This is a genomic window from Pseudomonas sp. R-28-1W-6 (genome assembly GCF_009799925.1).
Lineage (GTDB): Bacteria > Pseudomonadota > Gammaproteobacteria > Pseudomonadales > Pseudomonadaceae > Aquipseudomonas.
Window position 1 is genome coordinate 1 of the sequence record NZ_WELK01000004.1, and the last position, 226,000, is coordinate 226,000.

Sequence of the window (226,000 nt, forward strand, 5' to 3'; positions counted from 1 at the left end):
AACCGGCCGGGAAGGAGATGCCCATCGGGAAGCGGGTGTGCGAGTCGCCACCGGTGCCGACGGTGTCCGGCAGCAGCATGCGGTTCAGCCAGCTGTGGATGATGCCGTCGCCCGGACGCAGGGACACGCCGCCGCGGGTCATGATGAAGTCCGGCAGGGTGTGGTGGGTGGTGACGTCGATCGGCTTCGGATAAGCCGCGGTGTGGCAGAAGGACTGCATCACCAGGTCGGCGGAGAAGCCCAGGCACGCCAGGTCTTTCAGCTCGTCACGGGTCATCGGGCCAGTGGTGTCCTGGGAACCGACGGTGGTCATCTTCGGTTCGCAGTAGGTGCCCGGGCGGACGCCTTTGCCTTCTGGCAGACCGCAGGCGCGGCCGACCATCTTCTGCGCCAGGGTGAAACCCTTGCCGCTGTCAGCCGGGGATTCCGGCTTCTTGAACAGGGTGGACGGAGCCAGGCCCAGCTCGGCGCGGGCTTTCTCGGTCAGGCCGCGGCCGACGATCAGCGGAATACGGCCGCCGGCGCGAACTTCGTCGAGCAGTACGTCGGTTTTCAGCTGGAAGGTGGTGACCAGCTCGTCGCTGCCATGACGGCGGACTTCGCCTTTGATCGGGTAGACGTCGATGACGTCGCCCATGGCCAGGTTGCTGCAATCGAATTCGATCGGCAGGGCGCCGGCGTCTTCCATGGTGTTGTAGAAGATCGGAGCGATCTTGGTGCCGAAGCAGAAACCACCCGCGCGCTTGTTCGGCACGTTGGGGATGTCGTCGCCGAAGAACCACAGCACCGAGTTGGTGGCGGATTTACGCGAGGAACCGGTACCGACCACGTCACCGACGTAGGCAACCGGGAAGCCTTTGGCTTTCAGGGCTTCCATCTGCTTGATCGGGCCTACCGAGCCCGGAACGTCCGGGTTGATGCCGTCGCGAGCCATTTTCAGCATGGCCAGGGCGTGCAGCGGAATGTCCGGGCGGGACCAGGCGTCCGGAGCCGGCGACAGGTCGTCGGTGTTGGTTTCGCCGGTGACCTTGAATACGGTCAGAGTGACTTTTTCCGGGACGGCAGGGCGGTTCTGGAACCACTCGCCTTCGGCCCAGGAGGCCAGTACGGCCTTGGCGTTGGCATTGCCGGCCTTGGCTTTCTCGGCGACGTCGTGGAAGGCGTCGAACATCAGCAGGGTGTGCTTCAGTTGCTCGGCGGCAACGGCGGCCAGCTCTGCGTTGTCCAGCAGCTCAACCATGGTGGTGATGTTGTAGCCACCCTGCATGGTGCCCAGCAGCTCGACGGCGCGGGTCTTGCTCAGCAGCGGGGAGCTGACTTCGCCCTTGGCCAGGGCAGAGAGGAAACCGGCCTTGACGTAGGCGGCTTCGTCCACGCCAGCAGGTACGCGGTTGGTGATCAGGTCGACCAGGAAGGCTTCTTCGCCGGCCGGAGGATTCTTCAGCAGCTCGACCAGGCCTGCGGTTTGTTCGGCGTTTAGCGGCTGGGGCACGATACCCTGAGCGGCACGCTCTGCTACGTGTTTGCGATAGGCTTCAAGCACAGTTTTTACCCTCATCAGTGGTTGCGAGGTGGCTCGCAACGCTCATCCAGAAAACCATCGCACACTGCGCTTCAGCGCTTTTTGAGCGCCTTGGCCGGTGTGTCGATAGCCTCATACAAGAAGCTGTTTTCAAAGTTTTACGCCGCAGGAACAAGGGCGATGAGGGCTGACGCAGGGCTCGAGCCGGGCTCGGGGCCTGCGTCAACGTCGTTCCTGGCGGATTAACTGTGCTCGTGACGCTTTGAAAACAGCTTCTGACGGACATCGACGCCTAAAATGGCGGTCCGATTCTACTGGAACAAGAGGCTAAAGTTAAGCGCAAAGCCCGATGCGACTGGCCTGCTGCCCTGCGACCAAGGTCGAGGTGCGCGAGTCGGCAAACGTCTGTCCGGTCAGGGTGACCCTGTGGGTGTAAGCGGCTAATATGGCCTGCCTGTTTCAGTGTCCTGCCTTTCCCGCCATGTCCAATCAGCGCATCAAGACCCCCTGCGTCGGCCTCTGCTCCACGGTTTACGGCGATCTCGTGTGCCGCGGCTGCAAGCGTTTCCACCATGAGGTGGTGAACTGGAACCTGTATGCCGAGGAAGAGAAACGCGCGGTCTGGCGCCGCCTGGAGATCCTCCTGGTGCAGGTGATGCAGGGCAAGCTGGAGGTGTTCGATGCCCAGCGCCTGCGCGCGCAGCTGGAGCAGCACCAGGTGCGCTTCGTCCCGGAGCAGTCGGCCTATTGCTGGGCCTATCAGTTGATCGCACGGGCTTCGCGGGTGATCAATCGCCTGGATGCCTACGGCGTGGTGCTGCTGCCGGAGTTCCGCGAGTGGGCGCTGCCGGAGCTGCGCGAGGCCATCGATCGCGAGTTTTTCCTGCTGTCCGAGGCGCATTACGAGCGCTACATCGCCCCCAGGTTCCTGCTCGAGGGCATGGACGTCCGCGTTTAGCCTGTCGCTCTGGCTCAGGCGGCTCGTTGCCCAGCGGACGCGGCTTCTTGCGGCTCTGGCGTGTGGGGCTTGAGGATCAGTACATCACAGTCCAGGTGATCCAGTACCGCCTCCGCTGTGTTGCCCATGAGTAACCCTGATAGGCCGTGGCGGGCGACGGTCCCCAGTACTATCACTGCAGCCTCTAGTTGCCGGGCGATTCGTGGGATCAGCGCCTTGGCCGGACCTTCACTGATATGCAGTTGCTGCTCGGACAGCTCGTATTCGTCCTGGAACCACTGGCATTGATCATGACAATGAGTGGCGTCAGTGTGATCAATGGGGACGCTCGGATCGGCCTGCGGGAGCATGGGATCATAGGCGCTGACCACATGAAGACGGGCGCCGAACAGCTGGCACAATTCGCTGGCGTGATCGATGACATTGCCCTGCAGGGCAATGTGTGCGGCATCCTGACGTGCCACATCCATTGCGGCCAGGACGGTGCTGCCAGTCCAGGGCCGAGGGTTGCGCACCAGCAGCAAGGGGACGGGTAACTGGCGTACCAGCTGCCAGTCGTCGGGTGGCGAGAGCAGTTTGCTCAGCAAGGTGTCTGGCTGGTACTGCTTGATCACCAGGTCGCAGTTCTGCGCGCGGCAGGTCGCGAGAATAGTGTCGCAAAGCTGGTGGATGGCCACTCGGGTCTGTTCGCCGCTGGCGCGCAGGCCCTGACCATGCAAGCTGGCCAATTGCCGGTCGAGGAGTTCGCTGTGATCCTGGTGTTGGCCGCAGGCCAGCAAGTGCAGTTCGGCGCCCAGTGCCCGTGCCAGTTGTTGGCCGCGCTGCAGGGCAGGGCTGTCTAGCTCTGGGGGTATGGCTACCAAGATCTTGTGTATCGAACGCATGGCTATCTCCTGCTGGTTGATGACGCCGATTGCGGCGGAACCTGCCGCCTGTTACTGGGTAGAAAGTGCGGCAGGTCTTGTTCGCTGGAGTGATTGGTGGTTTGGGTCGCCAGTGCTAGTGGTGGGTGGTTAGCTCCTCCAGGTCATGGATGACGTCATTGGGTTTGAGGACCAAGACGTCGCTTTCAAGAGTGTCGAGTACCGTTTCGGCCGTATTGCCGATCAGTGCGCCAGACAGGCCGCTGCGGCCCACGCTGCCAAGTATGGTGAGGGCTGCGCCGAGTCGGTGGGCAATCCCTGGGATCAGTACTTCGGCCGGCCCCTCCTCGATGTGCAAGTGCTCATCGCTTATCTCGAACTCATCCTGATAGCTCCTGCATTGCTCCTGATAGAAATGCTGGATTTCCTCTTTGAGCTGAAACATGGGGTCGCGTGCCGACAGCATGGGGTAGGGGTGGGCGCTCATCATGTGCAGGCTGGCATTGGCCCGCATGGCGAGATCGTGCCCGTGGCTGAGGATGCCGACCTGCAGCAGGCGGTGCTCGACGTCGTCACTGCCGGCATCGATGGCCGTGAGGATGGTGCCGCCGGCCCAGGGTGTGGTGCTCTTGGCCATCAGCACGGGGCTGGTGGATTGGCGCAGCAATTGCCAGTCCTCGGGCGTGAGCAGGGACTTCTTTAGCGTGCCGTCCTTGTAGTGCTGCTTGATGACCAGGGAGCAACCCTCGGCTTGTTGAACAGTCAGGATGGTCTTGCAGGGAGTGCCGTGCCAAGCCTGCTCGGCTGTCACTCCATAACCCTCTTGGCTAAGTCGGTCTTGTACGGCGTGTAGCTCGTCGGAGTGCCCATTGGTCTTGGCGCAAACCAGCAGGTGCAGATGGGAGTGGGTGATGTCGGCGATTTGCCTGGCCTTGGCCAGGATCAGGTCGATCGGATGCTGTGGGTCCATTACCACGAGCGTGTTGTAAGTGGCTTGCATGGCGCCTCCCTGTACATTCAGTACATTAATTATGGGGATGGCGCGGGCGACCCAGCCCGTTGCGGCTATGGGGTGGACGTGCGCGTCTAGGGTCTGCAGCTGACGCTCGATCCTCCTGGCAGTTGCGCCGAAGTCAGCTTGGCGAGGCTGAAGCGCGCTACGTAGCTCTCGCGCATCGGCGCCGTCCCTGTCAGGGGGGGGCGGGCATGGCACTCTCGGTCCTGGTTGCACTGCTTTGCAGCGACGGGCAGGCCGGACTGCGGAAAGAGCGCCCCTGTCAGGCTCCTGATGATGGCTGCCTGCGGTGCGCGGGTCTTACCGCCAGACTTTTAAGTATGGTGATCTTTTGGGGACGGGATAGGCAGTTCGTCGCCCAGGACAGTCAAGTTGACTCTAAGCCCTAATTCGACAAGCTATATGGCGGGCGGCGGCGCGCCCGCCCTGTGCTTCAGTGCTGGGCGACCAGCTCTTCCAAGTGGGCGATGATTTCGTCCGGCTTGAGTACCAGTACGTCGCTTTCCAGGGTGTCCAGGATCACTTCCGCAGTATTACCGATCAGCGCGCCCGACAGGCCAGTGCGGGCGACGGTGCCGATCACGGTGACCACGGCCTTGAGTTTTTCGGCGGTGTAGGGGATCAGTACGTCGGCTGGGCCTTCCTCGATATGCAGGCGGTCGTCGCTGACTTCGAACTCGGCCTGGAAGGCCTTGCACTGTTCGCGGTAGCGCGCCTCTATGGTTTCCTTGAGCTGGAAGGTCGGGTCGGCGGCCGAGAGCATGGGCGAGGGGTGCGCGCTGATCACGTGCAGGGTGCCCTTGGCCAGGGCGGCGATGTCGTAGCCGTGGCTGACGATGCCGGAGTGTAGGGTGCGGTGCTCGGCATCGCTGTTGCCCACGTCGACGGCGGCGAGAATGATGCCGCCGGTCCAGGGCGTATCGGTCTTCACCATCAGTACCGGGCCGGGGCAGTAACGCAGCAGTTTCCAGTCATCCGGGGTGAGGATGGCCTTCTTCAGCGGATTGTCCGGGAAGTGCTGCTTGATCACCAGGCCGCAGCCTTCGGCCTGCTGCACGGTGATGATGGTCTGGTAGAGGTTCTCGTGCCAGCACTCCTGGCTGCTGACGCTGTAGCCTTCCTTGATCAGGCTATCGCGGGTCTTGTCGAGCAGGGCGCCGTGTTCCTGCTTCTTGTCGCAGATCAGCAGATGCAGATGGGACTGCGTTACCCCGGCAATCAGCTTGGCGCGTTTCAGTGCCAGGCACTCTTCCTGTTGCGGGTCCATCACCACCAGAATGCTGCGAATAGCTTGCATGACCGTCTCCCTGAACATGGATGCTTATCTATGGGTTCACTATAACCGGGCGGTCGTGGGATCGGTCTTGACCTGTATCACGACATCACTGGCCCTGTGCGCCACCACTCGTATAATGGCGCGCCCTTATCCTGTCTGCCAGCGTTGAACGCATGCGTACCGATATCATGTTCGTGATGACCGCAACCGATTCCCTCCCATTTTCGCCGGCGCCTGGCGTCCGCGGCGTCTTGCACCGCGCAGGCGCGCGGCTCGGCGGTGCGGCATGAATTTTCCCGAGATTGCCGATTTTCTCGGTTGCGCCACGCCGCAGGCCTGGGTCCGTGCGGCCCTGGCCGATCAGGAAATCATGCTGATCGACCACAAGAACTGCGAGTTCAAGGCCGCCTCGACGGCCTTGAGCCTGATGGCCAAGTACAGCAGCCATGTCGACCTGCTCAATGCCATGTCGCGCCTGGCCCGCGAGGAGCTGGTGCATCACGAGCAGGTGCTGCGCATCATGAAGCGGCGCAAGATAGGCCTGCGCCCGGTGTCGGCGGCCCGCTATGCCTCGTCGCTGCGCGCCATCGTGCGCACCCATGAGCCGCACAAGCTGGTCGATACCTTGGTGGTCGGCGCCTTTATCGAGGCGCGCTCCTGCGAACGCTTCGAGGCATTGCTGCCACACCTGGACGAGGAGCTGAGCAAGTTCTACGGCGGCTTGCTCAAGTCCGAGGCGCGGCACTATCAGGGCTATCTGAAGCTGGCCTACCAGTACGGCGAGGCGGCGGATGTCGATCAAGCCGTGGTGCGAGTGCGGGCGGTCGAGCAGGAACTGATCGAGTCGCCGGATCGCGAGTTCCGCTTCCATAGCGGGATTCCACCGCTTCAGTAGAGTCTCGGCGAGCCAGTCTGCGACTGGCCGCCACCCGTTTGCCGTGGCCTTGAACCGCTGGCTCGAATCGCAGGCATAAAAAAGCCGGACACTGGGTCCGGCTTTTTTATGCGCGTGGGGCTCAGGCCTGTGGCTTGAGCTCTTCGGCGTCCTGCTGCTCGGTGGTTTCGGCCAGGGCTTCGGCGCTTTCCTGCGCTTGCGGCTCGGCTTCGGCTGCAACCGGTTCTGCTTCGGCTGGCGCGGCTTCAACCGTGGCTTCGCTTACGCCGGCTGCCGGGGCTGCTGCTGGTGCTTGGGCAGCGGCGGCGGCTTCGGCGGCCAGGCGCTCGGCTTCGCGCTGACGGCGACGCACTTCACGCGGGTCGTTCGGCGCGCGACCGCCGCTGCTGACGGCCGGGGCGGCTTCGGCAGGAGCGGGGCTGCTCGCTTCGACGGCTGCGACAACCGGTGCAGCTTCGACAGCGGCGACTTCGACCGCTACCGGCTCAACGGCTGCCGGCTCAGCAGCTACCGGCTCAGCGGCTGCCGGCTCAGCGGCTGCTGGCTCGGCTGCGATTGTCGGGGCTGCCTCAGCCTCAGCCTCAGCTTCGACTTCCACGGCTGCCGGGGTTTCGACTGCGGCGGCAACGGCTTCGGCTGCCGGCTCGGCGGCGGCTTCGCTAACGACCGGCTCGGCGCTCGGCACTTCCGTGCTGAGTGCTGGGCTTTCCACGGCTTCCGCGGTGGCGCTTGGCGCTTGCGGCTGCTCCTCGGCTACCGGGCTCTCGGCGCTGTCCAGGGTGGCGACCGCTACTGCAGCAACGCCGGCGGCAACCAGGGGTTCGGCACCTTCTTCGGCGCTTTCTTCGCTGCCTTCGATCAGGTTGCCGTCGGCATCACGCTGACGCTCGCGACGATTGCTGCGGCGACGCTGACCACGGGAGCGGCGACGGGGGCGATCGCCACCTTCGCTGTCGTCCTGACCGTCTTCCTGCTGCTCGGCATTCTCCAGCACTTCCTCTTCGGCTGCGGCAGCGACCTGTTCGGTGCGTGGCTGGCGCTCTTCACGCGGCGGACGCGGCTGACGCTCCTCGCGCGGCTTGCGCTCGACGCGCTCCTCGCTACGGATTTCGTCGCCGGCGGCGGCATCCAGCGGCTCGCGCAGCTCGCGGGTGCGGCGCTCTTCGCGGGGCTCGCGGGCTTCGCGCGGCTGACGCTCGCGACGGTTTTCCTGGCCTTCGCGGGCTTCGCGTGGCTGACGTTCTTCACGTGGCTCACGCGGCTCACGCACTTCGCGCGGTTGGCGTTCCTCACGCGGCTCGCGCGGTTCACGGGCTTCGCGCGGCTGGCGCTCTTCACGCGGCTTGCGTTCTTCGTCGCGGCCATCACGGCTGCCGCGGCTGCCACGGTTGCCGTCGCGACGGGGCTGCTGGCGACCGCTGTTGCGGCGCTCGTCAGTGCGCGGCTTGCGCTCGGCGGGCTTCTCTTCGACTACCGGGGCGGCGGCTTCTTCCTTGCCGGCGAACAGGCTGACCAGCGACTTGACCAGGCCCTTGAACAGGCTCGGTTCCGGGGTCGGAACGACCGGGGCCAGCGGGGCCGGCGGGGTGGCCGGGGTCGGGGCGGCAGCACGCTGCGGGGTGGTCTTCAGGGCGGCTTCCTGGCGCACCAGGGTGCGGGTGGCAGCGGCCGGCTGAGCGTCTTCGACTTCGCTCGGGGTCATCTCGTAGCTGGACTGGCCGGTCAGCACTTCCGGGCTGTCATCGCGCAGGCGCTGCACTTCGAAGTGCGGGGTCTCCAGATGATCGTTCGGCAGGATGATGATGCGCGCACGGGTGCGCAGCTCGATCTTGGTGATGCTGTTGCGCTTCTCGTTGAGCAGGAAGGCGGCAACCGGGATCGGCACCTGGGCGCGGACCTCGGCGGTGCGGTCCTTCAGGGCTTCTTCTTCGATCAGGCGCAGGATGGCCAGCGACAGCGATTCGACGTCGCGGATGATGCCCTGGCCATTGCAGCGCGGGCAGACGATGCCGCTGGTCTCGCCCAGGGACGGACGCAGGCGCTGACGGGACATTTCCAGCAGGCCGAAACGCGAGATGCGGCCGACCTGGACGCGGGCGCGGTCGGCTTCCAGGGCTTCACGGACTTTCTCTTCCACGGCGCGCTGGTTCTTGGCCGGGGTCATGTCGATGAAGTCGATGACGATCAGGCCGCCGATGTCACGCAGGCGCAGCTGGCGGGCGATTTCTTCGGCCGCTTCCAGGTTGGTCTGCAGGGCGGTTTCTTCGATGTCGCTGCCTTTGGTGGCGCGCGCCGAGTTGATGTCGATGGACACCAGGGCTTCGGTCGGGTCGATGACGATGGAGCCGCCGGACGGCAGCTTTACTTCGCGCTGGAAGGCGGTCTCGATCTGGCTTTCGATCTGGAAACGGTTGAACAGCGGCACGCTGTCCTCATACAGCTTGATCTTGCTGGCGTACTGCGGCATGACCTGCTGGATGAAGGAGAGGGCTTCGTCCTGGGCTTCGACGCTGTCGACCAGCACTTCGCCGATGTCCTGGCGCAGGTAGTCGCGGATGGCGCGGATGATGACGTTGGATTCCTGATAGATCAGGAACGGCGCGGCGCGATCCTGCGAGGCATCCTTGATCGCGGTCCACAGCTGGATCAGGTAGTCGAGGTCGAGTTGCAGTTCTTCGCTGCTGCGGCCCAGGCCGGCGGTGCGCACGATCAGGCCCATGTCGCCCGGGGCGTTGAGGCCGTTCAGCGCTTCACGCAGCTCGTTGCGCTCTTCGCCTTCGATGCGGCGGGAAATGCCGCCGGCACGCGGGTTGTTCGGCATCAGCACCAGGTAACGACCGGCCAGGCTGATGAAGGTGGTGAGGGCGGCGCCTTTGTTGCCGCGCTCTTCCTTCTCGACCTGGACGATGACTTCCTGGCCTTCCTTGAGTACTTCCTTGATGTTGACGCGACCGCCTTCGGGCGACTTGCTGAAGTATTCGCGGGAGATTTCTTTCAGCGGCAGGAAGCCGTGGCGCTCGGCGCCAAAGTCGACGAAGGCAGCCTCGAGGCTGGGCTCGACACGGGTAATGCGGCCTTTATAGATGTTGGCCTTCTTCTGCTCGCGGGCACCGGATTCGATATCCAGGTCATAGAGCTTCTGGCCGTCTACCAGGGCGACACGCAACTCTTCGGGTTGAGTTGCGTTGATCAGCATTCTTTTCATGTTGTACCAATGGTTTCCGGGGCTGCCGGAAACGGCGGTTGGCACACACGACTCTCACGGTCGGTGTCAGGGCGCGTCAGGAATGGGCGTAAATCATTCCAGTGTCTAGCAACCGTTGGCCTGTGGCGGTTGGGTTGCGACGACGCTCCTGCTTGCTGTGGTGACAGAAGCACTCAGTCAGGGGAGGAATCAACCAGTCGCTGCGGACGATAATGACGCGTCTTGTAAAGCCTGTTGCTACGCAGTCCGACGGTTGTGCATCTCCACCCTACACGTATCGCTAAAATCGGGTGCCGCTCGCAGAATCCGCAGCGGGTTAGCATTTTTCGCAAGCTTCCGGGGGAGGCTTGCGCGTCTATGGCTCAAGGCGTTGTTTCCGGGATCTTCGCGCTCTTGTGCGGCGAAAATCCCGTCGGACGGCCTCACGTCCTGAATGGGTTGCGCTCGGCAGGGATGCTTGTGTAGTCGGTCATCCGCTGGCCGGTCCGCTTTTGGCGGCGTTCCCGAGCATATCAGCAATGATTAAGTGCTTCAATTCAATAAAAAATTGTTATGATCGCCAGCATGACTACTCCTGCCTCTCCAACCTCCGGCGTCCAGCTGATTGAGGTTGCGCCGGATCTTGCCGGCCAACGAATCGACAATTTCCTGCTCGCGCGCCTCAAGGGCGTGCCGAAAACCCTCATCTATCGCATCCTGCGCAAGGGTGAGGTGCGGGTTAATAAAGGCCGGATAAAGCCCGAGTACAAGCTGCAGGCGGGCGATGTCGTACGCGTTCCGCCGCTGCGCCTGCCGGAGCGTGACGAGCCGGTGCCGCTGGCGCAGAGCCTGCTGGAACGCCTCGAGGCGGCCATCGTCTATGAGGACAAGGCGCTGATCGTGCTGAACAAGCCGGCCGGCATTGCCGTGCACGGCGGCAGCGGCCTGAATTACGGGGTGATCGAGGCTTTCCGCCAGTTGCGTCCGGATGCCAAGGACATCGAGCTGGTCCATCGCCTGGATCGCGACACCTCCGGCCTGCTGATGATCGCCAAGAAGCGCAGCATGCTGCGCCACCTGCACGAGGCGCTGCGCGGCGACGGCGTGGACAAGCGTTACATGGCGCTGGTGCGCGGCAACTGGCCGACGGCGAAGAAGAAGGTCAGTGCGCCGCTGCTGAAGAGCAACCTGCGTTCCGGCGAGCGCATGGTCGAGGTCAATCCCGAGGGTAAGGAGGCCTTGACCGTATTCCGCGTGCTGCGCCGTTTCGGCGAATTCGCCACCCTGGTCGAGGCCAGTCCGATTACCGGGCGTACCCACCAGATCCGGGTGCATGCCAAGCATGCCGGGCATTCGATTGCCGGGGATTCCAAGTACGGCGATGATGACTTCACCCGCGAGATCCGCGAGCTGGGTGGCAAGCGTCTGTTCCTGCACGCCTATGCGCTGAAAATCAGCCTGCCGGAAGGTGGCGAGCTGCAGCTGGAGGCGCCGGTGGATGAAATGTGGGCGCGAACTCTGGAGCGTCTCGGTGCGTGATTATCGACTGCTGATCTTCGACTGGGACGGCACGCTGGTCGATTCGATCGGCCGGATCGTCACGGCCATGCGCCGGGCTGCCGATCTCAGCGGCCTGCCCCAGCTCAGCGATGCGGCCATCAAGGGCATCATCGGCCTGGGGTTGCCCGAGGCGATTCGCACCCTGTATCCGGAACTTGACGAGCATGCGCAGATCGAACGCTTTCGCGAGGGCTACAGCGCACAGTACCTGTTGCTGGAAGATCAGCCGTCGGCCCTGTTTCCCGGGGTGGCCGAGTCGCTGGAGGCCTTCCGTGCCGATGGCTATCGCCTGGCGGTGGCTACCGGCAAGAGCCGACATGGCCTGCAGCGCGTGCTGCAGGGGCGCGGCTGGCTGGACTACTTCGACATTACCCGCTGCGCCGATGAAACGGCGAGCAAGCCGCATCCGCTGATGCTGCAGGAGATCCTGGCGCATTTTGCCCTGCAGCCGCAGCAGGCGCTGATGGTTGGCGATTCGGCCTTCGACCTGCAGATGGCGAGCAATGCCGGCATGGATTCGGTGGCGGTGGGCTTCGGTGCGCAGCCGCTGGACAGTTTGCGGGCCTACGGGCCGCGCCTGGCGATCAATGAGTTTTCCGAGTTGCGTACCTGGTTGGGTGCGCGTGCACATGAACAGACGGCTGGAGTGGGCGAGTATGTCGGATGAATGGAATGCATCGGTCGCTGGCAATGGCGACGATCGGAGCTGGAAACTGCTGGAAAAGACCCTGCTGGCTGGCGTGCAGGAGCAGCGGCGCGCGCGGCGCTGGGGGATTTTCTTCAAGACGCTGACCTTTATTTACCTGTTCGGTGCGCTGGTGCTGTTCACGCCGAGCCTGAATCTGCAGCAGAGCGCGGCGCGCAGCGAAAACCACACGGCGCTGATCGAGATCCGCGGCATGATCATGGCGGACGAGGCGGCCAGTGCCGACAACGTCGTCAGCAGTCTGCGTGCGGCCTTCGAGGACGCGAAAACCAAGGGTATCGTGCTGCGCATCAACAGTCCGGGCGGCAGTCCGGTGCAGTCCGGCTACATCTATGACGAGATCAAGCGCCTGCGTGCCGAGCATCCGGACATCAAGGTGTATGCGGTGATCAGTGATCTGGGGGCTTCCGGCGCCTATTACATCGCCAGTGCGGCCGACCAGATCTATGCCGACAAGGCCAGTCTGGTCGGCTCCATCGGGGTGACCGCGGCCACCTTCGGCTTTGTCGGGGTGATGGAGAAGGTCGGTGTGGATCGTCGCGTCTACACCTCGGGTGAGCACAAGGCCTTCCTCGATCCGTTCCAGCCGCAGAAGGCGGAGGAAACCCAGTTCTGGCAGGGCGTACTGCAAACCACCCATCAGCAGTTCATCGACAGCGTGAAGAAGGGGCGTGGCGATCGCCTCAAGGCAGCTGAGCATCCCGAGTTGTTCTCCGGGCTGATCTGGTCGGGTGAGCAGGCGCTGGAACTGGGCCTGGTCGATGCCTTGGGCAGCAGCAGCTTTGTCGCGCGCGAAGTGATCGGGGCGAAGGAGATCGTTGACTACACTCGCGAGGAGACGCCTTTCGACCGTTTTGCCAAGAAGCTCGGTGCCAGCGTGGCCGAGCACCTGGCAATCTGGGCGGGCTTCCAGGGGCCGACGCTGCGCTGAGTGCTCCCGTGATAAGAGAGGCCCGGCTTGCCGGGCTTCTTTATATGGGGTGTTCAGGGAATGCTGATGCCTTCCTCGTGCAGCATGCCGACCAGGCGGATCAGTGGCAGGCCGATCAGGCTGGTGGCGTCGTCGCCTTCGGTGGCGCGGAACAGGCTGACGCCGAGGCCTTCGGCCTTGAAGCTGCCGGCGCAGTCGTAGGGTTGTTCGAGCCCCAGGTAGCGGCTGATCTGGGCTTCGTCCAGCTGGCGAAAGTGTACGGTGAAGGGAATGCAGTCGACCTGGCAGTGGCCGCTGGCGCTGTTGAGCAGGGCCAGGCCGGTGAGGAAGGTGACGCTGGCGCCGCTGGCGGCCAGTAGCTGGTGTTTGGCGCGCTGGAAGTCGTGCGGTTTGCCGAGTATCTGTTCGCCCAGCACGGCGACCTGATCCGAGCCGATGATCAGGTGCTGCGGATGGGCTTCGCCGAGGGCTCGCGCCTTGGCTTCGGCCAGGCGACGCACCAGGGCTTCGGCGCGTTCTCCCGGGAGCGGCGTCTCGTCGATGGACGGCGCGCTCCAGGTGAACGGTCGGCGCAGGCGCGCCAGCAGTTCGCGGCGATAGGCTGAGCTTGAGGCGAGCACCAGGGGTAGCATGGGATTCTCCGGGTTAAAGAGGCGAATTTTAACGGCTCACCCATTGGGCGCACAGGGCGGAATTTCCTTTGACAGCGCCAGGGTGCATCCCTAGAATGCTGCGCCTATGTTGAATGGACCGATTCCACCCCACGTTGATCCGCGCAAACTCGCTGATCGCGGCGTTACCCTCGAAGGGTCGATGCCGTTGGCAAGTTTCGAGCGTCTCTGCGAGTCGCTGGCAGACAATGCTGGCACTGTGCACGCGAAGCTGGCCTTCGTGCGTGGTGAGCGACGTGCTGTGAGTATTCACAGCGAGCTCAAGGTTGAGGTCAAGATGATTTGCCAGCGTTGTCTGGAACTGGTCGTGCTGCCGATCCAAAGCGAGTGTGATTACGCTGTGGTGAAGGAAGGCGCGGATACCCAGTCGCTGCCCAAGGGCTATGACGTGCTGGAAGTGGGTGAGGATCCTTTGGATCTGATGGCGCTGGTCGAAGACGAGCTGTTGCTCGCTCTGCCCATCGTCCCAGCCCATGCCCATGAGGATTGCCAGCAGCCGGCCGGTCTCGAAGAGCCCGAGTCGAGCGAGGACGAGGTGCCACGGTCCAACCCGTTCAGTGTATTGGCGCAGTTAAAGCGTGACCCAAACGTTTAGGAGTTAATCAGTTATGGCTGTTCAGCAGAACAAAAAATCCCGCTCTGCCCGCGACATGCGTCGTTCCCACGATGCGCTCGAGGCCAGCACCCTGTCCGTCGAGAAGAGCACCGGTGAAGTTCACCTGCGCCACCACGTATCTCCGGAAGGCGTATACCGTGGTCGCAAAGTGATCGACAAGGGCGCTGACGAGTAATCCTTGTCTGCTCCGTTGATCGCGATTGATGCAATGGGTGGGGACTTCGGTCCCCACTGCATTGTTCCAGCCAGCATCGCCTGTCTGGCCGAATTCCCCTCGTTGCACCTGGTCCTTGTCGGCCAAGCCCCCATCCTCGAAGACCTGATCGCCCGGCATCCTGCTGTGGATCGCGCACGCCTGCATGTCGAGCATGCCAGCGAGGTGATCGGCATGGATGAGCGACCTTCGCAGGCCTTGCGTGGCAAGCCCGACGCCTCCATGCGGGTGGCGCTGGAACTGGTGCGCAGCGGGCGAGCCAGGGCCTGCGTCAGTGCCGGCAATACCGGTGCGTTGATGGCCCTGTCGCGCTATGTACTGAAGACCCTGCCGGGCATCGATCGGCCGGCGATGGTCAGCCCGGTGCCGACGGCGACCGGCACCTGCCAGCTGCTCGATCTGGGCGCCAATGTCGACTGCAGTGCCGAGCATCTCTACCAGTTCGCCGTCATGGGCTCGGTGGCCGCCGAGGCCCTGGGCGTGGTTCGGCCGCGCGTGGCGCTGCTGAACGTCGGCACCGAAGAGGTCAAGGGCAACCAGCAGGTCAAGCTGGCCGCCAGCCTGCTGCAGCAGGCCCGGGGCTTGAACTACACCGGTTTCATCGAAGGCGATGGCTTGTACCGGGGCGAGGCCGACGTGGTGGTGTGCGACGGCTTCGTCGGCAACATCCTGCTCAAGTCCAGCGAAGGCCTGGCGTCGATGATTTCCGCACGCATCGAGACCCTGTTCCGCGAAAACATTGCCACGCGCCTGGTTGGCAGCATGGCGCTGCCGTTGCTGCGGCGCCTGCAGACCGAGCTGACGCCGGCGCAGCATAATGGCGCGAGTTTTCTCGGGCTGCAGGGCATCGTGGTCAAGAGCCATGGGGCGGCGGGCGTGGAGGGCTTCCAGAGCGCCATTCGTCGGGCTTTGCTCGAAGTGCGCGAGAACCTGCCGCAGCGCCTGCATGGCCGCCTCGAAGACCTGCTGCTCTGATCTCTGCTCGTCGTTTTTGCCTGTGCCAGCCTTCCCGTCATTGCGGGTGATGGCGCCGTCCCGGTCGCACATCGTGCAAAAGACGCGGTCTGGTCTGTGACCGCAGGTTTTTCCGGATCATCCAATCTGCAGTCCAAAGCTGGCCTGGCCAGTTTCACCTTCTCCCATTGTTCAGTAGATAAGGGAAAGTTCTGATGTCTAACTCCCTCGCATTTGTCTTCCCTGGCCAGGGTTCGCAGTCGCTCGGCATGCTGGCCGAGATCGGCGCGCAACAGCCGCTGATCCGCGAGACCTTTGCCGAAGCCGCCGAGGCACTCGGTTATGACCTCTGGGCCTTGATCCAGCAGGGCCCGGAAGAACGCCTCAATGAAACCGACAAGACCCAGCCGGCGATTCTGGCGGCTTCCATTGCCCTGTGGCGCCTGTGGCTGGCCGAGGGTGGGGCGCGTCCGGCCTTCGTCGCCGGGCATAGCCTGGGCGAGTATTCGGCCCTGGTCGCTGCCGGCAGCATCGGTTTTGCCGAGGCGCTCAAGCTGGTCGAACTGCGTGGCCAGCTGATGCAGCAGGCTGTGCCGGCCGGGCAGGGTGGCATGGCGGCGATCCTCGGCCTGGAAGATGCCGATGTGCTGGCTGCCTGCGCCGAAGCGGCCCAGGGTGAGGTGGTCAGCGCGGTGAACTTCAATGCCCCGGGGCAGGTGGTGATCGCCGGTGGCGCGGCTGCCGTCGAGCGCGCCATCGAGGCCTGCAAGGCGCGGGGCGCCAAGCGCGCCATGCCGCTGCCGGTCAGCGTGCCGTCGCACTGTGCGCTGATGCGCCCGGCGGCGGAAAAGTTCGCCGCTGCCGTGGCCGCCCTGGCCTGGCAGGCTCCGCAGATTGCCCTGGTGCAGAACGTCAGTGCCGCCGTGCCGGCCGACCTGGAGACCCTCAAGCGTGACCTGCTGGCGCAGCTCTACAGCCCGGTGCGCTGGGTGGAAACCGTGGTCCTGCTGGCCGAGCGCGGTGTCACCGACCTGGTCGAGTGCGGACCGGGCAAGGTGCTGGCGGGCTTGAACAAACGTTGCGTCAAAGGCATCAATACCCACAATCTGGAGACCCCGGACGCCTTTGCGGCGGTTCGTGCGGCGCTGGTTTGATTAAGCAAGGAGAGACCTCTATGAGTCTGCAAGGCAAGGTTGCACTGGTAACGGGCGCTAGCCGTGGCATCGGCCAGGCCATCGCTTTCGAACTCGGCCGCCAGGGTGCCGTGGTGATCGGCACGGCGACCTCGCCGGCCGGCGCCGAGCGCATCGGCGAGGCGCTCAAGGCCAATGGCATCCAGGGTGCCGGTCTGGTGCTGGATGTTGGCAACGACGAATCGGTCAGCGCCGTGCTGGAGCAGATCCAGAAGGAATTCGGCGCGGTGGCCATCCTGGTCAATAATGCCGGCATCACCCGCGACAACCTGATGCTGCGGATGAAGGACGAGGAGTGGTTCGACGTCATCAATACCAACCTCAACAGCCTGTTCCGCCTGTCCAAGGCCGTGCTGCGCGGCATGACCAAGGCCCGCTGGGGACGCATCATCAGCATCGGCTCGGTGGTCGGCGCCATGGGCAATGCCGGGCAAGTCAACTATGCTGCGGCCAAGGCCGGTCTGGAGGGCTTCGGTCGCGCCCTGGCGCGCGAAGTGGGTTCCCGTGCCATTACCGTCAACTCGGTGGCCCCGGGCTTCATCGATACCGACATGACCCGCGAACTGCCGGAAGCCCAGCGCGAAGCGCTGCTGACGCAGATTCCCCTGGGGCGTCTGGGCCAGGCGGAAGAAATCGCCAAGGTGGTCGGTTTCCTCGCGTCCGACGGCGCGGCCTATGTGACCGGCGCAACCGTGCCGGTGAATGGCGGCATGTACATGAGTTGAATGTGACTCGAGCCTGCGGGAAATTGTCATAAAAGCTGTCTAAAGTTCGTTACAAAAGTGCAACTAGCAGTAGACGGCGCTGTGAACTGTTTCGGAAGGGCTCGGCGTTTGGCTTGAAAGTTAGAAAACCCTTTCTATACACTGCGGCTCAGCTGCACGGATTTTTTCCATAGGAGTGAAAACTAGACATGAGCACCATCGAAGAACGCGTCAAGAAAATCGTCGCCGAGCAACTGGGCGTTAAAGAAGACGAAGTTACCAACAGCGCTTCCTTCGTCGAAGACCTGGGCGCCGACTCCCTTGACACCGTCGAGCTGGTGATGGCTCTGGAAGAGGAATTCGAGACCGAGATCCCGGACGAGCAAGCTGAGAAGATCACCACCGTTCAGGAAGCCATCGACTACATCAACGCCCACGGCTGATTGATCGTAATCGACGGTTTTCGGACCCGGAAAAGCCGCACTGCCCCTCACGAGGCGTGCGGTTTTTCTTTGATGGGCCGGCAGGTTTCAAACAGAACAAGAGGATTTCGCTGTGTCGCGTAGACGCGTTGTGGTTACCGGTATGGGCATGCTGTCGCCGTTGGGCGTCGATGTGGCAAGCAGCTGGCAGGGCATCCTGGCCGGCCGCAGTGGCATCGGCCTGATCGAGCATATGGACCTTTCCGCCTTTTCCACCCGTTTTGGCGGCTCGGTGCGGGGCTTCAATGTCGAGGAGTACCTGAGTGCCAAGGAGGCGCGCAAGCTCGACTACTTCATCCAGTACGGCCTGGCGGCGAGCTTCCAGGCGATGCGTCATTCCGGCCTGGAAGTCACGGACGCCAACCGCGAGCGCATCGGCGTGGCCATGGGCTCGGGCATCGGCGGCCTGACCAACATCGAGAACAACTGCAAGTCGCTGATCGAACAGGGGCCGCGGCGCATTTCGCCGTTCTTCGTGCCCGGCTCGATCATCAACATGATTTCCGGCTTCCTGTCGATCCATCTGGGTCTGCAGGGCCCCAACTACGCCATTGCCACCGCCTGCACCACCGGCACCCACTGCATCGGCATGGCGGCGCGCAATATCGCCTATGGCGAAGCCGACGTGATGGTCGCCGGTGGCGCGGAAATGGCCACCAGCGGCCTGGGCATGGGCGGTTTCGGCGCGGCGCGTGCGCTGTCCACCCGTAACGACGATCCGGCACGGGCCAGCCGACCGTGGGACAAGGGGCGTGATGGCTTCGTCCTGTCCGATGGCGCCGGCGCCCTGGTGCTCGAGGAGCTCGAACACGCCAAGGCTCGCGGTGCGACCATCTATGCCGAACTGGTCGGTTTCGGCATGAGTGGTGACGCCTACCACATGACTTCGCCGCCGGAAGACGGCGCCGGCGCCGCCCGCTGCATGGCCAACGCCCTGCGTGATGCTGGGTTGAACGCCGACCAGGTACAGTACATCAACGCCCACGGCACCTCGACCCCGGCCGGCGACAAGGCCGAGGCCGCGGCGGTCAAGTCGGTATTCGGCGAGCAGGCCTACAAGCTGGCGGTCAGTTCGACCAAGTCGATGACCGGTCACCTGCTGGGCGCGGCGGGCGCCGTCGAGGCGATCTTCAGCGTGCTGGCGATCCGCGACCAGGTGGCGCCGCCAACCATCAACCTGGATGAGCCGGACGAAGGCTGCGACCTCGATTTCGTCGCGCACCAGGCCAAGGCCATGCCGATCGACGCGGTGCTGTCCAACTCCTTCGGCTTTGGCGGCACCAACGGCTCGCTGGTATTCCGTCGGTTCGCCGGTTGATGTTGAGCTGGGTCGACGGCCAGCCGGCGGCGCAGCTGTCCGTGCTGGACCGTGGCCTGGCCTACGGCGATGGTCTGTTCGAGACGATCGCCGTGCGCGGTGGGCGGCCGCGTCTGCTGGCTCGCCACCTGGCGCGCCTCGCCGATGGCCTGCGGCGCCTGAGCCTGCCGCTCGACCTCGGCGAGCTGGAGCGCGAGCTGCTGGCCTTCTGCGCCGAGCTGGGCGAGGGCGTCGCCAAGTTGCTGGTCACCCGCGGGGAGGGCGCGCGCGGTTATGCGCTGCCACAGCCCACGCAACCCCGCCGCATCCTGCTCGCCAGCCCGATGCCGGTCTACCCGGTGGAGCATGCCGAACGGGGCGTGCGCCTGTTTCCCTGCGCTACGCACCTGGCCGAACAGCCGTTGCTGGCCGGGCTCAAGCACCTCAACCGTCTTGAGCAGGTCCTGGCCCGCAGCGAGTGGCAGGATCCGGCCTATGCCGAGGGGCTGATGTGTGATGGCGCCGGACGGGTGATCGAGGGCGTCTACAGCAATCTGTTCCTGGTCAAGGATGGCCGCCTGCTCACCGCCGACCTGTCGCGCTGCGGCGTTGCCGGGGTGATGCGCGCCGAGGTGCTGGAGCAGGCCGCCGCCCTGGGAATTGCCGTGCAGGTGGGCGATATCAGCCGCGCCGACCTGCTCGGCGCCGACGAGGTGTTCCTCTGCAATAGCCTGTATGGCATCTGGCCGGTGCGCGAGCTGCAGGGGCACGACTGGTCGGTCGGGCCGTTGACCCGTAAACTGCAGGGCATTATCCGCAGTCTTCTGGATTCCTGATCCGTGATACGCAAGCTTTTGCTGCTGCTCGCCGCAGGCGTGCTGCTGCTCGTGGTATCCCTGGCGCTGGCCGCCTGGCGCCTGCAATCGGCGCTGGAGCAACCGCTGCAGCTGAGCGAGGCGCGCCTGCTGAATGTCGAGCCCGGCGCCACTCCCGGTGGCCTGCTCAACCAGTTGCAAGCCGACGGGGTGCTCGATGGCGCCTTCTGGTTGCGCCAGTACTGGCGCTTCAAGTTGCCTGGCCAGGCTCTGCACAGCGGCGAATACCGCCTGCTGCCCGAGCACACGGCGCGCGATCTGCTGGGGCTGTGGCAGCGCGGCGAAGTGGTGCAGTACAGCCTGACCCTGGTCGAGGGCTGGAGCTTTCGCCAGGTGCGTGCCGCCCTGAGCCGGCAGAGTGCCTTGCAGCAGAGCGTGGCCGAACTCGACGATGCCGCCTTGATGGCCAAGCTGGGGCAGCCGGGCGTCAGCCCCGAGGGGCGCTTCTTTCCCGATACCTACCGCTATGTGCGTGGCATGAGCGATTTCGAATTGCTCAAGCAGGCCCATGCCCGCCTGGATCTGGTGCTGAACGAGGAGTGGGGCAAGCGTGCCGAGGGCCTGCCGTACCGCAAGCCCTACGATGCGCTGATCATGGCCTCGATGGTGGAGAAGGAGACCGGGGTGCCGGAAGAGCGCGGGCAGATCGCCGGCGTCTTCGTCCGGCGCCTGCGCAGCAGCATGCGCCTGCAGACCGACCCGACGGTGATCTTCGGCCTGGGCGAGCGCTACAACGGCAACCTGACCCGCGCCCACCTGCGCGAGCCCACGCCCTACAACACCTACACCATCGACGGCATGCCGCCGACGCCGATTGCCCTGGTCGGCCGCGAGGCGATTCATGCCGCGCTGCACCCGGTTGACGGCAAGAGCCTGTACTTCGTCGCCCGTGGCGACGGCAGCCATGTATTCTCCGACACCCTGGAACAGCACAATCGCGCGGTGAGCGAGTACCAGCTCAAGCGCCGTGCCGACTATCGCTCCAGCCCCGTGCGCCAATAAGGATCATCCGTGAGCGGTCTGTTTATCACCCTTGAAGGCCCGGAAGGCGCCGGCAAAAGCACCAACCGTGAATACCTCGCCGAGTGCCTGCGCGAGCAGGGCATCGAGGTGCTGCTGACCCGCGAACCGGGGGGCACGCCGCTGGCCGAGCGTATCCGCGAGCTGCTGCTGACCCCCAGCGATGAAGCGATGGCCGCCGATACCGAGCTGCTGCTGGTGTTCGCCGCGCGCGCCCAGCACCTGGCCGAGGTCATCCGCCCGGCCCTGGCCCGTGGCTGCGTGGTGCTCTGCGATCGCTTCACCGATGCCACCTATGCCTACCAGGGCGGTGGGCGCGGGCTGTCCGTCGCGCGCATCGCCACCCTGGAAAATTTCGTGCAGGGCGAGCTGCGTCCCGACCTGACCCTGGTCTTCGACCTACCGATCGAGGTCGGCCTGTCCCGTGCCGCCGCCCGCGGGCGCCTGGACCGCTTCGAGCAGGAAGGGCGCAGCTTCTTCGATGCCGTGCGCCACACCTACCTGCAGCGCGCCGCGGCGGAGCCGGCCCGTTACCGCGTGCTGGATGCGGCGCAGTCGCTGGCCGGCGTGCAGCAGTCCATCGACCGGCTGCTGCCGGAAATCCTGGAGCGTTGCCGTGGCTGAAGCCTACCCCTGGCAGCAGGCCCTGTGGCAGCAGCTGGCCGGGCGCCAGCAGCATGCCCACGCCTACCTGCTGCACGGCCCGGCCGGCATCGGCAAGCGCCACCTGGCCGAGCGCCTGATGGCGCTGCTGCTGTGCCAGAGGCCGAATGGCCTGGAAGCCTGCGGCCAGTGCAAGGGCTGCCACCTGCTGGCGGCCGGCAGTCACCCGGACAACTACATCCTCGAGCCGGAAGAGGCCGACAAGGGCATCAAGGTCGACCAGGTGCGCGATCTGGTCAGTTTCGTGGTGCAGACCGCCCAGCTCGGCGGGCGCAAGGTGGTGCTGCTGGAACCGGTGGAGGCGATGAACATCAATGCCGCCAACGCCTTGCTCAAGAGCCTCGAGGAGCCGGCCGGCAATACCGTGTTGCTGCTGGTCAGCCACCAGCCCAGCCGGCTGCTGCCGACCGTGAAGAGCCGCTGCGTGCAGCAGGCCTGCCCGCTGCCCGATCAGGCCAGCAGCCTGGCTTGGCTGGCCGAGGCATTGCCCGAGTGCGACGAGGACGAGCGCCGCGAACTGCTCACCCTGGCCGGCGGTTCGCCGCTGATGGCGCGGCGCCTGCACCAGCAGGGCGTGCGTGAACAGCGCGCGCTGGTGGTCGACGGGGTGAAGAAACTGCTCAAGCAGCAGGCCAGCGCCAGCCAGCTGGCCGAGGCCTGGAAGACCCTGCCGATGGCCATGCTGTTCGACTGGTTCTGCGACTGGACGCAGGCCATGCTGCGCTATCAGCTGACCCAGGACGAGGAGGGTCTGGGCCTGGCGGATATGCGCAAGGTGGTGCAGTACCTGGCGGGCAAAACGCCGCAGGCGCGGGTGCTGGCGATGCAGGACTGGCTGCTGCAACAGCGGCAGAAAGTCCTGAATAAGGCCAATCTGAACAGTGTCTTGCTTCTCGAAGCACTGCTGGTGCAGTGGGCAAGCCTGGCTGGACCGGGCTAGAATCGAAAATTGGATAGTTTGCTAGGAATGCCGCATGAGCTTGCCACCCAATCTTGGACCGCGTAACGGAATCCTGTCCCTGACCATCAAGGACAAGTCCGTGCTCTACGCCGCCTACATGCCCTTCATCAAGAATGGTGGCTTGTTCATTCCCACGGCCAAGAGCTACAAGCTCGGTGACGAGGTGTTCATGCTGCTCAACCTGATGGACGAGCCGGAGAAGATCCCGGTGGCCGGCAAGGTCGTCTGGATCACCCCGAAAGGTGCCCAGGGCAACCGGGCCGCCGGGGTTGGCGTGCAGTTCAACGATGGTGACAACACCGCGCGCAACAAGATCGAAACCTACCTGGCCGGTGCGTTGAAGTCGGATCGTCCGACCCACACCATGTAAGCCACTCCGTATGACTCTGCGCCACCCGCGAGGGTGGCGTTTTCGTTTAACTGGTATGCCCATGCTGATCGACTCCCATTGCCACCTCGACCGCCTCGACCTGGCGGCGCATAACGGCTCGCTGGATGCCGCCCTCGACGCGGCCCGCGCCCGTGGCGTGGGGCACTTCCTGTGCATCGGCGTCAGCGCGGACAATGCCGCGGCGGTTAAGGGGCTGACCGAGCGCTACGCCGATGTCGATTGTTCGATCGGCGTCCACCCGCTGGATCTGCAGCCGGGCGCCGCGCCGGTGCTGGACTGGCTGCTGGCCGAGCTGAACCACCCGCATGTGGTGGCCATCGGTGAAACCGGCCTGGACTACCACTACGAGCCGGAAGCCGCCGAACTGCAGCAGGCCTCCTTCCGCCTGCATCTCGAGGCCGCCCGGCAGACCGGCAAGCCGGTGATCGTGCACACCCGCGAGGCGCGGGCCGACACCCTGGCCTTGCTGCGCGAGGCCGCGTTGCCCCAGGCCGGCGTGCTGCACTGCTTCACCGAGGACTGGGAGATGGCCAAGGCCGCGCTGGACCTGGGCTTCTACATCTCGCTGTCCGGCATCGTCACCTTCCGCAATGCCGATGCCCTGCGCGAAGTGGCGCGCAAGGTGCCGGCCGAGCGCCTGCTGGTGGAGACCGATTCGCCCTACCTGGCGCCGATTCCCTATCGCGGCAAGGCCAACCTGCCGCAATACGTGCGCGAGGTGGCCGAGTTTCTGGCCCTGGTCCGCGGCGAGCGCTTCGAGGACCTGGCCGCGCAGACCAGCGCCAACTTCAAGCGCCTGTTCCCGCTGGCGCGGGTGGCCTGAGCGATTCGCGGCGCCGGACTTTGCCGGGCGGATGAGTTGGTCAAATCGCAGGCAAAAAAAACCCGGGTTCTGGGGGATGAATCCGGGTCAAGACCATTAGGAGTAAATCAAGATACGCGGTCCACGGTATCTTGCCTGGCGGGGCACTTGGGGGGAGATGCCGCGCACCAGTAAGCTCAAGTATTGGTCATGTTTCCCCCGCGTCCAGGCAGGTTGCCGCGCTTTTTTAAACGGATTTGGAATACCGCTACGGCTGCTGAGCACTCAGCCTTGTGCCAGCTGGCCCAGCAGCGTCACTGTCTGCTCGATCACCGCATGATCCGTATAGAAATGCGGTGAAAGGCGCACACCTTTGCCCCGTTGTGCGCAGATCACCTGCTCCGCCCTGAGGCGGGCGAACAGCTGCTGGTTATCCCAGCCGGCCAGGCTGAAGGTGAGGATGCCGGCGCGCCGTCGAGCGTCCAGCGGGCTGTGCAGGCTGACGCCGGGCAGGCGCTGCAGGCCCTGCTGGAGCAGCTGCATGCGTTGTTCCAGTTGCTCGCCGACCCTGGCCATGCCGACTTCCTCCAGCAGCGACAGGCTGGCCTCCAGGGCCATGGCGCCGAGCATGTTCGGGCTGCCGCATTCGAAGCGCCGCGCGCTGCGCGCCGGTTGCCAGTCGGTGCGCTCGTAGTCGCCGGCATGTTCCAGCATGTGCCAGCCGTATTCATGCAGGGTCAGTCGCTCGCGCAGGTCGCTGCGGCAATAGAACACGCCCAGGCCCTCCGGGCCGAGCAGCCACTTGTGCCCGTCGGCCATGGCGAAGGCGCAGCCGCTGGCCTGCACGTCGAAGGGCAGGGCGCCGAGCTGCTGGATGGCATCGATGCACAGCAGCACACCGCGGCTGTGGCAGCCGGCGCCGAGGCGCTGCAGATCCAGGCGCAGGCCGCTGGCATATTGCACGGCGCTGATCGCCAGCAGCCGGGTGCGCGGCCCGCAGGCGGCCAGCAGATCGGCCTCCGGGTCGCGGCCCTGCAGGCTGACCTGAATCACCTCGACCCCGCGCGGCTTGAGCGCTTCCCAGACGATGCGGTTGGAGGGGAACTCCTCGTCGCTGATCACCACCTGGTCGCCGGCCCGCCAGTCGAGGCCGAAGGCGACGAACGACAGGGCCTCGGAGGTGTTCTTCACCAGGGCGATGTCGCCGCGACTCGGCGCATTGAGCAGGCGTTGCAGGCGTTCGCGCAGGCGCAGCTCGACTTTCAGCCAGTCCGGGTAGTCGCGGGCGCCGAGCCGGCAGTTCTGCTCGGCGAAGCGCTGCACGGCCTCTGCGGCGCGTCTGGGCCAGGGGGCGACGGCGGCATGGTTGAGGTAACGCAGGCCGGCAACCTGGGGAAATTCGCTGGAAATGGCTGACATGGGCGATGATCCGTGCAATTTGGCGCTGAACAGGCATAATAATGCGCTTCGATTTTTCATCCTGTAGTCACTTTATGAACAAAGAACCTCGCAAAGTCCGTGAATTCCGCCGTCGCGAACAGGAAATTCTCGATACCGCGCTGAAGCTCTTCCTCGAACAGGGTGAAGACAGCGTTACCGTCGAGATGATCGCCGACGCGGTGGGCATCGGCAAAGGCACCATCTACAAGCACTTCAAGTCGAAGGCGGAGATCTACCTGCGCCTGATGCTCGACTATGAGCGCGATCTCAACGAGCTGCTGCACTCGGCTGATGTCGACCGCGACAAGGAAGCCCTGTCGCGCGCCTACTTCGAGTTCCGCATGCGCGACCCGCAGCGCTACCGGCTGTTCGACCGCCTGGAAGAGAAGGTGGTCAAGGGCAACCAGGTGCCGGAAATGGTCGACCAGCTGCACAAGATCCGCGCCTCCAACTTCGAGCGCCTGACCCAGCTGATCAAGGGCCGCATCGCCGAAGGCAAGCTGGAAGACGTGCCGCCGTACTTCCATTATTGCGCCGCCTGGGCCCTGGTGCACGGCGCCGTGGCGCTGTACCACTCGCCGTTCTGGAGCAACGTGCTGGAGGACCAGGACGGTTTCTTCCAGTTCCTCATGGACATCGGTGTGCGCATGGGCAACAAGCGCAAGCGCGACGGCGAAGCGCCGGCGGCCTAGGGGCTGTTCCCGTTTAGTTCACGGCCGCGACGGAGCCAGTTTTTGCGCGGGGCTAGGCGCGAGATGCGAAGTTTGGTCGTCCAAATAAGCTGTCGAGTAACGACGTTCCGCGCAAAAACTGGCCCGTCCCTTCGGGTTGCGCGGAAAATATCGCCATGCGTCGTTGTGGAACTTGGCAAGGGAACACCATTACCTGCGTTCCACGCCTAGCCTGGCGATATTTTTCGCAGCAACGCGGTTCGCGAACTAAACGGGAGCAGCCCCTCATGCCATTCAGCCCGCCAATGATGCGTTCTTTGCAGGCGCTGGCGGGCATATACTCCGGGCTATACCCAGCCGGAGTCGCCCATGATCGTTGACCGCCAGGGCAGACGCTTTCGCAACCTGCGCATCAGCCTGACCGCCGCCTGCAACTACGCCTGCACCTACTGCGTGCCGAACGGCAAGCGCCTGGTCGCAGCCCAGGACGAGCTGTCCGCCGAGGCCATGGTGCGTGGCGTCGCCTACCTGATCGAGGCGGCCGGCATCGAGCGCCTGCGCATCACCGGTGGCGAACCGCTGGTCAGCCCCAAGCTCGAGCCGTTCCTGCGTGAAGTCAGCCAGCTCGGCCTCGCCGACATCAGCCTGACCAGCAACGGCCAGCTGCTCAGCCGCAAGCTGCCGCTGCTGCTGGAGTGCGGCATGCGCCGCCTGAACATTTCCCTGGATACCCTCGATCCGCAGGCGTTTGCCCAGATCGCCCGTGGCGGTGACCTGGCCAGCGTGTTGCACGGCCTGGAGGAAGCGCGGGCGGCCGGGCTGCAGGTGAAGATCAACATGGTGCCGCTGCGCGGGCACAACCACGAGCAGGTCCTTCCGCTGCTCGACTACTGCCTGGAGCGCGGCTTCGAACTGCGCTTCATCGAACTGATGCGCATGGGCCACCTGGCCCGCGACGGCAATGCCTTCCAGCAGCAGTTCTATGGCATGGACGAGCTGCTCGCGCGCATCGGCGAACGCTACGAGTTCGTCCAGGCCGAGGCGCCACTGGATGCCACCGCACTGCGCTACGAGATTCCGGGGCTGGGCTTCTTCGGCGTGATCGCCAACGAAAGCGTGCCGTTCTGCCGCACCTGTTCGCGCCTGCGCCTGTCGTCCACCGGCTGGCTGCACGGCTGCCTGTCGTCGAGCAACCGCCACTATGTCGGCGACCTCCTCGACAAGCCGCGCCACCAGGCCCTGCCGGCGCTGCAGCGGCTGCTGGTGCAGGCCCTGGCCGACAAACAGGACATCGCCTTTTCCGGCGGCGTCACCGTGATGAAAATTATCGGCGGCTGATGCGCCGCCCCGAGTCAGAAAGAAATCATGTCTGCAGAGTTCCCCATCGCCTACATCGAACCGGTATTCCGTCCGCCGAGCGAAGCCCACTCGCTGATCCTGCCGGTGACCAACGGCTGCTCGTGGAACCATTGCACCTTCTGCGAGATGTACACCCAGCCACAGAAGAAATTCCGCGCCCGCGACGAGGCCGAAGTGCTCGAAGAAATCCGTCGCGCCGGCCAGCAGTTGATCGTCCAGCGCGTGTTCCTCGCCGACGGCGACGCTCTGGTGCTGCCGACGCGGCGCCTGCTCAACATCCTCACCGCCATCCGCGAGCACATGCCCGAAGTGCAGCGGGTTTCCAGCTACTGCCTGCCGCGCAACCTGCGCAAGAAGTCGGTGAGTGAACTCAAGGAGCTGGCCGACGCCGGCCTGAAGATGGCCTATGTCGGTTGCGAGTCCGGCGACGACGAGGTGCTGGCGCGGGTCAACAAGGGCGAGACCTACGAATCCAGCCTGAGTGCCCTGGAAAAGCTCGGCGAGGCCGGCATCAGCCGCTCGGTGATGATCCTCAACGGCCTCGGCGGCACGCTGCTGAGCGCCCAGCACGCCGACAACTCGGCGCGCCTGATGAACGCGGCGCAGCCGGAGTTCCTCTCCACCCTGGTGGTCAGCTTCCCCACCGGCGAGCAGCGGTTTCGCCAGGGTTTCGCCGAGTTCCAGGCGCTCGGCCAGCATGAGCTGTTCGTCGAGGTCGAGCGCCTGCTGCAGGGCCTGGAGCTGCGCGACACGGTGTTTCGCAGCGACCATGCGTCCAACTACCTGGTGCTCAAGGGCAACCTGGGTGCCGACAAGGCGCGCCTGCTGGCCCAGGTGCGCCAGGCCATCGAGCAGCCGCAGGCGGCCAGGTTGCGCCAGGAGTGGCAGCGCGGCCTGTGAGTGACTCGCGAGCGAACTGGCGCGGAAGCTGCAGTGGCCGTCTATCCGCCGGTTTTCCGTCACCGGCCTGGGAGGATTTGCGATGCGTAGCTTGATTCTGCTGCTGGCCCTGTTCAGCCTGGGTGGCTGCATGAAGGTCAGCGATATGGCCGCCGGCACCGAGTACCACCTGCGCGACGCCGGCGTGCTCGACCACAGTGAGACCCGCCGGGCCAGCAGCTGGCGCCTGCAGCCCGACTCCTTCGTGTTCATCGCCCAGAGCCACTTCGTGCCGCCGGGCAGCGCCTATCCGCGACCCAACGTGGTGGCCGAGGAAGCCTTCAATGCCTTCGTCGAGTACTTCCCGCTGGTGCGTCGCGCCAGCCGGCCGCAGGGCCTGGAAGAGGCTATGAGCGAGGCGCGCAATGCCGGCGCCCACTACCTGCTGTACAGCCGCTTCGCCGGGGCCGACGACCGCATCGGCACGCTGGAAGAGTGGGATGACCAGGAAGCCCTGGATCGCCTGGGCGTCGACAGCGGCGTGATCCAGCTGATGCTGATCGAGACCAACACCCGTTATCTGGTGGATACCGCGCGCATCCGCAACCGCGGCGGTTTCCTGACATTCTATGACCAGCAGCCCCAGGATCTTCTGCGGCCGCCGTTCGAGCAATATGCCCGCGGCCTGCTGGGCGTAAGTTCGCAATAACCGCTGGGCGCCGCATACTGATAGGCGCAGCGATGAGGAGTGAGCAATGACCGATCCGGGCAAGGCCGGCAACCTGCTGGCGCAGATTCCCAAGGGCGAAGGCAAGGGCCTGCCGCCGGTGCACTTGTGGAATCCGGATTTCTGCGGCGCTATCGACATGCGCATCGCCCGCGACGGCACCTGGTACTACCTGGGCACGCCGATCGGCCGCAAGCCGATGGTCAAGCTGTTCTCCACCATCATCCGCCGCGACGGCGACGACTACTTCCTGATCACCCCGGTGGAGAAGGTCGGCATCACCGTCGACGATGCGCCCTTCGTCGCCGTGACCCTGCAGGTCGACGGCGAGGGCGAGCAGCAGGTGCTGCGCTTCACCAGCAATGTCGATGACGAGATCAGTGCCGGTGCCGAGCACCCGCTGCGGGTCGAGCTGGACCCGCTCACCGAAGAGCCCTCGCCCTATCTGCTGGTGCGCACCAACCTGGAAGCGCTGGTACACCGCAACGTGTTCTACCAGCTGGTCGAGCTGGCCGTGCCACGCCAGATCGACGGGCAGACCTGGCTGGGCGTCTGGAGTGGCGGCGAGTTCTTCCCCATCGGTCCGCAGCCGGAATAGGTAACCCCTGTTCCGACTCGCATTCCTCCACCTAGGCTGGGTTAGCCACAGGCGCAAGCCAGCGACACCTGAACACCTCTGCTGCTCGTAGCGCTACTGCGGCAGCCTGGCGATCACCTTGATCTCGAAGTCGAAGCCAGACAGCCAGGTCACGCCGATAGCAGTCACCGTCGGGTAAGGTGCTTCGCCCCAGTACTCGGCGGCTACTTCCCAGATGGTCTCGAATTTCGAGTCCGGGTCGACCATGAAGATGGTCGTGTCGACCACATCAGCGAAGCTACAGCCTGCCTCGGCCAGGATCGCATTGAGGTTGGCAAAGGTAAGGCGAACCTGCGCGCCCAGGTCCGGCTCGGGCGAGCCATCCTTGCGGCTGCCGACTTGGCCGGACACGAACAGAAAGCCGTTGGAGCGGATCGCCGGCGAGTAGCGATGAAGCTCGTACAGCGCATGGCGCTCAGGTGGGAATACCGCATCACGTTTACGGGTCATTGCATGCCTCCATCACGGCCATTGCGGCCGGTTGTTTACGATGGAGTCACTGTAAGAAGACGGCCGGCAGCGATAAACGAGCAACACTAATCAGCACTGTTTGTAGAATCCAAACAATCCCGATCAGCCCGGAGTCGCGATGGACCGTTTCGATGCGATGCAGGCATTCGCCCGCGTGGTGGAAACCGGCAGCTTCACCAAGGCCGCCGACACCCTGCACATGAGCAAGACCAGCGTGACCCAACTGGTGCAGCTGCTGGAGGCGCGACTGCGCGTGCGCCTGCTCAACCGCACCACGCGCAAGGTCAACGTCACCGCAGACGGCGCCGCCTACTACGAGCGGGTGATCCGCCTGCTGGCCGATATGGACGACGCCGAAACCAGCCTGTCCGCCGCCTCGGTCGTGCCCAGGGGCAGGCTGCGGGTAGACGTGCCCAGCCCGCTGGCCAGCATCATCCTCATCCCGGCGCTGCCGGCCTTTCACCAGCGCTACCCCGAGATCCAGCTCGACCTGGGTGTCAGCGACCGCTACGTCGACCTGATCGGCGACAACGTCGACTGCGTGGTGCGCGGCGGCACCATCACCGACCAGTCGCTGGTGGCCAGGCACCTGGGCGATCTGCAGATAGGCGTGTACGCCTCGCCCGGCTACCTGGCGCGCGCCGGTGTGCCCGCACACCCGAGTGAGCTGGCGACGCACCAGATCGTCAGCTTCCTCGGCGCGCGCAGCCGCAAGGCCTTTGCCGGCATCATGCAGCGCGGCGAGGAACGCATCGGCCTACTGGGCCGCCCGGCCCTGGCGGTGGACGACGGCAACGCCTACCTCGCCGCCGGCCTGGCCGGCATGGGCATCCTCTGGCTACCGCAATACATGGCCAAGGCCCACCGGGCGAGCGGGGCGCTGGTGCCCCTGTTCGAAGACTGGCAACTGGACCCGATGCCGCTCTACCTGGCCTACCCACCCAACCGGCATGTCAGCGCCAAGTTGCGGGTGTTTATCGATTGGGTGGTGGAGCTGATGGGGGAGCAGGTGCCGCGCTGAATTTGAACTGTGTGCGGCGCGGATAGGTGATGTGGCGTTGCTTGAGCAGGTTTGAGGGGGGCTGTTTGCGGCCCAAAGTGGACGTTTACCTAGGCTCGATTTTGGGGTTCATAGGCGTTTACGAAACCTGGGACGATTCAAACCGCAAGCAGCGAGAATGCGGCGGTGACTTTCATCGTGAGAATGCTGACGCATCATCGTTCCTATTCTAGTCGTGAAGCCTCAACCAGCCTCCAAAGGCGCGCGTGGCCATGGGCATGAACAGGTACACCACGAGCAGGACGATACTTAGCGTGATGAGTGTATTGCTCGGCAGATAGCCGCCGAGCCAGGGAATACGATGGAACAGAGGTTGCCAAAGCAGCGGTACCAGCAGGCTCAATGGCAGGATAACGAGAAATGTCACGCAGCTTTGTTTCCAGCGTAGCGGCGGGGCATGGACAGTTTCAGGTGCGAACCAGAAGTCCTTGCCTTGAGCGATCTCCAACTGGTCACCAGCACACAGGAGCGGTTCGACCTCGGCTATCAGCTGGCGCCTCTGTTCCGAGTGGATCCAGTCTTGCAGCGGCTCTAAGCCGATGAAGCGCAGCACGCATGTGAACTGTGCCACGTCGGGTTGCCAGCTACGAACCACGTCAGCCCCGATGTGGCCTGGACACTGGCTGGCCGTGGCGATAATTCGCCGCAACCAGGCCTCGTAGCGTGATACGTGGCCTGGGCGAACCTGATGGCGCACCACCAGGGTTACGGTTTCAGGTTGCGTCTCGTTCATGCTGGATACTCTGCTGCGCGCCTTGGACCTGTCGATCCGGTGGCGCGCCAGAATGCGCGCCACCGGTCGAGTTGAGGGTCGTTAAGGCGTCATGGGGCCAGAAATCTTGTTCTAGCCGTGTAGCTTTGACGCGATCCGGGCAACGTGTTCGCCCTGATGACGTGCTATTTCCAGCTCACGGTCATCTGGCTGCCTAGAACCGTCGCCACCGGCAATAGTGGAGGCACCATAAGGCGTGCCTCCCCCTACCTTCGAGACATCGAACAGCGCTGGGGTGGTATAGCCGATCGGCACGATGATCATTCCGTGATGTGCCAATGTGGTCCAGGTGGAGGCAATGGTCATTTCCTGGCCACCGCCCGTTCCGGTTGAGGTAAACACGCTGGCAACTTTTCCAGCCAGAGCACCCTTGGCCCAGAGCCCGCCTGTCCGGTCGAGGAAGTTGCGCATTTGTCCGGACATATTGCCGAAGCGCGTCGGGGTGCCAAAGATGATCGCATCGAAATCGGCCAGTTCTGACGGTATGGCTTCGGTGGCACTTTGATCAGTCTTGCCGCCTGCTGCGGCAAAGGCGTCTGGGCTCATCGTTTCAGGAACCCGTTTGATCACAACCTCCGTTCCCGGAACGCTGCGGGCGCCTTCGGCGATCTTGTTCGCCATGGTCTCGATGTGGCCATACATGGAGTGATAGAGCACTAAAACTTTAGCCATGATTATTTCCTCTGCACGACGTGCTGTTTACATATGCGGCCCAGGGTTATGGGGGCGCTGATTAGGCTGCAGCCATCGAGGCTGCACATGTGTACGAGCGGATCTAGACGCTGTTGGCTTACTTCTGCAGGAAGTCCAGCAGGTCCTGATTCAAGCGCTGTTTGTGGGTGTCTGCCAAGCCGTGTGGCGCGCCGGCATAGACAATCAGCTTGGCGCCCTTGATCAGGGCTGCCGAGGCCTTCGCCGAGGTATCCACAGGCACGATCTGGTCGTCGTCACCGTGAATAACCAGCGTCGGCACGTCGAACTTCTTCAGGTCTTCACGGAAGTCGGTGGCTGAAAATGCGGCGATCGAGTCATAGGCATTCTTGTGGCCAGCCTGCATGCCTTGCGCCCAGAACGACTGGATCAGGCCCTGCGAAGGGGTGGCGCCTTCCCGGTTGAAGCCATAGAAAGGACCGGAGGCGATATCGAGGTAAAGCTGCGAGCGATTGTCCACCGAGGCCTTGCGCAGGCCATCAAACACTTCCATCGACACGCCGTTGGGATTGCTTTCCGTTTTCACCATCAATGGCGGAACGGCTGCTACCAGCACCGCTTTCTTGACGCGACTGGTGCCGTGGCGCCCGATATAGCGAGCCACTTCGCCGCCGCCGGTGGAGAAACCAACCAGGGTGACGTCTTTAAGATTCAGTGTCTCAATCACGGCTGCCAGGTCGTCGGCATAGTGATCCATGTCGTTGCCTTCCCAAGGCTGGCTGGAGCGACCATGGCCACGACGGTCATGGGCGATCACCCGGTAGCCGTGGTCGGCCAGAAACAGCATCTGTGCTTCCCAGCTGTCCGAGTTCAGCGGCCAGCCGTGGCTGAACGTAACGACTTGCCCGTTCTTCGGCCCCCAATCCTTGTAATACAGCTGCACGCCGTCCTCGGTCGCGATGTAGCTATTGGCATGGGCCTTGGTTACTTCGGCGAGGCTGACGTTTGCTGACAAGGTGGCGAGTGCAGCGCTAGCTGCCAGGAGGATATTGGTGATCTTGCTCATTTTTGTCTCCTCGCTATATAGGAAATCGGAATGCTTGTGTTTGAACAAAATGGGCCGCACCTAGGCATTCATCAGGCCTGGGTTGAGTGTGATCGTTCTGATCTCGGTGAAGTCGTCAAGCGCAGCCACACCATTCAGACGGCCGAGCCCCGACTGCTTGGCGCCGCCTTCCTCGGTGTCTTCGCCGAGTGCACCCCATTCATTGATCCAGACCATACCCGCTTCGATCCTGGGTGCGATCCGCAGCGCCTTGGAGAGATCGCGCGTCCAGATACTGGCTCCCAAGCCATAGATGCTGTCGTTGGCCAACGCGACGGCCTGCTGCTCCGTAGTAAACCTCTGCATGGTGACGACCGGTCCGAAAGTCTCTTCTTGGACTACTGGCATCGTTGGATCGGTGACCTCCAGAAAAGTGGGGCGAAAGAACGCGCCTTTCGACAGCGGGCCCTCGGTGACCGGCCCGCCTCGCACAATGACCTCAGCGCCGTCGGCAATAGCGCGCTCGACGGCTTTATCGACGCGTTCGACATTCTCGCGGTCGATCATCGGGCCCATTTCGCTCGACAGGTCCGACGCTGGTCCGACCTGTACTGTGCGCAGGCGCTCGGCAAAGCGTTTGCGAAACTCGTCGGCAATTCCTTCCTGCACGATCACCCGCTGGCCGGTCACGCAAAACTGCCCCGCAAACATCGTCACTGACGTCTGGAGTACGGGCAGCGCGAGATCGAGATCGGTATCGTTGAATATGATCGATGGGGTCTTGCCACCGAGTTCCAGTCCAATGCGCTTGAAGTGCGGTGCGGCGCTCAGCGCGATCGCCTTACCGGTCGCTGTGCTACCCGTGAAGCTAATGACCGGCACCTCTGGAGAGGCGACGAGATGCTTGGCGCCGTCGCCTGTTTCGTCGGTGAATACATTAATCACACCACGGGGCAGATCCGTTATGTTGGCGAAGATCTTGGACAGAGTTGCGGCGATCTGCGCGCTCTTGCCTGGCACTTTGATGATTACCGCACAGCCGGCCGCCAAGGCAGGTGCGAGTGATCGTACCGTCAGGATTATCGGGGAATTCCAAGGCACGATGACTCCCGCCACGCCCATCGGCTGGCGCATCATCAGCGCGATTCTGCCCGGTTTTGAGTCCACGACCCGTCCGGCATCAGTGCGCACGATCCCGGCAAAATAGCGTAATGACGGCGCGCAAAGATCGACTTCGAAGCTGGCCTCGCGTTGAATCTTGCCGTTTTCGGTGCAGAGGATCTTGATGAGCTCGCCCCGATTGCGTTCGAACGCGTCTGCTAGGTTGTCGAGCACGCGCGCGCGCAGCTTGCGGTCGTGTACCCAATCTGTCGCGCGCATTGCGCGTTTCGCCGCGACGATGGCCGCTTCAGCGGTTTCAACCCCCCCTTCGGCATAGGTACCGATAACCTCGTAGGTGGCAGGATTGATGGACCCACGGATCGTATCCGAGCCCACCCACTCGCCGCCGACCCAATTCAACGCATGTCTGGACGTGTGCGGGGTATCAATATTCATGACTAACTCCTAAGTCTTGTCTGTTGCGAATTGTCGGCAAGGCCTTACTCAAACGGCCTGCAATCCAATCGCGTACAGATGGAAACGCTCGCAATGATCTGCTCTCGCAACTGGGCGCCCTCTGCCGGCAGAGGCGGAGTGGTTCTCCGCCGAACCTGCCGACAAGGGTTCAGTCCTCGCGATTGAGGCCGTCAGTCCGCCCCTACCGTGAAGGGAGCTGCGTCCTTTGCTGTCTTCACGGTCCACGAACCAGACAGTCGGAACGAACTGGCAGACGCATAGGTGTCTTCCATGAACTGGAAGTAAGTCATCTTTCCGTCACGAACCTTGGCGTGAATGGAAAACGGTGAGGTAAACACCTGGTCAACCGCCACGGAGCGGTAGGTGAACTTACCGAAGATCGCAACATCCTCGCCGGACGCGATTTTGGTAGTGATGGTGAAGTCTTCGATCTTCCAGTAATCCGAGACCTGCATGAACAACGAGCTAAAGGCTGTCGGGCCCTTGTTGGTGCCGGTCCAAGGCATGATTTTTCGCAGTTCCGGATTGTCGAAGTTGAGCGAGACATAGGTTGCGTCTGGAGCCGCCAGCCTCTTTGCAGCTGCTTCAACTTTGTCGGGCGCCGTGTTGGCCAGGAATTCCATGACAACCGAAAGTGAAGCAGCAGACTGCGCTTCGCTAGTCGACTGTGCCGCCACAGGGGTGACAGTGAAAATGCACGCGGCGAGCGTACTTGCTGCAACAAGCGACTTAATTTTTGGGGTGATCATGAGCCTTCTCCGTTTCTGACTACCGTTTGCGGTGCCGCTAAATACGGGACTGTATAAACGCGGCTGGTAGTACTTGAGCAAAGGCTATGCCACCGCCATGAATCCTATATAAATACTATATTTATCAATAGGATATAGCTTGTTCAGATGTAGCTTTGATCGTGTCCGGCGTTAGCGGAGGGGACTGGATTAATCATTTGGTTAAGGCATGGTGATGCGTTGCGGATTTGATCAATGTCGCTGAGTTCCCCGTGGCAGGTAGACCACTATCGGCAGAGCCTCCCGTGAGGGCAGTCGATGCCAGTCAGTCGGCGCCACCGTCGTCGAGGATGCCACTTTTTTTCAGCCGGTAAGCCAGTGCAGGTCTGGTTAGGCCGAGCATGCGAGCCGCTTGCGAGACGTTTTGTTGAGACAGTTCCATCGCATGTCGCATAAGCCGTTCTTCCACAACGTCCAGGCTTACGTTCATTTCAAAGATCCGCGTGACCCAATCGGCGGCGCTTTGCGTGTCGGTGGCCTGAACGAGCGCGCCGTCGGCGTTGATACGGTCACCGAGCGGATTGTTCGCCTTTGGGAAGACCGCGAAGAGCGCCTCTTGCCCTATGGTTTCATTGCTGTCGGTCAGGATGACACCGCGCTCAAGCACATTCTCCAGTTCACGGATATTCCCGGGCCAGGCGTATTGAAGGCACAGCTCCAGAGCCTTGTCTGACAGACCTAGCGTGCGCTTGTGGTACTGCAGGTGAAACTTGCTTAGAAAGTGCTCGACCAGCAGCGGCAGGTCCTCAAGCCGCTCGCGCAGGGGGGGAACCTGCACCGGAAACACATTCAAGCGGTAATAAAGGTCCGCGCGAAACCGGCCTGCCTCGACTGCGTCGGCGAGGCTTTCATTGGTGGCAGCAATGACCCGTACATCGACCTTGCGGGTCCGTGAGTCTCCTACCCGTTCGAGTTCACCCTCTTGCAATACCCGCAGCAGTGTCGCCTGCGCTCTGGGCGTGAGCTCCACCACCTCGTCCAGAAAAATGGTCCCGCCGTTGGCGCGCTCGAAGCGCCCTGGACGGGTCTGATTGGCGCCGGTATACGCGCCTTTTTCGACGCCAAACAATTCGGCTTCAATCAGGTCCTGCGGAATGGCAGCACAGTTCACCGCTACAAATGCTTGCTCGGCGCGCTCGCTGCGAAGATGCACGCTCCGTGCGATGACCTCCTTGCCGACGCCCGTTTCGCCGAGCAGCAGGACCGAAATCCTGCCCTTGGCTGCCTTGTCGATCATCTTGCATACCTTCAGGTAAGCAGGTGAGCGCCCTATGCCATAGTACTGACCTTCCTGCTTCGCTAGGCTGGTGCGCAGTGAGCTGATCTGCGATTGCAATTCATACAGTTCCTCGATGATGGGGTCGGCTTGAAAGTAACGTCTGAATTCCGCAGCGTTCCCCCATTCCTCCGCGGGCTTTCCAATGATGATGCAGCGCTCATCGCCGCATCCGCGGCAACTCGTTTCCTGGATGATGATTTCACGCTTCATGAACGAAGAGCTGTACGCACATGCGTAGCCCAACAAGGACCAGCAAACCGGCTCCTCCATCAGCCCCACTTCGGTCAGACAGGTCTCGACCTCAAAGGAGTCGATCCATTCAAGCTCGCAGTAGAAGTGGCCGGTCTCCTGATCCACCTCTAGCTGAATGGGTTTCGCATTGACCATGCCCTTCAGGGAGTGCAGCTGCGGACCAACCAGGAACATCTCCAACTGCGGACTGTTTGGCCTAAGCTTGCGCGCCATTTCGGCGTCTTTGAGTCCAGATTGGTAGCCAAGCCTGAGGAAAAAACCCTTGGCGCGCTCGATCCCGAGCGTATTGATGAGTTCACGGCGGAAATTAGCCATCGCCGACACTTGCATCAGCAGCATTCGCTGTTCGCCGAACCAGATCTTGCCTTCGCTGCTTTGAAAGCGGATCTGCTCGCTCAGGTCCTGAAAGCCGGAATACGTGAGCTCCGGCTTGTAGCTGGCAACCATTGAATGACGCCTCGATGACTGTTGGTTGATTGTTTTACGCCGAATGAGAGGACCGAAAAGAGCGATCGTGCCGTCACTCGATTTTAGTCGATGGGACGCGCAGAGTCTGGGGCCCTGGCCAAGCAAAGCCGCCATGGCGCACAGGGTGCACGGAGAACATCAAAGCACTGATCGAGGTGTCAGTAACTAGGCCGACGGCGAGTGGAATGGACCCTGGGCTTTTACGTCCTCACCGCCGCTTTCCCTACCAGACGCGATAAAGCGCTGAGCAAGAAAAAGGATAAGGGGGGGAGTGCCCTGCCATAAGCCTGGAAAAGTCGACTCGCTGTTTCGTTTTTCTCGAACGACTCATTACTGCGCTTGCGAACTGGCTGCCAGCATCCGATCCCAAATTGGCGGATTGCCGATCGCTTCGCTAAGGTAGCTACTCAGCGCGTGGAGCTTGGGCGAGGTTTTTTGCGATTGACGATAGACGACAGAAATGTTGCCTCCTCGAGGAGCATAAGGCTCCAACACCTCGATCAGTTCACCGTCCACAATGGCCTGGGCGGCCAGGAATGTGGGCAATATAGCGAGCCCGAGACCGGCCTTCGCCGCCTCCATCAACTGATGGCCGCAGTTGGTGCGCATTCGGCAGCGCACGCGAAATGACTCCACTGTGTCGTTCACCGGTAGCGTCCACATTCCATGTGGTTCGCGGTTAACGTAGAGCATGGCGAAATGCTGAGCCAAGTCTTGCGGTATCTGTGGCGTGCCATGAGCACTCAGATAGCCAGGGCTGGCACAGATGATATGGCGGTTAGGCGTAATGATTTTGGCCATCAGCGAAGAGTCCGGTAACTCACCAATGCGAACCGCCGCATCAAAACCTTCTTCATGCAAGTTGACGCGGCGGTCGTCGAACTCAACGTCCAAGTTCAAGTCAGGATATTGCTTGGCGAAAGACGCCAAAATTGGCGTCAGATATCGCATGCCGAACGCCATCGGAGCTGCAATACGCAAATTCCCACGAGCAGTCGACTGGGACGTCAGAACTGCATTTTCGGCATTTTCAATATCAGCAAGAATCCCGGTGCAATGACGGTAAAAAACCTCACCAGATTCAGTCAGGCGAGTCTGCCGGCCGCGCTCTAGCAAGATGCATCCTAGGCGTTTCTCTAGTTGCTGAACGCGCTGAGAAACCATCGACTTGGCCGTGCCCAAACGACGAGCGGCCTCGGAAATACTCCCGGTGTCCGCCACTGCTACGAAAGCATGCATTTCAGATAGCTTATTCATTTCCCGACTCCACAGAACTGACTCGCATGCCTTTTTAGGCTACAGCTCAAGCGCAGCTTGGTCTGCACGATATCAGCACGAAGTTGATTTATCGGCGGCGGGATCGCTACAAGGCGGAAGCAAGCACTTGCGAACGTCTGCTTTTGCCGATTCCTGCCCCTCGACTTTCGCGCCTTGAGCCTCTCGACAACCTCTGCACAAATCGAGAAACGGACTGCCTCTAAGTATTCTGCGCGATATGCCAGAGCACCCCGCTTGGGTCGAACAGTACGAACTCCCGCATCCCCCAGGGTTGATCGACAAGGTCGCCCATGCGCACGGCAAAGCGCTCGGCCAGGCCGACTCGCTCAGGTGGCGGTGCCAGGCGTCGACATCCTCCACCAGCAGGTGCATGACGAAGTTTTCCGCCTGTTCGCGCACATAGAAGTTCTGCGGCAGGAAGCTGCAGTTGCCGTGGCGCAGGTAAGCCAGGTTGTCGTCGCGCCAGGGCATGCTGAAGCCCAGGGCCTGGTAGACGTCCCAGGAGCGGGCGAAGTCCTTAGAACCTGTTCACGATCTCTTGGCCGTCGGCCATACCGCGTTAAAAACAGGCTCGGAATGCTCATTTACAGCTCGTAAACTCCGCTTCCTCGCCGTTTTGACCAGCCGGAGGCTGTTACTGGCGTAGCGCCTTGTCTGGCTCTAGTCCAAAAGATCGTGAACAGGTTCTTGGCGGGCACCAGGGTCTTGAGTTCCACGCTGTTGAGGTTGCTCATCGGCGGTCTTCCTTGAGGTCAGTACAGGTCGTTGCGTTTGGCTGGCTTGATCACCTGGAAGAGGCTGTAGCCCAGGCCGATATCGGTGACCACGCGGGTGCAGACGGCGGGGATGGCGATCAGCGCGTGGATGAGCATGGCCGTGGCTGCATAGGCGCCGAATTCGATGCTGCGCAGGGCTGACGGCAGGGGATCGCGGCGGCTCTCCTGCAGCTCCTGGCGCAGGGCGGGCAGGTCGGGCCAGTGTTCGCTGTCGATCTTCGTGCGCATGGCTTGCGGGTAGAGGTTGCGGCTGCGGCAACCACGGCGAAAGGCGCGCCACATGCGCCGCGGCTCCAGCACCAGGCCGGTGGACAGGGCGATCAGGTTCATGGTGCCGAGCAGCGGCGAGTTGAGCATCGAGCCGGTGCCCAGTTCCCAGGCGCTGACTTCGCCCTCGCCGATGCGCCCGGTGCTGTAGCCGGTCACGATATGGTGCAGGTCGTGGTACTTGAGGTAGCGGTGGCGGGTTTCGATATTCGGCAGCGGCACCAGCAGGCAGCCGGTGTAGACCGGCACCGTGCAGGCCTGGCGGTCGGCGGTGTCGGCGAAGCCGCAGCGGCGGTAGAAGGCCGCCAGCTCTTCCTTGAGCGTCATCTTCGTTTCCTTCGGTCAGTCGGTCTCAGCGCGGGTACAGCGGCGGCAGCGGGCTCGGTTCCTGCTGGCCGCTCGGCGTTTCCGCGGCCGGCAGGCTGCGGATCGCCTTCCACAGGCCTTCGCCTTGCCAGTACTGGCCGCTCTCGCTGTACAGCGCGCCATTCAGTTCATCCAGCGCCTCGGACAGCGGCACGAAGCGGGCGGCCATGTCGGCCAGGGTTTCCGGTTGCTGGCGGGCCCAGGCATCCAGGGCCTGGCGGGTGGCCTGGCTGTCGTTGGCCAGGCAGGCGCGCTTGAGATCGTCGAGCAGGGTGCGCGGGCTGGGGCCGGTCTGCGCCGTGGGCAGGATCGCCGGCTGGCGGCGTGCCCGCCACCACAGGCCGAAGCCGAGCAGGGTGGTGCCGGCGAGCAGGGCGCAGGCCAGTTGCCAGGGCCACAATGGCGGCGCATCGGCACTCGGCAGCGGCGCCGGGCTGTCGACCGGGGCTTCGGCCTCCAGGGCCGGGTTGCTCGCCACTTCCAGGGTCCGTGCCGGCAGGCTGGTGCGCTCCAGGCGATCTGCAGCGGTGTTCCACCACACCAGCTCGACGGCGGGCAGGCTGATCCGGCCGCTGCGGTTGGCCACCAGCGCTTCGCGCTCTTCGCGGCTGCCGAACAGGCCGCGTTCGTTGTTCTCGTTGTTCAGCAGCGGCTGGTCCGGATAACGGCGCAGGCCTTCGCTCTGGCTCTGTGGCAGCGGCGGCAGCTGGGCGCTGGACAGGCCCTCGGCGCGCAGCAGGATGCTGCGGGTCACGGAGTCGCCGACCTGCAGCTTGTCCGGCTCGGGGTTCCAGGCCTCGCTCAGGCTGATGGCGCGGGCCGGCAGCCAGGGCGCATCGCTCGGGTAGCTGGCCGGCTTGGCCTTGACCGTCAGCGGAATCACCGGCGACTTGACCCGGGTCAGGCGCCCGGGGCGCGGGCCGAACGGGTTGTAGTCGTCGCTGCTGGAGCGCTCCACCGGGGTGGCGCTGAACAGTTGCGCGGGAATGCTCAGCTCACCGCTCTTCTGCGGGAAGATCGCATAGCGCACCTCGATCACGCCGTGACGCACCCCGTTGAGCGCCTTCTCGTAGGTGCGCGGCTCGCCGAGCTGTTCGACCCGGGCATCGGCGATGCTCAACTGGGTCAGGCTGATGCTGTCGGGGTACAGCGACACCGAGTGGTAGATGCGCAGGGTCAGCAGCGCCTGGGCCTGCACGTAGACGCTTTCCTGGTCCAGGCTGGCGTCGATGAAGATCGGCGCCAGCTTGCCGTTGGCGGCGCTGCCGTTGCCCTTGAGGATCTGCAGGGTGATGGCCTGGCTGCTGGCGTCGCCCAGCTTCAGCGGCGGGATCACCACGTAACCGCTCTGCCGCGGCAGCAGGGTGACGATCCAGCGGGTGGTGGCCTGGGTCTTGCCGTTGAAGGTGGCCAGGCGGTTTTCCTGGCGCGTGCTGACCACTTCGAACAGCGGCTCCAGGGGCGCCAGGTCGGGCTTGCCGAACACCGTGACATCATCCGATTCGAGGATCAGGTCGAGGCTTTCGCCTTCGCTCAGGCGGGCGCGGTCGACCGTGGCGGTGAGGCTGGCGGCACCGGCCTGTAGGGCGAAGAGGCTGAGAAAGAGGGCGCAAAGCAGGCGGCTCATCGAGACTGTTCCTGACGCTGTTGCTGTTCATAGAGGAATTTGCGCCGCAGCAGTTCGCCCGGCTCGTCCGGGATCTGCCGCAGCCACTGCTCCAGGGCATCGCGCTGTTCGCCGCCCAGGGCCTGTTCGGCACCGGCCTGGGTGGCATCGTGCGGTTCGTTGGCCGGCGCCGGCTGCTCGCCCTCGGCTTGCCCCGGTTGCGCCGCCTGTTCGGCGGCCTGCTGCTCATCGGTTGGGTCCTGGCCGGCGGCTTTGGCTTGGCTGGAGTCGGTGCCGTCGTTCTGCTCCTGCTGGTCGCCGGGTTCGGCCTGCGGCTGGCCGGCAGCGCTGGATGGCGCCGACTCGCCGCCCTGATCCTGCGACTGCTGGTTCTGCTGGTTCTGCTGGTTCTGCTGGTCGGCTTGTTGTTGCTGTTGCTGTTGCTTCTGCTGTTGCAGCAACTGCTCAACCAGCGCCTTGTTCTGTTGCGCCACCCGCAGGTCGGGTTGCTGCTCCAGGGCCTGGTCGTAGGCATCCAGCGCGGCCTCCAGCTCGTTGCTCCTGGCCAGGGCATTGCCACGGTTGTAGTGGGCGCTGGCGCTGTCGCTGAGGGCGAAGCGTTCGGCGGCAGCGGGGTAGTCGCCGGCGCGGTAGAGGGCCTCGCCCCGCCACTGCGGGTCGACGAAGCGCTCGGCGGCTTCCCGGGGCTTGTCTGCCTGCAGCAGGCGCTGGCCCTGCTGGTCCGGGCGCAGCCACAGGTCGCGCAGCTCGAAGGCGTAGCTGGGTTGCGGCAGGGCCAGCAGCAGGAGCGGCAGACCGAACAGCCAGCCGCGCCGTCCGGCACAGGCGGCCAGCAGCAGCAACGGCAGCAGCAGCCAGTGGCCCTGGTCGGCCCAGGCCGTGAGCAGGGTCGGCTCGCCATCCTCGCGCAGGGCCTGCGGGCCGTCGAGCAGGCCGAGGCCGCGCAGGTCGCGGTCGTCCAGGCTGGCCTGGCGGTACTGGCCGCCCAGTTCGCTGGCAAAGCGCCTGAGCCCGGCGCTGTCCAGGCGCGGCAGGAGGATGGCGCCCTGGGCATCCTTGAGGAAGCTGCCGTCCTCGCCGAGGATCGGCGCGCCCTGGGCCGTGCCGATGCCGAGGATGCGCAGCTGCTCGCTGCGCTGGCCCAGGGCCTGCTGGATACCCTGGCGTTCCTCGTCGCTCAGGGCGCTGGTGATCAGCAGCAGGCGGCCGCGGCCCTGGGCGCCCTGTTCGAGCAGGGCGACGGCCTTGGCCATGGCCAGGTCGGCGCGGCGCCCGGGCTCCGGCATGATCGAGGGTTTCAGTGCATCCAGCAGGTTGCTGGCGGTGGCCAGGTCGTCGGACAGCGGCACCAGGGTATGCGCGCTGCCGGCATACACCAGGATCGCGGTCTGCGCATCCTGGCGCGCGCGCAGCAGGTCGAGCAGCTTGCGTTTGGCCTGGCTCAGGCGGTTCGGCGCGGCATCCCCGGCGAGCATCGCCGGGGTCAGGTCGAGCACCACCACCAGCGGGTCGGCGCGCTTCTGGCTGGCCTGTTCGACGCGCTGCCAGCTGGGGCCGAGCAGGGCCAGGATGGCCAGCAGCCAGCCGAGGCCGAGGGCGATCCACGGCAGGCGGTTCTGCCGGGTGCGTCCGCCGGTGAGCAGCGCCGCCTGGAACAGCGCGGGCAGCAGCAACTGCCAGCGCCCGCTGCGCCGTTCGCGGTGCCACAGGTGCCACAGCAGCCAGGCGCACGGTGGTACCAGCAGCAGGCTCCAGGGGCGCAGCCAGTGCGGCCAGAGGGCGACGAGTTCCATCAGGCGCTCCTCCGCAGGCGCTGGCGCAGCTGCAGCAGGCTGTGCGGCCAGAGCTCGCCGGCCACCAGCAGCAGGCTGAGCAGCAGCGCCGCGCCGAGCGGCCAGCCATACAGGGCCAGTGCCGGGCGGGCGCGGGTAGGCTGCTGGGCGGCCGGTTCGAGGCGATCGAGGGCCGCCTGGATGTCCTGCAGTTCCTCGCTGCTGCGCGCGCGGAAGTAGCTGCCGCCGGTCTGCTCGGCGATGTCGATCAGGGTGGCTTCGTCCAGCTCGATGCCCGGGCTGATGCCGAGCATGCCCATCAGCCCGCCCGGCTGCGGATCGGCGCCGATGCCGATGGTGTAGATCTTCACCTGTTCCTCGGCGGCCAGGCGCGCCGCGGTGCGGGGCTCGATCTCGCCGCCGTTGTTGGCGCCGTCGGTAATCAGCACCAGCACCCGGCTGTCGGCCGGACGCTGGCGCAGGCGCTTGACCGCCAGGCCGATGGCATCGCCGATGGCGGTCTGTGGCCCGGCGATATTGATCAGTGCCTCGTCCAGCCAGACCCGCACGGTATGGCGGTCGAAGGTCAGCGGCGATTGCAGGTAGGCCTGGCTGCCGAACAGGATCAGGCCGACGCGGTCACCCTGGCGCTGCTCGATGAAGTCGCCGAACAGCAGTTTGACCAGCTCCAGGCGCGAGACTTCCTCGCCGTCCCACTGCATGTCGCTCTGTTCCATGGAGCCGGAAACGTCCACCGCCAGCAGCAGGTCGCGGCCGCTGGCCGGCAGCGGCAGCGGCTCGCCGACCCATTCCGGGCGCGCCGTGGCCACCAGCAGCAACAACCAGAGCAGGGCGAACGGGGCCTGCTGGCGCCAGGCCGGCAGGCTGGCGCGGGCGCGGCGGCCGCTGAGGCCTTCCAGTTCACCGAGAAAGCTGACTTTCAGCGCCGCCTCGCCGCTGTCGGCCACCGGCAGCAGCCGGCGCAGCAGCCAGGGCAGCGGGGCGAGAAAGAAGGCCCAGGGCCAGGCGAACTCAAACATGCTTGCGAATCCAGGTGTCGACGGCCTGGTTGAGGCCGGCGATGGCCTTGTCGTCCAGGGTGCAGCCGGCGCGGTAGCTGCCTTCCACCAGCACCATGTAGCGGGTCAGGCCGGCGGCCGGGCAGCGGTTGTCGAGGAAGGCCAGCCAGGCGCGCCCGCTCAAGGTATGGCTGTGGTCCTGCGGATAGTGGGCGCGGCACAGGCGCTTGAGCAGGGCATTCAGCTGCTGCAGCCAGGGCCCGGCGGGGGCGCCGTCGTAGGGCTTGTGCAGCGCGGCCAGCTCGCTCAGGGCGGCCAGGCGCAGCGGGTCGAGCGGCTGTTCGGCCTGCTGCCGGCGCTTGATCTTCGGCAGGTAGCGGCGTAGGTACCACAGGCCCCAGAGCAGCAGCGGCAGCAGCACGGCCAGCAGCCACCAGCCGGGCGCCGGTGGCCACCAGGCGACGGGCGGCGGGGCGATGGTCGGTTGCAGCTGGTCGAGCGGGTTCACGGGCGTTTCCCCGGGCGTTGCAGGCTGTTCAGGTGTTCGCGCAGCTGGCCGATCAGCTCGCTGGCGGTGGACAGCGGCAGCAGCGGCACGCCGAGTTTCTGCGCCAGGCGTTGCCAGCGCGCGCGGCGCTGTTCGCCGAGGGCGTGGTAGGCGCTGCGCAGCTCGGGGTTGTGGGTGTCCAGTTCGAGCTGCGCGCCGTGCTCGAAGAAACGCAGCAGGCCGGCCGCGGGCAGGGCATGGTCGAGCGGGTCGGAGACCGGCAGCAACAGCAGGTCGGTGTGCCGGGCGAGCAGGGTCAGTTGCTGCTCGGCGGCATCGCTCAGGGCGCGTTCGTCGCACAGGATGATCGCCAGGCTGCCCGGGCGCAGCACCTCGCGGGCGCGGCGCAGGGCCAGGCCGAAGCCGTCGCGGCCGTTCTGCATTTCGCTGTGCAGGGCCTGGTTGGCGCGGGCCAGGCGGTTGAGCAGTTGCAGCAGGCTGTGCTTGCTGCGCCGGGGCTTGATCTCATGGTGTTCGTGGTCGCCGAACACCAGGCCGCCGATGCGGTCGTTGTGGGTCAGCGCGGCCCAGCCGAACAGGCTGGCGGCCTGGGCGGCGAGCACCGACTTGAACTGCAGGGCGGAGCCGAAGAACAGCCGCCGGCTCTGCTCGACCATGATGAAGATCGGCCGCTCGCGCTCCTCATGGAACAGCTTGGTGTGCGGCTCCTGGGTGCGCGCGGTGACGCGCCAGTCGATGGTGCGCACGTCGTCGCCGGGCTGGTAGACGCGCACCTGGTCGAAGTCGACGCCGCGCCCGCGCAGCTTGGAGTGGTGCAGGCCGATCAGCGGGCTGCGCCGGGCGGGGGTGGAGAACAGCTGCACCTCGCGCACGCGGTGACGCATCTCGATCAGCTCGGCGAGGCTGACGCGGATTCCGGGTTGTGCGGGCAGGGCGTGCATGGCTTAGCGGGCCTGGCCCTGGCGAATGCGGGTTGGCATCAGGCCACCGCCACCACGTCGAGGATGCGCTGGATCACCCGGTCCTGGTCGATGCCGGCGGCTTCCGCCTCGAACGACAGGATGATGCGGTGGCGCAGCACGTCGAACAGCACCGCCTGGATGTCTTCCGGGCTGACGAAGTCGCGCCCGGCCAGCCAGGCATGGGCGCGCGCGCAGCGGTCGAGGGCGATCGAGCCGCGCGGGCTGGCGCCATAGGCGATCCACTCGGCCATCTCCGGGTCGAACTTGGCCGGGGTGCGGGTGGCCATCACCAGCTGCACCAGGTATTCCTCCACCGCATCGGCCATGTACAGACCGAGGATTTCCTGGCGCGCGGCGAAGATCGCCTGCTGGGTGACCCGCTGTTCCGGCTTGGCTTCGCCGTTGAGTGCATCGCCGCGGGCCTGGGCGAGGATCTTGCGTTCCACGCTGGCGTCCGGGAAGCCGATCTTGACGTGCATGAGGAAGCGGTCGAGCTGGGCTTCGGGCAGCGGGTAGGTGCCTTCCTGCTCGATCGGGTTCTGCGTGGCCATCACCAGGAACAGCGGCGACAGGTTGTAGGTGCTGCGCCCGACGCTGACCTGGCGCTCGGCCATGGCCTCGAGCAGGGCCGATTGCACCTTGGCCGGGGCGCGGTTGATCTCGTCGGCCAGCACCAGGTTGTGGAAGATCGGCCCCTGCTGGAATTCGAAACTGCCGTTTTCCGGGCGATAGATCTCCGTGCCGGTGATGTCGGCGGGGAGCAGGTCGGGGGTGAACTGGATGCGGTGGAATTCGGCCTCGATGCCTTCGGCCAGTTCCTTGATCGCCTTGGTCTTTGCCAGGCCGGGGGCGCCTTCGACCAGCAGGTGGCCGTCCGCCAGCAGGGCGATCAGCAGGCGTTCGATGAGTTTTTCCTGGCCGAGAATCTGGGTTGCAAGAAAGTGTCGCAGCGCAACGAGCGCCTCACGATGTTCCATCGAGGTTCTTCCTGGAAAGGGACTGGGAGACTGTGAAAATATCGCTTGCCTGCTGCGGCCGCCGTCGGGCGGCTGCAACTGCGTTGCACTACGCAAAAACTTCGGTCATTTGGCTCGCCAAACTCCCTTGTTTTTGCGCCGCGCGCCTTGTTTCGCTCGCCCGGCGACGCCCTCGCGACGGCCTTCGATTTTTTCATAGCCTCTGACGGGTAGCCGAAAACACCCGATCGGGGTGCCAACTCTACTGCATTGTGTGGCGACCTGGCAGGCCCGGGCGCGCGCAGTGCCGGCCAGTTCCCCTTTTGCGCCGAGAGGTCGCGGCTCAAGCAGACCGCGCCGGCGCCGCGAAGTTCAGCGCCGGCGCCTCTGCGCTGGCCGGCAGTGGCGTGACGCAGCGCAGCGCGCTGTTGGCCGGGGCGGGGCCGCGCACATCCAGCGCGCCGAACAGGCGCACGGCCAGGTAGTAGGCGAACGCCAGCGACCAGGCCATGCCGGCCCGGCGCAGCATATGGAAGAACAGCCGGTCGGCCTCGTGCTTGGCCAGCGGGGCGACGTTGAGGTACTGGTACAGCGCGTCGTGCACCAGGCTGGCCGGGTGGGCCAGGGGCCAGAACACCTCGCTTTCCCGCACCAGGCCCTGCTGCAGGCGCAGGATGGGGTGGCGCTTCTCCCACCAGTCGGGAATGCCGAGGATGGCCAGCCAGTAGAACGGCACCTTGGGCGTGCAGCCGTCCCAGGCATAGGTACGCGGGCGGGCGAAGTCGTAGCGCACTTCGCCCAGGTGCAGGTCGACGCTGGAGTGCCCCGGGTTAATGATCAGCAGGCCGTCGTGGATGATCAGCCATTCGCCATAGAAGTAGCGCCCGGCGAACTGCTCGCAGCGCTGCAGCAAGGGATGGTCGATGTAGTTGAGCCAGGGCCCGGCATGGTCGCGGCAGGCAAAGCCCCATTTGCCCAGGTCGGCCTGGCGCGCCGCCTCGGCCCGGCGCAGGCGCTCACGGCGACCGATCCAGCGTGGCAGCAGCACGCCGAGGTAGACCAGCGCGCCGCCCCACAGCAGCGGGACGATCAGCGCCGGCCGCAGCCAGGCGGCCAGGCTCAGCAGCAGGACGCCGATGGCGCTGACCAGCAGGTTGCCGAAGTGGCGCACCAGCGAGCGCGCGAGAGGACGGTTGGCCATGGTTTCCCTACCAGGCTGCGAGGAAGCCGGCACCTTAGCAGCTCATCGGCGCATCTGTGTAGGCGGGCGCATGGCCGCGGCGCAGCATGGCGATGAACGAATATGTCGCAGGGCTGCAAGCGTCGTTTCACGCGCACTGGCTAAGCTTGGCGTGACCTAGCGGTCGTCGTGCGTACTGCTGGGTTCCAGCATGGCCTAGACTGCTTGGAACCCCGGCGGTGCAGCCTCCTGCCTGCAAGCACGCGCGGCGCCTCCACGAATAACAAGTCCAGCGGAGCATCACCATGGCGTTTTTCACTGCGGCCAGCAAAGCCGACTTCCAGCATCAACTGCAAGCGGCCCTGGCTCAGCACGTCAGCGAGCAGGCGTTGCCACAAGTGGCGCTGTTCGCCGAGCAGTTCTTCGGCATCGTCGCCCTCGACGAGCTGACCCAGCGCCGCCTTGGCGATCTGGCCGGTTGCACCCTGTCTTCCTGGCGCCTGCTCGAGCACTTCGACCCGGCCAAGCCGCTGGTGCGGGTGTACAACCCGGACTACGAGAAGCACGGCTGGCAGTCGACCCATACCGCGGTGGAGGTGCTGCACGTCGACCTGCCGTTCCTGGTCGACTCGGTGCGCATGGAGCTGAACCGTCGCGGCTACAGCATCCATACCCTGCAGAACAGCGTGTTCAGCGTGCGTCGCGGCAAGAGCGGCGAGCTGCAGGAAATCCTCGCCAAGGGCAGCAGCGGCAAGGGCGTGCAGCAGGAAGCGCTGATGTACCTGGAGATCGACCGCTGCGCCAATGTCGGCGAGCTGCGGACCCTGGAGAAGGCCCTGCAGGATGTGCTGGAAGAAGTGCGCCTGGCGGTGTCCGACTTCCAGCCGATGAAGGCCCGCGCCGAAGAGCTGCTGGCCTGGCTGGACAAGGCCAAGCTCAAGGTCGACGGCGCCGAGCTGGGCGAGATCAAGGTGTTCCTCGGCTGGCTGCTGGACAACCACTTCACCTTCCTCGGCTACGAGGAGTTCACCGTGGCCGAGGAGAAGGACGGCGGCCATCTGGTGTATGACGAGAAGTCCCTGCTCGGCCTGTCGCGCCGCCTGCGCAAGGGCCTCAAGCAGGACGAGCTGCATATCGAGCAGGAGGCCGTGGACTATCTGCGCGAGCCGCGCCTGCTGTCCTTCGCCAAGGCCGCCACGCCGAGCCGGGTGCATCGCCCGGCCTACCCGGACTTCGTCTCGATCCGCGAGCTGGACGCCAAGGGCCGGGTGATCAAGGAATGCCGCTTCATGGGCCTGTACACCTCCTCGGTGTATGCCGAGAGCGTCAGCCGCATCCCCTATATCCGCCGCAAGGTGGCGGAAATCACCGAGCGTTCCGGTTTCGACCCCAAGGCGCACCTGGGCAAGGAGCTGGAACAGGTGCTGGAAGTGCTGCCGCGCGACGACCTGTTCCAGACCTCGGTGGACGAGCTGTTCAGCACCGCCATCGCCATCGTGCAGATCCAGGAGCGCAACAAGCTGCGCCTGTTCCTGCGCAAGGCCCCCTACGGCCGCTTCGCCTACTGCCTGGCCTATGTGCCGCGCGACGTGTACTCCACCGAGACGCGGCTGAAGATCCAACAGATCCTCATGGACCGCCTGCAGGCCAGCGACTGCGAGTTCTGGACCTACTTCTCCGAGTCGGTGCTGGCGCGGGTACAGTTCATCCTCAAGGTCGACCCGAAGAACCGCGTGCAGATCGACCCGGTACGCCTGGAGAAGGAAGTCATCCAGGCCTGCCGTTCGTGGAAGGACGACTACGCCAGCCTGGTCGTGGAAAGCTTCGGCGAGGCCCAGGGTACCCAGGTGCTGGCCGATTTCCCGAAAGGCTTCCCGGCCGGCTACTGCGAGCGCTTCGCCCCGCATTCGGCGGTGGTCGACATGCAGCACCTGCTCAGCCTGTCGGTCGAACGCCCGCTGGTGATGAGTTTCTACCAGCCGTTGGCTCAGGGCGAACAGGAGCTGCACTGCAAGCTGTACCACGCCGACACGCCGCTGCCGCTGTCGGACGTCCTGCCGATCCTGGAAAACCTCGGCCTGCGCGTGCTCGGCGAGTTCCCCTACAAGCTGCGCCGCGCCGATGGCCGCGAGTTCTGGATTCACGACTTCGCCTTCACCAGCGCCGAAGGCCTGGATGTCGACATCCAGCAGCTCAACGACACCCTGCAGGACGCCTTCGTGCAGATCGTCGGTGGCGCGGCCGAGAACGACGGCTTCAACCGCCTGGTGCTGACCGCCTCCATGCCCTGGCGCGACGTGGCGCTGCTGCGCGCCTATGCCCGCTACCTCAAGCAGATCCGCCTGGGCTTCGACCTGAGCTACATCGCCGCCACCCTGGTCAACCACGCCGATATCGCCAAGGAGCTGGTGCGCCTGTTCCGCACTCGTTTCTACCTGGCGCGCAAGCTCACCGACGAGGACCTGGAGGACAAGCAACAGAAGCTCGAACAGGCGATCCTCGCCGCCCTGGACAATGTCGCGGTGCTCAACGAGGACCGCATCCTGCGGCGCTACCTGGACCTGATCAAGGCCACCCTGCGCACCAACTTCTACCAGCCCGACGCCGATGGTCAGCCCAAGCACTACTTCAGCTTCAAGCTCAGCCCGCGGCTGATCCCGGACATCCCGCGGCCGGTGCCGAAGTTCGAGATCTTCGTCTACTGCCCGCGCGTCGAAGGCGTGCACCTGCGCTTCGGCGACGTGGCCCGTGGCGGCCTGCGCTGGTCCGATCGTGAGGAAGACTTCCGTACCGAAGTGCTGGGCCTGGTCAAGGCGCAGCAGGTGAAGAACGCGGTGATCGTGCCGATGGGCGCCAAGGGCGGTTTCATCCCGCGCAAGATGCCGGTGGGTGCCAACCGCGACGAGGTGCTGGCCGAGGGCATCGCCTGCTACCGCATCTTCATCAGCGGCCTGCTCGACATCACCGACAACCTCAAGGACGGCGCCGTGGTGCCGCCGCAGAACGTGGTGCGCCACGATAACGACGACCCCTACCTGGTGGTGGCGGCCGACAAGGGCACCGCGACCTTCTCCGACATCGCCAACGGCATCGCCCAGGACTACGGCTTCTGGCTGGGCGACGCCTTCGCCTCTGGCGGCTCGGCTGGCTACGACCACAAGGGCATGGGCATCACCGCCAAGGGCGGCTGGGTCTCGGTGCAGCGCCACTTCCGCGAGCGCGGCATCGACGTGCAGAAGGACAACTTCACCGTCATCGGCATCGGCGACATGGCCGGCGACGTGTTCGGCAACGGCCTGCTGCTGTCGGACAAGCTGCAGCTGGTGGCGGCCTTCAACCACCAGCACATCTTCATCGACCCCAACCCGGATGCGGCCAAGAGCTTCGTCGAGCGCCAGCGCCTGTTCGACCTGCCGCGCTCCAGCTGGGCCGACTATGACGCCTCGCTGATCTCCGAAGGCGGCGGCATCTTCCTGCGCAGTGCCAAGAGCATCGCCATCAGCCCGCAGATGCAGGCGCGCTTCGACATCGGCGCCGACAAGCTGGCGCCCAACGAACTGCTCAATGCCCTGCTCAAGGCGCCGGTCGACCTGCTGTGGAACGGCGGCATCGGCACTTACGTCAAGTCGAGCAAGGAAAGCCACGCCGATGTCGGCGACAAGGCCAACGACGGCCTGCGGGTCAACGGCTGCGAGCTGCGCGCCAAGGTGGTGGGCGAGGGCGGCAACCTCGGCATGACCCAGCTCGGCCGGGTCGAGTACGGCCTGAGCGGCGGCGCCAGCAACACCGACTTCATCGACAACGCCGGTGGCGTGGACTGCTCCGACCACGAGGTCAACATCAAGATCCTGCTCAACGAGATCGTCGGTGCCGGCGACATGACCGGCAAGCAGCGCAACAAGCTGCTGGCCGAGATGACCGATGCGGTGGGCAGCCTGGTGCTGGGCAACAACTACAAGCAGACCCAGGCCCTGTCCCTGGCCGAGCGCCGCGCCCGCGAGCGCCTGCCCGAGTACAAGCGGCTGATGGCTGCGCTCGAAGCGGCCGGCAAGCTGGACCGTGCCCTGGAGTTCCTGCCCAGCGACGACGAGCTCAACGAGCGTGCCGCCAATGGCCAGGGCCTGACCCGGCCGGAGCTGTCGGTGCTGATCTCCTACAGCAAGATCGACCTCAAGGAGGCCCTGCTGAAATCCCTGGTGCCGGACGACGACTACCTGGCCCGCGAGATGGAGACCGCCTTCCCGGCGCAGCTGAGCAAGAAGTTCGCCGAGCCGATGCGCCGCCACCGCCTGAAGCGCGAGATCGTCAGCACGCAGATCGCCAACGACCTGGTCAACCACATGGGCATCACCTTCGTGCAGCGCCTGAAGGAGTCCACCGGCATGAGCGCGGCCAACGTCGCCGGCGCCTATGTCATCGTCCGCGACGTGTTCCGCCTGCCGCACTGGTGGCAGCAGATCGAGGCGCTGGACTACCAGGTGCCGGCCGAGCTGCAGCTGCAGCTGATGGACGAGCTGATGCGCCTGGGCCGCCGGGCTACCCGCTGGTTCCTGCGCAGCCGCCGCAACGAGCTGGACGCGGCCCGCGATGTCGGCCACTTCGGCCCGCGCGTGGCCGAGCTGGCCGGGCGCCTGGACGAACTGCTGGAGGGCCCGGCCCGCGAGCAGTGGCTGGCGCGCTACCAGGGCTTCGTCGAAGCCGGCACGCCGGAGGAGCTGGCCCGCGTGGTGGCCGGCACCAGCCACCTGTACACCCTGTTGCCGATCATCGAAGCGGCGGATGTCACCGGCAAGCCGGCCTCGGAAGTGGCCACCGCCTACTTCGCCGTGGGCGGGGCGCTGGAGCTGTCCTGGTACCTGCAGCAGATCACCAGCCTGCCGGTGGACAACAACTGGCAGGCCCTGGCCCGCGAGGCGTTCTGCGACGACCTGGACTGGCAGCAGCGCGCCATCACCGTGTCGGTGCTGCAGATGGCCGAAGGCCCGGTGGATGTGGAGGAGCGCGTGGGGTTCTGGCTGGAGCAGCACAAGGCGCTGGTGCAGCGCTGGCTGGTCATGCTCGGCGAGCTGCGTGCGGCCACCGGCATCGACTACGCCATGTATGCGGTGGCCAATCGCGAGCTGATGGATCTGGCGCGCAGCGATCAGTAGGGCGTAACGCTCTACTAATCGTGCAGTTTGTCCGTGCCGGCACTGGTCGGTCACGGGCGGCTCGGTTAGCCTCCGTAAAAAAGTTCGCAGAATTGCCGCAAGGTCCAGTGCTCCGGCACGGGCCTTGCCTATTCCAGCGGACACCGGAGAGTAGTCATGACCGACATTCTAATTCTAACGCACGTCGATTATTGTCCTCCGGGCCACCTGGCAGCAGTGCTGGAGGCCCATCAACTGGATTTCACCGTGTTGCGCAGCGACCTCGGTGAACTCGACGGCTACGACCTGGATCGCCCGCGTGCCGTGGCGGTGATGGGCGGGCCGATGAGCGTCAACGATGATCTGCCCTGGATCGGGGCAGAAGTTGCCGCTTTGCAGCACATCATTCAGCGCGATATCCCCCTGATTGGCCACTGCCTGGGCGGGCAGATGATTGCCCGCGCCCTCGGCGCGCCGGTACATCGCATGCCCTATACCGAAGTCGGCTGGCAGCCACTGGTGCGCCGCGACCAGGCCAAGCCCAGTCCCTGGCTGGCCCATCTGCCGGCCGAGTTCCCGGTCTATCAGTGGCACAGCGACACCTTCGAGCTGCCGGCCGGTGCCGAGTGGCTGCTGTCCAGCCCCTGGTGCCCGAACCAGGGCTTTGCCTGGGGCGACAAGGTGCTGGCCCTGCAGGGCCATCCGGAGATGACCGAGACGCTGCTCGGCGACTGGCTGCAGGACTGGTCGCACCTGCTCGACGAGACCCAGGCCAGCCAGCAGGGCCTGCGGCAGATGCTGGTCGACCTGCCGACGCGGGTAGCGGCGCTCAACCGGGTGGCGGAGGGCTTCTATCGCCACTGGCTGCAACTGGCCTTCGGCGACTTGCACCAGCCGGCGTGCCCGGCGGCCTGAGGCCCTCAGCTGAAACCTAATGGCTGTGTCCCGGCTATATGCTGAGGGTGCGTTTGTGTAGGGTGCGCCGTGCGCACCGCCCTTGGTGCGCACGGCGCACCCTACGCGATCCGTGTTGCACAGACGGATAAGTGGCCATGCAACACGTAATTGGTACATCGCCAAACAAAAACGCCCCGCTCGGTGCGGGGCGTTTGCATTGCTGCCTGAGGCTTATTCCTTGACCTTCATGTCCAGCGACAGGTCGCGGGCGGCCTTAGTGGCGAGGATGCCCATCAACTGGCCGATCTCGTCCTGGCGGCTGGCGCCGGCGCCAGTGCCCGAGCCACCCATCATCACGCCGGGCACCGGCGCCTGGGCGGCGGCTTCGGCCCACACCTTGTTGATCGAGATCAGCGCATCCAGCTTGGGTTGCAGCGCGCCGTCGGCCTCGATCACCGCCTTGCGCGCATAGGCTTCGGCGTCGGCGGTGATCTTGGTGGCGTCGGCGGTGATCGCCGCCTTGTCGCGCAGCAGTTCGGCGGTCTGCTTCTCGATCTCGGCGCGGCCCTTTTCGCGTTCGGCGTTGATCCGTGCCAGCTGCTTCTCGGTCTCGGCCTGGGTGGTGCGCTCGATCTGGTCGCGCAGGGTTTCCTGGCGGCGGGCTTCCACTTCCTTCTCGCCGCGGGCGGTGACCAGCAGCTTCTCTTCCTCTTCCTTCAGGCGGTTCTGCCGGGCCACGGCCAGCTCGGCCAGGGCCTGCTGGACCTTGACCATGCGCTGCTTGTACTGCGGGTTGGGGTCGACGTTGGTGATGCGCGCCTCGACCACTTCCACCCCGTACTTGCGGAACTGCTGCTGCTTGCGCACCGGGATGCCCTTGTTGTCCATGACCTTCTCGGTGATGAACTGGCTGGCGTTGTTGTCGCCGAAGCTGCCCTGTTCGGTGCCGGCCTGGAGGATCGCCGTCTGGCTCGGCTGGTGGCCGCGCGGGCCGCGCACTTCCTTGCGCTTGATCAGGTACAGGCCGTCGTTGAGCTGGTTCTCGAACTCGGCGGCGAACTCGCTGCGTGCACCGGCGTAGAAGTCGTCGGCGCTCATCAGCGAGGCGGTGGCCTGCAGGGTTTCCTTGATGGCCGGAACCAGGGCGGTCTTGATGAAGTTTTCCGGGTTGCGGTATTCCTGGGCGATCTTCAGGAACTGCTCGCCGGCCGGCAGGCGAAAGCGCGCCGAGGACTCGACCTTGGCGTCGACGTTGCCGAGGAACACGATGGGGAAGGCTTCGATGGTCGCGCCGAGCGAATCGTTGTCGCTGTTGTCGTTGATCTCCAGCGCTTCGGTGAGCACCGACTGCACGCTGAGTGCCTTCTTCCACGGGGTGGCACGGCCGAACCACTTGGTCGCGTAGCCGACGTCGTCGACCACTTTCTCCTCGCCGAAGATGGTCCGCACATGGGTGGCGAAACCGGCCTCGTTGTAGAAGAACACCCCGTTGAAGGTGACGAAGCCGATGGCGGCGACCAGCGCGGGCATGCCGACGTACTTGATGAGGGAGAGCTTCGAGGGGGCTCCGTTGGAAATTTCCATGATCTGTCCTTGACTGCGGGAAAAGAGCGCGAATGCTGCTGAGCCGGCGCGGGGCCGTCAAGGGGTGGCGGGTCGGTATGTGCCGCGTCTCGCGCAGATTGCTTAGAACCTGTTTACGTTCTTCTGAATTAGAGCCAGACAAGGCAAAAACTGCCGAGGAGGCGCAGTTTACGAGCTGTAAATGAGCATTTCGAGGCCGTTTTTAACGCGGTATGGCCGCGAGTCAGGAGATCGTGAACGGGTTCTCAGGTGAGCGGGAAGGGCGCCTGCTGGTAACCGCTGGCGTCGATCTGCAGGGCCCAGCCCTGCTTGTCCCAGTCGCCGAGGACGATGCGCCGGGCGGCCTGGCCGGCGACCTGCAGCTGGTGCACGGCCGGGCGATGGGTGTGGCCGTGGATCAGGGTGCGCACGCCATATTCGGCCATGATCCGCGGCACTTCGTCCGGGGTCACGTCGACGATCTCGCTGGCCTTCATGCTGGTTTGCGTGCGGCTCTCGCTGCGCAGCTTGCGCGCCAGCTTGTGGCGGGTGGCCAGTGGCAGGTGGCGCAGGATGAACAGCGTCAGCGGGTGGCGCAGCCAGCGGCGCAGCTTCATGTAGGCCAGGTCCTGGGTGCACAGGCTGTCGCCGTGCATCAGCAGCACCGGCTCGCCGTTGAACTGCACCAGGCTCGGGTCGTGCAGCAGGGTACAGCCGGCTTCGCGGCAGAAGGCCTTGCCGATCAGGAAGTCGCGGTTGCCATGCATGAGGAAAATTTGCGTGCCGCTGTCGCGTAACTGGCGCAGGGCACGGGCGATCTTGCGCTGGAAGGGCGTCATGCCGTCGTCGCCGATCCACACCTCGAAGAAGTCGCCGAGGATGTACAGGGCTTCGGCCACTCTGGCGCGGCCTTCGAGGAATTGCACAAACGCCCGGGTCAGGTCCGGGCGTTGTTCTTCCAGGTGCAGATCGGAGATCAGCAGGATCATCGATTTACTCGACGATTTCGGCTTTCTCGATGATCACGTCGTCCACCGGCACGTCCTGGTGGCCGGACTTCATGGTGGTGGCCACGCCTTTGATCTTGTTGACCACGTCCATGCCTTCGACCACTTCGCCGAACACCGCGTAGCCCCAGCCCTGTACGGTCGGTGCGCTGTGGTTGAGGAAGCTGTTGTCGGCGACGTTGATGAAGAACTGCGCGGAGGCCGAGTGCGGCTCCATGGTGCGGGCCATGGCCACGGTGCCGACCTTGTTGGCCACGCCGTTGTTGGCTTCGTTCTTAATCGGTGCGCGGGTCGGCTTCTGCTTCATGCCCGGCTCGAAACCGCCGCCCTGGATCATGAAGTTGCTGATCACGCGGTGGAAAACGGTGCCGTCGTAATGACCGCTCTTCACATATTCCTTGAAGTTGGCCACGGTTTCCGGGGCCTTGTCTTCGAAGAGTTCCAGGGTGATGACGCCGTGGTTGGTGTGCAGCTTGATCATGGAATGTGCTCTCGGTTTACGGGCAAGGCGGCTGGTGTGGCGCGGCAGCGGGGCAGGCAGGGCCTGTTTTCGCGCCGTATGGTCACGCCCGGTCGCTTTGCGGCTGTCAGGGGGTTGACGGGTTGGGTATCATACGGGCTTTGTTTTGACCGGCCTACCCTGAGAGCCAGTCTCGGATCTGCTGCGCGTCGGCGATACGGCGTTAAAAGCAGCCTCGGAATGCTCATTTACAACTTGTAAACTGCGCTTCCTCGGCTGCTTTTGCCTTGTCTCGCTCTAGCTCGCGAGACCCGAAACAGGCTCTAAGCCGCGCATTCGCACCTAAGGACATCATGAGCAAGCCCACCGTCGAAAAAGCCGCCAACTTCCTGCTCCCCATCGTCCAGGCCGACCTGGACAGCGGCAAGCACGCCAAGATCATCACCCGCTTCCCGCCGGAGCCCAACGGCTACCTGCACATCGGCCACGCCAAGTCGATCTGCCTGAACTTCGGCCTGGCCCAGGAATTCGGCGGCGAGTGCAACCTGCGCTTCGACGACACCAACCCGGCCAAGGAAGACCAGGAATACATCGACGCGATCAAGAGCGACGTGCAGTGGCTAGGCTTCCAGTGGGCCGGCGAGGAGCGCTACGCCTCCAACTATTTCGACCAGCTGCATGCCTGGGCCATCGAACTGATCAAGGCCGGCAAGGCCTTCGTTTGCGACCTGAATGCCGAGGAAATGCGCGCCTACCGCGGCAGCCTGACCGAACCGGGCAAGAACAGCCCGTTCCGCGAGCGTTCGGTGGAAGAGAACCTCGACCTGTTCGCCCGCATGAAGGCCGGTGAGTTCGCCGATGGTGCCCGTTCGCTGCGCGCCAAGATCGACATGGCCTCGCCGAACATCAACCTGCGCGACCCGATCCTCTACCGCATCCGCCACGCCCATCACCACCAGACCGGCGACAAGTGGTGCATCTACCCGAGCTACGACTTCACCCACGGCCAGTCGGACGCCATCGAAGGCATCACCCACTCGATCTGCACCCTGGAGTTCGAAGACCACCGCCCGCTGTACGAGTGGTTCCTTGAGCAGTTGCCGGTGCCGGCGCAGCCGCGCCAGTACGAATTCGCCCGCCTCAACCTGAATTACACCATCACCAGCAAGCGCAAGCTCAAGCAGCTGGTCGATGAAGGTCATGTGCATGGCTGGGACGACCCGCGTATGTCGACCCTGTCCGGCTTCCGCCGCCGTGGCTACACCCCGGCGTCGATCCGCAACTTCTGCGACATGATCGGCGTCAACCGCGCCGGCGGCGTGGTCGATGTCGGCATGCTGGAATTCGCCATCCGTGACGACCTGGACGCCAACGCCGCACGCGCCATGTGCGTGCTCAAGCCGCTGAAAGTGGTCATCAGCAACTACCCTGAGGGCCAGATCGAGAACCTCGAACTGCCGCGCCACCCCAAGCAGGACATGGGCGTGCGCGTGCTGCCGTTCAGCCGCGAGATCTACATCGACGCCAGCGACTTCGAGGAAACCCCGCCGGATGGCTTCAAGCGCCTGATCCCCGGTGGCGAAGTGCGCCTGCGTGGCAGCTATGTGATCCGCGCCGACGAGGCCGTGAAGGACGCGCAAGGCAATATCGTCGAACTGCGCTGCAGCTATGACGAAAACACCCTGGGCAAGAACCCGGAAGGCCGCAAGGTCAAGGGCGTGATCCACTGGGTGCCGGCCGCCGAGAGCGTGGAATGCGAAGTGCGCCTGTACGACCGCCTGTTCCGCTCCGCCAACCCGGAGAAGGACGAGGAGGGTGGCAGCTTCCTCGACAACATCAACCCGGACTCGCTGGTGGTGCTCACCGGCTGCCGCGCCGAGCCATCGCTGGGCCAGGCCGTCCCGGAAGAACGCTTCCAGTTCGAGCGCGAAGGCTACTTCGTTGCCGACCTGAAGGACTCGCAGCCAGGCAAGCCGGTGTTCAACCGTACCGTCACCCTGCGCGATTCCTGGGGAGCCTGAGCCATGGCGTTGTCCATCTACAACACCCTGAGCAAGACCAAGGAGGCGTTCAAGCCACTGGTCGGCAATCAGGTGCGCATGTACGTGTGCGGCATGACCGTGTACGACTTCTGCCATATCGGCCACGCCCGCGTGATGGTGGCGTTCGACGTGGTCACCCGCTGGCTGCGTCATCGCGGCTATGACGTGACCTACGTGCGCAATATCACCGACATCGACGACAAGATCATCAAGCGCGCGCAGGAGAACGGCGAGCCGTTCGAGGCCCTGGTCGAGCGCATGATCGCTGCCATGCATGAGGACGAGGCGCGTCTGTCCGTGCTGCGGCCGGATATAGAGCCGCGCGCCACCGGCCATATCGCCGGCATGCACCAGATGATCCAGACCCTGATCGACAAGGGTTACGCCTACGCCCCGGGCAACGGCGACGTGTACTACCGCGTCACCAAGTTCGAGGGCTACGGCAAGCTGTCCCGGCGCAAGATCGACGAGCTGAAGATCGGCGCGCGCATCGAGGTCGACGAGATCAAGGAAGACCCGCTGGACTTCGTGCTGTGGAAGGGCGCCAAGCCGGGCGAGCCGAGCTGGGGTTCGCCCTGGGGCGCGGGCCGGCCGGGCTGGCACATCGAATGCTCGGTGATGTCCACCTGCTGCCTGGGCGAGACCTTCGACATTCACGGCGGCGGCCCGGACCTGGTGTTTCCGCACCACGAGAACGAGATCGCGCAGAGCGAGGCGGCCACCGGCAAGCTCTACGCCAACGCCTGGATGCACGCCGGCGCGGTGCGCGTGGACGGCGAGAAGATGTCCAAGAGCCTGGGCAACTTCTTCACCATCCGCGAGGTGCTGGAGAAGTACCACCCAGAGGTGGTGCGCTACCTGCTGGTATCCAGCCACTACCGCAGCCCGATCAACTACTCCGAAGACAGCCTCAAGGAAGCCAAGGGCGCCCTGGAGCGCTTCTACAACGGCCTGAAAGGTCTGCCGGAAGTGGCCCCTGCCGGCGGCGAGGAATTCGTCGAGCGCTTCGGCGCGGCGATGGACGACGACTTCAACTCGCCGGAAGCCTGCGCCGTGCTGTTCGAGATGATTCGCGAGGTCAACCGCCTGCGTGAATCGGATGTTCAAGCCGCCGCCGGCCTGGCCGCCCAGCTCAAGCAGCTGGCCGGCGTGCTCGGCGTGCTGCAGCTGGAGCCGGATGCCTTCCTCCAGGCCGGCGCCGCCAGCAAGGTCGATGCCGCCGCGGTGGATGCCCTGATCGCCGCCCGCCTGCAGGCGCGCGCCGAGAAGAACTGGGCCGAAAGCGACCGCATCCGCGACCAGCTGACCGCCATGGGTGTGGTCCTGGAAGACGGCAAGGGCGGCACCACCTGGCGCCTGGCCGAGTAAGTCGTTCCGCTGCATGAAAAAGGCCGCCTTCGGGCGGCCTTTTTCATGCCTGCGATTTCAGCGTTTGCCGCTGTAGCAGATCACCCGGCTGACCCCGCGGGTAACGGCCACATAGGCCAGGCGCAGGCTCTCGTCGCGCATGGCCTGGTCGTAGCTGTTGCGGAACAGGCCGCAGTGGGCATACAGCGCGTTGCGCAGCGGATGCGACTCCGGGCTGCCGCCGTCGTCGAGGATGATCGCCACCTCGCCCTGCAGGCCCTTGGCGCGATGGATGCTGTAGGCGCGCACCGGCAGGCTCGGGTCCAGCTGGGCCTGCACCTGCTTCAGCGCGTCGTTGCGCCGGCCCAGCAGCAGCACCGGGTTGCGTTCGCGGCTGTCGCGCTGGGCGACATGCGTGCACTGCGCGGCGATTTCCCGCAGCAGCTCGGGCAACTGGCGCTTGAGGTCGAAGCCCTCGATGCGGCGCACGCCATGATCGCCCGGCTGCGCGGCCTTGATTGCCTGGCTGCGCTTGGCCTGCTTGCAGGCGACGCCCTCGAGCAGCGCCTCGGCATCGCGCAGGATCGGCGCGATGTTGCGGAAGTTGGCGGTCAGCATCAGTACCTGGCTCTTGGCCTTGCCGCGGCTGGGGAAGTGGCGGTCGAAGTCGAGGAACAGCTCCGGCGAGCTGCCGCGCCAGCCGTAGATCGACTGCCAGTCGTCGCCGATGGCCATCAGGCTGACCGCTTTGCCACGGCCGGCCAGGGCGCGGTGCACGGCCTGCAGCCAGTGGACGATCTGCGGCGAGATGTCCTGGAACTCGTCGATCAGCAGATGGCGCAGCGGCTCGATGGCCTCCGCCGGCAGCTCCTGCACGCTGGCCAGGCGTTCGCCGAGCCGGCGGAAGGCGGCATCGAAAGTGGTAATGCCTTGCGTCTGCAGCAGTGCTTGGAAATGCGCCCAGAAGGTCGCGAGGGCCTGCAGGAACAGGCGCTCGCGCGGCGCGCAGTCCGGCGCGGCGGCATCCAGGCGATCCGGACGCAGGCCGAGGCTCTCGGCGAAGCAGCCCTGCTGATAGAACGCCTCGTACAACGGAGTGGCGCGCAGCTCGCCGGCCAGGCGCAAGCCCTCCTGCGGCGGCTTGCCGACGGTCTCGGGCAGGGCCACACCGAGCAGCTCGTGCACCTGCTGGCGGAAGGCGGCATCGCTGGCGTAGAGCGCTTCATGGGCCTGGCGCAGCAGGCGCTGTTGCGCGGGCGGCAGGCGGCCACCGGCGGGGGCGTCCGGCTCCTCGCCAGCAGTGCCACCGAGCTGTTCGAACCAACTCGGTGCGCCCAGCAGCGCCTTGGCCTGTTGCGCCATGGCGGAGTGGAAGGTGCGCACGCACTGGCGCGCCTGCGCCTCGTCGAAGGGCAATTGCCAGAAGGCCAGCAGGCGCAGCAGCTGGCCGCGCAGCTCGGCGCAGGAAGCGTTGGTGAAGGAGATCACCGTGAGGCTGGCGGCGGGGATCTGCAGGTGGCAGAGCATGAACACCACGCGCAGCAGCAGGGTGGTGGACTTGCCCGAGCCGGCGCCGGCGAAGATGCGTGCCAGCGGGGCGCGGCAGAGGATCATCGGCCACTGCTCGTCGGACGGCGCACCGATCAGCCCGGCCGCCACCGCCTCGGCGACGCGGGCATGCATGGCGGCGATCTGGGTTTCGCTGACCCTCAGGCGGGCGCTGGAGTAGATGCCGGTGGGGGCGGGGCCATCGCTGGCCTGCTGCTTGCGCCCGCTGGCCTTGGTCTTGCCGGCGCTGGCGGGGCGCTTGGCGCGCGGTTGTGGTTGGCGCAGCCGGGCAGCGGCCTCGCGTTCGGCGCGCAGGTACTCGGTGGTGCGGGGAAAGTAGCGCGCCAGGGCGCTGGAAAGCAGCGCCTGGTAGCGTTTGACGGCGGACAGCATGGCAACTCGGAAACGTAAAACAGGTCAGGGCGGCCATCATACGGGCTTTCCGCCGGGGGCTGGAGCCTGGCAATGGGCCAGCGGATCAGCGCTCAAGCGCCGCGAGTATCTGCAGGGCGATGCGCACCCGCTCGGCGTTCGGGTAGTTGCGGTTGGCCAGGATCACCAGGCCGGTGTCGCGGGCCGGTAGCAGCACCACGTAGGCACCGAAGCCGTTGGTCGAGCCGGTCTTGTTCAGCAGCAGGTCGCCGTCGGCGGATTGCGGCGTGGCGAAGCGCTCGACCGCATGCGGCTCCAGGGCCATCTGTGAGGAGTTGCCGGCCTGCAGGCGCTGCAGGGTGATGGGGTAGGCGTAGCGCTCCCAGCCCAGGCCCTGGGTCATGTCGCCGACCCGATAATAACCCTGGTGGGTGGTGGCAATGGCCTGGCGCAGCGGCGCCGGCAGTTGCGACGGATCGAGGCTGGCCTCGACGAAGCGCAGCATGTCGGCGGCAGTGGATTTCACCCCGTAGGCCTCGGCATCCAGCGGGCCCGGCTGCACGCGGAGCGCCTGGTCGTCGCGGTAGCCCCAGGCGTAGCGCGCCATCTGTGCCGGCGGCACCTGCACATGGCTCTCGCGCATGCCCAGCTGCGGGAACAGTCGTTGCTCCAGCAACTGGTCGAACGGCTGGCCCAGGCTGGCGGCGGCCAGGTGGCCGAACAGGCCGATGCTGGGGTTGGAGTACAGGCGCTGGCTGCCGGCGGGGTAGGCGGGCTGCCAGGCGCGGTAGTAGTCGAGCATCTGCCGCTCGTTGCCCACCTCATTCGGGAACTGCAGCGGCAGGCCGCCGGGGGTGTAGGTGGCCAGGTCGAGCAGGCTGATGCGCTCGAAGGCGCTGCCGCGCAGTGCCGGCAGATGCTGGCTGGCCTGGTCGTCCAGGCTCAGCTTGCCCTCGGCCTGGGCATAGGCGCCGAGGGTGGCGGTGAGCAGCTTGCTCACCGAGCCCAGCTCGAACAGGGTGTGCTCGTCTACCGGCTGACCGCTGTCGCGGTCGGCGACGCCATAGTTGAAGAACTGGCGCTCGCCCTTGCGGACGATGGCCACGGCCAGGCCGGGAATCCGGTACTGCTCGATGGCGGGGCGCACGGCGGCATCGACGGCGGCGTGCAGCTCGGTGTGGACCATCGTGGTCTGCGCTGCCATGGCGGTCTGGCCGACCAGCAGCAGGGCCAGGGCGGTGGTTTTGAATCGCATGGGATGTTCCTTCAGTTCATCGGTGGCAGCCGGCGCGCCACCGAGGTCTTCTTGACGATGGCGGTGTTGGTCTCGGCATAGGCGTTGATGCGGTCGAGCAGCTCGTCCAGCTGCTCCATCGAGCGCACATGCAGGCGGGCGACGAAGCAGTCCTCGCCGGTGATCTTGTCGCACTCGGTGAATTCGGGGATCGACTGGATCTGTCGCTCCACCTCGTGCAGCTTGCCGGGCAGCGGGCGCACCCGGACGATGGCCTGCAGCTGGTAGCCGAAGTGGCGCGGGTCCACCTCCACCGTATAGCCGCGGATCACCCCGCGTTCCTCCAGGCGACGCAAACGCTCGGCCACGCTGGGCGAGGACAGGCCGCTGATCTGCGCCAGGGCCTTGAGCGAGCGGCGCGAGTCTTCCATCAGGGCGTTGAGCAGCAGCTGGTCGATTTCGTCGGTCATGGCGGGCTCGTTAGGTTTTTTGCGGTAAACGCCTTCGTAATAAAGGCTGTTGTGCTATTTGGCCTTAGGTTAGCCATGGAGTGGCCATGCTGGCTAGCCGAATAATAAGCGCACCCCAACCGGAGACTCCGACCATGGACAAGACCCTCAAGCGCGGCTCGCTGGAAATGATCGCGGCGATGCTGATTTCCGGCACCATCGGCTGGTTCGTCCTGGTGTCCGGCCAGACCGTGGTCGACGTGGTGTTCTGGCGCTGCGTGATCGGCGGCACGATGTTGTTGCTGGTGTGCTGGGCGCTCGGCCTGCTGCGCGCCGAACTGCTGGGCCGTCGCGTACTGGTGCTGGCGCTGGTCAGCGGGGTGGCCATAGTCGGCAACTGGCTGCTGCTGTTCGCTTCCTACTCCAAGGCATCGATCGCCATCAGCACGGCGGTGTACAACGTGCAGCCGTTCATGCTGGTGGGGCTGGCGGCCTTGCTTCTCGGCGAGCGCATCAGCCTGGCCAAGCTGGCCTGGCTGGGCGTTGCCTTCCTCGGCATGCTGGCCATCGTCAGTGCCCATGGCGACACCGGCACATCGGGCGAGCACTACCTGCTGGGCATCGTTCTGGCCCTGGGCGCGGCACTGCTCTATGCGCTGGCCGCGCTGATCGTCAAACGCCTGAGCGGCACGCCGCCGCACCTGATCGCCCTGATCCAGCTGCTCACCGGCATCCTGATGCTGGCGCCGCTGGCCAGCTACCAGCTGCCCGAACAGCCGCAGGCCTGGGCCAGCCTGGCGGCCCTGGGGATCGTGCATACCGGGGTGATGTACATGCTGCTGTACAGCGCCATCCAGAAGCTGCCAACGGCACTGACCGGCGCGCTGTCGTTCGTCTACCCGATCGCGGCGATCTTCGTCGACTGGCTGGCCTTCGGCCATCGCCTCAGCCTGCTGCAGTGGCTGGGCGTGGCGGCGATCCTGCTGGCGGCGGCGGGGATGCAGCAGGGTTGGAGTCTGCGCGCGGCGCGACTTCAATCCAGCGGGTAGCGCACCCGTTCCTCGGGCGTGAGCACGTGCATTCTGGTTGGCTCGATGCGGCTCATGTCATCCGCCAGGCTGGCCGGGATATCCATCCCGCGCAGGGAGGCGTTGGGGCTGTAGCGGAGCGCGCTGCCGGCCTGCCCGCACAGGGCCGGGTCGCCACCGCGGTAGTAGGGGCGCTGCAGGCCGACATAGCCACGCACGCTCTTGTCGCGCCCGGCCGCCAGCAGGTTGTCGCAGGTGCCCTGGCATAGGCTGTTGCTGGGCACCAGCGCATCGAAACCGGTTTCGCTCAGCAGGTGCCCCATGCGAATGGCTTCCTGGGTTGCTGCCGATGCTGTCCAGCGTGACGATCTTCTTGGCGAGCGCTCCCGCACACTGTCGCACCCCCTTGAGCAGCGCCTCGTAGTCATCGGGGGGCGATCTCTTCGGAAACTTTGGCCGCGAGAATGCGGTCGATACTCGTGTGCTGCACGGGCTTGGCCAGTGCGGCAGCCGAACAGAACGTGACGGCGGCTAGCAGGGCGGTGCGCATGCTGAGGCTGATCAAAAGCGTGACTCGGCGGAAGATGGGCAAAGACCGCCGAAGCTACCTGCAGGCGCGCAACGCCCAGATTGGACTGCATCCAGTCACCGCATGGTCGGCGACAGCGGCATAGGTGCTTGCCTTGCCGCGGCGCAAACACTTGCCGTGTGCCTGGGATTTTCGTTAGCTTGCAATCCTGTCGCCGAGCCCGGCCACTTTGCAGTAGTCGCATCATGGAAGAGAAGTAGAGATGACGCGCGCTCAAGATTCGCAACCCAGCTACGAGCTGAACGATCCCCTGGAGCGACGCCTGCAGACCCGGCGCCTGGGCCAGATCATCCAGGTGCAGTGCGGTGTGCTGCTGCTCATCGGCACGCAGACGCTGCTGGCGCAGAGCTGGTTCAACAGCGCGCTGGTGCTGCTGGCGCTGGCTGTGGTGATGCTCGGTCAGCAACTGAACAAGCGCGGTGCCACGGATGCGGCCATCGTGCTGCTGCTGGTTTCGCTGACGGGGCTGGTCACGCTGTCCCTGTGGTTCAGTCAGGGGCTCTACAGCGGGGTGCTGCTGTCTTATCCGGCGATACTCATCGTTGCCGGAATGGTGGCGCCGGTGCGGCTGTTCATCGGCTTGCTGCTGGCCATGCTGGCCTCGGTGGCCGGCATGACCTACGCCTCGCTCAGTGGCCTGCTGGTGTTCCATCCCTGGCCGATCGGAGTCGGGCGGATGATCAACGTCAGCAGCATCCTGGTGATGTGCGCGGTGGCGGTGTGGTTGCTGGCCGATGACCTGCGTCGCACCCTGCTGCGCCTGCAGCAGGAAATTCAGCGGGTGAAGGATTCCGAGGCCAGCTTCACCCACCTGGCCCAGCACGATGCCCTGACCAACCTGCCCAACCGCCTGCTGGTCAGCGACCGCATGGAGCAGGCCATCGGCCAGGCGCGGCGCTATGGCAAGCGAGTGGCGCTGCTGTTCCTCGACCTGGACAACTTCAAGACCATCAACGACTCCCTGGGGCATGCCGCCGGCGACGAACTGCTCAAGCAAGTGGCTCTGCGCCTGCAGGATTCGGTGCGCGACATGGACACGGTCAGTCGCCAGGGTGGCGACGAGTTCCTCATGGCGCTGTCCGACGTGGACGACCTGGCAGCCGTCTCCGCCGTGGCTGCCAAGGTCCAGGGCCGGCTGACGCAACCCTTCAACCTGAAGGGTATGCAGATAGTCACCTCAATCTCCATCGGCATTGCTCTGTTTCCCGAGGACGGCGACGACTTCGAGACCCTGCTCAGGCATGCCGACATGGCCATGTACCAGGCCAAGGCGGCGGGGCGTAATGCCTTCTGCTTCTTCGATGCGCAGATGAATGCGGTCACCCGCGAGCGCCTGAGCCTGGAGCTGGATCTGCGCCAGGCGCTGCTGCGCGATGAGTTCGTCCTGCACTACCAGCCGATCGTCGACCTGAACACGGGACGTTTGCTGGCGGCCGAGGCGCTGATTCGCTGGCAGCATCCGGAGCGTGGCATGGTGACCCCGGACACCTTTATTCCGGTCGCCGAACAGTCGGGCCTGATCGTCGAGATCGGCGAGTGGGTGCTGCACGAAACCTGCCGGCAGATGATGCTGTGGCAGGCGGCCGGCCTGCCGCGCTTCGTGGTCTCGGTCAACCTGTCCTCGGTACAGTTTCGTCGCGGCAACCTGGAGTCGCTGATCCGCTCGGCCCTGGACCGCTTCGGCCTGCAGCCGGGCTGCCTCGAACTGGAGCTGACCGAATCGATCCTGCTGCAGGACTCGGAGGTCTTCATCGGCCTGCTGCATCGCCTCAAGGCGCTGGGCCTGAGGCTGTCGATCGATGACTTCGGCACCGGCTATTCCAACCTGTCCTACCTGCAGCGCTTTCGCGTGGACAAGCTGAAGATCGATCAGTCGTTCGTGCGCCGGCTGCAGGGCAATGCCCAGGAGCAGGCCATCGTCACGGCGATCATCCAGATGGCCAAGAGCCTGAATCTGCTCACCACTGCCGAAGGCATCGAGGATGAGGCCACCCGTCAGCTGCTGGCCGCGCTCGGCTGCGACCAGGGCCAGGGCTACCTGTTCGCCCGGCCGCTGGCGGCCGATGACTTCCGCGCCTTTGTCGCCGCGACCCAGGTGCCGGCGTAGCGATGGTTTGAGGCGGCGCGCTGGCGCGCGTTTTGCCTTCAATCCAGCGGCTGCGGTTGGCCGTCGATCAGCCAGCGCTGCTCCAGCCCCTGCGCCGTGCGCAGGACGAACAGGGCATCCATGCCGCGCTCGACAGCCATCTTCATCCCGGCCTCTTCGCCCAGCACCAGCAGCGCCGTGGCCCAGGCGTCGGCCAGCATGCAGGTGGCGGCCACTACCGTCACGGCCGCCAGGCGGTTGCGCAGGGGCGCCCCCAGGCCCGGGTGCATGGTGTGGGCGACGCGCTGGTCGGCCATCTCGACCCAGTGCCGATAGTCGCCCGAGGTGGCGATGGCGGCATCGCTGAGCTCCATCACGCCCATGGCTTCGCGCAGGCCGTAGCTGGGATTCTCGATGGCGATGACCCAGGGCTGGCCATCGGCCTTGTGGCCGCGGGCACGCATTTCCCCGTCGATGCCGACCAGGTAGTGACCGATCCCCCAGCCATCCAGGCAGCGCGCCAGTTCGTCGACGCCGAAGCCTTTGGCGATGCCGGCCAGGTCGAGGGTGATCGCGCTGCGCTTGCGTATGCGCCCGTGCGCCGGGTCCAGCTCCAGGGCGGCGCCGGCCGGTCGGCGCGGCTGGCGCCGCAGGGCATCGATCTGCGCGCGGTCCGGCTGGGGCCGGTCGGGGCCGAAGCCCCAGGCATTGACCAGGTCGCCGACGCCGATATCGAACGCGCCGGCTGACTGCCGGCCGACCCGCAGGGCCGTCGCCAGCACCTGGTACAGTTCGGCCGGCAGGTCCAGCCATTGCCCGGTGGCAAGGGCATTGAGCCGGTTCAGTTGCGAGTCGGCTTTCCAGCTAGACATCTGCCGGTCCACCCGGTCGACCGCGGCGAACAGGCTGGCTCCGATGGCCGACTCATCCAGCCCGGGCTCGGCATAGAACAGCGCGCTGTAGCGCGTGCCCATGGTTGTGCCGTTGAGGCTGTAGCGCTGCAGGGTGGGGGGTTCAGTAGACATCTTCACGGTAGCGCCCCTGGCTTTTGAGGGTCAGTACGTCGAGGTCGAGCGGTGCCAGCACCTGATCCAGGGCCTGCATCACCCCCTTGGCCATCTCGCGGCTGCCGCAGACCAGGATCTGCGCGCCCTTGTCGATCAGCCGGCGCAGCTGCGTGGCGTCCTCGATGATGCGCTGCTGCACATGGCTGCGGTCGGCGGCCCGCGAGAAGGCGGTGTGCAGGCGGGTCAGGCGCCGGTCGGCCAGGTAGTCGTTCAGCTCGGGCTCGTAGAGAAAGTCGGACTGCGGATTGCGCCCGCCCCAGTACAGGTGCATCGGGTGCCTGGCCTTGTTGTGGCGGATGAAGCCGGTCAGCGGGCCGATGCCGGTGCCGGCGCCGATCAGCACCACCGGGTGTTTGCCGGACGCCGGGCGAAAGTCCGGATTGGCCTGGATGAAGGCCTCGATCTGCCCGCCCAGCGGCAGGTCATGCAGGAAGCTCGAACAGAGCCCGTTGGCCTGTTTGCGCACGCAAATCTCCAGCACACCGTCGGTGGAAGCGCTGGCCAGCGAGTAGAAGCGCGGCAGCGGGCTGCCCGGCGGCACGATGCCGACCAGGTCGCCGGCTTCGAAGCGGGGCTGGCGGTTGCCGCCCAGCCAGCGCTGCAGCCGGTTGCCAGCGGGCATCGGGCCGGCTGCGGTGAAGCGCAGCACGCTGGTCGGGGCCTGCACCTGCTCGCCGTACTGCACCCGCTCGACCAGCTGCCAGGTACGGGTCGGCGGCTGCAGCGGTGTGTGTTGCAGGTTCAGCTCGCGGCCAAGCAGGCCGCCAACGGCGTTGCCCCAGCGGGCGAACGCCTGGGCGGACTGCCGGTCGATGGTCTCGAGCGCCAGCAGTCGCGGCCAGCCGCGCTTGGCCAGGGCGGCATCGCTGTCCTTGGCGAACTGGCAGAACCGCGGGAACTGCCGGTCGCCAAAGCCGAGCACGGCAAAGCCCAGCCGCGGATTGGCCGCGATGCCGTCCAGGCGCTCGAGGAACTGGCTGGCGCTGGCCGGTGCGCCACCCTCGCCATAGGTGGCGGTGAGGATGAACAGGCGCTCGGCGCGCGGGTAGTCGGCGCGCAACTGGTTCATCGGCGCCGTGTGCACGCGCAGTCCGGCCTGGTTCAGGGCGGCATGCAGGGCCTTGGCGAAGCCCCAGGTGCCGTGGTTCTCGCTGCCGACCAGGATCACCGTGTCGGCGCTCTGTGCGGCGCTGTTGTTCGCCAGGCGCGGCATGGCCTGGCGCCGACGCCACCACAGGCGGACACCGGTGAGGCTCATCAAGGGGACGCTGAGGGCGCCGAGGCCCAGCAGCAGGCCGAGCCACCAGAGGCCTTCGCCGGTGTGCAGCCGATAGACCAGCTCATACAGGCGGCGGGCGCTGTTGTGCGGGGTGAAGGACAGGAGCGTGCCGCTGGCCTGATCGACATAGCCATCGCCCTGGGCAGTGCTGAGCTGGTAGGCGTCGCTCGGGTCGCCGGGGGCGGGGAAGGTCAGCTCGCGCAGGTCATTCAGGTCGGTGGCGCGCAGGGCCGACAGGCTGTGCAGTGGCGCGGCCGGGCCGGCGCCGAGGGTTTGCGGGAATTCGGCTTCGACCTCCGTGCCATCGGCCAGCAGCTCGAAGCTCACCGCCGACATGTACAGCCCGGTCAGCGCCGACAGCAGCAGGCCGACAATGGCCAGGCGGCCGATTTCGGCATGCCAGCGCTGGCTCAGGTTGCCCTGCAGCGGGCGCAGCAGCTTGCCCCAGCCGCCCTGGCGCTTGGCCAGCAGGGCCGCCCCGGACAGGGTCAGCAGCAGCATGCACAGGGCGGCCATGGCGGCCAGGGCGCGGCCCGGGGTGCCGAGCAGCAGCGAGCGATGCAGGTCTTTGCTCCAGCTCGACCAGGCGCTCGGCTCATGGGCGGCAATGCCCTGGCCACTGAACGGGTCGATCAGCACGGAGCCGGGTTCGCCCGCCTGGTCGAAGTGCGCGATGAGCACTCCGTTCGGCGTCCGTTCTATCCGTTCGACGCCCGGATAGTGTCGGGCAACCCGCTCGGCCAGGTCGGCCAAGTTGACTTGGCCGGCGGCGGGAAGCGTCGCGTCTAGCCTTTCCAGGGCCGGCTGGAGCGACAGGAACAGCGCGCTGACGGCCAGCAGCATGACCAGCACGGCGGCGAGCAGACCCGGTAGTGAATGAAGCTGGCGCAGCATGGTGTGCCTCCCGCGGGCGATTGCGATCACAGCTCGTAGCTGAACGATTCGACGTAGCCATTGCCACCGACCGGCTGCCCCGAACCGGCGCGGGTCAGCGGCACGCTGACCTCGGCACGGTTGTCGCGCTTGTCCTCCACGGCGCTGTCGATGCGGATCTGATAGCCGGCATCGATCAGGCTGTCGGCCAGCTCGACCGCGACGCTGAGGTTGTCGCCACTGCCGACGCTGGCCCCGCTGATGCCGTCAAACGCGCTGCGCTGCAGGCCGCTGCCGCGTGCCCAGTCGCGCAGGTGCTTGTAGTACTTGGGCTTCTTGCCGGCGACCCAGAGTGTCTGCTGGTATTGGCCCTGGGCGTCGGTCAGATAGATCGCCAGGTAGGCGTCATTGCCGCGGTAGTCTTTCAACTGGGTGTTCAGGGTTATTGCCTGGGCCTGCGCCAGACCGGGCGCTGCCATGGCGCCGGCCAGGCACAGTGAGGTGGTAATGGTTTTCATCGGCCTAATGTCCAGTGAGTGGGGATGGCTTGAGGCTACTCACTGAAACTGAATGCAAGCTGAATGCACTTTTGCCGGGGCTTAATGGTTCATTAAGACGAGTCTGCTAGGGCGCTTGGTGCAGGGGCTGTGGCTAGCGCGGCTGAGTGGGCCAATGGCTTTGTCGGGCCGATGCGCATGAGGCGTGGCCGCGAGGCTTTCCGCCAGCCGCGGGTCAGCGGTCATCCAGGTTGTGGTAAAGCTCGTTTTCTTGCTCGAAGTGCAGGCTCAGCACGGTGTCCAGGCGAACCAGCAGCAGTTGGATTTCCTCCAGCGATACCGTGCCGTGGGCGGCGGAAAGATCACTGCTCATGCGGTCCAGCAGCTTGGCCAGACGGAATATCTCGCGATGGGTGTGGCTCATGGCGGCCAGTGGGTCTTCGCCTTGCAGGTGCTTGACCAGCAATGGATAAAGCGCGGTTTCGTCGTTCTCCTCATGCGGGATCAGGCGCTGCTGGAGCAGGGTAACCAGCTGTTCGAGCCGGCTGCGTGCCTGCTCGGGCGCCAGGCTGGCGACGTTCCTGGCCAGGACGCCGACCTCCTCGAGGACTTGCGCCAGGTCTGCATGCTCGCGGTGCAGCTCGTCGACACTGGCGGCGCTGAGCTTGCTCGCGGCTCTGTGCCCCAGCCCGCCGCCGAGTGCGCGCAGGGCATTGCCAATCACGGCGACGTCGATCACTTCCTGCAAGATCGCCCCGGAAAGCGCCGGCAGGTAGCCGAAGGCGGCGACCAGCATGGCCAGCGCCGAGAGCCCCATGCCGACCAGCACGCCTTCGAGGGCGATCCGGTGCGAGCGCCGGGCGATTCGCAGGGCCTCGGCGACCCGGTCCAGGCGGTCGACCAGCAGCACGACCCCGGCCGCTTCGGAGGAGGCGTTGGCGCCATTGGCGCCCAGCGCGATGCCCACGTCGGCCGCGGCCAGTGCCGGTGCATCATTGATCCCGTCGCCGACCATCAGGGTCTTGCCGCGCTGGCGGCCCTGGGTCACGGCGGCCACCTTCTGGGAGGGATCCAGCCCGGCCTGTACCTCATCGACGCCGGCGGCCAGGCCGATCATCTGCGCGGCCTCCAGGCGGTCGCCGGTGAGCATGATGATCCGCTGGATGCCGGCCTGGCGCAGCTGGCGCAGGGCGTGCGGCGACTCGAGGCGCAGGCGGTCGGCAAACAGGGCGGCTCCGGCCATGGCACCATCGATGGCGATGAAGCTGCCGCCGGACACCTGGTAGTCCATGCGGCGCAGCAAGGCGTCGCTCCAGGTCTGGTCGGAATCAGGCGCAGCCACGTAGGTATGCGTGCCGAGCCTGACCCGGTGCCCGTCGACCAGCCCCGACAGGCCGGCGCCAGGCTGCTCCTGCACGTCCTGCGGGGTGGCCAGCGACAGTCCGGCGTTGTTCGCAGCCTGGACGATGGCCGTGGAGATCGGGTGCGGCGAGGCCTGGGCCAGGGAACCGGCAAAGAACAGCAGCTGGTGCTTGCTGTAGTCCCCGGCGCTTTCCACGGTATGCACGCTGGCATGGCCGGCGGTCAGGGTGCCGGTCTTGTCGAGAAACAGTATCTGCGCCGCGGCCAGCGCCTCGAGGGTGGCGCCGTCCTTGACCAGGATGCCGCGATGGGCGCAGCGCGAAACCCCGGCAATGATCGCCACCGGCACGGCAAGGATCAGCGGGCAGGGCGTGGCGACCACCAGGACCGCCAGGGCGCGCAGTGGATCGCCGCTGAACAGCCAGGCGCCGCCGGCGAGCAGCAGGGTGATGGGCACGAGGGCCAGGGCGTAGCGGTCGGCCAGGCGCACAAAGGGCGCGCGCGAGTGGCGCGCAGACTCGGCCAGGCGCACGATGCCGGCATAGGTGCTCTGGGCGGCCGAACGGCTGGCCTGCAAGGTGAAGGGCGCGCCGGCGTTCACCCCGCCGCTGCGAATCGACGCGCCGGGCAGGTAGCGCACCGGAAGCGGCTCGCCCGTGAGGGCCGACTCGTCGAGGATCGCCGGTGCCTCCAGCAGCACGCCGTCGACCGGTATCACTTCGCCCATGCGCAGCAGCAGGCGATCGCCGGAGCCGATGGCGCCGGCGGGGATCTGCTCCAGGCTGCCGTCGGCACTGTAGCGCCAGGCAAAGCGTGGCGCGCGGTCGATCAGGCGGCGCAGTTCGCGTTCGGCGCGCTGCGAGGTGTAGTACTCCAGGGTGCGGCCGCCGGCCAGCATCAGGGCGATCACGGCGGCCACCAGGTCCTGGTCGAGGAGGATGGCGCCGGCGACCGAGAGCAGGGCGATGAGGTCGACACCCAGTTCGCGGTGGTAGAGGCGCACGACGATTTCGAGTGCGAGCAGGCCGGCGACCACCAGTGCGCTGGCGCTCCACAGGAGGGCGGCGAAATCGCCATGGCCCAGGCCGCGCGCGACAAACCCGCTCAGCAGAGCCAGCAGTGTCAACCCCAGAAACAGCGGATTGATCCAGCCTTTGGCCATCGTCGGGCGCTCCTGTTTGCCGGTAACCCGTGAAATTGTGCTCCAACCGCTATCAGCGTAGTTGGATTCAATGACGGGAATTCATTCCGCTGGGGCGCATGTATCGTGGGTTTTCCTCGGCCGCAAATGCAAACGGCACCCGCAGGTGCCGTTTCGCCGGGTTGCCCTGCACTCAGGCGTGCAGGTGTTCGGCCGCGTACAGGGTGTTTTCCAGCAGGCAGGCGCGAGTCATCGGGCCGACACCACCGGGAACCGGGGTGATCCAGCCGGCGCGCTCGGCGGCGGCGTCGAACTCGACATCGCCGACCAACTTGCCGTCGGCCTGGCGGTTGATGCCCACGTCGATGACGATGGCGCCCGGCTTGATCCACTCGCCCTTGACCAGGCCCGGCTTGCCGGCCGCGACCACCACCAGGTCGGCATTGGCCAGGTGGCCGGGCAGATCCTTGGTGAAGCGGTGGGTGACGGTCACGGTGCAGCCGGCCAGTAGCAGTTCCAGGGCCATCGGCCGGCCGACGATGTTGGAGGCGCCGACGATCACGGCATTCAGGCCGTGCGGGTCGACCCCGGTGCTTTCCAGCAGGGTCATGATGCCTTTCGGCGTGCACGGGCGCAGCAGGGGGATGCGCTGGGCCAGGCGACCGACGTTGAACGGATGGAAACCGTCGACGTCCTTGTCCGGATGGATGCGTTCGAGCAGTTGCGAGGCATCCAGGTGAGCCGGCAGCGGCAGCTGGACCAGGATGCCGTCGATGGCGTTGTCGCCATTGAGCTGGTCGATCAGCGCCAGCAGTTCGCCCTGGCTGGTGCTGGCCGGCAGGTCATGGGCCACGGAGACGAAACCGACTTCTTCGCAATCCTTGCGCTTGTGCGAGACATAAACCTGGGAGGCGGGGTCGCTGCCGACCAGGATCACCGCCAGGCCGGGCGCGCGCAGGCCTTGCTGGCGGCGTTCGACAACGCGTTGGGCAATCTGCTGGCGCAGGCTGGCGGCTATGGCTTTGCCATCGATCAGTTGTGCGGTCATGGCGCGTGATTAACCATCGAAAAGGATTGAAAAAGGGCGTGCATTCTCGCACGGCGAGGCGATCGGGCAAAGGCGCAGCCCGGCGAATTTCCTGTAACTCCTTTATCTCGCTGAATTTTTTTAACTTTTAGGGTTGACGAGGGGGAGTCCCCTATATAAGATTCGCCCCGCTTGTCGAGCACAGCCAGTCGCTGGGTAAGACGGCAAAAGCGAGATCTCCGGGTCTTGCCGAAGCCGAAGCTTCAAGTCTGCGCTAGCAGATGAACAAGCGCCCGTAGCTCAGCTGGATAGAGCATCCGCCTTCTAAGCGGATGGTCGCAGGTTCGAGTCCTGCCGGGCGTGCCATCTGGCATCCAGGCACAAGCATCGCAATATGGTGGGCGTAGCTCAGTTGGTAGAGCACAGGATTGTGGCTCCTGGTGTCGAGGGTTCGATTCCCTTCGTCCACCCCATATTCGAGAAAACGCCAGGCCCTGGGCCTGGCGTTTTTGTTTCAGGTTCGGCCACGCGGACGTGGTGAAATTGGTAGACACACCAGATTTAGGTTCTGGCGCCGCAAGGTGTGAGAGTTCGAGTCTCTCCGTCCGCACCATCTTTTCTCTTCCTTTATATGTCCTGCTGTTCCTGCGCCTTCTCCGCAGGTGACTTCTGCTATTCGACCCACTAGAATGCATGCCCTTGATTCTGGGCCGGAACGGCCGGCTTACGTCTGTGCAACGAGGAATATCCATGCAAGTTTCTGTTGAAAGCACCTCCGCTCTTGAGCGCCGCATGACCATCGGTGTCCCGGCCGAGCGCGTCGAGACCGAAGTGACCAAGCGTCTGCAACAGACTGCCCGTCGTGCCAAGGTCGCTGGTTTCCGTCCTGGCAAGGTGCCGATGAGCGTTATTCGTCAGCGCTACGAGGACTCCGCTCGTCAGGAAGCCCTGGGTGATCTGATCCAGGCGACCTTCTACGAAGCCATCGTCGAGCAGAAGCTGAACCCGGCTGGCGCTCCGGCTGTCGAGCCGAAGTCGTTCGAGAAGGGCAAGGATCTGGAATACGTTGCCATCTTCGAAGTCATCCCGGAAATCCAGGTGGCCGGCCTCGAAGGCATCGCCATCGAGCGCCTGCAGGCCGAAGTCGGCGAGGCCGACGTCGACAACATGCTGGAAATCCTGCGCAAGCAGAACACCCGCTTCGAGGCTGCCGAGCGCGCCGCCGAAAACGGCGACCAGCTGAACATCGATTTCGTCGGCAAGGTTGACGGCGAAGTCTTCGTCGGCGGTTCCGCCAAGGGTACCCAGCTGGTGCTCGGCTCCGGCCGCATGATCCCGGGCTTCGAAGAAGCGCTGGTCGGCGTCAAGGCCGGTGAAGAGCGTGTGATCACCCCGACTTTCCCGGCTGATTACCAGAACCTCGAGCTGGCCGGCAAAACGGCCGAGTTCAGCGTGACCGTCAACAGCGTTTCCGCCCCGCAACTGCCGGAGCTGAACGACGAGTTCTTCGCCCAGTTCGGCGTCAAGGAAGGCGGTATCGACGGTTTCCGTGCCGAAGTGCGCAAGAACATGGAGCGCGAGCTGCGCCAGGCCATCAAGTCCAAGGTGAAGAACCAGGTGATGGAAGGTCTGCTGGCCGCCAACCCGGTTGAAGTGCCGAAGGCGCTGATCGGCAACGAAGTGAACCGTCTGCGCGTGCAGGCCGTGCAGCAGTTCGGCGGCAACATCAAGCCGGACCAACTGCCGGCCGAGCTGTTCGAAGAGCAGGCCAAGCGCCGCGTCGTCCTGGGTCTGCTGGTTGCCGAAGTGGTCAAGCAGTTCGAGCTGAAGCCGGACGATGCCCGCGTACGCGAAGTGATCGAAGAGATGGCCTCGGCCTACCAGGAGCCTGAGCAGGTTCTGGCCTGGTACTACAAGAACGACCAGCAGCTGAACGAAGTGCGTTCGGTTGTACTGGAAGAACAAGTTGTAGATACTGTTCTGCAGAAGGCCAAAGTGACCGATAAAGCGGTCTCCTACGAAGAAGCGGTCAAGCCGGCGGAAGCTCCGCAAGCTGCCTGATCCCTCGCCTCGTTAGAGCACACCATAAGCCAGCCTTCGAGCTGGCTTATGCGTCTTTGGGATATGAACATTTATGGAGAGATCGCTGGACATGTCGCGTAATCAATTTATGCAGCAAATGCCTGATATCCAAGCTGCCGGCGGCCTGGTGCCGATGGTGGTCGAGCAATCCGCCCGCGGTGAGCGTGCCTACGATATCTACTCGCGCCTGTTGAAGGAGCGGGTGATCTTCCTGGTCGGCCCGGTCGAGGACTACATGGCCAACCTGGTGGTTGCCCAGCTGCTGTTCCTCGAGGCGGAAAACCCGGACAAGGACATCCATCTCTACATCAACTCCCCGGGTGGTTCGGTGACCGCTGGCATGTCGATCTACGACACCATGCAGTTCATCAAGCCCGACGTGTCCACCATCTGCATCGGCCAGGCCTGCAGCATGGGCGCGTTGCTGCTGGCTGGCGGGGCTGCCAACAAGCGTTACTGCCTGCCGCATTCGCGGATGATGATTCACCAGCCGCTGGGCGGCTTTCAGGGCCAGGCCTCGGATATCGAGATCCATGCCCGGGAAATCCTCACCATTCGTGAGCGCCTGAACAAGATCCTGGCCGACCATTGCGGCCAGCCGATCGACGTGATCGCCAAGGATACCGATCGCGACAACTTCATGAGCGGCGAAGAAGCGGTCAAGTACGGCCTCATCGACCAGGTGCTGAACAAGCGCCAGCTGGCCAGCTAACCCGCTTTTCTCCGGGGCGGTCGCACATCCGGCCGTCCTGTAGGGTTGAAAATGCCAGCAATTGCCTCCATCTTGTGTTCCATGCCTACCGGATTTGGATTGATCGAATGACTGACACCCGCAATGGCGAGGACAACGGCAAACTGCTTTATTGCTCCTTCTGCGGCAAAAGCCAGCATGAAGTGCGCAAATTGATTGCCGGCCCCTCGGTCTTTATCTGCGACGAGTGCGTCGACCTGTGCAACGACATCATCCGCGAGGAGGTGCAGGAAGCCCAGGCCGAGAGCAGTGCGCACAAGTTGCCCGCGCCGAAAGAAATCAGCGGCATCCTGGATCAGTACGTCATCGGTCAGGAGCGCGCCAAGAAGGTGCTCTCCGTCGCGGTGTACAACCACTACAAGCGTTTGAATCAGCGCGACAAGAAAGACGATGTCGAGCTGGGCAAGAGCAACATCCTGCTGATCGGTCCGACCGGCTCGGGCAAGACCCTGCTGGCCGAAACCCTGGCGCGTCTGCTCAATGTACCGTTCACCATCGCCGACGCCACCACCCTGACCGAAGCCGGTTATGTCGGTGAGGACGTCGAGAACATCATTCAGAAGCTGCTGCAGAAGTGCGACTACGATGTCGAGAAGGCCCAGATGGGCATCGTCTACATCGACGAGATCGACAAGATCTCGCGCAAGTCGGACAACCCGTCGATCACCCGTGACGTCTCGGGCGAAGGCGTGCAGCAGGCGCTGCTGAAGCTGATCGAAGGCACCGTGGCTTCGGTTCCGCCGCAGGGCGGGCGCAAGCATCCGCAGCAGGAGTTCCTGCAGGTCGACACGCGCAACATCCTGTTCATCTGCGGTGGTGCGTTCTCCGGCCTGGAGAAGGTCATCCATGGTCGCTCGACCAAGGGGGGCATCGGTTTCAATGCCGAGGTGCGCAGCCAGGAGCTGGGCAAGAAGGTTGGCGAGGCGCTGCGTGAGGTCGAGCCGGACGATCTGGTCAAGTTCGGCCTGATACCGGAGTTCGTCGGTCGTCTGCCGGTCATCGCCACCCTCGACGAACTCGACGAGGCGGCGCTGATGCAGATCCTCACCGAGCCGAAGAATGCGCTGACCAAGCAGTACGGCAAGCTGTTCGAAATGGAAGGCGTGGACCTGGAGTTCCGTCCGGATGCGCTCAAGGCCGTGGCCCGTCGCGCGCTGGAGCGCAAGACCGGTGCCCGTGGCCTGCGCTCCATCCTCGAAGGTGTGCTGCTCGACACCATGTACGAGATCCCCTCGCAGAGCGAAGTCAGCAAGGTGGTGATCGACGAAAGCGTGATCGAGGGCAATTCCAAGCCGCTGCTCATCTACGAAAACAGCGAGCCGCCGGCCAAGGCTGCGCCTGACGCGTGATGCCTGATACCTGACGAAACAAAGGGCCCTGCGGGGCCCTTTGTTTTTCCGGTGTCCTTGCTTGTTTTTTCCCGGGGCTGGCCCCATCTTAGGTTCAAGGGTCTCCCGTCCGTTTACGGCCAAATGGCCGCCGTAGAGCTGAAATCATGAAGACAACCATCGAATTGCCTCTCCTGCCCCTGCGCGATGTTGTGGTCTATCCACACATGGTCATTCCGCTGTTCGTGGGGCGCGAGAAGTCCATTGAAGCCCTCGAGGCGGCAATGACCGGCGACAAGCAGATTCTCCTGCTGGCGCAACGTAATCCGGCGGACGACGATCCGGGTGAAGACGCCCTGTACCGCGTGGGTACCGTGGCGACCGTGCTGCAGTTGCTGAAGCTGCCGGATGGCACGGTCAAGGTGCTGGTCGAGGGCGAGCAGCGTGGCCGCATCGAGCGCTTCATCGAGGTGGACGGCCATTGCCGCGCCGATGTGCAACTGATCGACGAGACGGAAGTCGCCGAGCGCGAGGCGGAAGTCTTTGCCCGCAGCCTGCTCAGCCAGTTCGAGCAATACGTGCAGCTGGGCAAGAAGGTCCCGGCCGAAGTGCTGTCCTCGCTGAACAGCATCGACGAGCCCGCTCGCCTGGTCGACACCATGGCCGCGCACATGGTGCTGAAGATCGAGCAGAAGCAGGAAATCCTCGAAATCACCGAGCTGCCGGCCCGGGTCGAGCACGTGATGGCGCTGCTGGATGCGGAAATCGACCTGCTGCAGGTCGAGAAGCGCATCCGCGGCCGGGTCAAGAAGCAGATGGAGCGCAGCCAGCGCGAGTACTACCTGAATGAGCAGATGAAGGCCATTCAGAAGGAGCTGGGCGACATCGACGAGGGTCACAACGAGATCGATGAGCTGAAGAAGCGCATCGACAACGCCGGCCTGACCAAGGAGGCGCTGACCAAGGCCAATGCCGAGCTGAACAAGCTCAAGCAAATGTCGCCGATGTCGGCCGAGGCCACCGTGGTGCGCTCCTATATCGACTGGCTGGTGAACGTGCCGTGGAAGGCCGAGAGCAAGGTGCGTCTCGACCTGGCCAAGGCCGAAGACATCCTCGATGTCGACCACTATGGCCTGGACGAGGTCAAGGAGCGCATCCTCGAGTATCTCGCCGTGCAGAAGCGGGTGAAGAAGCTCAAGGGGCCGGTGCTGTGCCTGGTTGGCCCGCCCGGGGTGGGCAAGACCTCGCTGGCCGAATCCATCGCTCGTGCGACCAACCGCAAGTTCGTGCGCATGGCCCTGGGTGGCGTGCGTGACGAGGCCGAGATCCGCGGCCATCGGCGGACCTATATCGGTTCCATGCCGGGCCGACTGATCCAGAAGATGACCAAGGTTGCCGTGCGCAACCCGCTGTTCCTGCTCGACGAAATCGACAAGATGGGCCAGGACATGCGTGGCGACCCGGCCTCGGCGCTGCTGGAAGTGCTCGATCCGGAACAGAACCACAACTTCAACGACCATTACCTGGAGGTCGACTACGACCTGTCCGATGTGATGTTCATCTGCACCGCCAACTCCATGAATATCCCCGGCCCGCTGCTAGACCGCATGGAGGTGATTCGTCTGCCCGGTTACACCGAGGACGAGAAGATCAATATCGCGGTCAAGTACCTGGCGCCCAAGCAGATCGAGGCCAATGGCCTGAAGAAGGGCGAGATCGAGTTCGAAGCCGCGGCGATCCGCGACATCATCCGCTACTACACCCGCGAAGCCGGGGTGCGCAGCCTGGAGCGGCAGATCGCCAAGGTGTGCCGCAAGGCGGTGAAGGAACATGCCAAGGAAAAACGTTTCAGCGTATTGGTGACCGCCGATCTGCTGGAACACTTCCTCGGCGTGCGGCGTTACCGCTACGGCCTGGCCGAGCAGCAGGACCAGATCGGCCAGGTGACCGGCCTGGCCTGGACCCAGGTCGGCGGCGAGCTGCTGACCATCGAGACCGCCGTGGTGCCGGGCAAGGGCCAGCTGATCAAGACCGGCTCGCTCGGTGACGTGATGGCCGAGTCGATGACGGCGGCGCTCACCGTGGTGCGCAGCCGGGCCAAGAGCCTGGGCATCCCGCTGGACTTCCACGAGAAGCGCGACGTGCACATCCACATGCCGGAGGGCGCCACGCCCAAGGATGGCCCGAGTGCCGGTATCGGTCTGTGCACGGCGCTGGTTTCGGCCCTGACGCAGATTCCGGTGCGCGCCGATGTGGCCATGACCGGCGAGATCACCCTGCGCGGTCAGGTACTGGCAATTGGCGGTTTGAAGGAAAAACTCCTGGCCGCGCACCGCGGTGGAATCAAGACCGTTATCATCCCGGAAGAAAATGTGCGGGATCTGAAGGAAATTCCCGAGAATATTAAGCAAGACCTGACCATTAAGCCGGTTAAATGGATTGACGAGGTCCTGCAAATTGCGCTGCAATACGCCCCGGAGCCCTTGCCCGATGCGGCTCCCGAGATGGTTGCAAAGGATGACAAGCGCGAGTCTGATTCCAAGGAGCGAATCAGCACGCATTAGCCGGAGGGCTTCCTTGACACATTTTTCGAGCCCTTGTTATAAAGCGGCTCTCATGTGTCAGCCAGGCCCTTCAGCACCCGCTTTGCTTACACCAAACAATTAAGAAACAACTCAACAGAAATAAGGGGACTTAGATTGAACAAGTCGGAACTGATCGATGCCATCGCCGCATCTGCTGATATCCCGAAAGCTGTTGCTGGCCGCGCGCTGGACGCAGTGATCGAATCCGTCACTGGCGCCCTGAAGGCTGGTGATTCCGTGGTGCTGGTTGGCTTCGGTACTTTCGCTGTCAAAGAGCGTGCTGCCCGCACTGGCCGCAACCCGCAGACCGGCAAGCCGATCAGCATTGCTGCTGCCAAGATCCCAGGTTTCAAAGCTGGTAAAGCCCTGAAAGACGCCGTCAACTAAGCGTCTCTCTGGCCTTGCCCATCCAGGTCGGGCTGGTCCCGACCTGGTCGGAGCGGCGGTTCAGACGAGCCAAAGCCGCTCCATCAGTTACCGAGAAGGCGCATCCTAGGATGCGCCTTTCTTTTATCCGGATTTCACCCACGCTGCATGGCTGCTTGTTCAGCGCAGCCGTTTCGGGGGATGCATGCTGCAGAATATCAGGGACAATTCACAGGGGTGGATTGCCAAGACCATCGTCGGCGTCATCGTCGCGCTGATGGCTCTCACCGGATTCGACGCCATCGTCAACTCCGCGAGTAACAGTAAGAATGCTGCCGACGTCAATGGCGAGAAGATCACCCAGGACGCCCTCGGCAGTGCCGTCGACATGCAACGTCGCCAGTACATCCAGCAATTCGGCAAGGACTTCGATGTGTCCATGCTGGACGACAAGATGCTGCGCGAGTCGGCGCTCAACGGTCTGATCGACCGCAACCTGCTGCTGCAGGGGGCCAAAGACTCCGGCATGGCGTTTTCCCAGGCGGCACTCGATCAGCTGATTCTGAGCATGCCGCTGTTCCAGGTGGACGGTAAGTACAACAAGGACCGCTTCCTGCAGATCATCCAGCAGGAGGGTTACACCCCGATGCAGTTCCGCCAGCGTCTGGAACAGGATGTGCTGATCAGCCAGCTGCAGGCCGGCCTGGTCGGCAGCAGCTTCCTCACCGATGCCGAGCTGAATGCCTTCGTCCGCCTGGACAAGCAGACCCGTGACTTCGCCACCCTGACCCTGCAAGCCGACGCCAAGGCGGTACAGCTCAAGGATGAGGAGCTGAAGGCCTACTACGACGGCCATGCCGACCAGTTCATGAGCCCCGAGCAGGTGGTGCTGGACTACGTCGAGCTGAAGAAGAGCGCCTTCTTCGACCGTGTAGAGGTCAAGGATGATGAGTTGCAGGAGCAGTACCAGAAGGAAATTGCCGGGCTGGGCGAACAGCGTCAGGCTGCGCATATCCTGCTCGAGGTCAACGACAAGCTGAGCGACGAGCAGGCCAAGGCCAAGCTCGAGGACGTACGCAAGCGCCTGCAGCAGGGCGAGGACTTTGCCGCGCTGGCCAAGGAACTGTCCCAGGATCCAGGGTCGGCGGCCAATGGCGGCGACCTGGGCTATGCCGGCCCGGGCGTCTACGACCCGGCCTTCGAAGAGGCGCTGTATGCGCTCAAGCAAGGCGAAGTCTCCGCTCCGGTGCGCAGCGAGTTCGGCTGGCACCTGATCAAGCTGCTGGGCGTGCAGGCGGCTGATGTGCCGAGCTTCGACAGCCTGAAGGACAAGCTGGTCGCCGATCTCAAGGCGCCGCGTGTCGAGCAGCTGTTCGTCGAGGCCTCCAAGGCCCTCGAAGACGCCGCCTACGAGGCTGCCGATCTGGCCCAGCCGGCCCAAGAGCAGGGGCTCGAGGTGAAAACCACCACGGCCTTCGGCCGCGAGGGTGGCAGCGAGGGCGTGGCCGCCAACCGTCAGGTGATTCAGGCGGCATTCAGCGAAGATCTGCTGGAGGCTTCGGCTAACAGCGGGGCCATCGAGCTGGACCCGGATACCGTGGTGGTAGTGCGGGTCAAGGAGCACAAGAAGTCGCAACTGCTGCCGTTCGAGCAGGTCGCCTCCAGCATCCGCGAAACCCTGACCCTGCAGCGTGCCAACGAAGCGGTCAAGGCCAAGGGCGAAGCACTGCTGGCCAGCCTGCGCGAAGGCAAGACCCCGGTCGAGCAGGCCGAGCAGGGCCAGGGCTGGAAAGTCGTCGAGGCGGCGACGCGCAACCAGGAAGGCGTCGATCCGGTTCTGCTGCAGGCGCTGTTCCGCATGCCCAAGCCGGCCGACAACGGCGCACCGACCTTCACCGGTGTCAGCCTGAGCAATGGCGACTATGTGCTGCTGCGCCTGAATGGCGTCGGCCAGCCGCAGGCCGAGCTGAGCGCGGAAGAGAAGACCATGTACCGCCGCGCCCTGGCTTCGCGCCAGGGGCAGCAGGACTTCAATGCCTACCGTGCCGAGCTGAAGGAACAGGCTGACATCGAGCGTTACTGATCGATTGGGTCCGCCCCGCGGGGCGGATCGCCAGCCACAAAAAAGGCCGCGTGATGCGGCCTTTTTTGTGGGCGAGGATCGAGTCAGGCTCAGTCTTCGATGTTGCCCATGGCGGTGGTGTTGAAGCCGCCGTCGACATACATGATCTCGCCGCTGATGCCCGAGGCCAGGTCGGAGCAGAGGAAGGCGCCGGCGTTGCCGACTTCCTCGATGGTCACGTTGCGACGCAGCGGGGTCTGCTTCTCGTTGGCGGCGAGCATCTTGCGGAAGCTCTTGATGCCGCTTGCCGCCAGGGTGCGGATCGGGCCGGCGGAGATGCAGTTGACGCGGGTGCCTTCCGGGCCGAGGCTGCCGGCCAGGTAGCGCACGCCGGCTTCCAGGCTGGCCTTGGCCATGCCCATCACGTTGTAGTTGGGCATGGTGCGTTCCGCGCCCAGGTAGGACAGGGTTAGCAGGCTGCCGTTGCGGCCCTGCATCAGCTCGCGGCCGGCCTTGGCCAGGGCGACGAAGCTGTAGGCGCTGATGTCGTGGGCGATCTTGAAGCCTTCGCGGGTGGTGACTGCGGTGAAGTCGCCGTCCAGCTGGTCACCGGGGGCGAAACCGACCGAGTGGACGATGCAGTCCAGGCCGTCCCATTTCTTGGCCAGTTCGGCGAAGACCGTGGCGATTTCCTCGTCATTGGCCACGTCGCAGGGGAAGCACAGTTCGGGGCCCGAGCCCCAGCCGGCGGCGAATTCCTCGACGCGGCCTTTCAGCTTTTCGTTCTGGTAGGTGAAGGCGAGCTCGGCGCCCTCGCGATGCATGGCGGCGGCGATGCCCGAGGCAATCGACAGTTTGCTGGCCACGCCAACGATCAGTACGCGCTTACCGGCGAGAAAACCCATGTGCTTTGTTCCTCTTCTGATTAATCGGCCTTGCCGGGAGCCATGAAGGCGGCTTCCAGCAACTGCCGGGTATAGGTGTGCTGCGGGGTGGCGAAGATCGTGTCGGCCAGGCCTTGTTCCACCACCTTGCCCTGTTTGACCACCATCAGCTGGTGGCTCAGGGCCCTGACCACCGCCAGGTCGTGGCTGATGAACAGGTAGGTCAGGTTGTACTTGGCCTGCAACGAGCGCAACAACTCCACCACTTGGCGCTGCACCGTACGGTCGAGCGCCGAAGTGGGCTCGTCCAACAGAATCAGCGCCGGTTTCAGCACCAGTGCCCGGGCAATGGCAATCCGCTGCCGTTGCCCGCCGGAAAACTCGTGGGGGTAGCGATGCCGGGTTTCCGGATCCAGACCTACTTCCACAAGCGCGTCGATGACCGCCTGTTCCTGCTCCGCCGGCGTCCCCATGCGGTGGATATCCAGGCCTTCGCCAACGATCTGCCCGACCGACATGCGCGGGCTGAGGCTGCCGAAGGGGTCCTGGAACACCACCTGCATCTGCCGCCGCAACGGCCTCACGGCCTGTTGCGACAACCCGTCCAGCGCCTGGCCCTGGAAGCGGATGGCGCCCTGGCTGCCGAGCAGCCGCAGGATCGCCAGGCCGAGGGTGGACTTGCCGGAACCGCTTTCACCGACTATGCCCAGGGTCTGACCCTGGGGCAGGCTGAAATTGATGCCGTCCACCGCCTTCACATGGTCGACCGTACGGCGCAGCAGCCCTTTCTTGATCGGGAACCACACGCGCAGGTCGTCCACTTCCAACAGCGGCGGGCCGGCAGGGTTGGCTGCCGGGCCGCCGCTGGGCTCGGCGCCGAGCAATTCCTGGGTATAGGGATGCTGCGGCGCATGGAACAATTCGTCACACGACGCCTGTTCGACGATGCGACCGCGCTGCATGACACATACGCGGTGCGCGATTCGTCGCACCAGGTTGAGATCGTGGCTGATCAGCAGCAGCGACATGCCCAGGCGCGCCTGCAGATCCTTGAGCAGCTCGAGGATCTTCAGCTGCACGGTGACGTCCAGCGCGGTGGTCGGCTCGTCGGCGATCAGCAGCTCCGGCTCGTTGGCCAGGGCCATGGCGATCACCACGCGCTGGCGCTGGCCGCCGGACAGTTCATGCGGGTAGGCGCGCAGGCGCTTGTGCGGCTCGGGGATGCCGACCAGCTCGAGCAGCTCCAGGGTGCGCGCGGTGGCGGCCTTGCCGGAGAGGCCCTTGTGCAGGGCGAGGACTTCGTTGATCTGCTTGCCGATGGTGTGCAGCGGGTTGAGCGAGGTCATCGGCTCCTGGAACACCATGGCGATGCGGTTGCCACGGATGCCGCGCAGCTTGGCCTCGCTGAGCTGGAGCAGGTCCTGCTCGCCATAGTGGATGCTGCCGATCGGGTGGCGGGCGAGCGGGTAGGGCAGCAGGCGCAGGATCGAGTGGGCGGTGACCGACTTGCCCGAGCCGCTTTCGCCGACCAGGGCCAGGGTTTCGCCGCGTCGGATGTCGAAGCTGACGCCTTCGACCACGCGCTGGACGAGGCTGCCGGTGACGAACTCGACGGCCAGGTCGCGCACTTCGATGAGGTTGTTCGCGTCGGTCATCTCATTTCCTCGGGTCGAAGGCATCGCGCGCGGCTTCGCCGATGAACACCAGCAGGCTGAGCATCAACGCCAGCACGGCGAAGGCGCTGATCCCCAGCCAGGGCGCCTGCAGGTTGGACTTGCCCTGGGCCACCAGCTCGCCCAGCGACGGCGCGCCGGGCGGCAGGCCGAAGCCTAGGAAGTCCAGGGCGGTCAGGGTGCCGATCGCACCGGTGAGGATGAACGGCATGAAGGTCATGGTCGAGACCATGGCATTGGGCAGGATATGGCGGAACATGATGGCGCCGTTCTGCATGCCCAGGGCGCGCGCCGCGCGCACATATTCCAGGTTGCGCCCGCGGAGGAACTCGGCGCGCACCACATCGACCAGGCTCATCCAGGAAAACAGCAGCATGATGCCCAGCAGCCACCAGAAGTTCGGCTGCACGAAGCTGGCCAGGATGATCAGCAGGTAGAGCACCGGCAGGCCCGACCAGATTTCCAGGAAGCGCTGGCCGACTAGGTCGACCCAGCCGCCATAGAAGCCCTGCAGGGCGCCGGCGAACACGCCGATCAGCGAGCTGAGCAGGGTCAGTACCAGGGCGAACAGCACCGACACGCGGAAGCCGTAGATCACCCGCGCCAGCACGTCGCGGCCTTGGTCGTCGGTGCCCAGCCAGTTCTGCGCCGAGGGTGGCGCGGGCGCCGGCACCTGCAGTTCGTAGTTGATGCTGGAGTAGTCGAAGGGGATCGGCGGCCAGAGCATCCAGCCGTCCTTCGCGGCGATCAGCTCGCGGATGTAGGGGCTCTTGTAGTTGGCCTGCAGCGGGAACTCGCCACCGAAGGTGGTTTCCGGGTAGCGCTTGAGCACCGGGAAGAACCATTCGCCGTCATAGCGCACGGCCAGCGGCTTGTCGTTGGCGATCAGCTCGGCACCGAGGCTGAGGATGAACAGGCCGAGGAACAGCCACAGCGACCACCAGCCGCGCTTGTTGCTTTTGAACCGGGCGAAGCGCCGTTGGTTGAGCGGGGAGAGTTTCATCTCAGTTCTCCCGGCTTTCGAAGTCGATGCGCGGATCGACCAGGGTGTAGGTGATGTCGCCGATGAGTTTCACGACCAGTCCCAGCAAGGTGAAGATGAACAGGGTGCCGAACACCACCGGATAGTCGCGGTTGATCGCCGCCTCGAAGCTCATCAGGCCCAGGCCGTCGAGGGAGAAGATCACCTCGATCAGCAGGGAGCCGGTGAAGAAGATGCCGATGAAGGCCGAGGGGAAGCCGGCGATGATGATCAGCATGGCGTTACGGAACACGTGGCCGTAGAGCACGCTGGTGTTGCTCAGGCCCTTGGCGCGGGCGGTGACCACGTACTGCTTGCCGATCTCGTCGAGGAAGCTGTTCTTGGTCAGCAGGGTCAGGGTGGCGAAGTTGCCGATCACCAGGGCCGTCACCGGCAGAGCCAGGTGCCAGAAGTAGTCGAGCAGCTTGCCGCCCAGGCTCAGCTCGTCGAAGTTGGCCGAGGTCAGCCCGCGCAGGGGGAACCAGTCCCAGTAGCTGCCGCCGGCGAACAGCACGATCAGCAGGATGGCGAAGAGGAATGCCGGGATGGCGTAGCCGATGATGATCGCGGTGCTGGTCCAGACGTCGAAGGCGCTGCCGTGGCGGGTGGCCTTGGCGATGCCTAAGGGGATCGACACCAGGTACATGATCAGGGTGCTCCACAGCCCCAGGGAGATCGACACCGGCATCTTCTCCAGCACCAGGTCGATCACGCTGGCGTCGCGGAAGAAGCTCTCGCCGAAGTCCAGCTGGGCGTAGTTCTTCAGCATCAGCCAGAAGCGCTCGGGGGCCGACTTGTCGAAGCCGTACATCTTCTCGATTTCTTCGATCAGCTTGGGGTCCAGGCCCTGGGCGCCGCGGTAGGTGGAGCCGGCCACGGAGACCTCGCCGCCACCGCCGGAGATGCGCCCGGTGGCGCCGCCGGCGGCGGCATCGAAGCCCTCCAGCTTGGCGATCATCTGCTCCACCGGCCCGCCGGGGGCGGCCTGGACGATGAGGAAGTTGATCAGCAGGATGCCGAACAGGGTCGGGATGATCAGCAGCAGGCGGCGCAGGATGTAGGCGAGCATTCAGCGAACTTCCTCGGCCGGCGCGGTCGGGCTGGGTTCTGCGGCGCCGACCGGGCGTTCTTCCCACCAGGTCATCAGGCCGTAGTCGTACAGCGGCGTCACCGCCGGGCGGCCGAAGCGCTTCCAGTAGGCCACGCGCCAGGTGTCGACGTAGTAGTTGGGCACCACGTAGTGGCCCCACAGCAGCACGCGGTCGAGGGCGCGCGCATGGTTGATCAGCGCCTGGCGCGAATCGGCGCGGATCAGGCCCTCCACCAGCTGGTCGATGGCCGGGTCGCGCAGGCCGATCAGGTTGCTGCTGCCGGGGTTGTCGGCGCTGCTGGAGTGCCAGAAGTCCAGCTGCTCGTTGCCCGGCGAGCTGGATTGCGGCCAGATCGCCGAGGTCATGTCGAAGTCGCGCGAGCGCAGGCGGTTGATGAACTGCGAGGTGTCGACCCGGCGGATCTGCAGGTCGATGCCCAGCTCGGCCAGGTTGCGCTTGAACGGCAGAATCACTCGCTCCAGGTTGGCCTGGTAGTTGAGGAACTCGAAGGCCAGCTGCTTGCCCTGGGCATCGATCATCTTGTCGTCTTCGATGCGGTAGCCGGCCTCGGTAAGCAACTGGTAGGCGCGCCGGCTCTGCTCGCGGATGATGCCGCTGGCGTCGCTGACCGGCGGCTTGAACTCGGTGGTGAAGACCTCCGGCGGCACTTTCCCGCGCAGCGGTTCGAGCAGCTTCAGCTCCTCGCTGTCCGGCAGGCCGCGGGCGGCCATTTCCGAGTTCTCGAAGTAGCTGTGGGTGCGCTTGTAGGCGTTGTGGAACAGCTGCTTGCTGGCCCATTCGAAGTCGAACAGCAGGGCGATCGCCTCGCGCACCCGGCGATCCTGGAAGATCGGCCGACGGGTGTTGAACACGTAGCCCTGCATGCCCACCGGGTTGTGGTTGGGAATCGCCTGCTGGACGAACTTGCCGGCGCGCAGGGCCGGGGAGTCGTAACCGGTGGTCCAGTCCTTGGCCGAGTATTCGAGGTTGACGTCGAACTGTCCGGCCTTGAAGGCCTCCAGGGCCACCGAGCTGTCGCGGTAGTAGTCCATGTCGATGCGCGCGAAGTTGTACAGGCCGCGCGCCACCGGCAGGTCCCGGGCCCACCAGTCCGGGTTGCGTTCGAAGCGGATCGAGCTGCCCGGGGCGATCTTGCTGATGTGGTAGGGGCCGCTGCCCAGCGGCGCCTCCAGGCTGGTTTCGGCGAAATTGCGCTTGGCCGGCAGCAGCTTGAGCTGGGCCAGGCTGTCGAGCACGGCCTGGGCGGGCTGGCGCGGGAAGCTCAGCTCTAGGCTGGACTCATCGAGGGCCTTGAGCTGTTCGGCCGCTGGCAGCTCGGGGTTGCCGGCGGCCAGTTGCTCGTAGTTGCGGCGGATGCTGTCGACCGGCAGGGTCTGGGTGCCGTCCAGCGCCTTGATCAGCAGCTTGCCGTCCGCCTGCACGGTGAGGCTGGCCAGCTGGTCGAGCCGCTGCGCGCTGTCGGCCTGGCTGGCGTCCAGTTCGTTCCACCAGTGCTTGGGCAGAATCTCCAGCTGGCCGAGGATCAGCGGCAGTTCGCGGTTGCCCGTGTGCTTGAAGTCGAAGCGCACGCGGCGCGCGTCTTCGGCCACCACCTGGGCCACGTCGGCGTAATAGTGGCGGTACTGCGGGTGACCGTGCTTGACCAGGGCGTTGAAGGTAAACACCACGTCCGCGGCGGTGACCGGCACGCCGTCGTGGAAGCGTGCCTTGGGGTTCAGGTAGAAGCGCACGAAGCTGTTGTCCGCGGCCTTCTCGATCTTCTCGGCGAGCAGGCCGTACTCGGTGAAGGGTTCGTCCAGCGAGCGGTAGGTCAGGCTGTCGTAGATCAGGCCGATGCGGTCGGCGACGTTGCCCTTGGGGATGAACGGGTTGAGGCTGTCGAAGCCGCCCAGGCCGGGCAGGCGCAGGGTGCCGCCCTTGGGCGCGTCCGGGTTGACGTAGGCGAAGTGCTGGAAGCCGGCCGGGTACTTGGCCGGCTCGCCATACAGGGTCAGCGCGTGCTGCGGGGCCGCCTGGGCCAGGCCGGCGAGCAGCAGCAGGCCGGCACCGAGGGTGCGCAGGGGATTCGTCATCGAGCGGTCTCCGTGGGCTTCAGCCACCAGGCCCGCAGCCCGAGGGTATAGGGCGGGGTGGTGACGAAGGCGAACCGGTTGCGGTACGCCAGGCGGTGATGATTGATGTACCAGTTGGGAATGCTGTAGTGCTGCCAGAGCAGGATGCGGTCGATGGCGCGGCTGGCGGCGATCTGCTCGTCGCGGCTCTGCGCGGCCAGCAGCTTCTCCAGCAGGCTGTCGATCACCGGGTGGGCGACGCCGGCGTAGTTCTTGCCGCCCTTGACGTCGACCTGGCTGGAGTGGAAGTACTGCCACTGTTCCAGGCCGGGGCTGAGGCTTTGCGGCAGGGTCATCAGGATCATGTCGTAGTCGAAGTGGTCGAGGCGCTGCTTGTACTGGGCGCGGTCGACCGTGCGCAGGCTGGCCTGGATGCCGATGCTGGCGAGGTTCTCGGTGTAGGGCTGGAGAATGCGTTCCAGGTTCGGGTTGACCAGCAGTATCTCGAAACGCAGCGGCTGGCCCTTGGCGTTGACCAGGGTTTGCCCGGAAGGTTTCCAGCCAGCCTCGGCGAGCAGGCCCAGCGCCTTGCGCAGGGTTTCCCGCGGCACCCCGGCGCCATCGGTGTGCGGCAGGACGAAGGCTTCGCCGAACAGACGCGCCGGCAGCTGCTTGCGATAGGGCGAGAGCAGCAGCCACTCGGCGCCTTCCGGCTTGCCGCTGGCGGCGAACTCGCTGTTCGGGTAGTAGCTGCTGGTGCGCTGGTAGGCGCTGTTGAACAGGGCGCGGTTGGTCCACTCGAAATCGAACATCAGGCCCAGGGCCTCGCGCACCTTGCTGTCGGCGAAGGTGGCACGGCGGCTGTTCATGAACAGCGCCTGGGTCTGGGTGGGGATCTGGTGCGGGATCTCGGCGCGGATCACCTCGCCGCGGGCGATGGCGGGAAAACGGTAGCCGTTGGCCCAGTTCTTCGCCTGGTGCTCGATGTAGAAGTCGAATTCGTCGGCCTTGAAGGCCTCGAAGGCGACGTTGCTGTCGCGGTAGAACTCCACCTCGACGCGGTCGAAGTTGTACTTGCCGCGGTTGACCGGCAGCTTCTCGCCCCACCAGTCCTTGACCCGCTCGAATACCAGGCCGCGGCCCGGATTGATCCTGCTGATGCGGTAGGGACCGCTGCCCATTGGCGCCTCGAAGCTGGTGGCCTTGAAGTCGCGGCCCTTCCAGTAGTGCTGGGCCAGCACCGGCAGTTCGCCCAGGCGCAGGATCAGCAGCGGGTTGCCGGCACGCTTGAAGACGAAACGGATGCGGTGGCGGTTGAGGATGTCGACGCGCTTCACTTCCTGCAGGTTGGTACGGTACTGCGGGTGCCCGTCCTTGATCAGCAGGCGGTAGGAGTAGGCCACGTCGTAGGCGGTGATCGGCTGGCCGTCGTGGAAGCGCGCTTCCTCGCGCAGGTTGAACACCACCCAGCTGCGGTCCTCGCTGTACTCCACGCTCTTGGCGATCAGGCCGTAGCTGGAGGCCGGCTCGTCGCCCGAGGGGTCGTATTGCCCGGTGCCGGCCATCAGGGTCTCGTTCAGCTCGCTGACCCCGTATTGCAGGAAGTTGGGCGCGGCGGAGGGGCTGCTGCCCTTGAAGCTGTAGGCGTTCAGCGTGTCGAACGTGCCGTAGGCCATCACCCGCAGGGTGCCGCCCTTGGGCGCGTCGGGGTTCACCCAGTCGAAGTGAGTGAAGCTGGCGGGGTATTTGAGGGTGCCGAATTGGGCGTAGCCATGGCTTTCGCTGATGCTTGCGAAGGCGGGAAAGCTCATGGCCAGGCCAAGTATCAGCAGGAGCAGGGGACGCATCGGGTGCAAGGTCCAGTCCATGGCGGCTTTTGGGCTTCTGGGTCGGTACAGTAACAGCTTGTATCCGCAGGAAAAAGAGTGCCTTTTCCGCTACGGATGCTGTCAATTTGATTACACTGAAACAAATTGAAACGGGGGCACTATCTTGGCGGAACGCAGTGTGGGTTTGCAGGCATGGATAGACCGTTTGAATCAGGCCGAATTACCCGCTTTAGCCGCGGTCGTGCAGGACTTGCATCGACTTTCCCAGGCCGACAGGGCCTCGGTGCAGCAACTGGCCGATGTGCTGCTGCGCGACGCCTCGCTCACCGCCAAGGTGCTGCGGGTCGGTAACAGCGTCTATTACAACCCGTCCCAGGAAACCATCCGCACCATTTCGCGGGCCATCGTGCTGATCGGCTTCGACAATGTGCGGCTGATCGGCATGTCGGTCAGCCTGATCGACAGCCTGCTCACCAAGGTGCCGCGCGAGCAGCTGCAGATGCTCCTGGCACGCTCGTTCCACGCCGCGGTGCAGGCGCGCAACATCGCCGGCTATGTGCTGACCAAGCATCAGGAAGAGGTGTTCATCGCCGCCCTGCTGAATCAGGTCGGCGAACTGGCGTTCTGGGGCTGCGGCGGGGAACAGGCCGATGAGCTGGCCGATGCCCTGGAGCAGCCCGGCGTGGTCGAGGAGGAGGCGGTGCGCCAGGTGCTCGGCACCAGCTTCCGTCAGCTGACCATGGGCCTGGTGAAAAGCTGGAACCTCGGCGAGATCGCCAGCCTGGCGCATGGCAGCAATCCGGCCGATCCGGCGGTGCGCGCGGTCAACCTGGGTGTGCGCATCAGCGAGGCGGCGCTGGAGGGGTGGGATTCGCCGGCGATGGAGGTGCTGGTCAAGCAGCTCGCCGCATTCACCGGGATCAGCAGCGAGGATGCGCTGAAGCAGATCCTGGAAAGCGCCGAGGAAACGGTCAAGGTGGCCGCCACCTTCGGCGCCAGCAAGCTGTGCAGCCTGATCCCCAATACCGACCCCGAGCAGATCAAACTGCAGCAGCAGGAGCGCAAGGCGCGCCTGTTGCAGCCTGACCTGCTGGTGCTGCAGCAGGCCCTGCAGGACCTCGGCATGCTGGCCAGCCAGAAGGGCGATGTCGGCCTGATCCTCGATACCCTGCTCAAGGGCCTGCACGATGGCGCCGGGCTGGAGCGGGTGATGCTGGCGGTGCTGGCCGATGGGCAGACGCGCTTTCGTGCCAAGCGGGTGGTGGGGGACGGCACGCAGAGCTGGCTGAGCGATTTCCAGCTGCCGGCCAGCCAGGCCGAGCAGCCACACCTGTTCAGTTACGCCCTGCGCAATCGCGAGGCGCTGTGGATGGGGGTGCCGGCCAGCTACAACCTGAACGAGCTGGTGACCCTGCCGATGCGCCAGCTGCTGGGCCAGGGAATGTTCTTCATCGCCCCGGTGCTGGCCGGTACCCGCGAGATCGGTGTGCTCTACGCCGACTGCCGCTTGTCCGGGCGGGCCCTCAAGCACGAGCAGTTCGTCGCCTTCCAGCGTTTCACCCAGCTGACCGGGCGTTGCCTGGAGGCGCTGAGCAAGCGCTGAGGTTCTGAGGGGGGCTCAGTTGAGGTAGAGCGTCAGGGTCTGCCCGGGCTTCAGCGACTGGCTGCTGCTGCGCGGGTTCCAGCGTTGCAGGCTCTGCATGTCGACCTTGAAGCGCTGGGCGATCAGGTACAGCGAGTCGCCGCTCTTGACCCGGTAGTAGGTGACTGCCGAGCGCTTGTCAGGCGCCTTGCTGGCCGCCGGCTTGGCCGCGGCCACCGAGTTGCCGGTGCCGCCACTGGCGCCGCCATGGATCAGCAGTTGCTGGCCGAGGCTGAGCTTGCTGCGGCTGTTGAGCTTGTTCCAGCGCTGCAGGTCCTGCAGCGATACCCGATGGGCATTGGCGATCTGCCACAGGGTGTCGCCGCTGCGCACCTTGTAACGCTTCGGTCCGGAGGCAGGCACGGCCTTGGCGGTCTGCTGGTGCAGCGGCTGGCTCGGTTCGCCGTCGCCAGCGGCGGGAATGCTGAGCACCTGACCGACCCGCAGGTTGTTGCTGGTCAGGTTGTTGACCTGCTTCAGGGTGTTGACCGTCAGGTGGTAGCGATTGGCGATGCTGTGCAGGTTGTCGCTCGGGCGCACCCGGTATTCCTGCCAGTTCACCAGTTGCTGGGGCTTCATCAGGGCCAGGTTGGCGCTGAGCATCTCGGCCTTTTCGGTCGGCACCAGCAGGTGCTGTGGGCCGTCCATGGTGATGCGCTTCTTGAAGGCCGGGTTGAGGTTGTACAGCTCGTCCTCGTCGATCTCGGCCATCTGCGCGACCCGCGACAGGTCGAGGCGCTGGCGGATCGCCACTTGCTCGAAGTAGGGCTCGTTGGCGATCGGGCTGAGGCGCACGCCATAGGCCTCCGGCGACATGACGATCTGCGACAGGGCCAGCAGCTTGGGCACGTAGTCCTGGGTTTCCTTGGGCAGCGGCAGGTTCCAGTAGTCGGTTGGCAGGCCGAGCTTCTGGTTGCGCTCGATGGCCCGGCTGACCGTGCCTTCGCCGGCGTTGTAGGCGGCCAGGGCCAGCAGCCAGTCACCGTTGAACATGTCGTGCAGACGGCTCAGGTAGTTCAGCGCCGCATCCGTCGAGGCGGTGATGTCGCGGCGGCCGTCGTACCAGTTGGTCTGGCGCAGGTTGAAGTGGCGGCCGGTGGAGGGAATGAACTGCCAGAGGCCGACCGCGTGGCTGCGTGAATAGGCGAAGGGGTTGTACGAGCTTTCGATGGCCGGCAGCAGGGCCAGCTCCATCGGCATCTTGCGCTCTTCCAGGCGCTCGACCACGTAGTGGATATACAGGCTGCCGCGCTCGCTGGCGTTTTCCAGGAAGGACGGATTGCTGACGAACCACAGGCGCTTGTTTTCGATGCGCGGGTTGACGCCGATATCGCCCTGCAGCTCGAAACCGTCGCGCATGCGTTCCCAGATATCGCGCGGCGGCTCGTCCTGCTCGACCTCGTTGAGCCACTCCGGCTCCCGTTGCAGGCCGACCGCGCGATTGGTGTCGCGATCGTCTTCGTCCGGGCCGTTGCCCATGCTTTGGCAACCGCTCAGAACCACGCACAGCATCACCGCCAGAGCCCTTGCGCGTCGTGCCAATGCAGCTGATTCAAGGGATCTGGAGAGTAATGGAGGCATTGGTCGCTAGGATCGTCCGGCGCAAAAGTTCGGGCGATTCTAGGAACGCCTCAGGGGGTGGTCAAGTTTTCACCAGTCCGCTGATCAGTTTTTAACCAATCCGGAAGCCGTCCTTCCAGGCGCGCAGGCAGGCAAACAGCTCATCCGGCGAGCGCTGGCGGGCACCGTCCCGCTCGTCGATTTTTTCTTTAATGGATGTTTCCCCACAGCGCAGGAAGGGGTTGGTGGCCTTCTCCAGCGCCAGGTTGGAGGGCAGGCTGCTGCGCCCCTGGGCACGCCAGGCGCTGACTTCCTCGAAGCGCGCGGCGATGGCCGGGTTGTTCGGTTCGGCGGCGCGGGCAAAATGCAGGTTGCTCAGGGTGTATTCGTGGGTGCAGTAGACCAGGGTCGCGTCCGGCAGGCTGGCCAGCTTGTTCAGCGAGGCGTGCATCTGCGCCGGGCTGCCTTCGAACAGGCGCCCGCAGCCGGCGGCGAACAGGGTGTCGCCGCAGAACAGCCAGGGCTGCTCGGCATCGGCATGGTAGTAGGCGATATGGCCGAGGGTGTGGCCGGGCACTGCGTAGACGACGAACTCGCGGTCGAGCACGCGGATACGATCGCCTTCGGCCAGGGCCGCGTCGCGCTCGGGGATGCGCTCCTGCGCCGGGCCGTACACTCGGGCGCCGGTGGCGGCCTTGAGCTGGGCGATGCCGCCGACATGATCGGCGTGGTGGTGGGTGATCAGGATGTCGCTCAGTTGCCAGCCCGGGTGGGCGGCGAGCCAGGCCAGCACCGGCGCGGCGTCGCCCGGGTCGACCACGGCGCAGCGTTGCTGGGCGTGGTCCTGCAGGAGCCACAGGTAGTTGTCGCTGAAGGCGGGCAGGGCGTCGATCTGAAACATTTTTCGGGGTCGCCAATCGAGGAGCAATGGCGCATCTTAAGCGGCAAAGCCCTGCTTGTGTCACTGGAGGTGCCCGATGCGCGAGCAACCCTTTGCCCAGGCCGATACGGACTGGCTGAACCTGACCCAGGCCGCCCGCGAGTGGCTGGCCTCGCCCCTCGGCGAGCTGCTGCTGGAAGAGGAGCGCCGCGCCCTGGATGAAGAGCTGACGCGCTATTTCGGCGGCTACCTGGTGCATTACGGCCCGGCGGCGGCGCAGCCGGCCAAGGCGCCGCAGATTCGCTGCAACGTGCGCCTCGGTGCGCCGCTGGCCGGCGTGGATATCGCCTGCGAGGAGCAGGCCTGGCCGCTGGGCGAGCACGCCGCCGATGTGGTGGTGCTGCAGCACGGCCTGGACTTCTGCCTGTCGCCCCATGGCCTGCTGCGCGAGGCGGCGCACAGCGTGCGCCCGGGAGGCCACCTGCTGGTCGTCGGGGTCAACCCCTGGAGCGCCTGGGGCCTGCGCCATTACTTCGCCCGCGACGGTTTCCGCCAGGCTCGCTGCATCTCACCGGCGCGCATGAGCGACTGGCTCAGCCTGCTCGGCTTCGCGCTGGAGAAACGCCGCTTCGGGTGCTATCGTCCGCCGCTTGCTTCAGCGGCCTGGCAATCGCGCCTGGCCCGGCTGGAGACCTGGGGCGGCACCTGGCAGATGCCGGGGGCGGGCTTCTATCTGTTGGTAGCGCGCAAGCTGGTGGTCGGCCTGCGGCCGCTGCGACCTGTGCAACGGGCCACCATGGGCAAGTTGCTGCCAATGCCGGTGGCCAAAGTCAGTCGCCGCGATTCCGAGCAATAGATTAATAAGTAGTCAATGAGCGAAGACATAGTCGAGATCTACACCGATGGCGCCTGCAAGGGCAATCCCGGCCCGGGCGGCTGGGGCGCGCTGTTGGTCTTCAAGGGTGCCGAAAAGGAACTCTGGGGCGGCGAGCCCAACACCACCAACAACCGCATGGAACTGATGGCGGCGATCTGCGCGCTGATCGCGCTGACCCGGCCCTGTTCCGTGCGCCTGGTCACCGACTCGCAGTACGTGATGAAGGGCATCCAGGAATGGATGCCGAACTGGAAGAAACGTGGCTGGAGGACTGCCAGCAAGGAGCCGGTGAAGAACGCCGACCTGTGGCAGGCGCTGGACGAGCAGGTCAACCGCCACCGGGTCGAGTGGCGCTGGGTGCGCGGGCATACCGGCCATCCGGGCAACGAGAAGGCCGACCAGTTGGCCAACCGCGGCGTCGACGAAGTGAGGGCAATGAAACATGCGTAGCGTAGTACTCGATACCGAAACCACCGGCATGCCGGTGACCGATGGCCATCGCATCATCGAGATCGGCTGCGTCGAGCTGATGGGGCGGCGCCTGACCGGGCGCCACTACCACGTCTATCTCAACCCGGATCGCGAGATCGACGAAGGCGCGATCGCGGTGCACGGCATCACCAACGAGTTCGTCGCCGACAAGCCGCGTTTCAGGGAAGTGGCCGACGAGTTCTTCGAGTTCATCCACGGCGCCCAGCTGATCATCCACAACGCGGCGTTCGACGTCGGCTTCATCAACAACGAGTTCGCCCTGCTCGGGCAGAGCGAGCGCGCCGAAGTCAGCGACTACTGCGGCATCCTCGATACCCTGTTGATGGCCCGCGAGCGCCATCCGGGGCAGCGCAACAACCTCGACGCCCTGTGCAAGCGCTATGGCGTCGACAACTCCGGGCGCGACCTGCACGGCGCGCTGCTCGACGCCGAGATCCTCGCCGACGTCTACCTGACCATGACCGGCGGCCAGACCCACCTGTCGCTGGCCGGCGAGGGGGGCGACGGCAGCGGCCGGCAGATGCCCAGTCCGATCATCCGTCTGGATGCCAATCGGGCGCCAACCCGCATCATTCGCGCCAGCGAAGCCGAGCTGGCCGCCCACGCCGCACGCTTGGCGGTGATCGAGAAGTCCGCCGGCGCGCCCTCGTTGTGGGCGCAGCTGGACGCGGCGAAAGAAAGCTGAGACCCGGGGAAAGGTTGTCCAGGCGACCTTTTCTTACAGCTTGCCGCACAGGGGGTTCCGCCCGTCCGGGCGAACTTCTAACCTGAAGGGATAGGCCGCTGCCGGCCCCTCAGGAATCCATAATGTACAAAGACCTGAAATTCCCCGTCCTCATCGTCCACCGCGATATCAAGGCCGACACCGTAGCCGGCGAACGCGTCCGGGCGATTGCCCAGGAACTTAGCCAGGATGGCTTCACCATCCTCTCCACCGCCAGCTCCGCCGAGGGGCGCATCGTCGCTTCCACCCACCACGGTCTGGCCTGCATCCTGGTCGCCGCCGAAGGGGCGGGGGAGAACCGGCATCTGCTGCAGGACATGGTCGAGCTGATCCGCATCGCCCGGGTGCGCGCGCCGCAACTGCCGATCTTCGCCCTGGGCGAGCAGGTGACCATCGAGAACGCGCCGGCCGAGGCCATGGCCGACCTCAACCACCTGCGCGGCATCCTCTACCTGTACGAGGACACCGTGTCGTTCCTCGCCCGCCAGGTGGCGCGCGCCGCGCACAACTACCTCGACGGCCTGCTGCCGCCGTTCTTCAAGGCCCTGGTGCAGCACACCGAGCAGTCCAACTATTCCTGGCACACGCCCGGCCACGGCGGCGGCGTGGCCTACCGCAAGAGCCCGGTGGGGCAGGCCTTCCACCAGTTCTTCGGCGAGAACACCCTGCGTTCCGACCTCTCGGTGTCGGTGCCCGAGCTGGGCTCGCTGCTCGACCATACCGGCCCCTTGGCCGAGGCCGAGGCCCGCGCGGCGCGCAACTTCGGCGCCGACCACACCTTCTTCGTGATCAACGGCACCTCGACGGCGAACAAGATCGTCTGGCATTCCATGGTCGGCCGCGACGACCTGGTGCTGGTCGATCGCAACTGCCACAAGTCGATCCTCCACTCGATCATCATGACCGGCGCCATCCCGCTGTACCTGTGTCCGGAGCGCAACGAGCTGGGCATCATCGGGCCGATCTCGCTCTCCGAGTTCAGCAAGGAGTCGATCCAGGCCAAGATCGACGCCAGCCCTCTGGCCAAGGGCCGTGCGCCCAAGGTCAAGCTGGCGGTGGTGACCAACTCCACCTACGACGGCCTGTGCTACAACGCCGAGCTGATCAAGCGCACCCTGGCCGACAGCGTCGAGGTGCTGCATTTCGACGAGGCCTGGTACGCCTACGCGGCGTTCCACGAGTTCTACGCCGGGCGCTATGGCATGGGTACCGAGTGCGGCGAGAAGACCCCGCTGGTGTTCACCACCCACTCCACCCACAAGCTGCTGGCGGCCTTCAGCCAGGCCTCGATGATCCACGTGCAGGACGGCGGCGCGCGCCAGCTGGATCGCGAGCGCTTCAACGAAGCCTTCATGATGCACATCTCCACCTCGCCGCAGTACGGCATCATCGCCTCGCTGGACGTGGCCTCGGCGATGATGGAAGGCCCGGCCGGCCGTTCCCTGATCCAGGAGACCTTCGACGAGGCGCTGAGCTTCCGTCGCGCCCTGGCCAACCTGCGGCAGAATCTCAAGGCCGAGGACTGGTGGTTCAGCATCTGGCAGCCGCCACAGGCCGAGAGCGCGCAGACTGGCGACTGGCTGCTGCAGCCGAATGCCGCCTGGCATGGCTTCGGCGAGATCGCCGAGGACTACGTGCTGCTCGATCCGATCAAGGTCACCCTGGTGATGCCGGGGCTGTCCGCCGAGGGTGTGCTGGCCGAGTCGGGGATTCCCGCCGCGGTGGTCAGCAAGTTCCTCTGGGAGCGCGGCCTGGTGGTGGAAAAGACCGGCCTGTATTCCTTCCTGGTGCTGTTCTCCATGGGCATCACCAAGGGCAAGTGGAGCACCCTGCTCACCGAGCTGCTGGAGTTCAAGCGCCTGTACGACGCCAACGTGGCGCTAGTCGATGCGCTGCCCTCGGTGGCCCGCGAGGACGTGGCGCGCTACGCCGGCATGGGCCTGCGCGACCTGTGCGAGCAGCTGCATGCCTGCTACCGCGAGAACGCCACGGCCAAGGCGCTCAAGCGCATGTACACGGTGCTGCCGCAGGTGGCGATCAAGCCGGCCGATGCCTACAACCAACTGGTGCGCGGCGAGGTCGAGGCGGTGCCGATCGAACAGCTGGAAGGGCGTATCGCCGCGGTGATGCTGGTGCCTTACCCGCCGGGCATCCCGCTGATCATGCCTGGCGAGCGCTTCACCGCCGAGACCCGCTCGATCATCGACTACCTGCAGTTCGCCCGCACCTTCGATCGCCAGTTCCCCGGCTTCGATGCCGACGTGCACGGCCTGCAGAAACAGGAAGGCGGGCAATATGCGGTGGATTGCCTGAAGCTCTGAGAACCTGTCCAGGATCTCTTGATCGTCGGCCATGCTGCGTTGAAACAGGGCTCGGACTGCTCATTTACACCTCGTAAACTCCGCGTCCTCGCCCCGTTTCGCCTTGCCTGGCTCTAGTTCAAAAGATCCTGAGCAGATTCTGAGCCGCGCAGCGGCTGCCCACCTTCCTTCACAAGCGCCCCGGTCCGGGGCGCTTTGCCTTGCGCCAGCCGGCGCCGCTCCTCGGCCTGCAAGGCCCACTTGGCCCGCCCGGCTTTGCGGCCAAGCTCCAGCCAGATCAAACGCTTAACGAGAACAGGCAGAAATCCCTTGAGCTTTGGGAGCGTGGCCTCCATCACAGTGGCCAGCATCGACATTTATGGCACGCTTGTTATAGTTGGGCGGTTCGATCCATAACAATATTTTCTATGCGTGCCTGTGTGCGCCATGCTTTCGAGGATGTCTGGGTGTCCGACTACAAAGCCTTCCGTGTCGAATTGAGTGACAAGATCGCCCACGTACAGATCAATCGCCCGGAGAAGGTCAACGCGATGAACGCGGACTTCTGGAGCGAGATCGTCGAAATCTTCCAGTGGATCGACGACACCGACGAAGCCCGCGTGGTGGTGCTCTCCGGTGCCGGCAAACACTTTTCCTCGGGCATTGACCTGATGCTGCTGGCCCAGGCCGGCAGCCAGATGGGCAAGGACATCGGCCGCAATGCCGAAGCCCTGCGCCGCACCATCCTGCGCCTGCAAGCCTCCTTCAATGCCGTCGACCACTGCCGCAAGCCGGTGCTGGCGGCGATCCAGGGTTACTGCCTGGGCGGCGCCATCGACCTGGTCAGCGCCTGCGACATGCGCTATTCGACGGCCGATGCGCAGTTCTCGATCAAGGAAGTGGACATGGGCATGGCCGCCGACGTCGGCACCTTGCAGCGCCTGCCGCGCATCATCGGCGACGGCATGATGCGCGAGCTGGCGTACACCGGGCGCACCATCGACGGCGCCGAGGCGCTGCGCATCGGCCTGGTCAACCGCACCTACGCGAGCCAGGAAGAGCTGCTTGCCGGGGTGTTCGGCATTGCCCACGAGATCGCCGAGAAATCGCCGATCGCCATCCGTGGCAGCAAGCACATGATTCGCTACATGCGCGATCACCGCGTCGACGACGGCCTGGAGTACGTGGCCAACTGGAATGCCGCGATGCTGCAATCTGCCGACCTGCGCGTGGCCATGGCCGCGCACATGAGCAAGCAGAAAGCGCAATTTGCCGACTGATGCAGTACCAGCCTAGCGAGGTGCAGTAGACCTATGGTCACTGGAGCAACGTCCCTCAGCCTGGTGCGTGACGAACTGTTCACCACCATGGAAGAGACCGAACAGAATCTCGAGCATTTCATTGCCGAGCGGCACAACGGCAGCCTGCTGCAGCAAGCGGTGGAGAACCTGCAGCAGGTGCGCGGCACGCTCAATCTGATCGAGCTGACCGGGGCCGAGCTGCTGGCCCAGGAAGTACTGCAACAGGCCACCGACATTCCCGCCGGCGCCGGCGAGGAGCGCGACGCGCAGCTGGCCGCCCTGAGCAATGCGCTCTATGTGCTGCGCCGCTACCTGGAAAACGTCGACGCCCATCGCCAGGAAATGCCCGAGCTGCTGCTGCCGGCGATCAACGAACTGCGCCAGGCCGGTGCCCAGCCGCCCTTGCCGGAAAGCTTCTTCTTCAGTGTGCGCCTCGATCAGCCGCGCCCGCCGCGGGTGGTCTCGGCCGAGGTGGCGGCGGCCGATGCCCGCCGCCTGCGCCAGATGTACCAGGTCGGCCTGCTCGGCTTCATTCGCGAGGACAATCCGCACGCCGGGCTCAAGCTGATGCAGCGGGCTCTGGCTCGTCTCGACGGCCTGTTCGGCGACGAGGCCAGGGCACGCCTGTGCTGGATCGGCGCCGCGGCCGTCGAGGCTCAGCTGGATGGCCAGCTGCTGCCGCGCAAGTCGCGCAAGCAGCTGTTTTCCCGCCTGGATCGCGAACTCAGGCTGATCCTCGGCGGCGCCGCCTACGAGGCGCCGCGCAGCCTGCTCAAGGAATTGCTCTACCTGGTGGCCTTGGCCGGTAGCCAGGGCGAACAGGCCAGTGCGGTGCGCGAGGTGTTCGGCCTCAATGCGCTGCCGTTCACCGACCATCTGCTCGACGAGGAATACCAGCGCCTGTCCGGGCCGGGGCAGGGCGTGATGCGCTCGCTGTCGTCGGCGATCCGCGAGGAGCTGGCCAGCGTCAAGGACCTGCTCGATCTGATCGAGCGCGGCACCGCCCAGCCGGACAGCTTCGGCAACCTGCATGTGCAGCTCGGCAAGCTGGCCAAGACCCTCGGCATGGTCGGCCTGAGCTCGGCGGCCAATGCCCTGCAGGTGCAGTTGCCGGCTGTGGCGAGCTGGGGCGAAGACAGCCCGGCCGCCGTGCACGATCTGCACAAGCTGGCCGAGGCTGTGCTCTATGTGGAAAGCATGGTGGCCAGCCTGGAACGTGGTGAGCGCCACCAGCGCCCGGCGCCGACCCAACCGGGCGACGAGGGCGAGGCGTTTGCCGCGCACCAGCTGATCGAGGCGCGCATCGTGGTGGTCGACGAGGCCCAGGCCGGCCTGGCCCTGGCCAAGCGGGCGATCACCGCCTACCTGGAATCCAACGGCGAGAAACTGCACCTGGCCAACGTACCCTTCAGCCTGCAGGCGGTGCGTGGCGGTCTGTGGTTCCTCGGCCAGGAGCGTGCCGCCCGGCTGATCGGCGCCTGTGCCGACTACATCCAGGCACGCATGATCGAAACCCAGCAGATGCCCTCCGAGCAGATGCTGGAAACCCTGGCCGATGCCCTCAGCAGCCTGGAGTACTACCTCGAGGGTGGCGGCGTGCTGCGTGCGGAAACCAGCCCGAGCGTGCTCGACCTCGCCGAGGAAAGCGTGCGCGCCCTGGGGCTGCCGGTGGCGGCCTGATGTCCACGGGCTGGCAGACCACGCCGCCGCTGGATAACGCCCAGGCCGGTGGCTGGGCCCTGCTGCACTGCGCCCAGGGCTTTCTGGCCGATGGCAACGGCGTGCTGTTTCCCCGCGAATGGCTCAAGCGCCAGGATCTGCCGCTACAGGGCGAACAGGGCCTGGGCTACTTCAACGACGAAGCGGTCTGGCTGCTGCAGTTGCAGCAGCCGGTCGAACTGCCGGGCTGCCACTGGCAGGGCCTGCGCCAATTCATGCTGCAGGCCGACCAGGCGACGTTCCGCATGCTGGCGTTCGCCGAGCAGGTGGCGACCTGGGCCGTCCAGCACCGTTTCTGCGGGCGCTGCGGCGCGCCGACCCGCCAGGTGCCCGGCGAGCGCTGCATGCGCTGCCCGGACTGTGGCCTGGACAGTTATGCGCGCATTTCGCCGAGCATGATCGTGCTGGTCAGCCGGGGCGACGAAATCCTCCTGGCCCGCTCGCCGCGCTTCGTGCCCGGGGTCTACAGCACCCTGGCCGGCTTCGTCGAGCCGGGCGAATCGGCGGAGGAGTGCGTGGTGCGCGAAGTGCGCGAGGAAGTCGGCATCGAGGTGCGCAACCTGCAGTATCTCGGCAGCCAGGGCTGGCCCTTCCCGCATTCGCTGATGCTCGGCTTCCACGCCGAATACGCCGGCGGCGAGATAGTCCCGCAGGCCGACGAGATCGAGGATGCGCAGTGGTTTCATATCGAGCAGCTGCCGCCGCTGCCAATGTCGCGCTCGATCGCCCGCTACCTGATCGATCTCTATGTGGCCCGCCGCCTGGGGCAGCCGGAGCCGCAGCTGGCGCACTAGTCGAGTAGGGTGGATGGTGCTTTACCCATCCACCACAAGGCAGCCCAGCCTACGCCTGACCGAACCAGTGCTGCCAGGCCAGGCGTGCGGTCAGCGCCAACACCACCAGAATGAACACCGGACGGATGAACCTGGAGCCGCCGCGGATCGCCGTGCGCGCGCCGAGGAAGGCGCCGGCCATCAGTGCCAGGCCCATGCAGATGCCGAGCAGCCAGGCGACCTGGCCGGTGATGATGAACACCGTCAGGGCCATGGCATTGCTGACGAAGTTCATGCTGCGGGCCACGCCGCTGGCCCGTACCAGATCCAGCGGGTAAAGCAGCAGGGTACTGACCGTCCAGAAGGCACCGGTGCCGGGGCCGGCCACGCCATCGTAGAAGCCCAGGCCCAGTCCCTGTGGCCACTGGCGGCGCTGGGCAATGGGCGCATCCTGCTGGCCATGGGTCTCCGGCGTCTTGCCGAACAGCAGGTACAGGCCGCAACCGAACACCACCGCCGGCAGCATCTGGTTGAGCCAGGCGGCGGGCAGCCAGTGGGCCAGGGTCGCGCCGAGTGCGGCGCCGATGGCCGTGGCCAGCAGGGCATTGCGCCACTGGCCGGGGAAGAACAGCTTGCGCCGGTAGAAGGTGTAGCTGGCGGTGGCCGAGCCGAAGGTGGCGCACAACTTGTTGGTGCCCAGTACCAGGTGTGGCGGCAACCCGGCGGTGAGCAGAGCGGGGATGGTCAGCAGGCCGCCGCCGCCGGCGATGGCGTCGATGAAGCCGGCGGTGAAGGCGACCAGAGCGAGAATGGCCAAGGTGAGCGGGTCGACCCCCAACTCAAAAACAAAAGGCATAAAAAACTCGACGTGGATTCAATTGTGCGGGGCTGCGGCTGGCCGGTTGCCTGGCTGCTGCGCATAATGCCGGCAATTTCACGGATAAGGAATTGCACTCATGCAGTATGACGGCCTGGCCTGGTTCATTGGCCTGCTGGCGGTGCTGGCGTTGTTCATCGCCGCGCGCATCCTGCTGACGCGCAGCTGGTTCCTCGGCTGGTTGCGCGGCACCCTGGGCCTGGCCTTTCTCGGCCTGGCCGCCCTGGTCGGCGTGGTCGCCTATGACCTGCTCAGCTATGGCCCGCTGCCGGAAGGCAAGCCGCTGCTGACCCTGAGCTTCGCCGCCGATGGCCCGCAACGCTATCGGGTCAGCCTGCTGGAAGGCGGCGAGGAACGTGCAGTCACCCTGGAGGGCGACCTGTGGCAGCTCGATGCCCGTCTGCTGCGCTGGAAGGGCCTGGCCGCGCTGATCGGCCTGCAGCCGGGCTATCGCCTGGAAAAGCTCTCCGGGCGCTTCCTCGCCATCGAGCAGCAGGAAAGCGCGCGCTATGCCCAGGTCAGCCTGGCGCAGAGCCCCTACGGCATTGACCTGTGGCGCTGGCTGCGGCTGGGGCAGCACGACCTGTTCCTGTTCGACCCGCAGGCGGCGCGGGTGACGTACCTGCCGATTGCCGACGGGGCGATGTTCAGCGTCAGCCTGAGCCCCACCGGCTTGCTCGCCCAGCCGATGAACCAGGCGGCCAGCCAGGCGCTGAAAGACTGGCAGTAAAATCAGCGCAATGAAAAAAGGGACCCGAAGGTCCCTTTTTTGTGGCCAGCGTTTCCTCAGGAGAGGAAGCCGCCGTCCACGTTCAGCGCCACGCCGGTGGTGTAGCTGGAGGCTTCGCTGGCCAGGTACAGCACGGCGCCGGCCATTTCGCTGGGGGCAGCCACGCGCTTGAGCGGGATGCGCTGCAGGGCCAGGTTGAGGATGGCGTCGTTCTTGGTCAGGGCGGAGGCGAACTTGGTGTCGGTCAGGCCCGGCAGCAGGGCGTTGCAGCGGATGCCGAACTGCGCGCATTCCTTGGCGAAGACCTTGGTCATGCTGATCACCGCCGCCTTGGTCACCGAGTAGATGCCCTGGAATTCGCCCGGCGACACGCCGTTGATCGAGGCGACGTTGATGATGCTGCCACCACCGTTGGCCTTCATCAGCTTGCCGCCTTCGATGGACATGAAGTAGTAGCCGCGGATGTTGACGTCGACGGTCTTCTGGAACGCGCCCAGATCGGTGTCCAGCACGTTGCAGAACTGTGGGTTGGTGGCGGCGTTGTTGACCAGGATGTCGAGGCGGCCGAACTGCTCGCGGATGAAGGCGAAGACGTTGCTGATCTGCTCCATCTCGCCGATGTGACAGGCGATGGCGGTGGCTTTGCCGCCGTCGGCGTTTATCGCGTCGGCGACTTTCTGACAGTCGTCGATCTTGCGGCTCGACACGATCACGTGGGCGCCTTGCTGGGCCAGCAACTTGGCGATGGCCTCACCGATGCCGCGGCTGGCGCCGGAGACGAAAGCGATCTTGCCGTCGAGGTCGAACAGGTGGGTCTTGGACATTGCGATTACCTTGTCTGAGCCGGGTTAGAGAGTGGATTTGCCGATGACCTGCAGGCTCATCTGCTCCAGCAGCTTGTTCATGTGAACGAACTGGGCGAAGCGCTTGTCCTTGGTCTGGCCGTGGAAGAAGCGGTAGTAGATCTGCTGCACGATGCCGGCCAGGCGGAACAGGCCGTAGGTGTAGTAGAAGTCGAAATTGTCGATCTGCATGCCCGAGCGCTCGGCGTAGTAGTCGACGAACTCGCGGCGGGTGAGCATGCCGGGGGCATTGCTCGGCTGGCGGCGCATCAGTTGCACCGGCGCCGGGTCGGCCGCCTCGATCCAGTAGGCGAGGGTGTTGCCCAGGTCCATCAACGGGTCGCCGATGGTGGTCAGCTCCCAGTCCAGCACGCCGATGATCTGCATCGGGTTGGCCGGGTCGAGGATCACGTTGTCGAAGCGGTAGTCGTTGTGCACGATGCCCGGCTTGGCGTGGTCGGCCGGCATCTTCTCGCGCAGCCAGGCCTTGACCGGCTCCCAGGTCGGCGCATCGGGGGTCAGGGCCTTCTCGTAGCGGTCGCTCCAGCCTTCGATCTGGCGCTTGACGTAGCCTTCCGGCTTGCCCAGGTCGGCCAGGCCGCAGGCCTGGTAGTCGACGTTGTGCAGCTCGACCAGCTTGTCGATGAAACTCTTGCACAGTGCGCGGGTCTGCTCGGCGCTGAAGTTCAGCTCGGCGGGCATATCGGAGCGCAGGATGATGCCCTTGACCCGCTGCATCACGTAGAACTCGGCGCCGATCACCGACTCGTCGGTGCAGTGCACGTAGGCCTTGGGGCAGTAGGGGAAGCCGGCGTTGAGCTGATTGAGGATGCGGTATTCGCGACCCATGTCGTGCGCCGACTTGGCCTTATGGCCGAAGGGCGGGCGGCGCAGGACGAATTCCTGATTGGGGTATTCCAGCAGATAGGTCAGGTTCGAGGCGCCGCCCGGGAACTGGCTGATGCGCGGCTCGCCGGTCAGACCCGGGATGTGTGCCTTGAGGTAAGGGTCGATGGTGGCGGCGTCGAGCTCTTCGCCATCGCGAATACCGGTGGACTGGTCAGTAAGCGTCATGCTTATCCCTTCTGCTTATGATGGGTGGCACTAATTATTGGCTAATCTAATGTTGCCGCCTGGCTCTCACAAGCGCGGCGCAGCGTTATAGATGCGGGTGTTGCCCTGCAATCAAGGGCTCTGATTGCCGGCGCCAGGCGAAAAAAAACCGGAGTCAGACGACTCCGGTTTTCCTGTTGCTGCAACAGTCTAGACGCTTAGACCGGGAACAGCTCGGCCAGCTTCATGGCCAGCATCATGTCGCCTTCGGCGCGCAGCTTGCCGCCCATGAAGGCCTGCATGCCGTCGGTTTCGCCGGAAGCGATGCCGGCCAGGGTGGCGCTGTCCATGATCAGGGTGACGTTGGCGTTGGCATTGTCGCCTTGCTGCACGTCGCAGGTGCCGTCTTTGACGATCAGCGCGTAGTTCTCACCGTCTTCGATGTTGAACTGGAATACCAGGTCCAGGCCGGCAGCAGCGCTGGCGTTGAACTTGGACTTCATGGTGTTGATGGTGTCGGCAACGGAGCTCATGGTTTCTATCCTTTGTTATCGAGGGTTTCTGGCGGCCTTGCGGGCCGCAGTGGGCTGGAACTCAGCGATAGGTGATGAGTTCCGGCGCCTTCAACAGCTCCAGATGCACACGGCTGTTGAAGGAAGCCAGGGTCACCTCGCTGCCGCGGAACTGCAGGCGCGACAGCGAGGTGTTGACGATTTGCCAGTTGAGGTCGAATGCCTTGTGCGCGGGCACGCCGGTCAACAGGTGGAGCAAGGCGGTGATGGTGCCGCCGGAGGTGAACACGGCGATGTTCTGTTTACTGTCGGCCTGGGCCAGCAGGCGCTCGAGTCCGCCCTGTACCGCCGCGACGAAGCCTTGCCAGGTCTCGTGGCCGGGCTGGTCGTGCGCGCCGCTGACCCAGCGCTGGATGATGCGGGCGAACAGGCGCTGGAAGGCGGCGCGGTGGTCTTTCGGATTGCGCAGGATGTCGAGGGCGTCCGGCTCGTCCGGCAGCATGGCCGGTAGCAGGCCGCGGATCACCGCTTCGGCATCGAATTCGTTGAAGCCGGCATCGACTTCCAGTTCCGGCGCCGGCAGGCCGGCGGCGACGCAGCGCTGCAGGGCGGCGCTGGCGGTGTGCTGCTGGCGGCGCAGGGTGCCGCTCAGGCAGCGGTCGAAACTCAGGCCGAGATGCGCCAGGTGGTCGCCGAGGACTTCTGCCTGGCGCACGCCGGTAGGCGACAGCACGTCGTAGTCGTCGGCGCCGAAGGAGGCTTGGCCATGTCGAATCAGGTAGATGCTGCCCACTGCTGCAGTCGATCCCGGCGGGTTGAAGTTTCGCGAGGTTATGGGTAGAGCCGGGCCGCTGTCAACGAAAAAACATACGCTTGTTTGAATTCGCGCAAGACCGGCGACGCACGGCTTGGCGGCAGGGTAGCGCGGTTGTGCAGGCGGTGCGCAGGAATCGCCGGTCGTGGTCCGACTGGCGGGGCGCGGGCGAATGCGCGGTGGGTTCCGGCGCCTGCCGGCCGGCAAACTCAAATAGATATTTGCGCCACAGGACACTGCCCGCCGGCGTCGGTATGCTTGGGGCCGACAGGCGCCGTTGGCGGCCGCCCTGCATGCTACGAACGAGGGGGAGTTGTGGAGTTTCTGATGGATTATGCGGAGTTCCTGCTCCGCACCGTGACCCTGGTGGTCGCCGTGATCGTGGTGCTGACGGCTGTCGCAGCACTGCGCAGCAAGGGTCGCAGCAAGGGCAGCGGCCATCTCGATGTGCACAAGCTGAACGATTTCTACAAGGCCCTGCGCGAGCGGCTCGAGCATGCGCTGCTGGACAAGGCCGAGCTCAAGGCCCGGCACAAGGCCGCAGCCAAGCAGGCCAAGGCCGAGAAGAAGGCCGGCAAGCACAGGCCGCGGGTATTCGTGCTCGATTTCGATGGCGACATCAAGGCCTCGGCTACCGAACACCTGCGCCACGAAGTCACCGCGCTGCTGAGCATGGCCACTCCTCAGGATGAAGTGGTGCTGCGCCTGGAAAGCGGCGGCGGTATGGTCCACGGCTACGGCCTGGCCGCCTCGCAGCTGGCGCGTATCCGCCAGGCCGGCGTGCCGCTGACCGTGTGCGTGGACAAGGTGGCCGCCAGCGGCGGCTACATGATGGCCTGCATCGGCGACAAGGTGCTTTCGGCGCCCTTCGCCATCCTCGGCTCCATCGGCGTGGTGGCGCAGCTGCCCAACGTGCATCGCCTGCTGAAGAAGCACGACATCGATTTCGAAGTGCTGACCGCCGGCGAATACAAGCGCACCCTGACCGTGTTCGGCGAGAACACCGACAAGGGCCGGGAGAAGTTCCAGGAAGACCTGGAAACCACCCATGTGCTGTTCAAGAACTTCGTCGCCCGCTACCGCCCGCAGCTGGTGATCGACGAGATCGCCACCGGTGAGGTCTGGCTGGGGCTTTCCGCGCTGGACAAGCAGCTGGTCGACGAGCTCAAGACCAGTGACGAGTACCTGGCCGAGCGGGCCAGCGAGGCCGATCTGTTCCAGCTGCATTACGCCGAGAAGAAGAGCCTGCCGGAGCGTTTCGGTCTGGCAACCAGCGTGGCGCTCGATCGGGTGCTGCTGAACTGGTGGAACCGGCTCCAACAACAACGTTTCTGGTAAGGGAGGCTGCATGACTCAGTTCAAGGCGCTGCTGGTCAGCGAAGAGGAGGGCGCATTCCACGCCCGGGTGGTCGATCGCGACAGCGCCGAGCTACCTGCCGGCGACGTGCTGATCCGTGTGCAGTACTCCTCGCTCAACTACAAGGATGCGCTGTCGGCCAGCGGCAACCGCGGGGTGACCCGCAATTACCCGCATACGCCGGGCATCGATGCAGCCGGGGTGGTGGTCGAGTCGCGGGTGGCCGAGTTCGCCGCCGGCGACGAGGTCATCGTCACCGGCTACGACCTGGGGATGAACACCGCCGGCGGTTTCGGCCAGTACATCCGCGTGCCGGCGGCCTGGGTGATCAAGCGTCCGGTCGGGCTCAGCCTGCGCGAAGCCATGCTGCTGGGCACCGCCGGCCTGACCGCCGCCCTGTGCGTGGACAAGCTGGAGCAGGCCGGGCTGACGCCCGAGGCCGGGCCGGTGCTGGTGACCGGCGCCACCGGCGGGGTCGGCAGCATCGCCGTGGCGCTGCTGGCCCGCCTCGGCTACAGCGTGGCGGCCGCCACCGGCAAGGCCGAGCAGGGCGAGTTCCTGCGCCAGCTCGGCGCGCAGCAGATCGTGCCACGCAGCGAGCTGCAGGAAGGCGTCGACCGGCCGATGCTCAAGGAACGCTGGGCCGGCGCGGTGGACACGGTGGGCGGCGAGATCCTGTTCAATGTGGTCAAGTCGCTGCGCTATGGCGCCAGCGTGGCCTGCTGCGGGCTGACCGCCGGGGTCGGCTTCAAGGCCAATGTCATGCCCTTCATCCTGCGTGGGGTCAACCTGCTGGGGGTGGACTCGGTGGAGCTGCCGCTGGTGGTCAAGGCCTCCATGTGGGACAAGCTGTCGCTGCAGTGGAAACTCGGCAACCTCGAAGGCCTGGCCCGCGAGGTCGATCTATCGGCATTGCCGCAGGAGATCGAGCAGATCCTCGCCGGCAAACAGGTCGGTCGCGTGCTGGTCAATCTCGCCTGAATCGGTCCGGCGCATGCCGGGCCGGAAACGAAAAAGCCCCGCAGTGCGGGGCTTTTTCGTCTGGCGGGGCCGTCAGGCGCGGCGGCGGAACAGCGGTTGCGGCTGGTCGGCGGACGCCTGGTAGACCTCGGCGAAGTCCTCGAAGGCCTTCAGGGCGTCGACCGGGTCCTTGTCAGCGCGCAGGGCGAAGGCATCGAAGCCGACGCGCAGGTAGGAGAACAGCTGGTCGCGCAGCACATCGCCGATGGCGCGCACTTCGCCCTTGTAGCCGTAGCGGGTGCGCAGCAGGTAGGCGCTGGAGCAGTGGCGGCCGTCGGTGAAGGCCGGGAAGTTGAGGGCGATCACCTGGAAGTTGTCCAGCTGGTCGGCGATTTCCTCTATTTCCTCGCCGGCATCCAGCCACACGCCGAGGCCGCCATCGCGGGCCTTGAGCGCGTGGGCATGCTCGCGCCACAGGGCCAGCGGCACGATCAGGTCGTCGCAGTTGGAGATGCCGTCGAGTGTGGCGTCCTTGGGCAGCAGGTGCCAGGTCTCGTCGAGTACCTGGCCGTTCTTAATGATTCGCTGCATATACGCGCTCCTTGAACGGGTCGACGCCGACGCGGCGGAAGGTGTCGAGGAAACTTTCTTCATCGGTACGCTGTTCGACATAGACCTTGATGATCTTGTCGATCACGTCGGCCATGTCCGCTTCGGCGAAGGACGGGCCGAGGATCTGCGCCAGGCTGGCGTCACGCCCGGCGCTGCCGCCGAGGGAGACCTGGTAGAACTCCTGGCCCTTCTTGTCCACGCCGAGGATGCCGATGTGGCCGACGTGATGGTGGCCGCAGGCGTTCATGCAGCCGGAGATGTTGAGGTCGATATCGCCGATGTCGAACAGGTAGTCGAGGTCGTCGAAGCGGCGCTGGATGGCTTCGGCGATCGGGATCGACTTGGCGTTGGCCAGCGAGCAGAAATCGCCGCCCGGGCAGCAGATGATGTCGGTCAGCAGGCCCACGTTCGGCGTGGCGAAGCCCAGCTCGCGCAGCTCGCCCCATAGGGTGAACAGCTGCTGCTGCTCGACGTCGGCGAGGATGATGTTCTGGTTATGGCTGTTGCGCACTTCGCCGAAGCTGTAGCGCTCGGCCAGCTCGGCGATGGCATCCAGCTGCTTGTCTGTGACATCGCCCGGCGCGGTGCCGGTGGGCTTCAGCGACAGGGTCACGGCGACGTAGCCGGGGCGCTTGTGGGCGAAGGTGTTGCGTTGGCGCCAGCGGGCGAAGCCCGGGTGCTCGGCGTCGAGCTGGGCGAGGGCGGCGTCCTGGTCGGCCAGGGCCTTATAGGCCGGGTCGATGAAGTGCGCGGCGACGCGGGCCACTTCGGCTTCGGTCAGGGTGGTCGGGCCATCCTTGAGGTGGGCCCACTCGGCCTCCACGCGCTCGGCGAACACCTCAGGCGTCAGCGCCTTGACCAGGATCTTGATGCGCGCCTTGTACTTGTTGTCGCGACGGCCGTAGCGGTTGTACACGCGCAGGATGGCGTCGAGGTAGGACAGCAGGTGCTGCCACGGCAGGAATTCGTTGATAAAGCTGCCGACCACCGGGGTGCGGCCCAGCCCGCCACCGACGGAGACGCGGAAACCCAGCTCTCCGGCCGCGTTCTTCACCGCTTCCAGGCCGATGTCATGTACTTCGATGGCGGCGCGGTCGCTGACGGCGCCGTTGACGGCGATCTTGAACTTGCGCGGCAGGTGGGTGAATTCGGGGTGGAAGGTCGACCACTGGCGGATGATCTCGCACCAGGGGCGCGGATCGACGATCTCGTCCCGGGCCACGCCGGCGAACTGGTCGGTGGTGGTGTTGCGGATGCAGTTGCCGCTGGTCTGGATCGCGTGCATCTGCACGGTGGCCAGTTCGGCGAGGATGTCCGGCACGTCTTCCAGTTCCGGCCAGTTGAACTGCACGTTCTGCCGGGTGCTGATGTGCGCGTAGCCCTTGTCGTAGTCGCGAGCGATCTTGGCCATCATGCGTACCTGGGCCGAAGACATCAGGCCGTAGGGCACGGCGACGCGCAGCATCGGCGCGTAGCGCTGGATATACAGGCCATTCTGCAGGCGCAGGGGGCGGAACTCCTCACCGGAGAGTTCGCCGGCCAGATAGCGGCGGGTCTGGTCGCGGAACTGCTTGACGCGGTCCTCGACGATCCGTTGATCGTACTCGTCGTATACGTACATATATATCCTGTGATTCAGGCTACTGCTTCATCAGACAGCAAGGCTTTTTGCGCGCACGGCTGCGCACTCCACGCAGAGCCGGAGGAAGATACCAGTTAAGGTTTATGCGCAAAAGTGATGTTTTTATATAAGGCCTGAACTAAAAGTACTAAGAAGAATGGCGAATATTGCCTTTCACCTTGAGGCTGCTGGGGGCCTGGTCTTAACTCTCAGGGCGAACCACCCATAACCACAATAAAGGGGTAAGCCATGACCGATCATTCCGACATGCAAGAGCAGGACAGCCGGGTCGATGCCCGGGCGATTCTCGTACTGATAGCCCTGGTCGTGACGACTGCGGTGTTCTGGGTCAGCCAGCAGTAGGTGGGCGTATCAGCGAAGGCCAGTAGCGGTGAACCGCTACTGGCCTTTTTCATGGCGTTACTCCTGGCCTCGGACCGGCGTCTTCTTCAACAGGTGCGGTTTTGGCCGCGAATCGCGCGGATCGCTGCGCACTCATGCAAGCCAGCCGTCCATGCTGGCTGGGCCTGTTCATCGGTTGCCTTGGTAATGGTGGCGAACTGCTGGCCATGGCTCTGTATAATGCGCCGCATATGTCTATGACCCCGGATTCATGAAGCACCTTTCGCGTTTCTGCCTTGCCCTGTCCTGCCTGCTCGGGCACATGGCGGCCCATGCCACCTCCGTGGTGTTCCTCAACCCGGGGCACGCCAACGAGCGTTTCTGGGTCGATTACTCCCTGTTCATGCAGGACGCGGCCGACGATCTGGGCATGCAGCTGAGCGTGCTGTATGGCGAACGCGATACCCAGACCATCCTGGCCAATGCCCACAAAGTGCTGCGGGCCCCCAGCCGTCCCGACTATCTGGTGTTCGCCAACGAACAATATCTGGGGCCGGAAATCCTCCGCCTGTTCGCCGCCAGCGGGATTAAGCTGTTTGCCCTGCACAGCACCTTGACCCCGGAACAGCAGCAACTGGTGGGCGGCAGCCGCGAGCAGTACGCAAACTGGATCGGCAGCCTGGTGCCCAACGACGAAGAGGCCGGCTACCTGATGGCCAAGGCCCTGATCCAGCTGGTGCCACAGGGCGAGATGCTGGCGTTTTCCGGGATCAAGCAGACGCCGTCGGCGACCCTGCGCGAGGCCGGCCTGCGGCGGGCCCTGGCCGAGCATCCGCAGGTGCGCCTGCGCCAGCTGGTGTTTGGCGAGTGGAAGGAGCAGCGGGCCTACGAGCAGGCCAAGACCTTGCTGCCGCGCTATCCGCAGGTCCGCCTGGCCTGGGCGGCGAATGACGAGATGGCTTTCGGCGTCATGCGCGCGGCGCACGAAGCGGGGCGCCAGCTGCACTTCTCGGCCTTGAACACCTCGCAGCGGGCGCTGACGGCACGCCTCGAGGGGCAGATCGATGCCCTGGTCGGCGGCCACTTCATCCTCGGCGGCTGCGCCATGGCGATGCTGCACGACCATGCCGCGGGGATGGATTTCGCCGAGCATGGCGGCAAGGATCAGCAGGCGCGCCCGCTGCGCCTGCTCGATGGGCGCGATGCCAGGCGCCTGCTGCAGCGTCAGGACCGGCCCGGCGAGGGCCTGGATTTCCGCCGCTTCAGCCTGCAGCGCAACCCGCGGCAGCAGGCCTACAGCTGCTCGATCGACGCCTTGCTGCGCTGAGTTCAGACGCCGGCGAAGTGCAGCACCAGCTTGACCACGGAAAAGATCACCAGCACGAACAGCGCGGTGAACAGCACGCCGAGGATCACGAAGTGGCTGGGCTTGCCGCGGCTGAAGTCGCGCGCGCGGTGTTTGCCGCTCTGCACGCCGAACGCCGCGGCCAGAATGCTCTGCAGCATCTGCCCGAAGCTGAGGGGTTTGTTGTCGTCTTCGTCGCTCATGGCCACCTCCTTTTCCCTAGGGTCTGTTCCCGTTTCGTTCGCGAACCGCGTTGCTGCGAAAAATCGCGCCAGGCTAGGCGTGGGACGCAGGCAATGGTCATTCCCTTGGCAAGTCCCGCAACGACGCATGGCGCGATTTTGCGCGCAACCCGCAGGGACGGGCCCGTGAACGAAACGGGAACAGACCCTAGCGTAGCCGCAAAGCGCCGCACGGGGTTCAGAGATCGGCGTCGAGGGCGTTGACCCGCATGCGCTCGCGCTCGTCGAAGCGGCTGTTCTGCAATTCGGCAATGGCGTTGTCCAGCTCGCCCTGGCTCAGTCCGGCGCTGCGCAGGCGATCGCGCTCGGCGGCGTAGTCGCTCAGGCGCTGGCGCCATTCGGCCTGCTGCTGGTCCAGCTGGGCCAGGCTGTCGGCGGCTGCGCTGCCCAGGCTCTGCTCGCGCAGCTGGCGGATCTCTTCGGCGCTGGCGCCTTCGGCCTGCATGGCCTGGGTGGCGGCGTAGAGCTCGCCGTGGCGGGTGCTGGCGCTGCGCGCCTGGCGCACCTCATCCGGCAGCTGCGCCTCCAGTTCGGCCAGCGCCTGGTGCTGCTGGCTGGCGCCGAGCTCGCCGTGCTGGCTGAGGGCCAGGCGCTGCAGCATGTACTCGTCCTCGGCATTCTCGCGGGCGAAGAAGGCCTGGTATTCCTCGGCCGAGAAGAACTGCTGGCGCAGCGCATTGAGCGCTTCCAGGCGCTGGCGCAGGGCCTCGGCGTCCAGGCTGCCGCCACCGGCGGGCAGGTCCTGCAGGGCAATCCGGTAATCCACATAGCGGCGCAGCAGGTCGCGGGCCTGTTCCAGCGCCGGACCCTGCAGCTGGGCGGCGAGATCGCGGTGGATGCGCGTCAGGACCTGGTCGATGCCTTCCTCTTCCAGGCCGGCGAGGTAGAAGTCGAACAGGCGCAGCAGGCCTTCCTCGATGCGCAGTGCGCCGTGTTCATCCAGCTGCAGGCGCACATCGTGGCGCGTGCCCTGGAGGGAGGCGGGCAGCGGGCCGGGGTCGCCCAGCTGGGCCGGTGCGGTCTGGCGCAATTGCTGGTTCAGGCGGCCGGCCTGCTGGCTGCGTGGATCGCCAGGTGCCGCGGGGGCAGCGGTGACGGAAGGCGGCGGGGCGAGTACGGGTGGTGCCTCGCGGTTGAGCAGCAGGGTGCTGGCGGCGCTCAGTGCCGCCAGGCCGGCGAGGCCCAGGGCGCCGAGGAGGAATTTGCCGGACATCGAAAACTCCTGGTGGCGGGCCGCAGGGCCCGCCGACTGCATGGCAGATTACAGGCCGAGGTTCTTCAGGCGGTTGGCCTGGTTCTGGTAGAGGGTCTTCGGGTTGGTCTCGAACAGCGAGACCAGGCCCAGGACCTGGTTGGTCGGGTCCAGGTGGTTCATCGTGTAGTTGTCCTTGAGCACCTTGCCGAAGTGGCTGGAGCAGCGCCCGGTGACGCCGTCGTTGGACTCGCTGAAGGCCAGCGAGGTGATGGTGAACAGCGGGTCGGAGATGTCCAGCACGTTGGTCAGCGGCGCGGTGCCGCTCCAGGAGTACATGCGCACGCTGTTGCCGCCGATGCTGGCGGTTTCCGGGCCCTCGCCGCAGGAGGTGGTCGGGACGCCGGTCGGGAACTTGCTGTTGTTGGCCGCCGCCCCGGTCTTGTTGAACTCGGCGAGCATGGCGCGGATGTCCGACTGGCTCTTCTTGTTGTTCGACAACAGGTTGACCAGGTCGCCCACGGCATTGGCGAACACGTCGAAGGCCACGCCCTGCAGGGTGCCGGCCGGAGCGATGCCGGTGACCACGTCGGCCAGCGGCGAGCCCTTGTGCGGGGTGTGCAGGGTGGTGACCGAGGCGACCAGGTCCGGGCGCACGTTCATCACGTAGCGCGAGGTGATGCCGCCCTGGCTGTGGCCGATCAGGTTGAACTTCTTCACGCTGCCGCCGGAGGCCGCGCGGATCTGCTCGAGCTGGGCGATCAGCGCCTCGCCGCGTTTGGCCGAGCTGTCGAAGGCGTTGATCTTCGGCACATGCACGGTCGCGCCTTCGCTCTGCAGGGCGCTGGGGATCTTGTACCAGTAGTCGATGCCGGCGATGGTGTCGAAGGCGAAGATGCCGGGCACCAGGACGATGGGGTTCTTGGTTTGCGCCTGGGTGCCGGCGCTGGCGGATACGGCGGTGCAAAGGCTGGCGGCAGCCAATGCCGAGACGAGCAGCTTGTTCATGGTGGGTACCTGTGTGGATCTGTTTTTGTTTTTGTTGTAACTCCGCACACAGCAGCGGAGATGGCCGCTATCAGACCATCGCGGCGGCGGGCCGGCTTGTAAGAACTGATGAAAGCGACGCGCTGACAGGCAAAATAATGTGATGCGCATCACGCTGGGGTGGCGTCGGTTAACCGGCAAATTCGCCCCTGTGGTAACCCTGCGCCGACAAAAACAACAGGAGCAGCGGCGCCATGCCGACTGCCAGGCGGGAGTCACCATGCTGCCGATCGACGCGCCGGTCCTGCTTTACCTGTGGGACAAACGCACCTTTCACCTCAGCCAGTTCCACCAGCCGCTGCAGCTTGCACAGGCCGCGGCGATGCTGCTGGTCGGTCTGGATGGCCCGCTGCACATAACCAGCCAGGGCGACGCCCTGGCCTGTCGCAGCGCGCTGTTGCCGGCGGGGCTGGAGCTGAGCGTGGATGGCCGCGGTTCGCGGGTGGCGATCTGTTATCTCGACGTGTTCGGCGAAGATTTCGCCCTGCTGGCGCCGCGCATGGCCGCCAGCCTGACCGGCGTGCTGCATGGCCTGGACAGCGAAGCGGCCTGCATCCGGCGTTTCGACGAGTTGCACCGCAGCAGCGCGGCGCCCGAGCAGGTGTATGCCTGGCTGGACGAGCTGATCAATCCGCAGCAGGGCGTGCCCGACGGGTTTGTCTTTGACCCGCGTATCGTGCGCACCATTGAGCTGATCAAGGCGGACGTGTCGTGCAACCAGTCCATCGCCTACCTGGCCAAGCAGGTGGGGCTGTCGGTGCCGCGCCTGACCCAGCTGTTCCGCCAGAAGATCGGCATCCCGATCCGCCGCTATCGCCAGTGGCACCGCCTGTTCGTCACCTCGGTCGGCGTGGCGCGTGGCATGAGCCTGACCGAGGCGGCGGTGGCGGCCGGCTTCACCGATTCGGCGCATTTCAGCCACACCTTCCGCAGCATCATCGGCATGACGCCGTCCGCGGTGCTGGCTCATCCCCAGGGCGTGCGCCTGTTCGCCGGCTAGACCCGTCTCTGGCCTGCTTTGCGTCGGCCATGCTGCGTCAAGCACAGACGCGGAAAGCGGCTTGCCACGAGCGCGACCCATGGGGCGAGTGACACGGGTCATGCGCATTGACCATGTGCCCTGGCGGCGGATTCAGCCGCCAGGGCAGCCGCGGGCCTGCAGCCTGAGACGCACCAGCACCGGGCGGTGGTCCGAGCCCAGGTCGGGGCCGCGGCTCCGGCTGGCCAGGCGCCACTGCGGCGAGGCTAGCACCTGGTCGATGGGGATACCCAGCGGGCCGCCCCAGGTCGGCTGCAGGCCACTGGCGCGGTGCCAGCCGAGTGCCGCGAAGCGGGCGAAGGCGGCGGACCAGGGGCTGCTGTTGAGGTCGCCGGCCAGCAGCGCCGGGATGTTCTGTTCCTGGCCGCGGCGCAGCAGGGCCAGCAGCTGGCTGTCGCGCTGCAGGCGGTACTGCGGCGTCAGGGGCGGCATGGGGTGGACGGCGGTCACGCCGATGGCGCAACCGGCAAAGTCCACTTCGGCCTCGATGCGGGCAACACCCTGGTCGTCGACCGGCACCGCCGACTGCCTGATCGGCAGGCGCGACAGCAGGGCGATGCCGAATGGCGAGTGCTGCGGGCTGACTACCCGATGCGGGTAGTCGGCCAGTCCCGATAGGGCCTGGGCATACTCGGGCGAGACTTCCTGCAGCACCACCAGCTCCGGGCGCTCCTTGGCCAGCCAGGCGCGCAGGGCACTGGCGTCGTGGTTGTCCAGGTGCACGTTGGCGCTGGCGATGGCCAGCGACGGCCCTTCGCTGCCGCTCGGCAGCGGCGGCGCGGCGCTCAGCCAGGGCAGTGGCGCCGCAAGCAACGCTAGCAGCCAGCGCCGATCCAGCCAGCTGCCGCCGGCGACCGCCAGCAGCAGGCCGGCAAGGAACAGCCATTGCCAGTGGCTGGCCAGGTCGAGCAGCCAGCTCAGCGGGGCCGGGGCGAAGGCCAGCGGCCGCTGCAGCCAGGGCAGCAGCAGGCCGAGCAGGCAGCCGCCGAGCAGCAGTCGGAAGTAGAGGATGAGGCGCGTGCGCAGCATGGTCGGGGCAGGGGGTTACCAGTGGTGATGCAGGATGAGCGCCGCTCGGCAGGGGTGCAAGCCCGGCTTGGCCAGGCTTCCTGGCTACGCCCGCGCCTATGGCCAGGCCGTCGGCTTCAGCCGCGCAGCAGCGGGCTGTCGAGCTGCGCCACGATCTCGGCGAAGTCCGGGCGCTGCTCATTACGCGGCGCCATGCACTGACCGTGCAGCTGCCACAGGGCGGCCTGCTGATCCACTCCGTCGCTAGGCGCACAGCGTTGCAGCAGTTCCTCCAGCAGGCAGCCGAAGGCGCGCACCTCGAGCCGGCGCAGGGCGCGGCCCTGCTGGCCGTCCGCGGCGAAGAAGGAGGCCGCGCCGAAGTCGCCGAGCAGGCAGTCGCCGTGCGGGTTGACTAGCAGGTTGTGTGCGTACAGGTCGCCATGCAGGATGCCCTGGGCATGCAGGTGGGCCACGGCCGCGGCGCTTCCGCGGGCGATGCGCAGGGCTGCGGCGATGCCGAAGCGGCGCTCGGCCGGGTACTGGTCGCGGGTGCAGCTGGCGAGCGAGGGCGGCCCGGCCAGTACCCGGTAGCTCGGGTCGATCAGCTCCAGCAGCAGGCCCGCCGGTGCACCGGCCTGTTCGGCCAGCGGGCCGGCCACGCGAATCAGGTTGGGATGCTCGCCGGCGGCCAGGCAGGCGGCCATTTCACTGTGCGGCAGGCCGTCGCTGGTCAGCGCGCCCTTGAACAGCTTGGCCGCCATCGCCTGGGGCGGCAAGCCGGGGCGCGACCACTGGGCACGGTGGATCATGCCGCTGGCGCCCTGGCCGAGCAGTTCACCGAGCTCCAGCTGGGTGCGCGCTATCGGCGGGTGCGGGTGGCGGGCCAGGGCCAGCACTTCCTCGCGGTCGCTGAAGGGGTTGCCGGCAAAGGCCAGCCAGCTCAGGCGTGGCAACTGCAGCAGCCAGTCGGGCAGGCCGTCGAGGCGGTTGGCGGCGATGCGCAGCAGTTCCAGGTTGGTACAGGCGGCCAGGCTGTCCGGCAGGTGGCTCAGCTGGTTGCCGGCCAGCATCAGCTTCTGCAGGCGCGGGCAGTCGCCCAGCTCGGGCGGCAACTGGCCGAGCTGGTTGTCGCTCAGGATCAGCCAGCGCAAGGCCTTGGGCAGCGCGGCGGCGGGCAGGTGACGCAGGCGGTTGGCCTTGAAACCGACCATCTCCAGCTGCGGGCAGTCGCCGAGCACTTCCGGCACCTCAGTGAAGGGGTTGTCCGAGCAGAACAGCACCTTGAGCTTGTGCAGCCGCGGCAGATCGGCGGGCAGGCTGGTGAGCCGGTTGGCGGAGAGGTTGAGCACTTCCAGGCTGTCGGCCAGGTCGAAGATTTCCCGGGGGAATTCGCGCAGCTCGGCGGACAGGTCCAGGCGGGTGACGCCGGCCAGTTCGCCGCGGCGCAGTTGTTCGAGGGTGTGCATGCGGGTCGGCAGGTACGGCTGAAAAAGGCCGCAGAGGGTAGCATTTTGCCGTGCTTGCGGCAGCCGGGGCGCAGGGGGCTTGGGTGGGTGCGATGCTTCTACCTGATTCAGGTGTGGGTATCCGGTCTGTAGGAGGGGGCCTTGGCCGCGAATACAGGCAGAGCACCTTCCCCTAAGAGCATCGCGGCCAAGGCCCCTCCTACGAAAAGCGGTACTGTGGGAGCGGCTTTAGCCGCGATGGGCGGGCGGCCCGAGGTGGTCCGATCGCGAATGAATTCGCCGCCAAAGGCGGCGGCCTCAGAGCCAGCGGCGCACGCGGGCGCGGTACTGCGCGTAGGGTTCGCCGAACTTGGCGTCGAGGGCGCGTTCTTCCGGGCCGATCTGCATGCGGTTGAGGTAGGCGACGAACAGCGGCAGGCCGAGCAGGCTCAGCGGGTTGCCGAGAAACAGCGCCCAGCCGCCCAGGCACAGGAGCATGCCCAGGTACATGGGGTTGCGGGTGAAGCGGTACACGCCAGTGCTGACGATGCTGCTGGTGGCACTCGGGCGGGTCGGGTTGATGGTGGTGCTGGCCTGGCGAAACGCCAGGACCCCGGCGCTGGCCACGCCCAGCCCGCAGAGCGTCAGCAGCACGGCCAGCGTCAGCAGCCCCGGCAGCTCGAGGCCCAGGCTCGGCAGCAGGTAGGCCGGCAGCCACATGAGCAGGCCGCAGACAAACAGCACCAGCGGCGGCGGGACCTTCAGTTCGAGGGCGGACATGGGGCGGCTCCTGACGGGGATGTGCGTCGATTGGTGCATGCCGCCTGCGGCAATGGCAAGCCCGGGGTCGTGTCAGTCCGCAGAATGGCGCTGTTGGCGTTTGCGCTCGACCAGTTCGGCAGCCCGCGCGCGCAGCTGGCCGCAGCCGCCGTCGATGTCCTGACCGGCGCTGTTGCGTACCTTGGTCAGCACGCCGCGGCTGTGCAGGTAGCGCACGATCTGCACGATGCGGTCGCCGTCCGGGCGCTGGAATTGGTCGGCTTCCAGGCTGTTGTAGGGGATCAGGTTGAGCACCGCGTACTTGCCCTTGAACAGGCGCAGGATCTCGTCCATCTCCTCCTGGCTGTCGTTGATGCCCTTCAGCAGCGTCCACTGGTACTGGATCGGGTAGTCGACGGTGCGGGCGTAGGCCTCGCCCAGTTCCATCAGCTCCTCGGGGTCGATGCGCGGCGCGCGTGGCAGCAGCTGCTGGCGCAGCTCGGCATCGGTGGTGTGCAGCGACAGGGCCAGAGCCGGCTTGATCCGCTGCTGCGGCAGGCGCTCGAACACCCTCGGGTCGCCGACGGTGGAGAACACCAGGTTCTTGTGGCCGATGCCGCCTTCGGTGCCGAGCAGGTCGATGGCTTCCAGCACGTTGTCGAGGTTGTGCGCCGGCTCGCCCATGCCCATGAACACCACCTTCTTCACCGGCCGGAAGCGCCGCGCCAGGGCCACCTGGGCGACGATCTCGGCGCTGCCGACCTGGCGCAGCAGGCCGCTCTTGCCGGTCTGGCAGAACACGCAGCCGACCGCGCAGCCGACCTGGCTCGATACGCACAGGCCGCCGCGCGGCAGCAGCACGCTCTCGATCATCTGGCCGTCGCCGAGCTCCACCAGCAGGCGCGCCGAGCCATCGGCACCGGGGTGTTCGGAGCGCAGGCGCACCAGGTTGTCGAGGTCATCGCTGAGTTGCGGCAGACCGGCGCGTACGGAAAGCGGCAGGAAGTTCTCGCTGTGCTGGCGGCGGGTGCCGCTGTTCAGCGGCTTGCCCTGCAGCCAGGCACGCACCACCCGGCCACTGTGGGCAGGCAGGGCGCCGAGATCGGCGAGGCGTTGCTGGATGTCGGGGATGCGCATGGGGCGCGCATGCTACCACTGTGCGCGGTAGCGGCGAAGCGTGGCCGGCTCGGCGGGCTGGGCCCGCCGAGCGCAGGCGATTACTGGGGTTCCACGCGGATGGCCAGCGCCGAACTCAGGCGAATCACCACCTGGCTGTTGAGGTACTCGTCCTTGAGCTGCACGTCCGGGCGTACCTGCACGGTCTTGCGGGTGCCGTCGGCGAACTCCAGAGTGGCGGTGTGGCGCTTGCTGTCGATGGCCTTGACCACGGCGGTGACCTCGATGGTGTCGGCCACCAGCAGGCCCGGCTTGGAACCGGCGGGCGCTGTGGCGACCAGCCCGGCGGCGCCATCTTCGCTGGCGGCGCCCGGTTCACGCAGGTACACCACCTGTTCCACGGCGACGGTGGCATTGACCTTGTCGCCGACCTTCAGCTGCGGGAAGTTGATCATTTCCGGACCGGCGGTGAAGCTGCGCCGATGGCCCTGGGCATCCTCCAGGGTGAAGCTGCGCTTGGCGGGGTCGATGGCGCTGACCACGGCGCTGATTTCTTCGACCTGGGTGGTCACCCCGCCGGGCACGCCTTCGATGGTGACCTGGCTGGCGCTGGCGTTACCGCTCAGCGGTTCGTTCTGCGCCTGGGTGTTGCAGGCGGTGAGCAGCGCGGCACTGAGCAGGGCAAGGCCCAGGTGATTGAGGGTGGACATGCATGTTCTCCTGCAGGTTATTGGGGCTTGGTATGGCGGATTTCGTAGACGGCATCTTCGCTGCGCATCGGCGTCAGGTAGATGCTGTAGCTCGGCTTGGGCTGGCCGATCAGCATTTCGTCTAGGTTGTACTGCACATCCAGTTTCAGATACTTGATCTGTGCCGGGTTGAGGGTCAGCTTTTGCTGGATATCGCGCGGCTCCCACCTGGCCGCCTGGCTCAGGCCAGTGATGCGAATGCTGTGTTGCCCCGGAGCCAGTTCGACATGCCGATGGCTGTTGAACTTCAGCGTACCTATGCTCTGTTCGTCGATGAACACTTCCGGGTAGTCGTAGCGCAGCGGCTGCATCAGGCCCGGATTACTCGCTTCGGGGCGATACAGGTAGAGCACCGCCTTTTGCGGGCTGGAGGGTGGGACGGCCTCGAAATAGGCGGGGCTGCTGCAACCGGCGAGCAGCAGGGGCAGCAGCGGGAGGAACCGATGGGGCATGCGGGGCATCCTTGTCCGGTGACGGATGAACGGGTTGATGGCCGGCCGCCAGACGGCAGGCCTACCAAGGTTAGCTGGCGATGCATCCTGTGCTATGGTCGCGCCCGGAAAAATACTGTGGGAACAGGCCATGAAATTCATTCACCAGCGCGAACACCTGAACGAGGATGATATCGTCGTCATCGAGTGCTCGCAGCCCTGCAATATACGCCTGATGAGCGATGCGAACTTCCGCAGCTTCAAGAATGGCGGCCGCCATGCCTACCACGGCGGGGCGTTCGACAAGTTCCCGGCGAAGATCACCGTGCCCAACAGCGGCTTCTGGAACATCACCATCGACACGGTGACCCGCCGCGCGATCAGCGTGACGCGCAAGCCGGCGCTGAAGCATTCGATCAAGATCGTCCGCCGATCCAGCTCCAACCTGAGTTGAGCCGCCGCGCTCAGAACCTGTTCAAAGCCTCGCGAGCTAGAGCCAGGCAAGGCGCAACGACCAACGGGAGTAACAGCCGCAGGCTGGCCCGAAGGGTAAGCGCCAGCGAATAAATCGAGCGAGGAAGCGCAGTTTACGCGTTGTAAATGAGCATCTGAGGCCGATTGACCAGCCTTCGGCTGTTACTGCGTTGCAACGCAGCATGGCCGACGCGCAGCTGACTTTGAACAGGTTCTCAGCCGATGTCGGCGCGCTGTGGCGTATCGCCGGCCAGGCGATACTGGTTCTCGCCACTGCGCTTGGCCGCGTACATGGCCAGGTCGGCGTGATGGATGAGCCGGTCCATGCTCGGTGCGTGATCGGGGAACACGGCGATGCCCAGGCTGGCGCCGATGCGCTGCTGGCCATGCTCCAGGCTGAGTGGGGTGGCCAGGGCGCCGATGATCTTCTCGCCAATGCTCCGCGCTTCTTCGTCGAGGCCGCGATGCAGCGCCAGGCCCTCGAGAATCACCACGAATTCGTCGCCGCCTAGCCGCGCCACGCTGTCCGACCCACGCAGGGCGCCTTGCAGGCGCTGCGCGGTGGCTATCAGCACCTGATCGCCGGCGGCATGCCCGAGGGTATCGTTGATCGCCTTGAAGCCGTTGAGATCGATGAACACCAGGGCTACCCGCGTATCGCTGCGCCGGGCGCGCTCCAGGGCGCTGCGCAGGCGGTCCTCGAACAGCAGCCGGTTGGGCAGGCCGGTAAGCGGGTCGTGATGGGCCAGCTGGTGCATCTGGCTGGCCCAGGCCTTCTCCTCGGTGATATCGCGCACCACGCCCATCATCTTCACGGCGACGCCGTGTTCGTCCTTGACCACGTTGCCGGTCTCGCGCAGCCAGTGCACGCTGCCGTCCGGCCAGATCACCCGGTATTCCTCGTCGTGGTTCTCGCCGGTCTCGATGCAGCGCAGCTCGCCGGCGCGCACCCGCGCGCGGTCATCGGGGTGCACGCTGGCGCAGAACAGCTCGTAACTGGGCGTCACTGCGTCCGGTGCATGGCCGAACATGGCGTAGATCGCCTCCGACCAGTACAGGCGGTTGGTGTCGATGGCCCAGTCCCAGGTGCCGATGCGGGCAAAGTACTGGCTGCGCTTGAAACGCTCGACGTCCTCCTGCGAACGCAGCGGCTCGGCCTGCGGCCGCAGCAGGACGATGGTCGTGGCCGCGCCGGGCTGCTGGTGCATCTCCAGGGCGAGCATGCGGCCCTCGGGATTGGCGACTTGGCGCGGCTGCTGGCAGGTGAGCGGCTGCACTTGCAACTGCGGCAGGCAGGTGGCCAGGGGCGTGCCGAGCAGTTCGCCGGCGGGCCGGCCGAGCAGTTGCGCGGCGGCCTGGTTGTGCTGGTTGATCCGCCCGCTGGCGTCGAGCAGCACCAAGCCGTCGCTCAGCCTGTCGAGCAGGCTCCGGTACAGGGCGGTTTCCCGCCGGGCCTGGCGGAGCTGCAGGCCGGTCAAGGTCAGCAGGGTCAGGGCGGCAGCGAGGGCGAGGGCAAGCAAGGGCATTGAGTTCGGGCTGGGCATGAAGCATCAGGGTAGAAGGTGCCCGGCATTATGCACTGCCAATTGCTGTGGTTGCCTCAACGCCGATTGCTCGCCTCGGTGTCGAAGGGGCCAGGCTGCATGGCAGTCGCGGCGGATGCCCGCGACGCGCTGTGATGGGGTGGGCAGGGCGTCGTCTCGGGGCTTGTGGGCAGCGGCGCTGTGGGAGGATCATTCGGGCCTGCGGTTAACCCGATTCTCAAGGAGTGGATATGAATCATCGAGCAGGGATGTTTGCGCTACTGGCCTCCATCATCAGCGTCGCGCCGGCCTTTGCCGACGAAGCCGCCGCCACCGGGGCCAGCACGCTGCGCGACTCGGCCAAGGCCACCATGTCGACGGCGATCACGGCCGGCAAGAACCTCATGGGCGGCCTGACCGAAGGCGTCACCGAAGGGCGCGAGGGGGCCGAGGGCACCGATGGCTCCCTGAGCATCTCCGCTCTGGAGCAGCTGCAAGGCAAGGTCGAGATCGAGTTGCTGCGCACCGCCCCCGAGGGCGACAACCTGGTTGCCACCATCGGTTTCAAGAACGAGTCGGACCAGCAGTTGCGCCTGATCAATCTGACCCAGACCGGCGCGCTGATCGCCATCGATAAGGACGGCTACTCCAGCCCCCTGTTGGCCGGGCTGGACAATCCGGACCAGGTGACCATCCCGGCGAAGGTCGGGGTGCGGCAGAACTTCGTCTTCGAGGGGCCGGTAGAAGGCATCACCGCGATCCGTCTGTGGGGCAAGGACTTCGGCGTCCGCCAGTAAGGTGGTCGCCCGCTGGCCAAGGGCCGGTGCGCATGGATCAGGCCCGCCATCCGGCGGGCCTTTTTGCTTGGGCTGTTGGCGTGGAGGCGGTCTCAGCCCCGAGCCCTGGTCACCGACAGGGCGATCAGGCGCGACACCACCAGCGCCAGGTACATGACCCCGGCGAACTCCTCGATCATCACCAGCGAACGGGCCATGGGCGTCAGCGGCACGATATCGCCCAGGCCGACCCCGGAGAGGGTGGTGAAGCTTAAAAACAATAACTCCATCCAGGTGCGCGCCGCCTGCGGCTCGATCATCGCGGCGAAGCTGCCGGGCAGCAGCAGCTGGCAGAAGGTGAAGAGATGGGCGAAGGCCCAGGCCAGCAGGGTGAAGGTCGCGCCGACCGCGTACAGCTCGTCGGTGGTGGCGTGCTGGTCCGCGTTCATATAGGCAATCAGGCTGGCTGCCGCATAGAAGTAGAACGTGGCCTCCAGGATGGCGATCAGCCATTCCAGCTGCGGGCTGGGCATCAGCATGTCGAGCGACGACAGCACCAGCACCAGCACGGCCAGCAGCACGGCGACCCAGGTCTGCGTCGGGCTGCGCTTGACCACATGCAGGGCCAGGCCCAGCACCACCAGGCCGAAGGCGCCGAACAGCGCGCGGCCTATCTGGGTGCCTTCCATCCAGGGGTAGAGCAGCACGCCGAGCAGCTGGACGAACAGCAGGCCGGCGGAAGGGTGGCGGATGATGTAGGTGATGGGGGACATGGGTTTCCTTGACGAAGGTTTACAAGAACCAAGTAGTGCCGTGTACGGTTAGCAGGCTGTTGAAAAACGTAGGCGAGGCAGTCAGCGCAAGGCAAAAACAGGCGAGAAAGCGCAGTTTACGAGCTGTAAATGAGCATTTTGAGCCTGTTTTTAACGCCGCGATGGCAACGCAGGTAGTTTTTCAACAGCGCTGTTGGAAGCGACCAGCGGAAAAATAGTGGCGAGATGACTGACTAAGCTTCAATTTGCTGGCGAATTGATCGCACAGCGCTGATTTGTGGTCCATGCAGCAGTATTTTTCGAACAGCATCGCATTTATGCGGGTGGTCTTCAGGTACGGAGGTGGCTCAAGGGGGACAAGGAACGTTGTGCGGCAGCGTGTCGTGTGCAACCTGAAAGTGGATGCCTTCGACGAATTGATGGACGGTCCAAGTGGCAGTTCAGGCAATTTGACGCATGGAGGTTCGCATCATGTTCACACGGCGTACATTCCTGAAATATACCGGCGGCACGGTCCTTACGCTGTACGCGGTCAAGCGCTTCGGCGTGCCGGTGGCGATCGCCCAGATCCCCGGCGGCTCCCTCGATCCCGGCGTGGTGCCCAAGTTCCAGACGCCTTTGCTGATTCCTCCGGTGATGCCCAAGGCGGCGCTGTTCACCCAGTTTGGCGGCAAGCGGGTCGATTATTACGAGATTGCGCTCAGGCAGCTCAGCCAGCAGATACTCCCCGCCGGCCTGCCCGCCACTACGGTCTGGGGTTATGGCGCGGTGGCGGCCGGCAGCAAGAGAGGCTTGCTGCTGCACAACGCACCCTCGCTGACCATCGAGGCCACCTGGAACACCCCGGTGCGGGTGAAGTGGGTCAACGACCTCAAGGACGCCGCCGGCAACTTCCTGCCCCACCTGCTGCCCGTCGACCCGACCCTGCACTGGGCCAACCCGCCCGGCAGCACTGCCGGCCGCGATACTCGCCCGACCTTCAGTAGCACGCCCGCGCCCTACACCGGTCCGGTGCCGATGATCACCCATGTGCACGGCGCAGTCGGCGTCGGCGATGAGAGCGACGGCTACGCCGAGGCCTGGTATCTGCCCGATGCCCGCAACATCCCGGCGGACTTCGCCCGCGAAGGCAGCTGGTACGAATTCTTCGCCGGCAAGGCGCTGGCCAAGTTCGGCGAGAGCTGGGGGCCGGGCTTCGCTACCTTCCAGTACCCGAACACCAGCCGCGCCTCGACCCTCTGGTATCACGACCACACCCTGGGCATGACCCGTCTGAACGTCTACGCCGGGCCGGCCGGTTTCTACCTGGTCCGTGGTGGCCCGGCCGGCGACGCCGCGGTACTCGACACGCGTTCCGGCACCCCGGCGCTGCTGCCGGGGCCGGCGCCCAAGGCGAACGACAAGTTCCCACCGAACAAGAGCTATTACGAGATCCCCGTGGCGATCCAGGATCGCTCCTTCAACGCCGACGGCTCGCTGTTTTACCCGGACTCCCGCGCGTTTTTCGACGACATCGCCGGCCCCTTTATTCCGGATAGCGACATCTCGCCGCTGTGGAACCCCGAGTTCTTCGGCAACATGCTGATGGTCAACGGCACTACCTGGCCCTTCCACACCGTCGAGCAGGTGCGCTACCGCCTGCGCGTGCTGAACGGCTGCCAGTCGCGCTTCCTGATCCTCGACTTCAATGCCATCCCCGGGGTGGAGGTCTGGCAGATCGGCAACGAGGGCGGCTTCCTCGCCGCGCCGGTAAACCTCAGCGCCGACCACGGCAACCGCCTGCTGATGGGGCTGGCGGAGCGGGCCGAGCTGATCGTCGACTTCAGTCAGGTGCCGCCGGGCAACTACGTCCTCGGCAATGTCGGGCCGGACGAGCCCTTTAGCGGCGGTGAACCGGGATACGACTTCGATATGGCCGACCCGGACACCACCGGCCAGGTCATGCAGTTGCGCGTGGTGCCGGCGCTGGCGGCCGATCCGAGCACGCCGCCGCAGTTCCTGCAGTTGCCGGCGATCATGCCGCTGCCGGCGGCAACCTTCATCCGCCGCCTGGTACTGCTCGAAGAGATGTCGGCCTTCTTCGCCGACGCGCCAGCCGAAGCGTTGCTCGGCACGCTGATGGGGGATCCGGGCGAGGCTCCAGCCGCCTGGACCAGGCGCCTGTGGATGGAGCCGGTTAGTGAGAACCCGGCCCTCGGCGCGACTGAGATCTGGGAGCTGTACAACGCCACCGGCGATGCCCACCCGATGCACATTCATGAAGTCGTGTTCGAAGTCATCGAACGGCAGGACATCTTCGTCGACGAGCAGGCCGAGACGGTTCAACTCGCCCCCGGCTCGGTGCCGACCCCGGCCGAGCCCTGGGAGACCGGCTTCAAGGATACAGTGATCGCCTATCCCGGCCAGGTCACGCGCCTGCGCGCGCAGTTCAACACGCCCGGCCAGTTCGTCTGGCACTGCCATATTGTCGAGCACGAAGACAACGAGATGATGCGCCCATACCGCATCGGACCGCATCAGCCGGGGCAGCCGGGTTAGGGCGGTTAATCCTGGGGGGTTGCGATCGGCGGCAGTTCTGCCGATCGCCCACCTTTCCGGAGCTTCCTGCGCACATCGACCCATTACCCGCGAAGGCTGGGCGGCAGCGGTTCCAGCGGGTAGCCGAGCAGGTCGCGAATATCGTGCTCGCCAGGCTGCCCGGCGCTGGCCGCTCAGCGTTGCCCCAGGTCGCCAATGAATTCGCTCCTACGAACAGCCAGAGCAGCCACCAAGCACCCGCCTCACGCAAGCAACACGTAGCCGTTACATAGCCGTTTTCAACAGCCTGTTAGCCGAGCAGTCGGCGTACCTGTTCGATGGCCTGGGCCTCGCGCTGCAGCCAGTCGCCGCCGACCCCGGTCCAGGGGCGTGCATGCCGCTGCAGCCAGTCGCCGCACGCCTGGTGAAAGCGCTGACGCTCGGTCAGTTGCGGCTGGCAGCGCTGGCCGTCGTCGTGCCAGTCCACGCCTTGCGGCGAGAGCAGCAGGTGCAGGTCGTAGTGTCGCTGCAGCAGCTCTGCTTCGAGCCAGTCCGGGCAGGCGCCGAACAGGGTCTGGCTCCAGAGCATATTGCTCAGCAGGTGGGTGTCGAGGATCAGCAGCTCGGGCGCTCTGGTGCGGGCGGCATCCTCCCAGGCCAGCTGGCCACGGGCGATGGCCGGGATATCTGCCAGACGGGTGTCGCGCTGCTCCTGCTCGATGAAATGGCGCACGTATTCGCCGACCACCAGGCCGCCGAAGTGCCGCTGCAGGCGCTCGGCGAGAAAGGTCTTGCCGCTCGATTCGGGGCCGGTGAGCACCACGACTTTCATGCGGTCTGCAGCCGCGTGGCGCGCCATTCACGCAGGCCGAGCAGCGCCAGAGCAGTGAAGGCGGCATACAGTCCGGCCGTCAGCCAGTAACCCTGGAAGCCGAAGAAACCGACATAGAGCACATCGACCAGAATCCACAGCACCCAGCACTGCCAGCGCTTGAGCGCCATCCACAGCTGGGCGAGCAGGCTGAAGGCGGTGAGCAGGGCGTCCGGCCAGGGATAGATGGCTTCGGTGAAGCTCTGCATGGCCAGCCCCAATGCCAGTCCGATAAACAGGGCCGCAGCCAGACCCAGGCTGACCTCCTGGCCGCCGGCCTGGCTGACCGGGCGCCGCCCGCTGTTGTCCACGCCCTGGCGCCATTGCCACCAGCCGTACAGCTGCATGGCGGCGAACACGCCGTGCAGCAGCACCAGCGAATACAGGCGGGCGTCGAGGAAAAACCAGGCGTAGAGCAGCACCATCACCAGGCCGATGGGCCAGCACAGGGCGTTCTGCCGCACGGTCAGCCAGACGGAGGTGATGCCCAGGGCGGAGGCGATGAGTTCGAGTGTCGTCATGTTGAGTAGGGACGCGTGGCGTCCCTGTGCAGTCAGTCGTCGTAACCCAGGTTCGGCGCCAGCCAGCGCTCGCTCACCGCCAGCTCCTGGCCCTTGCGCGTGGTGTAGCTCTGCACCTGGTCCTTGTCGACCTTGCCCACGGCGAAGTACTGCGCCTCGGGGTGGGCGAAGTACCAGCCGCTGACGGCGGCGGCGGGGAACATGGCGTAGTGCTCGGTGAGGAACACGCCGCTGCGCCCGGCCTGGTTGAACTCGGCTTGTGGGTCGAGCAGGGTGAACAGGGTCTTCTTCTCGGTGTGGTCGGGGCAGGCCGGGTAGCCGGGGGCCGGGCGGATGCCCTTGTAGGCTTCCTTGATCAGCTCCTCGTTGGAGAGCTGCTCGTCCTTGGCATAACCCCAGTAATTTTTCCGCACCTGTTCGTGCAGCCACTCGGCGCAGGCTTCGGCCAGGCGGTCGGCCAGGGCCTTGACCATGATCGAGTTGTAGTCGTCGCCGGCGTCCTGGTAGGCCTTGGCCACTTCCTCGGCGCCGATGCCGGCGGTGGTGATGAAACCGCCGACATAGTCGGTGACGCCGCTGTCCTTCGGTGCGACGAAGTCGGCCAGGGACAGGTTTGGCTTGCCGTCCGGCTTGATGGTCTGCTGGCGCAGGTGATGCAGCTTGGCCAGCGGTTTTCCGTCGTCGCCGTAGACTTCGATGTCATCGTGGTCGACCTGGTTGGCCGGCCAGAAGCCGAACACCGCGCGGGCGCTGATCAGCTTCTCGTCGATCAGCTTCTTCAGCATCGCCTGGGCATCGGCATACAGCGCGGTGGCGGCTTCGCCGACCACTTCATCGGTGAGGATGCGCGGGAACTTGCCGGCCAGGTCCCAGGAAATAAAGAACGGCGTCCAGTCGATGTACTCGGCCAGGGTCGCCAGGTCGATGTCGTCCAGCACCTTCACGCCGGTGAAGCTCGGCTTGCTGGCCTGGTAGCTGCTCCAGTCGAACTGCGGCTTGTTGGCCACGGCGGCGGCATAGGGCAGGCGCTCGGTGCGCGAGGCGCGGGCCGAGGTGCGTTCGCGCACCTCCACGTATTCGGCTCGGGTGCGTTCGACGAAACCGGCTTTCAGCTCCTTGGACAGCAGCTGGGTGGCCACGCCGACCGCGCGCGAGGCATCGGTGACGTAGACCACCGCGTCGTTCTGGTACTTGGGCTCGATCTTCACCGCGGTGTGGGCCTTGGAGGTGGTGGCGCCGCCGATCATCAGCGGCAGGTTGAAGCCCTGGCGCTGCATTTCGCGGGCGACATGCACCATCTCGTCCAGCGAGGGGGTGATCAGGCCGGACAGGCCAATGATGTCGCACTTTTCGCTAATTGCCGTCTGCAGGATCTTCTCCGCCGGTACCATCACGCCCAGGTCGACGATGTCGTAGCCGTTGCAGCCGAGCACCACGCCGACGATGTTCTTGCCGATGTCGTGCACGTCGCCCTTAACGGTGGCCATCAGGATCTTGCCCTTGGCTTCCGGCTTGTCGCCTTTCTCGGCCTCGATAAAGGGGATCAGGTGGGCCACGGCCTGCTTCATCACGCGGGCGGATTTCACCACCTGCGGCAGGAACATCTTGCCGGCGCCGAACAGGTCGCCGACCACGTTCATCCCGCTCATCAGCGGGCCTTCGATCACCTCGATCGGGCGCGCGCACTGCTGGCGGCATTCCTCGGTGTCTTCGACGATGAAGGCGGTGATGCCCTTGACCAGCGCATGTTCCAGGCGCTTGTCGACCGGCAGGGCGCGCCAGGCTTCGTCTTCGACTTCCTTGACGCTGCCGTCGCCACGGTAGTTGTCGGCGATGGCCAGCAGGGCCTCGGTGCCGTTCGGGGTGCGGTTGAGCACCACGTCTTCGACTTTCTCGCGCAGCTCTTTCGGGATCTCGTCATAGATCTCCAGCTGGCCGGCGTTGACGATGCCCATGGTCAGGCCGTTCTGGATCGCGTGGTAGAGAAACACCGAGTGGATCGCTTCGCGCACCGGGTTGTTGCCACGGAAGGAGAACGACACGTTGGACACGCCGCCCGAGCTCAGGGCATGGGGCAGGTGGTCGCGGATATAGGCGCAGGCTTCGATGAAGTCCACGGCGTAGTTGTTGTGCTCTTCGATGCCGGTGGCCACGGCGAAGATGTTCGGGTCGAAGATGATGTCTTCCGGCGGGAAGCCCACTTCGCCCACCAGGATGTCGTAGCTGCGCTGGCAGATTTCACGCTTGCGTGCGGCGGTGTCGGCCTGGCCGACTTCGTCGAAGGCCATCACCACCACGGCGGCGCCGTAGCGCTTGCACAGCTTGGCGTGGTGTTTGAACGCTTCGACGCCTTCCTTCATCGAGATCGAGTTGACGATGCCCTTGCCCTGAATGCATTTGAGGCCGGCTTCGATCACTTCCCACTTGGATGAGTCGATCATGATCGGCACGCGCGAGATATCTGGCTCGCCGGCGATCAGGTTGAGGAACTTGACCATGGCTGCCTGGGAATCGAGCATCCCTTCGTCCATGTTGATGTCGATCACCTGGGCGCCGGCCTCGACCTGCTGCAGGGCGACTTCCAGGGCCTCGGTGTAGTTTTCCTCGCGGATCAGCCGGGCGAACTTGGCTGAGCCGGTGATATTGGTGCGCTCGCCGACGTTCACAAACAGCGAGTTGCGGTCGATGGTGAACGGCTCCAGGCCGGACAGACGGCAGGCCTTGGGGATGTCCGGAATCACGCGCGGCTTGTACTTGGCCACGGCCTCGGCAATCGCCTGGATATGCGGCGGGGTGGTGCCGCAGCAGCCGCCGATGATGTTCAGGAAGCCCGAGGCGGCAAATTCCTCGACCACCGCGGCCATCTCGGCCGGGGTCTCGTCGTATTCGCCGAAGGCGTTCGGCAGGCCGGCGTTGGGGTGGGCGGAAACGTGGGTGCCGGCCTTGGTCGACAACTCTTCCAGGTACGGGCGCAGGTCCTTGGCGCCGAGGGCGCAGTTCAGCCCCACGGAGATCGGCTTGGCGTGCGCCACCGAGTTCCAGAAGGCCTCGGTGGTCTGCCCGGACAGGGTACGGCCGGAGGCGTCGGTGATGGTGCCGGAGATCATGATCGGCAGTTCGACGTTGTCGTCCTCGAACACCTGCTGCACGGCGAAGATCGCCGCCTTGGCGTTGAGGGTGTCGAAGATGGTCTCGATCAGGATCAGGTCGGCGCCGCCCTCGATCAGGCCACGGGTGGCCTCGACGTAGTTTTCCACCAGCTCGTCGAAGCTGACGTTGCGGTAGCCGGGGTCGTTGACGTCCGGGGAGATCGAGCAGGTACGGCTGGTTGGGCCGAGCACGCCGGCAACGAAGCGCGGCTTGTCCGGGGTTTCCCGGGTCTTGGCGTCGGCCACTTCCCGGGCCAGGCGCGCGCCTTCGACGTTCAGCTCATACACCAGGCTTTCCATGCCGTAGTCGGCCTGGGACACCTGGGTGGCGTTGAAGGTGTTGGTTTCCAGGATGTCGGCGCCGGCATCCAGGTAGGCCTTCTCGATGGCCTGGATCACGTCCGGGCGGCTGAGCAGCAGCAGGTCGTTGTTGCCCTTCACGTCGCTCGGCCAGTCGGCGAAGCGCGCGCCGCGGTAGTCCGCCTCCTCCAGCTTGTAGCTCTGGATCATGGTGCCCATGCCGCCGTCGAGGATCAGGATGCGTTCTTTCAGAGCTTGCTGAAGGGCCTGGAGGCGGGCGCTGCGATCGGACATGGAGGACTACCTGGAGAGAGCGGAAACAGAGGTGGCGATGATAGCAAAGCTGCATGCTTTTGCCGCACCTTGGGTTTTTCCATGAATTTTGCTCATGTTCAAGGCGCCCGCCGATTGGCCAGTGCGTTAGAATCGTCATTCGTACGAACAGGATAGGGTTTATGTGGCGCCAGGGACTTGCGGTCTGCTTCTTCGTGTTCAGCTTTGCCGGCCTGGCCGGCGCCGGCGAAGCGCTGTCCTATGGCCGCGATATCCAGCCCATCCTCAGCGAGAAGTGCGTGGCCTGCCACGCCTGCTACGACGCGCCGTGCCAGCTCAACCTGGGCAGTGGCGAAGGCGTGCTGCGTGGCGCCAGCAAGCTGCCGGTGTACGACGGCACTCGCACCGAGGCGCAGGCGACCACGCGGTTGTACCTCGATGCCCATGGCGAGGCGGCCTGGCGCGCCAAGGGTTTTGCTTCGGTGCTGGATGCCCGGAGCGGGCAGGCCGCGCTGATGGCGCGCATGCTCGAACTGGGGCGCAGCAATCCGCCCACGCCGAATGCCAAGCTGCCGGCCGACCTGGATATTTCCATCCGGCGCGACAACCAGTGCCCGCTGCCGGACGAGTTCGCCGCCTACCAGCAGAACTTCGCCCATGCCGGCATGCCGTTCGCCGTGGCCGGTCTCAGCGACGGCGAATACGCCACCCTGCAGCAGTGGCTGAAACAGGGCGCGCCGGTGGACGAGCAGGCGCTGCAGCCTTCGCCGGCCGAGCAGAAGCAGATCGCCGAATGGGAGAACCTGCTCAACGCGCCGGGAGCCCGCGAGGCGCTGGTCGGCCGCTGGCTGTTCGAGCACCTGTTCCTCGCCCACCTGTACTTCGAGGGTGGCGAGCCGGGGCATTTCTTCCAGCTGGTGCGTTCGCGAACGCCCAGCGGCCAGCCGATCGATGCGATTGCCACCCGGCGGCCCAACGAAGACCCGGGCACCCAGGTGTACTACCGCCTGTGGCCGATCCAGGGTGTGATCGTGCACAAGACCCACATCACCTATGCGCTCAGCGCGAAGAAGCTGGCGCGGGTCAACGAACTATTTTACGGCACGCACTGGACGGCCGATGCGGTGCCCGGCTATGGCGCCCAACGGCGGGAAAACCCCTTCGAGACCTTCGCCGCCATCCCGCCGCAGGCGCGCTACCAGTTCATGCTGGATAACGCCGAGTACTTCGTGCGCACCTTTATCCGCGGCCCGGTGTGCCGCGGGCAGATCGCCACCGACGTGATCCGCGACAACTTCTGGGCGCTGTTCCAGGCCCCGGAACGTGACCTTTACCTCACCGATGCCGCCTACCGCGCAAAAGCCACGCCGCTGCTGGCCATGCCCGGGCAGTTCGACGAGATCGGCGACCTGCTGGGGCTGTGGCGCAGCTATCGCAACAAGCGCAACGCGTACGAGGACCTGCGCCAGCAGGCCTATGCCGATGCGCCGGCACCCAGCTGGTCGAGCATCTGGGCCGGCAACGACAACGCGCTGCTGTCGATCTTCCGCCAGTACGACAGCGCCTCGGTGCGCAAGGGCCTGATCGGCGAGATCCCGCAGACCCTGTGGCTGCTGGATTTCCCGCTGTTCGAGCGCACCTACTACCAGCTGGTGGTCAACTTCGACGTGTTCGGCACGGTCTCGCACCAGGCGCAGACCCGGCTGTACTTCGACCTGATCCGCAACGGCGCCGAGCTGAACTTCCTCCGCCTGCTGCCGGCCGAGTCGCGCCAGGCCTACCTGGACGACTGGTACCAGAGCAGCGGCCAGCTGAAGATGTGGCTGACCTATGTGGAGGCCGACCTGCATACCCCGACCGCCCTCAAGCTCGAAGGCAGCGACCCCAAACGCGCCTTTGCCGAGGTCCTGCTGCAGCGCTACGCCGACCTCAACGCGCGGCCCGACCCGATCAACCGCTGCCGCGGCGCGCACTGCTATCGCAATGGCCTGGATGAGCAACTGCGCAGCGCCGAGCAGGCCCTGAGCCGTCTGCCGGGCCGGCCGGCGGCGGGGCTCAAGGTGATCGAGCAGTTGCCGGAAGCCAGCCTGCTGCGCATCGAACTGGCCGGCGGCCGGCGCGAGGTCTACAGCCTGCTGCGCAACCGCGCGCACAGCAACGTGGCGTTCATCGTCGGTGAATCGCTGCGCTACCAGCCGGGGCTGGACACCCTGACGGTCTACCCGGGGGTACTGACCAGCTACCCGAACTTCCTGTTCAATGTGCCGGTGGCCGAGGTGCCGGCATTCGTCAGCGCCTTGGAGCAGGCCCGCGATCAGCGGGCCTTCGACAGGCTGGTCGAGCGCTGGGGCATTCGCCGCAGCCACCCCGAGTTCTGGCGCTACTTCCACGACCTGTCGGCCCATATCCGCGAGACCGAGCCGGTGGAGGCGGGCGTGCTGGACATGAACCGCTACCAGAATCTGTGACGGCAGCGGGCCGCGGCTGCACGGGGCGGCCGCTGGTCAAGAATTATTCCTACTAATTTGGTAGGACTTTATCCGCCGGGGCGAGTGGCGTACACTGCCTCCATGTTTGCGAGGAGTTGCCATGAGCGCCATTACCATTACCGATGCGGCCCACGATTATCTGGCTGACCTGCTGAGCAAGCAGAGCACGCCGGGCATCGGCATCCGCGTGTTCATCACCCAGCCGGGCACCCAGTATGCGGAAACCTGCATCGCCTACTGCAAGCCGGGCGAGCAGAAGCCGGAAGACACCGCCGTCGGCCTGGCCAGCTTCACCGCCTGGATCGACGCGGTCAGCGAGCCGTTCCTGGAAGACGCCGTGGTCGACTACGCCACCGACCGCATGGGCGGCCAGCTGACCATCAAGGCGCCGAACGCCAAGGTGCCGATGGTCAATGAAGACAGCCCGGTCACCGAGCGCATCAACTACTACCTGCAGACCGAGATCAACCCGGGGCTGGCCAGCCACGGCGGCCAGGTCAGCCTGGTCGATGTGGTTGAGGAGGGCATCGCCGTGCTCAAGTTCGGCGGTGGTTGCCAGGGCTGCGGCCAGGCCGACTACACCCTCAAGGAAGGCATCGAGAAGACCCTGCTCGAGCGCATTCCCGAGCTCAAGGGTGTGCGCGACGTGACCGACCACAGCAACCGCGAGAACGCCTACTACTGATCGGGGCGCCTCGGCGCCAGGCCAGTGCAGGGCAAGACAAGGCGACTTCGGTCGCCTTGTCTGTTTGTGGCGCTGGCGTGTGCCCGGCATCAGGCATTCAGGCCGGTGCGGCTGCCTTGCCGGCGGCGCCGCGCAGGGCCAGCAGGGCCAGCGCCAGCAACGGCAGCATGGCCAGGTTCACCGGGTTCCAGCCGATGCTGCTGAGCAGCGCGCCGGAGGCGAACGAGGCGCCGGCCGCCACCGTGCCGTTGCCCAGCTCCATCAGGCCCTGGGCCTGGCCGCGTTCGCCGGGCGCATGGGCGCTGCCGAGCAGGGTCGTGCCGGCCACCAGCATCAGGTTCCAGCCCATGCCGAGCAGGCAGGAGGCGATGAGGAAATGCCCCAGGCCCTGGCCGGCCAGGGCGACGCCGGCACTGAGCGCGAGCAGGGCGATGCCGAGCAGCGCCACGCGCTGGCTGCCGAGGCGGTCGACCAGCGGCCCGGCGACGAAGGCCGGGAGAAACATGCCGAGCATGTGCCACTGGATCACCCGTGCCCCGTCCTCCAGCGCCAGGCCACAGAAGCTCATGGCCAGCGGCGTGGCGTTCATCACCATGATCATCAGGCCGTGGCCGATGGCGGTGGTGGCCATGGCCGCGCGGATCCGCGGGCGTCCGAGCAGCTCGCCCAATCCGCGCAGGCCGCCGCTCGCCGGCGCCGGCACGCTGCCCTCGCGCAGGCCGGCGAGCGGCAGCAGGGCCAGCAGGGCGAGGGCGGCCAGCAGCAGGTAGGCGCCGACATAGGGGGTGGCCAGGGCGTTGCGCGACCACAGGGTGAGGGTTGGCGCGAGCAATGCGGCGCACACCCCGCCGCCGATCACCCAGGCGCTGGCGCGGCCCTTGTGCGCCTCGTCCACCTCCTCCAGCGCGGCGAAGCGGTAGTACATCGCCGAGGCCTGGTACACGCCGATCGGCAGGGCGCCCAGGCAGAACAGCAGGAAGCTCGCCTGCCACACACCCAGGGCGCTGAGCAGGCCGCCGCCGATACCGGCCAGCGCGCCGAGCAGCAACCCCGGGCGGCGCCCGTGGCGCTGCATGAACAGTGACAGCGGCTGGGTGCTCAGCAGGTTGCCGAGCACCAGCAGGGCCAGCGGCAGGGTGGCCAGGCTGTTCAGGGGCGCCAGTTGCAGGCCGACCAGGGCGGTCAGGGTGATGCCGATCATCGAGCAGCTCCAGTACAGCGCCTGGGCGATGAACAGGCGCAGCAGGGTCGGGTTGCGCAGCAGCATGCTCGGCCTCACCAGTATTTCGGGTAACGCCCGCTGCGCGTGGCGTTGTTGAAGAACAGCGCCACCAGGACCAGCAGCAGGGCACCGACCAGGGTGGGGAAGAGCAGGAAGCCCCAGCCCGGCTGGGCCAGGAAGATGATCACCGGGTTGGAACCGGCCGGCGGGTGCACGGTGCGGGTCAGCATCATCAGGGCGATGGCGCTGCCGACGGCCAGGGCCAGCACCCACCACTGTGGGCCGAAGGCATGCAGGAACGCCAGGCCCACCAGGGAGCTGAGCAGGTGCCCGCCGATCACGTTGCGCGGCTGCGAGAAGGGCAGATCGGCGAAGCCGAATACCAGCACGCAGGAGGCGCCGAAGGAGCCGAGCAGCAGGCTCAGCGACAGCAGGTCGCCGGCGCTGGCCACGCAGGCGATGGCCAGCACACCGCCCAGCCAGGCCAGGGCAACCTGCTGCAGGCTGGCGCGTGGCGGCAGGGCAAGGGCGTCGCCGCGGAATTTACGTAGAAGCATGAGCATGGCGGGGTTCCTCAGCGATTGGCCTGGCAGCCGCCAGGCTTGTGGATGCGCACGGTGGAGGGTGGGTTGGCGGCCAGCGTGGCGGCCGGGCGAATCGGCCGGCGCAGCAGCTCGCCGCCGCAGTTGGGGCAGTGGCCGTGCAGGCGCTGTTCTGCACAGGCGCGACAGAAGGTGCACTCGAACGAGCAGATCATCGCGTCCGCCGAGTCGGGCGGCAGGTCACGGTCGCAGCATTCGCAGCCGGGGCGTAGTTGCAGCATGGTTATCTCTCCTGTTCAGGCGAAGCGTTCGGCATAGTCCTGGGGACTGACCGCCAGGTGCTTGTGAAAGGTGCGGCGCAGGTTTTCCGGGTGGTTGAAGCCGGTCAGCCGCGCCACCGTGCCGATCGAGGCGCCGCTGTCCTGCAGCAGCGCGCGCGCCGCCTCCAGGCGCAGGCGCTCGACGTAGCGCCCCGGGCCCATGCCCAGCTCCTGGACGAACAGGCGCGACAGGCTGCGGCTGGACAGGTTGGCCTGGCTGGCCAGGGCCTCCAGCGACAGGTCCGCCGCGAGGTTCTGCGCCATCCACTCGAGCAGACCGAGCAGACGTGGCGTGCGGTTGGCCTGCGGGGTGAGCAGGGCGCTGAACTGCGCCTGGCCGCCGGGGCGACGGAGGAACATCACCAGGCGCCGGGCCACGGCCAGGGCCAGCGGGCGACCCAGATCGGCCTCGACCAGGGCTAGGGCCAGGTCGATGCCGGCGGTGACTCCGGCCGAGGTGAACACATGGGCTTCGCCATCGCGGCCGCTGGGGTCATAGGTGTGCAGGCGATTGCCGTCCACCTCGACCCGCGGGTAGGCGCGCAGCGCCTCGACATCGGCCCAGTGGGTGGTCGCCCGGCGCCCGTCGAGCAGCCCGGCGGCGGCCAGGATCAGCGCCCCGGAACACACCGAGCCGAGGCGGCGCAGCCGGGGTTCGGCCGCCCTTAGCCACTCAAGCAGCTGCTGGTTCCGGCATTGCGCGGCCTCGCCGAGGCCGCCGGGAATCAGCAGGGTGTCCAGCTCGGCGGGATCGCTATCGCGCCAGGCCTGCTCGGCGACCAGCTGGAAGCCCGCCGAGGTGGCGACCGGGCCGGTTTGCTCGGCCAGCACCCGCAAGCGGTAGGCCGGCGGCAGGCCCTGGCGTTGGCACTCGACATTGGCCGAGGCGAACACCTGCAGCGGGCCGCTGACATCCAGGCTCATCACGTCGGGGTAGATCAGGCAGGCAATGGTCCGGGGGGCGTCCATGGGCGTTTCTCGCAGGAAGATGGACGCAGTCTGCGCTCGGCTTGCCATGGCGACAATGACAATAAACCCACAGATATGGACAGGTCCGTGTCGTGCGAATCCCGTTTCGCCGGCAATAAAAACCCCCTCGCCCAGAGGGGCAGAGGGGGTTGGGGTGGCGGCAGGCCGGGGGAGTGCGAAGTCTTACTCCGGCATGCTCCACGGCTCGAGGTCGTAGCCCTGGCGACTCAGTTGTTCGCGCGACTGGGTCAGGACATCGGCCAGTTGCGCCGGGTCGCGGTAGGTGCTGCTGGTCAGGCGGGTCTGGCCGACGCGGGTGTTGGTGCGGTCGATCACGGTCAGGCTGAGTTCGCCGCTACCGTCCTGCTGGGTCCAGGCTACACACTGGAACGGCTGGAAGGCGCGACCAGCAATCAGGAGTGCTTCGTTGACGCGGAGCAGAGTGTTCATGGGTCTGTATCTCCAATGGATGCCCAATATGCGATCTGGCCGACGAAAGCGTGTAATACCGTGGCCTGTACTGTGTTGATGACGAAACCTGACCCTGAAGTCACAAGCTGTCGTAAAAACGCAGCAATATGTCGCATGTGTCCGATTTACGGAGTTTTCCCGCCCACCAGGCAGAAAAATGGAACCACCGCCGATTGCGCTTATCCTAAACAGGTAACCCCATCACACAGGAGTGTTCCCATGGGCTCGTTCGTGAGCGGTCTTCTCAGCCTCGTCATTCTGGTCCTGGATATCTGGGCGATCATCAACGTGGTGAAAAGCAATGCGGAAACCCTGATGAAAGTCGTCTGGGTCCTGCTGATCGTCTTCCTTCCGGTGCTTGGCCTGATCATCTGGGCCCTGGCCGGTCCGCGCGGCAACGTCCGTCTGTAAACCGCGGCGCGGCCTGAACATCGCCCTGCCCAGTGGATCTACCGCAGGCAGGCGCTCCAGTTTGGCTCCAGCGGTGGAGCCACCCCGGTTATGCCCTTACAATGCGCGCCTTTTCATGGGCGGGTGTCAGTCCGTCCGCATCCACCACCTCGACGGGGGACTACCCATGAGCGACTACCTGGAAACTCTCTACGACGGCTATGGCCAGCGCTTTCGCATGGACAAGCTGTTGCACGAAGTACGCACCGAACACCAGCACCTGGTGATCTTCGAGAATGCCCGCATGGGCCGGGTGATGGCCCTGGACGGGGTGATCCAGACCACCGAGGCCGACGAGTTCATCTACCACGAGATGCTCACCCACGTGCCGATCCTCGCCCACGGCAACGCCAAGCGCGTGCTGATCATCGGCGGCGGCGACGGCGGCATGCTGCGCGAGGTGCGCAAGCACCGCGGCGTGGAGAGCATCACCATGGTCGAGATCGACGGCACCGTGGTCGAGATGTGCCAGGAGTTCCTGCCCAACCACAGCTGCGGCGCCTATGAAGACCCGCGGCTGAACCTGGTGATCGACGACGGCATGAATTTCGTCGCCACCACCACGGAGAAGTTCGACGTGATCATCTCCGACTCCACCGACCCGATCGGTCCGGGCGAGGTGCTGTTCTCCGAGAACTTCTACCAGGCCTGCCGCCGCTGCCTGAACGACGGCGGCATCCTGGTCACGCAGAACGGCACGCCATTCATGCAGTTGTCCGAAGTGCAGAACACCGCCAGCCGCATGGACGGGCTGTTCGCCGACTGGCACTTCTACATGGCGGCGGTGCCGACCTATATCGGCGGCAGCATGACCTTCGCCTGGGGCAGCACCGATGCCGAGTACCGCAAGCTGCCGCTGGAAACCCTGCGCCAGCGCTTTGCCGGCAGCAGCATCGTGACCCGCTACTACAACCCGGAAATCCACCAGGGGGCCTTCGCCCTGCCGCAGTACGTGCTGCAGGCGGTGAACAAGCCGAGCAACGACTGAAGGTGCAGCAGAACATGAAAAAGCCGGCGCAAGCCGGCTTTTTCATGTCTGGTGCCCGTGGCTGGTTTCAGCGCTGTTCGGCGACCCGCTGGTGCAACTGCTGCGACAACTGGTCGAGGCGCTCGCCCAGCTCGACCAGGGATTCCTGGGCTTGCAGCAGTTCGGCGCTGGCGGCACGCTGGCGCAGGCTGGCTTCGCGCTGGGCGGCGCTGTTGTCGCGCACCTGCACCAGCTGGCGGTGGGCCTGGTCGAGCGCCTGGCTGTGCTGGAGGATGGCGCCGGAGAGGTTTTCCGTCAGGGCGGCGTTCTCGCCGAGGGCCTCGCCAACATCGCTGACCTGCGCGGCGCCGGTGTTGACGATCTGCTCGGACTGGCCGAGCACGTTCTGCACCGTGTCGGCGGTCTGGTTGCTGCGCTGCGAAAGGCTGCGTACCTCGTCGGCGACCACCGCGAAGCCGCGCCCGTGCTCGCCGGCGCGGGCCGCCTCGATGGCCGCGTTGAGCGCCAGCAGGTTGGTCTGCTGGGCGATGGCGCTGATCATCTGCATGGATTCGGCGATGCGCTGGTTGCTCTGCTGGATGGCCTGCATGCTCTGCCGGGCGTCCTGCATGCGCTGGGCGCAGGTGGTGACCTGGCTGCTGCTGTGCTGGGTGTCCTGGCTCAGCTGCTGCATCTGTGCGGTGCTGGCGGCGAGCTCGTCGAGCACCTGGTGCACGGCCTGATCGAGCTGCTGCATGGCGGCGGCCTGCTGCTGCACGTCGCCGTCGATGCTCTGGCAGCGCTGGCGCATGCTGTCGAGGGTCTGGTAGAGCTGTTGCGACAGCTGGCGCAGGTCGCCGGCGCTGTGCCGCACCTCGTCCAGCAGCGCCGCCAGCTGCTGGCTGCCGGCGGTGGCGGCCTTGCCTACCCGCTCGGCCTCGGTGAGGTGCTGCTGGGCGTCGTCCAGCGCCTGCTGGCGGACCTTGGAGCTGTACCACTGGGCCAGCCACATGGTGATCACCGGCAGCAGGTAGCCGGAGTATTCGTTGAGCATGGCATCGCGCGGGCTCAGCTCGAACACGGGCAGGACGGCGCCGCTGCGCTGCAGGCGGATCAGCCAGAACACGAAGAGCAGTTGCAGCAGGGCCCAGAAGGCCGCGCTGCGCCCGCCCAGCAGCAGGTAGGCGAAGCCGATCACCACCAGCGGCCAGAAGATGTGCGCCGAATGCAGGCCGCCCAGGTGGTAGATGAGGATCATCGCGTAGCTGCTGATCAGCGCCATGGCGAAGTTGGCCACGCCGCGCGCCGGCAGCCAGGCATTGCGCAGCACCAGCAGGGCCAGCGGCATGCCGATGATCAGCAGGAAGGAGCCGTGCAGCAGCGCGTCGTTGCCCAGACGGCCCCATTTGATGCCGCTGTACAGGCCGATGGCCAGGCCGCAGAAGGCGAAGAAGGTGAGCATGCGGCTGAGCAGCTGGGCGCTGTGGTCCTGCTCGATCGGCGGCATGAAGGTGGCTAAAAGGCCCTGTTGCATGAGGGGGCTCCGTTCTTGTTCGTTGCCGAGCCTATCGGCCGCACGGTGGGCGGCTTGAGCGCGGTCTGGGGATGGGCCGCGCCGCACCCGGCTGGCGGATGCTGGCAGAAAGCCGGTACCGAGAGTACCGTGCCAATGCGCTGGCGGCGACCGCTTGACGACGAAGCCGCCACGGCTGGACGCATGCCGACGCGGGTGCCGACGGCGCCATGCGGGTTTGCGCCCAGGGGCTGGCCGAACTGGCCGCAGGAAAGGCACAATCGTCTTGTGGGCGGCAGGGTGGCTTCCCGCAGGTGCGGCCCGGGTCGCGAAATCCGCCGCCGGGCCTGCAACGGCAGGGGCTGCGGAGTGTTTCCCGGTACTGAACCGAGGACCCAGGGTCGGGTCTATCCGTCTGCTTCGACAAAAATTTCACGGCCCTCGGCGCATCATCCGTAAGATTATGTGCCGTGCCTTGGCCGGCCCCTCGTTGCCCTTTGCCAGGAATGCCCATGTCCGTCGACGATACCCTGAGCCAGCCGGCCTTGCCCGTTCGGCCCCTGCCGCCCAGGCTCGCCAGCCACCTGGCGTTCACCCTGGCCAGCGCCTTGCTGTTGATGCTGATGTACTCCCTGCTGCGCGGCGCGCTGCTGCTCTACAACTTCGACCAGGTCGGCGCCACGCCGTGGCTGCAGATCGCCGAGGCCTTCTTCAACGGCCTGCGCTTCGACCTGCGCCTGGTGGTGTATGCCTGCGCTCCGTTGCTGCTGTCGCTGCTCAGCGCGCGCGCCATGGCGGCGCGGCGCCTGCACGTGGCCTGGCTGACCCTGTTCGCCAGCCTGACCCTGTTCATCGGCGTTACCGAACTGGACTTCTATCGCGAGTTTCACCAGCGCCTGAACAGCCTGGTCTTCCAGTACATGCAGGAAGACCTGGGCACCGTGCTGAGCATGCTCTGGAACGGCTTCCCGGTGCTGCGCTACCTGCTGGCCTGGGCCCTGGCCACGCTGGCGCTGGCCTGGCTGTTCCTGCTGATCGAGCAGGTTACCCGGCCACGCGCGCGCCAGTCGGGCCTGGCCTGGTACTGGCGGGTGCTGGTGTTCATCCTCTGCCTGCTGCTGGCGGTGCTCGCCGCCCGTGGCACGCTGAAGCAGGGCCCGCCGCTGCGCTGGGGCGATGCCTTCACCACCGACTCGATGTTCGCCAACCATCTGGGCCTGAACGGCACGCTGACCCTGATCGATGCGGCGAAGAACAGTTTCTCCAGCCATCGCGACAATGCCTGGAAGGCCAGCCTGCCGCCCGCCGAGGCGCTGCAGACGGTGCGCGAGATGCTGCTCGGCCCGCACGATGCGCTGGTCGATAGTGACCTTGCCGCCGTGCGCCGTGACTTCCAGCCGCCGCAGGCCGGCACGCTGCCGATTCGCCATGTGGTGGTGATCCTCATGGAGAGTTTTGCCGGGCGCTGGGTCGGCGCGCTGGGCAGCGATGCCAACATCACCCCCAACTTCGACCGCCTGAGCCGGGAAGGGCTGCTGTTCACCCGCCTGTTCTCCAACGGCACCCATACCCACCAGGGCATGTTCGCCACCATGGCCTGCTTCCCCAACCTGCCGGGCTTCGAGTACCTGATGCGTACCCCGGAGGGCGGCCACCAGTTCTCCGGCCTGCCACAGCTGCTCAGCGCCCGCGGCTACGACGACGTCTACGTCTACAACGGCAATTTCCAGTGGGACAACCAGTCCGGCTTCTTCAGCAACCAGGGCATGCGCAACTTCGTCGGCCGCGAGGACTTCGTCGACCCGGTGTTCATGGATCCGACCTGGGGCGTGTCCGACCAGGACATGTTCGACCGTGGCGCCGAAGAGCTGGCCAAGCTGGACCCGGCCAAGCCGTTCTATGCCTTGCTGCAGACCCTGTCCAACCACACCCCCTATGCCTTGCCGGCGCAGTTGCCGGTGCCGCCGGTCACCGACCGTGGCGGGGCCAACCAGCACCTGACCGCCATGCGCTACTCGGACTGGGCCCTGGGCCAGTTCTTCGAGAAGGCTAAGCAGGCGCCGTACTACAAGGACACCCTGTTCGTCATCGTCGGCGACCACGGCTTTGCCAGTGGCGAGCAGCTGACCGAACTCGACCTGTTCCGCTTCAACGTGCCGCTGCTGCTGATCGCCCCGGGCATCCAGCAGCAGTTCGGCGCGCAGCGCGACACCGTCGGCACCCAGGTCGACGTGGTGCCGACCATCATGGGCCGCCTGGGTGGCGACGTGCGTCACCAGTGCTGGGGCCGTGACCTGCTCAACCTGCCGGCGGGCGACCAGGGCATCGGCGTGATCAAGCCGTCCGGCAGCGATCAGACCGTCGCCCTGGTCAGCGGCAGCAAGATCCTCGTGCAGCCCAAGGGCCTGGAACCACGCCTGTACGACTACCAGCTCGGCGCCCAGGCGCGGGTCAGCCTGCTGCGCGACGACCCGGCCCAGGCGCCGATGCTCAAGCGCCTGCAGTCCTTCCTGCAGGTGGCGACCGGCAGCCTGCTGGACAATACCAGTGGCGCCATCGGTGGCCGGGGGCAGCAGGCCGTGCGCTGAGCCCTTCCCCTCAGAAACTGTCTACGATCTGCTGCGCATCGGCCATGCCGCGTTAAAGCGGGCCTGGCTCGCCAGATCGTTGACGGGTTCTCAGGCCGGCTCGCCGAGCCGGTACTGGCGCGGCGGCACGCCCTTCCAGCGCTTGAAGGCATGGATGAAGTTGGACACTTCGCCATAGCCCAGACGCTCGGCGATTTCCTCCAGGCTCAGGCCGCCGGTGGCCAGCAGCTCCTCAGCCAGGGCCTGGCGCACTTCTTCCAGCAGGCTGCGAAAGCTGGTGCCTTCCTCGTCCAGGCGCCGGCGCAGGGTGCGCGAGCTCATGTGCAGGCTGCTCGCCACCTGTTCCATGTCCGGCAGGCGGCCGGGGCGACTCAGCAGCAGGCCGCGGATCTGCCCGGCCAGGCCGCTGCGCTGGCGGCGCTTGTCCAGCAGCAGCTGGCACTGCTGCTCGCACAGGTCCACCGTGCGCGGGTTGGCGCCGGGCAGGGGGCGGTCGAGCAGGCGGCGGTCGACCACGAAGCGGTTGCAGGGCTGGGCGAAGTGGGGCAGTACGCCGATTTCACTGAGGTACAGGCTGGGGTCGGCAGGTTCGGCGATGCGTAGGTCGACGCGGCGGATCGGCAGCGGCGCGTTGATCAGCTCGCGCTGGGCGCTGAGCATGCCACCCAGGTCGCGTTCGAGGATGAAGCGGCGCAGCTCCGGCGCGATGGCGCGGTCGTCCAGCAGCAGGTGCGCCTCGTCGCCGTGCTCCTCCAGCTGCATGCCGTGGAAGGCGTAGGTCAGGTCCAGGTAGCGCAGGCCGAGGCGTGCGGCGTCGCGGTAGGTCGGGCTGCTGAGCAGGGCGAAACCCCAGATGCCGTAAGTGTTCAGCTGGTAGCGCTTGCCGGCGAGCAGGCCGATGCCCGGGCGCTCACCGAGGGCGCGCACCAGGTTGCCGATCAGCAGCAGCTCCTGGCCGGCTTCCACCTCGCCACCGGGGTCGGCCAGCTGTTGCCAGCTCAGCCCGGTGCCGGCCAGGCAGGCGTCGATCGACAGGCCCTGGTCGAGGCCGAACTGGGTCAGCAGCTGGACGCTGGTGGCACTGCGGCGCTGCGGCCAGGGGGCGGTTACGGGCATGGCGGCTTGTCCGAAAGTCACAATTTTCTGGCCGACTATGCCATAACTCGGCGACGCTGCAGCACTTAGGATTCGTTCATCGCCTGCACGGCGGTTCACGGAGACCACAATGCATAACAACACTCCCGAGCAGGCGCCCCTGCGCGTGCTGATCATCGGTGCCGGGTTTGCCGGTCTGGGCCTGGCCATGCGCCTGCGCCAGCAGGGCATCGACGATTTCCTGATCCTGGAGAAGGCCGCCGAGGCCGGCGGCACCTGGCGCGACAACCATTACCCGGGCGCGGCCTGCGATGTGCCGTCGCACCTGTATTCCTTTTCCTTCGAAGCGAAGACCGACTGGAGCCGGCGTTTCGCCCCCCAGGCGGAGATCTTCGCCTACGTGCAGCAGTGCGTGGCCAAGTACCAGCTGCAGCCGCGCATCCGCTGCAACAGCGAGGTGGCCGAGGCCTGGTTCGACGAGCCGGCCGCGCTGTGGCGGGTGCAGACCCGCGATGGCGCCCGCTTCAGCGCCCGCGCCCTGGTCAGTGCCTGCGGCCAGCTCAATCGGCCGGCGTACCCGGCGCTGCCGGGCATCGAGGGGTTCGCCGGCGAGGCGTTCCACTCGGCACGCTGGCGCCATGACGTGGACCTCACCGGCAAACGCGTGGCGGTGATCGGCACCGGCGCCAGCGCCATCCAGTTCGTCCCGCAGATCGTGCCCAAGGTGGCGCAGCTGACCCTGTTCCAGCGCTCGGCGGCCTACGTGCTGCCCAAGCCGGACCGCGCCTACAGCCGCTTCGAGCTGACGCTGATGCGCTACTTGCCGTGGACGCAGAAACTCGACCGGGGCCTGCAGTACCTCTACCACGAGGCCCGCGGCGTGGCCTTCTTCATCCTGCCGGGGTTGATGAAGCTGTACCGCGGCACCTTCCTGCGCCACCTGCGCCAGCAGATCGCCGATCCGGCCCTGCGCGAGCGCCTGACCCCGGACTACCCGCTGGGCTGCAAGCGCATCCTGATCAGCAACGACTACTACCCGGCGCTGGCGCAGCCGCAGGTGGCGGTGGTCGACACGGCGATCCGCGAGGTCGGCGCCCACGGGGTGATCACCGCCGACGGCCGCGAACACCCGGCGGACGTGCTGATCTACGGCACCGGCTTCGCCGCCAGCGACTTCCTCGCGCCCATGCACATCCGCGGCCTCGGCGGCGTCGAGCTGAACCAGGCCTGGCAGGAGGGTGCCGAGGCCTACAAGGGCATCAGCGTCAACGGCTTCCCCAACCTGTTCCTGCTCTACGGGCCGAACACCAATCTGGGCCACAACTCGATCATCTACATGCTGGAGAGCCAGTACCCCTATGTGCTGGCCGGCCTGCAGCAGCTGGCCCAGGGCGTGCGCTACCTCGACGTGCGCGCGCCGGTGCAGCAGGCCTGGAACCGCCGGGTGCAGCACGACATCCGGCGCTCGGTGTGGGAGCAGGGTTGTAGCAGCTGGTACAAGAACGCCGCCGGCAAGCACACCAACAACTGGTCCGGCTTCACCTTCAGCTACCGCCAGCACACCCGCCAGCCGGACTGGAGCGACTATGACCTGGTCCGTTGAGCTGGCGGCCCCCACGGGCGCGGGCCAGCGCCTGCTGACGGCGCTGCTGCGCGGGCTGACCTGGCTGCTGTTCCGCGCCGGCTTGCGGCCCGGCGTCGGCGTGCCGACCCAGCGCCGCCTGCTGCGCTGGGGCACGCGCCTGGCACCAGTGGCGCGCGGGGTGCGGGTTACGCCGGGCGAGCTGGGCGGGGTGCCCTGCGAATGGCTGCAGCCGGCGCGGGACAACGGCTGGGTGCTGCTCTACCTGCATGGCGGGGCCTTTATCGTCGGCGCGCCGCAAACCCATCGCAGCCTGACCAGCTACCTGGCGCGGCACGGCCAGCTGCGCGTCTGCGCCCTGGATTACCGCCTGGCGCCGGAGCATCCGTTCCCGGCGGCCCGCGACGATGTGCTGGCTGCCTATCGCGCCTTGCTGGCGCAGGGCCAGCCGGCCGAACGGATCGTCATCGCCGGCGATTCGGCCGGCGGCAACCTGGCCCTGGTCGGCGCGCTGCGCCTGCGCGAGCTGGGCCTGCCGCTGCCGGCGGCGCTGGTCTGCCTGTCGCCGTTCAGCGATGTCAGCGGCGCCAACCTGCATGCACCGGCGGCGGGCGACCCGTTGCTGCAGGCGGCCTGGCTGGAGCAGGGCGTGGCGGCTTACTGCCCGGCGGGCATGGACCGCCGCGATCCGCAGCTGTCGCCGCTGTATGCCGAACTGCACGGCCTGTCGCCGCTGCTGGTGCAGGTCGGCGAAGACGAGATGCTGCTGCGCCACAGCCAGTTGCTGGCCCGGCGCGCGGTGGCGGCGGGGGTGGACTGCCGGCTGGAGCTGTACCGCCGCCAGTGGCACGTGTTCCAGATCAACTGCGGCCTGCTGGCCGGCGCCGACCAGGCGCTGCAGCGGCTGCTCGACTTTCTCCGCCAGCGAGGTTGCCCATGCCCACTATCCTGATCACCGGCGCGGCTTCGGGCATTGGCGCGGCCACCGCCCGGCTGTTCCATGCGCGCGGCTGGACGGTCGGCCTGCTGGACATCAACCACGCCGCCCTGGCCGAGTTGGCCGCCGAGCTGGGCGGGGTCTGGCACGCCCAGCTGGATGTCGGCGATGCCGCGGCGGTGGGGGCGGCGCTGGCCGACTTCGCCGCGCAACACGGCGGCCGCCTGCGCCTGCTGTTCAATTGCGCGGGCGTACTGCGTTTCGGTCACTTCGAGGAAATCGGCCTGGCGGAGCATGCACGGATCCTGCAGATCAACGTGCTCGGCCTGCTGCACATGACCCATGCCGCCTTTCCCTACCTGCAGGCGACTCCTGGCGCCCAGGTGATCAACATGGGCTCGGCCTCTGGCCTGTACGGTACGCCGCACATGGTCAGCTATTCGGCGTCGAAGTTCGCCGTGCGCGGCCTCACCGAGGCGCTGGAGCTGGAATGGCGGCGCCACGGCATTCGCGTGGGCGACCTGATGCCGCCCTTCGTGCGCACGCCGATGGTCGACAGCCAGACCTTCGAGCCGCCGGCGCTGCGCCGCCTGGGCGTCAGGCTGCGCGCCGAAGACATCGCCGCGGCAGTCTGGCTGCAGGCCGAGCGGCCGCTGGTGCACCGGCCGGTGTACTGGCTGTTCAAGCTGCTGTACTGGAGCGGGCAGGTCTCGCCGCCCTGGGTGACCCGCGCGATCATGGGCTGGCTCAGCCGCAGCTGAGCGCCTGGCCGGCAGCCGGCAGCAGCGGGAGTGCGGGCCCAGGCCGCCGGCGCGCAGTGCCCCGTCTGTCGCCGCGGCAACATTTTGATCCTCTCTGCGGGCGACAGCCGCATGCCCCAGGGACTACTCTGCAACGGAGGGTTCCGGCTGGCGTTCCGCCCAGCCACCCTTGGTCTGCAACATGCTTCTGTCCCTGTGTGTCACGGGTCGGCTTCATTCCCGGCCTGGGTCTCGTGCGGCACCGTGCGGTGTTGCCAAGCCGCTGAGTCTTGGCGGCTGCGGTCTATCAATCGCCTGAGAGGAGGTCGTTAGATGAGCACAGCCATTCATGAAGATGTCAGCAACACGGTTTTGCGGCGCATGAAAGAGGGCGGTTTCGACTTCGCCCGCGTCCATCCCATCGAGTTCTACGCCATTTTCCCCGACGAGGAGCGGGCCCGGCAGGTCGCAGGACAGTTTCGCGGTGAGTCGTTGAATGCCCAGGTCAGCGTGCGTGACGACGGCGCCTGGCACCTGCAGGTGAGCAAGGTGATGTATGCCACCCATGCCGGTATTGGCGACTTCGAGCAGGACCTGGAGTCGCTGGTGGTACCGCTCGGCGGTGTGCTGGACGGCTGGGGCGTGACCCAGGAAGTCGCGCTGGCACCCTCGCGCTAAGAACCTGTCCACGATCTGCTGCGCGTCGGCCATGCTGCGTTAAAAACAGGCTCTAGCTCGCGAGATCGTAGACTGGTTCTAAGTGCTGTTGGTCGCATGCCGGCTGCCCAGGGGGTGGCCGGCGCATTCTTTGCTTCTTGCCGTTTCTCGCCGACTGGCGCGTGCCGCGCCTCAGTCGCCGCTGCGCTTGTGCAGCTGTTCCAGGTAGGCCACCACGTCCGGGGCGCCGGCCAGGCGCAGGCCCTCGCCCAGGGCATTGGCTTCGGCAGAGGCCTTGGGCAGCAGGAGGAACTCCGGCGCGCCGGGGTTGCGCAGCAGCGACAGGCGCGCGTAGGGCAGGCGGTTGTCCAGCAGTACGCCCATGAAAGCCGGGTCGCTCCAGGCCTGCACCGGCATGGCCAGCACGTGGTAGTGCTGCTTGAGCTCGGCCAGGCCGCTCGGGTTGATGCGATAGCGGGTCAGCTGGGCCGGCAGGTTGACCTCCAGGCCGCGCAGGCGGGCATAGGCAATGGCGCAGGCGAAGGCCTCGCCATGCTGTTCCGAGGCCCAGAACAGGCGCTCGCCATACCAGCTGGCCTGGCGCAGCTCGATCGGTTCGCCGGCGAGGAAGCGCGGCAGCGCCTGGCTGATGGTCTTGAGGAAGTCCTTGTAGCTGATGATGCGCACGCTGCGGCAGGTTTGCGTGGCGGCGAACTCCTCGAAGTGGCCGAACATGCCGCCGATCTCCGGTGGCGTGCCGCACAGGCCGTCGATGCGGCGCAGGTCGAAGTCGGCCAGGTAGTGCTGTTCCTGCTCGACCACCCGCATCAGCACGGCGCGGGCTTCGGCCTTGTCTTCCTGCACCGGGCCGGAGAGGGCGTCGCGCGGCAGGTCGACCAGGCGCTGCAGGGGCGGCCCGGCCAGCCACCAGATGCTTTCCGGCGGTACCGGCAGGGGCTGGAAGGGCAGTTGCAGGGTGCGCGCCCGTTCGAATACCAGGCGTGGCACACGGCCGCTCAAACCCAGGCGCTGGGCCAGGGCGGAAAGCCGTGATGCCAGATTGTTAGTGGATTCGGACAGACTCATGACCCGCAGGACGCTCCTGGAACTGTCGTGCCAGTGTGGCAGAGCGGCGGCCGCTGCGCACTAGCGAACGGCTCAGGATTGCGGCTGGCGGGCTCTGCAAGCCGCGGTGCCTGTGGCAAAATTGCGCAAATCACGATGAGGTAGCCTCCATGCCCAGCCTCGTGCTGGATATCGCCCTGCCGGCAGAGCGTTTTCGCGCCGTATACCAGGGGCGCGCCAATCGGGTGTTGCTGTTCAGTCGCGATGGCCGCAAGGTCAGCCTGCCTGCCCACCATCTGCGTCCGTTCCTGCGCGAGGCCGGCATCTATGGCGCATTCGCGCTGGAATTCAGTGACGCCGGCGAACTGCTGAGCCTGCGCCCGTTGCAATAACCGGCTAATCATTACCCTCTTGCCTCGCCTGAGGCTAGTGGGCGCGGCTATAATCGCGGCCTGCTTCCCACTGCCACCCTATCCGAGCCGACTCGCCCATGTATGACCTGGCCCGCGCGCTGCTGTTCCAACTGTCCCCGGAAACTTCTCACGAACTGTCCATCGACCTGATCGGTGCCGGCGGCCGTCTCGGCCTCAACGGCCTGCTGTGCAAGGCGCCGGTCAGCTTGCCGGTGCGCGTGATGGGCCTCGAGTTCGCCAACCCGGTGGGCCTGGCCGCCGGCCTGGACAAGAACGGCGATGCCATCGACGGCTTCGCCCAGCTGGGCTTCGGCTTCGTCGAGATCGGCACCGTGACCCCGCGTGCGCAGCCGGGCAACCCCAAGCCGCGGCTGTTCCGCCTGCCAGAGGCGAGCGCGATCATCAACCGCATGGGCTTCAACAACCTGGGCGTCGATCATCTGCTGGCGCGGGTGCAGGCGGCCAAGTACAAGGGCGTGCTGGGCATCAATATCGGCAAGAACTTCGACACCCCGGTCGAGCGCGCGGTGGACGACTACCTGATCTGCCTGGACAAGGTCTATGGCCATGCCAGCTACGTCACGGTCAACGTCAGCTCGCCGAATACCCCGGGGCTGCGCAGCCTGCAGTTCGGCGATTCGCTCAAGCAGCTGCTCGAAGCCCTGCGCCAGCGCCAGGAAGACCTGGCCGTGCAGCACGGCAAGCGCGTGCCGCTGGCGATCAAGATCGCCCCGGACATGACCGACGAGGAAACCGTGCAGGTGGCCCAGGCCCTGGTGGAAACCGGCATGGATGCGGTGATCGCCACCAACACCACGCTCGGCCGCGAAGGCGTCGAAGGCCTGCCGTTCGCCGAGGAGGCCGGTGGCCTGTCCGGTGCGCCGGTGCTCGACAAGAGCACGCACACGGTCAAGGTGCTGGCCGGCGAGCTCAAGGGCCGTCTGCCGATCATCGCCGTGGGCGGCATCACCGAAGGCGCGCATGCGGCGCAGAAGATCGCCGCCGGGGCCAGCCTGGTGCAGATCTATTCCGGTTTCATCTACAAGGGCCCGGCGCTGATCCGCGAGGCGGTGGATGCCATCGCGGCCTTGCCGAAGAACTGAAGGCAATAAAAAAGGGCCCCTGAGGGGCCCTCGGGCTTGCGCCCACCGCCCGGATGGGGCGGCCTGGTGAAGTCGGGGTGATCCTATTCAGCCGACGGCGTGGAGTTCATTGAGTCGGTGGATGCCGGCGGTGCCGGTCAATCCGTCCCAGTTGTCGCCGCGACCTTCGCGCCAGCCGTTGATCCAGGCTTGGCGTGTGGTGGGATGAGTGAAAGGACACATGTCGCGGGATTTACCATGAATGCCGTGTTGATAGCCGCGCAGGAAAGCTCGTTCCATCGGATCACGCTTAAGTCTTCTCATAGGGTGTTGCCCTCACTTGTTGACTGTTATGTCCTTGCGGCCCCAGGTTGGGACCAGGCAGAAATGCTCTGCCGCGCAGTCCGCTGCCGGCGTGGCGGACTACCTGTCGACGCCGTTGCGGCGCCAACCTGAGTTGATTTCTAACGAATGCGTTGGGGCCTGTGAATGATCGTTTTGTCATAAGGCCGTAACGTATTTAGGAGTGGGGCCATAAGGAGGGCGCCGGTTTTTCCCGGTTTTGCGCTCCGGCCCCCGTGTTATGGGAGCCCCGGCTCGCCGCGCAGGCGTTTTGCCATTGCGAATGTCTCGCGTCTGTGAGGCGTGCTTATTCCGACGAAGGGTCGCAACGCGACGTTCTGTCACATATTTTGGCTAGCCAGCCGCCACTTTTACGAGAAAGCCCATGTCGGACCGTTACGAACTGATCCTTACCTGCCCGAAAAGCCTCGAAGGCCTGCTGGTCGAAGAGGCCGGCAGCCTGGGCCTGGAGGAGGTGCGCGAGCAGACCGCCGCGGTGCGCGGCTTCGCCGGGCTGGAAACGGCCTACCGCCTGTGCCTCTGGTCGCGCCTGGCCAACCGCGTGCTGCTGGTGCTGCGGCGCTTCCCGGTACAGGACGCCGAGTCGCTCTACCAGGGCGTGCTGGACGTCGACTGGGCCGAGCACATGGAGCCCTCGGGCACCCTGGCGGTGGAGTTCAGCGGCCACGGTTCCGGCATCGACAACACCCACTTCGGCGCGCTGAAGGTCAAGGATGCCATCGTCGACAAGCTGCGCACCGCCGACGGCACGCGGCCCTCGATCGACAAGATCGACCCGCACCTGCGCATTCACCTGCGCCTGGATCGTGGCGAGGCGGTGCTGTCCCTGGACCTCTCCGGGCACAGCCTGCACCAGCGTGGCTACCGCCTGCAGCAGGGCGCCGCGCCGCTCAAGGAAAACCTCGCCGCGGCGGTGCTGATCCGCGCCGGCTGGCCGCGCATCGCCGCTGCCGGTGGTGCCCTGGCCGACCCGATGTGCGGGGTGGGCACCTTCCTGGTCGAGGCGGCGATGATGGCCGCCGACCTGGCGCCCAACCTGCGGCGCGAGCAGTGGGGCTTCAGCCACTGGCTGGGCCATGTGCCGGCGCTGTGGCACAAGCTGCACGCCGAAGCCGAGGCCCGCGCGGCCGCCGGCCTGGCCAGGCCGCCGCTGTGGATTCGCGGCTACGAGGCCGATCCGCGGCTGATCCAGCCGGCGCGCAACAACATCGAGCGAGCCGGCCTGAGCGACTGGGTCAAGGTCTACCAGGGCGAGCTGGCGACCTTCGAGCCGCGCCCGGACCAGAACCAGACCGGCCTGGTGGTCAGCAACCCGCCCTACGGCGAGCGCCTGGGCGATGAGGCGAGCCTGCTGTACCTCTACCAGAACCTCGGCGAGCGCCTGCGCCAGAGCTGCATGAACTGGGAGGCCGCGGTGTTCACCGGGGCGCCCGAGCTGGGCAAGCGCATGGGCCTGCGCAGTCACAAGCAGTACGCCTTCTGGAACGGCGCGCTGCCGTGCAAGCTGCTGCTGTTCAAGCTGCTGCCCGAGCAGTTCGTCACCGGCGAGCGGCGCAGCGCGCGGGCCGGCCAGGAGGAAGCGCCGGCAGTGGTCAACGAGCCGGCGCGGCTGTCCGAGGGCGGGCAGATGTTCGCCAATCGCCTGCAGAAGAACCTCAAGACCCTGGGCAAGTGGGCGAAGAAGGCGGATATCCAGTGCTACCGCCTGTATGACGCCGATATGCCCGAGTATGCCCTGGCCATCGACCTGTACCAGGACTGGGTGCACGTGCAGGAGTACGCGCCGCCACGCTCGATCGACCCGGAGAAGGCGCAGACGCGCCTGCTCGACGCCCTGGCGGCGATTCCCGTGGCCCTCGGCGTGCCCCAGGAAAAGGTGGTGATCAAGCGCCGCGAGCGGCAGAGCGGCACCAAGCAGTACGAGCGCCAGGCCACCCAGGGCCAGTTCCTGGAAGTGACCGAGGGCGGCGTCAAGCTGCTGGTCAACCTCACCGACTACCTCGACACCGGGCTGTTCCTCGATCACCGCCCGCTGCGCCTGCGCATCCAGCAGGAGGCGGCCGGCAAGCGCTTCCTCAACCTGTTCTGCTACACCGCCACGGCCAGCGTGCACGCGGCCAAGGGCGGGGCGCGCAGCACCACCAGCGTCGACCTGTCGAAGACCTACCTGGACTGGGCGCGGCGCAACCTCAGCCTGAACGGCTTCTCCGACAAGCAGAAGTTGGAGCAGGGCGATGTGATGGCCTGGCTGGCGGCCGATCGCGGCGAATACGAGCTGATCTTCATCGATCCGCCGACCTTCTCCAACTCCAAGCGCATGGAGGGGGTGTTCGACGTGCAGCGCGACCACGTGCAGCTGCTGGATCTGGCGATGAATCGCCTGGCCAAGGGCGGCGTGCTGTATTTCTCCAACAACTTCCGCAAGTTCCAGCTGGATGAAGGCCTGGCGGCCCGCTATGCGGTGGAGGAGATCAGCGCCAGCACGATCGACCCGGATTTTGCCCGCAACCCGAAGATTCACCGTGCCTGGAAGCTGATGTTCCGTTAAAATGATGGCTTATTGACACTATTCAGCTGCCGGTGCAGCGTTCGACAGGGACCGTCGTTCTTTTGACGAGCGAGCAGGCATGTCGTTGCGCAGTAACCCGCCCGGCGGAAGTATCTTCCAGCGCGATCGATCGCTGGCCTGGGGGCTGGCCGGGCTCATCTTCTTCGGTGGCCTGCTGCTGACCCTGGGTGTGGCCAAGGTGATCAGCGGCTTCTACCAGCATCAGCTGGAACAGCGCTTCGCCGCGGTGGCCGGGGAACGGGCCAGTACCATGCAGGCCCGCTTCGACGCGCACGTGGCCGACCTGGACGGGGTCCGGCGCTTCTTCACCAATGCCGATCAGGTCACCCGTGGCGAGTTCGCCGGCTATGTCGACGGCCTACCGCAGCGGGCGTTTTCCTATGCCTGGCTGCCGCGGGTCACGGCCACGCAGCGCGGTGCGTTCGAACGCCGGGTGCGCGCCAGCGGCATCGCCGATTTCCAGCTGCGCGAGCTGGCGGCCGGCAACGCCTTGCAGGTCGCCGGCGCGCGCGCCGAGTATTTCCCGGTGTTGTTCATCGAGTCGACGCAGATGCGCGGTGACGATGTCCTCGGCCTGGATGTGGCGAGCATCCCGCAGCGCGGGGAAATCCTGCAGCGGGCCGAGCGCAGCAAGGCCATGGCGGTTTCCGGGGAGTTGCGCTTCGTCGCCGCCTCGGCCCGGCAAACGGTCGGCCTGATGCTGGCCGCGCCGGTGTTCGCCGTGGCCGGCCCGGCCGCCGGCGAGTCGCTGCGCGGTTTCCTGGTGGCCGCCTTCAGCCTCGAACAGCTGCTGCACGAGCAGGAGCGCGCCGAGGACCCCCTGCATCTGAGCCTGGAGTTGCGCGACAGCAGCGGCTTGCCGGGCCAGGCCTTGCGCTACCGCTCGACCTACCCGCCGGCGCAGAGCGCGCTGCAGCTGAACCGTGAGCTGCGCCTGGCTGACCGCCGCTATGCGCTGAGCATCCGCCCGACCGAGGCGTTCATGCGTGCCAACAGCGTGCCGCTGCCGGCGCTGCTGCTGGCGGCGGGGGTGCTGCTCAGCCTGCTGCTCGCTCTGCTCACCTACAACCTGGCCAGCCAGCGCCAGCGCGCCCAGCAGCTGGTGCGCGAGCAGACGGCGGTGCTGCGCCAGCGCGAAACCGAACTGGCCCGGGTCAACGGCCAGTTGCGCGGCCTGCTCGATGCGGTGACCCAGGTGGCGATCATCGCCACCGACTGCGAGGGGCTGATCCGCACCTTCAATGTCGGCGCCGAGCGCATGCTCGGCTACCGTGCCGAAGAACTGATCGGCCTGCACACCCCGACCCTGATCCATGTGCCGGAAGAGATGGAGGCGCGTGCGCGCCTGCTCAGCGAGCGCCTGGGCCGACCCGTCTCCGGCTTCGAGGTGTTTGTCGCGGAAACCCAGGGCAGCGGTTACGTCGAGCAGGAATGGACCTATGTGCGCCGCGACGGCAGCCGCCTGCCGGTCAACCTGATCGTCACCACGGTGCGCGACGAGCACGGGCAGCGCGTCGGTTACCTCGGCATCGCCATCGACATCACCGAGGCCCGGCTCAGCCGCCAGGCCCTGGAGGCGCGTGATCGGCTGCTGGAGAAGCTCACCGCCAACGTGCCGGGGGCCATCTACCAGTACCAGTTGCGGGCCGATGGCAGTTCGCTGTTCCCCTATGCCAGCGCCGGCTTGCGCAATGTCTACGAGGTCGAGCCGGAGGCGGTGCGCTTGGATGCCAGTCCGATATTCGAGCGAATCCATCCCGAGGACCTGGAGTCGGTCAGGCGCAGCATCCTGAAGTCCGCCGAGCGGCTGCAGCCATGGCGTGAGGACTACCGGGTGCTGCTGCCCCGCCAGGGCCTGCGCTGGCTGCGCGGCGAGGCTTCGCCGGAGCGGCTGGAGGATGGCGGCACCCTCTGGCATGGCTACCTGAGCGATATCACCGGGCCGAAACTGGTGGAGCAGGAGCTGCGTGCCCTGTCGATCACCGATTCGCTGACCGGCATCTACAACCGCCGCTATTTCCAGGAGCGGCTGGAGGCGGAGATCGCCCGGGCCCGGCGCAATCCGCACAGCGGCCTGGCGGTGGTGATGCTGGATATCGACCACTTCAAGCAGGTCAACGACCGTTTCGGCCACGATGCCGGCGACCAGGTGCTGAAAAGCGTGTGCCGGCGCATCCACCAGCGCCTGCGCACCATCGACGTGTTCTGTCGCCTGGGCGGCGAGGAGTTCATCGTGCTGGCTCCGACCAGCAGCGAGGAGCAGGCGGCCAGCCTGGCCCGGGCGCTGTGGGAGATCCTGCGCAACGAGCCGATGGAGGGCGTGGGCCTGGTGACGGCCAGCTTCGGCGTGACCGCCTGGCGCACCGGCGAGAGCGCCGCGACGATGCTCAGCCGGGTCGATGCGGCCGTCTACCAGGCCAAGCAGGCCGGCCGCGACCGCATCCAGATCGCCGACTGAGCCCCTTGGCGGTCAAGCTGCCGGCTGGCCTCAGCGCCGGTACAGATCCAGCAGCACCTGATCGAGTACGGCCGAGGCGCCCCAGGGGCGCGGGTCGTTGAGAATCGCCACCACCGCCCAGGTGGTGCCCTTGGCGTCGCGGCTGAAGCCGGCGATGGCGCGCACGTTGTTCAGGGTGCCGGTCTTGATGTGCGCCAGGCCTTCCATGCCGGTGCGGCGCAGGCGCTTGCGCATGGTGCCGTCGATACCCGCGAGCGGCATCGAGGCGATGAACTCGGCGGCATAGGGGCTGTTCCAGGCGGCCTGCAGCATGGCCGCCATCTCGCGGGCGCTGACCCGCTCGGCGCGCGACAGGCCGGAGCCGTTCTCGATCACCAGGTGCGGGGCGGTGATGCCCTTGCGCGCCAGCCAGTTGCGGATCGCCCGCTGCGCGGCCTTGGCGTCGTCGCTGTCGGCGCGGTCGCGGAACTTGGCGCCGAGGCTGAGGAACAGCTGCTGGGCCATGGTGTTGTTACTGTACTTGTTGATGTCGCGGATGATCTCCGCCAGGTCCGGGGAATAGGCGCGCGCCAGCAGGCGGGCGTTCTTCGGCACCGGCGCGACCTGGTCCTTGCCCAGGATGCTGCCGCCCAGTTCGTTCCAGATGGCACGTACCGCGCCGGCGGCGTAGCTGGGGTGGTCGAGCAGCGACAGGTAGCTCTGCGCGCTGCAGCCTTCGGCCAGCTTGCCGCTGACGATCAGCGTGGTGCCGTCGTACTGGGTCACCGGATTGAAGCGCACGTCCGGCCAGCCGGGGCACTTGGCCGCGGGCAGGGCCTTGACCCGGTTGTCGATGTGCACGTTGGTCAGCGGCGGCTCCATCATCACGCTGACCTTGCCGCCTTCGGTGCGGGTGATCATGCGCACGGCCTTGAGGTTGACCAGCAGCGAGTCGGGGCCGACCAGGAACGGCTTGTTCTTGTCGCCGCCGTCGTCGTTGAAGCTGGGCAACTGCGGGTGGATGAAGTGGCTGCGGTCGAGGATCAGGTCGCCGCTGATCTGCTGCACGCCGTTGGCGCGCAGGTCGCGCATCAGCAGCCAGAGCTTCTCCATGTTCAGCTTGGGGTCGCCGCCGCCCTTGAGGTAGAGGTTGCCGTGCAGCACGCCGTTCTTCAGCGGGCCGTCGCTGTAGAACTCGGTGCGCCACTGGTGGTTCGGGCCGAGCAGTTCGAGGGCGGCGTAGGTGGTGACCAGCTTCATGGTCGAGGCCGGGTTCACCGAGACATCGGCGTTATGCACGATGCTGGTGCCGGGGCCGTTGAGCGGGATGGCCACCAGCGACAGGCTGTTGCCGCCGAGCTTGTTGGCCTTGAGCGCCTGCTGGACCTTGGCCGGCAGGACATCGCTGGTGGCCGCCACGGCGGGCAGGGCGAGCGGCAGCAGGATGCTGGCGAGAACGAAACAACGCAGGGATTTGATCATTTGGCAGAGCCCGAAAAGACGAGGGCGGAACAATGGGCAGGACTCCGGGGCAGAGCGCTGCATGGATTCTGGAGAATGCCGCGCATTATGCCCGATGCCTGGGCGGCTGGGCGCCCTGGCATCGGCTAAAGGGGCATGCGGGGCGGTTTTTTGCGTCTTTACCGCGGTTTGGCGGGCGGCTGCGGCGGCACTCTGCTAGAGTGCGTCGGTTATTTCTATTGAGTGTTGAGGAGTTTTACATGGCCACTAACCGTTCCCGCCGTCTGCGCAAGAAACTCTGCGTCGACGAATTCCAGGAGCTGGGCTGCGAGCTGACCCTGAACTTCCGCGAGGGCCTGGCCGACGCGGAAATGGACAGCTTCGTCGAAGCCTTCCTGCGCGATGCCGTTGAAGGCAACGGCCTGGGCTATGTCGGTGGCGATGACTACGGCTTCGTCTGCCTGGGCAAGCGCGGCTCGATGAGCGCCGCACAGCGCGAGCAGCTGGACGCCTGGCTGAAGAGCCGCGCCGAGCTGACCGGCTACAACCTGAGCCCGCTGATGGACGTCTGGTACCCGGAAAACGCCGTCAACCCGGCCTGACCGAGGCGGCTGAAGCCGCTCCGATCGATGAAAAACCCGGCATCTGCCGGGTTTTTTATTGTCTTCACGCCAGCCCGGCCTTGGCCAGGATGGCGCCGACATCCACCGCATCGATCTGTTCCGGCCGCAGGAAGCGCTCGGCGTAGCTCTGGTGGATGCCGGCCCGCAGGAACAGGCCGAACAGCTGCGGGTCGATGTGCTCGCCGCGGCACATGCCGGCCATGATCTGCAGCGCCTCGGTCAGCGTCTTGCCCTTCTTGTAGGGGCGATCCACCGCCGTCAGCGCCTCGAAGATATCGGCGATGGCCATCATCCGCGCCGGCAGGCTCATGTCTTCGCGCTTCAGGCGTTTCGGGTAGCCGCTGCCATCCATCTTCTCGTGGTGGCCGCCGGCGATCTCGGCGACGTTGGCCAGGTGCGGCGGGAAGGGCAGGTGGCTGAGCATGCGGATGGTCTGCACCATGTGCCCGTTGATGATGAAGCGTTCCTCTTCGGTCAGGGTGCCGCGGCCGATGGCGAGGTTGTACAGCTCGCCGCGGTTGTGCTTGTACTGCGGCACATCGAGCTTGAAGCCCCAGGGGTTGTCGGCCGGGATCAGCTCGCTGGCCGGGCGCTCCAGCAGGTGCTCGGGCTTGTCGCTGAGCAGCGGCTCCTGCACCGGCAGCGTCGGCGCCGGGGTGCGGGCCTGGCGCTGCTGTTCTTCCCAGGACACGCCGAGGCGGTCGTCCAGGGTGCGCGTCCAGGTGCGTGCGCCGATGTGGCGCAGGCGTTCCTGGTCGGCCTCGGCCATGGCTTCGCCGCCCAGGTTGCAGCGGGCGATGAAGGCGAATTCGTCGTCCAGGGCGGCCAGGGTCGTGTCGCGCCGCTCGCTCAGGCTGCACTCGTCGCCGGCCTCGGCCAGGCCCTGCCAGTAGGCGACCCAGGCATCGCGCTTGAGCACCTCGAAGCGCATGCGGATCTCGTGGATGCGGTCGTACAGGGTCTCCAGCTTGGTGGCCTTGTCCACCACGTATTCCGGCGTGGTGACCTTGCCGCAGTCGTGCAGCCAGGCGGCGATGTGCAGGGCTTCCCAGTCCTCGTCGCTGGGCCGGTAGTCGCAAAATGGCTGCTCGTCGCTCGCGGCGGCGGCGTGGGCGAGCATCAGGGTCAGTTCGGGGACGCGTTGACAGTGGCCGCCGGTGTAGGGGCTCTTGGCGTCGATGGCGCCGGCGATCAGCTGGATGAAGGCATCGAGCAGCTTCTTCTGCTGCTCCAGCAGGCGCTGGCTCTCGATGCACAGGGCGGCGACGCCGGAAACCGCCTCGACGAAGGCGATGCGCTCGGGGCGCAGCATGGCCAGGTCTTCCTCGGCGCCGGTGTCGCGGTGCAGCAGCAGGAGCACGCCGACGGTCTCGCCCTGGCGGTTGCGCAGGCCGCTGCAGACCAGGTGCACCCGCGGGCTGTCCAGGGTGTGCAGCAGGCTCTGGAAGCCGTTGGCCTGGTCGAAGCCGATCGATATCACGGCGGTCTCGCCGCCCTGGGCCGGCTGCTGCAGCCATGGCGGCAGGTTGTGCTGCGCCGCATCGAAGCTGGGAATGCGGTGTTCTTCCAGGCTGTGCTGCTCGCCGTTGAGGAACAGGCCGTGGGGTTCCAGATGCCCGCTGATGCTGTCGCGCAGGTAGATCAGCCCGCCACTGGCGCCGCTGAGGCCGACGGTCTCGCGCAGCACCCGGCGCAGCAGGGCATCGAAACGGGTCTCGGCGGACAGGCTGGCGGCGATGTCGAGGAAGCTGGCAATGGTGTTCTTCATCTTGGTCATCGCCACGGCCAGCTGATCGACTTCCAGCACCGGCGAGCGACCGCTGGCCGGGTAGTCGAAGTTGAAGCTGCGGATCGCTTCGGCTTCCTCGACCAGGGCGCGCAATGGGCGCACCAGCACGCGCGACAGCATCCAGCCCAGCGGGATGCACAGCAGCAGGATGCCGAGGGTGATCATGCCGCCCTGCCAGCGCAGGCGATAGGCATCGGCCAGCAGTTCATCCTCCGGCGCCAGCAGGGCCAGGCGCAGGCCATTGGGGCCGCCTTCGGCAAACTGGGTGTAGGACATCTGCCAGCGTCGATCGGCCAGCATGGTGCTGGTGTGCAGGTCGTCCTTGAGATCGCGGGCGAACAGTTCGGCCAGGGCCGGGCTCAGTCGCTCGATCTGCGCCAGGTGCACGCTGCCATTGCTTACCGTCACCTGGCCGGGATCGGGGTAGGCGACCACGGCACCGTCCGGGCGATAGAGAACGACCTCGGTGGAGGGGGTGACCTTGTGCCTGGCCAGGGTGGCGGAAAGATCGGCCAGGGTCAGGTCGGCGGCGATCACCGTCTTGCCCTGGCTGATGCGTGCCAGGGTGGTGCCGACCTCGCCGCTGGAGAAGAACACGTAAGGGTCGGTGCCGATCAGTGTGCCCTTGTCCAGCGCGTTGCGGTACCAGGGGCGGGTGCGCGGGTCGAAGACTTCCTTGAGGTTCTGCCGGCGGCTGAGCAGGCGCAGGTCGGCATCGAAGTACTGGGATTCGGAGATCGGCCGGGCCTCGCCGCTGCGCTCGATGCTCCAGACCTGGTAGCTCGCCTTGGCCGGTGCGTCGAAGGTTGCCTTCAGCTTGTCGCTGCGCAGCGGGCGGACCATGAAGAAATCGCCGTCCTCGTAGCCGAGATAGAGCGAGGCCAGCTTGGGGTTGTCCTGCAGGGCCTGGGCGAACAGCGGCAGCAGCTGCATGCGCTGGGCGGCATCGCTGGCCTGATGCTGCTCGTTGAGTGCCAGCAGGCTGAGCAGGTGGCGGATCGGCTGGTAGGTGTGCAGCAGGTCGGACTTGACGTCCTCGCGGATCTTTTCGAACAGCTCATCGCTGCTGCTGAGGATGATCGCGCTGGTCTGTCGGTAGTTGAAGATTCCCAGCACCACGCCGGTGCCGAGCAGCAGCAGGGTGAACAGCACGCCGATGTGCACGTGCAGCGGAAAACGATGTGGTTTGCCCCGATTTCTTCTCAGCATGGTGCCTCACTCCTTTGCTGCATGGCTGAACAAGAACACGGCGCAGCATCTCGCACAAGCCCGGCTGGCCAGCCGGCGGCACGTGGTGGTCAGGTGTGCACGGCCGCCTGGCGGCGCAGCAGGTGCTGTTCCAGGCCGTAGATCAGCAGGGCGACCAGCAGGGCCAGGGTCACGCCGATCAGGCTGTTGAACAGGCGCATCTGCGCCAGCTGCCAGTCCATCGCCAGGCTTTCCGCGAGCAGCACGAAGCTCAGGCCCACCTGCAGTACGAACAGGCTGTAGCTGTGTGCCTGGAAGGCCCGGCTGAGCACGATCAGCGGCAGGACGGTGGCCACCATCAGCGGCGGGCTCTGCAGGCTGTAGCCGAGGTAGATCAACAGTGTAGCCACGCACAGGCTGGCCAGGCTCGATTGCAGGGCGCGCACCAGGCTGCCCTTGAACTCCAGCTGCAGGGTGGCGAACAGCGCCAGGGTCAGCCAGTAGCCGCGTGGCAGCCCGGCCAGGTTGACGATCAGCCCGGCGCCACCGCAGGCCAGGGTGCAGCGCAGCGCATGCAGGCGCCAGCGCTGCTCAGGCAGGCGCTTGGCATAGCGCCTGAGCACCTTGAACAGGCTCAGGAAGCGCGGCATGTACGGCCACATGCGCAGGCCGTGCAGGCCACGCATGCCGAAGGCGAGCAGGGCCACCCAGAGGCCGCCGAGGACGAACAGGGCGGCCACCGCGTCGGCATTCTTCAGGTTGACCATGCCGAACTGGCCCTGGCCCAGGCACAGGCACACGGCCAGGGAGATGCCCAGCTTGCCGGCTTCGCTGCCGAAGCGCTGCAGCCAGGCGAGGAGGAAGCCGTAGACGGCGAACAGGGCGAAGCTCAGCAACGGGTCGCTGGCCGACCAGAAGCCCAGGCCGGCGCTGAGGGCGCCGAGCAGGCTGAGCAGGAGCAGGCGGAACATGCCGAAGCGGTGCAGCGGGTTGGCCTGGGCGGCCAGGAAGGCGCCGACCGAGGCCCAGAGGAAGCCCGGATGGCCGCTGAGCAGGCCGAGCAGCAACGGCAGCGCGCAGCCCAGCCCGGCAATGATGCCCGGCCCCCATTCGGCAGGGCCTGAATGCCAGCCCAGCTTGTGCCGTTGCGCTTTGTTCATGCGGTCATACCGGGCTGGAGCGCCCGGTCATCTCCCGGGCCATTTCGGTAGCGTAGCTGTCGGTCATGCCGGCGATGAAATCGATCATGCGCAGGAAGGCCCGGTGCAGCGGCCAATCCGCATCGGGGGCGTTATGCCCGAGCAGGTCGAGGATGCGCTGGTTCTTGAACGACAGGCTGCCGCCGCGGTGCTGTTCCAGGGCTGCACCGCAGAAGGCGTTGAGGAGGATTTCCAGGGTGGTGTAGGCGCCGATCTCGTGCAGGGTCTTGCGCTTGTCCTGGAAGATCTTCTCCCGCGCCAGGGCCTTGGCCTGCTGCACGCAGCGCTTGGCCGGGCCGTGCATGTGTTCGACCAGGTCGCCGCCCAGCTCGCCGCGCAGCAGCGCCGGTTGCTGGGCGACGAAGGCGTGGGCGGCGGCGTTGGTCAGGTGTTCGATGGCCTTGCCGCGCAGGATTGCCAGCTTGCGCCGGCGCGAGTCGCGCGGGCCGAGCAGGCGGTAGGTTTCCGGCAGGTCGTCGCCGACCAGGTCGAGCAGCAGGGCCTCGACTTCCGGGTAGTCGAGCAGCTCCATTTCCAGACCGTCTTCCAGGTCGATCAGGCCGTAGCAGATGTCGTCGGCCGCCTCCATCAGGTACACCAGCGGATGGCGCGCCCAGCGCTGTTCCTCGAGCTGCGGCAGGCCGAGCTTGGCGGCGATCTGTTCGAGCAGCGGCAGTTCGCTCTGGTAGCAGCCGAACTTGTGCTTCTTGTAGCCCAGGGCCTCGGCGTGGCGGGCGGTCCAGGGGTATTTCAGGTAGGTGCCGAGGGTCGCATAGGTCAGCCGGGTGCCGCCGTCGAACTGGTGGTACTCGAGCTGGGTGAGCACGCGAAAACCCTGGGCATTGCCCTCGAAATTGAGGAAGTCGCCGCGCTCGGCCTCGCTCATGGCATCCAGCCAGCCGCGCCCGGCGGCCTGCTGGAACCAGTGGCGGATGGCGTCTTCGCCGGAGTGGCCGAAGGGCGGGTTGCCGATGTCGTGGGCCAGGCAGGCGGACTGCACGACCACGCCGAGATCGACCGGGTCGCACCAGTCCGGCAGCTCGTCGCGGATCATCTCGCCGACGCGCATGCCCAGCGAGCGGCCGACGCAGCTGACTTCCAGGGAGTGGGTCAGGCGCGTGTGGATGTGATCGTTGCTGGAGACCGGGTGCACCTGGGTCTTGCGCCCCAGGCGGCGGAAGGCGCCGGAGAAGATGATGCGGTCGTGGTCTTTGTGAAACGGGCTGCGGCCCAGCTCGTCCGGGCTGTGTAGCGGTTTGCCGAGGCGTTCGCGGGTGAGCAGTGTTTGCCAGTCCAAGGGCTGTCCTCGCCGGTGGGATGGCCTCTAGCTTCGGGCTTCGGCGCTGCCGCCGCAAGGGGCGTGGCGCCGGGTAGGGGGATTTTTCTGTGCTCAGCGGGCGAGCGACGGATGGCAATTGAACGTTCGTATGAAGATTACTGGCAGGGTGCTATCGTCCGGAGGCTGCCGATAAAACCAATAACAAGAGAAGCCCGCTGTGATTTCAGGCGCCGCCTTGCCCGATGTTTCACACCAACAGCTGCGTATCCAGCGCTTTTTCATGAGCCTGGTGATGTACGTGCTCAGTGCCGTTCCCCAGGCCCTCTCGCTGTACAACGGCATTTCCCCGGCCTGGGTCATGGTCGTCTGGGCGATCTACGCGGTGCTTGGCAATCTGGCCTTCTACCTGGCCTTTCGCAGCCGCTTCAACCTGCGCTTTCGCGACCCCAGCCTGACCATGGCGCAGATGCTGGTGGCCATCGCCCTGGTGCTGTTCACCCAGGTCTATGCCGGCCAGGCACGTGGTGCCTACCTGGTGGTGTTGCTGATCATCATGGTGTTCGGCTGTTTCAAGCTGCACACTCGCCAGCTGCTGGTCCTCAGCCTGCTGACCATCCTCGCCTACGGCCTGACCCTGCCGCTGATTCGCGCCATCGAGGGCGCGCGTTTCAACCTGGCGGTGGAGGTCATCCTGTGGTGCAGCTTCTCCACCTTCCTGCCGTTCATCTCGATTCTCGGCGGCAGTATCAGCGACCTGCGCAAGAAGCTCATGGCCAGCAATGCCCAGTTGCAGGAGGTGTTGCGGCAGGTGACCGAGTTGGCCACCCATGACGAGCTGACCGGCGCGTACAACCGCCGCTATCTGCTGGAGATGCTGGGCCACGAGAAGAACCGTGCCGATCGTGGTGGCGGCGGCTTCTGCGTGTGCCTGTTCGACCTCGACCACTTCAAGCAGGTCAACGACCGCCACGGTCACTCGGCCGGCGATACGGTACTGAAGACCTTCGCCGGCACGGTGGAGCCGCTGCTGCGCAGCACCGATTTCTTCGCCCGCTATGGCGGCGAGGAGTTCCTCCTGTTCCTGCCGCAGACCTCGCTGGACATGGCCCAGCACTGCATCAAGCGTATCCAGGCGGCGTTGGGCTCGGTCGACTATGCCGGCTTGCCCGCGGGGTTTCGCATCACCGCCTCGATCGGCGTGGCGCAGTATTACCTGCAGGAAGACATTGCCAGCCTGATCGCGCGGGCGGACAAGGCGCTGTACCGGGCCAAGCAGAATGGCCGCGACCGCCTGGAACTGGCGCCGTTTGCCCGGCCGGTGCCGATCTAGGCGGGTGCCGGCTTGCGGCATTCGCGGCTGCCGCCCAGGCAAGGGCAGGGCAGCGCGCCGGGGCGGCGCTTACAGGCCGGCGGCATCGATATCCAGCAGCAGCAGGCGCCGGCCGTTGTCGATGAACTGTCCGGCGGTCAGGCAGTACTGGTTGGTGGTGGCGTCGCGGTAGGTGCTGGACAGCGTCAGGCGCCGCTCTTCCCAGCCTTCGGCCAGCACCTGGTAGAAGTAGGGGCGCCAGGACCAGTTGTGCCGCAGGTAGCGGGCATCCTCCACCCAGGCCTGGCCGTTCCACTCCAGGTTGGGGGTGATCTGCGTGCCGTGCCGGTCGCACTGGTAGAGGCGCAGCAGCCAGGGATAGCTGGCCGGGTCGGGCAGGGCGGCGGTCGGGGCGTGGCCTTCGGCCCAGCCCTTGAGCCGGTTCATCAGCTCGGCCAGCTGCTGGCGCAGGGTCATCAGGCGCGCGCGTTCGGCCAGCTTGCGCTGCACATACTGGTCGCGCAGGCGGGCGAAATGGGCGACGAAGGCGTCGCTGGGATAGAACTCCAGTTCCGGCCTGGCGAACAGGTAGCCCTGCACGTAGCGCGCGCCGCACTCCAGGGCGAAATGCAGTTCGGCTTCGGTTTCCACGCCCTCGGCGATGATCCAGCAGCCGGTCTTCTCGGCCATCTGCGCCAGCGCCTTGACCACTTCCCCGCTGGGGCCGCCGCGGGCGGCTTCCTGGAACAGGCGCATGTCCAGCTTGAGGATGTCCGGCTGCAGGGCCAGCACGCGGTCGAGCTGCGAGTAGCCGGCGCCGAAGTCGTCGATGGCGATGCGGGCGCCGGCTGCGCGGTAGCGCGCCACCACTTCCGCCAGCTTCTGGCTGGCCCCGCCCAGCTCGGTGATTTCGAAGACCACGCGCTGGGCGGCGATGCCGCGCTTGGCCAGCTGCTTGAGGCTGGGCAAGGGCTGGTTGGGGCGCAGGCGGCTGATCCAGCGCGGCGAGATGTTCAGGCTGACGAACCAGTCGTCCGGGGCCTGGTGCAGGCGGGCCAGGGCATCGTCGCGGATCTGCCGGTCCAGGCGCCTGAGCAGGGCCGGGGAGACCTTCGGGTCGGTGAACAGCGGGCCGACCGAGAGCAGGCGGCCGTCGGCCTGGCGCAGGCGCCCCAGGGCCTCGACGCCGGCTATGCGGCCGGTGGCGGTATCGATGAAAGGCTGGAAGCTGGCGAGCGGTTGCCCGTCGATCACGGTGTATTCCTTGCGGGGTGGCGGAGGGCGGATGGCGAGCAGTGCGGCGGCCACCTGCGCTCACATAGCAAGAATGTGGCCAGTTGTTCAGGAATGGGGTGCAGGGTGCTGACTGCCCGGTCAGCGTCTGGCTGGCCCTGTGGCTGCGGGTCTTGTGAAGAGGGGTTTGCGCACTGTCTTGGTGCCTTTGCCGGGCGGGTGGCGCGCCTCGCGGCCGGCTTGATGCGCAGCGGTGCGGGCTTGGTCGCTGGCTGGTATAGCAATTGCATTTAGCTGGTGCGTCAGATGCATTTAACGCCCTGTAATCGGGCGTTGCGAAAACCCGGCAAGGGTTCCGCGAAATACATCAACCCTATGTTTAATAAAGAAAAACACCGAAAAAACGCTTTTTCTTCCAGCACGCCGTGCGTCATTCGAGGTCTGCCTGCGGGCCTTGTTGGGTGGCGGTGAGCATCAGGATGGTGCGACTGCTTGAGTGGATGAACCGCTTTGGTGCTTTTCCCGAACGCCGGAGTTTTCGTGCCGATGGAAAACCTCAACAGCGCCGTGGAAACCCTGATCCACGGCTCTAATACCCTGTTCATTCTGCTGGGCGCGATCATGGTGCTGGCCATGCATGCCGGCTTCGCCTTCCTCGAAGTCGGTACGGTGCGCCACAAGAACCAGGTCAACGCCCTTTCGAAGATCATTTCTGACTTCGCCGTGTCGGCCCTGGCCTATTTCTTCGTCGGCTACTGGGTGGCCTACGGCATCACCTTCCTCGAACCGGCCGCGGTACTCACCGCCGACAGCGGCTACGGGCTGGTCAAGTTCTTCTTCCTGCTGACCTTCGCCGCGGCGATTCCGGCGATCATCTCCGGCGGCATCGCCGAGCGGGCCAAGTTCGCCCCGCAGCTGTGCGCCACGGTGCTGATCGTGGCCTTCGTCTACCCGTTCTTCGAGGGCCTGGTGTGGAATGGCAACTTCGGCCTGCAGGCCTGGCTGACCGCACGTTTTGGCGCCGCCTTCCATGACTTCGCCGGTTCGGTGGTGGTGCATGCGGTCGGCGGCTGGATCGCCTTCGGCGCGGTGATCCTGCTGGGGCGGCGCGACGGTCGCTACCGCGAGGGCCGCCTGGTGGCCTTCGCCCCGTCGAATATCCCGTTTCTCGCCCTCGGCTCGTGGATCCTGATCATCGGCTGGTTCGGCTTCAACGTGATGAGCGCGCAGACCCTGGGCAGCATCAGCGGCCTGGTGGCGGTCAACTCGCTGATGGCAATGGTCGGCGGCACCGTGGCCGCCTTGCTGATCGGGCGCAACGACCCGGGCTTCCTGCACAACGGCCCGCTGGCCGGGCTGGTGGCGGTGTGCGCCGGTTCCGACCTGATGCACCCGATCGGCGCGCTGGTCACTGGCGCCCTGGCCGGCGCCCTGTTCGTCTGGGCGTTCACCGCGACCCAGGTGAAGTGGAAGGTCGACGATGTGCTCGGCGTCTGGCCGCTGCACGGCCTGTGCGGCGTGTGGGGCGGCATCGCCTGCGGCATCTTCGGCCAGCAGGCGCTGGGCGGCCTGGGGGGCGTCAGCCTGGTCAGCCAGCTGCTCGGCACCGCACTCGGCGTGCTGGTGGCGCTGGCCGGCGGCCTGCTGGTGTACGGCCTGCTCAAGCGCCTGGTCGGCATCCGCCTGAGCCAGGAGGAGGAGTACTACGGTGCGGACCTGTCGATCCACAAGATCGGCTCGACGGCCCAGGACTGAAGGCTCCCGGCATGAAAAAGCCCGCCATTTGGCGGGCTTTTTGTTGCGCCCGGTTTCGCGGCCGAAGCCGCTTGGACGGGAGGGCGCCGAGGCTTACCAGATCGGCAGGGTGTAGCTGACGATCAGGCGGTTCTCGTCCAGATCGTTGCCGAAGTTGGAGCGCACGGTGGCGTTGCGCAGCTTCACGCCGAGGTTCTTCAGCGGGCCATCCTGGAACACGTAGGCGATGTCGGTGTTGCGTTCCCATTCCTCGCCTTCGGACTTGTTCGCGCCACGGTCGACGTTGTCGCCGGTGATGTAGCGGGTCATGAAGGTCAGGCCGGGGATGCCCAGCGCGGCGAAGTTGTAGTCGTAGCGTGCCTGCCAGGACTTCTCGTCCTTGAAGGCGAAGTCGCCGATCTGCACGAAGTTGACCAGGAACGCATCGGTGCCGTTGATGTAGGCGAAGCCGGTGTCGCCGCTCATCTTCTGGTAGCCCAGGCCGAAGGCGTGGCCACCCAGGCCGTAGGTGAACATGGCGCCGAAGGCGTTGTTGTCGACGTTGGTCTGGCCATCGTCGGTGGAGCGGGCGTAGCGGATGTCGCTCTTCAGGCTCTGCTTGTCGCCCAGCGGCAGCACGTGCACGGCGTTGAGGTAGTGCTGGTCGTAGAACTGGTCGAGGTTGCCGTAGTGGTAGCTGGTGGTCAGCTGGTCGTTCCACTTGTAGCTGGCACCGGCGAAGTTGAACTCGTCGCTGGTGACCCCGGAGTGCCCGGTGAAGCCGCGCGCCGCATTGCTGCTGGCGGTCAGCGACATGGCCTCGTGGTCGGAGGAGTCACGCTGGTTGACCCGGCTGAGCTGGCCGCCGTCGAAGGTCAGGCCGTCGATCTCCATGGAGTTCAGCGAGCCACCCTGGAAGCTCTGCGGCAGCAGGCGCGAGTCGTTGGACATGACCACCGGCAGCTTGGGCATCAGGGTGCCGGCCTTGAGCACGCTCTTGGACAGGCGAAACTTCGCGGTCACGCCGAGGTCGCCGTAGTTGTCCTGGGCTTCGCCGGTATCGCGATCGAGCTGCAGCAGGCCGGTGCCGCTGGTGCCGCGGCCGGAATCCAGCTGCAGACCGAGGGTGCCGATGGCGTCGACGCCGACCCCGACGGTGCCTTCGGTAAAGCCCGACTCGTAGCGCAGCAGGAAGCCCTGGGCCCACTCTTCGGCCTTGGAGTGGCCGTTGCTCGGGTTGCCGCCTTCCTGGCGGAAGTCGCGGTTCATATAGAAGTTGCGCATTTCCAGGCTGGCTTTGCTGTCTTCGAGAAAGGCAGCGTGGCCCAGGCCGGGCAGAGTGAGGCTGGTGCCCAGGGTGGCGAGGGCCACGGCGCGGGCGAGAAGGGTCTTGCTCATTGTTGTTGTTTCCTCGGCTGGTGGTGGCAGGGCGGATGACCACCCTGTTACAGCGAGGCGACTAAAACATTTCGTAACGGCTACGGCCTTTAGACCTTGGTCGGATTACTCGACCCAGTGCGGGTAGTAGCCGAGCCGGCGCTGCACCGCCTCGTCATGGGCCGGCACCACCATCAATCCGGGCTCGCGCTGCAGCAACTGATGAACCTTGTCCAGTTGCGCGCGGGTCGCTTCGCGGTCGTTGTCGACCATGCGCCGGCTGATCCAGAACTTTTCCCGGGGCCCGGTGAAGCCCTCCAGGCGCCAGCTGGCGTCGCCGGTGAAGAAGAAGCGTCGGCCGTCGTCCAGGGTGAGGAACAGGCCGACCGAGCCCGGGGTGTGGCCGAACAGTGGAACCAGCACCAGGCTGCCGTCTCCGAACAGGTCGTGGCTCTGTTCGAAGCCCAGGAACGGCTGGTTGGCGAAGGTGAAGGGCACCCACTTGATCGGGTGCTTGAACTGGCTGGGCAGCAGCGCCGGCGGGGTGGCGATGCGGCTGAACTCGATTTCCTCGTAGGGCGCCCACACCGGCACCTCGGGAAAGTCGGCAAGCCCCGAGGCGTGGTCCCAGTGCACGTGGCTGAGGAGGATGCGGTCGACGCGGATGCCGTCGCCTTCGAGCTGGTCGCGCACCGGCTTGACCGGGCCGTAGCGCAGCAGCGGCTTGTCGTACCAGGGCATTTCCGCCTCGAACTGCTGATCCACCTGGCGGCCCAGGGAGGTGTCGAGCAGCAGGGTGGCGGCGTGGTGTTCGATCAGCACGGCGACGTGGTTGGCGATGACCTTCTCGCTCCAGGCGCCGTCCTCGATGGTGAAGGCGTCGCGGGTTTCGGTTTCGGCGGTCTTGACCAGGGCGAAGCGCAGGCCGGCGGCCTGGCCTGGCAGGCTGAGCAGGGGCAGAAGAACACTGAGCAGAATGGCGGCGGCGCTGCGCATGACGGGCTCCTTGCGGGATGGGTGGGGGCGGTGCATTGTCTGCAGTCTGGCCTGGATAATAGGCAGACAGGTCTGTATATTTCCAGCATTATCTTTTCACGCCGGAGGGAGCGCCCCGTGGCTTCGAGTAAACGCGAGCAACTGATCCAGACTGCGCAGGAGCTGTTCTACCGCGTGGGCTATCACGCCACCGGCATCGACCGCATCCTGGCCGAGTCCGGGGTGGCGAAGATGACCCTGTACAAGCATTTCCGCTCGAAGGACGAGCTGATCCTGGCGGTACTGGCGGCGCGCCAGCAGGAACTGCTGGATCAGTTGCAGGCCCTGCGCCAGGCGCTGCCCCCGCGCCAGGCGCTGCTGGCCACCTTCGACGGCCTGCATGGCTTGATCCACCAGGCCGACTTCTGCGGTTGCAGCTTCATCAATGCGGCCGCCGAGTTCCAGGACCGCGAACACCCGATCCACCGCCAGGCCGCGGCGGTGAAGGCGGCCTGCGCGGCGCATTTCCTCGAACTGTTAGAGGGGCTGGGGCCGGCGCAGCCGCAATTGCTGGCTAACCAGCTGCAGTTTCTCCTCGAGGGCGCGCTGAGCATGGCGCATTTGCAGGGGCCGGCGAACCAGGCGCTGGAAGCCAGGGCGGCGGCTGAGCTGCTGCTGAACGGCGCTAGTGTGTGAGCTTGCCGGTGGCGCTTAGGCGTCGGGCACAGCTCTCCCCGTGGCAGCGGCTTTGGCCGCCAGCGGCCGTCGGGCTCAATCCAGCCCGCTGAGCAGCTTGGCCTCGCCGGCCTCGACCGCCTGCAGCTGGCCGGAGAGCAGCACGGCATCGCCTTCCTGCAATTGCGGGTTGCTCTCCAGCGCCAGACTGGTGCCGTCGCGGCGCACCGCCTGCACTTCCAGGCTGAGGTCTTCCAGCATCAGGCTGTTCAGGCGCTGGCCACAGGCGTAGGCCTCGGGCGGCAGGTTCACCGCATGCAGGAGCACGCGCGGCTGGCCCTGGGCATCCAGCAGATTGCTCTGGGCGCCATGGTAGAAGCCATGCAGCAGGCGGTAGCGGCTGCGGCGCACCTCGTCCATGTGCAGGTGCACCCGGCGCTCGCTCACGCCCAGCAGGATCAGGGCATGGGAGGCCAGCATCAGGCTCGATTCCAGCACTTCCGGCACCACCTCGGTGGCGCCGGCGGCCTGCAGCGCGGCCAGGCGGCTGTCGTCGCGGGTGCGTACCAGGATCGGCAGCTCGGCGCATTGCAGGCGTACCTGCTCGACGATCGCCAGGGCCGCATCGGCCTTGTCCACCGCCACCACCAGCAGGCGGGCGCGGGCGACACCGACGGCTTCCAGCAGGTCGCGCCGCCGCGAGTCGCCGTAGTGCACGTTTTCCTCGCCGGCATTGGCTTCCTCGACCCGCACCGGGTCGTCGTCCAGGGCGATGAAGGGCAGCTGTTCGCGCTGCAGCAGGCGCGCGATCGACTGGCCGACCCGGCCGTAGCCGCAGATCACCACATGGCCGCTGAGTTGCGCGCCGCTGCTGGCGACCTCGTCCAGGCTGCTCTGCTGGCCCGGCCCGCGGCGCAGGCGCTGGGCCAGCCAGGGCGCGCCGCGCATCAGGGGCGGGGTCAGGGCCATGGAACAGAACGCCGCGGTCAGCAGCAGGCTGCCCAGTTGGCCGTCGAGCAGCTTGACCTGGCTCATCAGGGTGACCAGGGCGAAGAAGAACTCCCCGGCCTGGGCCAGTGCCAGGCCGCTGCGCCAGGCCGTTTCGCCACTGTCGCCGCGCAGCTTCACCAGGAAGGCCACCGACAGCCCCTTGAGGCCCAGCAGCAGGGCGGTGGCGCCGAGAATGGTCCAGCCGTGGTCGTTGAACAGGCGCAGATCGATCAGCATGCCGACGCTGACGAAGAACAGGCCGAGGAGAATGTCGCGAAACGGCCGGATATCGGCTTCGATCTGGTGGCGATAGTGGCTCTCGCCCAGGAGCATGCCGGCGAGGAACGCGCCAAGGGCCATGGACAGGCCGAGCAGGTGGGTCAGCCAGGCCGTCAGCAGGACGATGACCAGCGCTAGCATGACGAACAGCTCCGGCGAGTGCGACTCGGCGACTTCGCGGAACAGGCGCGGCAGCAGCCAGCGGCTGGCCAGCAGCAGGCCGAAGAAGAGCACCAGGGTCTTGCCCAGGGTTTGCGGCAGGGCCCAGTACCAGGGCTCGTCGCCGCCGCCGGCAATGGTCGGGATCAGGGTCAGCAGGAGCACGGCAACCAGGTCCTGGAAGATCAGCACGCCAATGGCGTTCTGCCCGTGGGCGCTGAACACCTCGCCCAGGCTGCTCAGCTCCTTGCCGACGATCGCCGTGGACGACAAGGCCAGGCCGATGCCCAGCAGGATGGCGCTGGCCGGCGGCAGGCCGAACAGGTACAGGGTGCCACCCAGCAGGCCGCCGCAGAGTGCCACCTGGGCGCCGCCGAGGCCGAACACGGTACGGCGCAGGGCGAGCATGCGCGGCAGGGAGAATTCCAGGCCGAGGGTGAACAGCAGAAACACCACGCCGAGTTCGGCCAGGTGCGGCAGGGCCTCGGACGAGCCGATCCAGTTCAGGGCGCTGGGACCCACCATCAGGCCGACGCAGAGGTAGCCCAGTACCGGTGGCAGGCGCAGGCGACGGAACAGGGCGATGACCACGAGCGAGCTGGCGAGAATGATCAGCAGGTCGGTGAACAAGACATTTCTCCTTATGACTGCGCGCGAGCATGCCCAAGCCGCCGGCTGGCGTCCATGCGCAATGCGTGCCGGCTTGATCCAGGGCAACGGCTTGGCCGTTGGTCGCCCGGCTTTCAAGTTTTTTCCGGCGCGGCCGCCAACCCCATAGATGTCCTGCCCTGGTATACCGCCATGAACCCTCTGGCTTCCCTGTCACCCTCGCTGTCCCGTACTGCGCCGCCGAGCAACCTGGCCGGCCCGCGCGCATCTGCCGATGCCCAGCAGGCCCTGGCCAATCGCCTGGCCGAACGCCTGGGGCTGGAACCGGGGGCGCTGCAAGGGGCGCGCGAAGCGTTCAGTCCGGACAAGGTGGCCGAGCGCGTCCTCGGTTTCATCGAGCGGCGCCTGCAGGGCGAAGCGGCCGCCGGGGCGGCCCCGGAAAAGCTGCAGGACCTGCTCGACCAGGCCCGCGAGGGCGTGGAGAAGGGCTTCGCCGAGGCGCGCAAGATCCTCGATGGCCTGGGCCTGCTGCAAGGCAAGGTGGCCGAGGATATCGACAGCACCTACGACAAGATCCAGAGCGGCCTGAGCGGCTTGCAGGGTGGCCTGGTGCCCGAGGCTCCGGCCACCGGCTCGGCTGCCGTGGCCGCCTACAGCGAGCGGTTTTCCGCCCAGGCGGAAACCTTCGAGATGCAGGTCACCACCCGCGACGGCGATCGCCTGCGCATCTCCATCGCCCAGGCCTCGGCCAGCTGGTCGCAGGCCGGCGTGGCGGCGGCCAGCAACGGCAGCGGCTCGGCGCTGGTCGCCAGCAGCCAGTCCGGCAGCCTGCAGATCGGGGCCTGGCAGGTGGCGGTGGCCGGCGAGCTGGACGAGGAGGAACGGGCGGCGCTGGAGGATCTGTTCGGCCAGGTGCAGGAGCTGTCCAGCGCCTTCTATGCCGGCGACCTGGGTGGCGCCTTCGAGCGCGCCATGCAGCTGGACATGGACGGTTCGCAGCTGGCCTCGATGTCGCTGCGCCTGACCCAGACCAGCGTGCGCCAGGCCACCGATGCCTACGGCGCGGTGGCGGAGCAGGGTGGCCAGGCGGCTAGCGCGGTCAATCAGACGCTGGCCGACTATGCCCAGGGGTTGCTCGAGGCGCTGCGCAGCGCCGATCGGCTGGCAAACGATGCCAGGGGTACCCTCGAGCAGCTGCTGCAGGGCGGCTTCAGCCTCGACGAGCGTTTCGACGAGTCCCTGCTGGGCAAGGCCCAGGCACTCAATGCCCGCCTGCTCGACGGCCTGCAAGGCCTGCTGGCCCCGGCTGCGGATCCGCAAGCCAGCTGAAAGGCGGTGTAAACTGCCTTTCTGAATCCAGCCAGAGATGCTTGCCATGCTTCCCGAATGCCAACTGCTCGGCACCCTCGGCTGCCACCTCTGCGAGGTGGCGGAGGGGCTGCTGATGCCTTTCGTCGAGCACGGCTTGCTGGTCGAGCTGGTCGATATCGCCGAGCGCGAGGAGTGGGTCGAGGCCTATGGTCTACGCATTCCGGTGTTGCGCCGTTGCGACAATGGCGCCGAGCTGGATTGGCCGTTCGGGCCCGAGCAGGTGGCGCATTTCCTGCGCTAGGCCTGTGGGGCGCGGCGCGCTTGATATTTCAAGCGGGCGCTGCCTGCTGCGCCAGCCATCCACCAACCGCAAAGCGGCTGGCCCGTTGCCTGGTCACCCTGGCGGGCGGCGCTAGTCGTCGCTGCGCCGGGCTTCGCGTTGCAGCTGGTAGACGAAGCGTTCTACCTGGCGTTGTTCCAGGCCGCTCATGCGGTAGAAACGCATGCCGAGGAAGCTCGCCGCGGTCTTTTCCTCGTAATAGAGGTGGCGCAGTTCGGCTGAGGTGGTCATCGCGCCGAATGGCAGCTGCAGGCGCAGGCCTTCGTAGACCTGGCCGGGCTGCAGGCGGGCGGTGACGTCGCCCGGAATGCGCAGCTTGCAGCCGGTTGCCGAGATATCCAGCATCTGCCCTTTCAGTGCGGGGCTCAGCTTGCTGCCGGACAGTTCGATGCCGATCAGTTGGGCCAGCTGCAGCTGGGCGCGAAAGGCATTGCGCCGCTGGTGGTAGAGGACCTGCTCGGGCAGGTGGCTCCAGTAGCAGCGCGCGCCTTGCAGTTCGCCGATCTGGATCGGGTCCTCGCACTCCCAGGCAATGCGCACCCCTTCATGGAAGGCTTCGACCCGGAAGGGTTCGCCGGCCTTGAGGAAGCGCTCGCCATCGTTGGGGATCAGCTCATCGAAGGCCAGCACGCTGCGCTCGCGATTGACCTCGACCAGGTAGCTCTGAAAACGCTGGCTGCGCTCCTTGAACGTGATGATCAGCGGATCGTGGTTTTGCTGCAGTTGGCGCAGGTTGGCGAACACTTCCAGCGGTGCGGTGAGCACCTTGGGCGGTTGCGGGCCACCTTCGTCGGTGAATGGGTTGGACACGGTCCAGGAATCTCCAGGCACAAGGTCTTGCGGCATTAGGATACTGGCAGATGGCCTGTATGTCCTGCCGTGCTGAATCGTTGGCTTCAGGCTTGGCTGAGCGGGCGCTGCTGGGCGATTCTAGCGGCCCCGCCACGGCTGTCATAGAGCCCCGGGGTTTCGCCGCCGCGCAGAATGCCCAGTACGCTGGTCAGCGAGGCCTGGTTGGCGCGGATCACCCGGCCATTGCGCAGGTTGGCGGCGCGGCAACTGGCGAGCAGTTCGCTCAGTTCGTCGCTGCGCGCCAGCAGGGTTTCGCCGTCGGCCAGGCGCGCGGCCAGGGTTTGCAGGCCGGCGCGGTCGTTGCTCAGTTGCTGTTCGGCGAGCAGGCGGCTGCGTGCGCTGCCGTGCTGGTCGAGCAGGCTGAGCAGGGGCAGTTTCTGCGCCAGGATATCCTGCAGGCGCGGCAGGTCGCGTTGGCCCAGGGCCTGGTATTCGGCGTCGATCAGCTCAAGCAACTGCTGGGCGGTGCCGATATCTTCGCTGACGAGTTGAAGCAGATTGGTGTCGTGCATCGCTGGCTCTGGGGATTGGGCGTCCAGTCACCCCAGCGCAGCCCTGAGACTAGCGCTGGGATTCGAAGTCGAGCAGTTTGCCGGCAACGCGCTGGCTGTCGACCTGGTAGCTGCCGTCGGCAATCGCCTGCTTGAGCTTGGCTACGCGTTCTTTGTCCACGGTGGGCAGGTCGCGCAGTTTGTCGGCGACTTTCTGTAGTTGCTGCGCTTCACGGCTCAGCTGCACGGATTCGCCGCTCTTGGCCGCACTGGCTTGTTGCTCGGCACTCGGCTGAGCCGCAGGCGGATTGCTGCTGACGGCTTCGTTGCGGCCGCTGGACTGGGTGCTGCCGGCCCGCCCCGAATTGGCAGGATTGGCGGCGCTGTTCAGCCGGTTGAAGTCGATGACCATGGTTCTAACCTCGGACGGTATCTGGACGCTTACAAAGCTTTTCGGCCGGATTCGTCAAAACTTTAGGGCGCACAAGTGTGCGTTGTTTAACAGTGTAGGAAATCGTCAGCTCATTGCGCTACAAGAATCATGCCTACATCTCGACCTCGACCTGCCCCGGGCCGACCACCCGGGCGCGGATCACCCGCTGCGAGCGCAGGTTGCGCACGCTGATCTGCTGCCCGAGAACCCCGTCGGACAAGGCCTCGCCGGGCATCCGCACATTGATGGCGCCGCTGCGGGCGCTGATCACCACCTGGTCGCCGCGGTGTATCGACTCGGCCAGTTGCAGGCTTGACGGAGTCAGGATCTGGTCGGTTTGCAGGGGGCGCGTCAGTTTTTTGCCGATGGCCTGCTCGGCGCTGGTCAGGTAGCCGCGGCTCAGCGGGCCGACATCCTGCTCCACCAGGGCGACGTCGGCCGGCCCCAGAACCGCCTCGCGCTTGAGTGGGCGGGTGACCACGACGACTTCGCGAAACAGGCGGACCTGGGCCGGCACGAATACCGTCCAGGGCGTGCTGCCTGCGCAACTGACCCGTACCGTCACCCGGCCGACCGGCTGGGCGGGGCTTTCCAGCGCCTGGTTCAGGTCGCTGTCGCAGGCGGCCAGGCGCAGGCGCGGGTCGAGCGGGTTCACGCGGATCTCGTAGCGCGCCTGGATCTCGCTGCGCTGCAAATAGTCTTCCACGGTGAACTCAAGAAAGCCTTCGGTGGCGCCGATAAGCTCTTCGGGCAAGGTTGTCGCTGCGGCATGCAGCGAGCTGTAGCCGGCTAGGCATAAAGCAGGTAAAACACCAGCCAGTTTGCGGCGTTTTGCCATCAGGTGTCGGAAAAGCGTCGTTATTGCGTTCATGCTCTGTGCAAAGCAAGGCCCGTGCCGCCTGCTACGCTAGAGCCGAGTGTCAGGCAACACACAATAAAAGGAGTCTGGGCATGGCCGGAGTATTGGACTCGGTTAACCAGCGTACCCAGTTAGTCGGGCAGAACCGCCTGGAGTTGCTGCTGTTCCGTCTCGACGGATCGCAGCTGTATGGCATCAACGTGTTCAAGGTGAAGGAGGTGCTGCAGTGCCCCAAGCTCACCATCATGCCCAAGTCGAGTCCGGTGGTGCGTGGGGTGGCCAACATCCGCGGCGGCACCATTCCGATCCTCGATCTGTCCCTGGCCACCGGCCGCAGAGGGCTGGATGACCTGAAGAACAGCTTCGTCATCATTACCGAATACAACACCAAGGTTCAGGGTTTTCTGGTGCGTTCGGTCGAGCGCATCGTCAACATGAACTGGGAGGAGATCCATCCGCCACCCAAGGGCACCGGGCGCGATCACTACCTGACCGCAGTGACCCGGCTGGACCAGCAGTTGGTGGAAATCATCGACGTGGAGAAGATCCTCGCCGAAGTGGCGCCCATGTCGGAGGCGATTTCCGAGGGCGTGGTGGATGTCGAGACCCAGGCCAAGGCGGTGTCCAAGCGGGTGCTGATCTGCGACGACTCCTCGGTTGCGCGCAAGCAGGTCACTCGCTGCCTGGAGAGCGTCGGGGTCGAGGTGGTGGCGCTGAACGATGGCCGCCAGGCCTACGACTACCTGCACAAGATGGTGGAGGAGGGTAAGCAGCCGGCCGAGGAATTCCTCATGCTGATTTCCGATATCGAGATGCCGGAAATGGACGGCTACACGCTCACCGCGGAAATTCGTTCGGATCCGCGGATGCAGAAGCTGCATGTGATTCTGCATACTTCGCTGTCCGGGGTGTTCAACCAGGCGATGGTGAAGAAGGTCGGCGCGGACGATTTCCTGGCGAAGTTCCGTCCGGATGACCTGGCTTCCCGCGTGGTTGAGCGAATCCGCAGTGCAGACGGAAACTGAGGGGCTGGCCTTCAGGGGTTTTTATGTATGGTGAGGCGGCATTAGTGTCTTCAGGAAATTTGGATTTCGAGCAGTTCCGGACCTTTCTGGAAAAGGCCTGCGGCATTTTATTGGGCAGCAACAAGCAGTACCTGGTTTCCAGCCGCCTCAACAAGTTGATGGAACAACAAGGCATCAAGACCCTCGGCGAACTCGTGCAGAAAATGCAGGCGCAGCCGCGCGGCGGTCTGCGCGAGCAGGTGGTCGATGCGATGACCACCAACGAAACCCTGTGGTTTCGTGACACCTATCCCTTCGAGGTGCTGAAGAACAAGGTGCTGCCCGAGATGATCAAGGCGGCGCCGAACCAGCGGCTGCGCATCTGGTCGGCGGCCTGCTCTTCGGGGCAGGAGCCTTACTCGCTGTCGATGACCATCGACGAGTTCGAAAAGACCAACCTGGGGCAGCTCAAGGCGGGGGTGCAGATCGTTGCCACCGATCTCTCCCCGTCGATGCTGGCCAACTGCAAGTCCGGCGAGTACGACAGCCTGGCGATGGGCCGCGGCCTGTCGCAGGAGCGCCTGCAGCGCTATTTCGATCCCAAGGGACCGGGGCGCTGGGCGATCAAGGCGCCGATCAAGAGTCGCGTCGAGTTTCGCGCCCTCAACCTGCTCGACAGCTATGCCAGCCTGGGCAAGTTCGACATCGTGTTCTGCCGCAACGTGCTGATCTATTTTTCCGCCGAGGTGAAGAAGGACATCCTCACGCGCATCCATGCCACGCTGAAACCAGGAGGCTACCTGTTCCTCGGTGCGTCCGAAGCGCTCAACGCGCTGCCGGATCTGTATCAGATGGTGCAGTGCAGCCCGGGGATCATCTACAAGGTGAAGTAGGGAACGTGCAACGCTCCAGCAAACGGGAGGCCATTGGCCTCCCGTTTTCGTTTGTGGCGGCAACCGACCTTGCCGGGCTTTGCCGCTTGCCCTGCCGGGAGCGGAAAAGCTTTGCCGCTTGCCGCCTTTTTTGCCGCTAATTTGTTAATAAGTTATTGAAAAATAACGATAAAATAAATTGGCACAGCCTTTGCTGTATATCTGGCACGGCACCACCAGATCGCCCAACGGCAAAGGTTCAAGGTCATGAGCATCAGCTTCGACAACGCACTCGGCATCCACGAAAAGGCCCTCGGCTTCCGCGCTCAGCGTGCCGAAGTGCTGGCCAGCAATATCGCCAACGCCGATACGCCGAACTACCGGGCGCGCGATCTGGATTTCGCCGCGGTGCTGGCCGAACAGAGCGCCAAGGGTGCGCGCCAGCCGGTCGGCCTGCAGCGCACCGATAGCCAGCACATCGCCGCCGAAGGCATCCAGCTGGCCGATCCGGCGCTGCGCTTCCGCACCCCGTTCCACCCGTCCATCGACCAGAACACCGTCGACATCCAGCAGGAGCAGTCCAACTACGCCGAGAACGCGGTGCAGTTCCAGGCCAGCTTCACCCTGCTCAACAGCAAATTCAAAGGGCTGGTCAGCGCCCTGCGCGGCGAATAAGGGAGATACCTAGCATGTCACTCGCCAGTGTTTTCAATATCGCCGGAACCGGCATGAGCGCCCAGAGCACTCGCCTGAACACCATCTCCAGCAACATCGCCAACGCCGAGACGGTGTCCTCCAGCATCAACCAGACCTACCGCGCGCGCCACCCGGTGTTCGCCACCATGTTCGAGTCGAGCATGCAGGGTGATCGCGGTTCGTTGTTCGCCGACCAGGACGAGGCCGGGCGCGGGGTGCAGGTGCTGGGCATCGTCGAGGACCAGAGCAGCCTGATGCCGCGCTACGAGCCGAACCATCCGGCCGCCGACGAGAAGGGCTACGTGTACTACCCGAACGTCAACGTGGTCGAGGAAATGGCCGACATGATTTCTGCCAGTCGCGCCTTCCAGACCAACGTGGAAATGATGAACACCGCCAAGCAGATGATGCAGCGCGTACTGACCCTGGGCCAGTAAGCCGCGAACGAGGAGCGAGAAAATGAGCGTTAGTGGCGTCAGTTCGGCCCTGGACCAGTACCAGATCAAACAGGACACCACGCAGAACAAGGAGCTTGGCAAGAACGAGTTCCTCAACCTGCTGGTGGCCCAGTTGAACAACCAGAACCCGCTGGAGCCCCAGGGCAACGGCGAGTTCATTGCCCAGCTGGCGCAGTTCAGCCAGGTCGAGGGCATCGAGAAACTCAACACCAGCATGGGCTCGCTGCTGTCCGGCTACCAGTCTTCGCAGGCGCTGCAGGCCTCCTCGCTGGTCGGGCGCAAGGTCATAGTGCCGACCGACAAGGCCGTGGTGGATACCGCGGAAACCTTCAAGGCCAGCCTGGTTCTGCCGGTCACCAGCAGCAACGTCTACGTCAATATTTACGACAGCGCGGGGGCTTCGGTGGGCCGTGTCAACCTGGGGCAGCAGGCAGCCGGCAATGTCAGCTTCATGTGGGACGGCAAGGATGCTAGCGGCAAAGTCTTGCCGCCCGGTACTTACAAGTTCGAGGCGCAGGCCACTTATGCCGATGGCACCAAAGGCCTCTACACCATGCTGCCCGCCAACGTCGACAGCGTCACCCTGGGCCAGAACGGCGGTGAGCTGACACTAAACCTTGCCGGCCTGGGCAGCGTCCCGCTGTCGCAGGTGCAGGTCATCGGTCAATAACGCACAGATTGTAAGCGCCGACAGTAACGGCAAAGGAGAATTCCATGGCTTTCAATATCGGGCTCAGCGGTCTGCGCGCGGCCACCAGTGATCTCAACGTCACCGGCAACAACATTGCCAACGCCGGCACCGCCGGCTTCAAGCAGTCGCGCGCGGAGTTTGCCGACGTGTATGCCGCCTCGGTGCTGGGCTCCGGCTCCAACCCCCAGGGTAGTGGTGTGCTGCTGGGCGATGTGTCGCAGCTGTTCAACCAGGGCAACATCAACTACACGCAGAATGCGCTGGACCTGGCCATCAACGGCAACGGTTTCTTCCAGACCAGTAACAATGGTGAGGTCAGCTACACTCGTGCTGGTTACTTCGGTACCGACCGCGACGGCTACATGGTCAATAACTTCGGCTATCGGTTGCAGGGCTACGCAGTGGATGGCAATGGTAATCTGCAAAATGGTGTTGTGAGCGATATACAGATTCGTACCGCGGCTCAAGCGCCTCGCGCCACCGAGAATATCGCACAAACCTTCAACCTCAACTCGAATAACGCTGTACCAACAACCGTACCTTTCAATCCTGCCGATCCGACTACCTACAACTCGTCGACTTCGACCAATATCTACGATACTCAGGGTAATGCTCATCAACTGACCCAGTACTTCGTCAAGACTGGGGCCAATACTTGGGATATGAATGTACTGATTGATGGACGTAACCCGGCGTCGCCAGAAACTACGCTTCCTGGACCGCCTCCTTCTCCAAACCTCCTTGCCACATCGCCGTTCACCGCGAATCTAACCTTCAGTGCCTCTGGCCAATTGCTGTCGACTGCGTCTGCCGATTTCACAGTGAATCTCGATGGCACCATTGACTTGACCAATTGGGTACCGGCTGCGTCGGATAACTCTGTTCCTCCTGTATGGAGTGGTAACGGCGCCAATGCGGCGACTGCGGGTATCAACATCGATTTTCGCGACGCTACCCAGTTTGCTAGCACCTTTGCTGTCACCGCAGTCGATCAGGATGGCTACACCACTGGTGAATTGGCCGGTCTGGAGATCGACGATACCGGGGTGATATTTGCTCGCTACACCAATGAGCAATCACTGGTTCAGGGGCAGATAGTGCTTGCTAGCTTCGCCAACGTGCAGGGGCTGACACCGGTAGGCAAGACCGCCTGGGTCCAGTCCTTCGCCTCGGGTGAGCCGGTTGTAGGCACGCCGCGTTCCGGGACCTTGGGTGCATTGCAGTCGGGCGCCTTGGAGGACTCCAACGTCGAGCTGTCGGACCAGCTGGTCAATCTGATCGTGGCCCAGCGCAACTACCAGGCCAACGCCAAGACCATCGAAACCGAGAGCGCGATCACCCAGACCATCATCAACCTGCGTTGATTAGCCGCTCTCTGGCGATGGCTTGCCGCCGCCGGCAATGCATCGCCGCTGCGTCCCTGCAAAGGCTCCTTCGGGAGCCTTTGTTTTTATTTAAATTGAATAAAATCAATATCTTGTAATGTTTTTTGAAGAGTGGCACGGCGTTTGCTGAGTAGCTTGCATTGAAGTTGCGAGCGGCAATCGCCGACCCTCGGAGAAGAACATGGACAAGATGCTCTACGTTGCCATGACGGGCGCCAGCCAGAACACCATGGCGCAGCGTGCCCATGCCAACAACCTGGCCAACATTTCCACCACCGGCTTTCACCGCGACTTCGAGCAGGCGCGCTCGATGCCGGTGTTCGGCGACAGCTTCCCGGCGCGCGTGTATGCGATGAGCGAGCGCCCGGGCACCGACTTCACCCCGGGCACGCTGCAGGAAACCGGGCGCGACCTGGACGTGGCGGTTGATGGTCAGGGCTGGATTGCCGTGCAGTCCGCCGATGGCAGCGAAGCCTATGTGCGCACCGGCAGCCTGCAGATCGATGCCCTCGGCCAGCTGCGCACCGGCAACGGTTTGCCGGTACTGGGCAACGGCGGGCCGATTGCCGTGCCGCCGGAACAGAAGGTGGAGATCGCCCAGGACGGCACCATCAGCATTCGCGCCCTCGGCGAGGCGCCGAACGTGATGGCCGAAGTCGACCGCATCAAGCTGGTCAATCCGGACCCGAAGACCCTGGAGAAGGGCGCCGATGGCCTGATCCGGATCAAGGACTCCACCCAGCCGCAGCAGGCCGATGCCAATGTGCGCCTGACTTCCGGCTTCCTCGAGGCGAGCAACGTCAACGCCGTCGAAGAGATGACCGCCATGCTCTCGCTGTCTCGCCAGTTCGAGCTGCACGTGAAGATGATGCGTACCGCCGAGGAAGGCGCCACGGCCATGGCACGGGTCATGCAACTCAGCTAATTACCAACGCGAAGCGCCATGAAACTGGCGCTCGAGGAGAAACAACATGCTTCCTGCTCTCTGGGTTGCCAAAACCGGTCTGTCCGCCCAGGACATGAACCTGACCACCATTTCCAACAACCTGGCGAACGTCTCGACCACCGGGTTCAAGCGCGATCGCGCCGAGTTCGAGGACCTGCTCTACCAGATCCGCCGCCAGCCCGGCGGTCAGTCCAGCCAGGACAGCGAGTTGCCCACCGGCCTGCAGCTGGGTACCGGGGTACGCATTGTCGGCACGCAGAAGATCCATACCCAGGGCAGCCTGCAGACCACCGAGCAGCCGCTCGACCTGGCCATCAACGGTCGCGGCTTCTTCCAGGTGCTGCTGCCGGACGGCACCGTCTCCTACACCCGTGACGGCAGCTTCCACCTGGACTCCGATGGCCAGGTCGTCACCAGCCAGGGCTTTGCCCTGGAACCGGCCATCGTCCTGCCGGCCGAAGTGCAGACCTTCACCGTCGGCGAGGACGGCACCGCTTCGGTGACCACCGTCGGCAACCCGACGCCGCAAGTGGTCGGCAACATCCAGACCGCCGACTTCGTCAACCCGGCGGGCCTGCAGGCCATCGGCAGCAACCTGTACCTGGAAACCGCGGCCAGCGGTGCCCCGCAGGTAGGCACCCCGGGCCTGACCGGTCTCGGCGTGATGGTGCAGAACACCCTGGAAAACTCCAACGTCAGCGTGGTCGAGGAACTGGTGAATATGATCACCACCCAGCGCGCCTACGAGATGAACTCCAAGGTCATCTCCACCGCCGACCAGATGCTGTCCTTTATTACCCAGAATCTTTAATGCGCGTTGCCGGGCCTGGCTCGGCAAGCGCCTAAAGCAACAAGAACGCCGTGAGGTAGTGGTTATGAACCGGCTGATGATTCTTCTTACCGTGCTGAGCGCGACCGCCCTGAGCGGCTGCGTGTCGCCACCGCCGAAGCCGGACGATCCCTACTACGCCCCGGTGCTGCCGCGCACCCCGCTGCCGGCCGCGCAGACCAACGGCGCGATCTACCAGGCCGGTTTCGAAACCAACCTGTACGACGACCGCAAGGCTTATCGGGTGGGCGACATCATCACCATCACCCTCAGCGAGAAGACCCAGGCGAGCAAGTCGGCCGGCTCGAAGATGGCCAAGGACAGCAGCGCCAATATCGGCCTGACCTCGCTGTTTGGCGGTGGCGTGTCGGTGGATAACCCTGACAGCGACCTCAACCCTCTCGATGCGGCCAAGCTGAGCCTGGATGCAGCGTACAGCGGCAGCCGTGAAACCGAAGGCGACAGCGCCGCGGACCAGAGCAACAGCCTGTCCGGCTCGATCACCGTGACCGTCGCCGAAGTGCTGCCCAATGGCATCCTCTCCGTGCGCGGCGAGAAGTGGCTGACCCTGAACACCGGCGACGAGCTGGTGCGCATCGCCGGCATGATCCGTTCCGACGATATCGCCACCGACAACACCGTGTCCTCGACCCGGGTGGCCAATGCCCGCATCACCTATTCGGGCACCGGCGCCTTCGCCGATGCCAGCCAGCCTGGGTGGTTCGACCGTTTCTTCATGAGCCCGCTGTTCCCGTTCTGACCAGGTATCGATCATGAAGCGACTGATTTCCGTCATCTGCCTGCTGCTCGCCGCCGGCACCGTGCAGGCCGAACGCCTGAAGGATCTGGCCAGCATCCAGGGGGTGCGCAGCAACCAGCTGATCGGCTACGGCCTGGTGGTCGGCCTCAACGGCACCGGTGACCAGACCACGCAGACCCCGTTCACCTTGCAGACCTTCAACAACATGCTGGCCCAGTTCGGCATCAAGGTGCCGCCCGGTGGCGGCAACGTGCAACTGAAAAACGTCGCGGCGGTGTCCATCCACGCCGAACTGCCGCCGTTCGCCAAGCCGGGGCAGACCATCGACGTGACCATTTCCTCGATCGGCAACGCCAAGAGCCTGCGCGGCGGCAGCCTGCTGCTGGCGCCATTGAAGGGCATCGACGGCAACGTCTATGCCGTGGCCCAGGGCAACCTGGTGGTCGGCGGCTTCGATGCCGAAGGCAGCGACGGCTCACGAATCACCGTCAACGTGCCGTCGGCCGGGCGCATCCCGGCCGGGGCCACGGTGGAGCGGCCGGTGCCGAGCGGCTTCGAGCAGGGCAACAGCCTGACCCTCAACCTCAACCGCCCGGACTTCACCACGGCGAAGAACATCGTCGACCAGCTCAATGGCCTGCTCGGCCCGGGCGTGGCCCAGGCCATCGACGGCGGCTCGATCCGCGTCAGCGCGCCGCTGGACCCGAACCAGCGCGTCGATTACCTGTCGGTGCTGGAAAACATCGAAGTCGAGGCGGGGCAGGCGGTGGCCAAGGTCATCATCAACTCGCGTACCGGAACCATCGTCATCGGCCAGAACGTGCGCGTGCAGCCGGCCGCGGTGACCCACGGCAGCCTGACCGTGACCATCACCGAAGACCCGATCGTCAGCCAGCCGGAGGCGTTTTCCGGCGGGCAGACCGCGGTGGTGCCGAACTCCAAGGTCGATGCGGTGCAGGAGGCCAAGCCGATGTTCAAGTTCGGCCCCGGCACCACCCTGGATGAAATCGTCCGCGCGGTGAACCAGGTCGGCGCCGCACCTTCCGACCTGATGGCCATCCTGGAGGCGCTCAAGCAAGCCGGCGCCCTGCAGGCCGACCTGATCGTGATCTAAAGGAGGCGGCCATGGATTCCCGACTTTCAGCCGGCCTCGCCGGCGGCAAGCCACTCGACAGCGGTGCCTACACCGACCTGAACCGGCTCAACCAGTTCAAGGTCAACGGCGACAGCGACGGCAACATCAAGAAGGTGGCGCAGGAGTTCGAGTCGCTGTTCCTCAACGAGATGATGAAGGCCATGCGCTCGGCGAACGCGGTGTTCGCCGAAGGCAACTTCATGAACAGCAACGAGAGCAAGACCTACCAGGACATGCACGACCAGCAGCTGGCCGTGACCCTGTCCAAGAGCGGCGGCGGCATCGGCCTGGCCGATGTGCTGGAACGCCAGCTGTCGAAGATGAAGGGGCCCAGCGAGCGGCCCAATCCGTTCGCCAAGGTGGCCGAGCAGGCCGCCGTCGCGGCCATCCCGCAAGGCTTCAAGGACGAGGCGGGGAGCGTGCGCGACGACTCCAAGCTGATCAACCAGCGCCGCCTGAGCCTACCGGGCAAACTCACCGATCGCCTGCTGGCGGGCATCGTGCCGGCCAGCACCGAGGCCGACACGCAGCCGCTGGCGGCTGCCGACTGGCTGCCGAGCAAGGCCGCCAAGAGCGACCAGCGCCAGGAACTGAACCTGCAGGACAGCGATGCCCTCAGCGGTCGGCGGCTGGCCCAGCCGCCGCTGGCGCCGGGCAAGTCGGCGTTCCAGTCGGCCGAGGAATTCATCGCCACCATGCTGCCGATGGCCGAGCAGGCGGCACAGAAGATCGGCGTCGATGCCCGTTACCTGGTGGCCCAGGCCGCCCTGGAAACCGGCTGGGGCAAGTCGATCATTCGCCAGCAGGATGGCTCCAGCAGCCACAACCTGTTCGGCATCAAGAGCCATGGCGGCTGGCAGGGCGAGTCGGCCCGGGTGCTGACCACCGAGTACAAGGGCGGCGAGGCGGTCAAGGAGGCGGCTTCGTTCCGCGCCTACGACTCCTACCAGCAGAGCTTCAACGACTACGTGAGTTTCCTGCAGGGCAATGGCCGCTATCAGCAAGCGCTGGCCGCGACCGACAACCCGGAAAGCTTCGTGCGCGAGCTGCAGGAGGCCGGTTATGCCACCGACCCGCAGTACGCCCGCAAGATCGCCCAGATCGCGCGCAAGATGCAGACCTACCAGGCGGTAGCGTCCGTCGACAGCGCGACCACCAGGACCTGAGGCTGAGATATGGCTGACCTACTGAACATTGGCCTGTCCGGGCTGGCGGCGAACAAGACCTCGCTGGCGGTCACCGGCCACAACATCACCAACGTCAACACCCCCGGGTTTTCCCGCCAGGACACGGTGCAGGCCACGCGCATCCCGCAATTCAGCGGCGCCGGCTATATCGGTTCGGGCACCACGCTGACGGATGTTCGCCGCAGCTACAGCGAGTTCCTGACCACCCAGGTGCGTACCAGTACGGCGCTGAGCAGTGACGTGGAGGCTTACAGGAGTCAGATCGAGCAGCTCGATTCATTGCTGGCCGGCACCACCACCGGCATCACGCCCTCGCTGCAGAAGTTCTTCTCGTCGTTGCAGACCGCCGCCGAGGACCCCGCCAACATCCCGGCGCGGCAACTGGTGTTGTCCGAAGCGGAAGGTCTGGCGCGGCGCTTCAATACAGTTTACGACCGCATCAGCGAGCAGAACGAGTTCATCAACAAGCAGATGGTAGCGGTCAGCGACCAGGTCAATCGCCTGGCGACCTCCATCGCCAGCTACAACGAAGCGATTGCCGTGGCCGCGGCCAACGGCCAGCAGCCCAACGACCTGCTGGACGCCCGCGAAGAGGCGATCCGCCAGCTGTCCACCTACGTCGGCGTGACGGTGGTGGCGCAGGATGACAACTCGGTCAACCTGTTCGTCGGCTCCGGTCAGCCGCTGGTGGTGGGCAGCACCACCAGTCGCCTGGAAGTAGTGCCGGGGCAGGGCGACCCGACCCGCTTCGAGGTGAATTTCGTCAGCGGCGGTTCCAGCCAGGGCATCACCTCCTTGTTGACCGGCGGCGAGCTGGGCGGGTTGATCCGCTACCGCGCCGAGACCCTGGATCCGACCCTCAACTCGCTCGGCCGGCTGGCGCTGGCGGTCAGCGACCAGGTCAATACCCAGCTCGGCCAGGGGCTGGACTTGAAGGGGCAGGTGGGTACCGCGCTGTTTGGCGATTACAACGATACGGCGTTGGCAACACTGCGGGTGCGGGCGTTCTCGAGTAATACCGGCAACGTCCAGCCGGCGCTGAACATCACCGACAGCAGCGTACTCACCACCAGCGACTATCGCCTGGAATATGACGGCACCAACTATACGGCGCGGCGGTTGAGCGATGGCGAGGCCATGACGCTGACTCCTTCGGGTCCCTATACCTATCCACAGACCCTGGCCTTTACCGATGCGGCCGGTCGCGATCAGGGCTTCGAACTGGTCATCGATAGCGCGCCGGCAGCGGGTGACCAATTCCTGCTCCAGCCCACGCGGCGCGGTGCCACCAGCATCGAGGTGGTGCTGGATCAGCCGGATCAATTGGCCTTCGCGGCGCCGGTGCGGGCTGAAGCAGCATTGCAGAACGGCGGCAGCGGTTCGATTTCTCAGCCTGACCTGATCGCCGCCGGTGCCAGTCCGATTGATGCTACGGCTATTTCCGCTGCTTTACCGGTGGCCTTGACGTACAACGGTGCCGGCGCCTTTGAAAGCCCGCCGGGCACCCCGGTCGCCGGGCTGGCCCGGATTCCCGCCGGGGCATTCGTACCGGGACAGCTGAATACCTATGAGCTGGATCTGGGGGGCGGCAACCGGGTGAGTTTCACCGTCAGCGGTCGGCCGGAGGATGGCGACAGTTTCAGTCTGTCGTTCAACACCAATGGCGTATCGGACAACCGCAACGCGCTTAAGCTGGTGGATCTGCAAAGCAAGCAGACGGTTGGCGTGGACAAGACGGTGGGCATCGCCACCGGGGTCAGCTTCACCGATGGCTATGGCGACCTGGTCGAGCGAGTCGGCACCCTGACCGCACAGGCCCGCCAGGACAGCGAAGCCACTGGCGCCATCCTCAAGCAGGCCACTGACAATCGCGACTCGCTGTCGGCGGTCAACCTCGACGAGGAAGCCGCCAACCTGATCAAATTCGAGCAGTACTACAACGCTTCGGCACAGGTTATTCAAGTTGCCCGATCTTTGTTCGATACCCTGATCAATACCTTCAGATAAACCGTAGAGTGTGCGGGGCCGCCTAGGCCGTGCGCACCGATGAACCGCCCGGTGCGCACGGCGCACCCTACAGAACCCACCGGGGCCCGCCGGTTGCAGCAAGAGGCTCAAGCATGCGCATCTCCACCATCCAGGCGTTCAATAACGGTGTACAGGGCCTGCAGCGCAACTATGCCAGCGTCACCCGTACCCAGGAGCAGATCAGCACCGGCAATCGTATACTTACCCCAGCTGATGATCCGGTAGCCTCGGTACGCCTGCTGCAGCTGGAACAGCAACAGAACGTGCTGACCCAGTACAAGGACAACCTCACGGCGGCGGACAACAGCCTGACCCAGGAGGAAGCCACCCTCAACTCGGTCAATACCATTCTCCAGCGCGTGCGCGAGCTTGCGGTGCAGGCCGGTAATGGCGCGCTCAGCCAGGCGGACCGGCAATCGATAGCCGCAGAGCTGGGCGAGCGCGAGGACGAGCTGCTCGGCCTGATGAACACGCGTAACGCTCGCGGCGAATACCTGTTCTCCGGTTTTCAGGGCAAGACCCAGCCCTTTGTGCGCCAGGCAGATGGCTCCTACAGCTATCAGGGCGACGAGGGGCAGCGCAAGCTGCAGGTGGCTAGCTCGCTAGACCTGGCGATCAGCGACAGCGGCAAGAAGATTTTTGAGAGCGTCACCAATGCCGGGCGCTTGGATAGCGTGCTTACAGTGAGTCCCGCTGGTTCCACCCTGAGCGTTTCTGCGCCCCTGGTGCAGGACGAAGTGGCCTTTTCCGGTGCCCCGTCATTCCCGGCGGCTGGTATCGAGATCGTCTTCGGCAATCCGGATGCCAGCAGCTACGAGGTGTTCGAGATCGGCGTGCCGGCCCCGGTGCTGTCCAGCGGTAAGCTGGATGATGACTCGGGCAAGAGCGATCAGTTGGTGTTTCGTGGCATGACCTTGCAGTTCGACGGAGCTCCGGTCGGCGGCGAGACCATTCAGGTAACGGCCGACCCGACTCAGGAAAAACAGGGCATTCTGACGACCATCGCCAATCTGCGTACGGCCCTGGAAGACGGTGTGGATACGCCTGCCGGAAGCCTGCAGATTCGCGACGCGGTGGCCGAGGCACTAACCAATCTCGATCACGGCATGAGCACGGTGGACGGGGTGCGTGGCGAAATCGGCGCGCGTCTGAATATCCTCGACTCCACCCGAACTGACAACGAAGACGTCAGCCTGGTGAATAAGGGGGTGCAGGCCGATCTGCGCGAGCTGGATTATGCTGAAGCCCTGTCGCGCCTGTCTTTTCAGTCGGTCATTCTGGAAGCCGCACAGCAAAGCTATGTGAAGATCAGCAGTCTTAGCCTGTTCAATCAGCTGCGCTGACGCAGTGCAGGCTGGGCTTGCGCCCTTGGAAAAATGGCAGCAAGCGGGCCAAAGCCCGCACCAAAGAAAAAGCCTCCCGGGAAGTCGAGGAGGCTTTTGTTTTTTGCCTCAGTCAATTGGCGGTGCCTGTGCGCAACGACCAATCCTCCCAATCATCGGTCAGACAAGTCATTTTTCGCTCGTGGCGCTTTACTGCTGGGGCTGGCGCGTTTTCCAGTCCTACCCTGGCGCGGCGCGCTTGCCAGGGTAGCTTGGCGGGGGCGATATGCCGACGAAAAGCCGCCAGTGGCGCGTTTATCTTCGCCTTAACGCTGCAAATGGCTGTTTTGGCTATGGAATTTTTTTTCGTCAAATATGAAGAAAAGTCCCTAAAGCATCCTTGGGTAGCGCCGATAAAGATTACGAATGCGAAGTTTATGGGCGCCTGAGCAAGCAGCAGGCTCACAGCTCGCAAACTCAGGCAAACCTAAGTACCAGCGCCCTTGGAGGCAAATACCATGGCTCTTACTGTCAACACTAACGTCGCGTCCCTCAACACCCAGCGCAACCTGAACACCTCGTCCAACGCCCTGGCGACTTCCCTGCAGCGTCTGTCCACCGGTTCGCGCATCAACTCCGCCAAGGACGATGCCGCCGGCCTGCAGATCGCCAACCGCCTGACCAGTCAGGTCAACGGCCTGGGTGTTGCGGTCAAGAACGCCAACGACGGTATCTCCCTGGCGCAGACCGCCGAAGGCGCCCTGCAGCAGTCGACCAACATCCTGCAGCGCATGCGTGACCTGTCCCTGCAGTCGGCCAACGGCTCCAACAGCGACTCCGAGCGTGACGCACTGAACTCCGAAGTGGGTCAGCTGAAGAAAGAACTCGACCGTATCAGCAACACCACCACCTTCGGTGGTCGCAAGCTGCTGGACGGCAACTTCGGCACCACCAGCTTCCAGGTCGGTTCCGCGGCCAACGAAAGCATCAGTGTCAGCATTGCCGAGATGAGTACTGAGTCGCTTGAGGGGGCTTTCTTCGAGACAGCCTTTGGTAATGCCACTGCTGCCGCTACTGCCGACGGCACTGTCACCATGACGCTGACCTTTGCTGACGCCAGTACGGTTGACGTGACCGCTGAACTCAAGAATGGCGACACTACCGCAGAAGTCACCGACAAGCTCGCTGCGGCCATTAACGACGCAAACTTGGAAGTGGGTGTTCACAAGGATAGTACCGGTGCCTATCAGGTGATCAACAAGGCGGACCCGACTGATTCGACAACCTCCAACCTGACGACTATCACCTTTGCAGATACGGATACCACAGGCGCAGCTTTTGCGACTGTTACTCCCGGCGCTGCTTCTGCTAGCAACACGGTGAATGACATCGATATCACCGATGTCGCCGGTGCACAGGCTGCGGTGCTGGTCATCGATGACGCGATCAAGTCCATCGACGCCCAGCGCGCCGATCTCGGTGCCGTGCAGAACCGCTTCGACAACACCATCGCCAACCTGCAGAACATCTCGGAAAACGTCTCGGCTGCTCGTGGTCGTATCCAGGACACTGACTTCGCTGCCGAAACCGCCAACCTGAGCAAGAACCAGATCCTGCAACAGGCCGGTACCGCGATCCTGGCCCAGGCCAACCAGCTGCCGCAGGCGGTGCTCAGCCTCCTGCAGTAAGCTGAAACAGCCAGTCAGCGTTAGACTACGGGGGGAAGTGCCTGGCGCTTCCCCCCGTCTTGCCATTTAGAGGGTGTGACGATGGACATAGGTATCAGCAATCCGTTGTCGTTAGTAACAACCGGGTCAAGGTCGCAGGCCGGGACAGCCAACGGTTCTGCCGTGCAGCCTGAACTGTCGCCCGCGACCGAACTGGCGGCTCGTCCAACGGCAACCCAGCAGCCCGAGCAGTCTGCAGAGTCGGTCAGGGAATCCGTTGAAAAGGCCGTGTCCTCGATTCAGGGCTTTGTTCAATCGATTCGGCGCGATCTGAATTTCGATTTCGATGATTCTTCCGGGCGCGTGGTGGTCAAGGTCACGGATTCGGCGTCGGGAGATGTCGTTCGTCAGATCCCCACTGAAGATGCGTTGCGTTTGGCCGAAAACCTGGAAGAGATCCGTAGCCTGCTGTTCAAGGCAGAAGCCTGAATGGCATGAATTTTGTTTATGTTTGGTTTTCAGCGTAAAAGCGTCAACCCCATGACGAGGTGACCAGCATGGTCGGTTTAACGGGTATTGGTTCTGGCATCGATATCGACAGCATTGTCGGTGCGTTGGTCAGTGCGGAAAAGGCTCCTAAAGAAGCGCAGCTGGCGCGTCTTGAAAAGGCCACGACGACCAAGTTCTCCGCCTTGGGCCAGCTCAAGAGTTCCCTGAGTGCATTCCAGACAGCACTGAAGGAGTTGAACGATACTTCGCTGTTTGAAAAGCGTACGGCCAGCTCATCCAATACCGCCTCGCTAACCGCTTCTGCCAGCAAGAGTGCCCTGGCCGGTATCTACCAGGTGGCGGTGAATCGCCTGGCGGCCTCCAGCAAGGTGGCTTCCGCTGCGGTGGACAATACTTTCGGCAGCGGTGCGGCGGAGGAAATCTTCACCGTCAAGCTGGGCGCTGGTGATACCGGCACGCAAGTCAAGATCACCGCGGGTTCCGATTTGTCGAGCACCCGCGACCAGCTCAATGCGGCGCTCAAGGACAAGGGCATCAGCGTCAATATCGTCAGCAATCCGGGCTCGACCACCGGAGAGTCGCGCCTGGTATTCAGCTCCAGCAAGACGGGGGCCGGCCAGGATGTGATCGTGACGGGCACGGGTAACCTGGCTGCGCTGAATGCCAATGGGGCCGTTGCCTTGAATGCCGCGGATACCGCCAGCGCGGGTTACATCACCCAGGCGGCCGATGCCGAGTTCAGCATCGACGGGCTGACGCTGACTAGCCCGACCAATAGCGTGACCGGTGCCATTCCGGAAGTGACCCTTGAACTGGTTGCCAAGACCGAGGTGGACAAAACGCTGACGGTGACGGTGGGCCAGGATACCGGTGGGGTTACGGACAGCATCAAGAAGTTTGTCGACGCCTATAACAAGCTGATTAAGACCAGCAATGAACTGACCAGCGTTGTATCGGTGGGCGAAGGCAAGGAGCCGGTGGTCGGCGGCCTGGTCGGCGATACTACTGTGCGCAACCTGCTGAGCGCCGTACGTAACGAACTGGTCAACCCGGCGAATCAGGATGGCGTTCGCGTATTGTCGGATCTGGGTATCACCACTCAGAAAGATGGCACCCTGAAAATCAATGACGACAAGCTCAAGTCCGCGCTCAAGAATAACTTTGATGCGGTGGGCACCTTCTTTACCGGCGAAAGTGGCCTGATGAGCCGAATCGACAAGCGCATCGACGGCTTCGTCAAGACCGGTGGCGTGCTCGAACAGCGGATAAGCGGTTTGCAGTCGACTATCGATGATATCGACAAGCAGAAAGAAAACCTCACCCTGCGAATCGAGAAGGTGCAGGCCCGCCTATATGCCCAGTTCAATGCCATGGATGCCCTGGTTGGGCAGTTGAACCAGACTAGCGATCGTTTGACCCAGTCGCTTGCCAGCCTGCCAGGCTTCGTGAAAAAGGATAGTTAAGCGATGAGCAAGAAATCCATCGACACCTACAAGCAGGTTCGGATCAGCCAGGAAGTCAGCAACTATCGGGCAGTACAGATGCTGCTCGATGGCGCCATTGAGCGCCTGCTGCTGGCGAAACAGGCTCAGGCGGAGGGCAAACCCAACCTGCGTGGCGAGGCGGTGGGCTCGACACTGAGCATCATTGGCGTGCTGCAGGCCAGTCTGGATAAGGAACTGGGTGGTGATATCGCCGAGAACCTTGATGCCCTGTACGACTACATGACCCGCCGTTTGGCTGGTGTCGCCCTGGATGGTACGCCGCGCTCCCTGGACGAAGTTCAGGCGCTGCTGGGGCAGATCAAAACTGCCTGGGATGCCATCGGCCCCGAAGTCGAAACACCTCCTGCCGGCTGACTTCATTGCTAAAGCTTTGCCCTGTGATGCCGATATCTTGAGTATCCAGCAAGCAGAATGGCGAGAGCGACAATGAATGCGATGGCGGCCCTCCGGCAGTATCAAACCGTCAACACTCAGACTCAATTGACCGATGCAGATCCGCACCGCCTGATTCAGATGTTGATGGATGGCGGCCTGTCCCGCCTGGCTCAGGCCAGGGGTGCGATGCAGTACGGTCAGTTGGCGGCCAAGGGTGAACTTATCGGCAAGGCCATCGGTATCATTGGTGGCCTGCGCGATGGGCTGAACTTTGCGCAGGGTGGCGAAATCGCGGTCAACCTGGACCGGCTCTATGAATACATGATCTCTCGTCTGGTCAAAGCCAATCGAGACAACGATATGGCGCTGATCGACGAAGTGGCCGATCTGCTGCGTAATGTGAAATCCGGTTGGGATGCCATCAGTCACTGATGCGTGCCACAAGCCGAGAGGGGAATCTCATGAGTTCATCCGTGCAACGTCTGGAAGCCACCGGCAGTGCCCTGCGCGACGCCCTGGCCCGCCAGGACTGGGCAGCCATCGGCGAGCTGGATGCGCAGTGCCGGCAGGCCGTCGACGAAGCCATGGTCGAGGCCGTGCGCGACGAAGGCGTACTGCGTGAGCGCATGCAGGAATTGCTCGACCTCTATCGCGAGCTGGTGACCATGTGTCAGACCGAGCAACGCCGCCTGGCCGGCGAGCTGGTGCAGCTGAACCAGTCGCAGCAGGGTGCGAAGGTCTACCAACTGTTTACCTGAGTTCGACTTCGACGGCCCGAGTCGAACGCGTTTTTGCCCTTCATTCTGATTTTCCTCGCGAATACGCAAGAAAAATCACGTCATTAAATTGACTCGCGCCTTGTTTTTGACTTTACTAGTGGCCAATTGCCGGTGTTGCCTGCTGTAGTGGCAGGCAATTTCATTTCCAGCTCGCGAGTCAGAACCTAACAAGATGTGGCGTGAAACCAAGATTCTGCTGATTGACGACAACTGCGAGCGCCGCCGCGATTTGGCGGTCATCCTCAATTTCCTCGGCGAAGAACACTTTTCCTGCGACAGCGCCGGCTGGCGGGAAACCGTGGCGCCGCTGGATTCCAGCCGCACCGTGCTGTGCGTGCTGCTCGGCGATGTAGTAACCAAGGGCGGGGCGCTGGAGCTGCTCAAGCAGCTGACGGCCTGGGATGAAAACCTGCCGTTGCTGCTGATCGGCGAGGCGGCGCCGGCGGACTGGCCGGAAGACCTGCGGCGTCGGGTGCTGGCCAGCCTGGAAATGCCGGCCAGCTACAACAAGCTGCTCGATTCCCTGCATCGCGCCCAGGTCTACCGCGAGATGTACGACCAGGCGCGCGAGCGCGGTCGCCAGCGCGAGCCCAACCTGTTCCGCAGCCTGGTCGGCACCAGCCGCGCCATTCATCACGTGCGGCAGATGATGCAGCAGGTCGCCGATACCGAGGCCAGCGTGCTGATCCTCGGCGAGTCCGGTACCGGCAAGGAAGTGGTCGCGCGCAACCTGCATTATCACTCCCGGCGTCGCGAAGCGCCGTTCGTGCCGGTCAACTGTGGCGCGATTCCTGCCGAGCTGCTGGAAAGCGAGCTGTTCGGCCACGAGAAGGGCGCGTTCACCGGTGCCATCACCAGCCGGGCCGGGCGTTTCGAGCTGGCCAATGGCGGCACCCTGTTCCTCGACGAGATCGGCGACATGCCGCTGCCGATGCAGGTCAAGCTGCTGCGCGTGCTGCAGGAGCGCACCTTCGAGCGTGTCGGCAGCAACAAGACGCAGAGCGCCGACGTGCGCATCATCGCCGCCACCCACAAGGACCTGGAGAAGATGATCGAGGAGGGGACTTTCCGTGAAGACCTCTACTACCGCCTCAACGTCTTCCCCATCGAGATGGCGCCGCTGCGCGAGCGGGTGGAAGACATCCCGCTGCTGATGAACGAGCTGATCTCGCGCATGGAGTTCGAGAAGCGCGGTTCCATCCGCTTCAACTCGGCCTCGATCATGTCGCTGTGTCGGCATGACTGGCCGGGCAACGTGCGCGAGCTGGCCAACCTGGTTGAACGCATGGCGATCATGCATCCCTATGGGGTGATCGGGGTGGGCGAGCTGCCGAAGAAGTTCCGTCATGTCGATGACGAGGACGAGCAGCTGGCGACCAGCCTGCGCGAGGAGTTCGAGGAGCGCGCCGCCATCGGTGCCGGGCTGCCCGGGGTATCCACCGCCGCCATGCTGCCGCCGGAAGGCCTGGACCTCAAGGACTACCTGGGCAACCTCGAGCAGGGTCTGATCCAGCAGGCGCTGGATGATGCCGGCGGAGTGGTGGCGCGAGCCGCCGAACGCCTGCGCATTCGCCGCACCACGCTGGTGGAGAAAATGCGCAAGTACGGCATGAGTCGCCGCGATGAAGAGGCGGGCGACGAGGACTGAGCCTCTCCCGTTTCCTTGTCGATAGAGCCGGAGCTTTGACACAGCCTCCGGCTTTATTTTTTAAGTAATTGATTAATAACGACATTTTTTTAGGCACGGGTATTGCTAAGACTCTACTGACTGACCGTCTGCTGACGGTCTGCCCAGTGAGAGAAGAGCATGAGTCAGGCCGCCCAACAGCCGCAAACCCCGCAATCCGTGGCCCCCGCGCCCGTCGAGCAAGCCAGCCGTGCGAGCCTGGAGCAGGCGTTCGAGCTGTTCAATCAGATGTCGACGCAGCTCACGGCCTCCTACAGCATGCTCGAGGCCCGGGTCACCGAGCTCAAGGGCCAGCTGGCGCTGGTCAGTGCCCAGCGCATGCAGGAGCTGGCGGAGAAGGAGCGCCTGGCCCATCGCCTGCAGAGCCTGCTCGATCTGCTGCCGGGCGGCGTCATCGTCATCGATGGCCAGGGCGTGGTGCGCGAGGCCAATCCGGTGGCGCGCAACCTGCTGGTCAAGCCCCTGGTCGGCATGCTCTGGCGCGAAGTCATTCAGCGCAGCTTTGCCCCGCGCGAGGATGACGGTCATGAAATTTCCCTCAAGGATGGCCGCCGGCTGTCCATCGCCACCCGTTCGCTGCATGGCGAGCCGGGGCAGCTGGTATTGCTCACCGACCTGACGGAAACCCGTCGCCTGCAGGATCAGCTGTCGCGTCACGAGCGCCTGTCGGCCCTCGGGCGCATGGTCGCCTCGCTGGCCCATCAGATTCGCACACCGCTGTCGGCGGCCCTGCTGTATGCCAGCCACCTGGCCGAACAGGCGTTGCCGCTGGAGCAGCAGCAGCGCTTCGCCGGGCGCCTGAAGGAACGCCTGCACGAGCTGGAGCACCAGGTGCGCGACATGCTGGTGTTTGCCCGGGGCGAGCTGCCCCTGCCGGATCGCCTCGCCCCGGCGGCGCTGTTCGCTGCCCTGCGCAGTGCCGCCGAGTCGCATGTGCAGGGCCTGAACGTGCGCTGGCAGTGCGACGCCCGCGGCGGCGAGCTGCTGTGCAATCGCGACACCCTGGTCGGCACCGTGCTCAACCTGATCGAGAACTCGATCCAGGCCGCCGGCCGCGAGGCGCGCCTGAAGATCCATCTGTATGCGCGCGGCAACAGCCTGCGCCTGTGCGTCAGCGACAACGGCCAGGGCATCGCCCCGGACACCCTGGCGCGCCTCGGCGAGCCTTTCTTCACCACCAAGACCACCGGAACCGGCCTCGGCCTCGCCGTGGTCCAGGCGGTGGCGCGCGCCCACCAGGGCGAACTGCAGCTGCGCTCGCGCGTTGGCCGCGGCACTTGCGCCACCCTCGTTCTGCCGCGGCTTCCCGCGGCGCCATCGGTTAACCAGGAGTAACGCCATGACTGCCAAGATTCTGCTGGTTGAAGACGACCGTGCACTGCGCGAGGCGCTGGCCGACACCCTGCTGCTCGGCGGGCACGAGTTGCGTGCGGTGGAGTGTGCCGAGGACGCGCTGCTGGCGCTGACCGAGGAGGCCTTCAGCCTGGTGGTCAGCGACGTCAACATGCCGGGCATGGATGGCCATCAGCTGCTCGGGCTGATCCGTAGCCGCTACCCGCAGCTGCCGGTGCTGCTGATGACCGCCTACGGTGCGGTGGAGCGGGCCGTGGATGCGATCCGCCAGGGCGCCGCCGATTACCTGGTCAAGCCGTTCGAACCCAGGGCCCTGCTCGATCTGGTGGCCCGCCACGCCCTCGGTCGCCTCGGCGCGGCCGAGCAGGACGGCCCGGTGGCCTTCGAGCCGGCCAGCCTGCAGCTGCTGGAGCTGGCCGCGCGGGTGGCGCGCAGCGACTCCACCGTGCTGATTTCCGGCGAGTCGGGCACCGGTAAAGAGGTGCTGGCGCGCTACATCCACCAGCAATCGCCGCGGGCCGGCAAGCCGTTCATCGCGATCAACTGCGCGGCGATTCCGGACAACATGCTCGAGGCCACCCTGTTCGGTCATGAGAAGGGCGCATTCACCGGGGCGATTGCCGCCCAGCCGGGCAAGTTCGAGCTGGCCGAAGGCGGCACCATCCTCCTCGACGAAATCTCCGAGATGCCCATGGCGCTGCAGGCCAAGCTCCTGCGCGTGTTGCAGGAGCGCGAAGTGGAGCGGGTCGGCGCGCGCAAGCCGATCAACCTGGATATCCGCGTGCTGGCCACCACCAACCGCGACCTGGCCGGCGAAGTGGCGGCCGGGCGTTTCCGCGAGGACCTCTACTATCGCCTGTCGGTGTTCCCGCTGGCCTGGCGGGCGCTGCGCGAGCGTCCCGCCGATATTCTGCCGCTGGCCGAGCGCCTGCTGGCCAAGCACGTCAAAAAAATGAACCACGCCGCCGTGCAGCTCTCGCCCCAGGCTCGCGCCTGCCTGCTCGCTCACCCCTGGCCAGGTAACGTGCGCGAGCTGGATAATGCCATCCAGCGTGCGCTGATCCTGCAGCAGGGCGGGCTGATCCAGCCCCAGGACCTGTGCCTGACCGCGCCGATCGGCATGGCTCCCGTGTCTGTGGCAGCGCCGCCCTTGAGCCTGGTGCCGACGGCGCCGCCGGTAGCGGCCGTCGAATCGACGGTCACACCGGTTGCGCCGGTGGAGGCGGGGGGCGCCTTGGGCGAAGACCTGCGTCGCCGCGAGTTCCAGGTGATCATCGACACCCTGCGTTCCGAGCGTGGCCGCCGCAAGGAAGCCGCCGAGCGCCTGGGCATCAGCCCGCGCACCCTGCGCTACAAGCTCGCGCAGATGCGCGATGCCGGCATGGATGTCGAGGCTTACCTGTTCGCCAGCTGACCCCCTGCGGCGTTCTTCCCGGAGCATCCCCTGGCCCGCCCTGTGCGGGCCTGCGCTTTTTGGCACCCTTGTTGCTAATACCTCTGTACAGAGCCGCGTAGCGTCAAAAAACCGCGGCCGCCGGAGAACGATCATGAGTCAAGGTGTCGAGTTCAATCGCCTGATGTTGGAAATGCGCTCCATGCAGATGGAAGCCATGGCCAAGCAGAAGCCGCCTGTCGCCAGCGTGGCGGAGCCGGGAGCGCCAAGCTTCGCCGACATGCTCGGCCAGGCCGTGGGCAAGGTGAACGAGACCCAGCAGGCTTCGACGCAGCTGGCCAACGCCTTCGAGATGGGCCAGGGCGGCGTCGACATCACCGACGTGATGATTGCCTCGCAAAAGGCCAGCGTGTCCTTCCAGGCGATGACCCAGGTGCGCAACAAGCTGGTCCAGGCCTACCAAGACATCATGCAGATGCCGGTCTAACGGGGCGGAGTTGAGTCATGGCTGAAGCAGTCGCTGCAAACGTACCCGCCACCACCTCGGCGGCCGAGTCGAAGAAACCCCTGTTCGGGTTGTCGTTCCTGGAAAACCTCTCCGACATGTCCATGCTGCGGCAGATCGGCCTGCTGGTCGGCCTGGCCGCCAGCGTGGCGATCGGCTTCGCCGTTGTGCTCTGGTCGCAGCAGCCGGATTACCGGCCGTTGTACGGCAGCCTGGCGGGCATGGACACCAACCAGGTGGTCGAGACCCTGGCCGCCGCCGATATCGCCTACACCATCGAGCCGAATTCCGGCGCCCTGCTGGTCAAGTCGGAAGACTACGGCCGCGCGCAGATGAAGCTGGCCAGCGCCGGCGTGGCGCCGCGCGACGGCAACGTCGGCTTCGAAATCCTCGACCAGGAGCAGGGCCTGGGCACCAGCCAGTTCATGGAAGCCACCCGTTACCGCCGTGGCCTGGAAGGCGAGCTGGCCCGCACCATCTCCAGCCTGAACAACGTCAAGGCGGCCCGCGTGCACCTGGCCATCCCGAAGAGTTCGGTGTTCGTCCGCGACGAACGCAAGCCCAGCGCCTCGGTGCTGGTCGAGCTGTATCCGGGCCGTTCCCTGGAGCCGAGCCAGGTGATGGCCATCGTCAACCTGGTCGCCACCAGCGTGCCGGAGCTGACCAAGTCGCAGATCACCGTGGTCGACCAGAAGGGCAACCTGCTCTCCGACCAGCAGGAAATGTCCGAGCTGAGCATGGCCGGCAAGCAGTTCGACTACAGCCGGCGCATGGAGAGCCTGTTCACCCAGCGCGTGCACAACATTCTGCAGCCGGTGCTGGGCAACGGCCGCTACAAGGCGGAAGTCTCCGCCGATGTCGACTTCAGCGCGGTCGAATCGACCTCGGAAATGTTCAACCCGGACCAGCCGGCGCTGCGCAGCGAGCAGCAGGTCAACGAACAGCGCTCCAGCAGCCTGCCGCCGCAAGGCGTGCCGGGTGCCCTGAGCAACCAGCCGCCGGGCGCGGCAGCCGCCCCGCAGCAGGCGGCTCCGGCCCAACCGGCCCCGGCCGGGCCGATCGCCTCCGGGCAACCGCTGCTGGATGCCAATGGCCAGCAGGTCATGGACCCGGCCACCGGTCTGCCGATGCTGGCGCCGTACCCGGCCGACAAGCGCGAGCAGTCCACCCGCAACTTCGAGCTGGATCGTTCGATCAGCTACACCAAGCAGCAGCAGGGCCGCCTCAAACGCCTGTCGGTGGCCGTGGTGCTGGATGACCAGATCAAGATCGATGCGCAAACCGGCGAAACCACCCGCACGCCCTGGAGCGCCGAGGAACTGGCGCGCTTCACCCGCCTGGTGCAGGACGCCGTGGGCTTCGACGCCAGCCGCGGCGACAGCGTCAGCGTGATCAATACCGCCTTCGTCGCCGACACCGGCGAGGAAACCATCGAGATTCCGTTCTACTCGCAGCCCTGGTTCTGGGATGTGGTCAAGCAGGTGCTTGGCGTGCTGTTCATCCTGGTGCTGGTGTTCGGCGTGCTGCGTCCGGTGCTCAACAACATCACCACCGCCGGCAAGGGCTCCGCTGGCGGTCGTGCCGGCGACGTCGACCTCGGCGACATGGGCGGCCTGGACGGCGAGCTGTCGGCCGACCGGGTGAGCCTCGGCGGCCCGCAAAGCATCCTGCTGCCCAGCCCGTCCGAGGGGTATGATGCGCAGCTGAACGCCATCAAGAGCCTGGTGGCAGAAGATCCGGGCCGCGTGGCCCAGGTGGTGAAAGAGTGGATCAACGCCGATGAGTGATAATCGCACCGCAGCCAAGCTGAACAAGGTCGACAAGGCCGCCATCCTCCTGCTGTCCCTCGGCGAGACCGATGCCGCGCAGGTGCTGCGTCATCTCGGGCCCAAGGAAGTGCAGCGGGTCGGCGTGGCCATGGCAGGCATGCGCAATATCCAGCGCGAGCAGGTCGAGGGCGTGATGAGCGAGTTCGTCGACATAGTCGGCGACCAGACCAGCCTGGGCGTCGGCGCCGACGGCTACATCCGCAAGATGCTCACCCAGGCCCTGGGCGAGGACAAGGCCGGCAACCTGATCGACCGCATCCTCCTCGGCGGCAGCACCAGCGGCCTGGACAGCCTGAAGTGGATGGAGCCGCGCGCCGTGGCCGACGTGATCCGCTACGAGCACCCGCAGATCCAGGCCATCGTGGTCGCCTACCTCGACCCCGACCAGGCCGGCGAAGTACTCGGCCACTTCGACCACAAGGTGCGCCTGGACATCGTCCTGCGCGTGTCTTCGCTGAATACCGTGCAGCCGGCGGCACTCAAGGAACTCAACCAGATCCTCGAGAAGCAGTTCTCCGGCAGTGCCAGCACCACCCGCGCCAACCTCGGCGGGGTCAAGCGCGCCGCCGACATCATGAACTTCCTCGACAGCTCGATCGAAGGCCAGCTGATGGACTCGATCCGCGAAGTGGACGAGGACCTGTCGAGCCAGATCGAGGACCTGATGTTCGTCTTCGACAACCTCGCCGATGTCGACGACAAGGGCATCCAGGCGCTGATGCGTGAGGTGTCCTCCGACGTGCTGGTGCTGGCGCTCAAGGGCGCCGACGAGGCGATCAAGGACAAGGTCTTCAAGAACATGTCCAAGCGCGCCGCCGAGCTGCTGCGCGACGACCTGGACGCCAAGGGGCCGGTTCGCGTCAGCGACGTCGAGACCGCGCAGAAGGAAATTCTCACCATCGCTCGTCGCATGGCCGAATCCGGCGAGATCGTTCTCGGCGGCGCGGGCGGCGAGGCGATGATCTAAGGCGGATAGCAGCATGGTCCCCAAGGATGCGCCCAGCGAGCTGATTCGCGCCAAGGATGTCGGTGGCTTCGACCGCTGGGCCTTGCCCAGCTTCGATCCCGCGGTGACAGTGCCGGCCGAGCCTGAACCGATCCAGGTTGCCGAACCCGAGCCACAGCCGCAGGTGGAAGAAGTTGCCATCGAGGAAGTCAAGCCGCTGACGCTCGATGAGCTCGAGGCGATCCGCCAGGATGCCTACAACGAGGGTTTCGCCGCCGGCGAGAAGGACGGCTTCCATGCCGGCCAGCTCAGGGCCAAGCAGGAGGCCGACACGGCCCTGGCGCTCAAGGTGCAGAGCCTGGAGCAGCTGATGGGCCAGTTGCTGGAGCCGATCGCCAACCAGGACCGGGAGCTGGAACTGGCCCTGGTCAACCTGGTCAGCCAGATGACCCGCCAGGTGATCCAGCGCGAACTGAACAGCGATTCCAGTCAGATCCGCAGCGTGCTGCGCGAGGCCCTCAAGCTGTTGCCGATGGGTGCCAGCAATATCCGCATCCACATCCATCCGCAGGACTTCGAGCTGGTCAAGGCCCTGCGCGAACGCCACGAGGAAAGCTGGCGGATTCTCGAGGACGAGTCGCTGCAGCCCGGCGGTTGCCGGGTCGAGAGCGAGCACAGCCGCATCGACGCGAGCATCGAGACGCGCCTGGCGCTGGCCCTCAAGCAGCTGTTCGAGCAGCAGCGCGCGCAGATGACCAGCCCGCCCGAGGCGGACATCCACGTCGATCTGGAAGCACCCGATGCGTCTTGAACGCACCAGCTTCGCCAAGCGCCTGGCCGGCTATCACGAGGTCGTCGCGCTGCCCAGCCAGCCGGTGGTCGAGGGCCGCCTGCTGCGCATGGTCGGCCTCACCCTGGAAGCCGAAGGTCTGCGTGCCGCGCTGGGCAGCCGCTGCCTGGTGATCAACGACGACAGTTACCACCCGGTGCAGGTCGAGGCCGAGGTCATGGGTTTCTCCGCCGGCAAGGTCTACCTGATGCCGGTCGGCAGCCTCACCGGTATCGCCCCCGGCGCGCGCGTGGTGCCGCTGCCGGATACCGGGCGCCTGCCGATGGGCATGTCGATGCTCGGTCGCGTGCTGGACGGCGCCGGCCGCGCCCTGGACGGCAAGGGCGGGATGAAGGCCGAGGACTGGGTACCGATGGACGGGCCGACCATCAACCCGCTCAAGCGCCATCCGATCAGCGTGCCGCTGGATGTCGGCATCCGCTCGATCAACGGCCTGCTCACCGTCGGCCGCGGCCAGCGCCTGGGCCTGTTCGCCGGCACCGGGGTGGGCAAGTCGGTGCTGCTGGGCATGATGACCCGCTTCACCGAGGCCGAGATCATCGTGGTCGGGCTGATCGGCGAGCGCGGCCGCGAGGTCAAGGAGTTCATCGACGAGATCCTCGGCGAGGAGGGCATCAAGCGCTCGGTGGTGGTCGCCTCGCCGGCCGACGACGCGCCGCTGATGCGCCTGCGGGCGGCCATGTACTGCACGCGCATCGCCGAATACTTCCGCGACAAGGGCAAGAACGTCCTGCTGCTGATGGATTCGCTGACCCGTTTCGCCCAGGCCCAGCGCGAGATCGCCCTGGCCATCGGCGAGCCGCCGGCGACCAAGGGCTACCCGCCCTCGGTGTTCGCCCGCCTGCCACGGCTGGTGGAGCGCGCCGGCAATGCCGAGGCCGGTGGCGGTTCGATCACCGCCTTCTACACCGTGTTGAGTGAGGGCGACGACCAGCAGGACCCGATCGCCGACGCCGCGCGCGGGGTGCTCGACGGTCACTTCGTGCTGTCGCGCCGGCTGGCCGAGGAGGGCCATTACCCGGCCATCGATATCGAGGCCTCGATCAGCCGGGTCATGCCGCAGGTGGTCAGCCCCGAGCATCTCAAACAGGCCCAGCGCTTCAAGCAGCTGTGGTCGCGCTACCAGCAGAGTCGCGACCTGATCAGCGTCGGCGCCTATGTGCCGGGGGGCGATGCCGACACCGACCTGGCCATCGCCCGCCAGCCGGTCATGGCCCGCTATCTGCGCCAGGGCCTCCATGAAAGCGAAGGCCTGGCGGCCAGTGCCGCGCAACTGGCCCAGGTGTTCAACCCCTCGGCACCCGGCGCCTAAGCCATGGCCAATAGTCGTGCCGCGCGCCTGGCGCCGGTGATCGAGATGGCCGAGCGCGCCGAGCGCGAGGCGGCGCGCCAGCTCGGCCACTGCCAGGGCCTGCTGGGCAAGGCCGAGGCGCAGCTCGGCGAGCTCGAACGCTACCGCGGCGATTACCAGCAGCAGTGGATTACCGAGGGCCGCCAGGGCGTGTCCGGGCAGTGGCTGATGAACTACCAGCGGTTTCTCTCGCAGCTGGAAACCGCCATCGGCCAGCAGCAGCAGAGCGTCAACTGGCACCGCGACAACCTGGGCAAGGCGCGCAGTCTCTGGCAACAGCGCTATGCTCGTCTGGAAGGCCTGCGCAAGCTGGTGCAGCGCTACCTCGACGAGGCGCGCCTGGCTGAAGACAAACGCGAACAGAAACTGCTCGACGAGCTGGCCCAGCGCCTGCCCGCGCGTGATCAGTCGTGATCGCGGTTGCTGGCTGCGACGCCGAGTGCTAAATCTGTCGCAGCACGGCACGCATAAAAAATAAGGAGTGCTTCATGACCATCAGCGTACTGCCCTCGGATGACGGACAGGAACTGACCATTCAGATTCAGGGGCGTTTCGATTTTTCTGCGCACCAGGAGTTTCGCGACGCCTATGAGCGGGTGAACATGACGCCCAAGCGCTATGTGGTCGATCTCAAGGGCGCCACCTATCTGGACAGCTCGGCGCTGGGCATGCTCCTGCTGCTGCGCGACCATGCCGGTGGCGACCATGCGCGCATCAACCTGGTCAACTGCAACCCGGATGTGCGCAAGATCCTCTCCATCTCCAACTTCGAACAGTTGTTCCAGATCGGCTGACCCCCCATGCCGACGCGCTTGTCCATCCTGATCGCCGAGGACAATGCCGCGGACCGCATGCTGCTGTCCACCATCGTCAACCGCCAGGGCCATCGCGTGCTGACCGCCAGCAACGGACTGGAGGCGGTCATGCTGTTCGAGCAGGAGCGCCCGCAGCTGGTGCTGATGGATGCGCTGATGCCGGTGATGGATGGCTTCGAGGCGGCGCGGCGAATCAAGGCCTGCGCCGGCGAGGCGCTGGTGCCGATCATCTTCCTCACCTCGCTGACCGAGAGCGAAGCGCTGGTGCGCTGCCTGGAGGCGGGTGACGACTTTCTCGCCAAACCCTACAACCGGGTCATCCTCGAAGCCAAGATCCGCGCCATGGACCGCCTGCGCCGCCTGCAGGACACGGTCGTGCAGCAGCGCGACCTGATCGCCAAGCACAACGAACACCTGCTCACCGAGCAGCGGGTGGCCAAGGCGGTATTCGACAAGGTGGCGCACTCCGGCTGCCTCAACGCGCCGAATATCCGCTACCTGCAATCGCCCTTCGCCCTGTTCAACGGCGACCTGCTGCTGGCCGCGTTCAAGCCCTCGGGCGGCATGCATATCCTGCTCGGCGACTTCACCGGCCACGGCCTGCCGGCGGCCATTGGCGCCATGCCGCTGGCCGAGGTGTTCTACGGCATGACGGCCAAGGGCTTTTCCCTGGCGGAAATCCTCCGCGAGATGAACGCCAAGCTCAAACGCATCCTGCCGGTGGGGGTGTTCTGCTGCGCCACGGTGCTCAACCTCAGCTTCCAGCGGCGGGTGGTGGAGGTGTGGACCGGCGGCCTGCCCGACGGCTACCTGCTGGATGCCGCCACGGGTACGCGCACCGCCCTGGTTTCCCGGCACCTGCCGCTCGGCGTCCTGGACCCGGCCAGCTTCGATGATCGTTACGAAGTGCACCCGCTGGGCCTGGGCGACCGGCTGTTCCTGTTCTCCGACGGGGTGCTGGAAACCTGCGACAGCGCCGGGCAGATGTTTGGCGAGCAGCGCCTGCAGGCCATCTTCGACGGCCATTGCCCGCCGGCGCAGCTGTTCGATGAGATCCAGCAGGCGCTGGCGGCGTTTCGCGGGGCGGCGCAGGACGACGTCAGCATGATCGAAGTCGGCCTGGTCGAGGAGGGGCAGCTCAGCCGCCCGCCGCTGGCCTTCTCCGACAGCGGCCTGAACAGCCCGCTGGACTGGTCGGCCAGCTTCGAATTCCGCGCGCCAACCCTCAAGCGCTTCAATCCCTTGCCCTTCCTGCTGCAGCTGCTGCTCGAGGTGCAGGGCCTGCGGGCCCAGGGCGGGGCCTTGTATACGGTGCTCGCCGAGCTGTACTCCAACGCCCTGGAGCATGGCGTGCTGGGCCTGGATTCCTCGCTCAAGTGCGACGCCGAAGGCTTCGCCCGCTACTACCAGGAGCGCAGCGCGCGCCTGGCCGGGCTCGCCGAGGGCTATGTGCGCTTTCACCTGGAGTTGCAGCCGCAGGCCGATGGCGGGGTGCTGCGGGTGCGCATCGAGGACAGCGGCAGCGGCTTCGATGTCAGCGGCGCCCTGGCTCTGCCGCAGCGGCTCGACCGCCTCAGCGGGCGCGGCCTGGGCCTGGTCCGCCAGCTGGCCCGGGATTGCCAGTGGTCGCCGGACGGACGCAGCGTAAGCGTGGAGTTCTGCTGGTCCGCTCAGGCATAATCGGGGCTCTTGATCAAGGAGTGAACAGGTGTCTGATCTCCACCTCGATAGCAATGTGCTGCTAACGCTACAGGACGTCATGGAGGACGAATACCCGGTGCTGCTGGATACCTTCCTGGCCGACTCGACCGAGCGCCTGCGCGGTTTGCAGCAGGCCCGGCAGGCTGCCGATGCCCAGGCGCTGCGCCTGGCGGCGCACAGCTTCAAGGGCAGCTGCAGCAACATGGGCGCGGCCCAGCTGGCCGGCCTATGCAAGCAGCTCGAAGAGGCTGCGCGGCGCGAGCAGCTGGACGAAGCCCCGGCCCTGATCGAGCAGATCGAGCGCGAGTTTGCCATCGTGCGCATCCTGTTCCGCGCCGAGCGCCAGCGTTACCGTTAGGCGCCAGCCGGCGCGCCGCACTCGTCTGGTGAACCTGGCCCGGTGCTTGCTATATCTCCGTACGACCCAACCAGAACGGAGAGTACCCATGTCCGTTGCACCGGATTTCCTGCTGCAGAGCGCCCCCGAAGTCAGGCCCAAGGCTGCCGTGGCCAAAGCCCCGAACGCTGCGCCGGAGCCCGCCAAGAACGAGGCTTCCAGCTTTGCCGAGGTGTACGCCAAGGAGCGCCAGAGCAAGGCGGCGGAACGCAAGGAGAGCGCCGCCAAGGCCGGCCAGGAACGCAGCGACAGCGGCAAGCCGGATGAACCGGCGGTTGCCGAGGCGGCCGGCGAAGCGCCAGTCGTTGCCGATAGCGGCAAGGCCTTGCCGGACGACGAGCTGGCCGAAGGCGAGGAGGGTGCCGTCGATCCCTTGCTGCTGATGGCCCTGGGCGGCCAGCTGCCGGTCGAGGAGACGGGCGAGACGACGCTCGCCGGCGGTCTCGGCGCCGAGGTGGCGGACGAAGCGCTGCCCGCGACCCCGCTGCCGACGGCGCTGGTCGGCAGTGCCGCCCCGGCGCAGTTGAGCGAGGCCAGCCATGATCCTGAACTGGACATGCTCAACAGCCTGCCCGGTGTGCGCCTGGCCCTGGAGATCGGCGCGCAGAACCAGGCCGCCGCCCCGCAGCAGCTGAGCCCGGGGGCGCTGGCGGCGCAGCAGGCGGCCAACCCCGAGGAAGGCTTCGCCAATGCCCTGGCCGCCCTGGCCGGGGATGCCGTGCCCGCCGAGGAGGGCGGCGACGAGGTGTTCGACAGTGCCGAACTGCTGGCCGATGGGCTGGAGACCAGCCTGCCCGGCGTCCGCGAAGGCCAGGTCGATGCCCGCGCCGATGCGCTGGCCAGCAAGCTCAGCGCTTTGAGCCAGGCCATCGCCCAGCAGACCAGCGTGGCCCAGCGCCTGCCGCTGGTGCCCGGGCAGCCGGTGCCGATGCAGCAGGGCGCCTGGAGCGAGGCGGTGGTCGACCGGGTCATGTGGCTGTCCAGCCAGAACCTCAAGTCGGCCGAGATCCAGCTCGACCCGGCGGAGCTGGGGCGTCTGGAGGTGCGCATCGAGATGAACAAGGATCAGGCCGCCCAGGTCACCTTCGTCAGCGCCAACGCCAACGTGCGCGATCAGCTGGAAGGCCAGCTGCAGCGCCTGCGCGACATGTTCAGCCAGCAGGGCATGGGCCAGCTCGATGTCAACGTGTCCGACCAGTCGCTGGCCCGCGGCTGGCAGGGTGGTGGCGATGACGGGCGGCGCCAGGCCGGCTCGGGTGGCGGGCGCGGCCAGGACGGCGAGGTCGAGTCGCTCGCCGGTGTCAGCGAACTGCGCGGGGCGGCCGGCGCCGCGCTGCGTGGCCTGGTGGACTACTACGCCTGAGCCGTTGCGGCTTGATTCAAGCTGTTCAGCTGCGCCCGGTGCCAAGAAAAGCACCGGGCGCAGTCGTTTTCGGGTGACAGCGGGTCTGCGCCTTGGTATATCGGCAGGCCGTGTCGCGGGCGCCGGAGCGGCCACTTTGTTTGCAAGGTGGCATAACACTTGCTCTAAGCCTTTGACCGCAGACAAAACCCAGATCAGCGACGGATTTTTGGCATGGCAAAGAAACAAGCGCCGCAACCTCCAACCGATGGCGACAAGCCCGCCGGCAAGAGCAAGCTCAAGCTCATCATCCTGATCGTGGTGGCGCTGCTGCTGGCCGTCAGCCTGTCCGTCGGCGCCACGCTGTTCTTCCTCGGCAAGCAGGATGACGGCAAGCCTGAGGCCGACGCGGAGCAGGCGGCCGAGACGACGCCCGTCAAGAAGTCGGCCATCTACGAACAGATTGCCCCGGCCTTCATCGTCAATTTCAACTATCAGGGCCGCCAGCGCTACATGCAGGTCAGCGTGGCCCTGATGGCCCGCGACCAGGCCGAGCTGGATGCCCTGAAGGTGCATATGCCGGTGCTGCGCAACCGCCTGGTGATGCTGTTTTCCGGCCAGGACTACGCCGCGTTGATCACCCCGGTGGGCAAGGAAATGCTGCGCCAGCAGGCGACCACCACGGTGCAGGAACTGGCGCAGAAGGAGACCGGCAAGATGGTGGTCGAACAGGTGCTCTTCACCAATCTCGTGTTGCAGTAGGCAGGAGTCAGCCATGGCCGTACAGGACCTGCTGTCACAGGACGAAATCGACGCGCTGCTGCACGGCGTCGACGATGGTCTGGTCGACACCGAGGACGATGCCGAACCCGGTAGCGTCAAGAGCTACGACCTGACCAGCCAGGATCGCATCGTCCGCGGACGCATGCCGACCCTGGAGATGATCAACGAACGTTTCGCCCGCTACACCCGCATCAGCATGTTCAACCTGCTGCGCCGCTCGGCCGATGTGGCGGTGGGCGGGGTGCAGGTGATGAAGTTCGGCGAGTACGTGCACTCGCTGTATGTGCCGACCAGCCTCAACCTGGTGAAGATGAAGCCGCTGCGCGGCACCGGCCTGTTCATCCTCGACGCCAAGCTGGTGTTCAAGCTGGTCGACAACTTCTTCGGCGGCGACGGCCGCCACGCCAAGATCGAGGGCCGCGAATTCACCCCGACCGAGCTGCGCGTGGTGCGCATGGTGCTGGACCAGGCCTTCATCGACCTCAAGGAGGCCTGGCACGCGGTGCTGGACGTCAACTTCGAGTACATCAACTCGGAAGTGAACCCGGCGCTGGCCAACATCGTCAGCCCCAGCGAAGTGATAGTCGTGTCGACCTTCCATATCGAGCTGGATGGCGGTGGCGGCGACCTGCACATCACCATGCCCTACTCGATGATCGAGCCGATCCGCGAAATGCTCGATGCCGGCTTCCAGTCTGATGTCGACGACCAGGACGAGCGCTGGATCAAGGCCCTGCGCGAGGACATCCTCGACGTCAACGTGCCTCTGGGCGCCACCGTGGCCCACCGCCAGCTCAAGCTGCGCGACATCCTGCACATGCAGCCGGGCGACGTGATCCCGGTGGAACTGCCGGAAAACATCATCATGCGTGCCAACGGCGTGCCGGCCTTCAAGGTCAAGCTGGGGGCGCACAAGGGCAACCTGGCCATGCAGGTCATCGAACCGATCGAGCGCTTGCGTTAAGCGAGTGCCGGGGCCCGTCTGAGCGGGCTCATCCACACAACAGCCCGCCGAGGAATAGCAATGGCAGACGAAGAAGGTACCTCCCCCGAGGAGCAGGCACTGGCCGATGAGTGGGCCGCGGCACTGGCCGAGGCCGGCGATGACGCCAACCAGGACGATATCGATGCGCTGATGGCGCAGGGCGGCGGCATGGCGCAACCGGCGGCACCGCGGGTGGCGATGGAGGAGTTCGGGGCAGGGCCCAAGCTCAGCAACGGCCCGGTCAGCCTGGACGGGCCGAACCTGGACGTGATCCTGGATATCCCGGTGTCGATCTCCATGGAAGTCGGCAGCACCGATATCTCCATCCGCAACCTGCTGCAGCTCAACCAGGGCTCGGTGGTCGAGCTCGACCGCCTGGCCGGCGAGCCGCTCGACGTGCTGGTCAACGGCACGCTGATCGCCCATGGCGAGGTGGTGGTGGTCAACGAGAAGTTCGGCATCCGCCTGACCGACGTGATCAGCCCCAGCGAACGCATCAAGAAACTGCGCTGAGACGACCATGCGCAGACTCTTCAGCCTATTGCTGGCCCTGCCGCTGAGCGCTCTGGCCGATCCCGCCGCGGCGCCCGCGGCCACTCCGCTGGCCGGCTCCGGTATCGGCGGCCAGCTGGTGCAGCTGCTGCTCGGCCTGCTGCTGGTGGTCGGCCTGATCTTCGCCCTGGCCTGGGTCATGCGCCGGGTGCAGCAGTTCGGTCCGCGCGGCGGTCAGGTGATCAAGCTGGTGGCCAGCCAGGCCCTGGGCCCGCGCGACAGGCTGCTGCTGGTGCAGGTCGGCGGCGAGCAGATCCTCCTCGGCATCAGTGCCGGGCGCATCAGCCCGCTGCACGTGCTCAAGGAGCCGGTCGCCCTGGGCGAGGCCGAGCCGGCCACCCCGGAGTTCGCCCAGCGCCTGATGGAGCTGCTTGGCAAGGACAATAAGGACAAGACATGAGCGCCCGGCGCATTCTGCTGACCCTGCTGCTGGCGCTGGCGGCACCGCTGGCGTTCGGCGCCGATGACCCCTTGTCGCTCAAAGCGATCACCCTGAGCACCAACGCCGAAGGGCAGCAGGAGTATTCGGTCAGCCTGCAGATCCTGCTGATCATGACGGCGCTGAGCTTCATCCCGGCGTTCGTCATGCTGATGACCAGCTTCACCCGGATCATCATCGTGTTCTCCATCCTGCGCCAGGCCCTGGGCCTGCAGCAGACGCCGTCGAACCAGATACTGGTCGGCCTGGCGCTGTTCCTGACGCTGTTCATCATGGCGCCGGTGTTCGAGCAGATTAACCGCGAGGCCCTGCAGCCCTATCTCAACGAGCAGCTGCCGGCCCAGGAGGCGATCGGCAAGGCCGAGGTGCCGATCAAGGCCTTCATGCTGGCGCAGACCCGTGCCTCCGACCTGGAGCTGTTCGTGCGCCTGTCCAAGCGCACCGACATCGCCGCGCCGGACCAGGCGCCGCTGACCATCCTGATCCCGGCGTTCGTCACCTCCGAGCTGAAGACCGCGTTCCAGATCGGTTTCATGATCTTCATCCCGTTCCTGATCATCGATATGGTGGTGGCCAGCATCCTCATGGCCATGGGCATGATGATGCTCTCGCCGCTGATCATTTCCCTGCCGTTCAAGATCATGCTGTTCGTCCTGATCGACGGCTGGGCGCTGATCATGGGCACCCTGGCCGGCAGCTTCGGCACGATTTAGAGAGGCGCACATGACTCCGGAAATAGCCGTCGACCTGTTTCGTGAAGCGCTCTGGCTGACCGCCCTGATCGTTGGCCTGATGGTCCTGCCCAGCCTGCTGGTGGGCCTGCTGGTGGCCATGTTCCAGGCCGCCACGCAGATCAACGAACAGACCCTGAGCTTCGTCCCGCGCCTGCTGGTGATGCTGCTCACCCTGATCTGGGCCGGTCCCTGGCTGGTGCGCCAGCTGATGGAGTACACCCAGAACCTGATCCAGAACATCCCGTTGTTGATCGGCTGATGCTCGAGCTGACCAATGCGCAGATCGGCGGCTGGATCGGCCAGTTCCTCCTGCCGCTGTTTCGCATCGCCTCTATGCTGATGGTCATGCCGGTGATCGGCACCCAGCTGGTGCCGACGCGGGTGCGCCTGTACCTGGCGCTGGCGATCTGCCTGGTGCTGGTGCCGAACCTGCCGCCGATGCCACAGGTCGACTCGGTCAGCCTGCAGTCCATGCTGCTGATCGGCGAGCAGGTGCTGATCGGGGTGATGTTCGGCTTCATCCTGCAGCTGTACTTTCACCTGTTCTCGGTCGCCGGGCAGATCATCGCGATCCAGATGGGCCTGGGCTTCGCCTCCATGGTCGACCCCACCAATGGGGTGTCGGTGCCGGTGCTCGGCCAGTTCCTGCTGATGCTGGTGACCCTGCTGTTCCTCGCGATGAACGGCCACCTGGTGGTGTTCGAGGTGCTGGCCGAGAGTTTCGTGACCCTGCCGGTCGGCCAGGGCCTGCTGGTCGATCACTACTGGGAACTGGCCGGCAAACTCAGCTGGGTAATGGCCGCCGGCCTGCTGCTGGCGCTGCCGGTGGTGATCGCCCTGCTAGTGGTCAACCTGGCCTTCGGCGTGATGACCCGTGCGGCGCCGCAGCTGAACATCTTCTCCATCGGTTTCCCGCTGACCCTGGTGCTGGGTTTGCTCATCTTCTGGCTGGGCATCGCCGATTTCCTCGCCCATTTCCAGGTGCTGACCAGCGAAGCCCTGCAACAGTTGCGCGAACTGGCGCAGGCGCGCTAAGGAGGTACCGTGGCGGAAAGTGAAAGCGGTGCCGACAAGAGCGAGGAACCCACCAGCAAGCGCCTGGAGGAGGCGCGCAAGAAAGGCCAGATCGCCCGCTCGCGCGAGCTCAATACCCTGGCGGTGACCCTCGCCGGCGCGATAGCGCTGCTGATGTACGGCGCGCAGATGGGTGACGGCCTGCTGCGCATCATGCGCAGCAACTTCGCCTTGCCGCGCGAGGTGCTGCTGGATGAGGGCTCGATGGCCCTGTACCTGCTGGCGGCCGGCAAGGATGCGCTGGTGCTGCTGCAGCCGTTCCTCATCGTGCTGCTGATCGCTTCGATCGTCGGTCCGATTGCCTTGGGCGGCTGGCTGTTCTCCGCCGAGGCGCTGCAACCCAAGGCCAGCCGGATGAACCCCTGGGAAGGGCTCAAGCGCATGTTCTCGACCAAGGCCCTGATCGAGCTGCTGAAGGCCCTGGCCAAGTTCATCATCATCCTGCTGGTCGGCCTCGCCGTGCTCTCGGCCGACCAGGACGACCTGCTGGCCCTGGCCAACGAGCCGATCGACTCAGCCATCCTGCACGGCGCCCAGATCGTCGGCTGGAGCGCCCTTTGGCTGGCCAGCGGGCTGATCCTGATTGCCGCGGTGGACGTGCCGTTCCAGCTATGGGACGCCAAGCAGAAGCTGATGATGACCAAGCAGGAGGTGCGCGACGAGTACAAGGACAGCGAGGGCAAGCCAGAGGTCAAGTCGAAGATCCGCCAGTTGCAGCGCGAGATGGCCGAGCGGCGGATGATGCAGGCGGTGCCGGAGGCTGACGTGGTGATCACCAACCCGACGCACTTCGCCGTGGCCCTCAAGTACGACCCGGCCAAGGGCAGTGCGCCGGTGCTGCTGGCCAAGGGTGGCGATTTCCTGGCGCTGAAGATTCGCGAGATCGCCCAGGAGCACAAGGTCACCCTGCTGGAATCGCCGGCCCTGGCGCGGGCGGTGTACTTCTCCACCGAAATCGACCACGAGATTCCCGCCGGCCTGTACCTGGCGGTGGCCCAGGTGCTGGCCTACGTCTACCAGCTCAAGCAGTTCCGCGCCGGCAAGGGCAAGCGCCCGGGGCCGCTGCCGGACCTGCCGATCCCGCCGGATCTGCGCCGCGACGAATAGCGGCAGCGGCAAGGCGCAGGCGACAAAGCCAGCGCCGAAGCACTTGCCGCGGCCGTTGTGGAACGCTTCTTGCGATACCCCGCCCAGGACGCGCTTTCGCGTCAAAAGATTGAATGGGCTGGGGAATACACGTGGCACTGGATCGCGCACAAATCATCGGTGACGTACGCACTAATCTCTCGGGATTGCGCCATGGCAGCCTGGGCATCCCGCTGTTGCTGCTGGTCATGCTCGCCATGGTCATGCTGCCGATTCCGGCGTTCCTGCTCGACGTGCTGTTCACCTTCAGCATCGCCCTGTCCATCGTGGTCCTGCTGGTGGCGATCTACGCCTTGCGCCCGCTGGATTTCGCCGTGTTCCCGACCATCCTGCTGGCCGCGACCCTGCTGCGCCTGGCGCTGAACGTGGCCTCCACCCGCGTGGTGCTGCTGCACGGCCAGGACGGCCACGACGCCGCCGGCAAGGTGATCCAGGCCTTCGGCGAGGTGGTGATCGGCGGCAACTACGTGGTCGGTATCGTGGTCTTCGCCATCCTCATGATCATCAACTTCGTGGTGGTCACCAAGGGCGCCGGGCGGATTTCCGAAGTCAGCGCGCGCTTCACCCTGGACGCCATGCCCGGCAAGCAGATGGCCATCGACGCCGACCTCAACTCCGGCCTGATCGACCAGCCGGAGGCCAAGCGGCGGCGGGTCGAAGTGGCCCAGGAAGCCGACTTCTACGGCTCGATGGACGGTGCCAGCAAGTTCGTCCGCGGCGACGCGGTGGCGGGCCTGCTGATCCTGTTCATCAACCTGATCGGCGGCATGGCCATCGGCATGCTGCAGCACGATCTGCCGTTCGCCGAGGCCGGGCGCATCTACACCCTGCTGACCATCGGTGACGGCCTGGTGGCGCAGATCCCGTCGCTGCTGCTGTCCACCGCCGCGGCGATCATGGTTACCCGGGTGTCGACCTCGGAAGACATGGGCGCCCAGGTCACCCGGCAGATGTTCGCCTCGCCGCGCGCGCTGGCCGTGGCCGCGGCGATCATGATCGCCATGGGCCTGGTGCCGGGCATGCCGCATTTCTCCTTCATCAGCCTGGGCCTGATCGCCGCCGGCGCCGCCTACTGGATCGCCAACAAGCAGCGCAAGGTCAAGGACGAGGAGGTCAAGGAGGTCCAGCGCCAGCAGGAGCTGCTGCCGGCGCAGAAGGCCCAGGAGGTCAAGGAGCTGGGCTGGGACGACGTGACCCCGGTGGACATGGTCGGCCTGGAGGTCGGCTACCGCCTGATTCCGCTGGTCGACCGGGCCCAGGGCGGGCAGTTGCTGGCGCGGATCAAGGGGGTGCGCAAGAAGCTGTCTCAGGAGATGGGCTTCCTCATGCCCTCGGTGCATATCCGCGACAACCTCGACCTGTTGCCCAACGCCTACCGCCTGACCCTGATGGGCGTCAGCGTGGCCGAGGCCGAGGTCTACCCGGAGCGCGAGCTGGCGATCAACCCGGGGCAGGTGTTCGGCCCGCTCAACGGCATCGCCGCCAAGGATCCGGCGTTCGGCCTGGAGGCGGTGTGGATCGATCCGACCCAGCGCGACCAGGCGCAGTCGCTAGGCTACACCGTGGTCGACGCCAGCACCGTGGTAGCCACCCACCTCAACCAGGTGCTGCACAAGCACGCCCACGAGCTGCTCGGCCACGAGGAAGTGCAGCAACTCATGCAGCTGCTGGCCAAGAGCTCACCGAAGCTGGCCGAGGAGCTGGTGCCGGGCCTGGTGTCGCTGTCGACCCTGCTCAAGGTGCTGCAGTCGCTGCTGCAGGAACAGGTGCCGGTGCGCGACATCCGCACCATCGCCGAAGCCATCGCCAACGTGGCGCCCAAGAGTCAAGATCCCGCCGCGATGGTGGCGGCGGTGCGCGTCGCGCTGGCCCGCGCAATCGTGCAAAGCGTTGTGGGACTAGAGCCGGAGCTGCCTGTGATCACGCTGGAGCCCAGGTTGGAACAGATTTTGCTGAATAGTCTGCAGAAGGCCGGTCAGGGCTCCGAGGATGGCATCCTCCTCGAGCCCGGAATGGCTGAAAAGCTGCAACGCTCCCTGGTGGATGCGGCGCAGCGCCAGGAAATGCTCGGCAAACCGGTGATCCTGCTGGTAGCCGGCCCGGTCCGGGCGATGCTCTCGCGCTTTGCGCGACTCGCCGTACCGAGCATGCATGTCCTGGCCTACCAGGAAATACCGGATAACAAGCAGGTCACCATCGTTGCGACGGTGGGCCAGAACTGAGGGTTCTAAGCCATGCAAGTCAAACGCTTCTTCGCCGCCGATATGCGTCAAGCCATGAAACTGGTGCGTGACGAGCTGGGCGCCGACGCCGCCATCATCGGCAATCGCCGGGTGGCCGGCGGGGTCGAGCTGACTGCCGCGCTGGACTATCAGCTGCCCGCCGAGCCGGCGCGCCAGGCCAACCCGGCGCTGGAAGCCGAGCTGCGCAAGACCCAGGCGAAGATCGCCAATGCCCAGGCCGACCTGGCCAGCCGCGCTATTGCCGGCGAGCGCAAGGATCGCCAGCTGTTCGCCAACGAGTCGATCATCGCCCCCGAGCTGCCGGCCTCGCCGCTCAATCCGCCGCGCCCGGCGCCCGCGCCAGTGGCGGCGGCTCCGCTGCGCGCCGGTGCCGACCAGGGCGCCATCGATGCCATGCGCTTCGAACTCAATGGCCTGCGCGAACTGATCGAGGTGCAGCTGGGCTCGATTGCCTGGGGTCAGATGCAGACCCGCCAGCCGGAACAGGCCAACCTGTGGCGCCGCCTGCAGCGCATGGGCCTGTCCGCGGAAATTTCCAAGGCGCTGCTGGAGCGCGTCGGCAAGGTCGCCGAGCCGCGCCAGGCCTGGCGCATGCTGCTGGCGCACCTGGCCCATGCGATCCGCACGCCGAAGGTCGAGCCGCTGGAGGAGGGCGGGGTGATCGCCCTGGTCGGTCCGGCCGGCATGGGCAAGACCACCACCCTGGCCAAGCTGGCCGCGCGCTACGTGCTCAAGTACGGCCCGCAGAGCATTGCCCTGGTGAGCATGGACAGCTTCCGCATCGGTGCCCAGGAACAGCTGAAGACCCTCGGCCGCATCCTCGATGTGTCGGTGACCCAGGTCGACCCCGGCCAGTCGCTGGTCCAGGCCCTGGCACCGCTGGCGCGCAAGCGCGTGGTGCTGATCGACACCGCCGGCCTGCCGGGCAACGACCCGGCCCTGCGCATGCAGCTGGAAAGCCTCGCCGGGCGCGGCGTGAATGCCAAGAATTACCTGGTGCTGGCCGCCACCAGCCAGAGCCAGGTGCTCAAGGCGGCCTATCACAGCTACAAGCGCTGTGGTCTGGCGGGTTGCATCCTGAGCAAGCTGGATGAAGCCACCAGCCTCGGCGAGGTTTTAGGGCTGGCTATCAGCCAGCATCTACCGGTAGCCTATCTGACTGATGGGCCTAAGATTCCGGACGATCTGCAACTGCCGCGCAGCCACCAGTTGGTGAGCCGGGCGGTCAGCCTGCAAAGCGCGGAAGATCCGAGCGAGGAAGCCATGGCGGACGTATTCGCCGGCCTGTACCAGAATCCGGCGCGCCGGGCGGGTTAGGGCGAGCGGTGCTGAGCAAGGCGTTCTAGTGTTGAGGAGCGGTCGGTGGAGTTGCCCGACCAGCCCAGTCCAGGCAAGACAAGGTGTGTAGAGAACATGGGTAGTATGCATCCCGTACAGGTGATCGCCGTAACCGGCGGCAAGGGTGGCGTCGGCAAGACCAACGTGTCGGTGAATCTGTCGCTGGCCCTGGCCGACCTCGGCCGTCGGGTCATGCTGATGGACGCCGACCTGGGCCTGGCCAATGTCGACGTGCTGCTCGGCCTGACGGCCAAGCGCACCCTGGCCGATGTGATATCCGGCGAGTGCGACCTCAAGGACGTGCTGATCCAGGGGCCGGGCGGCATCCGCATCGTGCCGGCCGCCTCCGGCACGCAGAGCATGGTGCAGCTGACCCCCATGCAGCATGCCGGGCTGATCCAGGCCTTCAGCGATATCAGCGAGAACCTCGACGTGCTGGTGATCGACACCGCCGCGGGGATCGGCGATGGCGTGGTCAGCTTCGTGCGGGCGGCCCAGGAAGTCATAGTGGTGGTCTGCGACGAGCCGACCTCGATCACCGACGCCTACGCCCTGATCAAGCTGCTCAACCGTGACTACGGCATGAGCCGTTTCCGCGTGCTGGCCAATATGGCCCACAGCCCCCAGGAAGGCCGCAACCTGTTTGCTAAGCTGACCAAGGTCACCGATCGCTTCCTTGATGTGGCCCTGCAGTATGTGGGCGCCGTACCGTACGACGAGTCGGTGCGCAAAGCCGTGCAGAAGCAGCGCGCGGTCTATGAAGCTTTCCCGCGCTCGAAGTGCGCACTGGCGTTCAAGGCGATCGCCCAGAAAGTCGACACCTGGCCGTTGCCGGCCAACCCGCGCGGCCATCTGGAGTTTTTCGTCGAGCGTCTGGTGCAGCAGCCGGTCGCGGGTTCCGCGGTATGACAGCAGCCAGTGGACTCCGTATGTACAACAAGGCGCAGGCGCAGGATTCCCAGCACCAGCTGATCGAGCGCTATGCGCCTCTGGTCAAGCGCATTGCCTACCACCTGCTGGCGCGTCTGCCGGCCAGCGTGCAGGTGGATGACCTGATCCAGGCCGGCATGATCGGCCTGCTCGAAGCCTCGAAAAAGTACGACGGCGGCAAGGGCGCCAGTTTCGAAACCTATGCCGGCATCCGCATCCGTGGCGCCATGCTCGACGAGGTGCGCAAGGGCGATTGGGCGCCGCGTTCGGTGCACCGCAATACCCGCATGGTCAGCGACGCGATCCGAAAGATTGAA

202 protein-coding genes, 3 tRNA genes and 1 pseudogene (1 of these 206 cut by a window edge) are annotated in these 226,000 nt (G+C 65.5%); 119 read left to right on the forward strand and 87 right to left on the reverse strand.

The genetic code is table 11. The features are described 5' to 3' along the window. Window positions 1–1,543: bifunctional aconitate hydratase 2/2-methylisocitrate dehydratase (locus tag F3I62_RS09810; RefSeq protein ID WP_160489476.1), on the reverse strand; the 1,543-nt coding region annotated here is incomplete at its 3' end. 460 nt (window positions 1,544–2,003) lie between these two features. Between F3I62_RS09810 and F3I62_RS09815 the strand changes: the two genes are divergently transcribed. Then, window positions 2,004–2,480, forward strand: coding sequence for a DUF1289 domain-containing protein (locus F3I62_RS09815; RefSeq protein WP_160489477.1), 477 nt, complete (start codon window positions 2,004–2,006; stop codon window positions 2,478–2,480). Between the two features lie 14 nt (window positions 2,481–2,494). Here the strand turns inward: F3I62_RS09815 and F3I62_RS09820 are convergent, their stop codons facing one another. From F3I62_RS09820 to F3I62_RS09830, 3 genes are all read right to left on the reverse strand, one after another. Beyond that, complete coding sequence (locus F3I62_RS09820; protein ID WP_160489478.1) at window positions 2,495–3,364, reverse strand: universal stress protein; 870 nt, start codon at window positions 3,362–3,364, stop codon at window positions 2,495–2,497. Between the two features lie 115 nt (window positions 3,365–3,479). Next, entirely contained in the window at window positions 3,480–4,343 is an 864-nt protein-coding gene (locus F3I62_RS09825) for a universal stress protein (RefSeq protein ID WP_160489479.1), read from the reverse strand. 448 nt (window positions 4,344–4,791) lie between these two features. Continuing rightward, the gene (locus tag F3I62_RS09830; protein ID WP_160489480.1) at window positions 4,792–5,655 is read right to left on the reverse strand and encodes a universal stress protein; all 864 of its coding nucleotides are present in this window, start codon (window positions 5,653–5,655) and stop codon (window positions 4,792–4,794) included. Window positions 5,656–5,920: 265 nt separating this feature from the next. On the opposite strand from F3I62_RS09830, the gene F3I62_RS09835 reads away from it, so the two are divergent. Continuing rightward, window positions 5,921–6,529 carry a tRNA-(ms[2]io[6]A)-hydroxylase gene (locus F3I62_RS09835; RefSeq protein WP_160489481.1) on the forward strand — a complete coding sequence of 203 codons (609 nt, stop codon included), beginning with the start codon at window positions 5,921–5,923 and terminating at the stop codon, window positions 6,527–6,529. Between the two features lie 121 nt (window positions 6,530–6,650). Here F3I62_RS09835 and rne read toward each other — a convergent pair whose 3' ends face one another. Then, window positions 6,651–9,734, reverse strand: coding sequence for a ribonuclease E (gene rne / locus F3I62_RS09840; protein WP_160489482.1), 3,084 nt, complete (start codon window positions 9,732–9,734; stop codon window positions 6,651–6,653). 564 nt (window positions 9,735–10,298) lie between these two features. On the opposite strand from rne, the gene rluC reads away from it, so the two are divergent. From rluC to sppA, 3 genes are read left to right on the forward strand one after another with little or no spacing between them, the layout of a single operon-like run. Continuing rightward, the gene (rluC, locus tag F3I62_RS09845; RefSeq protein ID WP_160489483.1) at window positions 10,299–11,252 is read left to right on the forward strand and encodes a 23S rRNA pseudouridine(955/2504/2580) synthase RluC; all 954 of its coding nucleotides are present in this window, start codon (window positions 10,299–10,301) and stop codon (window positions 11,250–11,252) included. Continuing rightward, on the forward strand, window positions 11,245–11,940 hold the full coding sequence (locus F3I62_RS09850; protein WP_160489484.1) for an HAD-IA family hydrolase: 696 nt from the start codon (window positions 11,245–11,247) through the stop codon (window positions 11,938–11,940). Before rluC ends, F3I62_RS09850 begins: the two co-directional genes overlap by 8 nt. Continuing rightward, window positions 11,930–12,910, forward strand: coding sequence for a signal peptide peptidase SppA (sppA, locus tag F3I62_RS09855; RefSeq protein WP_160489485.1), 981 nt, complete (start codon window positions 11,930–11,932; stop codon window positions 12,908–12,910). Before F3I62_RS09850 ends, sppA begins: the two co-directional genes overlap by 11 nt. A gap of 53 nt (window positions 12,911–12,963) precedes the next feature. Here sppA and F3I62_RS09860 read toward each other — a convergent pair whose 3' ends face one another. Next, window positions 12,964–13,542, reverse strand: coding sequence for a nucleoside triphosphate pyrophosphatase (locus F3I62_RS09860; protein WP_160489486.1), 579 nt, complete (start codon window positions 13,540–13,542; stop codon window positions 12,964–12,966). A gap of 106 nt (window positions 13,543–13,648) precedes the next feature. On the opposite strand from F3I62_RS09860, the gene F3I62_RS09865 reads away from it, so the two are divergent. The 13 genes from F3I62_RS09865 to F3I62_RS09925 all read left to right on the forward strand — a co-directional run bounded on the left by F3I62_RS09865 (window position 13,649) and on the right by F3I62_RS09925 (window position 23,774). Beyond that, on the forward strand, window positions 13,649–14,176 hold the full coding sequence (locus tag F3I62_RS09865; RefSeq protein WP_160081371.1) for a YceD family protein: 528 nt from the start codon (window positions 13,649–13,651) through the stop codon (window positions 14,174–14,176). Between the two features lie 13 nt (window positions 14,177–14,189). Next, window positions 14,190–14,372, forward strand: coding sequence for a 50S ribosomal protein L32 (gene rpmF / locus F3I62_RS09870; RefSeq protein WP_003245185.1), 183 nt, complete (start codon window positions 14,190–14,192; stop codon window positions 14,370–14,372). A gap of 3 nt (window positions 14,373–14,375) precedes the next feature. After that, a complete protein-coding gene (plsX, locus tag F3I62_RS09875; RefSeq protein WP_372240108.1) occupies window positions 14,376–15,386 on the forward strand; it encodes a phosphate acyltransferase PlsX in 1,011 nt (336 codons plus the stop codon). A 194-nt stretch (window positions 15,387–15,580) separates the two neighbouring features. Continuing rightward, window positions 15,581–16,519 carry an ACP S-malonyltransferase gene (gene fabD / locus F3I62_RS09880; protein ID WP_160489488.1) on the forward strand — a complete coding sequence of 313 codons (939 nt, stop codon included), beginning with the start codon at window positions 15,581–15,583 and terminating at the stop codon, window positions 16,517–16,519. A 20-nt stretch (window positions 16,520–16,539) separates the two neighbouring features. After that, window positions 16,540–17,283 carry a 3-oxoacyl-ACP reductase FabG gene (gene fabG, locus F3I62_RS09885; protein ID WP_160489489.1) on the forward strand — a complete coding sequence of 248 codons (744 nt, stop codon included), beginning with the start codon at window positions 16,540–16,542 and terminating at the stop codon, window positions 17,281–17,283. 188 nt (window positions 17,284–17,471) lie between these two features. After that, window positions 17,472–17,705, forward strand: a complete 234-nt coding sequence (gene acpP, locus F3I62_RS09890; protein WP_160081363.1) for an acyl carrier protein — start codon at window positions 17,472–17,474, stop codon at window positions 17,703–17,705. A gap of 112 nt (window positions 17,706–17,817) precedes the next feature. After that, window positions 17,818–19,062 carry a beta-ketoacyl-ACP synthase II gene (fabF, locus tag F3I62_RS09895; RefSeq protein ID WP_160489490.1) on the forward strand — a complete coding sequence of 415 codons (1,245 nt, stop codon included), beginning with the start codon at window positions 17,818–17,820 and terminating at the stop codon, window positions 19,060–19,062. Next, window positions 19,062–19,877 carry an aminodeoxychorismate lyase gene (gene pabC / locus F3I62_RS09900; RefSeq protein ID WP_160489491.1) on the forward strand — a complete coding sequence of 272 codons (816 nt, stop codon included), beginning with the start codon at window positions 19,062–19,064 and terminating at the stop codon, window positions 19,875–19,877. The genes fabF and pabC overlap by 1 nt, the downstream gene beginning before the upstream one ends. A gap of 3 nt (window positions 19,878–19,880) precedes the next feature. Continuing rightward, a complete protein-coding gene (gene mltG / locus F3I62_RS09905; protein WP_160489492.1) occupies window positions 19,881–20,918 on the forward strand; it encodes an endolytic transglycosylase MltG in 1,038 nt (345 codons plus the stop codon). A 9-nt stretch (window positions 20,919–20,927) separates the two neighbouring features. Continuing rightward, the gene (tmk, locus tag F3I62_RS09910) at window positions 20,928–21,560 is read left to right on the forward strand and encodes a dTMP kinase (protein WP_160489493.1); all 633 of its coding nucleotides are present in this window, start codon (window positions 20,928–20,930) and stop codon (window positions 21,558–21,560) included. Continuing rightward, window positions 21,553–22,539: a DNA polymerase III subunit delta' gene (locus F3I62_RS09915; protein ID WP_160489494.1), complete on the forward strand. Its 987-nt coding sequence runs from the start codon at window positions 21,553–21,555 to the stop codon at window positions 22,537–22,539. The genes tmk and F3I62_RS09915 overlap by 8 nt, the downstream gene beginning before the upstream one ends. Window positions 22,540–22,573: 34 nt before the next feature. Further along, window positions 22,574–22,930, forward strand: coding sequence for a PilZ domain-containing protein (locus F3I62_RS09920; RefSeq protein ID WP_110682561.1), 357 nt, complete (start codon window positions 22,574–22,576; stop codon window positions 22,928–22,930). Window positions 22,931–22,991: 61 nt separating this feature from the next. Next, on the forward strand, window positions 22,992–23,774 hold the full coding sequence (locus F3I62_RS09925) for a TatD family hydrolase (RefSeq protein ID WP_160489495.1): 783 nt from the start codon (window positions 22,992–22,994) through the stop codon (window positions 23,772–23,774). Between the two features lie 264 nt (window positions 23,775–24,038). On the opposite strand, the gene F3I62_RS09930 is transcribed toward F3I62_RS09925, so the two are convergent. After that, a complete protein-coding gene (locus tag F3I62_RS09930; RefSeq protein WP_160489496.1) occupies window positions 24,039–25,172 on the reverse strand; it encodes an aminotransferase class V-fold PLP-dependent enzyme in 1,134 nt (377 codons plus the stop codon). Window positions 25,173–25,246: 74 nt separating this feature from the next. On the opposite strand from F3I62_RS09930, the gene F3I62_RS09935 reads away from it, so the two are divergent. The 5 genes from F3I62_RS09935 (at window position 25,247) to F3I62_RS09955 (ending at window position 29,427) form a co-directional block, all read left to right on the forward strand. After that, window positions 25,247–25,885 (forward strand): TetR/AcrR family transcriptional regulator, encoded by a 639-nt coding sequence (locus F3I62_RS09935; RefSeq protein ID WP_160489497.1) that lies wholly within the window; start codon window positions 25,247–25,249, stop codon window positions 25,883–25,885. A gap of 348 nt (window positions 25,886–26,233) precedes the next feature. Beyond that, the gene (locus tag F3I62_RS09940) at window positions 26,234–27,202 is read left to right on the forward strand and encodes a GTP 3',8-cyclase MoaA (protein ID WP_160489498.1); all 969 of its coding nucleotides are present in this window, start codon (window positions 26,234–26,236) and stop codon (window positions 27,200–27,202) included. 27 nt (window positions 27,203–27,229) lie between these two features. Next, window positions 27,230–28,123, forward strand: a complete 894-nt coding sequence (locus F3I62_RS09945) for a radical SAM protein (protein ID WP_160489499.1) — start codon at window positions 27,230–27,232, stop codon at window positions 28,121–28,123. Window positions 28,124–28,205: 82 nt separating this feature from the next. Next, window positions 28,206–28,811 (forward strand): DUF4823 domain-containing protein, encoded by a 606-nt coding sequence (locus F3I62_RS09950; RefSeq protein WP_160489500.1) that lies wholly within the window; start codon window positions 28,206–28,208, stop codon window positions 28,809–28,811. 46 nt (window positions 28,812–28,857) lie between these two features. Further along, on the forward strand, window positions 28,858–29,427 hold the full coding sequence (locus F3I62_RS09955; RefSeq protein ID WP_160489501.1) for a DUF1285 domain-containing protein: 570 nt from the start codon (window positions 28,858–28,860) through the stop codon (window positions 29,425–29,427). A 93-nt stretch (window positions 29,428–29,520) separates the two neighbouring features. Here the strand turns inward: F3I62_RS09955 and F3I62_RS09960 are convergent, their stop codons facing one another. Then, window positions 29,521–29,916: a RidA family protein gene (locus F3I62_RS09960; protein ID WP_160489502.1), complete on the reverse strand. Its 396-nt coding sequence runs from the start codon at window positions 29,914–29,916 to the stop codon at window positions 29,521–29,523. Window positions 29,917–30,055: 139 nt separating this feature from the next. Between F3I62_RS09960 and F3I62_RS09965 the strand changes: the two genes are divergently transcribed. Continuing rightward, window positions 30,056–30,958, forward strand: a complete 903-nt coding sequence (locus F3I62_RS09965; protein WP_160489503.1) for a LysR family transcriptional regulator — start codon at window positions 30,056–30,058, stop codon at window positions 30,956–30,958. Window positions 30,959–31,166: 208 nt separating this feature from the next. Here the strand turns inward: F3I62_RS09965 and F3I62_RS09970 are convergent, their stop codons facing one another. The 16 genes from F3I62_RS09970 to F3I62_RS10045 all read right to left on the reverse strand — a co-directional run bounded on the left by F3I62_RS09970 (window position 31,167) and on the right by F3I62_RS10045 (window position 48,562). Beyond that, window positions 31,167–31,730: an antibiotic biosynthesis monooxygenase gene (locus tag F3I62_RS09970; protein WP_218572823.1), complete on the reverse strand. Its 564-nt coding sequence runs from the start codon at window positions 31,728–31,730 to the stop codon at window positions 31,167–31,169. A gap of 111 nt (window positions 31,731–31,841) precedes the next feature. Further along, window positions 31,842–32,441 carry an NAD(P)H:quinone oxidoreductase gene (gene wrbA, locus F3I62_RS09975; protein WP_160489505.1) on the reverse strand — a complete coding sequence of 200 codons (600 nt, stop codon included), beginning with the start codon at window positions 32,439–32,441 and terminating at the stop codon, window positions 31,842–31,844. 118 nt (window positions 32,442–32,559) lie between these two features. Beyond that, a complete protein-coding gene (locus F3I62_RS09980; RefSeq protein ID WP_160489506.1) occupies window positions 32,560–33,486 on the reverse strand; it encodes an alpha/beta fold hydrolase in 927 nt (308 codons plus the stop codon). Between the two features lie 60 nt (window positions 33,487–33,546). Continuing rightward, window positions 33,547–35,022 (reverse strand): aldehyde dehydrogenase family protein, encoded by a 1,476-nt coding sequence (locus tag F3I62_RS09985; protein ID WP_160489507.1) that lies wholly within the window; start codon window positions 35,020–35,022, stop codon window positions 33,547–33,549. A gap of 191 nt (window positions 35,023–35,213) precedes the next feature. After that, entirely contained in the window at window positions 35,214–35,792 is a 579-nt protein-coding gene (locus F3I62_RS09990) for a nuclear transport factor 2 family protein (protein ID WP_160489508.1), read from the reverse strand. Window positions 35,793–36,096: 304 nt separating this feature from the next. Beyond that, a complete protein-coding gene (locus F3I62_RS09995; protein WP_160489509.1) occupies window positions 36,097–37,809 on the reverse strand; it encodes a sigma-54-dependent Fis family transcriptional regulator in 1,713 nt (570 codons plus the stop codon). Between the two features lie 351 nt (window positions 37,810–38,160). Next, on the reverse strand, window positions 38,161–39,087 hold the full coding sequence (locus tag F3I62_RS10000; RefSeq protein WP_160489510.1) for a LysR family transcriptional regulator: 927 nt from the start codon (window positions 39,085–39,087) through the stop codon (window positions 38,161–38,163). A 605-nt stretch (window positions 39,088–39,692) separates the two neighbouring features. Beyond that, entirely contained in the window at window positions 39,693–39,842 is a 150-nt protein-coding gene (locus F3I62_RS10005) for a hypothetical protein (RefSeq protein ID WP_160489511.1), read from the reverse strand. Window positions 39,843–39,860: 18 nt separating this feature from the next. After that, window positions 39,861–40,478 (reverse strand): hypothetical protein, encoded by a 618-nt coding sequence (locus F3I62_RS10010; protein WP_160489512.1) that lies wholly within the window; start codon window positions 40,476–40,478, stop codon window positions 39,861–39,863. 25 nt (window positions 40,479–40,503) lie between these two features. Then, on the reverse strand, window positions 40,504–42,144 hold the full coding sequence (locus tag F3I62_RS10015) for a BatD family protein (protein ID WP_160489513.1): 1,641 nt from the start codon (window positions 42,142–42,144) through the stop codon (window positions 40,504–40,506). After that, entirely contained in the window at window positions 42,141–43,937 is a 1,797-nt protein-coding gene (locus F3I62_RS10020; RefSeq protein ID WP_160489514.1) for a VWA domain-containing protein, read from the reverse strand. The genes F3I62_RS10015 and F3I62_RS10020 overlap by 4 nt, the downstream gene beginning before the upstream one ends. Further along, complete coding sequence (locus tag F3I62_RS10025) at window positions 43,937–44,956, reverse strand: VWA domain-containing protein (protein WP_160489515.1); 1,020 nt, start codon at window positions 44,954–44,956, stop codon at window positions 43,937–43,939. Before F3I62_RS10025 ends, F3I62_RS10020 begins: the two co-directional genes overlap by 1 nt. Further along, window positions 44,949–45,443 (reverse strand): DUF4381 domain-containing protein, encoded by a 495-nt coding sequence (locus F3I62_RS10030; protein ID WP_160489516.1) that lies wholly within the window; start codon window positions 45,441–45,443, stop codon window positions 44,949–44,951. Before F3I62_RS10030 ends, F3I62_RS10025 begins: the two co-directional genes overlap by 8 nt. Further along, complete coding sequence (locus F3I62_RS10035; RefSeq protein ID WP_160489517.1) at window positions 45,440–46,384, reverse strand: DUF58 domain-containing protein; 945 nt, start codon at window positions 46,382–46,384, stop codon at window positions 45,440–45,442. Before F3I62_RS10035 ends, F3I62_RS10030 begins: the two co-directional genes overlap by 4 nt. A gap of 38 nt (window positions 46,385–46,422) precedes the next feature. Further along, a complete protein-coding gene (locus F3I62_RS10040; RefSeq protein WP_160489518.1) occupies window positions 46,423–47,382 on the reverse strand; it encodes a MoxR family ATPase in 960 nt (319 codons plus the stop codon). 322 nt (window positions 47,383–47,704) lie between these two features. Next, on the reverse strand, window positions 47,705–48,562 hold the full coding sequence (locus F3I62_RS10045; protein ID WP_160489519.1) for a DUF1353 domain-containing protein: 858 nt from the start codon (window positions 48,560–48,562) through the stop codon (window positions 47,705–47,707). A 284-nt stretch (window positions 48,563–48,846) separates the two neighbouring features. On the opposite strand from F3I62_RS10045, the gene F3I62_RS10050 reads away from it, so the two are divergent. Both F3I62_RS10050 and F3I62_RS10055 read left to right on the forward strand, forming a co-directional pair. Beyond that, a complete protein-coding gene (locus F3I62_RS10050) occupies window positions 48,847–53,691 on the forward strand; it encodes an NAD-glutamate dehydrogenase (protein ID WP_160489520.1) in 4,845 nt (1,614 codons plus the stop codon). A 156-nt stretch (window positions 53,692–53,847) separates the two neighbouring features. Then, window positions 53,848–54,585: a type 1 glutamine amidotransferase gene (locus F3I62_RS10055; RefSeq protein WP_160489521.1), complete on the forward strand. Its 738-nt coding sequence runs from the start codon at window positions 53,848–53,850 to the stop codon at window positions 54,583–54,585. 213 nt (window positions 54,586–54,798) lie between these two features. Here the strand turns inward: F3I62_RS10055 and F3I62_RS10060 are convergent, their stop codons facing one another. The 3 genes from F3I62_RS10060 to F3I62_RS10070 form a co-directional block, all read right to left on the reverse strand. Then, window positions 54,799–56,151 (reverse strand): SPFH domain-containing protein, encoded by a 1,353-nt coding sequence (locus F3I62_RS10060; RefSeq protein ID WP_160489522.1) that lies wholly within the window; start codon window positions 56,149–56,151, stop codon window positions 54,799–54,801. Window positions 56,152–56,396: 245 nt separating this feature from the next. Next, window positions 56,397–57,119 carry a UDP-2,3-diacylglucosamine diphosphatase gene (gene lpxH, locus F3I62_RS10065; protein ID WP_160489523.1) on the reverse strand — a complete coding sequence of 241 codons (723 nt, stop codon included), beginning with the start codon at window positions 57,117–57,119 and terminating at the stop codon, window positions 56,397–56,399. 4 nt (window positions 57,120–57,123) lie between these two features. Further along, complete coding sequence (locus tag F3I62_RS10070) at window positions 57,124–57,618, reverse strand: peptidylprolyl isomerase (protein WP_160489524.1); 495 nt, start codon at window positions 57,616–57,618, stop codon at window positions 57,124–57,126. Window positions 57,619–57,950: 332 nt separating this feature from the next. On the opposite strand from F3I62_RS10070, the gene F3I62_RS10075 reads away from it, so the two are divergent. Continuing rightward, window positions 57,951–59,618: a glutamine--tRNA ligase/YqeY domain fusion protein gene (locus F3I62_RS10075; RefSeq protein ID WP_160489525.1), complete on the forward strand. Its 1,668-nt coding sequence runs from the start codon at window positions 57,951–57,953 to the stop codon at window positions 59,616–59,618. 3 nt (window positions 59,619–59,621) lie between these two features. After that, window positions 59,622–61,007 (forward strand): cysteine--tRNA ligase, encoded by a 1,386-nt coding sequence (gene cysS / locus F3I62_RS10080; protein WP_160489526.1) that lies wholly within the window; start codon window positions 59,622–59,624, stop codon window positions 61,005–61,007. A 57-nt stretch (window positions 61,008–61,064) separates the two neighbouring features. On the opposite strand, the gene F3I62_RS10085 is transcribed toward cysS, so the two are convergent. The 3 genes from F3I62_RS10085 to F3I62_RS10095 all read right to left on the reverse strand — a co-directional run bounded on the left by F3I62_RS10085 (window position 61,065) and on the right by F3I62_RS10095 (window position 64,610). After that, the gene (locus tag F3I62_RS10085) at window positions 61,065–62,927 is read right to left on the reverse strand and encodes a UvrD-helicase domain-containing protein (protein ID WP_160489527.1); all 1,863 of its coding nucleotides are present in this window, start codon (window positions 62,925–62,927) and stop codon (window positions 61,065–61,067) included. 85 nt (window positions 62,928–63,012) lie between these two features. Then, window positions 63,013–64,161: a class C beta-lactamase gene (gene ampC, locus F3I62_RS10090; RefSeq protein WP_160489528.1), complete on the reverse strand. Its 1,149-nt coding sequence runs from the start codon at window positions 64,159–64,161 to the stop codon at window positions 63,013–63,015. Window positions 64,162–64,172: 11 nt separating this feature from the next. Beyond that, complete coding sequence (locus F3I62_RS10095; protein ID WP_160489529.1) at window positions 64,173–64,610, reverse strand: Lrp/AsnC family transcriptional regulator; 438 nt, start codon at window positions 64,608–64,610, stop codon at window positions 64,173–64,175. 134 nt (window positions 64,611–64,744) lie between these two features. Between F3I62_RS10095 and F3I62_RS10100 the strand changes: the two genes are divergently transcribed. Continuing rightward, window positions 64,745–65,638 (forward strand): DMT family transporter, encoded by an 894-nt coding sequence (locus F3I62_RS10100; RefSeq protein ID WP_160489530.1) that lies wholly within the window; start codon window positions 64,745–64,747, stop codon window positions 65,636–65,638. Here the strand turns inward: F3I62_RS10100 and F3I62_RS20525 are convergent. Next, window positions 65,623–66,182: pseudogene (locus tag F3I62_RS20525) on the reverse strand (hypothetical protein). The gene F3I62_RS10100 and the pseudogene F3I62_RS20525 sit on opposite strands and share 16 nt — an antisense overlap. Before the next feature lie 226 nt (window positions 66,183–66,408). On the opposite strand from F3I62_RS20525, the gene F3I62_RS10110 reads away from it, so the two are divergent. Beyond that, complete coding sequence (locus F3I62_RS10110) at window positions 66,409–68,313, forward strand: bifunctional diguanylate cyclase/phosphodiesterase (RefSeq protein ID WP_160489531.1); 1,905 nt, start codon at window positions 66,409–66,411, stop codon at window positions 68,311–68,313. 38 nt (window positions 68,314–68,351) lie between these two features. Here F3I62_RS10110 and F3I62_RS10115 read toward each other — a convergent pair whose 3' ends face one another. The 5 genes from F3I62_RS10115 to folD form a co-directional block, all read right to left on the reverse strand. Next, window positions 68,352–69,317 carry an FAD:protein FMN transferase gene (locus F3I62_RS10115; RefSeq protein ID WP_160489532.1) on the reverse strand — a complete coding sequence of 322 codons (966 nt, stop codon included), beginning with the start codon at window positions 69,315–69,317 and terminating at the stop codon, window positions 68,352–68,354. Then, window positions 69,307–71,532, reverse strand: a complete 2,226-nt coding sequence (locus F3I62_RS10120; protein WP_160489533.1) for a PepSY domain-containing protein — start codon at window positions 71,530–71,532, stop codon at window positions 69,307–69,309. The genes F3I62_RS10115 and F3I62_RS10120 overlap by 11 nt, the downstream gene beginning before the upstream one ends. Before the next feature lie 26 nt (window positions 71,533–71,558). Further along, a complete protein-coding gene (locus tag F3I62_RS10125; protein WP_160489534.1) occupies window positions 71,559–72,029 on the reverse strand; it encodes a DUF2271 domain-containing protein in 471 nt (156 codons plus the stop codon). 214 nt (window positions 72,030–72,243) lie between these two features. Then, a complete protein-coding gene (locus F3I62_RS10130; protein WP_160489535.1) occupies window positions 72,244–74,532 on the reverse strand; it encodes a heavy metal translocating P-type ATPase in 2,289 nt (762 codons plus the stop codon). Between the two features lie 172 nt (window positions 74,533–74,704). Then, on the reverse strand, window positions 74,705–75,559 hold the full coding sequence (folD, locus tag F3I62_RS10135; RefSeq protein ID WP_160079635.1) for a bifunctional methylenetetrahydrofolate dehydrogenase/methenyltetrahydrofolate cyclohydrolase FolD: 855 nt from the start codon (window positions 75,557–75,559) through the stop codon (window positions 74,705–74,707). A gap of 268 nt (window positions 75,560–75,827) precedes the next feature. Here folD and F3I62_RS10140 point away from each other — a divergent pair. From F3I62_RS10140 to F3I62_RS10180, 9 genes are all read left to right on the forward strand, one after another. Continuing rightward, window positions 75,828–75,904, forward strand: a tRNA-Arg gene (locus F3I62_RS10140). Window positions 75,905–75,935: 31 nt separating this feature from the next. Then, window positions 75,936–76,011, forward strand: a tRNA-His gene (locus F3I62_RS10145). A gap of 55 nt (window positions 76,012–76,066) precedes the next feature. Further along, a tRNA-Leu gene (locus F3I62_RS10150) sits at window positions 76,067–76,151 on the forward strand. Between the two features lie 137 nt (window positions 76,152–76,288). Next, window positions 76,289–77,599 (forward strand): trigger factor, encoded by a 1,311-nt coding sequence (gene tig / locus F3I62_RS10155; RefSeq protein ID WP_160489536.1) that lies wholly within the window; start codon window positions 76,289–76,291, stop codon window positions 77,597–77,599. 91 nt (window positions 77,600–77,690) lie between these two features. Beyond that, window positions 77,691–78,332, forward strand: coding sequence for an ATP-dependent Clp endopeptidase proteolytic subunit ClpP (gene clpP, locus F3I62_RS10160; RefSeq protein WP_160489537.1), 642 nt, complete (start codon window positions 77,691–77,693; stop codon window positions 78,330–78,332). Between the two features lie 107 nt (window positions 78,333–78,439). Then, on the forward strand, window positions 78,440–79,720 hold the full coding sequence (gene clpX / locus F3I62_RS10165) for an ATP-dependent Clp protease ATP-binding subunit ClpX (protein WP_160489538.1): 1,281 nt from the start codon (window positions 78,440–78,442) through the stop codon (window positions 79,718–79,720). A gap of 146 nt (window positions 79,721–79,866) precedes the next feature. Then, a complete protein-coding gene (gene lon, locus F3I62_RS10170) occupies window positions 79,867–82,263 on the forward strand; it encodes an endopeptidase La (RefSeq protein ID WP_160489539.1) in 2,397 nt (798 codons plus the stop codon). A 135-nt stretch (window positions 82,264–82,398) separates the two neighbouring features. Continuing rightward, a complete protein-coding gene (gene hupB, locus F3I62_RS10175) occupies window positions 82,399–82,671 on the forward strand; it encodes a nucleoid-associated protein HU-beta (protein ID WP_003239952.1) in 273 nt (90 codons plus the stop codon). A 184-nt stretch (window positions 82,672–82,855) separates the two neighbouring features. After that, a complete protein-coding gene (locus tag F3I62_RS10180) occupies window positions 82,856–84,733 on the forward strand; it encodes a SurA N-terminal domain-containing protein (protein ID WP_160489540.1) in 1,878 nt (625 codons plus the stop codon). Window positions 84,734–84,822: 89 nt separating this feature from the next. Here the strand turns inward: F3I62_RS10180 and fabI are convergent, their stop codons facing one another. From fabI to F3I62_RS10210, 6 genes are read right to left on the reverse strand one after another with little or no spacing between them, the layout of a single operon-like run. After that, window positions 84,823–85,617, reverse strand: a complete 795-nt coding sequence (gene fabI, locus F3I62_RS10185) for an enoyl-ACP reductase FabI (RefSeq protein ID WP_160489541.1) — start codon at window positions 85,615–85,617, stop codon at window positions 84,823–84,825. A 20-nt stretch (window positions 85,618–85,637) separates the two neighbouring features. After that, complete coding sequence (locus F3I62_RS10190; RefSeq protein WP_160489542.1) at window positions 85,638–87,251, reverse strand: ABC transporter ATP-binding protein; 1,614 nt, start codon at window positions 87,249–87,251, stop codon at window positions 85,638–85,640. Between the two features lies 1 nt (window position 87,252). Beyond that, window positions 87,253–88,272 (reverse strand): ABC transporter permease, encoded by a 1,020-nt coding sequence (locus F3I62_RS10195; RefSeq protein WP_160489543.1) that lies wholly within the window; start codon window positions 88,270–88,272, stop codon window positions 87,253–87,255. A 1-nt stretch (window position 88,273) separates the two neighbouring features. Further along, entirely contained in the window at window positions 88,274–89,359 is a 1,086-nt protein-coding gene (locus F3I62_RS10200) for a microcin C ABC transporter permease YejB (protein WP_160489544.1), read from the reverse strand. After that, window positions 89,360–91,474 (reverse strand): extracellular solute-binding protein, encoded by a 2,115-nt coding sequence (locus tag F3I62_RS10205; protein WP_256667735.1) that lies wholly within the window; start codon window positions 91,472–91,474, stop codon window positions 89,360–89,362. After that, window positions 91,471–93,300, reverse strand: a complete 1,830-nt coding sequence (locus tag F3I62_RS10210; protein ID WP_160489545.1) for an extracellular solute-binding protein — start codon at window positions 93,298–93,300, stop codon at window positions 91,471–91,473. The genes F3I62_RS10205 and F3I62_RS10210 overlap by 4 nt, the downstream gene beginning before the upstream one ends. 166 nt (window positions 93,301–93,466) lie before the next feature. Between F3I62_RS10210 and F3I62_RS10215 the strand changes: the two genes are divergently transcribed. Continuing rightward, complete coding sequence (locus F3I62_RS10215) at window positions 93,467–94,885, forward strand: HDOD domain-containing protein (protein ID WP_372240118.1); 1,419 nt, start codon at window positions 93,467–93,469, stop codon at window positions 94,883–94,885. A 15-nt stretch (window positions 94,886–94,900) separates the two neighbouring features. Here the strand turns inward: F3I62_RS10215 and F3I62_RS10220 are convergent, their stop codons facing one another. Then, on the reverse strand, window positions 94,901–96,505 hold the full coding sequence (locus tag F3I62_RS10220) for a LysM peptidoglycan-binding domain-containing protein (RefSeq protein WP_160489547.1): 1,605 nt from the start codon (window positions 96,503–96,505) through the stop codon (window positions 94,901–94,903). A 91-nt stretch (window positions 96,506–96,596) separates the two neighbouring features. Then, entirely contained in the window at window positions 96,597–97,385 is a 789-nt protein-coding gene (gene gloB, locus F3I62_RS10225) for a hydroxyacylglutathione hydrolase (RefSeq protein WP_160489548.1), read from the reverse strand. A gap of 76 nt (window positions 97,386–97,461) precedes the next feature. Here gloB and F3I62_RS10230 point away from each other — a divergent pair, with 76 nt between their 5' ends. The 4 genes from F3I62_RS10230 (at window position 97,462) to F3I62_RS10245 (ending at window position 101,778) form a co-directional block, all read left to right on the forward strand. Then, window positions 97,462–98,220 carry a class I SAM-dependent methyltransferase gene (locus F3I62_RS10230; protein WP_160489549.1) on the forward strand — a complete coding sequence of 253 codons (759 nt, stop codon included), beginning with the start codon at window positions 97,462–97,464 and terminating at the stop codon, window positions 98,218–98,220. Window positions 98,221–98,235: 15 nt separating this feature from the next. Continuing rightward, window positions 98,236–98,691 (forward strand): ribonuclease HI, encoded by a 456-nt coding sequence (gene rnhA / locus F3I62_RS10235; RefSeq protein WP_160489550.1) that lies wholly within the window; start codon window positions 98,236–98,238, stop codon window positions 98,689–98,691. Continuing rightward, the gene (gene dnaQ / locus F3I62_RS10240) at window positions 98,684–99,418 is read left to right on the forward strand and encodes a DNA polymerase III subunit epsilon (RefSeq protein ID WP_160489551.1); all 735 of its coding nucleotides are present in this window, start codon (window positions 98,684–98,686) and stop codon (window positions 99,416–99,418) included. Before rnhA ends, dnaQ begins: the two co-directional genes overlap by 8 nt. Before the next feature lie 122 nt (window positions 99,419–99,540). Next, window positions 99,541–101,778, forward strand: a complete 2,238-nt coding sequence (locus F3I62_RS10245) for an Orn/Lys/Arg decarboxylase N-terminal domain-containing protein (protein WP_160489552.1) — start codon at window positions 99,541–99,543, stop codon at window positions 101,776–101,778. Window positions 101,779–101,891: 113 nt separating this feature from the next. Here the strand turns inward: F3I62_RS10245 and F3I62_RS10250 are convergent, their stop codons facing one another. Beyond that, complete coding sequence (locus F3I62_RS10250; protein ID WP_160489553.1) at window positions 101,892–102,134, reverse strand: hypothetical protein; 243 nt, start codon at window positions 102,132–102,134, stop codon at window positions 101,892–101,894. Between the two features lie 90 nt (window positions 102,135–102,224). On the opposite strand from F3I62_RS10250, the gene F3I62_RS10255 reads away from it, so the two are divergent. From F3I62_RS10255 to nudC, 3 genes are read left to right on the forward strand one after another with little or no spacing between them, the layout of a single operon-like run. Continuing rightward, the gene (locus F3I62_RS10255) at window positions 102,225–103,037 is read left to right on the forward strand and encodes a crotonase/enoyl-CoA hydratase family protein (protein ID WP_160489554.1); all 813 of its coding nucleotides are present in this window, start codon (window positions 102,225–102,227) and stop codon (window positions 103,035–103,037) included. 33 nt (window positions 103,038–103,070) lie between these two features. Beyond that, window positions 103,071–104,738: a ferrous iron transporter B gene (locus F3I62_RS10260; RefSeq protein WP_160489555.1), complete on the forward strand. Its 1,668-nt coding sequence runs from the start codon at window positions 103,071–103,073 to the stop codon at window positions 104,736–104,738. After that, window positions 104,738–105,571, forward strand: coding sequence for an NAD(+) diphosphatase (nudC, locus tag F3I62_RS10265; protein ID WP_160489556.1), 834 nt, complete (start codon window positions 104,738–104,740; stop codon window positions 105,569–105,571). The genes F3I62_RS10260 and nudC overlap by 1 nt, the downstream gene beginning before the upstream one ends. Window positions 105,572–105,620: 49 nt before the next feature. On the opposite strand, the gene F3I62_RS10270 is transcribed toward nudC, so the two are convergent. Further along, window positions 105,621–106,406, reverse strand: coding sequence for a TSUP family transporter (locus tag F3I62_RS10270; RefSeq protein ID WP_160489557.1), 786 nt, complete (start codon window positions 106,404–106,406; stop codon window positions 105,621–105,623). Window positions 106,407–106,506: 100 nt separating this feature from the next. On the opposite strand from F3I62_RS10270, the gene F3I62_RS10275 reads away from it, so the two are divergent. Continuing rightward, a complete protein-coding gene (locus F3I62_RS10275; protein ID WP_160489558.1) occupies window positions 106,507–107,157 on the forward strand; it encodes a hypothetical protein in 651 nt (216 codons plus the stop codon). 56 nt (window positions 107,158–107,213) lie between these two features. Here the strand turns inward: F3I62_RS10275 and F3I62_RS10280 are convergent, their stop codons facing one another. From F3I62_RS10280 to F3I62_RS10295, 4 genes are all read right to left on the reverse strand, one after another. After that, window positions 107,214–107,981 (reverse strand): SDR family oxidoreductase, encoded by a 768-nt coding sequence (locus F3I62_RS10280; protein ID WP_160489559.1) that lies wholly within the window; start codon window positions 107,979–107,981, stop codon window positions 107,214–107,216. A 24-nt stretch (window positions 107,982–108,005) separates the two neighbouring features. After that, a complete protein-coding gene (locus tag F3I62_RS10285) occupies window positions 108,006–109,073 on the reverse strand; it encodes a phosphotransferase family protein (protein WP_160489560.1) in 1,068 nt (355 codons plus the stop codon). A gap of 197 nt (window positions 109,074–109,270) precedes the next feature. Then, the gene (locus F3I62_RS10290) at window positions 109,271–109,585 is read right to left on the reverse strand and encodes an SCP2 sterol-binding domain-containing protein (RefSeq protein WP_137972692.1); all 315 of its coding nucleotides are present in this window, start codon (window positions 109,583–109,585) and stop codon (window positions 109,271–109,273) included. A gap of 61 nt (window positions 109,586–109,646) precedes the next feature. After that, window positions 109,647–110,357 (reverse strand): histidine phosphatase family protein, encoded by a 711-nt coding sequence (locus tag F3I62_RS10295; RefSeq protein WP_160489561.1) that lies wholly within the window; start codon window positions 110,355–110,357, stop codon window positions 109,647–109,649. Between the two features lie 336 nt (window positions 110,358–110,693). On the opposite strand from F3I62_RS10295, the gene sohB reads away from it, so the two are divergent. Beyond that, window positions 110,694–111,716, forward strand: coding sequence for a protease SohB (sohB, locus tag F3I62_RS10300; protein ID WP_160489562.1), 1,023 nt, complete (start codon window positions 110,694–110,696; stop codon window positions 111,714–111,716). A 10-nt stretch (window positions 111,717–111,726) separates the two neighbouring features. Further along, window positions 111,727–112,716, forward strand: coding sequence for a YhdH/YhfP family quinone oxidoreductase (locus F3I62_RS10305; RefSeq protein ID WP_160489563.1), 990 nt, complete (start codon window positions 111,727–111,729; stop codon window positions 112,714–112,716). Between the two features lie 72 nt (window positions 112,717–112,788). Here the strand turns inward: F3I62_RS10305 and F3I62_RS10310 are convergent, their stop codons facing one another. Both F3I62_RS10310 and F3I62_RS10315 read right to left on the reverse strand, forming a co-directional pair. Beyond that, window positions 112,789–113,286 carry a DUF934 domain-containing protein gene (locus tag F3I62_RS10310; protein WP_160489564.1) on the reverse strand — a complete coding sequence of 166 codons (498 nt, stop codon included), beginning with the start codon at window positions 113,284–113,286 and terminating at the stop codon, window positions 112,789–112,791. Further along, complete coding sequence (locus F3I62_RS10315; protein ID WP_160489565.1) at window positions 113,270–114,928, reverse strand: nitrite/sulfite reductase; 1,659 nt, start codon at window positions 114,926–114,928, stop codon at window positions 113,270–113,272. Before F3I62_RS10315 ends, F3I62_RS10310 begins: the two co-directional genes overlap by 17 nt. Before the next feature lie 613 nt (window positions 114,929–115,541). Here F3I62_RS10315 and F3I62_RS10320 point away from each other — a divergent pair. Beyond that, a complete protein-coding gene (locus F3I62_RS10320; protein ID WP_160489566.1) occupies window positions 115,542–116,597 on the forward strand; it encodes an ABC transporter substrate-binding protein in 1,056 nt (351 codons plus the stop codon). 2 nt (window positions 116,598–116,599) lie between these two features. Here the strand turns inward: F3I62_RS10320 and F3I62_RS10325 are convergent, their stop codons facing one another. From F3I62_RS10325 to F3I62_RS10335, 3 genes are all read right to left on the reverse strand, one after another. Beyond that, entirely contained in the window at window positions 116,600–116,818 is a 219-nt protein-coding gene (locus tag F3I62_RS10325; protein ID WP_160081303.1) for a DUF2970 domain-containing protein, read from the reverse strand. A 217-nt stretch (window positions 116,819–117,035) separates the two neighbouring features. Further along, window positions 117,036–118,070 (reverse strand): lipase secretion chaperone, encoded by a 1,035-nt coding sequence (locus F3I62_RS10330; RefSeq protein WP_160489567.1) that lies wholly within the window; start codon window positions 118,068–118,070, stop codon window positions 117,036–117,038. Between the two features lie 48 nt (window positions 118,071–118,118). After that, window positions 118,119–119,057, reverse strand: coding sequence for a triacylglycerol lipase (locus F3I62_RS10335; RefSeq protein ID WP_160489568.1), 939 nt, complete (start codon window positions 119,055–119,057; stop codon window positions 118,119–118,121). Window positions 119,058–119,316: 259 nt separating this feature from the next. Between F3I62_RS10335 and F3I62_RS10340 the strand changes: the two genes are divergently transcribed. Continuing rightward, window positions 119,317–120,096, forward strand: coding sequence for a helix-turn-helix domain-containing protein (locus tag F3I62_RS10340; RefSeq protein ID WP_160489569.1), 780 nt, complete (start codon window positions 119,317–119,319; stop codon window positions 120,094–120,096). Window positions 120,097–120,228: 132 nt separating this feature from the next. Here the strand turns inward: F3I62_RS10340 and F3I62_RS10345 are convergent, their stop codons facing one another. From F3I62_RS10345 to F3I62_RS10370, 6 genes are all read right to left on the reverse strand, one after another. Beyond that, entirely contained in the window at window positions 120,229–121,164 is a 936-nt protein-coding gene (locus F3I62_RS10345; RefSeq protein WP_160489570.1) for an endonuclease/exonuclease/phosphatase family protein, read from the reverse strand. A gap of 116 nt (window positions 121,165–121,280) precedes the next feature. Next, a complete protein-coding gene (locus tag F3I62_RS10350; protein ID WP_160489571.1) occupies window positions 121,281–122,609 on the reverse strand; it encodes a leucine-rich repeat-containing protein kinase family protein in 1,329 nt (442 codons plus the stop codon). A gap of 297 nt (window positions 122,610–122,906) precedes the next feature. Then, window positions 122,907–123,368: an isoprenylcysteine carboxylmethyltransferase family protein gene (locus F3I62_RS10355; RefSeq protein WP_160489572.1), complete on the reverse strand. Its 462-nt coding sequence runs from the start codon at window positions 123,366–123,368 to the stop codon at window positions 122,907–122,909. A gap of 72 nt (window positions 123,369–123,440) precedes the next feature. Beyond that, window positions 123,441–124,484 (reverse strand): RNA methyltransferase, encoded by a 1,044-nt coding sequence (locus F3I62_RS10360; RefSeq protein WP_160489573.1) that lies wholly within the window; start codon window positions 124,482–124,484, stop codon window positions 123,441–123,443. Window positions 124,485–124,564: 80 nt separating this feature from the next. Next, window positions 124,565–125,173, reverse strand: a complete 609-nt coding sequence (locus tag F3I62_RS10365) for a hypothetical protein (RefSeq protein WP_160489574.1) — start codon at window positions 125,171–125,173, stop codon at window positions 124,565–124,567. 17 nt (window positions 125,174–125,190) lie between these two features. Then, complete coding sequence (locus tag F3I62_RS10370) at window positions 125,191–125,664, reverse strand: DUF2846 domain-containing protein (protein ID WP_160489575.1); 474 nt, start codon at window positions 125,662–125,664, stop codon at window positions 125,191–125,193. 130 nt (window positions 125,665–125,794) lie between these two features. Here F3I62_RS10370 and F3I62_RS10375 point away from each other — a divergent pair, with 130 nt between their 5' ends. Continuing rightward, window positions 125,795–126,097, forward strand: a complete 303-nt coding sequence (locus tag F3I62_RS10375) for a DUF1883 domain-containing protein (protein WP_160489576.1) — start codon at window positions 125,795–125,797, stop codon at window positions 126,095–126,097. Window positions 126,098–126,332: 235 nt separating this feature from the next. Here F3I62_RS10375 and F3I62_RS10380 read toward each other — a convergent pair whose 3' ends face one another. Continuing rightward, window positions 126,333–127,643, reverse strand: coding sequence for a sensor domain-containing diguanylate cyclase (locus F3I62_RS10380; protein WP_160489577.1), 1,311 nt, complete (start codon window positions 127,641–127,643; stop codon window positions 126,333–126,335). A 266-nt stretch (window positions 127,644–127,909) separates the two neighbouring features. Here F3I62_RS10380 and F3I62_RS10385 point away from each other — a divergent pair, with 266 nt between their 5' ends. After that, on the forward strand, window positions 127,910–128,437 hold the full coding sequence (locus tag F3I62_RS10385; protein ID WP_160489821.1) for a hypothetical protein: 528 nt from the start codon (window positions 127,910–127,912) through the stop codon (window positions 128,435–128,437). Between the two features lie 92 nt (window positions 128,438–128,529). On the opposite strand, the gene F3I62_RS10390 is transcribed toward F3I62_RS10385, so the two are convergent. Continuing rightward, on the reverse strand, window positions 128,530–129,189 hold the full coding sequence (locus F3I62_RS10390; protein WP_160489578.1) for a potassium channel family protein: 660 nt from the start codon (window positions 129,187–129,189) through the stop codon (window positions 128,530–128,532). Window positions 129,190–129,660: 471 nt separating this feature from the next. Here F3I62_RS10390 and F3I62_RS10395 point away from each other — a divergent pair, with 471 nt between their 5' ends. Continuing rightward, the gene (locus F3I62_RS10395) at window positions 129,661–131,727 is read left to right on the forward strand and encodes a multicopper oxidase family protein (RefSeq protein WP_160489579.1); all 2,067 of its coding nucleotides are present in this window, start codon (window positions 129,661–129,663) and stop codon (window positions 131,725–131,727) included. 289 nt (window positions 131,728–132,016) lie between these two features. Here F3I62_RS10395 and F3I62_RS10400 read toward each other — a convergent pair whose 3' ends face one another. The 3 genes from F3I62_RS10400 to metH are packed head-to-tail and all read right to left on the reverse strand — an operon-like array spanning window position 132,017 to window position 136,841. Beyond that, window positions 132,017–132,538 (reverse strand): AAA family ATPase, encoded by a 522-nt coding sequence (locus F3I62_RS10400; protein WP_160489580.1) that lies wholly within the window; start codon window positions 132,536–132,538, stop codon window positions 132,017–132,019. Beyond that, window positions 132,535–133,098: a nicotinamide riboside transporter PnuC gene (gene pnuC / locus F3I62_RS10405; protein WP_160489581.1), complete on the reverse strand. Its 564-nt coding sequence runs from the start codon at window positions 133,096–133,098 to the stop codon at window positions 132,535–132,537. The genes F3I62_RS10400 and pnuC overlap by 4 nt, the downstream gene beginning before the upstream one ends. Before the next feature lie 32 nt (window positions 133,099–133,130). Beyond that, a complete protein-coding gene (gene metH / locus F3I62_RS10410) occupies window positions 133,131–136,841 on the reverse strand; it encodes a methionine synthase (RefSeq protein WP_160489582.1) in 3,711 nt (1,236 codons plus the stop codon). Between the two features lie 161 nt (window positions 136,842–137,002). Between metH and F3I62_RS10415 the strand changes: the two genes are divergently transcribed. Beyond that, window positions 137,003–139,288: a fatty acid cis/trans isomerase gene (locus tag F3I62_RS10415; RefSeq protein ID WP_160489583.1), complete on the forward strand. Its 2,286-nt coding sequence runs from the start codon at window positions 137,003–137,005 to the stop codon at window positions 139,286–139,288. Window positions 139,289–139,409: 121 nt separating this feature from the next. Further along, window positions 139,410–139,994, forward strand: a complete 585-nt coding sequence (gene nfuA / locus F3I62_RS10420) for a Fe-S biogenesis protein NfuA (protein WP_160489584.1) — start codon at window positions 139,410–139,412, stop codon at window positions 139,992–139,994. A gap of 97 nt (window positions 139,995–140,091) precedes the next feature. Here nfuA and F3I62_RS10425 read toward each other — a convergent pair whose 3' ends face one another. From F3I62_RS10425 to F3I62_RS10445, 5 genes are all read right to left on the reverse strand, one after another. Beyond that, on the reverse strand, window positions 140,092–141,261 hold the full coding sequence (locus F3I62_RS10425) for an MFS transporter (protein ID WP_160489585.1): 1,170 nt from the start codon (window positions 141,259–141,261) through the stop codon (window positions 140,092–140,094). A gap of 8 nt (window positions 141,262–141,269) precedes the next feature. Continuing rightward, window positions 141,270–141,779 (reverse strand): HPP family protein, encoded by a 510-nt coding sequence (locus F3I62_RS10430; RefSeq protein WP_160489586.1) that lies wholly within the window; start codon window positions 141,777–141,779, stop codon window positions 141,270–141,272. Between the two features lie 11 nt (window positions 141,780–141,790). After that, complete coding sequence (locus F3I62_RS10435) at window positions 141,791–142,039, reverse strand: DUF1272 domain-containing protein (RefSeq protein WP_160489587.1); 249 nt, start codon at window positions 142,037–142,039, stop codon at window positions 141,791–141,793. Window positions 142,040–142,054: 15 nt separating this feature from the next. After that, the gene (locus F3I62_RS10440) at window positions 142,055–143,047 is read right to left on the reverse strand and encodes a GlxA family transcriptional regulator (RefSeq protein ID WP_160489588.1); all 993 of its coding nucleotides are present in this window, start codon (window positions 143,045–143,047) and stop codon (window positions 142,055–142,057) included. 183 nt (window positions 143,048–143,230) lie between these two features. Beyond that, entirely contained in the window at window positions 143,231–143,497 is a 267-nt protein-coding gene (locus F3I62_RS10445) for a hypothetical protein (protein ID WP_160081244.1), read from the reverse strand. Between the two features lie 240 nt (window positions 143,498–143,737). Between F3I62_RS10445 and F3I62_RS10450 the strand changes: the two genes are divergently transcribed. Together F3I62_RS10450 and speE are read left to right on the forward strand one after the other, a co-directional pair. Next, window positions 143,738–143,929, forward strand: coding sequence for a PLDc N-terminal domain-containing protein (locus tag F3I62_RS10450; protein ID WP_160489589.1), 192 nt, complete (start codon window positions 143,738–143,740; stop codon window positions 143,927–143,929). 166 nt (window positions 143,930–144,095) lie between these two features. Beyond that, window positions 144,096–144,956: a polyamine aminopropyltransferase gene (speE, locus tag F3I62_RS10455; protein WP_160489590.1), complete on the forward strand. Its 861-nt coding sequence runs from the start codon at window positions 144,096–144,098 to the stop codon at window positions 144,954–144,956. A gap of 67 nt (window positions 144,957–145,023) precedes the next feature. On the opposite strand, the gene F3I62_RS20150 is transcribed toward speE, so the two are convergent. Next, the gene (locus F3I62_RS20150) at window positions 145,024–146,469 is read right to left on the reverse strand and encodes a methyl-accepting chemotaxis protein (protein ID WP_178122507.1); all 1,446 of its coding nucleotides are present in this window, start codon (window positions 146,467–146,469) and stop codon (window positions 145,024–145,026) included. 491 nt (window positions 146,470–146,960) lie between these two features. Between F3I62_RS20150 and F3I62_RS10465 the strand changes: the two genes are divergently transcribed. Then, window positions 146,961–149,036: an LTA synthase family protein gene (locus F3I62_RS10465; RefSeq protein WP_160489591.1), complete on the forward strand. Its 2,076-nt coding sequence runs from the start codon at window positions 146,961–146,963 to the stop codon at window positions 149,034–149,036. Window positions 149,037–149,126: 90 nt separating this feature from the next. Here the strand turns inward: F3I62_RS10465 and F3I62_RS10470 are convergent, their stop codons facing one another. Then, complete coding sequence (locus F3I62_RS10470) at window positions 149,127–150,152, reverse strand: AraC family transcriptional regulator (protein WP_160489592.1); 1,026 nt, start codon at window positions 150,150–150,152, stop codon at window positions 149,127–149,129. A 109-nt stretch (window positions 150,153–150,261) separates the two neighbouring features. On the opposite strand from F3I62_RS10470, the gene F3I62_RS10475 reads away from it, so the two are divergent. From F3I62_RS10475 to F3I62_RS10490, 4 genes are all read left to right on the forward strand, one after another. After that, window positions 150,262–151,734: an NAD(P)/FAD-dependent oxidoreductase gene (locus tag F3I62_RS10475; RefSeq protein ID WP_160489593.1), complete on the forward strand. Its 1,473-nt coding sequence runs from the start codon at window positions 150,262–150,264 to the stop codon at window positions 151,732–151,734. Next, window positions 151,718–152,665 (forward strand): alpha/beta hydrolase, encoded by a 948-nt coding sequence (locus F3I62_RS10480; protein ID WP_160489594.1) that lies wholly within the window; start codon window positions 151,718–151,720, stop codon window positions 152,663–152,665. Before F3I62_RS10475 ends, F3I62_RS10480 begins: the two co-directional genes overlap by 17 nt. Further along, on the forward strand, window positions 152,650–153,411 hold the full coding sequence (locus tag F3I62_RS10485; protein ID WP_160489595.1) for an SDR family oxidoreductase: 762 nt from the start codon (window positions 152,650–152,652) through the stop codon (window positions 153,409–153,411). Before F3I62_RS10480 ends, F3I62_RS10485 begins: the two co-directional genes overlap by 16 nt. Before the next feature lie 312 nt (window positions 153,412–153,723). Beyond that, entirely contained in the window at window positions 153,724–154,068 is a 345-nt protein-coding gene (locus F3I62_RS10490; protein WP_160081228.1) for a ribonuclease E inhibitor RraB, read from the forward strand. A 171-nt stretch (window positions 154,069–154,239) separates the two neighbouring features. Here the strand turns inward: F3I62_RS10490 and F3I62_RS10495 are convergent, their stop codons facing one another. Next, the gene (locus F3I62_RS10495) at window positions 154,240–155,133 is read right to left on the reverse strand and encodes a DUF6685 family protein (RefSeq protein ID WP_160489596.1); all 894 of its coding nucleotides are present in this window, start codon (window positions 155,131–155,133) and stop codon (window positions 154,240–154,242) included. A gap of 149 nt (window positions 155,134–155,282) precedes the next feature. Between F3I62_RS10495 and F3I62_RS10500 the strand changes: the two genes are divergently transcribed. Both F3I62_RS10500 and F3I62_RS10505 read left to right on the forward strand, forming a co-directional pair. Then, on the forward strand, window positions 155,283–155,504 hold the full coding sequence (locus F3I62_RS10500) for a DUF2835 domain-containing protein (protein WP_160081224.1): 222 nt from the start codon (window positions 155,283–155,285) through the stop codon (window positions 155,502–155,504). A 98-nt stretch (window positions 155,505–155,602) separates the two neighbouring features. After that, entirely contained in the window at window positions 155,603–156,628 is a 1,026-nt protein-coding gene (locus tag F3I62_RS10505; protein WP_160489597.1) for a quinone-dependent dihydroorotate dehydrogenase, read from the forward strand. Window positions 156,629–156,715: 87 nt separating this feature from the next. On the opposite strand, the gene rmf is transcribed toward F3I62_RS10505, so the two are convergent. Continuing rightward, a complete protein-coding gene (gene rmf / locus F3I62_RS10510; protein ID WP_160489598.1) occupies window positions 156,716–156,931 on the reverse strand; it encodes a ribosome modulation factor in 216 nt (71 codons plus the stop codon). Window positions 156,932–157,334: 403 nt separating this feature from the next. Here rmf and rlmKL point away from each other — a divergent pair, with 403 nt between their 5' ends. Both rlmKL and F3I62_RS10520 read left to right on the forward strand, forming a co-directional pair. Then, on the forward strand, window positions 157,335–159,518 hold the full coding sequence (gene rlmKL / locus F3I62_RS10515) for a bifunctional 23S rRNA (guanine(2069)-N(7))-methyltransferase RlmK/23S rRNA (guanine(2445)-N(2))-methyltransferase RlmL (RefSeq protein ID WP_160489599.1): 2,184 nt from the start codon (window positions 157,335–157,337) through the stop codon (window positions 159,516–159,518). Between the two features lie 79 nt (window positions 159,519–159,597). Beyond that, the gene (locus tag F3I62_RS10520; RefSeq protein ID WP_160489600.1) at window positions 159,598–161,997 is read left to right on the forward strand and encodes a diguanylate cyclase; all 2,400 of its coding nucleotides are present in this window, start codon (window positions 159,598–159,600) and stop codon (window positions 161,995–161,997) included. Between the two features lie 30 nt (window positions 161,998–162,027). On the opposite strand, the gene dacB is transcribed toward F3I62_RS10520, so the two are convergent. Continuing rightward, window positions 162,028–163,458: a D-alanyl-D-alanine carboxypeptidase/D-alanyl-D-alanine-endopeptidase gene (gene dacB / locus F3I62_RS10525; protein WP_160489601.1), complete on the reverse strand. Its 1,431-nt coding sequence runs from the start codon at window positions 163,456–163,458 to the stop codon at window positions 162,028–162,030. A 239-nt stretch (window positions 163,459–163,697) separates the two neighbouring features. On the opposite strand from dacB, the gene F3I62_RS10530 reads away from it, so the two are divergent. Further along, window positions 163,698–164,039 carry a YggL family protein gene (locus tag F3I62_RS10530; protein ID WP_160489602.1) on the forward strand — a complete coding sequence of 114 codons (342 nt, stop codon included), beginning with the start codon at window positions 163,698–163,700 and terminating at the stop codon, window positions 164,037–164,039. A gap of 64 nt (window positions 164,040–164,103) precedes the next feature. Here F3I62_RS10530 and F3I62_RS10535 read toward each other — a convergent pair whose 3' ends face one another. The 3 genes from F3I62_RS10535 to F3I62_RS10545 all read right to left on the reverse strand — a co-directional run bounded on the left by F3I62_RS10535 (window position 164,104) and on the right by F3I62_RS10545 (window position 169,533). Beyond that, window positions 164,104–167,058 carry an HD domain-containing phosphohydrolase gene (locus F3I62_RS10535; RefSeq protein ID WP_160489603.1) on the reverse strand — a complete coding sequence of 985 codons (2,955 nt, stop codon included), beginning with the start codon at window positions 167,056–167,058 and terminating at the stop codon, window positions 164,104–164,106. Between the two features lie 89 nt (window positions 167,059–167,147). Next, on the reverse strand, window positions 167,148–168,197 hold the full coding sequence (locus F3I62_RS10540) for an FUSC family protein (RefSeq protein WP_160489604.1): 1,050 nt from the start codon (window positions 168,195–168,197) through the stop codon (window positions 167,148–167,150). Between the two features lie 4 nt (window positions 168,198–168,201). Continuing rightward, window positions 168,202–169,533 carry a deoxyguanosinetriphosphate triphosphohydrolase gene (locus tag F3I62_RS10545; protein ID WP_160489605.1) on the reverse strand — a complete coding sequence of 444 codons (1,332 nt, stop codon included), beginning with the start codon at window positions 169,531–169,533 and terminating at the stop codon, window positions 168,202–168,204. A 262-nt stretch (window positions 169,534–169,795) separates the two neighbouring features. Here F3I62_RS10545 and F3I62_RS10550 point away from each other — a divergent pair, with 262 nt between their 5' ends. Further along, the gene (locus F3I62_RS10550; RefSeq protein ID WP_160489606.1) at window positions 169,796–170,845 is read left to right on the forward strand and encodes a GGDEF domain-containing protein; all 1,050 of its coding nucleotides are present in this window, start codon (window positions 169,796–169,798) and stop codon (window positions 170,843–170,845) included. 69 nt (window positions 170,846–170,914) lie between these two features. On the opposite strand, the gene F3I62_RS10555 is transcribed toward F3I62_RS10550, so the two are convergent. Further along, complete coding sequence (locus tag F3I62_RS10555; RefSeq protein ID WP_160489607.1) at window positions 170,915–172,078, reverse strand: EAL domain-containing protein; 1,164 nt, start codon at window positions 172,076–172,078, stop codon at window positions 170,915–170,917. Window positions 172,079–172,603: 525 nt separating this feature from the next. Between F3I62_RS10555 and F3I62_RS10560 the strand changes: the two genes are divergently transcribed. After that, the gene (locus F3I62_RS10560; RefSeq protein WP_160489822.1) at window positions 172,604–173,812 is read left to right on the forward strand and encodes an ammonium transporter; all 1,209 of its coding nucleotides are present in this window, start codon (window positions 172,604–172,606) and stop codon (window positions 173,810–173,812) included. 93 nt (window positions 173,813–173,905) lie between these two features. Here the strand turns inward: F3I62_RS10560 and F3I62_RS10565 are convergent, their stop codons facing one another. Then, window positions 173,906–175,189 (reverse strand): OprD family porin, encoded by a 1,284-nt coding sequence (locus F3I62_RS10565; protein ID WP_160489608.1) that lies wholly within the window; start codon window positions 175,187–175,189, stop codon window positions 173,906–173,908. Between the two features lie 105 nt (window positions 175,190–175,294). Then, on the reverse strand, window positions 175,295–176,164 hold the full coding sequence (locus F3I62_RS10570) for an MBL fold metallo-hydrolase (protein WP_160489609.1): 870 nt from the start codon (window positions 176,162–176,164) through the stop codon (window positions 175,295–175,297). A gap of 117 nt (window positions 176,165–176,281) precedes the next feature. Between F3I62_RS10570 and F3I62_RS10575 the strand changes: the two genes are divergently transcribed. Then, the gene (locus tag F3I62_RS10575; protein ID WP_160489610.1) at window positions 176,282–176,839 is read left to right on the forward strand and encodes a TetR/AcrR family transcriptional regulator; all 558 of its coding nucleotides are present in this window, start codon (window positions 176,282–176,284) and stop codon (window positions 176,837–176,839) included. A 75-nt stretch (window positions 176,840–176,914) separates the two neighbouring features. Here the strand turns inward: F3I62_RS10575 and F3I62_RS10580 are convergent, their stop codons facing one another. Then, a complete protein-coding gene (locus tag F3I62_RS10580; protein WP_160489611.1) occupies window positions 176,915–178,876 on the reverse strand; it encodes a monovalent cation:proton antiporter family protein in 1,962 nt (653 codons plus the stop codon). A 171-nt stretch (window positions 178,877–179,047) separates the two neighbouring features. On the opposite strand from F3I62_RS10580, the gene F3I62_RS10585 reads away from it, so the two are divergent. Beyond that, a complete protein-coding gene (locus tag F3I62_RS10585; protein ID WP_160489612.1) occupies window positions 179,048–180,184 on the forward strand; it encodes a DUF5610 domain-containing protein in 1,137 nt (378 codons plus the stop codon). Between the two features lie 46 nt (window positions 180,185–180,230). After that, a complete protein-coding gene (locus F3I62_RS10590) occupies window positions 180,231–180,467 on the forward strand; it encodes a glutaredoxin family protein (protein WP_160489613.1) in 237 nt (78 codons plus the stop codon). Window positions 180,468–180,578: 111 nt separating this feature from the next. On the opposite strand, the gene F3I62_RS10595 is transcribed toward F3I62_RS10590, so the two are convergent. From F3I62_RS10595 to flgA, 4 genes are all read right to left on the reverse strand, one after another. Further along, a complete protein-coding gene (locus F3I62_RS10595) occupies window positions 180,579–181,316 on the reverse strand; it encodes a flagellar brake protein (RefSeq protein ID WP_160489614.1) in 738 nt (245 codons plus the stop codon). An 86-nt stretch (window positions 181,317–181,402) separates the two neighbouring features. After that, window positions 181,403–181,870: a flagella synthesis protein FlgN gene (locus tag F3I62_RS10600; protein ID WP_160489615.1), complete on the reverse strand. Its 468-nt coding sequence runs from the start codon at window positions 181,868–181,870 to the stop codon at window positions 181,403–181,405. A 49-nt stretch (window positions 181,871–181,919) separates the two neighbouring features. Continuing rightward, window positions 181,920–182,261, reverse strand: coding sequence for a flagellar biosynthesis anti-sigma factor FlgM (gene flgM, locus F3I62_RS10605; RefSeq protein WP_160489616.1), 342 nt, complete (start codon window positions 182,259–182,261; stop codon window positions 181,920–181,922). A gap of 133 nt (window positions 182,262–182,394) precedes the next feature. Then, window positions 182,395–183,153 carry a flagellar basal body P-ring formation chaperone FlgA gene (flgA, locus tag F3I62_RS10610; protein ID WP_160489617.1) on the reverse strand — a complete coding sequence of 253 codons (759 nt, stop codon included), beginning with the start codon at window positions 183,151–183,153 and terminating at the stop codon, window positions 182,395–182,397. A gap of 80 nt (window positions 183,154–183,233) precedes the next feature. Between flgA and F3I62_RS10615 the strand changes: the two genes are divergently transcribed. The 45 genes from F3I62_RS10615 to fliA form a co-directional block, all read left to right on the forward strand. Continuing rightward, window positions 183,234–184,166 (forward strand): chemotaxis protein CheV, encoded by a 933-nt coding sequence (locus tag F3I62_RS10615; RefSeq protein ID WP_160489618.1) that lies wholly within the window; start codon window positions 183,234–183,236, stop codon window positions 184,164–184,166. A 44-nt stretch (window positions 184,167–184,210) separates the two neighbouring features. Continuing rightward, window positions 184,211–185,038 (forward strand): protein-glutamate O-methyltransferase CheR, encoded by an 828-nt coding sequence (gene cheR / locus F3I62_RS10620; protein ID WP_160489619.1) that lies wholly within the window; start codon window positions 184,211–184,213, stop codon window positions 185,036–185,038. Window positions 185,039–185,284: 246 nt separating this feature from the next. After that, window positions 185,285–185,692: a flagellar basal body rod protein FlgB gene (gene flgB / locus F3I62_RS10625; RefSeq protein ID WP_160489620.1), complete on the forward strand. Its 408-nt coding sequence runs from the start codon at window positions 185,285–185,287 to the stop codon at window positions 185,690–185,692. Window positions 185,693–185,706: 14 nt separating this feature from the next. Next, window positions 185,707–186,150: a flagellar basal body rod protein FlgC gene (gene flgC / locus F3I62_RS10630; RefSeq protein ID WP_160079313.1), complete on the forward strand. Its 444-nt coding sequence runs from the start codon at window positions 185,707–185,709 to the stop codon at window positions 186,148–186,150. Window positions 186,151–186,172: 22 nt separating this feature from the next. After that, window positions 186,173–186,841 carry a flagellar hook assembly protein FlgD gene (flgD, locus tag F3I62_RS10635; protein WP_160489621.1) on the forward strand — a complete coding sequence of 223 codons (669 nt, stop codon included), beginning with the start codon at window positions 186,173–186,175 and terminating at the stop codon, window positions 186,839–186,841. Between the two features lie 44 nt (window positions 186,842–186,885). Continuing rightward, window positions 186,886–188,226, forward strand: a complete 1,341-nt coding sequence (flgE, locus tag F3I62_RS10640; RefSeq protein ID WP_160489622.1) for a flagellar hook protein FlgE — start codon at window positions 186,886–186,888, stop codon at window positions 188,224–188,226. A 202-nt stretch (window positions 188,227–188,428) separates the two neighbouring features. Next, window positions 188,429–189,172 (forward strand): flagellar basal-body rod protein FlgF, encoded by a 744-nt coding sequence (gene flgF / locus F3I62_RS10645; protein WP_160489623.1) that lies wholly within the window; start codon window positions 188,429–188,431, stop codon window positions 189,170–189,172. A gap of 46 nt (window positions 189,173–189,218) precedes the next feature. After that, window positions 189,219–190,004 (forward strand): flagellar basal-body rod protein FlgG, encoded by a 786-nt coding sequence (gene flgG / locus F3I62_RS10650; protein ID WP_160489624.1) that lies wholly within the window; start codon window positions 189,219–189,221, stop codon window positions 190,002–190,004. 64 nt (window positions 190,005–190,068) lie between these two features. After that, window positions 190,069–190,782 (forward strand): flagellar basal body L-ring protein FlgH, encoded by a 714-nt coding sequence (gene flgH / locus F3I62_RS10655; protein ID WP_160489625.1) that lies wholly within the window; start codon window positions 190,069–190,071, stop codon window positions 190,780–190,782. 13 nt (window positions 190,783–190,795) lie between these two features. Continuing rightward, window positions 190,796–191,896, forward strand: coding sequence for a flagellar basal body P-ring protein FlgI (locus tag F3I62_RS10660; protein WP_160489626.1), 1,101 nt, complete (start codon window positions 190,796–190,798; stop codon window positions 191,894–191,896). 11 nt (window positions 191,897–191,907) lie between these two features. Next, window positions 191,908–193,083 (forward strand): flagellar assembly peptidoglycan hydrolase FlgJ, encoded by a 1,176-nt coding sequence (flgJ, locus tag F3I62_RS10665; RefSeq protein ID WP_160489627.1) that lies wholly within the window; start codon window positions 191,908–191,910, stop codon window positions 193,081–193,083. A 9-nt stretch (window positions 193,084–193,092) separates the two neighbouring features. After that, window positions 193,093–195,111, forward strand: a complete 2,019-nt coding sequence (gene flgK / locus F3I62_RS10670) for a flagellar hook-associated protein FlgK (protein WP_160489628.1) — start codon at window positions 193,093–193,095, stop codon at window positions 195,109–195,111. Between the two features lie 113 nt (window positions 195,112–195,224). After that, window positions 195,225–196,475: a flagellar hook-associated protein FlgL gene (gene flgL, locus F3I62_RS10675; RefSeq protein ID WP_160489629.1), complete on the forward strand. Its 1,251-nt coding sequence runs from the start codon at window positions 195,225–195,227 to the stop codon at window positions 196,473–196,475. A gap of 17 nt (window positions 196,476–196,492) precedes the next feature. Further along, window positions 196,493–196,903, forward strand: a complete 411-nt coding sequence (locus F3I62_RS10680; RefSeq protein WP_160489630.1) for a hypothetical protein — start codon at window positions 196,493–196,495, stop codon at window positions 196,901–196,903. A gap of 69 nt (window positions 196,904–196,972) precedes the next feature. Further along, window positions 196,973–198,142 (forward strand): flagellin, encoded by a 1,170-nt coding sequence (locus F3I62_RS10685; RefSeq protein ID WP_160489631.1) that lies wholly within the window; start codon window positions 196,973–196,975, stop codon window positions 198,140–198,142. A gap of 81 nt (window positions 198,143–198,223) precedes the next feature. Then, window positions 198,224–198,610: a flagellar protein FlaG gene (locus F3I62_RS10690; protein ID WP_160489632.1), complete on the forward strand. Its 387-nt coding sequence runs from the start codon at window positions 198,224–198,226 to the stop codon at window positions 198,608–198,610. A gap of 68 nt (window positions 198,611–198,678) precedes the next feature. Beyond that, on the forward strand, window positions 198,679–200,094 hold the full coding sequence (fliD, locus tag F3I62_RS10695; protein ID WP_160489633.1) for a flagellar filament capping protein FliD: 1,416 nt from the start codon (window positions 198,679–198,681) through the stop codon (window positions 200,092–200,094). Between the two features lie 3 nt (window positions 200,095–200,097). Next, window positions 200,098–200,490, forward strand: a complete 393-nt coding sequence (gene fliS / locus F3I62_RS10700; RefSeq protein ID WP_160489634.1) for a flagellar export chaperone FliS — start codon at window positions 200,098–200,100, stop codon at window positions 200,488–200,490. Between the two features lie 72 nt (window positions 200,491–200,562). Beyond that, window positions 200,563–200,943, forward strand: coding sequence for a flagellar export chaperone FliS (gene fliS, locus F3I62_RS10705; RefSeq protein WP_160489635.1), 381 nt, complete (start codon window positions 200,563–200,565; stop codon window positions 200,941–200,943). A 29-nt stretch (window positions 200,944–200,972) separates the two neighbouring features. Next, entirely contained in the window at window positions 200,973–201,269 is a 297-nt protein-coding gene (gene fliT, locus F3I62_RS10710; protein ID WP_160489636.1) for a flagellar protein FliT, read from the forward strand. Between the two features lie 193 nt (window positions 201,270–201,462). Then, a complete protein-coding gene (locus tag F3I62_RS10715) occupies window positions 201,463–202,938 on the forward strand; it encodes a sigma-54 dependent transcriptional regulator (protein ID WP_160489637.1) in 1,476 nt (491 codons plus the stop codon). 159 nt (window positions 202,939–203,097) lie between these two features. Further along, window positions 203,098–204,312: a PAS domain-containing sensor histidine kinase gene (locus F3I62_RS10720; RefSeq protein WP_160489638.1), complete on the forward strand. Its 1,215-nt coding sequence runs from the start codon at window positions 203,098–203,100 to the stop codon at window positions 204,310–204,312. 4 nt (window positions 204,313–204,316) lie between these two features. Then, window positions 204,317–205,744 carry a sigma-54-dependent response regulator transcription factor FleR gene (gene fleR, locus F3I62_RS10725; RefSeq protein ID WP_160489639.1) on the forward strand — a complete coding sequence of 476 codons (1,428 nt, stop codon included), beginning with the start codon at window positions 204,317–204,319 and terminating at the stop codon, window positions 205,742–205,744. A gap of 133 nt (window positions 205,745–205,877) precedes the next feature. After that, window positions 205,878–206,210, forward strand: a complete 333-nt coding sequence (gene fliE, locus F3I62_RS10730; RefSeq protein WP_160079342.1) for a flagellar hook-basal body complex protein FliE — start codon at window positions 205,878–205,880, stop codon at window positions 206,208–206,210. A gap of 17 nt (window positions 206,211–206,227) precedes the next feature. Then, window positions 206,228–208,015: a flagellar basal-body MS-ring/collar protein FliF gene (fliF, locus tag F3I62_RS10735; RefSeq protein WP_160489640.1), complete on the forward strand. Its 1,788-nt coding sequence runs from the start codon at window positions 206,228–206,230 to the stop codon at window positions 208,013–208,015. Continuing rightward, window positions 208,008–209,024 carry a flagellar motor switch protein FliG gene (gene fliG, locus F3I62_RS10740; protein WP_160489641.1) on the forward strand — a complete coding sequence of 339 codons (1,017 nt, stop codon included), beginning with the start codon at window positions 208,008–208,010 and terminating at the stop codon, window positions 209,022–209,024. Before fliF ends, fliG begins: the two co-directional genes overlap by 8 nt. A 13-nt stretch (window positions 209,025–209,037) precedes the next feature. Next, window positions 209,038–209,814 carry a flagellar assembly protein FliH gene (gene fliH, locus F3I62_RS10745; protein WP_160489642.1) on the forward strand — a complete coding sequence of 259 codons (777 nt, stop codon included), beginning with the start codon at window positions 209,038–209,040 and terminating at the stop codon, window positions 209,812–209,814. Further along, the gene (fliI, locus tag F3I62_RS10750) at window positions 209,804–211,165 is read left to right on the forward strand and encodes a flagellar protein export ATPase FliI (protein ID WP_160489643.1); all 1,362 of its coding nucleotides are present in this window, start codon (window positions 209,804–209,806) and stop codon (window positions 211,163–211,165) included. The genes fliH and fliI overlap by 11 nt, the downstream gene beginning before the upstream one ends. Before the next feature lie 3 nt (window positions 211,166–211,168). Then, window positions 211,169–211,618 (forward strand): flagellar export protein FliJ, encoded by a 450-nt coding sequence (fliJ, locus tag F3I62_RS10755; protein WP_160489644.1) that lies wholly within the window; start codon window positions 211,169–211,171, stop codon window positions 211,616–211,618. Between the two features lie 74 nt (window positions 211,619–211,692). Next, window positions 211,693–211,998 carry an STAS domain-containing protein gene (locus F3I62_RS10760; protein WP_160079348.1) on the forward strand — a complete coding sequence of 102 codons (306 nt, stop codon included), beginning with the start codon at window positions 211,693–211,695 and terminating at the stop codon, window positions 211,996–211,998. A gap of 6 nt (window positions 211,999–212,004) precedes the next feature. Further along, the gene (locus tag F3I62_RS10765; RefSeq protein WP_160489645.1) at window positions 212,005–213,699 is read left to right on the forward strand and encodes a fused response regulator/phosphatase; all 1,695 of its coding nucleotides are present in this window, start codon (window positions 212,005–212,007) and stop codon (window positions 213,697–213,699) included. Window positions 213,700–213,727: 28 nt separating this feature from the next. Next, entirely contained in the window at window positions 213,728–214,078 is a 351-nt protein-coding gene (locus tag F3I62_RS10770; RefSeq protein WP_160489646.1) for an Hpt domain-containing protein, read from the forward strand. A gap of 88 nt (window positions 214,079–214,166) precedes the next feature. Continuing rightward, window positions 214,167–215,480 (forward strand): flagellar hook-length control protein FliK, encoded by a 1,314-nt coding sequence (locus F3I62_RS10775; protein WP_160489647.1) that lies wholly within the window; start codon window positions 214,167–214,169, stop codon window positions 215,478–215,480. A 213-nt stretch (window positions 215,481–215,693) separates the two neighbouring features. Then, entirely contained in the window at window positions 215,694–216,221 is a 528-nt protein-coding gene (fliL, locus tag F3I62_RS10780; protein WP_160489648.1) for a flagellar basal body-associated protein FliL, read from the forward strand. A 13-nt stretch (window positions 216,222–216,234) separates the two neighbouring features. Next, on the forward strand, window positions 216,235–217,206 hold the full coding sequence (gene fliM, locus F3I62_RS10785; protein WP_160489649.1) for a flagellar motor switch protein FliM: 972 nt from the start codon (window positions 216,235–216,237) through the stop codon (window positions 217,204–217,206). 60 nt (window positions 217,207–217,266) lie between these two features. Then, on the forward strand, window positions 217,267–217,740 hold the full coding sequence (gene fliN, locus F3I62_RS10790; protein WP_160489650.1) for a flagellar motor switch protein FliN: 474 nt from the start codon (window positions 217,267–217,269) through the stop codon (window positions 217,738–217,740). A gap of 7 nt (window positions 217,741–217,747) precedes the next feature. Continuing rightward, window positions 217,748–218,179, forward strand: a complete 432-nt coding sequence (gene fliO, locus F3I62_RS10795; RefSeq protein WP_160489651.1) for a flagellar biosynthetic protein FliO — start codon at window positions 217,748–217,750, stop codon at window positions 218,177–218,179. Then, window positions 218,176–218,931, forward strand: a complete 756-nt coding sequence (fliP, locus tag F3I62_RS10800; protein ID WP_160489652.1) for a flagellar type III secretion system pore protein FliP — start codon at window positions 218,176–218,178, stop codon at window positions 218,929–218,931. The genes fliO and fliP overlap by 4 nt, the downstream gene beginning before the upstream one ends. Before the next feature lie 10 nt (window positions 218,932–218,941). Continuing rightward, window positions 218,942–219,211 (forward strand): flagellar biosynthesis protein FliQ, encoded by a 270-nt coding sequence (gene fliQ / locus F3I62_RS10805; protein ID WP_160489653.1) that lies wholly within the window; start codon window positions 218,942–218,944, stop codon window positions 219,209–219,211. Then, a complete protein-coding gene (gene fliR, locus F3I62_RS10810) occupies window positions 219,211–219,987 on the forward strand; it encodes a flagellar biosynthetic protein FliR (protein ID WP_160489654.1) in 777 nt (258 codons plus the stop codon). The genes fliQ and fliR overlap by 1 nt, the downstream gene beginning before the upstream one ends. 9 nt (window positions 219,988–219,996) lie before the next feature. Next, on the forward strand, window positions 219,997–221,133 hold the full coding sequence (gene flhB / locus F3I62_RS10815) for a flagellar biosynthesis protein FlhB (RefSeq protein ID WP_160489655.1): 1,137 nt from the start codon (window positions 219,997–219,999) through the stop codon (window positions 221,131–221,133). A gap of 137 nt (window positions 221,134–221,270) precedes the next feature. After that, complete coding sequence (gene flhA / locus F3I62_RS10820) at window positions 221,271–223,394, forward strand: flagellar biosynthesis protein FlhA (RefSeq protein WP_160489823.1); 2,124 nt, start codon at window positions 221,271–221,273, stop codon at window positions 223,392–223,394. 12 nt (window positions 223,395–223,406) lie between these two features. After that, window positions 223,407–224,732, forward strand: coding sequence for a flagellar biosynthesis protein FlhF (flhF, locus tag F3I62_RS10825; RefSeq protein WP_160489656.1), 1,326 nt, complete (start codon window positions 223,407–223,409; stop codon window positions 224,730–224,732). 96 nt (window positions 224,733–224,828) lie between these two features. After that, complete coding sequence (gene fleN, locus F3I62_RS10830; protein ID WP_178091815.1) at window positions 224,829–225,662, forward strand: flagellar synthesis regulator FleN; 834 nt, start codon at window positions 224,829–224,831, stop codon at window positions 225,660–225,662. Then, a protein-coding gene (gene fliA / locus F3I62_RS10835; protein WP_160489657.1) for an RNA polymerase sigma factor FliA crosses the window boundary here: on the forward strand, window positions 225,659–226,000 show its start. It continues 405 nt past the right edge of the window; the window shows 342 of its 747 coding nt (coding positions 1–342); it begins with the start codon at window positions 225,659–225,661; its stop codon lies off the right edge, out of view. The genes fleN and fliA overlap by 4 nt, the downstream gene beginning before the upstream one ends.

Bases quoted from the DNA above. Each gene is read 5' to 3' on its own strand.
- F3I62_RS09815 (WP_160489477.1), top strand. From the start codon at position 2,004: ATGTCCAATCAGCGCATCAAGACCCCCTGCGTCGGCCTCTGCTCCACG.
- F3I62_RS09820 (WP_160489478.1), bottom strand. From the start codon at position 3,364: ATGCGTTCGATACACAAGATCTTGGTAGCCATACCCCCAGAGCTAGAC.
- F3I62_RS09825 (WP_160489479.1), bottom strand. From the start codon at position 4,343: ATGCAAGCCACTTACAACACGCTCGTGGTAATGGACCCACAGCATCCG.
- F3I62_RS09830 (WP_160489480.1), bottom strand. From the start codon at position 5,655: ATGCAAGCTATTCGCAGCATTCTGGTGGTGATGGACCCGCAACAGGAA.
- F3I62_RS09835 (WP_160489481.1), top strand. From the start codon at position 5,921: ATGAATTTTCCCGAGATTGCCGATTTTCTCGGTTGCGCCACGCCGCAG.
- rne (WP_160489482.1), bottom strand. From the start codon at position 9,734: ATGAAAAGAATGCTGATCAACGCAACTCAACCCGAAGAGTTGCGTGTC.
- rluC (WP_160489483.1), top strand. From the start codon at position 10,299: ATGACTACTCCTGCCTCTCCAACCTCCGGCGTCCAGCTGATTGAGGTT.
- sppA (WP_160489485.1), top strand. From the start codon at position 11,930: ATGTCGGATGAATGGAATGCATCGGTCGCTGGCAATGGCGACGATCGG.
- F3I62_RS09860 (WP_160489486.1), bottom strand. From the start codon at position 13,542: ATGCTACCCCTGGTGCTCGCCTCAAGCTCAGCCTATCGCCGCGAACTG.
- F3I62_RS09865 (WP_160081371.1), top strand. From the start codon at position 13,649: ATGTTGAATGGACCGATTCCACCCCACGTTGATCCGCGCAAACTCGCT.
- rpmF (WP_003245185.1), top strand. From the start codon at position 14,190: ATGGCTGTTCAGCAGAACAAAAAATCCCGCTCTGCCCGCGACATGCGT.
- fabD (WP_160489488.1), top strand. From the start codon at position 15,581: ATGTCTAACTCCCTCGCATTTGTCTTCCCTGGCCAGGGTTCGCAGTCG.
- fabG (WP_160489489.1), top strand. From the start codon at position 16,540: ATGAGTCTGCAAGGCAAGGTTGCACTGGTAACGGGCGCTAGCCGTGGC.
- acpP (WP_160081363.1), top strand. From the start codon at position 17,472: ATGAGCACCATCGAAGAACGCGTCAAGAAAATCGTCGCCGAGCAACTG.
- pabC (WP_160489491.1), top strand. From the start codon at position 19,062: ATGTTGAGCTGGGTCGACGGCCAGCCGGCGGCGCAGCTGTCCGTGCTG.
- F3I62_RS09920 (WP_110682561.1), top strand. From the start codon at position 22,574: ATGAGCTTGCCACCCAATCTTGGACCGCGTAACGGAATCCTGTCCCTG.
- F3I62_RS09925 (WP_160489495.1), top strand. From the start codon at position 22,992: ATGCTGATCGACTCCCATTGCCACCTCGACCGCCTCGACCTGGCGGCG.
- F3I62_RS09930 (WP_160489496.1), bottom strand. From the start codon at position 25,172: ATGTCAGCCATTTCCAGCGAATTTCCCCAGGTTGCCGGCCTGCGTTAC.
- F3I62_RS09935 (WP_160489497.1), top strand. From the start codon at position 25,247: ATGAACAAAGAACCTCGCAAAGTCCGTGAATTCCGCCGTCGCGAACAG.
- F3I62_RS09940 (WP_160489498.1), top strand. From the start codon at position 26,234: ATGATCGTTGACCGCCAGGGCAGACGCTTTCGCAACCTGCGCATCAGC.
- F3I62_RS09945 (WP_160489499.1), top strand. From the start codon at position 27,230: ATGTCTGCAGAGTTCCCCATCGCCTACATCGAACCGGTATTCCGTCCG.
- F3I62_RS09950 (WP_160489500.1), top strand. From the start codon at position 28,206: ATGCGTAGCTTGATTCTGCTGCTGGCCCTGTTCAGCCTGGGTGGCTGC.
- F3I62_RS09955 (WP_160489501.1), top strand. From the start codon at position 28,858: ATGACCGATCCGGGCAAGGCCGGCAACCTGCTGGCGCAGATTCCCAAG.
- F3I62_RS09960 (WP_160489502.1), bottom strand. From the start codon at position 29,916: ATGACCCGTAAACGTGATGCGGTATTCCCACCTGAGCGCCATGCGCTG.
- F3I62_RS09965 (WP_160489503.1), top strand. From the start codon at position 30,056: ATGGACCGTTTCGATGCGATGCAGGCATTCGCCCGCGTGGTGGAAACC.
- F3I62_RS09970 (WP_218572823.1), bottom strand. From the start codon at position 31,730: ATGAACGAGACGCAACCTGAAACCGTAACCCTGGTGGTGCGCCATCAG.
- wrbA (WP_160489505.1), bottom strand. From the start codon at position 32,441: ATGGCTAAAGTTTTAGTGCTCTATCACTCCATGTATGGCCACATCGAG.
- F3I62_RS09980 (WP_160489506.1), bottom strand. From the start codon at position 33,486: ATGAGCAAGATCACCAATATCCTCCTGGCAGCTAGCGCTGCACTCGCC.
- F3I62_RS09985 (WP_160489507.1), bottom strand. From the start codon at position 35,022: ATGAATATTGATACCCCGCACACGTCCAGACATGCGTTGAATTGGGTC.
- F3I62_RS09990 (WP_160489508.1), bottom strand. From the start codon at position 35,792: ATGATCACCCCAAAAATTAAGTCGCTTGTTGCAGCAAGTACGCTCGCC.
- F3I62_RS09995 (WP_160489509.1), bottom strand. From the start codon at position 37,809: ATGGTTGCCAGCTACAAGCCGGAGCTCACGTATTCCGGCTTTCAGGAC.
- F3I62_RS10000 (WP_160489510.1), bottom strand. From the start codon at position 39,087: ATGAATAAGCTATCTGAAATGCATGCTTTCGTAGCAGTGGCGGACACC.
- F3I62_RS10005 (WP_160489511.1), bottom strand. From the start codon at position 39,842: ATGAGCAACCTCAACAGCGTGGAACTCAAGACCCTGGTGCCCGCCAAG.
- F3I62_RS10010 (WP_160489512.1), bottom strand. From the start codon at position 40,478: ATGACGCTCAAGGAAGAGCTGGCGGCCTTCTACCGCCGCTGCGGCTTC.
- F3I62_RS10015 (WP_160489513.1), bottom strand. From the start codon at position 42,144: ATGAGCCGCCTGCTTTGCGCCCTCTTTCTCAGCCTCTTCGCCCTACAG.
- F3I62_RS10020 (WP_160489514.1), bottom strand. From the start codon at position 43,937: ATGGAACTCGTCGCCCTCTGGCCGCACTGGCTGCGCCCCTGGAGCCTG.
- F3I62_RS10025 (WP_160489515.1), bottom strand. From the start codon at position 44,956: ATGTTTGAGTTCGCCTGGCCCTGGGCCTTCTTTCTCGCCCCGCTGCCC.
- F3I62_RS10035 (WP_160489517.1), bottom strand. From the start codon at position 46,384: ATGCACGCCCTGCCCGCACAACCCGGAATCCGCGTCAGCCTCGCCGAG.
- F3I62_RS10040 (WP_160489518.1), bottom strand. From the start codon at position 47,382: ATGGAACATCGTGAGGCGCTCGTTGCGCTGCGACACTTTCTTGCAACC.
- F3I62_RS10045 (WP_160489519.1), bottom strand. From the start codon at position 48,562: ATGGCCAACCGTCCTCTCGCGCGCTCGCTGGTGCGCCACTTCGGCAAC.
- F3I62_RS10050 (WP_160489520.1), top strand. From the start codon at position 48,847: ATGGCGTTTTTCACTGCGGCCAGCAAAGCCGACTTCCAGCATCAACTG.
- F3I62_RS10055 (WP_160489521.1), top strand. From the start codon at position 53,848: ATGACCGACATTCTAATTCTAACGCACGTCGATTATTGTCCTCCGGGC.
- F3I62_RS10060 (WP_160489522.1), bottom strand. From the start codon at position 56,151: ATGGAAATTTCCAACGGAGCCCCCTCGAAGCTCTCCCTCATCAAGTAC.
- lpxH (WP_160489523.1), bottom strand. From the start codon at position 57,119: ATGATCCTGCTGATCTCCGATCTGCACCTGGAAGAACAACGCCCGGAC.
- F3I62_RS10070 (WP_160489524.1), bottom strand. From the start codon at position 57,618: ATGATCAAGCTGCACACCAACCACGGCGTCATCACCCTGGAACTCTTC.
- F3I62_RS10075 (WP_160489525.1), top strand. From the start codon at position 57,951: ATGAGCAAGCCCACCGTCGAAAAAGCCGCCAACTTCCTGCTCCCCATC.
- cysS (WP_160489526.1), top strand. From the start codon at position 59,622: ATGGCGTTGTCCATCTACAACACCCTGAGCAAGACCAAGGAGGCGTTC.
- F3I62_RS10085 (WP_160489527.1), bottom strand. From the start codon at position 62,927: ATGCTGTCCGCCGTCAAACGCTACCAGGCGCTGCTTTCCAGCGCCCTG.
- ampC (WP_160489528.1), bottom strand. From the start codon at position 64,161: ATGCGATTCAAAACCACCGCCCTGGCCCTGCTGCTGGTCGGCCAGACC.
- F3I62_RS10095 (WP_160489529.1), bottom strand. From the start codon at position 64,610: ATGACCGACGAAATCGACCAGCTGCTGCTCAACGCCCTGATGGAAGAC.
- F3I62_RS10100 (WP_160489530.1), top strand. From the start codon at position 64,745: ATGGACAAGACCCTCAAGCGCGGCTCGCTGGAAATGATCGCGGCGATG.
- F3I62_RS10110 (WP_160489531.1), top strand. From the start codon at position 66,409: ATGACGCGCGCTCAAGATTCGCAACCCAGCTACGAGCTGAACGATCCC.
- F3I62_RS10115 (WP_160489532.1), bottom strand. From the start codon at position 69,317: ATGTCTACTGAACCCCCCACCCTGCAGCGCTACAGCCTCAACGGCACA.
- F3I62_RS10120 (WP_160489533.1), bottom strand. From the start codon at position 71,532: ATGCTGCGCCAGCTTCATTCACTACCGGGTCTGCTCGCCGCCGTGCTG.
- F3I62_RS10125 (WP_160489534.1), bottom strand. From the start codon at position 72,029: ATGAAAACCATTACCACCTCACTGTGCCTGGCCGGCGCCATGGCAGCG.
- F3I62_RS10130 (WP_160489535.1), bottom strand. From the start codon at position 74,532: ATGGCCAAAGGCTGGATCAATCCGCTGTTTCTGGGGTTGACACTGCTG.
- folD (WP_160079635.1), bottom strand. From the start codon at position 75,559: ATGACCGCACAACTGATCGATGGCAAAGCCATAGCCGCCAGCCTGCGC.
- tig (WP_160489536.1), top strand. From the start codon at position 76,289: ATGCAAGTTTCTGTTGAAAGCACCTCCGCTCTTGAGCGCCGCATGACC.
- clpP (WP_160489537.1), top strand. From the start codon at position 77,691: ATGTCGCGTAATCAATTTATGCAGCAAATGCCTGATATCCAAGCTGCC.
- clpX (WP_160489538.1), top strand. From the start codon at position 78,440: ATGACTGACACCCGCAATGGCGAGGACAACGGCAAACTGCTTTATTGC.
- lon (WP_160489539.1), top strand. From the start codon at position 79,867: ATGAAGACAACCATCGAATTGCCTCTCCTGCCCCTGCGCGATGTTGTG.
- F3I62_RS10180 (WP_160489540.1), top strand. From the start codon at position 82,856: ATGCTGCAGAATATCAGGGACAATTCACAGGGGTGGATTGCCAAGACC.
- fabI (WP_160489541.1), bottom strand. From the start codon at position 85,617: ATGGGTTTTCTCGCCGGTAAGCGCGTACTGATCGTTGGCGTGGCCAGC.
- F3I62_RS10190 (WP_160489542.1), bottom strand. From the start codon at position 87,251: ATGACCGACGCGAACAACCTCATCGAAGTGCGCGACCTGGCCGTCGAG.
- F3I62_RS10195 (WP_160489543.1), bottom strand. From the start codon at position 88,272: ATGAAACTCTCCCCGCTCAACCAACGGCGCTTCGCCCGGTTCAAAAGC.
- F3I62_RS10200 (WP_160489544.1), bottom strand. From the start codon at position 89,359: ATGCTCGCCTACATCCTGCGCCGCCTGCTGCTGATCATCCCGACCCTG.
- F3I62_RS10205 (WP_256667735.1), bottom strand. From the start codon at position 91,474: ATGACGAATCCCCTGCGCACCCTCGGTGCCGGCCTGCTGCTGCTCGCC.
- F3I62_RS10210 (WP_160489545.1), bottom strand. From the start codon at position 93,300: ATGCGTCCCCTGCTCCTGCTGATACTTGGCCTGGCCATGAGCTTTCCC.
- F3I62_RS10220 (WP_160489547.1), bottom strand. From the start codon at position 96,505: ATGCCTCCATTACTCTCCAGATCCCTTGAATCAGCTGCATTGGCACGA.
- gloB (WP_160489548.1), bottom strand. From the start codon at position 97,385: ATGTTTCAGATCGACGCCCTGCCCGCCTTCAGCGACAACTACCTGTGG.
- F3I62_RS10230 (WP_160489549.1), top strand. From the start codon at position 97,462: ATGCGCGAGCAACCCTTTGCCCAGGCCGATACGGACTGGCTGAACCTG.
- rnhA (WP_160489550.1), top strand. From the start codon at position 98,236: ATGAGCGAAGACATAGTCGAGATCTACACCGATGGCGCCTGCAAGGGC.
- dnaQ (WP_160489551.1), top strand. From the start codon at position 98,684: ATGCGTAGCGTAGTACTCGATACCGAAACCACCGGCATGCCGGTGACC.
- F3I62_RS10245 (WP_160489552.1), top strand. From the start codon at position 99,541: ATGTACAAAGACCTGAAATTCCCCGTCCTCATCGTCCACCGCGATATC.
- F3I62_RS10250 (WP_160489553.1), bottom strand. From the start codon at position 102,134: ATGTCGATGCTGGCCACTGTGATGGAGGCCACGCTCCCAAAGCTCAAG.
- F3I62_RS10260 (WP_160489555.1), top strand. From the start codon at position 103,071: ATGGTCACTGGAGCAACGTCCCTCAGCCTGGTGCGTGACGAACTGTTC.
- nudC (WP_160489556.1), top strand. From the start codon at position 104,738: ATGTCCACGGGCTGGCAGACCACGCCGCCGCTGGATAACGCCCAGGCC.
- F3I62_RS10270 (WP_160489557.1), bottom strand. From the start codon at position 106,406: ATGCCTTTTGTTTTTGAGTTGGGGGTCGACCCGCTCACCTTGGCCATT.
- F3I62_RS10275 (WP_160489558.1), top strand. From the start codon at position 106,507: ATGCAGTATGACGGCCTGGCCTGGTTCATTGGCCTGCTGGCGGTGCTG.
- F3I62_RS10280 (WP_160489559.1), bottom strand. From the start codon at position 107,981: ATGTCCAAGACCCACCTGTTCGACCTCGACGGCAAGATCGCTTTCGTC.
- F3I62_RS10285 (WP_160489560.1), bottom strand. From the start codon at position 109,073: ATGACGCTTACTGACCAGTCCACCGGTATTCGCGATGGCGAAGAGCTC.
- F3I62_RS10290 (WP_137972692.1), bottom strand. From the start codon at position 109,585: ATGAGCTCCGTTGCCGACACCATCAACACCATGAAGTCCAAGTTCAAC.
- F3I62_RS10305 (WP_160489563.1), top strand. From the start codon at position 111,727: ATGACTCAGTTCAAGGCGCTGCTGGTCAGCGAAGAGGAGGGCGCATTC.
- F3I62_RS10310 (WP_160489564.1), bottom strand. From the start codon at position 113,286: ATGCAGCGAATCATTAAGAACGGCCAGGTACTCGACGAGACCTGGCAC.
- F3I62_RS10315 (WP_160489565.1), bottom strand. From the start codon at position 114,928: ATGTACGTATACGACGAGTACGATCAACGGATCGTCGAGGACCGCGTC.
- F3I62_RS10320 (WP_160489566.1), top strand. From the start codon at position 115,542: ATGAAGCACCTTTCGCGTTTCTGCCTTGCCCTGTCCTGCCTGCTCGGG.
- F3I62_RS10325 (WP_160081303.1), bottom strand. From the start codon at position 116,818: ATGAGCGACGAAGACGACAACAAACCCCTCAGCTTCGGGCAGATGCTG.
- F3I62_RS10330 (WP_160489567.1), bottom strand. From the start codon at position 118,070: ATGTCCGGCAAATTCCTCCTCGGCGCCCTGGGCCTCGCCGGCCTGGCG.
- F3I62_RS10335 (WP_160489568.1), bottom strand. From the start codon at position 119,057: ATGAACAAGCTGCTCGTCTCGGCATTGGCTGCCGCCAGCCTTTGCACC.
- F3I62_RS10340 (WP_160489569.1), top strand. From the start codon at position 119,317: ATGCTGCCGATCGACGCGCCGGTCCTGCTTTACCTGTGGGACAAACGC.
- F3I62_RS10345 (WP_160489570.1), bottom strand. From the start codon at position 121,164: ATGCTGCGCACGCGCCTCATCCTCTACTTCCGACTGCTGCTCGGCGGC.
- F3I62_RS10350 (WP_160489571.1), bottom strand. From the start codon at position 122,609: ATGCACACCCTCGAACAACTGCGCCGCGGCGAACTGGCCGGCGTCACC.
- F3I62_RS10355 (WP_160489572.1), bottom strand. From the start codon at position 123,368: ATGTCCGCCCTCGAACTGAAGGTCCCGCCGCCGCTGGTGCTGTTTGTC.
- F3I62_RS10360 (WP_160489573.1), bottom strand. From the start codon at position 124,484: ATGCGCATCCCCGACATCCAGCAACGCCTCGCCGATCTCGGCGCCCTG.
- F3I62_RS10365 (WP_160489574.1), bottom strand. From the start codon at position 125,173: ATGTCCACCCTCAATCACCTGGGCCTTGCCCTGCTCAGTGCCGCGCTG.
- F3I62_RS10370 (WP_160489575.1), bottom strand. From the start codon at position 125,664: ATGCCCCATCGGTTCCTCCCGCTGCTGCCCCTGCTGCTCGCCGGTTGC.
- F3I62_RS10375 (WP_160489576.1), top strand. From the start codon at position 125,795: ATGAAATTCATTCACCAGCGCGAACACCTGAACGAGGATGATATCGTC.
- F3I62_RS10380 (WP_160489577.1), bottom strand. From the start codon at position 127,643: ATGCCCTTGCTTGCCCTCGCCCTCGCTGCCGCCCTGACCCTGCTGACC.
- F3I62_RS10385 (WP_160489821.1), top strand. From the start codon at position 127,910: ATGTTTGCGCTACTGGCCTCCATCATCAGCGTCGCGCCGGCCTTTGCC.
- F3I62_RS10390 (WP_160489578.1), bottom strand. From the start codon at position 129,189: ATGTCCCCCATCACCTACATCATCCGCCACCCTTCCGCCGGCCTGCTG.
- F3I62_RS10395 (WP_160489579.1), top strand. From the start codon at position 129,661: ATGTTCACACGGCGTACATTCCTGAAATATACCGGCGGCACGGTCCTT.
- F3I62_RS10400 (WP_160489580.1), bottom strand. From the start codon at position 132,538: ATGAAAGTCGTGGTGCTCACCGGCCCCGAATCGAGCGGCAAGACCTTT.
- pnuC (WP_160489581.1), bottom strand. From the start codon at position 133,098: ATGACGACACTCGAACTCATCGCCTCCGCCCTGGGCATCACCTCCGTC.
- metH (WP_160489582.1), bottom strand. From the start codon at position 136,841: ATGTCCGATCGCAGCGCCCGCCTCCAGGCCCTTCAGCAAGCTCTGAAA.
- F3I62_RS10415 (WP_160489583.1), top strand. From the start codon at position 137,003: ATGTGGCGCCAGGGACTTGCGGTCTGCTTCTTCGTGTTCAGCTTTGCC.
- nfuA (WP_160489584.1), top strand. From the start codon at position 139,410: ATGAGCGCCATTACCATTACCGATGCGGCCCACGATTATCTGGCTGAC.
- F3I62_RS10425 (WP_160489585.1), bottom strand. From the start codon at position 141,261: ATGCTGCTGCGCAACCCGACCCTGCTGCGCCTGTTCATCGCCCAGGCG.
- F3I62_RS10430 (WP_160489586.1), bottom strand. From the start codon at position 141,779: ATGCTCATGCTTCTACGTAAATTCCGCGGCGACGCCCTTGCCCTGCCG.
- F3I62_RS10435 (WP_160489587.1), bottom strand. From the start codon at position 142,039: ATGCTGCAACTACGCCCCGGCTGCGAATGCTGCGACCGTGACCTGCCG.
- F3I62_RS10440 (WP_160489588.1), bottom strand. From the start codon at position 143,047: ATGGACGCCCCCCGGACCATTGCCTGCCTGATCTACCCCGACGTGATG.
- F3I62_RS10445 (WP_160081244.1), bottom strand. From the start codon at position 143,497: ATGAACACTCTGCTCCGCGTCAACGAAGCACTCCTGATTGCTGGTCGC.
- F3I62_RS10450 (WP_160489589.1), top strand. From the start codon at position 143,738: ATGGGCTCGTTCGTGAGCGGTCTTCTCAGCCTCGTCATTCTGGTCCTG.
- speE (WP_160489590.1), top strand. From the start codon at position 144,096: ATGAGCGACTACCTGGAAACTCTCTACGACGGCTATGGCCAGCGCTTT.
- F3I62_RS20150 (WP_178122507.1), bottom strand. From the start codon at position 146,469: ATGCAACAGGGCCTTTTAGCCACCTTCATGCCGCCGATCGAGCAGGAC.
- F3I62_RS10465 (WP_160489591.1), top strand. From the start codon at position 146,961: ATGTCCGTCGACGATACCCTGAGCCAGCCGGCCTTGCCCGTTCGGCCC.
- F3I62_RS10470 (WP_160489592.1), bottom strand. From the start codon at position 150,152: ATGCCCGTAACCGCCCCCTGGCCGCAGCGCCGCAGTGCCACCAGCGTC.
- F3I62_RS10475 (WP_160489593.1), top strand. From the start codon at position 150,262: ATGCATAACAACACTCCCGAGCAGGCGCCCCTGCGCGTGCTGATCATC.
- F3I62_RS10480 (WP_160489594.1), top strand. From the start codon at position 151,718: ATGACCTGGTCCGTTGAGCTGGCGGCCCCCACGGGCGCGGGCCAGCGC.
- F3I62_RS10485 (WP_160489595.1), top strand. From the start codon at position 152,650: ATGCCCACTATCCTGATCACCGGCGCGGCTTCGGGCATTGGCGCGGCC.
- F3I62_RS10490 (WP_160081228.1), top strand. From the start codon at position 153,724: ATGAGCACAGCCATTCATGAAGATGTCAGCAACACGGTTTTGCGGCGC.
- F3I62_RS10495 (WP_160489596.1), bottom strand. From the start codon at position 155,133: ATGAGTCTGTCCGAATCCACTAACAATCTGGCATCACGGCTTTCCGCC.
- F3I62_RS10500 (WP_160081224.1), top strand. From the start codon at position 155,283: ATGCCCAGCCTCGTGCTGGATATCGCCCTGCCGGCAGAGCGTTTTCGC.
- F3I62_RS10505 (WP_160489597.1), top strand. From the start codon at position 155,603: ATGTATGACCTGGCCCGCGCGCTGCTGTTCCAACTGTCCCCGGAAACT.
- rmf (WP_160489598.1), bottom strand. From the start codon at position 156,931: ATGAGAAGACTTAAGCGTGATCCGATGGAACGAGCTTTCCTGCGCGGC.
- rlmKL (WP_160489599.1), top strand. From the start codon at position 157,335: ATGTCGGACCGTTACGAACTGATCCTTACCTGCCCGAAAAGCCTCGAA.
- F3I62_RS10520 (WP_160489600.1), top strand. From the start codon at position 159,598: ATGTCGTTGCGCAGTAACCCGCCCGGCGGAAGTATCTTCCAGCGCGAT.
- dacB (WP_160489601.1), bottom strand. From the start codon at position 163,458: ATGATCAAATCCCTGCGTTGTTTCGTTCTCGCCAGCATCCTGCTGCCG.
- F3I62_RS10530 (WP_160489602.1), top strand. From the start codon at position 163,698: ATGGCCACTAACCGTTCCCGCCGTCTGCGCAAGAAACTCTGCGTCGAC.
- F3I62_RS10535 (WP_160489603.1), bottom strand. From the start codon at position 167,058: ATGCTGAGAAGAAATCGGGGCAAACCACATCGTTTTCCGCTGCACGTG.
- F3I62_RS10540 (WP_160489604.1), bottom strand. From the start codon at position 168,197: ATGAACAAAGCGCAACGGCACAAGCTGGGCTGGCATTCAGGCCCTGCC.
- F3I62_RS10550 (WP_160489606.1), top strand. From the start codon at position 169,796: ATGAGCCTGGTGATGTACGTGCTCAGTGCCGTTCCCCAGGCCCTCTCG.
- F3I62_RS10560 (WP_160489822.1), top strand. From the start codon at position 172,604: ATGGAAAACCTCAACAGCGCCGTGGAAACCCTGATCCACGGCTCTAAT.
- F3I62_RS10565 (WP_160489608.1), bottom strand. From the start codon at position 175,189: ATGAGCAAGACCCTTCTCGCCCGCGCCGTGGCCCTCGCCACCCTGGGC.
- F3I62_RS10570 (WP_160489609.1), bottom strand. From the start codon at position 176,164: ATGCGCAGCGCCGCCGCCATTCTGCTCAGTGTTCTTCTGCCCCTGCTC.
- F3I62_RS10585 (WP_160489612.1), top strand. From the start codon at position 179,048: ATGAACCCTCTGGCTTCCCTGTCACCCTCGCTGTCCCGTACTGCGCCG.
- F3I62_RS10590 (WP_160489613.1), top strand. From the start codon at position 180,231: ATGCTTCCCGAATGCCAACTGCTCGGCACCCTCGGCTGCCACCTCTGC.
- F3I62_RS10600 (WP_160489615.1), bottom strand. From the start codon at position 181,870: ATGCACGACACCAATCTGCTTCAACTCGTCAGCGAAGATATCGGCACC.
- flgM (WP_160489616.1), bottom strand. From the start codon at position 182,261: ATGGTCATCGACTTCAACCGGCTGAACAGCGCCGCCAATCCTGCCAAT.
- flgA (WP_160489617.1), bottom strand. From the start codon at position 183,153: ATGAACGCAATAACGACGCTTTTCCGACACCTGATGGCAAAACGCCGC.
- F3I62_RS10615 (WP_160489618.1), top strand. From the start codon at position 183,234: ATGGCCGGAGTATTGGACTCGGTTAACCAGCGTACCCAGTTAGTCGGG.
- flgB (WP_160489620.1), top strand. From the start codon at position 185,285: ATGAGCATCAGCTTCGACAACGCACTCGGCATCCACGAAAAGGCCCTC.
- flgC (WP_160079313.1), top strand. From the start codon at position 185,707: ATGTCACTCGCCAGTGTTTTCAATATCGCCGGAACCGGCATGAGCGCC.
- flgD (WP_160489621.1), top strand. From the start codon at position 186,173: ATGAGCGTTAGTGGCGTCAGTTCGGCCCTGGACCAGTACCAGATCAAA.
- flgE (WP_160489622.1), top strand. From the start codon at position 186,886: ATGGCTTTCAATATCGGGCTCAGCGGTCTGCGCGCGGCCACCAGTGAT.
- flgF (WP_160489623.1), top strand. From the start codon at position 188,429: ATGGACAAGATGCTCTACGTTGCCATGACGGGCGCCAGCCAGAACACC.
- flgG (WP_160489624.1), top strand. From the start codon at position 189,219: ATGCTTCCTGCTCTCTGGGTTGCCAAAACCGGTCTGTCCGCCCAGGAC.
- flgH (WP_160489625.1), top strand. From the start codon at position 190,069: ATGAACCGGCTGATGATTCTTCTTACCGTGCTGAGCGCGACCGCCCTG.
- F3I62_RS10660 (WP_160489626.1), top strand. From the start codon at position 190,796: ATGAAGCGACTGATTTCCGTCATCTGCCTGCTGCTCGCCGCCGGCACC.
- flgJ (WP_160489627.1), top strand. From the start codon at position 191,908: ATGGATTCCCGACTTTCAGCCGGCCTCGCCGGCGGCAAGCCACTCGAC.
- flgK (WP_160489628.1), top strand. From the start codon at position 193,093: ATGGCTGACCTACTGAACATTGGCCTGTCCGGGCTGGCGGCGAACAAG.
- flgL (WP_160489629.1), top strand. From the start codon at position 195,225: ATGCGCATCTCCACCATCCAGGCGTTCAATAACGGTGTACAGGGCCTG.
- F3I62_RS10685 (WP_160489631.1), top strand. From the start codon at position 196,973: ATGGCTCTTACTGTCAACACTAACGTCGCGTCCCTCAACACCCAGCGC.
- F3I62_RS10690 (WP_160489632.1), top strand. From the start codon at position 198,224: ATGGACATAGGTATCAGCAATCCGTTGTCGTTAGTAACAACCGGGTCA.
- fliD (WP_160489633.1), top strand. From the start codon at position 198,679: ATGGTCGGTTTAACGGGTATTGGTTCTGGCATCGATATCGACAGCATT.
- fliS (WP_160489634.1), top strand. From the start codon at position 200,098: ATGAGCAAGAAATCCATCGACACCTACAAGCAGGTTCGGATCAGCCAG.
- fliS (WP_160489635.1), top strand. From the start codon at position 200,563: ATGAATGCGATGGCGGCCCTCCGGCAGTATCAAACCGTCAACACTCAG.
- fliT (WP_160489636.1), top strand. From the start codon at position 200,973: ATGAGTTCATCCGTGCAACGTCTGGAAGCCACCGGCAGTGCCCTGCGC.
- F3I62_RS10715 (WP_160489637.1), top strand. From the start codon at position 201,463: ATGTGGCGTGAAACCAAGATTCTGCTGATTGACGACAACTGCGAGCGC.
- F3I62_RS10720 (WP_160489638.1), top strand. From the start codon at position 203,098: ATGAGTCAGGCCGCCCAACAGCCGCAAACCCCGCAATCCGTGGCCCCC.
- fleR (WP_160489639.1), top strand. From the start codon at position 204,317: ATGACTGCCAAGATTCTGCTGGTTGAAGACGACCGTGCACTGCGCGAG.
- fliE (WP_160079342.1), top strand. From the start codon at position 205,878: ATGAGTCAAGGTGTCGAGTTCAATCGCCTGATGTTGGAAATGCGCTCC.
- fliF (WP_160489640.1), top strand. From the start codon at position 206,228: ATGGCTGAAGCAGTCGCTGCAAACGTACCCGCCACCACCTCGGCGGCC.
- fliG (WP_160489641.1), top strand. From the start codon at position 208,008: ATGAGTGATAATCGCACCGCAGCCAAGCTGAACAAGGTCGACAAGGCC.
- fliH (WP_160489642.1), top strand. From the start codon at position 209,038: ATGGTCCCCAAGGATGCGCCCAGCGAGCTGATTCGCGCCAAGGATGTC.
- fliI (WP_160489643.1), top strand. From the start codon at position 209,804: ATGCGTCTTGAACGCACCAGCTTCGCCAAGCGCCTGGCCGGCTATCAC.
- fliJ (WP_160489644.1), top strand. From the start codon at position 211,169: ATGGCCAATAGTCGTGCCGCGCGCCTGGCGCCGGTGATCGAGATGGCC.
- F3I62_RS10760 (WP_160079348.1), top strand. From the start codon at position 211,693: ATGACCATCAGCGTACTGCCCTCGGATGACGGACAGGAACTGACCATT.
- F3I62_RS10765 (WP_160489645.1), top strand. From the start codon at position 212,005: ATGCCGACGCGCTTGTCCATCCTGATCGCCGAGGACAATGCCGCGGAC.
- F3I62_RS10775 (WP_160489647.1), top strand. From the start codon at position 214,167: ATGTCCGTTGCACCGGATTTCCTGCTGCAGAGCGCCCCCGAAGTCAGG.
- fliL (WP_160489648.1), top strand. From the start codon at position 215,694: ATGGCAAAGAAACAAGCGCCGCAACCTCCAACCGATGGCGACAAGCCC.
- fliM (WP_160489649.1), top strand. From the start codon at position 216,235: ATGGCCGTACAGGACCTGCTGTCACAGGACGAAATCGACGCGCTGCTG.
- fliN (WP_160489650.1), top strand. From the start codon at position 217,267: ATGGCAGACGAAGAAGGTACCTCCCCCGAGGAGCAGGCACTGGCCGAT.
- fliO (WP_160489651.1), top strand. From the start codon at position 217,748: ATGCGCAGACTCTTCAGCCTATTGCTGGCCCTGCCGCTGAGCGCTCTG.
- fliP (WP_160489652.1), top strand. From the start codon at position 218,176: ATGAGCGCCCGGCGCATTCTGCTGACCCTGCTGCTGGCGCTGGCGGCA.
- fliQ (WP_160489653.1), top strand. From the start codon at position 218,942: ATGACTCCGGAAATAGCCGTCGACCTGTTTCGTGAAGCGCTCTGGCTG.
- fliR (WP_160489654.1), top strand. From the start codon at position 219,211: ATGCTCGAGCTGACCAATGCGCAGATCGGCGGCTGGATCGGCCAGTTC.
- flhF (WP_160489656.1), top strand. From the start codon at position 223,407: ATGCAAGTCAAACGCTTCTTCGCCGCCGATATGCGTCAAGCCATGAAA.
- fleN (WP_178091815.1), top strand. From the start codon at position 224,829: ATGGGTAGTATGCATCCCGTACAGGTGATCGCCGTAACCGGCGGCAAG.